The organism is Stenotrophomonas sp. NPDC077420 (assembly GCF_044543385.1).
Lineage (GTDB): Bacteria > Pseudomonadota > Gammaproteobacteria > Xanthomonadales > Xanthomonadaceae > Stenotrophomonas.
Genome location: NZ_JBITVZ010000003.1, coordinates 128,420 through 340,427 on the forward strand (window position 1 = coordinate 128,420; position 212,008 = coordinate 340,427).

The 212,008-nt window shown below is 66.3% G+C and carries 161 protein-coding genes and 2 pseudogenes; 93 read left to right on the top strand and 70 right to left on the bottom strand.

The window, feature by feature from the left end; translation table 11 throughout:
* The 14 genes and pseudogenes from ACIGII_RS04265 to ACIGII_RS04330 form a co-directional block, all read right to left on the bottom strand.
* Window positions 1-134: pseudogene (locus tag ACIGII_RS04265) on the bottom strand (flagellin); the annotation flags it as partial.
* Window positions 135-206: 72 nt separating this feature from the next.
* Window positions 207-1,373, bottom strand: a complete 1,167-nt coding sequence (locus ACIGII_RS04270) for a flagellin (protein WP_399634077.1) — start codon at window positions 1,371-1,373, stop codon at window positions 207-209.
* Between the two features lie 276 nt (window positions 1,374-1,649).
* Window positions 1,650-2,852, bottom strand: coding sequence for a flagellar hook-associated protein FlgL (flgL, locus tag ACIGII_RS04275; RefSeq protein ID WP_314106730.1), 1,203 nt, complete (start codon window positions 2,850-2,852; stop codon window positions 1,650-1,652).
* On the bottom strand, window positions 2,849-4,726 hold the full coding sequence (gene flgK, locus ACIGII_RS04280) for a flagellar hook-associated protein FlgK (protein WP_399634075.1): 1,878 nt from the start codon (window positions 4,724-4,726) through the stop codon (window positions 2,849-2,851). The genes flgL and flgK overlap by 4 nt, the downstream gene beginning before the upstream one ends.
* An 8-nt stretch (window positions 4,727-4,734) precedes the next feature.
* A complete protein-coding gene (locus tag ACIGII_RS04285) occupies window positions 4,735-5,958 on the bottom strand; it encodes a glucosaminidase domain-containing protein (protein ID WP_399634073.1) in 1,224 nt (407 codons plus the stop codon).
* A complete protein-coding gene (locus tag ACIGII_RS04290; RefSeq protein WP_399634072.1) occupies window positions 5,958-7,091 on the bottom strand; it encodes a flagellar basal body P-ring protein FlgI in 1,134 nt (377 codons plus the stop codon). The genes ACIGII_RS04285 and ACIGII_RS04290 overlap by 1 nt, the downstream gene beginning before the upstream one ends.
* Before the next feature lie 8 nt (window positions 7,092-7,099).
* Window positions 7,100-7,792, bottom strand: a complete 693-nt coding sequence (flgH, locus tag ACIGII_RS04295; RefSeq protein WP_145477710.1) for a flagellar basal body L-ring protein FlgH — start codon at window positions 7,790-7,792, stop codon at window positions 7,100-7,102.
* 23 nt (window positions 7,793-7,815) lie between these two features.
* Window positions 7,816-8,601 (bottom strand): flagellar basal-body rod protein FlgG, encoded by a 786-nt coding sequence (gene flgG, locus ACIGII_RS04300; RefSeq protein WP_068851734.1) that lies wholly within the window; start codon window positions 8,599-8,601, stop codon window positions 7,816-7,818.
* A 105-nt stretch (window positions 8,602-8,706) separates the two neighbouring features.
* Window positions 8,707-9,459: a flagellar basal body rod protein FlgF gene (locus tag ACIGII_RS04305; RefSeq protein ID WP_399634069.1), complete on the bottom strand. Its 753-nt coding sequence runs from the start codon at window positions 9,457-9,459 to the stop codon at window positions 8,707-8,709.
* 35 nt (window positions 9,460-9,494) lie between these two features.
* Complete coding sequence (gene flgE / locus ACIGII_RS04310; protein WP_399634067.1) at window positions 9,495-10,718, bottom strand: flagellar hook protein FlgE; 1,224 nt, start codon at window positions 10,716-10,718, stop codon at window positions 9,495-9,497.
* A gap of 31 nt (window positions 10,719-10,749) precedes the next feature.
* Window positions 10,750-11,430, bottom strand: a complete 681-nt coding sequence (locus tag ACIGII_RS04315) for a flagellar hook capping FlgD N-terminal domain-containing protein (RefSeq protein WP_399634066.1) — start codon at window positions 11,428-11,430, stop codon at window positions 10,750-10,752.
* 26 nt (window positions 11,431-11,456) lie between these two features.
* Entirely contained in the window at window positions 11,457-11,864 is a 408-nt protein-coding gene (gene flgC, locus ACIGII_RS04320) for a flagellar basal body rod protein FlgC (protein WP_399634064.1), read from the bottom strand.
* A gap of 3 nt (window positions 11,865-11,867) precedes the next feature.
* Entirely contained in the window at window positions 11,868-12,263 is a 396-nt protein-coding gene (gene flgB, locus ACIGII_RS04325) for a flagellar basal body rod protein FlgB (RefSeq protein ID WP_399634062.1), read from the bottom strand.
* A 247-nt stretch (window positions 12,264-12,510) separates the two neighbouring features.
* The gene (locus tag ACIGII_RS04330; RefSeq protein WP_399634251.1) at window positions 12,511-13,455 is read right to left on the bottom strand and encodes a chemotaxis protein; all 945 of its coding nucleotides are present in this window, start codon (window positions 13,453-13,455) and stop codon (window positions 12,511-12,513) included.
* Window positions 13,456-13,560: 105 nt separating this feature from the next.
* Here ACIGII_RS04330 and flgA point away from each other — a divergent pair, with 105 nt between their 5' ends.
* The 4 genes from flgA (at window position 13,561) to ACIGII_RS04350 (ending at window position 16,264) form a co-directional block, all read left to right on the top strand.
* A complete protein-coding gene (gene flgA, locus ACIGII_RS04335; protein WP_399634060.1) occupies window positions 13,561-14,223 on the top strand; it encodes a flagellar basal body P-ring formation chaperone FlgA in 663 nt (220 codons plus the stop codon).
* A gap of 82 nt (window positions 14,224-14,305) precedes the next feature.
* A complete protein-coding gene (gene flgM, locus ACIGII_RS04340) occupies window positions 14,306-14,608 on the top strand; it encodes a flagellar biosynthesis anti-sigma factor FlgM (protein ID WP_399634058.1) in 303 nt (100 codons plus the stop codon).
* Window positions 14,609-14,610: 2 nt separating this feature from the next.
* A complete protein-coding gene (locus ACIGII_RS04345) occupies window positions 14,611-14,943 on the top strand; it encodes a flagellar protein FlgN (RefSeq protein WP_399634249.1) in 333 nt (110 codons plus the stop codon).
* Window positions 14,944-15,016: 73 nt separating this feature from the next.
* Entirely contained in the window at window positions 15,017-16,264 is a 1,248-nt protein-coding gene (locus ACIGII_RS04350) for an ATP-binding protein (protein WP_399634056.1), read from the top strand.
* A 37-nt stretch (window positions 16,265-16,301) separates the two neighbouring features.
* Here the strand turns inward: ACIGII_RS04350 and ACIGII_RS04355 are convergent, their stop codons facing one another.
* Together ACIGII_RS04355 and ACIGII_RS04360 are read right to left on the bottom strand one after the other, a co-directional pair.
* Complete coding sequence (locus ACIGII_RS04355; protein ID WP_399634054.1) at window positions 16,302-18,059, bottom strand: EAL domain-containing protein; 1,758 nt, start codon at window positions 18,057-18,059, stop codon at window positions 16,302-16,304.
* A 3-nt stretch (window positions 18,060-18,062) separates the two neighbouring features.
* A complete protein-coding gene (locus ACIGII_RS04360; RefSeq protein WP_399634052.1) occupies window positions 18,063-20,165 on the bottom strand; it encodes a PAS domain S-box protein in 2,103 nt (700 codons plus the stop codon).
* A gap of 143 nt (window positions 20,166-20,308) precedes the next feature.
* On the opposite strand from ACIGII_RS04360, the gene ACIGII_RS04365 reads away from it, so the two are divergent.
* The gene (locus ACIGII_RS04365; protein ID WP_399634050.1) at window positions 20,309-23,113 is read left to right on the top strand and encodes an EAL domain-containing protein; all 2,805 of its coding nucleotides are present in this window, start codon (window positions 20,309-20,311) and stop codon (window positions 23,111-23,113) included.
* A 245-nt stretch (window positions 23,114-23,358) separates the two neighbouring features.
* Here ACIGII_RS04365 and ACIGII_RS04370 read toward each other — a convergent pair whose 3' ends face one another.
* The 6 genes from ACIGII_RS04370 to ACIGII_RS04395 form a co-directional block, all read right to left on the bottom strand.
* The gene (locus ACIGII_RS04370; RefSeq protein ID WP_399634049.1) at window positions 23,359-23,616 is read right to left on the bottom strand and encodes a hypothetical protein; all 258 of its coding nucleotides are present in this window, start codon (window positions 23,614-23,616) and stop codon (window positions 23,359-23,361) included.
* Between the two features lie 96 nt (window positions 23,617-23,712).
* Window positions 23,713-24,903: a methyl-accepting chemotaxis protein gene (locus ACIGII_RS04375; RefSeq protein WP_399634047.1), complete on the bottom strand. Its 1,191-nt coding sequence runs from the start codon at window positions 24,901-24,903 to the stop codon at window positions 23,713-23,715.
* 250 nt (window positions 24,904-25,153) lie between these two features.
* The gene (gene hflD, locus ACIGII_RS04380; RefSeq protein ID WP_399634045.1) at window positions 25,154-25,768 is read right to left on the bottom strand and encodes a high frequency lysogenization protein HflD; all 615 of its coding nucleotides are present in this window, start codon (window positions 25,766-25,768) and stop codon (window positions 25,154-25,156) included.
* A complete protein-coding gene (mnmA, locus tag ACIGII_RS04385) occupies window positions 25,765-26,904 on the bottom strand; it encodes a tRNA 2-thiouridine(34) synthase MnmA (protein WP_399634044.1) in 1,140 nt (379 codons plus the stop codon). Before mnmA ends, hflD begins: the two co-directional genes overlap by 4 nt.
* On the bottom strand, window positions 26,901-27,362 hold the full coding sequence (locus tag ACIGII_RS04390) for an NUDIX hydrolase (RefSeq protein ID WP_399634042.1): 462 nt from the start codon (window positions 27,360-27,362) through the stop codon (window positions 26,901-26,903). Before ACIGII_RS04390 ends, mnmA begins: the two co-directional genes overlap by 4 nt.
* Before the next feature lies 1 nt (window position 27,363).
* Window positions 27,364-27,828 (bottom strand): hypothetical protein, encoded by a 465-nt coding sequence (locus ACIGII_RS04395; protein WP_399634040.1) that lies wholly within the window; start codon window positions 27,826-27,828, stop codon window positions 27,364-27,366.
* A gap of 93 nt (window positions 27,829-27,921) precedes the next feature.
* Here ACIGII_RS04395 and clpS point away from each other — a divergent pair, with 93 nt between their 5' ends.
* Entirely contained in the window at window positions 27,922-28,251 is a 330-nt protein-coding gene (gene clpS / locus ACIGII_RS04400; RefSeq protein WP_068851786.1) for an ATP-dependent Clp protease adapter ClpS, read from the top strand.
* Between the two features lie 308 nt (window positions 28,252-28,559).
* The gene (clpA, locus tag ACIGII_RS04405; protein WP_399634039.1) at window positions 28,560-30,842 is read left to right on the top strand and encodes an ATP-dependent Clp protease ATP-binding subunit ClpA; all 2,283 of its coding nucleotides are present in this window, start codon (window positions 28,560-28,562) and stop codon (window positions 30,840-30,842) included.
* 93 nt (window positions 30,843-30,935) lie between these two features.
* Here clpA and ACIGII_RS04410 read toward each other — a convergent pair whose 3' ends face one another.
* The 4 genes from ACIGII_RS04410 to ACIGII_RS04425 form a co-directional block, all read right to left on the bottom strand.
* Window positions 30,936-31,307 carry a hypothetical protein gene (locus ACIGII_RS04410; protein ID WP_399634038.1) on the bottom strand — a complete coding sequence of 124 codons (372 nt, stop codon included), beginning with the start codon at window positions 31,305-31,307 and terminating at the stop codon, window positions 30,936-30,938.
* Window positions 31,308-31,526: 219 nt separating this feature from the next.
* Entirely contained in the window at window positions 31,527-31,745 is a 219-nt protein-coding gene (gene infA / locus ACIGII_RS04415; RefSeq protein WP_005409596.1) for a translation initiation factor IF-1, read from the bottom strand.
* Between the two features lie 102 nt (window positions 31,746-31,847).
* Entirely contained in the window at window positions 31,848-32,594 is a 747-nt protein-coding gene (gene aat, locus ACIGII_RS04420; protein ID WP_399634036.1) for a leucyl/phenylalanyl-tRNA--protein transferase, read from the bottom strand.
* Window positions 32,591-33,721, bottom strand: coding sequence for a GNAT family N-acetyltransferase (locus ACIGII_RS04425; RefSeq protein WP_399634034.1), 1,131 nt, complete (start codon window positions 33,719-33,721; stop codon window positions 32,591-32,593). Before ACIGII_RS04425 ends, aat begins: the two co-directional genes overlap by 4 nt.
* 192 nt (window positions 33,722-33,913) lie before the next feature.
* On the opposite strand from ACIGII_RS04425, the gene ACIGII_RS04430 reads away from it, so the two are divergent.
* Window positions 33,914-35,440, top strand: a complete 1,527-nt coding sequence (locus ACIGII_RS04430; RefSeq protein ID WP_399634032.1) for an N-acetylmuramoyl-L-alanine amidase — start codon at window positions 33,914-33,916, stop codon at window positions 35,438-35,440.
* A gap of 17 nt (window positions 35,441-35,457) precedes the next feature.
* Window positions 35,458-35,934: a hypothetical protein gene (locus ACIGII_RS04435; protein ID WP_399634030.1), complete on the top strand. Its 477-nt coding sequence runs from the start codon at window positions 35,458-35,460 to the stop codon at window positions 35,932-35,934.
* Between the two features lie 54 nt (window positions 35,935-35,988).
* Here ACIGII_RS04435 and trxB read toward each other — a convergent pair whose 3' ends face one another.
* A complete protein-coding gene (trxB, locus tag ACIGII_RS04440; RefSeq protein ID WP_399634028.1) occupies window positions 35,989-36,960 on the bottom strand; it encodes a thioredoxin-disulfide reductase in 972 nt (323 codons plus the stop codon).
* Between the two features lie 333 nt (window positions 36,961-37,293).
* On the opposite strand from trxB, the gene ACIGII_RS04445 reads away from it, so the two are divergent.
* From ACIGII_RS04445 to ACIGII_RS04470, 6 genes are all read left to right on the top strand, one after another.
* Window positions 37,294-39,657 carry a DNA translocase FtsK gene (locus ACIGII_RS04445; protein WP_399634026.1) on the top strand — a complete coding sequence of 788 codons (2,364 nt, stop codon included), beginning with the start codon at window positions 37,294-37,296 and terminating at the stop codon, window positions 39,655-39,657.
* A 39-nt stretch (window positions 39,658-39,696) separates the two neighbouring features.
* On the top strand, window positions 39,697-41,640 hold the full coding sequence (locus tag ACIGII_RS04450; protein ID WP_399634024.1) for a DUF3857 domain-containing protein: 1,944 nt from the start codon (window positions 39,697-39,699) through the stop codon (window positions 41,638-41,640).
* A 65-nt stretch (window positions 41,641-41,705) separates the two neighbouring features.
* The gene (gene lolA, locus ACIGII_RS04455) at window positions 41,706-42,344 is read left to right on the top strand and encodes an outer membrane lipoprotein chaperone LolA (RefSeq protein ID WP_399634022.1); all 639 of its coding nucleotides are present in this window, start codon (window positions 41,706-41,708) and stop codon (window positions 42,342-42,344) included.
* Between the two features lie 97 nt (window positions 42,345-42,441).
* The gene (locus ACIGII_RS04460; protein WP_399634021.1) at window positions 42,442-43,743 is read left to right on the top strand and encodes a replication-associated recombination protein A; all 1,302 of its coding nucleotides are present in this window, start codon (window positions 42,442-42,444) and stop codon (window positions 43,741-43,743) included.
* Complete coding sequence (gene crcB / locus ACIGII_RS04465) at window positions 43,743-44,147, top strand: fluoride efflux transporter CrcB (RefSeq protein ID WP_399634020.1); 405 nt, start codon at window positions 43,743-43,745, stop codon at window positions 44,145-44,147. The genes ACIGII_RS04460 and crcB overlap by 1 nt, the downstream gene beginning before the upstream one ends.
* 122 nt (window positions 44,148-44,269) lie before the next feature.
* Window positions 44,270-44,542 (top strand): hypothetical protein, encoded by a 273-nt coding sequence (locus tag ACIGII_RS04470; protein WP_399634019.1) that lies wholly within the window; start codon window positions 44,270-44,272, stop codon window positions 44,540-44,542.
* Here ACIGII_RS04470 and ACIGII_RS04475 read toward each other — a convergent pair.
* From ACIGII_RS04475 to ACIGII_RS04490, 4 genes are all read right to left on the bottom strand, one after another.
* Window positions 44,487-46,838: an ATP-binding protein gene (locus ACIGII_RS04475; protein WP_399634017.1), complete on the bottom strand. Its 2,352-nt coding sequence runs from the start codon at window positions 46,836-46,838 to the stop codon at window positions 44,487-44,489. The two genes, ACIGII_RS04470 and ACIGII_RS04475, sit on opposite strands and share 56 nt — an antisense overlap.
* Window positions 46,835-47,437 carry a response regulator gene (locus tag ACIGII_RS04480; protein ID WP_399634015.1) on the bottom strand — a complete coding sequence of 201 codons (603 nt, stop codon included), beginning with the start codon at window positions 47,435-47,437 and terminating at the stop codon, window positions 46,835-46,837. The genes ACIGII_RS04475 and ACIGII_RS04480 overlap by 4 nt, the downstream gene beginning before the upstream one ends.
* A 210-nt stretch (window positions 47,438-47,647) precedes the next feature.
* Window positions 47,648-48,541: a LysR substrate-binding domain-containing protein gene (locus ACIGII_RS04485; RefSeq protein WP_399634014.1), complete on the bottom strand. Its 894-nt coding sequence runs from the start codon at window positions 48,539-48,541 to the stop codon at window positions 47,648-47,650.
* 1 nt (window position 48,542) lies between these two features.
* Entirely contained in the window at window positions 48,543-49,523 is a 981-nt protein-coding gene (locus ACIGII_RS04490; protein ID WP_399634012.1) for a helix-turn-helix transcriptional regulator, read from the bottom strand.
* A 119-nt stretch (window positions 49,524-49,642) separates the two neighbouring features.
* Between ACIGII_RS04490 and ACIGII_RS04495 the strand changes: the two genes are divergently transcribed.
* The 13 genes from ACIGII_RS04495 (at window position 49,643) to ACIGII_RS04555 (ending at window position 63,060) form a co-directional block, all read left to right on the top strand.
* On the top strand, window positions 49,643-50,248 hold the full coding sequence (locus ACIGII_RS04495) for a glutathione S-transferase family protein (RefSeq protein ID WP_399634010.1): 606 nt from the start codon (window positions 49,643-49,645) through the stop codon (window positions 50,246-50,248).
* A gap of 113 nt (window positions 50,249-50,361) precedes the next feature.
* A complete protein-coding gene (locus tag ACIGII_RS04500; RefSeq protein WP_399634008.1) occupies window positions 50,362-51,798 on the top strand; it encodes an amidohydrolase family protein in 1,437 nt (478 codons plus the stop codon).
* A 209-nt stretch (window positions 51,799-52,007) separates the two neighbouring features.
* Window positions 52,008-52,772 (top strand): CS1 fimbrial subunit B flags: Precursor, encoded by a 765-nt coding sequence (locus ACIGII_RS04505; RefSeq protein ID WP_399634006.1) that lies wholly within the window; start codon window positions 52,008-52,010, stop codon window positions 52,770-52,772.
* Window positions 52,773-52,840: 68 nt separating this feature from the next.
* Window positions 52,841-53,341, top strand: coding sequence for a CS1 type fimbrial major subunit (locus ACIGII_RS04510; protein WP_399634004.1), 501 nt, complete (start codon window positions 52,841-52,843; stop codon window positions 53,339-53,341).
* Window positions 53,342-53,431: 90 nt separating this feature from the next.
* A complete protein-coding gene (locus ACIGII_RS04515; RefSeq protein WP_399634002.1) occupies window positions 53,432-55,951 on the top strand; it encodes a TcfC E-set like domain-containing protein in 2,520 nt (839 codons plus the stop codon).
* Window positions 55,948-57,189, top strand: a complete 1,242-nt coding sequence (locus ACIGII_RS04520) for a hypothetical protein (RefSeq protein WP_399634000.1) — start codon at window positions 55,948-55,950, stop codon at window positions 57,187-57,189. Before ACIGII_RS04515 ends, ACIGII_RS04520 begins: the two co-directional genes overlap by 4 nt.
* A 179-nt stretch (window positions 57,190-57,368) precedes the next feature.
* A complete protein-coding gene (locus ACIGII_RS04525) occupies window positions 57,369-57,521 on the top strand; it encodes a hypothetical protein (RefSeq protein WP_399633999.1) in 153 nt (50 codons plus the stop codon).
* Between the two features lie 198 nt (window positions 57,522-57,719).
* Window positions 57,720-58,661, top strand: a complete 942-nt coding sequence (locus ACIGII_RS04530) for an alpha/beta hydrolase (protein ID WP_399633997.1) — start codon at window positions 57,720-57,722, stop codon at window positions 58,659-58,661.
* Between the two features lie 116 nt (window positions 58,662-58,777).
* Entirely contained in the window at window positions 58,778-59,407 is a 630-nt protein-coding gene (locus tag ACIGII_RS04535; RefSeq protein ID WP_399633995.1) for a hypothetical protein, read from the top strand.
* Window positions 59,379-60,161, top strand: coding sequence for a YncE family protein (locus tag ACIGII_RS04540; protein ID WP_399633994.1), 783 nt, complete (start codon window positions 59,379-59,381; stop codon window positions 60,159-60,161). Before ACIGII_RS04535 ends, ACIGII_RS04540 begins: the two co-directional genes overlap by 29 nt.
* Before the next feature lie 22 nt (window positions 60,162-60,183).
* A complete protein-coding gene (locus ACIGII_RS04545; RefSeq protein WP_399633992.1) occupies window positions 60,184-61,236 on the top strand; it encodes a hemin ABC transporter substrate-binding protein in 1,053 nt (350 codons plus the stop codon).
* 22 nt (window positions 61,237-61,258) lie between these two features.
* Complete coding sequence (locus ACIGII_RS04550; RefSeq protein WP_399633990.1) at window positions 61,259-62,287, top strand: FecCD family ABC transporter permease; 1,029 nt, start codon at window positions 61,259-61,261, stop codon at window positions 62,285-62,287.
* Window positions 62,284-63,060 (top strand): heme ABC transporter ATP-binding protein, encoded by a 777-nt coding sequence (locus tag ACIGII_RS04555; protein WP_399633989.1) that lies wholly within the window; start codon window positions 62,284-62,286, stop codon window positions 63,058-63,060. The genes ACIGII_RS04550 and ACIGII_RS04555 overlap by 4 nt, the downstream gene beginning before the upstream one ends.
* 39 nt (window positions 63,061-63,099) lie before the next feature.
* Here the strand turns inward: ACIGII_RS04555 and ACIGII_RS04560 are convergent, their stop codons facing one another.
* Window positions 63,100-65,301 (bottom strand): TonB-dependent siderophore receptor, encoded by a 2,202-nt coding sequence (locus tag ACIGII_RS04560; RefSeq protein ID WP_399633987.1) that lies wholly within the window; start codon window positions 65,299-65,301, stop codon window positions 63,100-63,102.
* 503 nt (window positions 65,302-65,804) lie between these two features.
* Between ACIGII_RS04560 and fusA the strand changes: the two genes are divergently transcribed.
* The 6 genes from fusA (at window position 65,805) to ACIGII_RS04590 (ending at window position 73,167) form a co-directional block, all read left to right on the top strand.
* Complete coding sequence (gene fusA, locus ACIGII_RS04565) at window positions 65,805-67,841, top strand: elongation factor G (protein ID WP_399633985.1); 2,037 nt, start codon at window positions 65,805-65,807, stop codon at window positions 67,839-67,841.
* Between the two features lie 220 nt (window positions 67,842-68,061).
* Entirely contained in the window at window positions 68,062-68,982 is a 921-nt protein-coding gene (locus tag ACIGII_RS04570; RefSeq protein WP_399633984.1) for a M14 family metallocarboxypeptidase, read from the top strand.
* Between the two features lie 135 nt (window positions 68,983-69,117).
* Entirely contained in the window at window positions 69,118-70,119 is a 1,002-nt protein-coding gene (gene moaA / locus ACIGII_RS04575; RefSeq protein WP_399633982.1) for a GTP 3',8-cyclase MoaA, read from the top strand.
* A gap of 7 nt (window positions 70,120-70,126) precedes the next feature.
* Window positions 70,127-71,125, top strand: a complete 999-nt coding sequence (gene moaCB / locus ACIGII_RS04580; protein WP_399633980.1) for a bifunctional molybdenum cofactor biosynthesis protein MoaC/MoaB — start codon at window positions 70,127-70,129, stop codon at window positions 71,123-71,125.
* Window positions 71,122-72,378: a gephyrin-like molybdotransferase Glp gene (gene glp, locus ACIGII_RS04585; protein ID WP_399633979.1), complete on the top strand. Its 1,257-nt coding sequence runs from the start codon at window positions 71,122-71,124 to the stop codon at window positions 72,376-72,378. Before moaCB ends, glp begins: the two co-directional genes overlap by 4 nt.
* 198 nt (window positions 72,379-72,576) lie before the next feature.
* Window positions 72,577-73,167, top strand: a complete 591-nt coding sequence (locus ACIGII_RS04590; protein WP_399657424.1) for a hypothetical protein — start codon at window positions 72,577-72,579, stop codon at window positions 73,165-73,167.
* A gap of 37 nt (window positions 73,168-73,204) precedes the next feature.
* Here ACIGII_RS04590 and ACIGII_RS04595 read toward each other — a convergent pair whose 3' ends face one another.
* Window positions 73,205-74,023, bottom strand: coding sequence for a transporter (locus ACIGII_RS04595; RefSeq protein WP_399633935.1), 819 nt, complete (start codon window positions 74,021-74,023; stop codon window positions 73,205-73,207).
* Between the two features lie 87 nt (window positions 74,024-74,110).
* Window positions 74,111-75,187: a hypothetical protein gene (locus ACIGII_RS04600; RefSeq protein ID WP_399633933.1), complete on the bottom strand. Its 1,077-nt coding sequence runs from the start codon at window positions 75,185-75,187 to the stop codon at window positions 74,111-74,113.
* 202 nt (window positions 75,188-75,389) lie between these two features.
* Here ACIGII_RS04600 and ACIGII_RS04605 point away from each other — a divergent pair, with 202 nt between their 5' ends.
* A complete protein-coding gene (locus ACIGII_RS04605; protein ID WP_399633931.1) occupies window positions 75,390-76,172 on the top strand; it encodes a CHAD domain-containing protein in 783 nt (260 codons plus the stop codon).
* Between the two features lie 18 nt (window positions 76,173-76,190).
* Here ACIGII_RS04605 and ACIGII_RS04610 read toward each other — a convergent pair whose 3' ends face one another.
* A complete protein-coding gene (locus ACIGII_RS04610; protein WP_399633929.1) occupies window positions 76,191-76,574 on the bottom strand; it encodes a DUF3693 domain-containing protein in 384 nt (127 codons plus the stop codon).
* Between the two features lie 148 nt (window positions 76,575-76,722).
* Here ACIGII_RS04610 and ACIGII_RS04615 point away from each other — a divergent pair, with 148 nt between their 5' ends.
* The 10 genes from ACIGII_RS04615 (at window position 76,723) to ACIGII_RS04660 (ending at window position 82,601) form a co-directional block, all read left to right on the top strand.
* Window positions 76,723-76,878 (top strand): hypothetical protein, encoded by a 156-nt coding sequence (locus ACIGII_RS04615; RefSeq protein ID WP_399633927.1) that lies wholly within the window; start codon window positions 76,723-76,725, stop codon window positions 76,876-76,878.
* Window positions 76,871-77,032 (top strand): hypothetical protein, encoded by a 162-nt coding sequence (locus ACIGII_RS04620; protein ID WP_399633925.1) that lies wholly within the window; start codon window positions 76,871-76,873, stop codon window positions 77,030-77,032. Before ACIGII_RS04615 ends, ACIGII_RS04620 begins: the two co-directional genes overlap by 8 nt.
* Window positions 77,033-77,186: 154 nt before the next feature.
* On the top strand, window positions 77,187-78,065 hold the full coding sequence (locus tag ACIGII_RS04625) for a replication initiation protein (protein ID WP_399634247.1): 879 nt from the start codon (window positions 77,187-77,189) through the stop codon (window positions 78,063-78,065).
* Complete coding sequence (locus ACIGII_RS04630) at window positions 78,044-78,340, top strand: single-stranded DNA-binding protein (protein WP_399633923.1); 297 nt, start codon at window positions 78,044-78,046, stop codon at window positions 78,338-78,340. Before ACIGII_RS04625 ends, ACIGII_RS04630 begins: the two co-directional genes overlap by 22 nt.
* A 4-nt stretch (window positions 78,341-78,344) precedes the next feature.
* Window positions 78,345-78,548, top strand: coding sequence for a hypothetical protein (locus ACIGII_RS04635; RefSeq protein WP_399633921.1), 204 nt, complete (start codon window positions 78,345-78,347; stop codon window positions 78,546-78,548).
* 12 nt (window positions 78,549-78,560) lie between these two features.
* A complete protein-coding gene (locus tag ACIGII_RS04640) occupies window positions 78,561-78,791 on the top strand; it encodes a major capsid protein (protein ID WP_399633919.1) in 231 nt (76 codons plus the stop codon).
* Between the two features lie 159 nt (window positions 78,792-78,950).
* The gene (locus tag ACIGII_RS04645) at window positions 78,951-80,375 is read left to right on the top strand and encodes a hypothetical protein (protein WP_399633918.1); all 1,425 of its coding nucleotides are present in this window, start codon (window positions 78,951-78,953) and stop codon (window positions 80,373-80,375) included.
* Window positions 80,375-80,701 (top strand): DUF2523 family protein, encoded by a 327-nt coding sequence (locus tag ACIGII_RS04650; protein ID WP_399633916.1) that lies wholly within the window; start codon window positions 80,375-80,377, stop codon window positions 80,699-80,701. The genes ACIGII_RS04645 and ACIGII_RS04650 overlap by 1 nt, the downstream gene beginning before the upstream one ends.
* Window positions 80,701-81,909 (top strand): zonular occludens toxin domain-containing protein, encoded by a 1,209-nt coding sequence (locus tag ACIGII_RS04655; RefSeq protein ID WP_399633914.1) that lies wholly within the window; start codon window positions 80,701-80,703, stop codon window positions 81,907-81,909. The genes ACIGII_RS04650 and ACIGII_RS04655 overlap by 1 nt, the downstream gene beginning before the upstream one ends.
* Window positions 81,909-82,601: a TraX family protein gene (locus ACIGII_RS04660; protein ID WP_399633912.1), complete on the top strand. Its 693-nt coding sequence runs from the start codon at window positions 81,909-81,911 to the stop codon at window positions 82,599-82,601. Before ACIGII_RS04655 ends, ACIGII_RS04660 begins: the two co-directional genes overlap by 1 nt.
* 429 nt (window positions 82,602-83,030) lie before the next feature.
* Here ACIGII_RS04660 and ACIGII_RS04665 read toward each other — a convergent pair whose 3' ends face one another.
* Entirely contained in the window at window positions 83,031-83,411 is a 381-nt protein-coding gene (locus ACIGII_RS04665) for a DUF3653 domain-containing protein (protein ID WP_399633910.1), read from the bottom strand.
* Window positions 83,412-83,555: 144 nt separating this feature from the next.
* Here ACIGII_RS04665 and ACIGII_RS04670 point away from each other — a divergent pair, with 144 nt between their 5' ends.
* From ACIGII_RS04670 to ACIGII_RS04700, 7 genes and pseudogenes are all read left to right on the top strand, one after another.
* Window positions 83,556-84,245 carry a VC1465 family Xer recombination activation factor gene (locus ACIGII_RS04670; protein ID WP_399633908.1) on the top strand — a complete coding sequence of 230 codons (690 nt, stop codon included), beginning with the start codon at window positions 83,556-83,558 and terminating at the stop codon, window positions 84,243-84,245.
* A gap of 241 nt (window positions 84,246-84,486) precedes the next feature.
* Complete coding sequence (locus ACIGII_RS04675) at window positions 84,487-84,738, top strand: hypothetical protein (protein ID WP_399633905.1); 252 nt, start codon at window positions 84,487-84,489, stop codon at window positions 84,736-84,738.
* 240 nt (window positions 84,739-84,978) lie between these two features.
* Complete coding sequence (locus ACIGII_RS04680) at window positions 84,979-85,752, top strand: VC1465 family Xer recombination activation factor (RefSeq protein ID WP_399633906.1); 774 nt, start codon at window positions 84,979-84,981, stop codon at window positions 85,750-85,752.
* 241 nt (window positions 85,753-85,993) lie between these two features.
* Complete coding sequence (locus ACIGII_RS04685; protein ID WP_399633905.1) at window positions 85,994-86,245, top strand: hypothetical protein; 252 nt, start codon at window positions 85,994-85,996, stop codon at window positions 86,243-86,245.
* A gap of 440 nt (window positions 86,246-86,685) precedes the next feature.
* Entirely contained in the window at window positions 86,686-87,519 is an 834-nt protein-coding gene (locus ACIGII_RS04690) for a restriction endonuclease (protein WP_399633903.1), read from the top strand.
* A 70-nt stretch (window positions 87,520-87,589) separates the two neighbouring features.
* Window positions 87,590-88,438: pseudogene (locus ACIGII_RS04695) on the top strand (site-specific integrase); the annotation flags it as partial.
* Between the two features lie 99 nt (window positions 88,439-88,537).
* Window positions 88,538-90,289, top strand: coding sequence for an ATP-dependent nuclease (locus ACIGII_RS04700; protein ID WP_399633901.1), 1,752 nt, complete (start codon window positions 88,538-88,540; stop codon window positions 90,287-90,289).
* A gap of 97 nt (window positions 90,290-90,386) precedes the next feature.
* On the opposite strand, the gene ACIGII_RS04705 is transcribed toward ACIGII_RS04700, so the two are convergent.
* Both ACIGII_RS04705 and ACIGII_RS04710 read right to left on the bottom strand, forming a co-directional pair.
* Window positions 90,387-92,672, bottom strand: a complete 2,286-nt coding sequence (locus ACIGII_RS04705) for a restriction endonuclease (RefSeq protein ID WP_399633899.1) — start codon at window positions 92,670-92,672, stop codon at window positions 90,387-90,389.
* 193 nt (window positions 92,673-92,865) lie between these two features.
* On the bottom strand, window positions 92,866-93,918 hold the full coding sequence (locus ACIGII_RS04710; protein ID WP_399633897.1) for a hypothetical protein: 1,053 nt from the start codon (window positions 93,916-93,918) through the stop codon (window positions 92,866-92,868).
* A 653-nt stretch (window positions 93,919-94,571) separates the two neighbouring features.
* Here ACIGII_RS04710 and ACIGII_RS04715 point away from each other — a divergent pair.
* Entirely contained in the window at window positions 94,572-95,189 is a 618-nt protein-coding gene (locus ACIGII_RS04715) for a hypothetical protein (protein ID WP_399633895.1), read from the top strand.
* Window positions 95,190-95,373: 184 nt separating this feature from the next.
* On the opposite strand, the gene ACIGII_RS04720 is transcribed toward ACIGII_RS04715, so the two are convergent.
* The 5 genes from ACIGII_RS04720 to ACIGII_RS04740 form a co-directional block, all read right to left on the bottom strand.
* Complete coding sequence (locus ACIGII_RS04720; protein WP_399633893.1) at window positions 95,374-95,967, bottom strand: hypothetical protein; 594 nt, start codon at window positions 95,965-95,967, stop codon at window positions 95,374-95,376.
* 86 nt (window positions 95,968-96,053) lie between these two features.
* Window positions 96,054-96,809, bottom strand: coding sequence for a hypothetical protein (locus ACIGII_RS04725; protein ID WP_399633891.1), 756 nt, complete (start codon window positions 96,807-96,809; stop codon window positions 96,054-96,056).
* A 117-nt stretch (window positions 96,810-96,926) separates the two neighbouring features.
* Window positions 96,927-97,280, bottom strand: a complete 354-nt coding sequence (locus ACIGII_RS04730) for a hypothetical protein (RefSeq protein ID WP_399633890.1) — start codon at window positions 97,278-97,280, stop codon at window positions 96,927-96,929.
* Window positions 97,281-97,691 carry a hypothetical protein gene (locus ACIGII_RS04735; RefSeq protein WP_399633889.1) on the bottom strand — a complete coding sequence of 137 codons (411 nt, stop codon included), beginning with the start codon at window positions 97,689-97,691 and terminating at the stop codon, window positions 97,281-97,283.
* A gap of 119 nt (window positions 97,692-97,810) precedes the next feature.
* A complete protein-coding gene (locus tag ACIGII_RS04740) occupies window positions 97,811-98,542 on the bottom strand; it encodes an SDR family NAD(P)-dependent oxidoreductase (protein WP_399633887.1) in 732 nt (243 codons plus the stop codon).
* Window positions 98,543-98,696: 154 nt separating this feature from the next.
* Here ACIGII_RS04740 and ACIGII_RS04745 point away from each other — a divergent pair, with 154 nt between their 5' ends.
* Window positions 98,697-99,014, top strand: coding sequence for a helix-turn-helix domain-containing protein (locus ACIGII_RS04745; protein ID WP_249834295.1), 318 nt, complete (start codon window positions 98,697-98,699; stop codon window positions 99,012-99,014).
* Between the two features lie 69 nt (window positions 99,015-99,083).
* On the opposite strand, the gene ACIGII_RS04750 is transcribed toward ACIGII_RS04745, so the two are convergent.
* On the bottom strand, window positions 99,084-99,992 hold the full coding sequence (locus tag ACIGII_RS04750) for an alpha/beta fold hydrolase (protein ID WP_399633885.1): 909 nt from the start codon (window positions 99,990-99,992) through the stop codon (window positions 99,084-99,086).
* A gap of 112 nt (window positions 99,993-100,104) precedes the next feature.
* Here ACIGII_RS04750 and ACIGII_RS04755 point away from each other — a divergent pair, with 112 nt between their 5' ends.
* Window positions 100,105-100,449 (top strand): MerR family transcriptional regulator, encoded by a 345-nt coding sequence (locus ACIGII_RS04755; RefSeq protein WP_399634245.1) that lies wholly within the window; start codon window positions 100,105-100,107, stop codon window positions 100,447-100,449.
* A 243-nt stretch (window positions 100,450-100,692) separates the two neighbouring features.
* Here ACIGII_RS04755 and ACIGII_RS04760 read toward each other — a convergent pair whose 3' ends face one another.
* Complete coding sequence (locus ACIGII_RS04760; protein WP_399633883.1) at window positions 100,693-101,136, bottom strand: hypothetical protein; 444 nt, start codon at window positions 101,134-101,136, stop codon at window positions 100,693-100,695.
* Between ACIGII_RS04760 and ACIGII_RS04765 the strand changes: the two genes are divergently transcribed.
* Complete coding sequence (locus tag ACIGII_RS04765) at window positions 101,135-101,425, top strand: DUF6916 family protein (RefSeq protein WP_399633881.1); 291 nt, start codon at window positions 101,135-101,137, stop codon at window positions 101,423-101,425. The two genes, ACIGII_RS04760 and ACIGII_RS04765, sit on opposite strands and share 2 nt — an antisense overlap.
* On the opposite strand, the gene ACIGII_RS04770 is transcribed toward ACIGII_RS04765, so the two are convergent.
* From ACIGII_RS04770 to ACIGII_RS04785, 4 genes are read right to left on the bottom strand one after another with little or no spacing between them, the layout of a single operon-like run.
* Complete coding sequence (locus tag ACIGII_RS04770; protein ID WP_399633879.1) at window positions 101,418-101,945, bottom strand: GNAT family N-acetyltransferase; 528 nt, start codon at window positions 101,943-101,945, stop codon at window positions 101,418-101,420. The two genes, ACIGII_RS04765 and ACIGII_RS04770, sit on opposite strands and share 8 nt — an antisense overlap.
* Before the next feature lie 14 nt (window positions 101,946-101,959).
* The gene (locus ACIGII_RS04775) at window positions 101,960-102,499 is read right to left on the bottom strand and encodes a phage tail protein (protein ID WP_399633877.1); all 540 of its coding nucleotides are present in this window, start codon (window positions 102,497-102,499) and stop codon (window positions 101,960-101,962) included.
* A 27-nt stretch (window positions 102,500-102,526) separates the two neighbouring features.
* Window positions 102,527-103,057 (bottom strand): phage tail protein, encoded by a 531-nt coding sequence (locus ACIGII_RS04780; protein WP_399633876.1) that lies wholly within the window; start codon window positions 103,055-103,057, stop codon window positions 102,527-102,529.
* A gap of 31 nt (window positions 103,058-103,088) precedes the next feature.
* Window positions 103,089-103,625: a phage tail protein gene (locus ACIGII_RS04785; RefSeq protein ID WP_399634243.1), complete on the bottom strand. Its 537-nt coding sequence runs from the start codon at window positions 103,623-103,625 to the stop codon at window positions 103,089-103,091.
* Between the two features lie 268 nt (window positions 103,626-103,893).
* On the opposite strand from ACIGII_RS04785, the gene ACIGII_RS04790 reads away from it, so the two are divergent.
* Window positions 103,894-109,191, top strand: a complete 5,298-nt coding sequence (locus ACIGII_RS04790; protein WP_399633874.1) for a putative Ig domain-containing protein — start codon at window positions 103,894-103,896, stop codon at window positions 109,189-109,191.
* A 78-nt stretch (window positions 109,192-109,269) separates the two neighbouring features.
* Window positions 109,270-110,097 carry a restriction endonuclease gene (locus ACIGII_RS04795; RefSeq protein WP_399633873.1) on the top strand — a complete coding sequence of 276 codons (828 nt, stop codon included), beginning with the start codon at window positions 109,270-109,272 and terminating at the stop codon, window positions 110,095-110,097.
* Window positions 110,098-110,193: 96 nt separating this feature from the next.
* Here ACIGII_RS04795 and ACIGII_RS04800 read toward each other — a convergent pair whose 3' ends face one another.
* Window positions 110,194-110,514 (bottom strand): hypothetical protein, encoded by a 321-nt coding sequence (locus ACIGII_RS04800; RefSeq protein WP_399633871.1) that lies wholly within the window; start codon window positions 110,512-110,514, stop codon window positions 110,194-110,196.
* A gap of 480 nt (window positions 110,515-110,994) precedes the next feature.
* Between ACIGII_RS04800 and ACIGII_RS04805 the strand changes: the two genes are divergently transcribed.
* Window positions 110,995-111,819: a helix-turn-helix domain-containing protein gene (locus ACIGII_RS04805; RefSeq protein WP_399633870.1), complete on the top strand. Its 825-nt coding sequence runs from the start codon at window positions 110,995-110,997 to the stop codon at window positions 111,817-111,819.
* A gap of 116 nt (window positions 111,820-111,935) precedes the next feature.
* A complete protein-coding gene (locus ACIGII_RS04810) occupies window positions 111,936-112,919 on the top strand; it encodes an alpha/beta hydrolase family protein (RefSeq protein ID WP_399633868.1) in 984 nt (327 codons plus the stop codon).
* 267 nt (window positions 112,920-113,186) lie between these two features.
* Here ACIGII_RS04810 and ACIGII_RS04815 read toward each other — a convergent pair whose 3' ends face one another.
* Window positions 113,187-114,083 (bottom strand): BRCT domain-containing protein, encoded by an 897-nt coding sequence (locus ACIGII_RS04815; RefSeq protein ID WP_399633866.1) that lies wholly within the window; start codon window positions 114,081-114,083, stop codon window positions 113,187-113,189.
* A gap of 80 nt (window positions 114,084-114,163) precedes the next feature.
* Window positions 114,164-114,874: a hypothetical protein gene (locus ACIGII_RS04820; protein WP_399633864.1), complete on the bottom strand. Its 711-nt coding sequence runs from the start codon at window positions 114,872-114,874 to the stop codon at window positions 114,164-114,166.
* Between the two features lie 256 nt (window positions 114,875-115,130).
* Between ACIGII_RS04820 and ACIGII_RS04825 the strand changes: the two genes are divergently transcribed.
* Window positions 115,131-115,799, top strand: a complete 669-nt coding sequence (locus ACIGII_RS04825) for a class I SAM-dependent methyltransferase (protein ID WP_399633863.1) — start codon at window positions 115,131-115,133, stop codon at window positions 115,797-115,799.
* Window positions 115,800-116,498: 699 nt separating this feature from the next.
* Here ACIGII_RS04825 and ltaE read toward each other — a convergent pair.
* Window positions 116,499-117,527 (bottom strand): low-specificity L-threonine aldolase, encoded by a 1,029-nt coding sequence (gene ltaE, locus ACIGII_RS04830; protein WP_399633861.1) that lies wholly within the window; start codon window positions 117,525-117,527, stop codon window positions 116,499-116,501.
* 183 nt (window positions 117,528-117,710) lie between these two features.
* Here ltaE and ACIGII_RS04835 point away from each other — a divergent pair, with 183 nt between their 5' ends.
* From ACIGII_RS04835 to ACIGII_RS04875, 9 genes are all read left to right on the top strand, one after another.
* The gene (locus ACIGII_RS04835; protein ID WP_399633859.1) at window positions 117,711-118,271 is read left to right on the top strand and encodes a fasciclin domain-containing protein; all 561 of its coding nucleotides are present in this window, start codon (window positions 117,711-117,713) and stop codon (window positions 118,269-118,271) included.
* A gap of 180 nt (window positions 118,272-118,451) precedes the next feature.
* Window positions 118,452-119,123: a thermostable hemolysin gene (locus ACIGII_RS04840; RefSeq protein WP_399633858.1), complete on the top strand. Its 672-nt coding sequence runs from the start codon at window positions 118,452-118,454 to the stop codon at window positions 119,121-119,123.
* Window positions 119,120-120,616 carry an AMP-binding protein gene (locus tag ACIGII_RS04845; protein ID WP_399633856.1) on the top strand — a complete coding sequence of 499 codons (1,497 nt, stop codon included), beginning with the start codon at window positions 119,120-119,122 and terminating at the stop codon, window positions 120,614-120,616. The genes ACIGII_RS04840 and ACIGII_RS04845 overlap by 4 nt, the downstream gene beginning before the upstream one ends.
* A complete protein-coding gene (locus ACIGII_RS04850) occupies window positions 120,613-121,287 on the top strand; it encodes a TenA family transcriptional regulator (RefSeq protein WP_399633854.1) in 675 nt (224 codons plus the stop codon). The genes ACIGII_RS04845 and ACIGII_RS04850 overlap by 4 nt, the downstream gene beginning before the upstream one ends.
* Window positions 121,287-122,123 carry an SDR family oxidoreductase gene (locus ACIGII_RS04855; protein WP_399634241.1) on the top strand — a complete coding sequence of 279 codons (837 nt, stop codon included), beginning with the start codon at window positions 121,287-121,289 and terminating at the stop codon, window positions 122,121-122,123. Before ACIGII_RS04850 ends, ACIGII_RS04855 begins: the two co-directional genes overlap by 1 nt.
* A gap of 4 nt (window positions 122,124-122,127) precedes the next feature.
* Window positions 122,128-122,772, top strand: coding sequence for a hypothetical protein (locus ACIGII_RS04860; protein WP_399633853.1), 645 nt, complete (start codon window positions 122,128-122,130; stop codon window positions 122,770-122,772).
* Window positions 122,773-122,796: 24 nt separating this feature from the next.
* Complete coding sequence (locus ACIGII_RS04865; protein ID WP_399633851.1) at window positions 122,797-123,471, top strand: response regulator; 675 nt, start codon at window positions 122,797-122,799, stop codon at window positions 123,469-123,471.
* A 17-nt stretch (window positions 123,472-123,488) separates the two neighbouring features.
* Window positions 123,489-124,868: an ATP-binding protein gene (locus tag ACIGII_RS04870; protein ID WP_399634240.1), complete on the top strand. Its 1,380-nt coding sequence runs from the start codon at window positions 123,489-123,491 to the stop codon at window positions 124,866-124,868.
* Window positions 124,869-124,926: 58 nt separating this feature from the next.
* Complete coding sequence (locus ACIGII_RS04875; RefSeq protein ID WP_399633850.1) at window positions 124,927-125,619, top strand: VIT family protein; 693 nt, start codon at window positions 124,927-124,929, stop codon at window positions 125,617-125,619.
* A gap of 143 nt (window positions 125,620-125,762) precedes the next feature.
* Here ACIGII_RS04875 and ACIGII_RS04880 read toward each other — a convergent pair whose 3' ends face one another.
* Entirely contained in the window at window positions 125,763-126,773 is a 1,011-nt protein-coding gene (locus ACIGII_RS04880; protein WP_399633848.1) for a family 43 glycosylhydrolase, read from the bottom strand.
* Between the two features lie 107 nt (window positions 126,774-126,880).
* Here ACIGII_RS04880 and ACIGII_RS04885 point away from each other — a divergent pair, with 107 nt between their 5' ends.
* The 14 genes from ACIGII_RS04885 (at window position 126,881) to ACIGII_RS04950 (ending at window position 144,705) form a co-directional block, all read left to right on the top strand.
* A complete protein-coding gene (locus tag ACIGII_RS04885; protein WP_399633846.1) occupies window positions 126,881-127,810 on the top strand; it encodes a 2-dehydro-3-deoxygalactonokinase in 930 nt (309 codons plus the stop codon).
* A 94-nt stretch (window positions 127,811-127,904) separates the two neighbouring features.
* Window positions 127,905-129,050, top strand: a complete 1,146-nt coding sequence (locus tag ACIGII_RS04890) for an aldose epimerase family protein (protein WP_399633845.1) — start codon at window positions 127,905-127,907, stop codon at window positions 129,048-129,050.
* A 113-nt stretch (window positions 129,051-129,163) separates the two neighbouring features.
* Complete coding sequence (locus ACIGII_RS04895) at window positions 129,164-130,312, top strand: cellulase family glycosylhydrolase (RefSeq protein WP_399633844.1); 1,149 nt, start codon at window positions 129,164-129,166, stop codon at window positions 130,310-130,312.
* 73 nt (window positions 130,313-130,385) lie between these two features.
* Window positions 130,386-133,121, top strand: a complete 2,736-nt coding sequence (locus tag ACIGII_RS04900; RefSeq protein ID WP_399633842.1) for a TonB-dependent receptor — start codon at window positions 130,386-130,388, stop codon at window positions 133,119-133,121.
* A gap of 102 nt (window positions 133,122-133,223) precedes the next feature.
* Entirely contained in the window at window positions 133,224-133,940 is a 717-nt protein-coding gene (locus ACIGII_RS04905) for a FadR/GntR family transcriptional regulator (RefSeq protein ID WP_095364124.1), read from the top strand.
* Between the two features lie 10 nt (window positions 133,941-133,950).
* Window positions 133,951-134,586 carry a 2-dehydro-3-deoxy-6-phosphogalactonate aldolase gene (locus ACIGII_RS04910; protein WP_399633840.1) on the top strand — a complete coding sequence of 212 codons (636 nt, stop codon included), beginning with the start codon at window positions 133,951-133,953 and terminating at the stop codon, window positions 134,584-134,586.
* Entirely contained in the window at window positions 134,583-135,731 is a 1,149-nt protein-coding gene (gene dgoD / locus ACIGII_RS04915; RefSeq protein ID WP_399633839.1) for a galactonate dehydratase, read from the top strand. The genes ACIGII_RS04910 and dgoD overlap by 4 nt, the downstream gene beginning before the upstream one ends.
* 5 nt (window positions 135,732-135,736) lie before the next feature.
* Window positions 135,737-136,492: an SDR family NAD(P)-dependent oxidoreductase gene (locus ACIGII_RS04920; protein WP_399633837.1), complete on the top strand. Its 756-nt coding sequence runs from the start codon at window positions 135,737-135,739 to the stop codon at window positions 136,490-136,492.
* On the top strand, window positions 136,483-137,484 hold the full coding sequence (locus tag ACIGII_RS04925; protein ID WP_399633835.1) for an SMP-30/gluconolactonase/LRE family protein: 1,002 nt from the start codon (window positions 136,483-136,485) through the stop codon (window positions 137,482-137,484). The genes ACIGII_RS04920 and ACIGII_RS04925 overlap by 10 nt, the downstream gene beginning before the upstream one ends.
* On the top strand, window positions 137,481-139,040 hold the full coding sequence (locus ACIGII_RS04930; RefSeq protein WP_210132549.1) for a sodium/sugar symporter: 1,560 nt from the start codon (window positions 137,481-137,483) through the stop codon (window positions 139,038-139,040). Before ACIGII_RS04925 ends, ACIGII_RS04930 begins: the two co-directional genes overlap by 4 nt.
* Window positions 139,041-139,045: 5 nt before the next feature.
* Complete coding sequence (locus tag ACIGII_RS04935) at window positions 139,046-140,077, top strand: exo-alpha-sialidase (RefSeq protein WP_399633834.1); 1,032 nt, start codon at window positions 139,046-139,048, stop codon at window positions 140,075-140,077.
* 97 nt (window positions 140,078-140,174) lie between these two features.
* A complete protein-coding gene (locus ACIGII_RS04940) occupies window positions 140,175-141,476 on the top strand; it encodes a DUF2254 domain-containing protein (protein ID WP_399633833.1) in 1,302 nt (433 codons plus the stop codon).
* 105 nt (window positions 141,477-141,581) lie between these two features.
* A complete protein-coding gene (locus tag ACIGII_RS04945) occupies window positions 141,582-142,682 on the top strand; it encodes a hypothetical protein (RefSeq protein ID WP_399633831.1) in 1,101 nt (366 codons plus the stop codon).
* 46 nt (window positions 142,683-142,728) lie between these two features.
* On the top strand, window positions 142,729-144,705 hold the full coding sequence (locus tag ACIGII_RS04950) for a BCCT family transporter (protein WP_399633830.1): 1,977 nt from the start codon (window positions 142,729-142,731) through the stop codon (window positions 144,703-144,705).
* 60 nt (window positions 144,706-144,765) lie between these two features.
* Here ACIGII_RS04950 and ACIGII_RS04955 read toward each other — a convergent pair whose 3' ends face one another.
* Complete coding sequence (locus ACIGII_RS04955; RefSeq protein WP_399633829.1) at window positions 144,766-146,145, bottom strand: NAD-dependent succinate-semialdehyde dehydrogenase; 1,380 nt, start codon at window positions 146,143-146,145, stop codon at window positions 144,766-144,768.
* A 170-nt stretch (window positions 146,146-146,315) separates the two neighbouring features.
* On the opposite strand from ACIGII_RS04955, the gene ACIGII_RS04960 reads away from it, so the two are divergent.
* Together ACIGII_RS04960 and ACIGII_RS04965 are read left to right on the top strand one after the other, a co-directional pair.
* A complete protein-coding gene (locus ACIGII_RS04960) occupies window positions 146,316-155,027 on the top strand; it encodes a GH36-type glycosyl hydrolase domain-containing protein (protein WP_399633827.1) in 8,712 nt (2,903 codons plus the stop codon).
* Complete coding sequence (locus ACIGII_RS04965) at window positions 155,024-155,269, top strand: hypothetical protein (protein ID WP_399633826.1); 246 nt, start codon at window positions 155,024-155,026, stop codon at window positions 155,267-155,269. The genes ACIGII_RS04960 and ACIGII_RS04965 overlap by 4 nt, the downstream gene beginning before the upstream one ends.
* Here the strand turns inward: ACIGII_RS04965 and ACIGII_RS04970 are convergent.
* Both ACIGII_RS04970 and ACIGII_RS04975 read right to left on the bottom strand, forming a co-directional pair.
* Window positions 155,208-156,905: a SulP family inorganic anion transporter gene (locus ACIGII_RS04970; RefSeq protein WP_399633824.1), complete on the bottom strand. Its 1,698-nt coding sequence runs from the start codon at window positions 156,903-156,905 to the stop codon at window positions 155,208-155,210. The two genes, ACIGII_RS04965 and ACIGII_RS04970, sit on opposite strands and share 62 nt — an antisense overlap.
* A 4-nt stretch (window positions 156,906-156,909) precedes the next feature.
* A complete protein-coding gene (locus ACIGII_RS04975) occupies window positions 156,910-158,517 on the bottom strand; it encodes an arylsulfatase (RefSeq protein WP_399633823.1) in 1,608 nt (535 codons plus the stop codon).
* A gap of 216 nt (window positions 158,518-158,733) precedes the next feature.
* On the opposite strand from ACIGII_RS04975, the gene ACIGII_RS04980 reads away from it, so the two are divergent.
* The 5 genes from ACIGII_RS04980 to ACIGII_RS05000 are packed head-to-tail and all read left to right on the top strand — an operon-like array spanning window position 158,734 to window position 176,449.
* Complete coding sequence (locus ACIGII_RS04980; protein ID WP_399657427.1) at window positions 158,734-170,685, top strand: VCBS domain-containing protein; 11,952 nt, start codon at window positions 158,734-158,736, stop codon at window positions 170,683-170,685.
* A gap of 10 nt (window positions 170,686-170,695) precedes the next feature.
* The gene (locus ACIGII_RS04985; protein WP_399633820.1) at window positions 170,696-172,231 is read left to right on the top strand and encodes a TolC family protein; all 1,536 of its coding nucleotides are present in this window, start codon (window positions 170,696-170,698) and stop codon (window positions 172,229-172,231) included.
* Window positions 172,228-173,001, top strand: a complete 774-nt coding sequence (locus tag ACIGII_RS04990; RefSeq protein ID WP_399633818.1) for an efflux RND transporter periplasmic adaptor subunit — start codon at window positions 172,228-172,230, stop codon at window positions 172,999-173,001. The genes ACIGII_RS04985 and ACIGII_RS04990 overlap by 4 nt, the downstream gene beginning before the upstream one ends.
* Complete coding sequence (locus tag ACIGII_RS04995) at window positions 172,998-174,347, top strand: efflux RND transporter periplasmic adaptor subunit (protein WP_399633816.1); 1,350 nt, start codon at window positions 172,998-173,000, stop codon at window positions 174,345-174,347. Before ACIGII_RS04990 ends, ACIGII_RS04995 begins: the two co-directional genes overlap by 4 nt.
* Window positions 174,344-176,449, top strand: coding sequence for an HlyD family efflux transporter periplasmic adaptor subunit (locus ACIGII_RS05000; protein ID WP_399633814.1), 2,106 nt, complete (start codon window positions 174,344-174,346; stop codon window positions 176,447-176,449). Before ACIGII_RS04995 ends, ACIGII_RS05000 begins: the two co-directional genes overlap by 4 nt.
* A gap of 23 nt (window positions 176,450-176,472) precedes the next feature.
* Here ACIGII_RS05000 and ACIGII_RS05005 read toward each other — a convergent pair whose 3' ends face one another.
* Window positions 176,473-177,384, bottom strand: coding sequence for a LysR family transcriptional regulator (locus ACIGII_RS05005; protein WP_399633813.1), 912 nt, complete (start codon window positions 177,382-177,384; stop codon window positions 176,473-176,475).
* A gap of 200 nt (window positions 177,385-177,584) precedes the next feature.
* Here ACIGII_RS05005 and ACIGII_RS05010 point away from each other — a divergent pair, with 200 nt between their 5' ends.
* On the top strand, window positions 177,585-178,583 hold the full coding sequence (locus ACIGII_RS05010) for a zinc-dependent alcohol dehydrogenase family protein (RefSeq protein ID WP_399633811.1): 999 nt from the start codon (window positions 177,585-177,587) through the stop codon (window positions 178,581-178,583).
* A complete protein-coding gene (locus ACIGII_RS05015) occupies window positions 178,583-178,861 on the top strand; it encodes an antibiotic biosynthesis monooxygenase family protein (protein WP_399634238.1) in 279 nt (92 codons plus the stop codon). The genes ACIGII_RS05010 and ACIGII_RS05015 overlap by 1 nt, the downstream gene beginning before the upstream one ends.
* Window positions 178,862-179,000: 139 nt before the next feature.
* Here ACIGII_RS05015 and ACIGII_RS05020 read toward each other — a convergent pair whose 3' ends face one another.
* The 12 genes from ACIGII_RS05020 to ACIGII_RS05075 form a co-directional block, all read right to left on the bottom strand.
* A complete protein-coding gene (locus ACIGII_RS05020; protein WP_399633810.1) occupies window positions 179,001-181,910 on the bottom strand; it encodes an amino acid adenylation domain-containing protein in 2,910 nt (969 codons plus the stop codon).
* A gap of 30 nt (window positions 181,911-181,940) precedes the next feature.
* A complete protein-coding gene (locus ACIGII_RS05025) occupies window positions 181,941-182,780 on the bottom strand; it encodes an SDR family oxidoreductase (RefSeq protein WP_399633809.1) in 840 nt (279 codons plus the stop codon).
* A 30-nt stretch (window positions 182,781-182,810) separates the two neighbouring features.
* Window positions 182,811-183,506, bottom strand: coding sequence for a thioesterase II family protein (locus ACIGII_RS05030; RefSeq protein ID WP_399633807.1), 696 nt, complete (start codon window positions 183,504-183,506; stop codon window positions 182,811-182,813).
* A 46-nt stretch (window positions 183,507-183,552) separates the two neighbouring features.
* Window positions 183,553-184,860 (bottom strand): ABC transporter permease, encoded by a 1,308-nt coding sequence (locus tag ACIGII_RS05035; RefSeq protein WP_399657430.1) that lies wholly within the window; start codon window positions 184,858-184,860, stop codon window positions 183,553-183,555.
* A gap of 10 nt (window positions 184,861-184,870) precedes the next feature.
* A complete protein-coding gene (locus ACIGII_RS05040) occupies window positions 184,871-186,031 on the bottom strand; it encodes an ABC transporter permease (protein ID WP_399633804.1) in 1,161 nt (386 codons plus the stop codon).
* A gap of 9 nt (window positions 186,032-186,040) precedes the next feature.
* Window positions 186,041-186,781 (bottom strand): ABC transporter ATP-binding protein, encoded by a 741-nt coding sequence (locus tag ACIGII_RS05045; protein WP_399633802.1) that lies wholly within the window; start codon window positions 186,779-186,781, stop codon window positions 186,041-186,043.
* A gap of 70 nt (window positions 186,782-186,851) precedes the next feature.
* Window positions 186,852-187,949, bottom strand: coding sequence for an efflux RND transporter periplasmic adaptor subunit (locus ACIGII_RS05050; RefSeq protein WP_399633801.1), 1,098 nt, complete (start codon window positions 187,947-187,949; stop codon window positions 186,852-186,854).
* Between the two features lie 42 nt (window positions 187,950-187,991).
* A complete protein-coding gene (locus ACIGII_RS05055) occupies window positions 187,992-188,954 on the bottom strand; it encodes a hypothetical protein (RefSeq protein ID WP_399633799.1) in 963 nt (320 codons plus the stop codon).
* A gap of 1 nt (window position 188,955) precedes the next feature.
* The gene (locus tag ACIGII_RS05060; RefSeq protein ID WP_399633797.1) at window positions 188,956-189,282 is read right to left on the bottom strand and encodes a PadR family transcriptional regulator; all 327 of its coding nucleotides are present in this window, start codon (window positions 189,280-189,282) and stop codon (window positions 188,956-188,958) included.
* Window positions 189,283-189,386: 104 nt separating this feature from the next.
* Window positions 189,387-197,480: an amino acid adenylation domain-containing protein gene (locus tag ACIGII_RS05065; protein WP_399633796.1), complete on the bottom strand. Its 8,094-nt coding sequence runs from the start codon at window positions 197,478-197,480 to the stop codon at window positions 189,387-189,389.
* A 57-nt stretch (window positions 197,481-197,537) separates the two neighbouring features.
* Window positions 197,538-207,770, bottom strand: coding sequence for an amino acid adenylation domain-containing protein (locus tag ACIGII_RS05070; RefSeq protein ID WP_399633794.1), 10,233 nt, complete (start codon window positions 207,768-207,770; stop codon window positions 197,538-197,540).
* Window positions 207,770-212,008: condensation domain-containing protein (locus tag ACIGII_RS05075; RefSeq protein WP_399657433.1), on the bottom strand; the 4,239-nt coding region annotated here is incomplete at its 5' end. The genes ACIGII_RS05075 and ACIGII_RS05070, both read right to left, overlap by 1 nt.

Below are 212,008 nucleotides of genomic sequence, written 5' to 3' on the forward strand. Positions count from 1 at the left end.
GCGTCGTCCTTGGCGCTGTTGATGCGCGAACCCGACGACAGGCGCTGGATGGTGGTGGCCAGGGAGCTGCCGCTGGTGCTCAGGTTGCGCTGAGCATTCAACGACATCGTGTTGGTGTTGATGACTTGTGCCATTAGGAGAGGTCCTTGAGCGGATGCACGTGTATGGGTTCAGACGCTCGAGACGTGCTTCAGGAGCGGCTCATGTCAGCGCTGCAGCAGGCTGAGCACGTTCTGGGGCACCTGGTTGGCCTGGGCCAGCATGGCCGTGCCGGCCTGCTGCAGGATCTGGGTGCGGGTCAGTTCTGCGGTTTCCTTGGCAAAGTCGGTATCGCGGATGCGGCTGCGCGAGGCGGACAGGTTTTCCGAGGAGGTCTGCAGGTTGGCGACAACGGAGGTGAAGCGGTTCTGGATGGCGCCGAGGTCGGCGCGCACGCTGTTGACCGATTCCAGCGCCTTGTCGACCACTTCCAGCGCCTGCTGCGCACCAACGTAGGACGACACGTCCAGGCCCTGGACGACCTTGCCGGTGGCGGTGGCGGCCACCGCGCTGGGGGCGGCGGCGGTGGAGTTGGCCAGGCCCAGCTGGGCGGCGCCGGTGATGACCAGGTCGCGGTCGGCCTGCACCGGGGTCAGCTTCAGGCGGTGGGTGTCCGGGGTGCCGGCGGTGGTGACCACTTCGGCGTAGACACCGGTTTCGCCGATCTGGTTGTTGATCTGGGCAGCGGCGGAGGCGGCGAACTCGGTGGTGGTGGTGCCGCTGATGGTGCCGATGGTCACGCCGTTGATGGTCAAGCCGGCCAGGTCGGTGATGACGCCTACGTCGGCGGTGCTGCTGACCGGCGGCGCGAACTTGGCGTTGCCCAGCGAGCTGGCCTTGGCGTCGACCACGTTGTTGATGGCGATGGCCTGGCCGGCGTTGGCACCGACCTGGAACAGCTGGCTGGTGAAGCTGCCGTCCAGCAGCTTGGTGCCGTTGAAGTCGGACTGCTTGGCGACGCGGTCGATTTCGCTGACCAGCTGGGTCACTTCGGCCTGCAGCGCCTTGCGGTCGCTGGCCGAGTTGGTGGCGTTGGAGGCCTGCACCGCCAGTTCACGCACGCGCTGCAGGTTGTTGCCGATCTCGCTCAGCGCGCCTTCGGCGACCTGGGCCAGCGAGATGCCGTCGTTGGCATTGCGGATCGCGACGTCGGTGCCGCGGATCTGGGTGCCGAAGCGCTCGGAGATGGCCAGGCCGGCGGCGTCGTCTTTCGCGCTGTTGATGCGCAGACCGGACGACAGGCGCTGGATGGTGGTAGCGAGCGAGCTGCCGCTGGTGCTCAGGTTGCGCTGAGCGTTGAGCGACATCGTATTGGTGTTGATTACCTGTGCCATGGGTCGTCTCCCTTATTGGAATCCCGGTGCTGGAATGAAACGAAGCGCCGCCGTTTGTTTTTGTTTGGCTGTGTGCTTCGTGGTTGCCAAATGAATAACGGCGCTTTGTCAACAACCTTTAGCCGGAAATTTCATTCAGGTTTCCAGAGGCCCACGACGGCAGGTAGAGGCACGCCCTGCGTGGCTGAACAGCCATCCCCTGCCGCCAGAAACGAAAAAGGCCGCGATGCACAAGCATCGCGGCCAAGGGGGCTCTTCGAAGGGGGAAGCGCTGGCTCAGCGCAACACGTTGAACAACGACATCTGCTGCATCTGCGAGAACAACGTCTGTGCCGCCTGCAGCGCGGTACTCTCCAGCTGGTACTGGCTGATCGCATCGGCGTAGTCCAGGTCGCGCATCTGCGACAGGGTGCCCTTGAGCGTGACCGTGTTCGATTCACGCATGTCCGCCGCGTTGTCCAGCGCCTTGAGCTGGGCGCCGCCGGCCGCGCGTGAGTCGATCATCCGCTCCGACGCCCGCGCGATGTCGCGCAGGCCGCCCTGCAGCAGGTTCTGCTGCGCCGCCGACTGCGCCGGCGTGCCGGTGTCCATCTTCAGCGAGCCGATCAACCCGTCCAGGGTGCTGAAGATGTCGCGGCTGGTGGACGCGCCGACCTCGAACCGGTCCCCGGCCGCGGGCACGCCGTCGATATGCAGGCGAACGCCATTGAGCACCAGGTCGTCGCCGGCCTTCATGCTGCCGCTGGACACCACCGCGCCCCCGGCGTCCAGCACCTCGTACTGGTCCGCGGCGGTGAAGCGCACGCTGAACGCCTGCCCGTTCCAGCTGTCGCTGCCGTCGCGGGTCACGTTGGTGAGCACGCCGGTACCGGTGTTGGCGCTATGCGCGGCCCCGTCCACATGGCCATCGCCGGTGCCGATGCGCAGGAAGATCTCGCTGCCGGGCAGGGCATCCAGCACGTAGGTATCCGGGCCCACTTCGACCTGGCGCTGGTTCTGGTCGCCGTTGTAGACCACCTTTCCGTCGACCTGGCTGAACGGGGGGCTGCCGTCGGCGGTGCCGCCAAACAGATAACGCCCGGTGCCGTCGGTGCTGTTGGCCAGGGCCAGCAGGTTGCCGCGGATCGCTTCGATTTCCGTGACCATCGACTGCTTGTCCGACGCCGCCAGCGCCGGATTGTTGGCGTAGACGGTCAGTTCGGTGATGCGGCCCATCATGTCGCCGACCTGGGCCAGCGCGTTTTCCTGCAAACCGAGCCGGTTCTGCACGTTGCCGGCATTGAGTTCCATGCGTTCCAGCGCGGCAAGGGTGCGGTCCAGGCCCACGGCGGCGCCGGAGGCGACCGGGTCGTCCTTGGCGGTGACCAGGCGGCGGCCGGTGGCGATCTGCTGCTCCAGGTGGCTCATCTTGGCCTGCTTGGCCATCATCAGCGACACCGACTGCTGGAACATCATCCCGGTGGAGATGCGGTTGTTCATCGGCTCACGGCTCCGAGAATGGTCTGGAACATGTTGTCCGCGGTGGAAATCAGCTGCGACGCCGCCTGGTAGGCCTGTTGCAGGCGCAGCATGTCGGCGGCTTCCTCATCCAGGTTGACCCCGGACACCGCATCGCGGGCGGACTGGGCCTGGTCGGTGATCACCTGCTGCGCCTGCAGCGAGTAGTCGGCCGAGCGCGCGGCGGCGCCCACCTGGGTGGTCAGCCCGCCCAGCGCACCGCCCAGGGTCACCGTGCCGTCGTTGAAGGCCTTGGCCTGTTCCACCTTGGCCAGCAGCAGGGCGGTGCTGTTGTCCGAAGAACCGGCCGGGGTGGGGCCCATGGTGAAGGTGTCGCCGGCCTTGGGCGCACCGTCGAGCACGAAGCTCCAGCCGTTGGCGCTGATGGTCTGGCCTGCGGTATAGGTGAACGGACCATTTCCGTCGAGGGTGTACTCGGTGCCGCTGGTGAACACGATCGCCGATGGCGTGCGCAGCGCCGGGTTGGCCGGGTCGGTGACCTTGACCCCCGTGAGCTTGCCGGTGCCGCTGTTGGAGAGCGCCGCGTTGCCCTTTACCGGCGCGGCGGCGGCAATGCGCGAGGTATCGGCGATGGCCACCGACATCGTGCCGGCCACGCCGGCGGTGGGCTGCAGCAGCATGCGGTCGTCGGCGGCGGGGGTGCCGCTCATCACCAGCGCGACGCCATTGATGACCAGCGGGTCGGTGGCGCTGCCGGTGCCGGTCATCGGAATCGCGGCGCCGGTGTCGGCGCGGGTGGCCTGCCACTGGCTGCCGTCGAACTTCAGCACCACGTTCTGCCCGTCCAGCTTCGACAGGTCGCCGAAGCTGGCGCTCATGCGCGCGGTGCCGGTGTTGTTGGCGTTGCTGGTGACGCGCGGGCTGCCGATGTTGAAGAAGTCGCCGCCCAGGTTGCCGTACAGGTCCGCGCCCTGGCGGTGCACCTCGTTGAAGCTGCTGGCCAGGCCGATGGCGAGCTTGCCCAGTTCGGCCTGGGTGGGGGTGAGCACGGTCTCACGGAACTCGAGCAGGCCGCCGATCTGGCCGCCCAGGATCTTCGGGTCCAGGGTCAGCTTCTGGCCCTGGGTTTCCAGTGCCAGCTGGAGGCGCTCGGGCTGGTACGGGTCGGTGACGGTGGTGACCTTGCTCGCCGTGGTGCCCACCACCAGCGGCTGGCCGCCGGCGGTGTAGACGTTCATGAAGCCGCCGTCCTGGATCACCGCGGTGCCGCCGGTGTAGCCGATCAGGTTGGCGACCAGGGCGTCGCGGCGGTCGAGCAGGTCGGGCGCGGCGGTATTGGCGTTGCTGCCGATCGCGCCGTTGAGCTGGGCGATCTCCGCGGCCAGCCGGTTTACTTCGGTGGCGCCGGCGATCAGCCCGTTGTTGACCTCGCCATTGAGGGTGTCGAGCTGGCCGTTGAGCTGCTGGAAGCGGCTGGCCAGGGTCTTGCCGCCGTCGAGCATGTTCTGACGGTCGGAAGTGCCCGAGGCATTCGACGACAGGCCGCTGACGGTGTCGAAGAAATTCGACCACACCCCCGACACATTGGTGGCGGTGTCGGAGAACATCGCGTCCACCCGGTCGGCCATGCTCGAAAGCTGCTTCAACCGCGCCAGCTCGCCGCTGCTGTCCAGCAGCCGCGAGATCGCCAGCTGGTCGGCCACGCGGCGCACGTCGGTGATGCGGGTGCCGTTGCCGATATCGCCATAGCCCAGGTTCTGCGGGCTGGCGGTGGCGAAGTCCACCTTCTGCCGGCTGTAGCCGGGGGTGTTGATGTTGGCGACGTTATGGCTGGTGGTGGCCAGTGCGCGCTGGAAGGCGAGCAGGGCGCTGGTGCCGGTGGAAAGTACGGACATGGGTTACCTCAACGACGGATTGCCCCCAGCCCGGCAGGGCTGGCGGTACTGGCAAAGGTGCGGCCCAGGCGCTGGCTGGCGTCGCCCACGGCGGCGATGGCGCGCTCGATGGTCGGGCCGCCGGCGATCGCGGCGATCTTGGCCGCGTAGCCCGGGTCGGTCGCGTAACCGGCCCGCTGCAGGCCCTGGGCAAAGCCGCGCACGTCGGCGCCGGCCTGCAGCGCGTTCTGGTAGCGCGGGCTGTTCTTGAGCAGTTTCACGTAGTCGGCAAAGCTGTCGCCCACCGAACCATAGGCGCGGAAGCTGGCGGTTTCGTTGCGGCGGACCCCGTCCACGTATTCGTGGGTGCCGCTGGTGGCGCGTTCGCCGCTCCAGCCGCTGGCCTTGATCCCGAACAGGTTGTGCGAGCTGCCGCCGCCATTGCGCTGCACCAGCTTGCGGCCCCAGCCGGTTTCCAGCGCGGCCTGGGCGACCAGCGCCTTGGCGTCCACGCCGAGCTCGCGCGCGGCGTGTTGCGCGTGGCCCCAGATGCTGGCCACGAAACCTTCCGGGGTGTGCGGGCCGAGCTGTGCGGCAGCGGTGTTGCCGGCCAGGGTGTCGACCGCGCTGGGACCGGGGCTGGCCGATGCGGTGGCACCGACATCGCGCCACCGGTCGTCGGCCATCGCCCAGTTCGCGCTGGCGGCGTCGGCCGGCACGGCGCCGTACGGATCGCTGCGCCCGATCGCCTCGTGCATCTGGCTGCTTTCACGCCCGGCGATCAGGTCCAGTGCGCGTTCCATCGGCTGCAGCACGGCCGACGGCGTGCTGCCGCCGAGCTGCTGCAGCAGGTCCACTTCGCTCGGCGCGGACGGCGCCGCGCCGGCAGCGGGCAGGGCCATGGGCGCGGCGGCCGGTGCATTGAGCCGGTAGGCGCGCAGTGCCGCCGCAGGATCGAGGCGGGTGTCGGTAGGCGGGATGGCCTCGGTGCCGCCGCCGCCGAGCTGGCGCGCGATCATCGCCGACAGCCCCAGGCCGCGCCCGCGGGTCATCGCCTCGGCGATCTTCTGGTCGTACATGTCGCGGAACATGGTGTTCTCGCCGGGCAGCAGCGAATCGCCGAAGCTGGCATCGCGCATGCTCTTGACCAGCATCTGCGCGAACTGACCTTCCAGCTGGCGCGCGACCTTGTCGACCTTCGCCGGACTGTTGGCCTGGGCCGGGTTGAGTTCCAGCGACGGTTGGATGCGCATCAGATCACCTCGAGCTCGGCGCTGAGCGCGCCGGCCTGCTTGAGCGCCTCCAGGATGGCGATCAGATCGCCCGGCGCCGCGCCCACCGCGTTGACCGCATGCACGATCTCGTCGAGCGTGCTGCCGCCGTTGAACTTGAACATGCGGCTGCCGTCGTTGGTGGCGGTGATGGTGGACTGCGGCGTGGCCACGGTCTGGCCACCGGCGAAGGCATTGGGCTGGCTGACGTTGGTGTTTTCGTTGATGGTCACGGTCAGCGAGCCATGCGAGATCGCCGCGGCCCCGACCCGGACCTGCGCGCCGATCACCACGGTACCGGTGCGCGAATTGACCACCACCTTGGCCGGTGCACTGCCGGGGGTGAGTTCCAGGTTCTCGATGCGCGCCAGCAGGCCGATGCGGGCACCAGGATCGCTGGGCGACTGCACGGCGACGGTGACGCCGTCGATCGCGCGCGCCGCGCCTTCCCCGAACGCGTTGTTCAGTGCGGCCACCATGCGCGAGACGGTGGTGAAGTCGTTCTTGTGCAGGTTCAGGGTGATGTCGCCACCGGCGCTGAACACGTCGGGCAGGGCGCGCTCGACCGTGGCGCCGTTGGGAATGCGGCCCACGCTGGGCACGTTCACCGACACCCGCGACCCGTCCTTGCCCTGGGCGCCGAAGCCGCCCACCACCAGGTTGCCCTGGGCGATGGCGTAGACCTGGCCATCGGCGCCGCGCAGCGGCGCCATCAGCAGCGAACCGCCGCGCAGCGACACCGCGTTGCCGATCGACGACACGGTGATGTCGATCGGCTGGCCCGGCTTGGCGAAGGGCGGCAGCTCGGCGTGGATCGCCACGGCAGCTACATTCTTCAACTGCGGGTTGACGTTGGCCGGCACGTTCACGCCCAGCTCGCCCAGCAGGTTCTTCAGGCTCTGCACGGTAAACGGTGCCTGGCTGGTGCGGTCGCCGCTGCCATCCAGACCCACCACCAGGCCGTAGCCGACCAGCGCATTGCCGCGCACGCCGCCCACCTGGGCCAGGTCCTTGATCCGCTCAGCCGAGGCCGGCGCGATGCAGAAAAGGGAGGCAAGAACGGCGTAGAGCCACGCCGTGCGTGGCTGAACAACCAACCGAAGAAGAAATTTCATCATCAACCTCAGAACGGCACCAGCGCCGAGTTGAAGAACCGGCTCAACCAGCCCATCGCATTGGACTGGGCCACGGGACCGCGACCGCCGTAGACGATGCGCGCATCGGCCACGCGGCTGGAGGCAATGGTGTTGTCGGGATTGATATCCGCCGCGCGCACGATGCCCTGCACCTGCACCAGTTCATCGCCCTGGTTCAGGCGCAGGTTCTTGGCGCCCTGGACCACCAGGTTGCCGTTGGGCAGGCGCTGCATCACGGTGACGGTCACGCTGCCCTGCAGCCGGTTGCTCTGCGCGCTGCTGCCCTTGCCGGTGAAGTCGCGCGAACCGGCCGCGGTGGCGCTCAGGATGTCCTTGCCGCCCAGCGTCACCGGTGCGCCGAACAGGGTCGGGGTACCCAGCGCCAGGTTGGATTCCTTGTCGGTGCTGGTGTTGGCGGTGGTCTGCGCGGTGGTGCTTTCGGTCAGGGTGATGGTCAGCAGGTCGCCGACATCGCGGGCGCGCCGGTCCGAATACAGCTGCAGGCCGGGGCCGGCGGCATAGATGGCGCCGGCGGTGGCCGGGGCACTCGGGGCAACGACGGGAACCACCGGGGCCATGGCCGGGTACGGGCGGACGTCGCCGGCGATCACGCAGCCGCCCAGCAGGGCGACCACGCTGGCAGCGGAGAGCAGGCGAAGGGCAGGGGTGAGAGGCAGCATGGCGGGGTCCCGGGTCAAACCGATCAGACGTTGTTGTTGAGGTAACCGAGCATGGAGTCGGTGGTGGAAATGGCCTTGGCATTCATTTCGTAGGCGCGCTGGGTTTCGATCATCGACACCAGCTCTTCCACGACGTTGACGTTGCTGCCTTCCAGCGCGCCCTGGACCACGCTGCCGAGGCCGTTCAGGCCGGGATTGCCGTTCTGTGCCGGACCGGAGGCGGTGGTTTCCAGGAACAGGTTCTCGCCCCGGGCCTGCAGGCCGGCCGGATTGACGAAGTCGGTCAGGGTCAGCGCCCCGATTTCGACCGACGCGGCGTCATCGGCCATCTTCACGCTGATGGTGCCGTCGGTGCCGATGGTCAGCGACTGCGCGCCTTCGGGAATCTGGATGCCTGGCTGCACCGGGTAGCCGCTGTTGGTGACCAGCTCGCCCTGCTGGTTGCGCTGGAACGAGCCGTCACGGGTGTAGGCCGAGGAGCCGTCGGGCATCTGCACCTCGAAGAAACCACGGCCGTTGACCATCACGTCCAGTGCGCGGCCGGTCTGCTGCTGGCTGCCCTGCTCGAAGTTCTTCGAGGTGGCGACCACGCGCACGCCGGTACCCAGCTGCAGGCCGGTCGGCAACTGGGTCTGCGCCGACGACGAACCGCCGGGCTGGCGGACCTGCTGGTACAGCAGGTCTTCGAAGCTGGCACGGTCCTGCTTGAAGCCGGTCGTGTTGGTGTTGGCGAGGTTGTTGGACACCACCGACATGCGCGTCTGCTGCGCATCCAGTCCGGTCTTGGCGATCCACAATGCCTGGTTCATGGCGGTGTTCCTGTGTTGGTGCGGGTGGCCACCGGAAGTGGCCGTTGTCCTGGCTGATGCATGGCGCGTGCCACAACCGCGCCAGGATTACGTCGGGGGTGCCGCTCAGCTACCCAGGCGCAGCAGGGCGTTGGCGCTGCGGGCGTTGTCGTCGCCGTGCTTGATCACCTTCACCTGCATTTCGTACTGCCGCTGCAGCTGGATCATCTGCACCAGCGCGCCGGCGGCGTCGACGTTGCTGCCTTCCAGCTGGCCGCTGTCCAGCGACTTGCCCTGGGCCTGTACGAACGGCTGCTGCGGGTCGGTGTTGCGCATCAGGCCGTCCAGGCCGCGCTCCAGCCGTGCATCCTCGGCGGCAACCACGCGCAGGCGGCCGATCACCGCCATGGTCTGCGGGCCTTCGCCCTGCGGGATGATGGAGATGGTGCCGTCATTGCCGATGTCCATCGCCTGGTGCGGCGGCACCGCGATGGGCGCGCCGTTTTCATCCAGCACCGGGTGGCCACCGGCGGTCACCAGCTGGCCATTCGGGGTGATCGACAGCGCGGCGCCCCGCGTATAGGCCTCACCGCCGCCGGCCGGCGCCTGCACGGCGAGCCAGTTGCCCGCGTCCAGCGACAGGTCCAGCGCGTTGCCGGTGATCAGCTGCGCGCCCTGGCGGCGGTTGAAGCCGGCGTCCACGTGCAGGGCGTCCACGCGCGAGGCGTAACCGTTGCCCTTGATCGGGAACGCCTCGGTATTGGCCAGCGCCTCCTTGAATCCGGGGGTATCGGTGTTGGCCAGGTTGTGCGACAGCGTGCCCTGCGCCTGCAGGGAAGCGCGTGCACCGGTCATCGCGACGTAGAGGGCCTTGTCCATGGGGGTCGTCCTGCGCTGCTGCGGTCAGTGGCTCATCAACGGATGTTGATGATGGTCTGGGTGATCTGGTCCATGGTCGAGACCATCTGCGAGTTGGCCTGGAAATTGCGTTGGGCGGTGATCATGTTGACCAGCTGTTCGGTCAGGTCGACCGTGGACGCTTCCAGCGAACCGGCCTGCACCTTGCCCAGGTTGGAACTGTCCGGCGCCCCGGTGCGCGGCGTACCGGAATTGAAGGTTTCCACCCACAGGTTGTTGCCCTTGGCTTCCAGGCCCTGTGCATTGTTGAAGGTGGTCAGCGCGACCTGGCCGAGCGGCTTGTCGTCGCCGTTGCTGTAACGGGCATAGACCACGCCTTCTTCGGACACGGTGATCTCGTTGAGCTTGCCGGCCGCGTAACCGTCCTGCTGGGTGTTGCGCAGCGCGAACTTCTCGCCGTACTGGGTCGACCCGGTCACGTCCAGGGTCATCGCCAGGGTGCCGGCGCCGGTGGTCGGGGTGAACGGGTCCATCACGATCTGGCCGTTGGCCGGGTTGGTCAGCGCGCCGGCGTCGTTGAAGCTCAGCGTGGTGGGCGTGCCCACGGCCTGGCCGTCGACATAGTTGTAGACCTGCCATTCGTTGACGTTGGCGGTCTTGACGAAGTACGAGGTCTGGGTGTGGCTCACGCCCAGCGAGTCGTACACGGTGATGCCGCCGGTGGACTGGTTGTAGCTGTTGGAATCGGTCGGGTCGAAGGTGGCCAGGGTCGGCTGCTTGGCGTTGGCCGGCAGGGTGAAGGCCACGTTGACCTTGCCGGTCTGCTTGGGCGGGCTGTCGGTGGTGAGCAGCTGCAGGTCGGTGAGGCGGCCGCTGTCGAAGCTGGTGCCATCTGCATTGGGAGCGAACACCTGCAGGCGCGCGCCCTGCGGGTTGGTCACGAAACCGGCCTGGTCGGTCTGGAAGTTGCCCGCACGCGAGTACACCCGCGCACCGTTCATGTTCATGGTGAAGAAGCCCTCACCGGAAATGGCCATGTCCAGGCTGCGCCCGGTCTGCTCGTTGTTGCCCTGCGAAAACTGCTGGGCGACGTTGGTCAGGCGCACGCCCGAGCCGATCGCGTTCTTGGACAGGCCGTAGCTGGTGGCCGAGAACAGGTCCGCGAATTCCGAGCGCGATTCCTTGAAGCCGGTGGTGTTGACGTTGGCGATGTTGTTGGCGGTGACGTTCAGGTCGGCGTTGGCGGCATTGATGCCGGACAGCGAAATGTTGAAGCCCATGGGGTTCTCCTTGGATGCGTGACGAAGGGACTCAGCTGACGCGCAGCACGTAGTCGATCGGGGCCGTGCCCAGGCCCTTGAGGTTGAGGTACAGGCCGTCCGAGCCCACGGTGACGCTCTCCACCGGTGCTTCGACGTAGGTGTTGATCTTGGTCTGTGTACCGGCGGTGTCGGTGTGGGTGGCGGTGATGCTGTAGCTGCCGGCGGCCATGCGGTTGCCGTTGGCATCCTTGCCGTCCCAGTCGAAAGTCACTTCGCCGGCCTGCTTGGCTTCCACGCTGAGCTGGGTGACCTTGACGCCGTTGGCATCGGTGATGTCCACGGTGACGTAGCCGGCGCCCGGCGCGGCGACCATGCCGCTGGTGTCGCCCTCGGTTTCCAGCTGCCACTTCGCCGAGGGCACCAGCACGTCGTGGCCGACCAGCGCCGCGCCCCGCAGTACCTGGTCGCCGGCCATCGACTCCTGGAAGCCCTTGACCGTGGTATTGAGGTCGGTGATGCCCTGCACCTGCGACAGCTGCGCCATCTGCGCCACCATCTGGGTGTTGTCCATCGGCTTGAGCGGGTCCTGGTGCTGCAGCTGCTCGGTCATCAGGCGCATGAAGTCGGCCTGGTCCAGCGTGTCTTTCTTCTTGGTCGTGGTGCTGTTGGGTGCGTTCAGGCCCAAGGCGCTGTAGATGTCGGTGTTGCCGACGCCGGTGGTCGTGGTCATCGCGGGGAGTCCTGCAATAAGAAGGGTCAGCGACCCATGGTCAGGGTGGCCAGCGCCAGTTCCTTGGCGGTGGTGAGCATCTCCACGCCGGCCTGGTAATTGCGCGAGGTCGAGATCAGGTTGACCATCTGCGCAACCGGGTCGACGTCGGGCTGGTAGATGTAGCCGTCGCCGTCGGCCAGCGGGTGGCCGGGCTCGTAGCGCTTGATCGGCGCGGCGTCGCTCTGGCTGATCTCCTTGACCTGCACCGTGGTGATGTTCGGGTCGGTGCGGCTGGTGACGGCCTGGAAGATCGGCTCCAGCGGCTTGTACACGGTGTCGGCCGAGCCGGTAATCGTGTCGGCGTTGGAGAGGTTGGAGGCCAGCGTGCTCATGCGCACCGACTGCGCCTGCAGCGCGGAGCCGGCGATATCGAAAATGGGCAGGTTGCTCATGGCTTATTGCCCCGTGATCGCGGTGAGCATGGAGCGCACCTTGGATTCGACGAAGCTCAGCGAGGCGCGGTACTCCAGCGCGGCGCGGCCGTAGGCGGCGCGCTCGGCATCCGGATCGACGGTATTGCCGTCGATGCTCGGCTGCACGCCTTCCTTGGTGATCTGGAACGGGTTGAGGCCACCGCCGATGGCGTAGTGCTGCTCACTGGTGGTCTTCATCAGCCCGGTGCTGTCCAGGCCCTGGGCATTGCGCAGCGCGGCGTCGAAGTCCAGGTCCTGGGCCTTGTAGCCGGGGGTGTCGGCATTGCTCAGGTTGCTGGCGATCAGCTTCATGCGCTGCTCGCGCAACGGCATGGCCTGGGCATGGACACCCAGGTAGTCGGAAATCAGGTTGGGCATGGCGCTCTCCCACGGGTCGATGTGGGGGAGGCTGCAAGGGGCGTGCCAGAACGGGGGGCGGCTTCGGTTGGGGTACGCCCGGATGCAGGGCTGGGGCGCCATTGTGTGACAGGCGCCGGCGCCTCGGGTCGCGCTGCGCGCGATGTCCACGCAGGGCGTGGACCCCACGAATTGTTACGTGGGGACGGGGGCCGAGGTTCGTTTCATTGTGGGCCCATCGGGGTGGCGGGGGCCTGATCCGTCCGCGTTACGCCGCCTCGGCGACCCTGCGCAGGCGGTCGAGGACGAAATCGGCCAGCTCGTGGGGGGAATACTTGGCCACAAAGGCGTTGGCGCCGACCCGTTCGACCATGGCGTTGTTGAACACGCCCGACAGGGAGGTGTGCAGCAGCACGTACAGGCCCGCCAGGCCCGGGTGGCGACGGATTTCCGTCGTCAGGGTATAGCCGTCCATGGCCGGCATCTCGATGTCCGAGATCACCATGGCATAGCGTTCGGCGGGATTCTCACCGGAGGCGTGGATCTGGATCAGGTGGTCCAGCGCCTGCTTGCCGTCCGAGAGCAGGGTGGCGCCCACCCCCAGCTGGTCCAGCACGCTGCGGATCTGCTGGCGGGCCACGCGCGAGTCGTCCACCACCAGCACCTGCAGCTGCGGGGCGCCGGCGGGCAGCGACATCGACGGGTCAAGCACTGCCTCGCCACGCACCTGGGCGATGTCGGCCAGTACGCTTTCCACGTCGATCACCTGGATCAGCTCGCCCTGGAAGCGGGTGACCGCGGTCAGGTAGCTCGATTCGGCGCCCAGTTCCGGCGGCGGATGGATGTCTTCCACCGCGATATTGACGATGCGTTCAACCCCGCTCACCAGGAAGCCCTGGATCGAGCGGTTGAATTCGGTCACCACCAGGTAGCCCGGGGCTTTGTCGGCGTCCGGCTCGCGTTCGGGGTGGCCGATGGCCAGCCCCAGGTCCAGCACCGGCACCGAGCGGCCCCGCACGTCGGCCACGCCGGCGAACTGGCCGGGCAGGCCTGGTACCTGGAACAGGTCCGGGCGGCGCAGGACTTCCTGCACCTTGAACACATTCACGCCAAAAAGCTGACGTCCGCCCAGGCGGAACAACAGCAGGGCGAGCCGGTTGTGGCCCGCCAGGCGGGTGCGCTGATCGATGCGGTTGAGCAGGTCATGTGACATGGACACGGTATCGGCGCGCCTGGCCGTCCCTTGAGGGCGATCCGCAGCGCGGCAACGGCACGCCGCTTGCAGGACGCTGCGCATGTGCCTGTCCGTGGAGCCGCCATGCGTATCTATATCGCCATCCTGCTGACCGCCCTGGTCGGGCTGGCGCCGCCTCCGACCCATGCGGCCGGGGCCTGGCAGCCGGTGGAAAGCATCCGCGCTGCGGCGCTGTCCACGCTGCCGGCAGGCAGCGAAGGCGACACCACCCTGGATTCGGCGCTGCGGCTGCCGGCCTGTGGCCAGGGCCTGCGCGCCCAGCCGACCGGCACCAGTACGGTCGAGGTGAGCTGCCCGGACGCGGGGGGCTGGCGCCTGTTCGTGCCGGTCAAGGTACGGCGCAACCAGACCGTGCTGATCCTCAATCGAGGCATCGCCGCTGGAGAAACCCTGGGCGCGGCCGATATCACAACCGCGCAGCGTGACGTGGCCCGGATCGCCGGCGCGGCCCTGGCCGACCCGGCTGCGGCGGTGGGGCGGGTGGCCCGGCGCACCTTGAGTGCCGGCAGCCTGCTGTCGGCCAATGACCTGGTCGCGCAGCGTCTCATTCGCCGTGGCGACAGCGTGGCGTTGGTGTCCCGCTTTGGCGGGGTGGAAGTCCGGGTGGCCGGCAAGGCGCTGGCCGATGCCGGTGAAAATGAACGCGTGTCGGTCGAGAATCTGTCGTCACGCAAGGTGGTACAGGGTACGGTGGCGGCTTCCGGCGACGTTTTTGTGACGCGCTGACCACTCCGACCCGGAAATTTTCCTAAAGATGGCGGCCCGAGTGCCGTTATCCCTTGTGAACCGTAACTCCCAGGACTACTCCATGAGCCAGAAAATCGACGGCACCCTGCAGGCGACCGCCCATCTGCGCAGCATTGCGCCGGGAAACAAGCCCAGCGTCAGCACCGATGCCCCGACCCGGCCGGTGGAAGCCGCCGACAGCCTGCGGCTGACCGGCGAAGCGACCAGCCTGCAGGCCATGCAGCGCGAGCTGAGCGCGGCCCCGGCCATCGACGCCGGCCGTGTGCAGGCCGTGCGCGAGTCGCTGCAGAACGGCACCTACAAGATCAATCCGGACGCGATCGCCTCGCGCATGCTTGAACTGGACCAGCAGCTGCAGGGATGAAGCTGGCCATGAGCGAGCCGCTGCAGCGCCTGAGCGATGCCCTGGACGTCGAACGCCAGGCATTGGTGGAGCATGACGTGCAGTCGCTGATCCGCGCCACCAGCGCGAAGCTCGAGGCGCTTCGTGCGCTGGAGCAGGTGCTGCCGGTGGGGCAGAACCAACGACTGCAGGAACTTGCCGAGCGCAACCGCGCCAACGGTGTGCTGCTGGCGCGCCGCCGTCGTGAGGTCGACTGGGCGCTGCGCCAGCTGGGCCGCAGCGAATCGTCCGCGGCCTACGACGCCAAGGGCCAGTCCAACACGCTGCACGTCCGCCGCCCCCTCGCCGTAGCGTAGTCCCGGGCTCTGCCCGGCAATCGCAATCCGTCCAAGCCGGATATAGTGGGCACCTGTTCCAACTGCCCCCGACGTGACCGTGACCTTGTCATCTACGTTTGTCACCGCGCCGCTGCCCCCGCAGCCGGTCCTGCTGGCGCTGTTCGAGCGCATCAACGAAGGCGTGCTGCTGTTCCGTGAAGACGGATCGATAGCCGTGGCCAATGCAGCGGTGCGGGCGATGCTAGGCCAGACCGAGACCGACGCCACCGCACAAGCAGCGCCCGCGCTGGACCCGGCGCAGTGGCTGCGCCAGCTGTTGCCGCCCGATGCGCTGGAACACGCGCGCCAGCATGGCCACTGGAACGGCAGCCTGCCGGTCGGTGAGCGAATGGTGATCGTGCACCTCTACGATCAGGAAGACGCCGGTCGCCGTCATTACCTGGCGCTGTTCCGCCGCATCGAGGGCCAGGAAGACTACGAACGCGAACTGCAGCAGCGCCACGCGGAGCTGCGCCAGGCATACCTGCGCCTCAACGGTACCCAGGAGAAGCTGCTGCAGTCCGAGAAGATGGCCTCGATCGGCCAGCTGGCCGCAGGCGTGGCGCACGAGATCAACAACCCCATCGGCTACGTGCATTCGAACCTGGGCAGCCTGCAGGAGTACCTGCGCAGTCTGTTCACGGTGATCGAAGCGTACGAGCGTGCCCTGCGCGCCCCGGACCCGAAGGCGTTGATTCCGGAAATCGATGATATCCGCACGCGGTTCGACATCGATTTCATCAGCCGCGACCTGCCGCAGCTGATGGCCGAATCGCGCGAGGGCATCGAGCGGGTAACGCGCATCGTGCGCGACCTGAAGGATTTCTCCTACTCCGGCCGCGACGAGTCGTGGAAGCTGGTCGACCTGCATGCGGGGCTGGAATCGACCATCAACATCATCTGGAACGAGCTGAAGTACAAGGCCGAGCTGAAGCGCGAGTTTGGCCAGCTGCCGCTGGTGGAGTGCCTGCCTTCGGAGCTCAACCAGGTGTACATGAACCTGCTGCTCAATGCGGGCCATGCCATCGCCGAGCGCGGCACGATCACCGTGCGTACCGGCGTGGACGGCGAGAACGTGTGGGTGGAATTCGAAGACACCGGCGGCGGCATCTCGCCGGAACTGCGCCAGCGCATCTTCGACCCGTTCTTCACCACCAAGCCGGTCGGCAGCGGCACCGGCCTGGGCCTGTCGATTTCCTACAGCATCATCAACAAGCACCACGGCCGCATCGACCTGGACAGCACCCCGGGCGTAGGCTCTACGTTCCGCCTGGTCCTGCCGATCAAACAACCGCGTTGACGGAACCGGTGGCCCCGGCCGGTGGCCGGAACCCGTTTCATTCGCCTTCCGGCGCCGGTATCGCAACAGGTTGGGCGGTATTGGCGCGGCGTTGCTCTTCATGCGTGCGGAACGCCTGGTGGATGTGCTTGCGCAGTTCGTCGTCGTTCCACGGCTTGGTCAGGAAGCGGTAGATCGCGCCGCGGTTGATCGCGTCGGTCACCGTGTTGAGGTCGGTATAGCCTGAGAGGACCAGCCGGATCGTGTCCGGGTACAGCATCTTCACCCGGCCCAGGAACTCGGTGCCGCTCATGTCGCTCATGCGCTGGTCCGACAGGATCACCTGCACATCGTTGATCGCCAGCAGGTCGAACGCATCGCGCACGTTGCCCGCCGCCAGGATCCGGTAACCATCGCGGCGGAACAGGCGCACCAGCGAACGCAGCACGTTCTCCTCGTCGTCCAGCAGCAGCAGGGTCCGGTCCGGCCGCGTCTCGGCGAACGCCTCCGGGCGCAGGTAACGGCGACGCAGCGTCATCCCCGCTGCATCGGCCGACATCGGCTCGCCGAACAGATAGCCCTGGAACACATCGCAGTCGTTGCGACGCAGGAAGCCCAGCTGCGCCTGCGACTCGACCCCGTTGGCGATCACCGTCATGCCCAGCTGGTGCCCCATGGCGATGATCGCGCGTGCGATCGCCGCCTCGCGATTGCCCGCCGGCGCACTCTTGATGAAGCTGCGGTCGATCTTCAGCTTGTCCACCGGATAGCGCACCAGCGCGCTCAGGCTCGAATCGCCCGTACCGAAATTGTCCAGGCTCAGGCTGATGCCTTCATTGCGCAGGTTCACCAGCGTCTCGTGCACGAAGTTCACGTTGTTGGTCAGCGCGCTTTCGTTGATCTCCAGCGTCAGCATGTGCGCCGGTACCCCCGCGGTCTGCATCAACGCCATCACCTCGGCGAAGAAGTTCGGGCGCAGCAGCTGCAGCGTGGACACGTTCACCGCGATGGTGAAGTCATCGAAGCCCTGGTCACGCCACAGCCGCGCCTGCTTGAGCGCGCCCTCCAATACCCACGTGCCGATCTGCACGATGATCCCCAACCGCTCCGCCGTCCGCATGAAGCGTTCCGGCACCAGCATGCCCAGTGTCGGCGACTGCCAGCGCAGCAGCGCCTCCATGCCCACCACATGGCCGTCGCGCGCGCTTACCAGCGGCTGGTAGCGCAGCTTCAGTTCGCCGTTGGGGATCGCGTCCACGATCTGCCGCGCGATGATGCTCTCGCTGTGCGCGCTGGACGGCGTGTTGACCGCGTGGATGCGGACCGCATTGCCGCCTTCGCGTGCCGCCTGGTACAGCGCATCCTCGGCGTGGTCGAGCAGCCGCGAGGTTTCCGTGGCATGTTCCGGGCACAGGCTCACGCCCAGCTTGCCGGTCATGAACAGCGTGTACGGGAGCACCGACAGCGGCAGTTCCAGCTGCTGCCGGATCTCCTCGGCCAGGTCGTCGGGCAGCGGCATGTCCGCCGCGCGCGGTACCGCGATCAGGAATTCATCGCTGCCGTGCCGCCACAGCTTGCCGCGCCCGCGCAGATGGTGCTGCAGGCGCTGCGCCACCAGCACCAGGGCCTGGTCGCCGACCTCGGCGCTCATGTTTTCGTTGACCGAGGCGAAATGGTCGATGTCCACGTGCATCAGCATCAGCGGTGTCCCGCCGGAGGCCGCCTCGGCCACCATCGCCTGCAGTTCGGGGTTGCCGGCGCCCAGGCGCGGCGGCGCGTCCTCGATGCTCACCAGGGGCAGGGAAGGATTCCACATTACTCAATGTTCCACGGTATCGGGGGTGGCCGCGCTGTCGCTGCGATAGGGCAGGAACAGGTCGACCAGGGTGCCGGCGCCATGCGCCGACTCGATCTTCAGGGTGCCGCCGGCGCTCTGCGCGCGTTCGCGCATCACGATCAAGCCCAGTCCGCGCGGGCCGTCCGGGTCGAAGCCCTCGCCGTCGTCGCGGACCTGCAGGTGCAGGCCGTGGTCGTGCACATCGTGCAGCTTCAAGTGCACCTGGCTGGCGCGCGCATGCCGCAGCACGTTGGTCAGGCTTTCCTGCGCGATGCGGAAACAGGCCTGTTCGATGTCGCCCGCAGGCCGCCGCGGCAGCGCCGGGATATCGGCCACCAGCTCGATCGGCGAAGAGCGGAACAGCACCCCCGCCTGCCAGCGCAGCGCTGCTTCCAGGCCCAGCGCGTCCAGCTGTGGCGGCCGCAGCAGGGTGGAAATGTCGCGCAGCTTGCCCACCGTGGCGTCGGCCAGCTGGATGATCTGGTCCAGGTCCTCGCCGCGCCGCTGCGCGTCCGCTTCATCCTGCGCCGCGTACGCCGACAGCTTCATGGCGGTGATGGCCTGGCCGATGTCGTCGTGCAGGTCGCGCGAAATCGCCCGGCGCTCGTCCTCCTGCAGCGAGAACAGCCGTCCGGCCATCGCCTGCAGCTCGCGGTTGCTGGTTTCCAGCGCCTCGCGGATGCGTTCGGGCTCGCTCAGGTCGCGCACGATCAGCAGCTTGCAGGTGCGCCCGCCGTAGCGCACCTCGCCCATCGCCAGGCCGGCCTGGAAGCACTCACCATCCAGCCGGCGCATGCCGATCACCTCGCTGCCACTGCTGGGCAGCGGGATGGTCGCAAACAGCTGCGCGCGCACCCGCGCCAGGTCGCCCGCCACCACCAGCGCCGACAGCGGCTCGCCCAGCAGCGTGTGCTGGCCGTAGCCGAACTGCGCAACCGCGCAGGCGTTGGCATACAGCACGTGTTCGTCGGACAGGATCACCACGCCGTCGGGCAGCACCCGCACCAGCTCGCGGAACTGTTCCTCGCGCTCGCGCAGCAGGCGTCGCGACTGCTCGCGTTCGGTCACGTCCTGCAACGTGCCCAGCACCCGCGGGCGACCGGCGTCGTCGCTGCCGCTCTCGGCGCGCAGGTGCACCATCAGCGCGCGCCCGTCCATGGCCAGCAACGGCAGCAGCACGTCGATCTGCACCTGTTCGCCGCGCATGTCCTGCAGCAGCTGCTCGCTGAGCGCGGCCGTGGCCGGGTCGGCCGGCACCAGCAGCTCCTCGAAGCGGTGCCAGCGTCGCGCATCGGGCGGGCGCCGCCCGAGCAGGTGGTAGACCTGGTTGGAGTAGTGGCCCAGGCCGGTGGCCGGGTCGACTTCCCAGGCGCCGATCCGGGCCATTTCGTGCGCCTCCTCGACCCGGGCCAGGGCCTGGTCGCGACGGCGCAGGGCCTCATCTTCGCGGGTCCGGTCGATGGCGATCAGCAGCCGCGCCGGCCGGCCGGCGTAGTCCAGGTAGTTGCTGCGCATCTCGATCCGACGCGGGGTGCCGTCCTTCAGCAGCAGGTCGGCGGTGAGCACGCACAGCTGGTCCGGCTGGGCCCGGATCTGGTCGAGCTTGGCGGCCAGCGCCGCTTCGTCGCCCGGTGGCCACAGCGCGGTCATGGGAAGCGCGGTGAATTCGTCGCGGGTCCAGCCAAACAGGGTGCAGGCGGCCGGATTGACGTCCAGGATCTCCAGGGTGCCCAGGTCATAGACCAGGATCGGCCCGGGGTTGCCCTCGAACAGCTGCCGGTGGCGCTGCTCGGAATGTTCCAGCTGCACGTGGGTCTTCAGCACATGCTGGGCCAGCGGGCGCAACAGCAGATAGATCATCGCGCCGCTGAGCAGGACGAACAACGCCCCCTTGGCGGTCTGCCAGCGCGCGGCGGTGGCCAGGTCGGCGGTCAGCATCTGCACGGCGGCATCGCTGCACAGGATCCAGACCAGGGCCAGCGCCAGGTAGCCGATCACCACCCGCCAGCGGTCGCGACGCAGGGCCCGCGCGATCGGATGGTCGCGGCGGGGCAGGGTGGGCGGGCCGGGCGGAACGACAGGCATGGGGCGCGGCGGGTCCAGGTCGGAGGGGCGCTCCATAGTAGTGGCTGTGGCACCGTTGACGCACGCGGCACTCAACTATCCGCCGCATCCGCCGCTAACGGTTACGTTCCCGGCTGTCGGGTGCGTAATTGGAGTCCTACCGCGTGGACCAAGGCATCATCGCGAGTCTGCTGCAGCACCCCCTGGCGTCGGCGCTGGTCATCCTGGACCGGAGCGGGAGTCCGCTGGCCGCCAACCCGGCCGCGCGTGAGCATGGGCTGCCGGCAACCGTGGCGGCCTATGGCGAGCTGCTGGAAGACCTGCGCCTGCTGGCCGCCGATGGCGGACTGGTGCCCTGCCAGTTGCCGGGCGGCCCGCGCGGCCGCTTCGACGGCTGGATGCGCGCGGTGCACGATGCCGACGGCAACCTGCTGGCGTTCACCCTGAGCGTGCCCGAACCGGTGGCGGCCTATGCCGGCAGTCGCTGGGAGATGGCGCTGGACCATGCCGGGCACGGCCTGTGGGACTGGGACCTGCCCAGCGACGCGGTCGTCCGCTCCAGGCGCTGGGACGACGTGCCGGGCGGCGCCGAAGAACATGCCGCGGCCGACGCCGGCCGTGCCCTGCTGGCACCTGTCCACCCCGACGACCAGGCCGCCGTGCGCGCCGCCCTGGACGCGCACCTGCGCGGCGAGGGTGAGGTGTATGCCGCCCAGTACCGGGTCCGTCACCCCGATGGCGACTGGCGTTGGGTGCTGGACCGGGGCAGGGTGGTGTCCCGCACCGTGGATGGGCAGCCGCTGCGCATGGTCGGCACCCACACCGACATCCAGGCGCAGAAGCAGCTGGAAACCCTGCTGCTGGAACAGCAGGTGCACCTGCGCGAAGCGCAGCGCATTGCCAGCATGGGCAGCTGGTCGTGGGACCCGGACAGCCGCCAGTTCTGGTGGTCGCCGGAATTCCGCACCCTGCTCGGGGTCGGCAACGCCCCGCTGGGCGGGCGCCGCCAATGGCTGCGCCTGCTGGCGCCCCGTTCGCGCACGCTGCTGCGCCAGGCGTGGCGACGCATGCTGCGCGATCACAGGCCCAGCATGCTGGCCCTGGAGCTGCCGCGCGCGGCCGACGGCGTGCTGCACCTGCGCGTGTGGATGCAGCCGCTGCTGGGCCCGGACGGGCGCATCCAGCGCCTGCTGGGGCAGGTCCAGAACATCACCGAGCAACACCAGACCGACGCGTTGATCCGCTGGCGCACCGAACTGCTCAACCGGGTATCCGCGCTGGGCCGGATCGGTGGGTGCGAAATCGACGTGGCCACCCGGCACATGCAATGGACCGAGGAGTGCTACCGCATCCACGGCCTGCGCAAGGAGCCGATCACCCTGGACCAGGCGCTGGCGCTGTATACCCAGGACTCCCGCGAGGCGTTCGAGGCCGCGCTGGCCCGCATCGCCGCCGGCGGCCTGCCCGAGCAGCTGGACCTGTGCTTCTACCGCCAGTCCGGCCTTCGCATCTGGGTGCAGGTGCTGATCGAGCTGGACCACCGCGACGGCCTGCCGACCCGCTATGTGGTGCTGTTCCGTGACATCACCCGCGAGCGCGAAGCCAACGAGCGCATCGAGCTGCTGGCCCACTACGACCTGCTCACCGGCCTGCCCAACCGCATGCTGCTGCGCGAGCAGACCGCCGATGCCATCGAAGAAGCCCGCGATCGTGGCGCGGCCCTGGCGATGCTGTTCATCGACCTGGACGGCTTCAAGACCATCAACGACACCTTCGGCCACGCCACCGGCGATGCGCTGCTCAAGGCAGCGGCCTCGCGGCTGCACCAGAGCCTGCGCAATGCGGATCTGTTCGGGCGTTTCAACGGCGACGAGTTCATCGTGGTGCTGCGTGACCTGGCCGACCCGGAAGACGCGGGGCACGTGGCCCGCAAGCTGATCGCCTCACTGGCCGAGCCGCTGCAGCGCGGCGACACCACCTTGAAGGTGGGGGCCAGCGTCGGCATTGCCATGCTCGACGACGAACACGGCGATTTCGAGACACTGCTGCGCGCCGCCGACGCGGCGATGCATGCGGCCAAGGAAGCGGGCCGCAACACCTACCAGTACTACAGCCAGGACGCCCTGCTGCGCATCCAGCGCCGGCTCGAGATCGAGCACGCGCTGCTGGGGGCGATCGAGCGCGAAGAGTTCAGCCTGGCGTACCAGCCCCTGCTGCACGCCGCGCACGACCAGCCGCCCGCCATCGAGGCGCTGCTGCGCTGGCATCGCCCGGGTATCGGCTACTGCAGCCCTGCCGAATTCATTCCGATTGCCGAAAAGTGCGGTGAGATCGTCCGCATCGGCGACTGGGTGCTGGCCGAAGCCTGCCGCCAGGCCGCCGCCTGGGACCGGGCTGGGCTGGTCTTCGACCGGATCGCGGTGAACGTGTCGGCGGTGCAGCTGCGCGACCGTGGGTTTGCCGAGCGGGTGATCGAAACCTGCCACGCACACGGCTGGCCGCCGCAGCGGCTGGAGTTGGAGCTGACCGAATCGGCGCTGATCCGCGACACCGATGTCCTGCGGCACTGTTTCGATGTGCTGGAACGGCACGGCGTGCCGTTGGCGGTTGACGATTTCGGCACCGGCTTCTCCAACCTGCACTATCTAAACCGGTTCCCGGTGGGCCGACTGAAGATCGACCGCAGCTTCGTGCAGGGCATGCTGCATGACACCGGCACCGCCGAGGTGACCCAGGCGATCGTGCACCTGGGTCACGCCCTGGGCATGAAGGTCGTGGCCGAGGGCGTGGAAACCGAGCAGGAAGAAGCCATGCTGCGTCGCCAGGGCTGCGACGAGATCCAGGGCTATCTGTATTCCCGGCCGTTGACCCCGCGCGATCTGGCGCAGTGGCTGAAGAACGGCGGCGCGCAGGCGGTGCAGGTGGCCGCTGTGCCCGGCGACGCGTTGCGGATTCCGGTTGCGCCTTGACTGGGCGTGGCCGGCCAACGGCCGGCGCTACCGGTGTCCGTTTACGATCCCGATGACGTCGTGTGCGTGACCGATGACGGGCCTTTGGTTGGTTGAATGCCTTTCGGGCGGCTTCGGTACGGGTAAATGCCGGGGTGTTGGCCGCGACGCTGCGTGACCGCCTTCGGACAGCCGGGCCGCGCTGCGCCGCGGTGTCCGGCCAACGGCCGGGGCTACCCGTGGTTACGGGCCCATCGGCATCCGTATCACGCTACCCTGTCGCCGCTCAATCCCAGGTCCCATGCCAATCCGGCCAAGCCCGGTTCCAGCGGCGTGGGCGACGGTGCGGCCGCTGCCAGTGCCGCCAGTTCCTGCTGCGCCTGCTGTTCCAGAACCGCCAACAGCGCACGACCACTGCTCGGCGCCACGGGTACCGGGGCAGGGTGGACGAGGTCGGCCGCCGCGTCGGGCGACGCACCGTGACCGGCGGGAATCGACTGGTTGGATGTGGGGTTCAACAACATGCGGCGATCTTCAACAGGTGGGCCGGGTGCCACACGCACGAAAGCCCCGGACATGCCGGGGCCATCGTGGGTGCCGTCACCGGCGCGGAACAGGGATCAGAACAATTCCACCGCGCCAGCGGCCATGCTCTGCTGGCTCACCGGCTTGTGCGGCGGGCGCTCCCACTCGCTGCGCATGTCGCGCAGGCGGTTGCCGGTGCGCTGCAGGGCGGTGGCCACTTCGGCGTCGAACACGCCGCCGTTCCGGTGCAGCAGCTCCTGCAGGCCAACCGCTTCGCGGTTGATCGAGGTCAGGCGGTCCAGGTGGGTGTGCACGCCGCCCAGGGCCTGGGTGGCGATGTCCTCGAACTGCAGGGCGCGCACGGCTTCGGCCACGCTGCTGTCGATGGCCCGGCCGCACTCGGAAATCTCGCGCATGCCGTCGCCCAGCGACGCGTTGATCTGGGCCACGTTGTCCAGCATCGCCGCCGCCTCGTGGCGCGCTTCGCGGGAGCGGTCCATGTCGCGCGAGGCCATGTTGGACACGGTTTCGCGGACCTTGGCAATGGCGTCCTTCGAGCTGTGGGCCAGCTTGCGGATCTGCTCGTTGAAGGTGGTGGAGCGCTCGGACAGATTGCGCACTTCGTCGGCCACCACCGCGAAGCCGCGACCGGCCTCACCGGCACGCGCCGCTTCAATGGCCGCGTTCAGCGCCAGCAGGTTGGTCTGGTCGGCGATCGACTTGACGTCTTCCAGCAGCGAGAAGATGCCGTCCAGGTGCTGCGCCATCTGGTCGATGTGCTGCACGGTGGTGCTGCTCTGGCCGCTCACCTGTTCCAGCGCTTCCACCAGCTGTTCCATGCGGTTGCTGGCGTGCTGGGCAAAGCGGGCCACGTCGACGCCGGCGCCACCGTCTTCACCGGCGCGGTCGACGATGCGGGCCAGCGCCTGGCTCTGCTGGCGCGACTTGCGGTTCATCGCATCGAAGCTGCCACCCAGGCCGGCGACGGCCTGGCGGATCAGGTCACGGGCGCGTTCGATCTCGCCACGCGAGCCATCGATTTCGTTGCCGACGAACGTACGCAGCTCGGTCAGCAGTTGGTCCTGTTCGCGCATCAGGCGCGCATGTTCGGGCGAACGCTGGGTCTGGGCGCGGGCGGTCCACCAGGCAAAGCCCAGCCAGCTCAGTGTCATCGTGGTCAGCAGTGCCCAGGTCAGGGCGGCCGGCCACGCGAAGCCGATGGCGAAAGGAAGCAGCAGGGTCAGGACCAGGGGAGCGGCCAGACTAGTGAAAAGGCGTGAGTACATAAACGTTCTCGGGGAGGTGCACGGAGAATGTATCGGCCGTACCCCCGATTGCTTTAGGCGCGGCGCACGTTTTTGTGCGCCGGCAGGCAACGACCGCCGGTCGCAACGCCTCCGGCAGGTGACGACCGTTGGTCGTCACGCCTCCCCGGTAGGTGACGACCGTTGGTCGTCACGCCTCCCCGGTAGGTGACGACCGTTGGTCGTCACGCCTTTCCGGTAGGTGACGACCGTTGGTCGTCACGCCCCACCGTCAGCGCAGCTGACGGTCCACCGCCTCGATCATCGCCTTGCGCGACAGCAGGAAATCCCAATACTGGCCGCCGGTCTGGCGCCACAGCACCGCCGAGCGCACGGCCGCCAGCAGCAGCGCGCGGATCTCGGCGACCACCCCGGCCTGGCCCAGGTAATGCGGGTTGCCCTGCACCATCACCCGCGGCTTGAGATGGCTGATGGTGTCGGCGTACAGCCCGCCCAGGCTGCCCAGCACGTCCGGATGGGCGCTGTCGTTCAGCGCCAGCGCCTGGCGCCGGGCGCGGGCGATGCCCTCGCTGACCTGGTCCACCACCGCGTGCTCGCGCACGAAGCGACGCTCCAGCTGCAGCACGGCAAGGGCCAGCCGCGGCAGGATCTCGTCCTGGCCCTGGCTGCGGAAATAGTTATGCAGCAGGCGCAGGCCCGGCGCCACATTGGCCGCGCTGCCGTATACGGCCTGCGGGCTGTCGGCGTCGATCCGGAACACGCTGTCGATCGCGGTACGGACCACGCTGGCCTCGGAATGGCCGGTTTCGGCGATGCGGCGCACCTGCTGCAGTGCCTGGGCAATGCCGGCCAGGGCAAGGACGCGGTCGTCGATCGAAAAACTCATGCAGCAGATACCTCGAAGGGGGAAGGGGCGGTGCGCAGGCGCTGTTCCAGCGGGGCGTCGGTGGCGGCGATGACCGCGCCCCCCAAGCAGACCTCGTCGTCATACAGCACCAGGGATTGGCCGGGGGTGACGGCACGCTGCGGCCGCGCGAAGCGCACGTCCACGCTGCCGTCGTCGCGCACCCGCACCGTGCACGGTTCATCCGGCTGGCGGTAGCGGGTCTGGGCGGTGCAGTCGAATTCGCGGGCAGGCGGGGCCCCGGCGATCCAGTGCGCGGTTTCCGAGTGCAGCCGGGTCGACTGCAGCCACGGGCTTTCCCGGTCCTGGTCGACGTACAGCACGTTGCTCGCCACGTCCTTGCCCACCACGTACCACGGCGCCGCCGGGCGGCCCCGCACGCCGCCGATGTTCAGCCCTTCGCGCTGGCCCAGGGTGAAATAGAACACCCCGGTGTGCTCGGCGATCCGGTTGCCGTCCGGGTCCTGGATCTCACCGGTGCGCGCGGGCAGGTAGCGGCCCAGGAACTCGCGGAAATCGCGCTCGCCGATGAAGCAGATGCCGGTGGAATCCTTCTTGGCATGGGTCGGCAGGCGTGCATCGCGGGCGATCCGGCGCAGGTCGTTCTTCTGCAGGTCGCCGATCGGGAAGAGGGTGGCGGCCAGCTGGGCCTGGCCCAGCTGGTGCAGGAAATAGCTCTGGTCCTTGCTGCGGTCGGCACCGCGCAGCAGCGCCCAGCGCCCGCCCAGCTGCGCCACGCGGGCGTAATGGCCGGTGGCGATGCGCTCGGCACCCAGTTCACGGGCCGCGTCCAGGAAGTGCTTGAACTTCACCTCGCGGTTGCACAGCACGTCCGGGTTCGGCGTGCGGCCGGCGGCATACTCGGCCAGGAAGTGCTCGAACACGCCTTGCCAGTACTCACTGGAGAAGTCGCGGAAATGGAACGGGATGTCCAGCAGGCCACAGACGGCGACCGCGTCGCGGCGGTCGTCCTCGGCGCGGCAGTCGCCGCTGCCGTCATCGGCCCAGTTCTGCATGAACAGACCGGCGACCGGCTCACCCTGCTGGACCAGGCGCCACGCCGCGACCGACGAATCCACGCCGCCGGACACGCCGACCATGATGCGGGGAGTGCTCATGCGACCTCCTTGACCAGCGAAAGCGGGTGGCGTTGACCGGCCAGGAAATCGGCAACCACCTCCCACACCAGGGGGCTGCGCAGGCGTGAAGGCGCGGCGCGCAGCTCGGCCGGGTCCAGCCACAGCGCGCGCAGGATGCCGGTGTCCAACGGCCGGTCCGGGTCATGCGACACCGGCTCGGCCGCATAGGCGAAGCGCAGGAACGGGGTGCCGTCGGGGGCGGTCCACTGATAGGTGCCAATGAAGGCGGTCAGGCGGACCGTCCAGCCCGATTCTTCGAGGGTTTCGCGCACCGCGGCCTCGGCCAGGCTTTCACCCGGCTCCAGGTGGCCGGCCGGCTGGTTGAGTACGGCGCGGCCGTCGATGGCTTCTTCCACCAGCAACAGGCGCCCGTCCCTGACCACCACGGTGGCCACGGTCACATGGGGCGCCCAGCGCAGGTCCTGCGGTCGATCCACGTCAGTACTCGTCCGTTCCGGTCAGTTCGGCTTCCATCGCATCGGCGGTGTGCACCGCCGCCTCGATGGCGTCGCCCAGTGCCGCGGCGCTGGCGTTGGCGTCCACCTTCACCACGAACATCGCCAGGCGGTCCTGCTTGACCCAGCCGCCCAGTTTGGCGTCCTGGGCGTCTTCCAGCAGGCGGTTGGCCACCTCGGCCGGGAACGCGCTGGAGGGTGCACGGTAGCCGGGCGACCAGACTTCGCGGATCCGGTGATGGCCGTAGTCTTCCACCGCCGAGCGCACGAACACCAGCTGGGTGCGGTCGCCTTCCACGTCGAAGATCATCTTGTAGTCCCCGTCCTCATCGATCTCGTAGGGGTACTTCAGCGCATCCAGCACCGGGCCGACGGCCTTGTCGGGCGTTGCGGCCTGGGCACCCGGCACGGCGGCGGCCAGCAGCAGCGCGGTGGCGATCCTTTTCATGAAAACCCTGTGAATGTCTCGTTGCATGCGGGGATTGTGACGGGGGCGGGGAGCAACGTCCAATCCGGGCGGTCCGGCGTTTATAATGGTCCGATGCCCCGCGAGCCCTCCCAAGAACCCCACCACGACCACGGCGTAGCGCTGGAACCAGCCCGTCCGGAGGTCGCGCCGCCGCCGTTCTACCAGGTAATGCTGTTGAACGACGACTACACCCCGATGGATTTCGTGGTGACGGTGTTGCAGCACTTCTTCTCCATGGACCTTGAAAAGGCCACCCAGGTGATGCTCAACGTGCACACCCGCGGCCGTGGCGTCTGCGGTGTGTTCACCCGCGAAGTCGCCGAATCCAAGGTTGCCCAGGTCAATGAATTCTCGCGCATGAACCAGCACCCGCTGCTGTGCACGATGGAAAAGGCCGGGTAATACCCCCGTGCCGGGGTCAGCAGCACGCCGGTAGCGCCGGCCGTTGGCCGGCCCGCACATTCTGTGACCCGATGGCCGTTTCCGGCCCGGTTGCCCGTCCCTGTCAGAAACAGCGCCGGGGGCCGCCAGTGGGCAGGGCGCTTGCAAAGGGTCGATGACGTCGCCATCACGGGCAGGCAGCCAATGCTGCACGTGCCTGGGGCATGATCGCGCAAGTGATAACGCCATCTGAACGCACCGATCCGCTAGGGTGATGGAAAGTAAGCAGGTAGGCCGCATATTGTTCACAACTGCCGCCGGAGTAGAACATGTTCAGTAAAGACCTCGAACACACCATCGGTCAGTGCTACAAGCGCGCCCGTGAGGCCCGCCATGAGTTCATGACGGTGGAACACCTGCTGCTGGCACTGCTCGACAACCCGTCCGCCCAGGCCGTGCTCAAGGCCTGCGGGGCCGACGCCGACCGCCTGCGCCAGGAGCTGGAGCAGGCCATCGAGGCCTCCGTCTCGCGCCTGGCCGAAGATGACGGCCGCGACACCCAACCCACCCTGGGCTTCCAGCGCGTGCTGCAGCGGGCCGTGTACCACGTACAGTCCTCCGGCAAGAAGGAGGTCACCGGCGCCAACGTGCTGGTGGCGATCTTCGGTGAGAAGGACTCCCACGCGGTCTATTACCTCAACCAGCAGGACGTGACCCGGCTGGATATCGTCAATTACCTGTCCCATGGCATCGCCAAGCTGGGCAAGGAAGGCGAAGTGCCGCCGTCCTCCGACGCCGAAGGGCGCGCCGAGGGCGGTGAGGGTGAAGGCAAGGGCGATGCCCTGGCCGAATTCGCCAGCAACCTCAACGAGGCCGCGCGCAATGGCCGGATCGACCCGCTGGTCGGCCGCCGCGACGAGATCGAGCGCACCATCCAGGTGCTGTGCCGCCGGCGCAAGAACAACCCGCTCTACGTGGGCGAGGCCGGCGTGGGCAAGACTGCCATCGCCGAAGGCCTGGCCAAGCGCATCGTGGAAGGCTCGGTACCCGAGGTGCTGGCCGATGCGGTCATCTACTCGCTCGACCTGGGTGCGCTGGTGGCGGGCACCAAGTATCGCGGCGACTTCGAAAAGCGCCTGAAGGGCGTGCTCACCGCGCTGAAGAAGATGCCCAACGCGGTGCTGTTCATCGATGAGATCCACACCATCATCGGTGCCGGCTCGGCCTCGGGCGGCACCATGGACGCCTCCAACCTGATCAAGCCGGCCCTGGCCTCCGGCGAGCTGCGCTGCATCGGCTCGACCACCTTCCAGGAATACCGCGGCATCTTCGAGAAGGACCGGGCGCTGGCCCGTCGCTTCCAGAAGATCGACATCGTCGAGCCGACCGTGGGCGAAACCTATGAAATCCTGCAGGGCCTGAAGCCCAAGTACGAGGCGCACCACGGCGTGACCTATGCCGATGACGCGCTGCAGGCCGCCGTGGACCTGTCCGTCAAGCACATCGGCGACCGCCTGCTGCCGGACAAGGCCATCGACGTGATCGACGAAGCCGGTGCCCGCCAGCGGCTGCTGCCGGAAGGCGAGCGCAAGGAACTGATCGACATCGAGGAAATCGAAACCATCGTGGCCAAGATGGCGCGCATTCCGGCCAAGCAGGTCAGCGCCACCGACAAGGACGTGCTGCAGCACCTGGAGCGCAACCTGAAGATGGTGATCTTCGGCCAGGACCCGGCCATCGAGACCCTGTCCTCGGCGATCAAGCTGGCCCGTTCGGGCCTGGCCAACCCGGAAAAGCCGATCGGCAACTTCCTGTTCGCCGGCCCCACCGGCGTGGGCAAGACCGAGGTGACCAAGCAGCTGGCGCTGCAGCTGGGTATCGAGCTGGTGCGCTTCGACATGAGCGAGTACATGGAGCCGCATTCAATCAGCCGCCTGATCGGTGCGCCCCCGGGCTATGTCGGCTTCGACCAGGGCGGCCTGCTCACCGAAAAGATCGTCAAGACCCCGCACTGCGTGCTGCTGCTGGACGAGGTGGAAAAGGCCCACCCGGACATCTTCAACATCCTGCTGCAGGTCATGGACCGTGGCGTGCTCACCGACACCAACGGGCGCGAAGCCAACTTCAAGAACGTGGTGCTGGTGATGACCACCAACGCGGGCGCGGCGCAGGCCTCGCGCCGGTCGATCGGTTTCACCCGCCAGGACCATGCCACCGACGCGATGGAAGTCATCCGCAAGAGCTTCACGCCGGAATTCCGCAACCGCCTCGATGCGGTGGTGCAGTTCCAGCCGCTGGGCTTCGAGCACATCCTGCGCGTGGTGGACAAGTTCCTGATCGAGCTGGAAATGCTGCTGCAGGAAAAGCATGTCAGCCTGTCGGCTACCCCGACCGCGCGCGACTGGCTGGCCCGCCACGGCTTCGACCCGCTCATGGGTGCCCGCCCGATGGCGCGGGTGATCCAGGACAAGGTGAAGCGTCCGCTGGCCGACGAGTTGTTGTTCGGCAAGCTGGTGAACGGTGGCCGGGTCAGCATCGACGTGCGCGACGACGAGCTGTTCGTGGAAACCCAGGCCGAACCGGAGCGCCTGCTGCCGGCAACGGTGGAATGACCTCCGGGTCATTCCACCGGTAGGTCACGACCGTTGGTCGTGACGCTTCTGCACAAAAACGCCCCGAACGGGGCGTTTTTGTTGGGCAGACCCTCAGCGCCGGGCGCGGCTGGCGAAGGATTCGGCGCTGATCGGCTCGAGGCTGGCCACGGCGCAGCTGCCGGTATCGGTCTTGAGCTTGCTGGCGCGGGCGCCACACAGCTGGCCCTCGTTGCCGGGCGTCTCGAAGGCGAGTTTCCTGGAGAACCCTGCCTGGCTGCAGGAGCCCTGGAAATGCACGATGTAGTGGTCGCTGCCACTGCGCAGCAGCATGCTGCGATCAACGCCCTTGCGCACCAGCTGCTGGTCCGCGGACAGGGTGATGCAGTCGGAGCCGGAGCCGGCCGGTGCCGGGGCGGTCTGCGCGGAAGCCGCGCCGACAACGCTGGACACCATCAACAGGCAAAGCGGAATCAGGATCTTCATGGCGGGGGCCAAGCGGTAGCGGTCCGGAGTGGACCGGTGACCACATTGCGCGCTGCGGCGTCGCCGCGAATCTGCATCAAGGCAGGCTGACTGATGTCAGGGTGCATCCGGTCACAGTGACTCCCGACACGGTGAAATTCCCTGAACGCCGCCCACGCAAAAAGGCCAGCACAGGGCCGGCCTCGCTACGCGTCTCCCGTCAGGAAGCCGCCTGACCGCTTACTTCATGCGGTAGGTGATGCGACCCTTGGTCAGGTCGTACGGGGTCATCTCGACCTTCACGCGGTCGCCCGTCAGGATGCGGATGTAGTTCTTGCGCATGCGGCCGGAGATGTGGGCGATGATTTCATGCCCATTTTCCAGTCGAACGCGGAAAGTGGTGTTCGGCAGCGTCTCGCTGACGGTGCCTTCGAACTCGATGGAGTCGTCTTTCGACATGTAGTCCTGTGCAGTTCTATAAACGGCCGAGCTGGCCTTAAGAGCGGGCATTTTACGCGCAACTGCCCGCACATGCAAAGTTTGCGTTAACCGCCTGCCATCTCACCGCCCCGGCCCCAGCAGCGCTGCCACCGGCAGCTCCCCGCACCGTGCGGTCCACGGCCCGGGTACCTGATCCTGCCGCGCCAGCGCCCGAACGGTCTCCAGGAACCGCTCCCGCGGCCAATGCTCGGCCCCCATCCGCAACAGATGATCGTTCTCCACCTGGGCGTCGATCAGCGGCCAGCCCCAGCCCTGCAGCAGGTGCGCCAACCCGGCCAGCGCCACCTTCGAGCCCCCGGTGCTGGCGCTGAACATGCTTTCCCCGAAGAACATCCGGCCGATCGCCACGCCGTAGATGCCCCCCACCAGCCGGTCGCCGTCCAGCACCTCGACGGAATGGGCATACCCCAGCGCGTGAACCACCGTATAGGCCTCGATCATGTCGCGGGTAATCCACGTCCCGTCCTGCCCGGGGCGGGGGCTGGCGGCGCAGGCGTCGATGACCTCGCCGAACCGGGTGTCCGCGCGCAGCACCCACCTGCTGCCGCGCAGGCTGCGCCTGAAGCGGGACGACAGGTGCACCCCGTCGGTGCGGAACACCATCCGCGGGTCGGGGGACCACCACAGCAGCGGCTGCCCGTCGGAAAACCAGGGAAAGATTCCGCCCGCATACGCGTTGAGCAGGCGCACCGGGGTGAGGTCGCCGCCGAGCGCCAACAGCCCATCCGGGTCGCGCAGGGCGGTTTCGGCCGGCGGAAAGGGGGCGTCCGGCGCATCCTCCAGCCGCCACGGCAGGCGGCCGCTCATGTCTGATCCACTGCCTTGAAGGGGCTGTGCGCGGCCAGCACCTGCGCGTAGCGGTGCACCTCCTGCCGCTCCTGTTCGCACCAGCCGGCCAGCGCGCCGGCGAACTCCGGCTGGGCGATCCAGTGCCGGCTGCGCACCGGCTGCGGCAGGAAGCCGCGCGCGAGCTTGTGTTCGCCCTGTGCGCCGGGCTCGAACCGCGCCAGGCCCTCGCGGAGGCAGTACTCGATCCCCTGGTAGTAGCAGGTTTCAAAGTGCAGGCCAGGCAGGGTGGCACCGCCCCAATAGCGGCCGTACAGCGTATCGCCACCGCGCAGGCAGAGTGCGCCGGCCACCGGCTCGCCATCCAGCAGCGCCAGGAACATCACCAGGCACCGCGGCATCGTGGTGGCCAGGTGCTGCAGGAACGGCAGGGTCAGTGCCGGCGAATTGCCGTACTCGCTGAAGGTCTGCAGGTAGAACCCGTGCATGGCCTGCAGGTCGGCGGCGCTGGCCTCATCGCCATGCACGATGCGGTAGGTGACGCCGGTGCGCGCCAGCTTGGCGCGTTCCTGGCGGATGTTCTTGCGATGCTTGTGGTCCATCGCAGCGAGGAACGTGCTGAAGTCGGTCCAGTCGCCCGGATTGCGCCACTGGAACTGGATGTCCTCGCGCAGCAGCCACTCGGCGCCGAATGCATCGTCGTCATCGGGCTGGTGGAAATTGATGTGGGCCGACGACCAGCCCATGCGCCGCACCTCGCTGCGCAGGGCCTCCACCAGCGTACGGGCGGTGGCGGAGTCGCGTGCCAGCAGGCGCGGCCCGGTCACCGGCGAGTACGGCACTGCGCCCAGCCATTTCGGGAAGTAGTCCAGCCCATGGCGGGCGTAGGCATGGGCCCAGGCATGGTCGAACACGAATTCGCCGTGCGAATTGTCCTTCAGATAGCCGGGGATGGCCCCGACCAGCTGGCCGTCTTCCCACACCGTGAAATGGCGCGACCGCCAGCCCCATTCGGCACGCAGGCAGCCGTGCTCCTCCAGGCCAGACAGAAAGGCATGGCTGACGAACGGGTTGGACCCGTCATGCAATGCGTCCCAGTCGGCGGCGGGAAGGTCGGCGAGGCGATGGAGAAAGCGTGTATCGGGCATGGCCAAAGGATAGGGCACGACGATGGGAAAGGGGGGGTTTTAGGCTGCGCCGATGGAGTTGCCTGGTGCGATTGAAAAGTCAATCGGCGTGCGTCTGAAAGCGTGAGGGCGCGCGCGCATCTTTGCTGGCGGACGGCGCACATTTGCCGGGCGCCTCGGGTGGGGCGCACGTCACCATCAAGGAGGGATTCCATGATCAAAAAATGCATTTACATGAGTGCTACGCGCTGCGGTGCGCTCGTTGCCGCGGCTGCCTTGGCTGCTTCTCCTGCGCTGCTTGCCCGGGAAGCAGTCGTGCAACCCGCAAGTGAAGGCGCGCAACCAGTGCAGGCGGCGGAGCCAGTAGATCCTGAGCTGATCGCGGTTCTGCAGATGCAAGCCGGAAGGAAGGTATCGGAGTACGAACAGTCACGCGGCCGGCTGGTCTCGGTCCGCGTCAGTGTGAGCATCGACACGGACAGCGCCAGACTGACGGCGGACTTCGGCCCCGGGTTCCGACCTGGAATAGAGCAGGAATACGCCGAAGCGTTCCTGCATTCACTGGCCACCACGCTACGGTACTACGCGGGCTTGGCGGGCGTGAGAATTCACGACGTGGACTATCTGTTCGAAGGCAAGCCCTTGAAGCATTACTTTCCCGCGGACCTCACGGTTCCCGCCCTGGCGCGGGTCGATCCGGCTAATGCCACAGCACTGGTGTCCTCCAGTCATGGGCTGGTCCGGGTGTTTCCATCAGCGGACTGGGACTTTCAGCGACCGCTTGCATTCGGTGTCCGCGAAGACAACATCACGCCACCCTACGGTGACGAGCTGCAACAGCTGCTGGAGCAAAGGAGCGGATTGACCGTCACACGGGCGCGAAGCCGCCTGTTGGACCTGCACCCGGAGTCCGGCCGGCCATGGGAGCAGATGTCATCGAGGTACCATCTGAAAGCGCTGTTGCCCAACCGTGCCGATATCTGGAACTCCCTGCCTGCGGATACGGCCCGGGATCGCGAGGTGCGCGAAGACATTCGCGCAAGACCGCTGTATGCGAACGAGATCGGCGTCGGAGCGCTCATCAGCCTGCATACGAATGGGCACGATGTCGCTTCAGTTCGTGGCGTGGAGGTCTTCTATCACGGCGACAAGCCTGCCGACAGGCCGTTGGCCAACAGTGTGTTGTGCGGGATGCGCGAATTGATTCGTGCCCAACCCGGCTACGAAAATTTTCCTATCCGGGATGCGGCCAACGAGGGTCGACATGGGGAGAATCGCATCGGCAGCATGCCGTCCGTGCTGGTGGAGATTGCCTACCATTCCAATGCCGAGGACGCGGCGGCGTTGCAGGATCCGGTATTCCGCGCCGCCTCGATGAAGGGGGTTGAGAAAGGCTATCGACTCTTCCGCGAGGGAAAAGCCTGCTCACCTTTCCTCTTGAACCCGATTCCCGATATTTCACTGCCGGCCGGAACCTCGCAGGAGATTACCTTGCCTTTCGAGGGGCATCCGCAGTTCCCGGTCACCATGGAGTTCACGACCGCCAACTGCAGCAGGCCCGGCGCATGTACGCCCAGCAAGACGACCTTTGCGGATCCGGCAGTTCCAGTGACCGTGCGGATGCGTTGTGCGGGCAACCTGACCGGGGAGGCGCGCTGGAGCGTGGTACTGCGGGATGCCGACGGCGTGGCCACCGCACCCGTGGAGTTCCAGCACACCTGTTTCAAGCCTGCCGCATGACGGTGCAGGGGACGATGATGAAACGTGGACCTTTGCGGTGCCTGACCGCAGCGGGCGCGCTGCTGCTCGTCGGCCCGGCGTGGGCGACCGTCGTGCCGCCGCCGTTCGTGGACAGCGCCCGGACGGTGGATCCGGCGGTCGAACGTGCGACCACCTGGTACGTCGATGCCGAGTTGATTCTGCTATTGGAGAGGCAGGCCTCTACGGCAGTGTCTGTGTATCGGGGGGAGGAGGCATCGGCACGTGCGGTTGACGTGAGCGTCGCCGTAGACATGAGAAATCGCGCAATCACCGCCGATTTCGGGCCGGGATTCCCGGCAGGCGGGGACGTTGCAGCGAGAATGCTGCGACCCCTCGCCATCACCCTGCGGTTTCACGCTGAGCAGGCGGGTCTTCCCATCCGTGATGTGATCTTCCAGGACCAGGGCAAACCGATCAGGCGCTACGCGCCCGAAGACCTTGCTGTGGGGCCCAAGACGGAGGAGATGCCGTAGTCCATGAAAAAGGCCGGCTTGTACGGCCGGCCTTTTCGTCCTGGCTGGGTCTACTCAGCCCAGCTCGCCCTTTGCGTCCAGGTAGCGTTCGGCGTCCAGGGCCGCCATGCAGCCGAAGCCGGCCGAGGTGATGGCCTGGCGATAGTGCTGGTCGGCGACATCGCCGGCAGCGAATACGCCTTCGACCGAGGTCTGGGTGGCGTTGCCGCCCAGGCCCGAGCGGATCTCCAGGTAGCCGTTGTTCATGGTCAGCTGGCCATCGAACAGGCTGGTGTTGGGGTGGTGGCCAATGGCCACGAAGAAGCCATGGGCGTCGATGTCGCGGGTGCTGCCGTCCAGGGTGGACTTCACCCGTACGCCGGTAACGCCGGCTTCGTTGCCCAGCACTTCCTCGACCTGGTGGTGCCACACGGTTTCGATCTTGCCCGACGCCACCTTGGCAAACAGCTTGTCCTGCATGATCTTTTCCGCCTTCAGGGTGTCGCGACGGTGGACCAGGTAGACCTTGCGGGCGATGTTGGACAGGTACAGCGCTTCTTCCACGGCGGTGTTGCCGCCGCCGACCACGACCACGTCCTGGTCGCGGTAGAAGAAGCCGTCGCAGGTGGCGCAGGCGGAAACGCCGCGGCCCTTGAACGCCTCTTCGGTGGGAATGCCCAGGTACTTGGCGGTCGCGCCGGTGGCAATGATCAGGGCGTCGCAGGTGTACTCGGCGCTGTCGCCGATCAGCTTGAACGGACGCTGCTGCAGGTCGGCAGTATGGATGTGGTCGAAGATGACTTCCGTCTCGAAGCGCTCGGCGTGCGCCTGCATGCGCGCCATGAGGTCCGGGCCCATCAGGCCATGGGCGTCGCCCGGCCAGTTGTCCACCTCGGTAGTGGTCATCAGCTGGCCACCCTGCTGCAGGCCGGTGATCACCACCGGGTTCAGGTTGGCGCGTGCGGCGTAGACCGCTGCGGTCCAGCCGGCCGGGCCGGAGCCGAGGATGACCAGTTTCTGGTGGCGGGAAGGCTTGGAATTGCTCATGTAGACTCGCAAAGAGATGATGGGGCGGGGCGCTGGCGATCCATTGCTTGGCGTCCAGGACGGGTCGGCAGGCCACGACCATGGATCGTGGCGGGAACGGGAAGGCCACGACCGTGGGTCGTGGCGCGGACTATAGAGTGGCGGCAGGACGCGGCGGGTTCAAGGCGAACGGTGGAACGGCGCAACCCGGTGGGCGGGGTTCATGCCACGCGGCGGGGTTTTGACGGTCCTGGCGGCGGTGCGTGGTCACGACCCACGGTCGTGACCTACCGGGGCGCGGCTCGGTCGTTTATTATCAAGGACTAACAGTGCATTCCCAAGGTCTGGTCTAAGGTGGCGAAGCAGGTCCCGGAACGATCCAAGTCTCCCGACGGCAAAGCGGCGTCGCGCCGCGCTGCGGCTGCGGCGCCGGTCGACAATCCGCGCCGTCAACGGTTGTGGCGCGACCTCGGTCTGATCGCCATCGCGCCGGCGTTGCTGTATCTGGTCGCCAGTCTGTTCACCTATTCGGCGAGCGATCCCGGCTGGTCGCATACCGGCAGCGTAGTCGCGCCGATCCAGAACATGGGCGGGCGGGTGGGCGCCTGGATTGCCGACGTGCTGCTGCAGCTGTTCGGCTTCATGGCGTTTCTGCTGCCGGTGGTGCTGGGCGCGCTGGCCTGGTTTGCGATGTTCGGGCTCAAGCGCGAAAGCAAGGGCGACCATGACCTGGACCCGGCGCTGCGGCTGGTCGGGCTGGTGGGCTTCCTGATTGCCGGCACCGGCTTCCTGCACCTGCGCCTGTTCAATGGGGATGTCGGCCATGCCGGCGGCATCCTCGGCCGCCTGGTCGGCAATTCGCTCAGTGCCGGGTTTGGCGCGCTGGGCGCGAACCTGTTCGTGCTGGTGCTGCTGCTGGCGTCGATCACCCTGGCCACGGGCATTTCGTGGTTCGTGGTGATGGAGAAGATCGGCCGCGCGGTGCTGGCGCTGCCGCCCCTGTTCAACCAGAAGAAAGCGCAGGCCAGCGAGTGGCAGCAGACCCGGGCGATGCGCGAGGAACGCCAGGAAGTCCGCAAGGTCGACGCCGAAGTGCGTGCCAAGCGCGAGCCGGTCAAGATCGAACCGCGCCCCGAGCCGGTGCTGGAAAAGAGCGACCGGGCCAAGCGCGAAACCCAGATCCCGATGTTCCGTGGCGTCAATGGCGACGGTTCGGACCTGCCGCCGCTGGCGCTGCTGGACGACCCCAAGCCACAGCCGAAGGGCTACGACGAGACCACGCTGGAAACGCTCTCGCGGCAGATCGAGTTCAAGCTAAAGGACTTCCGTATCGACGCGCAGGTGGTCGGCGCGTACCCGGGCCCGGTGATCACCCGCTTCGAGATCGAGCCGGCGCCGGGCATCAAGGTCAGCCAGATCAGTTCGCTGGACAAGGACATCGCACGCGGCCTGTCGGTGAAGTCGGTGCGTGTGGTCGATGTAATTCCCGGCAAGTCGGTGGTGGGTCTGGAGATCCCCAACGTCACCCGTGAAATGATCTACCTGTCCGAACTGCTGCGTTCCAAGGAGTACGACAAGTCGGCCAGTCCGCTGACCCTGGCGCTGGGCAAGGATATTGCCGGCCGCCCGACCGTGGCCGACCTGGCGCGCATGCCGCACCTGCTGGTGGCCGGTACCACCGGCTCGGGCAAGTCGGTGGCGGTCAACGCCATGGTGTTGAGCCTGCTGTACAAGGCCTCGCCGAAAGACCTGCGGATGCTGATGATCGACCCCAAGATGCTCGAACTGAGCGTCTACCAGGGCATTCCCCACCTGCTGGCGCCGGTGGTCACCGACATGAAGGAAGCCGCCAACGGCCTGCGCTGGTGCGTGGCCGAAATGGAGCGGCGCTACAAGCTGATGAGCGCGGTGGGCGTGCGCAACCTGGCCGGCTTCAACAAGAAGGTCAAGGACGCCGAAGACGCCGGCCAGCCGTTGATGGATCCGCTGTTCAAGCCGAACCCCGAGCTGGGCGAGGCGCCGCGCCCCTTGGAGACGCTGCCGTTCATCGTGATCTTCATCGACGAATTCGCCGACATGATGATGATCGTCGGCAAGAAGGTCGAAGAGCTCATCGCGCGGCTGGCGCAGAAGGCACGCGCGGCCGGCATCCACCTGATCCTGGCCACCCAGCGCCCCTCGGTGGACGTGATCACCGGCTTGATCAAGGCCAACATTCCCACCCGTATCGGTTTCCAGGTCAGCTCGAAGATCGACTCCCGCACCATCCTGGACCAGTCCGGTGCGGAGACCCTGCTGGGTCATGGCGACATGCTGTACCTGCCGCCCGGAACCGCGCTGCCGGACCGCGTGCACGGCGCCTTCGTGTCCGACGAGGAAGTGCACCGCGTGGTCGAGCACCTGAAGGCCAGTGGCCCGGCCGATTACATCAGCGGCGTGCTGGACGAAGTGCAGATGATGGGCGACGGCGTGGTGGTGGGGGCGGGCGGCCTGCCCGAATCCAGCGCCGCCGCCGGCGACGAGTCCGACCCCCTGTACGACGAAGCGGTGCGGATTGTCACTGAAACCCGCCGCGCGTCGATCTCCGGCGTACAGCGTCGGCTCAAGATCGGTTACAACCGCGCTGCGCGCCTGATCGAAGCGATGGAAAACGCCGGCGTGGTCAGTCCGCCCGAACACAACGGCGACCGCAGCGTGCTTGCGCCACCCCCGCCCTGACGCCACGCCCGGCATGGCCGGGCACCCCAAGGATCGTCGATGAATCGCATGACATGGATGCTGGCGTGCGCCCTGGCCATGCTGCCCACGGCAGCCTGGTCGCAGGCCGCCGCCCCGATGCCGGCGCCGGCGGCCGCACCGGCTGCGCCGAGTGAAACGCAGGCCAGCAACAACTACAGCTTCGTCCGCTACCGCGCCGACTATGTGGTCCGCCCGGACGCCGGCAACGTGCAGACCGAGGCCTACGACATCCTGCTGAAGACCAAGGCGGCGGTTGAACAGTTCAGCCAGGTGCGGCTGAGCTACAGCGAAAAGATGGAGTCGCTGGAGGTGGTGGAGGCGTACACGCTCACCGCCGACGGCCAGCGCCGTGACGTGCCGGCCGACCGCATCTACACCCAGGAAAGCTATTCCAGTGCCGCCGCGGCCATGTATGCCGACCGCAAGGTGCGCGTGGTGGTGTTTCCCAACCTCGCGCCGGGGACACGGGTGGTCTATACCACCCGGCGCACGCAGAACACGCCGTATTTCCCCGGCTATTTCGGCATGTGGGAAACCTTCAGCGTGTTCTCCCAGTACGACGACGCCACGGTGACCCTGAGCGCGCCGGCCAGCCTGCCGCTGTACGTGCAGCAGCATGGCGTGCAGGGCAGCCAGGCGCCGACCGTTCGCGACGGCCAGGCGACCTGGACCTGGCGCTACCAGCGTACCGAGCCGATGCCGGTACAGAACTGGACCGCTGCGGCCTGGGAATTCAGCCCGTCCATCATGGCCAGCACCTATCGGGACTGGGCGCAGGTGGCGCAGGCTTACCAGCGCAAGGGCGGCGAAGCGGCGCGGGTCACCCCTGGCATCCAGGCGCTGGCCGACGCGGTGACCCGCGGCATCAGCGACCGCCGCGAACAGGCCGCCGCGCTGTACCGCTGGGTGTCGCAGAACATCCGCTACGTGGCGGTGTACCTGGGCAACGGCGGGCTGGAGCCGAATCCGGCGCAGAGCATCCTCGACAACCACTACGGCGACTGCAAGGACCATGTGGTGATCCTGGAGGCGCTGTTGGCCGCGCGTGGCATCCAGAGCACGCCAGTGCTGATCGGTGCCGGCGGCGGGCCGACCCTGCCGGCGATTCCCCTGCTGGAACGGTTCAACCATGCCATCACCTACGTGCCCGAATTCGACCTGTACCTGGATTCGACCAGCGCCTACGCGCGCTTCGGGCAGCTGCCGGAAGGCGACCTGGGCGCGCCGGTGCTGCATACCCGCCAGGCCACGCTGGCGCGCACGCCGGAGAATGATGCCGCACGCAACGGGGCCGGTTTCGAGGTGACCTTCCAGTTCGCGCCCAATGGCGACCTGCAGGGCCACACCGTGCAGCAGCCGCGCGAGGTGAGCGAGATCGGCATGCGCGGTGCGTTCGCCCGGCTCAACGCCCAGAACCGGGCGCGGGTGGAGGAGTCGATCATGGCCTCGTCCGGGTTCGACGGCAGCGGCAGCCTCAGCCTGCTCGGCGACCCGCAGGACCTGACCCGGCCGTTCAACTACCGCTACGACTTCCACGCCTCCGACTACGTGGACTTCGGCGTGGTTGGCGGGATGGTGCTGCCAGACCCTCCGGGCGGCGAGTCGTTCCGCGACATCTACACCACCACCTCGGCGCCGGACAATGCCACGCCGTTCTACTGCAACGACAGTCTGCGCGAGGAAACCTACCGGCTGCAGTTCCCGGCCGGGGTGCCGATCGTGGCCATGCCGCGCGACCTTCGCTTCCGCAACGCCGCCGGTGAGTACGACCTGCAGTGGCGGCGCGAAGGCCAGGCCGTGGTGGCGCGGCACCGCCTGCACCAGCGTGCGGTGCGCGGCGCCGAGGCCCTGTGCCAACCGGGCGACTATGCCGCGTTCCGTGAGCTGTACCAGCAGGTGCGGCGCGGCTTCCGCGGGCAGGTGGTGTACGGCGACCTGCGTACCGTGCAGGCGCGCCCCTGACCCCCCATTCAGGATGATCTCGGCACACTGCCGGGCATCCTCCATATTCTTGACTGGATACCCGCATGAACAGCACCTTCCGCCGCTCCCTTGTCGCCGCCACGCTGCTGTGCGCCAGTGTCGGCTCGGCCACGGCCTGGGCCGGCGCCCGCGACGAACTCAACCGTTTCACCAAGGACCTCAAGGGCCTGGACGGGCAGTTCACCCAGCAGGTGTTCGACAGCAAGGGCAAGGTCAAGGAATCCACCAGTGGCACGCTGGCGCTGTCGGCGCCCCGGCAGTTCCGGTGGGAATACCTCAAGCCGCACGAACAGCTGATCATCGCCGACGGCAAGAACGTGTGGGTATACGAAAAGGAACTGGAGCAGGCGACCCGGCGCGCGCAGGGCGCGGAAGAGCAGAACAGCCCGCTGACCGCGCTGATCAACCCCAAGCTGCTGGACCAGCAGTACGACGTGAGCGAGGAAGCCGCCCCGCGCGACGGGCTGCAGTGGCTGTCGCTGAGCCCCAAGCGTGAAACCGAGACCTCGTTCCAGTACGCCGCCCTGGGCTTCAATGCGCAGGGCCTGGCCCGCATGGAAGTGACCGATGCGGTGAACCAGCGCACGGTGATCACCTTCAGCGGCTGGAAGCGCAACCCGGCCTTCAAGCCGGGGACGTTCAGTTTTACCCCGCCCGAGGGCACCGACGTCATCGGGAATTGAACGTAGAGCCGGGCACTGCCCGGCATTAAAATGACCCGTGGCTAGAAACCGAACGACATCCCCAGGCCCCGATCTGCTGAGCGTGGACCGGGACAGCATGCGCCCGCTGGCCGAGCGGATGCGCCCGCAGACCCTGGATGAAATGGTGGGGCAGAAGCGCCTGCTCGCGCCGGGCAGTGCGTTGCGCCGGGCGGTCGAGTCCGGGCACGTGCATTCGATGATCCTGTGGGGGCCGCCGGGCTGCGGCAAGACCACCTTGTCGCTGCTGCTGGCGCACTACGCCGACGCCGAGTTCCGCGCGATCTCGGCGGTGCTGTCCGGGCTGCCGGAGGTGCGCGTGGTGCTGGCCGAGGCCGCACAGCGCTTCGCCGAAGGGCGGCGAACGGTGCTGTTCGTCGACGAAGTGCACCGTTTCAACAAGGCCCAGCAGGACGCCTTCCTGCCGCACATCGAGCGCGGCACCATCGTGTTCGTGGGCGCCACCACGGAAAACCCTTCGTTCGAACTGAATTCGGCACTGTTGTCGCGCTGCCGCGTGCATGTGCTGGAAGCGGTGTCGCCGGGCGACATCGTCGAAGCGCTGCAGCGGGCGCTGCACGATGCCGATCGCGGGCTGGGCAGCGAGGCCTTGCAGGTCAGCGATGAGGCCCTGCTGGAAATTGCCACTGCCGCCGACGGCGATGTGCGCCGCGGCCTGACCCTGCTGGAGATCGCCGCCGAACTGGCCGGCGGCGAAGGCGGGCGGATCAGTCCGGAGATGCTGGTGCAGGTGCTGGCCGACCGGACCCGCCGTTTCGACAAGGGCGGGGAGCAGTTCTACGACCAGATCTCGGCCCTGCACAAGTCGGTACGCAGTTCCAATCCGGACGCCGCGCTGTACTGGCTGACGCGCATGCTCGACGGCGGCTGCGATCCGTCGTACCTGGCGCGGCGACTGACCCGCATGGCGATCGAGGACATCGGCCTGGCCGATCCGCGTGCGCAGTCGATGGCGCTGGAGGCATGGGACATCTACGAGCGGCTGGGCAGTCCGGAGGGCGAGCTCGCCTTCGCGCAGCTGGTGCTGTACCTGGCCAGCACCGCCAAGTCGAATGCCGGCTATGCAGCGTTCAACCTGGCCAAGCGGGAAGTGCGGGAAACCGGCACCCAGGAGGTGCCCCTGCACCTGCGCAACGCGCCGACCAAGCTGATGAAAGAACTGGGCTACGGGCAGGCATACCAGTACGACCATGATGCCGAAGGCGGCATCGCGCTGGACCAGACCGGCTTCCCGGACGCGATGGGCGAGCGGGTGTACTACCAGCCGGTGGCGCGCGGCCTTGAAATCAAGTTGAAGGAAAAGCTGGACCGCCTGCGTGCCGAGCGTGAGCAGGCGCGGGCGCGGAAGGGGCAGGGGTGATGTTCGGCTTCGGTGCCTGGTGGCAGCAGCTGGGCTTGGTGATGCTCGGTGGCGCGCTCGGTTCCGCCCTGCGTTTCATCATCGGCAATGCAATGGGGCGCCCGTTCGGCAGCAGCTTCCCGTGGGGCACGCTGACCGCGAACCTCGTCGGCGCCTTCGCCATCGGCTATATCGCGGTGTGGTTGCAGACCCGGGGCGACGCAGCGGTGTACTGGCGGGCCTTTGCAGTGGTGGGCGTCATCGGTGGGTTGACCACGTTCTCGTCGATGATGCTGGAAGCGGTGCTGCTTGCACGCACTGCGCGCGGCTGGGAGATGCCGACCTATCTGGGCGTGAGCCTGGTGGCCGGGTTCGCGCTGGTGTGGCTGGGCGCGCGCGTAGCGGAAGCGACCGTCGCACGGTGACAGGTGCAGTCACGCAGGGCCTGGCGGAATGCCCCGCTACGGAAATCCAGCGGTAAAGCCGCTGGATTTCCGTGCCTTATCACGATATTGTTTCGCCCCGTTTGCGCCGCCCCCGCCCCGTCATGCGAGATGAAGAAGATCCCGGCACCCTGGAGCTGATGCTGCCGCGCAAGCGCGGCCGTCCACCGACGTTCGGCTACGCCATGACCGATGCGCAGCGTGCCGCGCGCTACCGTGCACGCCGCGCCGGGCAGGCAGACCACGCCGATGTACGGACCTGCAGCGACATGGTGCTGCTGGACAAGATCCGCGCGGCCATCACCGCCAGGGACGCCGAGCTTACCGGCTTCCTGGTGCACGTCCTGTGGCAGCGTTATCCGCTGCAGTTGAAGTAGACGCGCCGCGCACCAGCTCGGCCACGGCCGGGCGCAGGTAGCCCAGCAGGCGTTCGGCTTCCATCCAGCCGGTGGCGTCTTCCAGTTCCAGCTCGTGCAGGTCATCGGCAATGGCGGCAAGGGTGGCCTGGCCGAGCATGCGCAGCACGCCGGCCAGCCGATGCGCATGGTGCCGCAGGCGATTGCCTGCCTGCTGGCGGAGGGCGTCGTGCAGGCCCATCAGCTCCTCCTGCAGCGATTGCAGGAATTCGGCCCACATCCGGGCGGTGGCAAGTGCCGGCTCCGCACCGGGGTCGCAGCCGGGCTCGATGTCCGGCAGTTGCAGTGCCCGCAACAGCAGGCGGGTGTCCAGCGGTTTGCACAACACCGCGTCCATGCCGCAGGCGCGACAGCGCTCTATGTGCGCGGGCGAATCCTTGGCCGACACCGCCACCAGCACCGACGCCGGCCGCGCGTGGCGCTGCTCCAGCTGGCGCAGCTGCACTGCCAGCTCGTAGCCGCTCATATCGTCCAGGATGCAGTCGAGCAGCACGATGCCGCACGGTTCGCTGGCCTGGCTGCGCAGCGCGGTGGCGCCATCGCCGCAGCTGCTTACCGAGGCCCCGAGCGCTTCCAGCTGGCGCGCGACCACGGTGCGGTTGAGCACATGGTCTTCCACCAGCAGCAGGGTGCGCCCGGCCAGCGGCTGCCCACCCGGGCAGTCACCGCCGCCTTCAACCACCACCGGCAGCCGCACCTCGAAGCAGCTGCCCTGGCCCGGTGCGCTGTGCAGCTGCAGGGTGCCGCCCATGCCGCCCACCAGGTCCTGGCAGATCGACAGGCCCAGTCCGGCGCCCCCCATCTGACGCGAGTGCCTGTCGTGGGCCTGGGCAAACGGCTTGAACACGCGGGCATGCTGATCGGCCGGGATGCCGATGCCGGTGTCGCGCACGGCGATGTGCAGGGACATCCTGTCCTCGCTGCCGTGCAGGGCCAGCGTGACCTCGATATGACCCAGCTCGGTGAATTTCACTGCATTGCCGAGCAGGTTGCTCAGCACCTGGCGCAGTGCATCGCCGTCGACCCACACCCGGGGCAGGGGGTCGGTCTGCTGCAGCAACGCCATGGCCAGGCCCTTTTCTTCGGCGCCGGGGCGCATCACCGCGATGCAGTCGCGCGCCAGCTGGCGCACGTCGTGCCAGCGCGGCGAGGGCAGATACTCGCCGCTGGCCACGCGCGAGTAATCCAGTGCGTGGCCCAGCAGGTGGCGCAGTCCGGCACCGGCAGAGCGCGCGGCGTTGACCAGTTGCCGCTGGCCCTGGTCCAGTGCCGACTGGTGCAGCAGGTCGACCGACGTCACCAATGCCTGCGCTGCATTGCGCACTTCGTGACTCATGGTGGCGATGAAACGCGCCTGTTGCCGCTCGCTGCGGCGGGCCGACTGGCGCGCCCGGTACATCCAGGCGCCGGCGGTGAGCAGCAGCAATACGGTCAGGCCCATGGCCACCAGTTCCCAGCGGAAGTGCCGCGACATCACCTGCAGCGACGGCCCGCTGAGGTAAGTCGCCTTGGTCCAGCGCTGCATCAGCATGGCGTGTTCCTGCGGGCTGATCGATCGCATGGCCTGGTGGATCTGCTCGAGCACGTTGCGGTCGCGGTGGCGCACCACCAGGTGCAGGCTGCCGGGCAGGCTGGCGGGACCGCCGTGCAGCAGCAGGCTGTCGCCGAACTCGCGGCGCACCAGCGGGCGCATGGCCACATCCAGTTCCATGGCCACATCCACTACGCCTGCTTCCACCGCGCTGAGCGCCTCGCGCAGGCTGGGCAGGCCGACCACCTGCAGGTGCGGATGGTAGGCGGCCAGCCACTCGGCCAGGCGGCTGCCGCGCACGACGGCCACGCGGCGCAGGTGTGCGAACTCGGGTGCCTGGGCCTGGGTATGACGGCTGGCCAGCAGGGTCTGTCCGCGGTAGTAGGCCGGTGATGCGGCCAGGGACGTGCAGGGCGCGTTGTCCAGCGGGCCCAGCAGCAGCATCAGGTCCGCGCGCCCATCGCACAGTGCCTGCAGCGCGGCGGTCGTGGATTCCACCGGTTGCTCCTGGAAGCGCATGCCGGTCTGGTCCGACACCAGTTGCGCGTAGCCGCTGATGAGGTTGGCGTCGCGGGCGGCGCGGCTGTCCGCCGCCAGCAGGTGGTGTTGCGACGGGTCGGTGGCCACGCGCACGCGCCGCGGCTCGGGCTGGGCGAAGGCAACGGGCAGCAGCACGGCAGCGAGCAGGGCGGCGATGGCGGCGGCGCCGGTGCGCTCGCCTTTCACCACACCGCCAACTGATGGCGCAGGGTGAACAGATCGCGGTCGGTACGCAGGCCCAGCTTGCGGAAGGCGGCGTGCTTCTGCGTGCTGATGGTCTTGATGCTGCGGTGGCGCTGCAGGGCGATATCGGTGACCGTCATGCCGCTCAGGCACAGCTGCAGCACTTCGCGTTCGCTCTGCGACAGGCGATGTTCGGCATGCTCGTCGCGGTAGTCGAGCGGCACATGCTGGTGTCCGGCCGCGACCCGTCCCAGGGCCCGCGCCAGCTCGTCCAGGGTTTCGCCCTTGGACACCACGCCGGCGGCGCCTGCCGCCATGGTGTTGGAGATCATCACGTGGTGCACGTTCGCCGAGAACATCAGGATGCGTACCCGTGGAAAACGGCGGCGCAACATGCGCAGCAGTTCCATGCCCTGCAGCTCGCCTTCGGCCAGGGTGTAGTCGACCACCGCAACGTCGACCAGGTGATGCAGCAGGGTATTGACCAGCGCGCGCGTGGTGGCGTGGTTGCCCACGACATGGAAGCGCGGATCGTTGGAGAGATGGACATAGCTGCCGTGACGGACCACGTCGTGGTCATCCAGCAGCGCGATGTTCAGCACGGCGGGCGGCAGGGGGCCATGGACGGGGCCGGGATAGCGTCTGGACAAAGGAGGCACGCAATCATGGGATTTGCGCCATTCTTACTGCTTCGCTGCGTCTCGTAGATACTCTGATGTCAGATTAGGACTATTCCTATGCCTGGTACGAGAGCCCCGTCACTTTCCTGGCGCATCCACTGCATCATTCGGCAGGTTGCAGACAGAAATCGATCAACGGCGCTCGCGGTCGAGCAGGCGTGCAAGGTGTGACGCCAATTCCACCACCAGCGGCTCAGCCGTGTTCCGGTGCAGCAGCGCGATCTCGATGCTGTCGATCGGTGTCAGTCCCTGACGGGCAGTGAGCACGCGGTGTTCCCGGGTGACCGCGCGTGACGGCAGCAGACTGATCCCCATGCCATCGGCCACCGCGCCCTGGATACCGCCCAGGCTGGAACTGGTGAAGCCGATCCGCCAGCGCCGGCCCAGGGTTTCCACGGCCGTGATCAGTTCATCGCGGTACAGGCCGCGCGGTGGAAACGTCACCAGTGGAATTGGATCCAGTCCGATGCAGGGGCTGCGGGCACTGTCCACCCAGCGCATCGGCTCGGCCCAGCAGGCCACGGCCTGGCGGCTGTTGCGCCGTTGCTTGACCAGCACCAGGTCGAGTTCGCCGTGGTCATAGGCGTTGGCCAGGTCGCGGCTGAGCCCGCTGGTGACTTCCAGCTTCACCTGCGGGTGGCGGCGGGTGAAGCGGCCGAGCATCGCCGTGGTACGCGGGTTGACGAAGTCCTCGGGCACGCCCAGGCGCACGCTCACCGCCACCGTGGCGCCGGCCAGCGCTTCGCCCATCTGGTCGTTGAGCGCCAGCATCTGCCGCGCGATGCCCAGCAGCGAGTGGCCGGCATCGGTGGGATGGACATCGCGGTTGCCACGCACCAGCAGCGGATGGCCGGCCAGCTGTTCCAGCCGCCGAATCTTCTGGCTGATGGTGGACTGGGTGGAGTGCAGGCGGGCGGCGGCGGTGGTGAAGCTGCCGCAGTCGGCCACCATCACCATGGCGCGCAGCAGATCCAGCTCGAACAGCGTGCGATGCGGTTTGGGAAACGAGGGCGGGTGCGCACGCATGTCAATTGGCTACCGTCGCCTGTGCGCGCGCCAGGCTGCGCGCCACCCGTGCGCCGGCGTCGCGCATCATCACGTGCAGGGCGGGTGGGCCCAGTACCTCGAACTCAAGCTCCAGCGCCAGCAACCAGTACACCACCGCACCCTGCGGGTGGGCGCCACAGCGCAGCAGGCAGCGCTGCGCATCCAGCGCCTCGAGCACGCCGGCCGAGCTGGGCATGCGCTCGCGCACGGTCTCGATCGGCGCATGCAGGATCACCCGGGCTTCGTCGCCATGGGGCCCCAGGCTCAGCGACTGGCTGACAAACGCGCGCAGGTCGCCGCTGGCCGGCGAGGGCCGCGGGCGGAAATGCACACCCACCTCGGGCGTGCTGGTCATGCGGTCGATACGGAAGGTGCGCCAGTCGGTGCGCGCGGTGTCCCAGGCCACCAGGTACCAGCGGCGTTCGGCGTGCACCACGCCCTGCGGCTCCACCTGGCGGTGGCTGGGCTTGCCCTGGCGGTCGGCGTAGTCGAAGCGCAGTTGCAGCTGGTCGCGGCAGGCATTGGCCAGGGTGGCCAGCAGGCGTGCGTCGACCAGCGGCCCGCTCTGGTCGATCGGCAGGATCGCGGTGCGCAGCGCGTCCAGGCGGCGGCGCAGGCGTGCCGGCATGACCTGTTCCAGCTTGACCAGCGCGGTGATCGCGGTCTGTTCGATACCGCTGATGGTGCCGCTGACCGCCATCCGCAGGGCCAATGCCGAGGCCAGCGCTTCTTCGTCGTCAAGCAACAGGGGCGGCAATGCGCGGCCAGCGCGGAAGGCATAGCCACCGGCCACGCCACTGCTGGCCTGGATCGGGTAGCCGAGTTCGCGCAGGCGCTCGATGTCGCGGCGGAGCGTGCGCGGGTGTACACCGATGTCGGTGGCCAGGGTGTTGCCGGGCCAGTGCGGCCGGGACTGAAGCAGCGCGAGCAGGCGCAGCAGGCGGGCGGAGGTGGTGAGCATGGCGGCAGGGTCGCGCCTGTCGAGGACAGGATCTGTCCGCAATGGTGGCTAGCCTGTGGCCACGGTGCAAGGCCTTCGGCCACGCCCCTTTCCAGCCCGTCACCTACAAGGAGTACCGCATGTCCCTCGTCTTCTATTGGCACCCGATGTCCAGCGCCACCCCGATCGCCTGCGCGCTGGCGGAACTGGGGGTGGCCCATGACCGCGTCCGCGTGGACATCCGCACTGGCGAGCAGCGCACGCCGGAGTACCTGGCGATCAATCCGAACGGCAAGGTGCCGTGCCTGGTGGTGGACGGCACGCCGATCTTCGAAGGCCTGGCCATCCATCTGTGGCTGGGCGACCGCTTCGGCGTGGCGCGCGGGTTGTGGCCGGCAGCCGACACCCCCGAGCGCCTGCAGGCGCTGTCGTGGTGCGCCTGGGCGTATGTGACCTACATGGCGGTGATTGGCCGGCTGCGCGCCGCCCGCATGGACGGGCCGTTGCAGGAGGCCACGCATGCGTCCATCGCCGCCGAGGACGTGCGGCAGTTGCTGGATGTGCTGGAGGCACGGCTTGCGGCGCAGGCGTGGATGGTGGGCGAGGCCTATTCGCTGGTCGACCTGGTGGTGGCGCAGGTGGTGGGCTATGGCACCTACGTGGGCGCCGGGCTGGACCAGCACCCTGCCGTGGATGCGTGGCTGGGTCGGGTCATGGCGCGGCCGTCGATGCAGGGCGAGGTGTGAGCGGTATTCACGAATCGAATGCAGGGCATGCCTAAATTTAACTGGTGAATGGGGAGCGCCGCGCCGTAAGGTGCGGTGGTCCTTTTCGTTGTGTGTACGCCATGAACTCGAGTGTGTTGTCTGCGTTCCCGCTGCTGCTGGCGCTGGCGCCTTCCGTCCTGGCCGCCGAACAGGCGGATCTGATCATCCGTCATGCCACCGTGGTCGATGTCGAACGCGCCACCACCCATGCCGACCAGGCGGTGGTGGTGCGGGGCGAGGACATCGTGGCGGTCGGTGACGACGGCGCCATTGCCCGGGCATGGCGCGCGCCGCGCAAGGTGGACGGCAAAGGCCGCTATCTGATTCCCGGCCTGTGGGACATGCATGTTCACTTCGGCGGCGGCCCCGACCTGATCGAGGAAAACAAGGCGCTGCTGCCGTTGTACATCGCGCACGGCATCACCACCATCCGTGACTGCTCAGGCGACCTGCCCGGGCAGGTGCTGCAGTGGCGGGGCGAGATTGCCGACGGTCGGCTCGAAGGTCCGCAGCTGTTCAGTTCCGGGGCCAAGATCGAAGGCATCAATCCGGTCTGGAAGGGCACGCTGGAAGTGGGGGGCCAGGCCGACCTGGACGCTGCGCTGGCCCGGCTCAAGCGCGATCGCGTCGACTTCGTCAAGATCACCGACAGCACCCTGTCACCGGCCCTGTTCCTGGACGCGGTTCGCGGCGCGCGCGCCAACGGTCTGCGTGCGTCGGGCCATATCCCGATGGCATTGACCGTGCAGCAGGCGGTGGATGCGGGAATCAGTTCCATCGAACACCTGGACTACGCCTACAAGGCAGGGGTGAAGGACGAGGCGGCCATCGCCAGCGACTTCGCCGCCAAGCGCATCGACCGCGCCGAAGCCAACCGGCGCATGGATGCCGGCTTCGACCGCGATACCGCCATGGCCGCCTATCGCGGGTTCGCCGCCAAGGGTGTGTATGTCACGCCCACCCTCAATGGCGGGCGCATCCTCGACTTCCTGGACCAGGACGACCACGCCCACGACCCGTACCTGGCCTACATCGGCCCAAAGCTGCAGGCGACCTACCAGTGGCGGGTGGAGCGTGCGGCCAAGGCCAGCCCGTCGCAGATCGCCGAGCGCCACCAGCAGTACCACCAGGTGGCCGCCGTGCTGCCGTTGCTGCAGGAAGCAGGCGTGACCGTGATGGCCGGCACCGATGCGGGTTTCCTCAATTCCTTCAACTACCCGGGCATTGGACTGCACGACGAGCTCAGCCTGTTCGTGAAGGAAGGCCTGACCCCGGCGCAGGCGTTGTCGTCGGCCACGCGTGCCGGTCCCTCGTGGTTCGGCACGCTGGACCGCTATGGTGGCATCGCCGCCGGGAAGGCGGCGGACCTGGTGCTGCTCGATGCCAACCCGCTGCAGGACATCCAGGCCACCCGTGCGATCGATACGGTGGTGCTGCGCGGCCACGTTTATGACCGCAAGGCGCTGGACGCACTGCTGGCGACGACGCGGCAGAAGGTGGCGCAGTGGCGGCAGGACGCCGCCCACTAGGCAGCGTTGCGCATCGCGCTGGAATGCATGCGACACGCCCCGCAGCCGCGGGGCGTTTTCGTTTGCGTGTCACTGCAACAGTTCTTACCGGACGTTCAAAGTTGTTGCATGTAGGGACATGCGGCGACTGCCTATTCTGCCTGCTCGATTCGGGGTGGCCATTGCCAACCGCCTTCGCATCCGACCGGTAGATCAAAGGAGCATGCGCGATGAAGCGTCTGACGGCCGCGCTGGCGGCAGCAGTGTGTGTGGCGGTTTCGGCATCGTCCAGCCCGGTGCAGGCCGCCGCACCCAGCATCCACGTGGGTGCCATGTACGAGTACGCCGGACCGGGCGAGGGTGCGCTGCTCAAGCGGGTGCGCAACACCGGTGACGCGACGGCATTCGTGCGCGTGCAGATCAGCGAAGTGCGCTACGCCGCAGACGGCAGCCACCGGGAGGTGCCGGTGGACACGTCGATGGTGGGTGCGCAGGCCGGACTGATCGCCAGTCCGTCGCGGATGATCGTGCCGGCGCAGGGCCAGCAGGCCACCCGCCTGCTGGTGCAGGGCGACCGCAGCATCGAGCGCTATTACCGGGTGCGCTTCGTGCCGGTGCTGCCGCAGTCCGAAGACGAATTCGCGCTGACCGATGCGCAGCGCGACGACTACCGCCGGGAGCTGCAGGCGGGCGTCAATGTGCTGACCGGCTACGGCGTGTTCGTCATCGTCCATCCCGACCAGGCCCACTACGACGTGCAGACCACCACCCAGGACGACCACGTACGCCTGCGCAATGCCGGCAATACCACGGTGGTGCTGGATGACGTCCGCCAGTGCAGTGCCAGCGACAGCACCGCCGGATGCTCGCCGGCACGCCGGATCCATCTGCTGCCCGAGCGCAGCGAGCGCTTCCCGCGCGGTGCCGACCAGGTGCACCGCTTCCAGATCGTCGAGGGGGATCGCCGCAAGGACGTCCTGCTCAGCCCGCAGTAGGTTCCGCCCGGAACCGTCGTCCTGTCGCCGGACTCACGGCGGCACCTTCCCTTAGGAGTTGCATCGCAATGACATTCAAGACTTCCCTCCTGGCCGCCGCTGCCGCCCTGATCCTGACCCCGGCCGCGGCGATGGCCGCCGTCGAGCAGTTCCCGCTGCAGGTCACGGTTGAAGCCAGCGTTCCGTCGGCCACCGGGCTGCAGATCTCGCCGGTGGGCAACTGGGCCGGGCAGACCCAGAACATGCGCTGGAACATCGCCACGCAACGCCTGGACCCGATCCAGCAGCAGGTCGACATGAAGAGCGGCCTGGGGGCGATCAACGCCTACCTGACCACCGAAGCGCTGCTGACCAGTGCCGGCAATGCCATTGGCCTGACCGTGGCGGTGGCCGGCCAGGACCTGCAGGTCGGTGCCGCCAATGCCGTGGAAGTGGCCACCGCGGTCGAAGCGGCGGCCAGCAAGCGCGCGGCCGTGGCGATCACTGCCGACGCCGGCGGCGAAGACGGCTACGTGCACGGCAACTACCAGGGCAACGTTTTCATGATGTTCGAGAGCGGCACCCCGTAAGCCGGCGCTACCGCACCGGTGCAACCCCGGCAGCGTGGGCTGCCAACGGAGGGGCGCTCACGCGCCCTTCTTTGATGCTGAGGATGATCGATGTCGCCGCGCCTGCTTCCCCTCGCCATTGCCGTGATGCTCAGCTGCAGCAGCGCGGGGGTGCTGGCTGCGCCGGCGGCGCTGGACAGCCTGACGCTGCTGGACCAGGCAGGGGGCTTGCCCGATGACTTCCGTGACCACTTCTTCGACGTGCCGCTGGTAGTGCGGGTGGAACGCGATGGCCGCTTCCTGGGCGACGCCCGCGCCGTGCTCTCTCGCGACAACACCCTGTCGTTGCTGGAGTTCACCGACAGCCATGGCAGCACTGAAACCGCCGCCGAGCGCGAGCGCTGGCTACGGGTCCTGGCGGCCCCGCGACCGTTGGGCGCCTGTGTCCAGGCCTGCGCCGGGCTGGTACGCCTGCATTACAGCCTGGAGAGCTCGCTGCTGTCGATCGCCACCTCCGACGCAGCAGGGGGGCGGCCGACCGTGCGCCACCATGCACTGCCCGACGGCGGCAGCCGCGGCCTGATCCTGCGCCATCAGCTCAATGCGTATGCGGGGCAGGGCACCGACCCCACCGGTCGCTACGCCGTTGACCTGCAGGGAAGCCTGGGACACTGGACCCTGGCGGGGAGTTACCAGCTCGATCGCAGCACCGACCGGGAGGGCGAGCTGCGTCACTCGGTGCAGAGCCTGTACGCCCAGCGCGAACTGCGTGATGCGTTCCTGCGGGCAGGCTATTTCCTGCCCAGTTTCCAAGGCGTGATCCGGCAGCCGAGGGCGGCCGGCGCGGCCAACCACACCACGGTGGGCGTGATGGTCGGTTCGTCCGACAGCCTGGCCATCGACTCACGCGCGCCCAGTCTTTACCCGGTCCATGTCACCGCCAACCGCGAGGGCAGCGTGGAGGTGTTCCGGGACGGCAGCCTGATCCTGACGCAGCCGGTGCAACCGGGACTGCAGGAACTGGATACCCGGCGCCTGCCCGGGGGCATCTATGAAGTGGAACTGCGGGTCATCGAAGACGGCCGGGAAAGCGCGCGCGAAACCGCCGTCATCCATAAACCCGGCAACTGGCGCGACCCGCGGCGACGCTGGCGCTACAGCGCGTTCGCCGGCGTGCAGCAGGACCTGCTGCAGAACAGCGACGCGCCGGGCGCGGGCACCTTCGCGGCCGGTGGCATCCTCAATTACCTGGCACACCCGCGCGCGGTGGTCGGCCTGTCCGCCCAGCACCTGGATGACACCCATGCCGTGGCCGGCTCGGTGGATTGGCAGGTCCACGACCGCGCGAATGTTTACACCAACCTCTACACCGGTGGGCAGGGGCGCGGTGCCGACCTGCAGGCCCTGTGGCGGTACCACCACGGCACGGCGATCCTGGCGCACAACCGCAGCTGGCAGGAACGACAACGCCCATGGGACCGCGGGTTCCTTGCCGAAACGCGTTCCGGCTGGCTGCAGACCAGTGCGTTGAGCGTGAACCATCGCGTTGGCGACAGCAGCCACGTGGGCGGCCGCGTGTCGCACCACCGTGGCGTCAGCCGCGGGCTCGGGCTGGATCTGTCGGTGAGTCGCCGCCAGCGCCTGTTGGGCAGCGATGCGACCTGGCGCGCCTCGATCTTCGACCGCCCGGCCAACCGCAGCAGCGGCATGCGTCGCAATCGGGGCGTGGATCTCACCGTGAACATCGCGCTGGGCGCGGGCGGGCGACGCTACACCGGCAGCCTGGGCAGCCGCACCGCCACAGATGGCGGGCGCACGCTGTATGCCAGCGCCGGCCTGCAGCAGCGTTTCGATGCAGGGCCGCTGCGCAGTGTTGGCGGCCAGGCGACGGCGGACAGCGACGGCCTTGGCCTGAGCGCTACCGGCCTGTTCGAGCACCCCGCGCTTCACGGCGATGTGCACGCGCAGCGCGCTTCGCTGGGCGGGCAGCTGAGCGGTGGCGTGAACCTGGAAAGCACACTGGCCCTCGGCGCGGGCCGATGGGCCGTGGCCGGGGCAGGGCAGGCCGGCAGCATCGATACCGGCATGATCATCGACGTGCGCTCGGCGCTGCCCGATGTGGCGTTGCGCGCGCATGACAGCCGCGGCGGCTCCTACGTGCTGAAGCCGGGCCGCAACGTGCTGCCGGTCACGCCCTACCGCATCGGCGCGGTGCAGATCGACTTCGATGGCCGTGCCGCACCTGCGGCGACGATCCAGCCGGCAGTGCTGGATTACCACCTCAACAAAGGCGGGGTGGGCTACGGCGCGGTGGAGGTGCTGAGCACGTTCACCGTGATGGGGCATCTGCGCGACGCCGACGGTACGCCATTGGCGGGCGCGCATGTGATCAACCATGCCGGACGCAGCGTGGCCGAAGCCGACGGCTTCTTCGCGCTGGAAATGAGCGCGCGCGCACCGAGCATGGATGTCCGCCACCCGCGCGTGGCCGACTGCAGCTTCGTGCTGGATGGCACCACCACCCGTCCCCGCGATGGCACATGGCTGGCCGGGATCCTGACATGCCCGCCGTCTTCCCTCACCACCACGCAGCCGCCGTCGGCTGCCCCTGCTGCTGGAGCCCTGCCGTGACCCGTGACGCGCTTCCCTTCACCGCGATGCGCCGCCGCCTGGGCGGCATGGCATGCGCCCTGGCACTGGCCGCCGTTGCCGGCGACGCCTGGGCGACCGACATCTACATCACGGCGGAATTCAAACCGGACATCAACGATCCCAACAAGCGCGAATTCGTGAACACCACGCCGTGGTCGGGCGTGTGCAACAGCGTGCACCTGCAGGCGTGCATCAACAACGACTGGTGGAGCATCGATACCAAGGTGCGCGGTACCAAGCAGGGGCTACGATCCAACGATTACGGCCCCGACAGCTTCTATGTGGGCATGCCGGGGCCGCGTACCGTGACCGTCACCTCCGAGGACGGTGCGCACACCTTCGACATGCAGGTGAAGATCATTGGCGCAGCACTGCGGCTTGTCGATCAGGACGGGGATGGGCCTACCGAGCCGGCGTCGACCGGAGTGCCCAGGAACTGCAGCCGGGCATTGAGCAATACCAACGCAAACAATCGCAGTGTCATGCGCCTGATGGTGCGGCGCGATGGCGGCAATGGGACGGTGGCGTGTTCGCTGCACTGGCTGCACACGAACAACTACGCCATCACCGAGTTCGACTTCACCTACCAGCTGACCACGCCCGCACCGTTGGCCATGCGCAGTGGCCTCTACACCGGGATGACGACCTACCGGGTGGGAGGGACCGGCGACGGCGCGGACTTCGACCTGGGCAACGGCGTGACCCTGGATGACAGCCTGGTCAACGTGCACTTCCACCTGGAGGTCCAGCACGCCTTCCAGCTGGACCTTCCGCCCGGCAGCGACCGCGCGGTACTGGCGCCGAAGGGGGGCTGGACCCAATGGAGCGACCACGGCATCGTGCCGACTGCGCTGGAGCGCGAACTGCCCTTCAGCGTCAGCAGTTCGGGCCAGTTCGGGGTGTCGCTGCAGTGCCAGCATGCGGTGCCGGATGGCCGCTGCGCGATCCGCAACATCACCCGGGACGCCGTTGACGCGCCGCTGGACATCCAGCTGACGATGCCGGGCTTCCGCGACGCGCTGTCCGGCAGCGAAGCGGTGGGATTGCCGCTGACCACGACCATGGTGTCACCGGTTCTGACTGCGGACAGCTTCATCATCCGGCGGCCGTCCCAACTGCGTTTCGCGGTCCAGGGCGAGGCTGTGAGGGACATGTTGGATCACCCTGGCAGCCATTACCGGGGTGATGTCACCGTGATTTTCGATGCCGATCCATGATGCCGTTGGGTGATGCATGCGCGACAGCGGCGTGACAGCGCATGCGGCGGCGCTGAATTGTTTACCCAGATGCGTGAGGCGTCTACGCAATGAGGGTTTCGCGCACGTCTCGGTAACGCGTGCATGCCTAGGGTGGAGTCACCGGCCTCACTTCGACGTCGGACACCCGGAGACACGACATGGGCAACCAGCAGAATCCGCAGCAGGGCCAGCAGGGCCAGCAGAACCAGCAGAACCAGAAGGATCCGCAGCGCCAGGGCCAGCAGCAGCAACAGCAGCAGGACCAGAAGCGCGAGCGCAACCAGCAGGGCGGGCAGGAAGAAGAAGAATAAGCGGCTGCTGGTTCCACATCCCAACGTCCGGTCCCGGTGGCCGGACGTTTTGTTTTGGCGTTTCTTTGTTTCGGCGTTTCTTCCGAGGCAAGTGATACCTATTCGCATTTGGGGTACACTGGGGCAATCGCCTTGCCTTGAGTCGTAGCTGCCGTGTTCTTCCGCCTGATACCCGCCTGTTTTCCCTGGTTTCGCAGCATGAGCCTGCTTGCGGTACTGGGCGTGGCTGCGATCGCGCCCGCGTCGGCGCAGCAGCGCAATCCACTGCAGACGGTGGGTGAAACGGTTCTCGACCAGCCGGCGCAGAGCTATCGCTTCGAGCGGTTCGTAATCGAAGCGGGTGCGCCCGCGCGCAGGTGGCGCATCCATCTGGGCATACCCACCCGGCGCGCCGACACGCCGGCACCGGTGCTGTACATGCTGGATGGCAACGCGGCCGCCATGGTGTTCGACCAGGCGTTGCTGGCGGACCTGGCCGCGCACGCCGCGCCGGTGCTGGTCTTCATTGGTCATGACAACGACCTGCGCATCGATTCCAAGGCGCGGACGCTGGACTACACCGCCTGGGTGGACACCGCCGACGATGGTACTGGCGTAGTGAAATCCAGTGGCGGTGGCGCCGACGCGTTCCTGCAGGTCATCCAGCAGCAGGTCAAGCCCGAGGTCGCGCGACGCGCCCAGGTGGACCCGCAGCAGCAAGCGCTCTGGGGCCACTCGCTGGGGGGACTGTTCGTGCTCAGCACCTTGTACACCCAGCCAGGTGCCTTCCAGCAGTATGTAAGCGCCAGCCCCTCCCTGTGGTGGAGCCAGGGCGCGCCGCAGGGCACGCTGGAGCAGCGCTTCACCGCGCATCCTGCGCCGGCCAGGCTGTGGCTGATGCTCGGCGGCGATGAACGCAGCGGCAATCGCGGTGCCCGCGACATGACCAATCCGCGCGTGGTCGCCCATCTGCGGCGCATTGCCGGGGCGACACCCGATGCGGCACATGCACTGAGCGTGCGCCTGGCCGACGTGCCCGGGCTGCAGGTCAGTTACCGCGAATTTCCAGGCCTTGGCCACGGTCCGATGCTGCCGGCCTCGCTGAAGGCAACGCTGGCCACCCTGTATGGCGTAACCGACCGCAGCGCCACGACCAAGTGATGTTTTCCCCTTACCCAGGCAGTGCGTGGCCCCGTGCCACCGTCGCGGCAATGCGACCGGCCAAGGCAACCCTTGTGACACGCGCCGCTGGCGCGCCCCTACAGAAGGAGTCTGCCATGTCCCGAATGATGTCCCTCCCGCGCGTTGCCGCGTTGGCCCTTGCCCTGTCGCTGACCACCACGGCGGTGACCGCACAAACGGTGTTCGATGCACCGGCCAAGGGTTTCCGTGGCAAGGTCAGCGCCCGCAACGAGAACGTTGTACCGGGCAGCAGCGCCGACGTGACCGGCCGCGCCTTCGTGCCTGGCCAGCAGGTGACCCTGCTGCGCGGTGAGACCGTGCTCAACGCCACGCCGTATGTGGTCGACGCGCAGGGCAACTTCAAGGCGACCGTGCAGATTCCGGCCGACGCGGTGCCTGGCCAGCATCCGCTGGTGGTGCGCGCCAGCCAGCCGGCCGCCGCCACCGTGGTGGCGCTGCGGGTGTCGCCGACGCTGCCGCTGAGCGGGCAGCAGGCGTTCCAGCAGACCTCCGGCAAACTGGTCCAGGGCCTGTACCAGAGCGCTTACAGCGCCGCCAGCAACGCCCTGTACGTGACCTCGGCGGTGGGTCGCCCGCCGGTGACGCAATCGCAGCTGCTCAAGGTCGACCCGAAGACCTTGAAGGTACTCAAGGCCGTCACCCCCGCCAAGGTGCCCGACGCCAAGGGGGGGGAGCGTGTTCGCGGTGTACGGCGTGGGCGTTGACGATGCCAACGGCACGGTGTGGGTCAGCAACACCCGCCAGGACACCGTGGCGGTGTATCGCCAGACCGACCTGTCGCTGGTGCACCAGTTCCCGGTGGGCGCGGTGCCGCACGCCCGTGATGTGGTGGTGGATGCCGCGCGTGGCAAGGTGTTTGCGTCTGCCGCCGGCGAAGATCATCTGTCGGTGTTCGATGCGAAGACCTTCAAGCCGCTCGAGCCGATTGCCCTGGCCTCGGGCGTGGACGATGAAAAATTCGTGCCGATGAGCCTGGTGCTGGACGACGCCGGCGGCAAGCTGTTCACGGTGAGCATCGGCACGCCCGAAGCGGCGGTGATCGACGTCGCCAGCGGCAAGGTCGACAAGGTGATCGATCTGGGCAATGCGATCAGCGCGTCGGGCGTGGCCTTCGACGCCAGGCACAACCGCCTGTACGTGGCCTCGCAGGGCACCGACAACCTGCTGATCGTGGATGTGGCCAGCGGCAAGGTGCTGCACGACGTGCCGGTGGGCGCCGGCGCACTGAACGTGGCCTTCGAGCCGGTGTCCGGGCTGGCCTACGTGACCAATCGCGGCGCCGGCACGGTGACCGTTGTCGACGGCGACGGCAAGGTCGTGGGCAACCTGGATGGCGGCACCTTCCCCAACCACGTCCGCGAGGACGGCAAGGGCAATGTGTACGCGATCAACAAGTCGCGGGGCGCGGACGACCCCAAGGGCGACCGCGTTACCCGCATCCGCCCGATCCGCCGCTGACACCGACTTATTGGAGAACCGCATGTTCAAACCCGTGTCCCTTCGCCGCAGCGTGTTGATGCTGGCCATGACCACCGCACTGGCCGCCTGCGGTGGCACGCCGGCCGAGCCGGCTGCGACGGCCACGCCCGGGAGTGCAGGCGCGGCGCCCAGCGTGGCGGCGCCGGCCGCATTGCCGCAGGGCTGGATGCGCGTGGCCGGCACCGACGTGCCGTCCAGCGCCAACCTCTCGCCGGTACTGCCGGTGACGGTGGCCTCGGATGATGGGGAGCAGGTCACGGTGAAGGACACTGCGCGTATCGTGGCTGGCGGTGACGATGTCATCGCGGTCATCGAAGCGTTGGGCATGGGCAGCAGGGTGTACGCCGCGCCGTTGCGCTCGGCGACCGCCTCCGGTCGCAACGCGCCGAAACAGTTCCTGTTCAACCGCACCACCGGCGTGGAAGGCGTGCTCAGCCTGGAAGGCACGCTGTTCCTCGGCAACAGCCTGCGCCGGCACAGTGAGCTGGCCCGGAAGCTGCGTGGCGCGGGCGAAGCTGCCGTGGTCATCGATGACCTGCAGCCGGCCCCGGAGAAAGTGCGCAAGGTGGCCGCGGCGCTGGGCGTGGCCGATGCCGGCGCGGCGCTGGCCACGCAGGTGCAGGCACAGCTGGACGAAGCCGCCGCCATTGCCGCCACCATCAAGGTGCGTCCGCGGGTGATCCACCTGTCGGCCACCGGTGCCGGCGGCGCACCGACGGTCGCCGGCACCGACAGCGCGTCCGGCACGCTGATCGGGCTGGCCGGTGGCATCAACATCGGCACCGAAGCGCGGGTGGCCAACTACTCCGCGTTGAGCAACGAAGGCGTGGTGGCGGCAGCGCCGGAGGTGATCCTGGTGACCGAGAACGACCTGCAGCTGTTCGGGGGTGAAGCAGGACTGTGGAAGGCCTATCCAACGCTGAAGCAGACGCCGGCCGGTGCAGCCAACCGGGTGTGGGTGATGCCGGACGTGCAGCTGAAGGCCGCCAGCATCGGTTCGGGCAGCGGTGCGCTGGCCCTGGCGCGGGCACTGGCGGCACTGCCCTCGCCGTGAGCATCACGCAGTGACGATACGCATGACACGCCGCCGCCCCGGCCGGTGGGTACTGGCGGTGATGGCCATGGCGCTGATCGGCGCCATCCTGGGCTCGTTCGCGGTGGGGCCGTTGCGCCTGCCGCCGCTGGAGGTGCTGCAGGCAGTGGCGGTGAAGCTGGGCCTGCTGGATCCCGCGCAGGTCAGCCCGCGTGACCTGGCGGTGGTGTGGAACCTGCGCATTCCACGCGCCCTGCTGGGCGCGGTGGTAGGCGCGTCGCTGGCCATGGCCGGCGCCAGCCTGCAGGGGCTGTTCGGTAACCCATTGGCCGATCCGGGCATCGTCGGGGTCACCCAGGGCGCGGCACTCGGTGCGGTGGCGGCCATCGTGCTGGGCGCGGGCAGCGTGGGCGGGTGGACGCTGCCGCTGGCGGCCTTCGCGGGCGGCGCGGCGGCGATCAGCGTGACCTACCTGCTCGCACGTCCCGGCCGCAACTCCGGTACCGCCACGCTGCTGCTGGTGGGTATCGCGATGGCGGCGTTCTGTTCGGCCGCGATCGGGTTCCTGACCTACATCGCCAGCGAGAGCGAGCTGCAGTCTCTGGTGTTCTGGCAGATGGGGTCGCTGGCCCAGGCCGACTGGGCCGATGTGGCGGCGCTGCCGGTATTCGCACTGGGCACGTTCGCGCTGCTGCGGCTGTCGACCCCGCTGGACATGCTGGCGCTGGGCGAGCGCCAGGCGCAGCACCTGGGGCTGGACGTGAAGCGGACACGGCTGAAGTTGATCGCGTTCAGTGCGCTGCTGGTTGGCGCGGCGGTGGCGTTTGCCGGCTCGATCGGGTTCGTCGGGCTGGTGGTGCCGCACGTGGTGCGCATGCTGGTCGGGCCCGGGCATCGCTGGTTGCTGCCGGTGTCCGCGGTCACCGGGGCACTGCTGATCGTGGTGGCCGACACCGCCGCACGCACGCTGGATCCGCCGGCGGAGATTCCGCTGGGCCTGTTCTCGGCGGCGCTGGGGGCGCCGTTCTTCCTGTGGCTGGTGCTGCACCAGCGGCGGAGTGGCGGTCCATGAGCCGCGCGTTCCTGCAACTGGAGAACGTGGCGGTCCGGGTCGGTGAGCGCAGCATCCTGGAGCGCATCGACCTGGGATTCGCGCCCGGCACGCTCACCGCGCTGGTGGGCCCGAACGGCGCGGGGAAGTCCACCCTGCTCGGCGTGGCCAGCGGCGATGTCGCTGCCGACGCAGGGCAGGTGACCCTGCATGACCGACCGATCGCACACTGGAAGGCGATGGCGCTGGCACGCGAGCGGGCAGTGATGCCGCAGGACCATGCCGTGCGCTTCGCGTTCACCGTCGAGGAAGTGGTGGCAATGGGCCGGCTGCCGTACCCGGCCGATGCACTGCGCGATGCCGCGCTGGTGGAGCAGTCACTGGGCCAGGCGGAAATGCGGGCGCTGCGCCAGCGCGAAGTACAGACCTTGTCGGGGGGCGAGGCCGCGCGTGCCACCTTCGCCCGCGTGCTGACCCAGCAGACGCCACTGCTGCTGCTGGACGAGCCAACGGCCGCGCTGGATCTGCGCCACCAGGAACGCACCCTGCGCGCGGTGCGCGCCCTGGCCGATGCCGGCGCGTGCGTGATCGTGGTGGTGCACGACCTCAACCTGGCGGCCGGTCATGCCGACCGCATCGTGCTGCTGGAACAGGGCAGGGTGGCGGCCGACGGCACGCCGGACCAGGTGTTGACCCGCGCGCACATCGAGCGGGTGTACCAGCAGCCGGTGCTGGTGTTGCGGCATCCGCAGCGCGATGTGCCGCTGGTGGTGGTGGCCGACCCGCATGAATGAGACTGCCACGCATGGCGTGGCACGACCTTCCGGAGCCGGCTACCAGCCGAAGGTGGCGGTGGCCATCACCGTGCGTCCGCTGCCGTAGTAGCACGACGACACGCCGGTGCAGGTGGATACATACCGCTTGTCGGCCAGGTTGCTGGCGTTCAACGCGAGGTTGACCTCGGTGCCGCCGAAGTGTCCCAGGTCGTAGCGGATCGCCGCGTCGAACAGGGTGTAGGACGGTATGCGGTACAGGTTGGCGCTGTCGCCGTAGCTGACGCCGTTGTAGCGCGCCCCGGCGGCCAGGCTCAGCCCGCGCAGGCTGCCGGCCTGGAAGGTGTAATCAGCCCAGAACGAGGCGGTCAGGTCCGGCACCATCGCCAGGTGTTTGCCGCGGTAGGCACTGGAACGCAGCATGTCCGAGTCCATCCGCGACGCCGCGCCGATCAGGCTCAGGCCGGCGACCGGGGTGATGCGGCCCTCCAGTTCGATGCCGCGCACGCGCCCTTCATCGCCCTGGATGGAGCAGACCACCGTGCCGGTGGCGCCGCAGTTGCGGTGGCTGGCGACCGGATCGTCGACGATCATGTTTTCCTGGCGCAGGTCGTACACCGCCAGGGTAACCAGACCGTCAACCGTGGCCGGCTGGTACTTCAGGCCGGCTTCCCACTGCGAACCGGTGACTGGCTCGAAGGCGGTGCGGGTGAAGCTGTCCAGCGGGGATTTGGTAGCTGGCTGGAACGATTCCGCATAGCTGACATACGGCGTGAGGCCATTGTCGAACACGTACAGCAGGCCGCCACGGCCGGTGAACGCTTCGTTCTTGATCACGTTGTGCGGGCCGGGCTGGGACACGCCGGTGGCGATGTTGCGGGTGGCGCTGAGCGTGTCGTCCTTGGTCCAGTCGTAACGCCCGCCCAGGGTCAGGCGCCAGTTGCCGGCGGCGAGCTGGTCCTGCAGGTACACGCCGCTCTGGCGGTTGACGCCGCGGGTGGGGGTCTCGCTGGTGACGGTGGGCTGGTAGGGCAGGTACACGGGGTTGAAGATGTCGATCGGGCGCGGGTTGCTCATCGCGCTGCGTACGCCTTCCCAGTCCGCACGCTGCCAGTCCCAGCCGAGCAGCACGGTGTGGTCGACCGCGCCGGTGGCGAACCGTGCCTGCAGGCGGGTGTCGAAGGTGTCGCCATCCGAGTCGCCGGTGCCCTGCACGCCGCGCCGGTTCTGGGTGCGGCCATCGGCATTGAGCGCGCCGAAGGTGACCACGCCGCGGTACAGCGAATCCACATGGGTGCGGCGAGCGTTCTGGGTCAGGGTAAGGTGCTCGTTGAACTGGTGCTCGAACATCCAGCCGGCCGTCCACAGCGTGCGGTCGTAGGTGTTCCAGTCCGGCTGGCCGATGAAGGTGCTGTTCTTCATGTGGCCGTACGGGGTGGCGGTGAGCGTGCCGGCCATCGGCAGGAACTGGTAGGTCGAACCGCCATCGTCCTTCTGGTACATGCCCAGCAGGGTGAGGCGGGTGCGCTCGGCGATCTGCCAGGTGTAGCTGGGGGCGAGGAACCAGTGCTCTTGCGCGGTGTGCTGGATCTGGGTGTCGCCATCGCGATAGAGGCCGACCAGGCGCAGCAGGTGCGCGTCGTCAGCGCTGCCGCCGCCGACGTCGAAGGCCGCGCTGTACTGGCCGTCCGCATCCAGGCCCAGGCGCAGCAGCTGCCGTTGGTCCGGGGTGGGAGTCTTGCTGACCTGGTTGACCATGCCACCGGGAGCGAGCTGGCCATACATCACTGCGGAAGGGCCTTTGAGCACCTCGACGCGGTCCAGGTTCCAGCTGTCGAACATGCTGCGGTTCCACTGGCTGCCCTGCGGTGCGCGCATGCCATCCAGGGTCACGTTGTTGGCCCAGCTGCCGGCGTCGAAACCGCGGATGCGGAAATCATCCACGCGGTTGTCGATGCCGCTGCTTTCCAGGCTCACCCCGGCAACGTAACGCATGGCGTCGTTGAGCGACTGCACGCCACGCGCGTCCAGTTCGGCGCGTTCGATCACGGCGATGGACTGTGGCGTTTCGGCGATGGCGGTGCGGGTCTTGGTGGCGCCACTGGTGCTGTTGGTGGCGCGGTACGCGTTGACCTGCACGGCGTCCAGGGCCGTGGCAGTCTGCGCGAGAACGGCAGGCGTAAAGGCGGTCGCGGCCAGGGCGCAGGCGAGGGCAAGCAGGTTGGGGCGCAACCGGCGGAATGAAGCGGGGGAGAGAGTCATGGCGAAATCCGGAACGTGCCCGGATAGTGTAGTGATTCCGCCTAATGATGCAATTGCGACCTATTCGCATATAGAACCTCATCGGGGTGCGTTTGTTGCGCTGGTGATCGGCGTGTCGAGCGCATTGCTCCAGTGTTCCATAAGTGTGCTCAATAAAGCCTTGCGCGGGCGTTGCAGAGGTCTAGAATGCGCGGAGATCCCCGACATCCACCGCCATGACTTCGATGCCGCTCCTGACGTTCTTTACCCGCACCCGCGCTGTCGCGGGACGGGCGCGTCTGCCTCGCGGTGCATCTGGCGGCTGATCGATCCACGACCAGCGCAGCACCCCCGACAGAGCGCCCACCGGGCGCTCTTTTCGTTTCCGCTTTCCCATTCCGTTCCAGAACCGTTCGAAGGAGAACGTGCCATGCACCAGATCGCCGAGCCCCAAACCTGGCCGCACGCCGTCAGCCAACGGCGGCGTGCGGCTCCCTGACGTTGGCAGCAGCGAGACCCATTGCATGAACACCCAGACCCGTAATCTTCGGCGCAACCTCGGCATCATTGCCCACATCGACGCCGGCAAGACCACGCTCACCGAACGCCTGCTGTGGAAAACCGGCGAGATCCATCGCGTCGGCGAAGTCCACGACGGCGCGGCGACCACCGACTTCTCGGCGATCGAACGCGAGCGCGGCATCACCATCGGCGCGGCCGCCGTGCAGGCGCATTGGGCGCCGCGCGACCAGCCGACCCACCATCTGACCTTGATCGACACGCCCGGGCACATCGACTTCGCCATTGAAGTGGAGCGTTCGCTGCGCGTGCTGGACGGGGCGGTGGCGGTATTCTCGGCCGTGGACGGCGTGCAGCCGCAATCGGAAACCGTGTGGCACCAGGCGCGTCGCCATGGCGTGCCGTTGATCGCGTACGCCAACAAGATGGACCGCATCGGCGCCTCGTTCGAGCGCGTGCTGGAGCAGTTGCAGGACAAACTGCAGGCACGGCCGTGGGCGCTGGGCTGGCCGCTGGGCGCCGAAGGCGATTTCCATGGCTGGGTGGACCTGGTCGAGCGCAGCACGGTGCGCTGGGACGAGGCCGGCCAGCCGACGCGCAGTGCGTGGACCGCCGCTGAACACGATGCGTGGGAGCCGCGCCGCGCCGTACTGGTGGACGCGGTGGCCGACCACGACGAGGTGCTGGCCGACGCCTGGCTGGCCGGCGACGCGGTGGACGCGGCGACGCTGCGTGCAGCACTGCGCCGGGCCACGCTGGCCGGCGCCGGCGTGCCGGTGCTGGCAGGTGCGGCGTTCAAGAGCAAGGGCATCGAAACCCTGCTCGACGCGATCGTGGACTACCTGCCTGCGCCGGAAGACCGGCCGGCGGTGGTCGCCGCGACCGACGCGGGCGAGCTGTCCCTGCCACCGGACCCGAACGGGCCGCTGGCGGCGCTGCTGTTCAAGATCACCCACCAGCACCATGGTGCGTTGAGCTTCGTGCGGGTGTATTCGGGGTCGCTGAAGGTGGGCGATGCATTGGCCAGTTCGCAGCATGCACAGGGACGCCGGGTCAGCCGGCTGGTGCGGGTGCAGGCCGACCAGACCCATGACATCCAGCAGGCCGTCGCCGGCGACATCGTGGCGGTGCTGGGCTGGAAGGATGCGGTGAGCGGTGAAACGCTCAGCGCGCCGTCGCGCCCGCTGCGGCTGGACAGCATCCGCGCGCAGCAGGCGGTGCTGGCCTGGCGGTTGAGCGCGGAAAAATCGGCCGACCTGATCCGCATCGCGCAGGGCTTGTCCAGCCTGGCCCAGGAAGACCCGTCGTTCCGCGTCGAGACCGATGCGGAAACCGGCGAAACCCTGGTGTGGGGCATGGGTGAGCTGCACCTGGAGGTGATGGTGGAGCGGCTGCGTACCGAATGGAACGTCAACGTACGCACCGGCGCGCCGCGCGTGGCCTACCAGGAAACCCTGCGGCAGGGCGTGCGTGGGGTGGAAGGCAAGGTGGTCAAGCAGACCGGCGGCCAGGGGCAGTACGCGCGCGTGGTGCTGGATGTCAGCCCGCGCGAGGACGGCGAGGTGCAGTTCGTCGACCGCACCGTAGGTGGCGTGGTGCCGCGCGGATTCGTGGCGGCGGTGGAGAAGGGCGTGCGCAGCGCGCTGCTGGAGGGTCCGCGTGGCCATCCGGTGGTGGGTATCGAGATCGCGCTGGTCGACGGGCAGACCCATGCCAAGGATTCGTCGGACATGGCCTTCCACCGTGCCGGTGCCGAAGCGGTGAAAGCCGCCTTCGCGCAGGCGGGTACCACGCTGCTGGAGCCGGTGATGGAAGTGGCCATCCACGTACCGTCGGTCAATGTCGGCGACGTGGTTGGCGATCTCAACCGTCGCCACGGCCGCATCGCCCAGATCGAAGACCAGGGCGGTCGTGCCGAAGTGGTGGGCTATGCGCCGTTGGCGCAGCTGTCCGGCTACACCACCGCGCTGCGCTCGCTGACCCAGGGCCGCGCGTCCAGCGACATGCGCTTCACCGGCTACGAAGAGGTCACGGCGGCGTAGAAAGCGCAGCCGGCAGGAATGGGAACGGGGCCGACAGTGTCGGCCCCCTCGACACGCATGGCGTGTCCCTACGCATGCAGCCCACCCCCAACGTTCGACCCCAAACCCGAGCGACCAAGGATCGTAGTGACACGCCATGCGTGTCAAAGCCATGCCCCTGCGCACGTAGCCCCTGCGCACGCCTCTACAATACCGACCAACCGATTCCCCAGAGCGCCCCATGACCACCCCCCATTTCTACCCCATCGGCACCCCCGGACACCCGTGGGGCGACGCCGAACGCGTCGCATGGCGCGCGCGCCAGCGCGTGCAGCGCAGCTACGCCGATGACGTCGTCACCGCGCTGCACGCACTGCCTGAAGCATTCACCATCGAACACTATGGCCAGCTCCAGGCCGGCAGCGACGCCTACCCGCTGCTGCTCGCCATGACCCGCGACTGGAACCCGGCGCTGCCCACCGCACTGGTCACCGGCGGCGTGCACGGCTACGAGACCAGCGGCGTGCACGGCGCCCTGCAGTTCCTGCGCGACCACGCCAGCGACTACGCCGGCCGCATCAACCTGATCGTGGCGCCCTGCGTGTGCCCGTGGGGTTACGAGCGCATCCAGCGCTGGAACCATGATGCGCTCGACCCCAACCGCAGCTTCCGTGACGGCGGCCAGATCACCGAGTCGTCCGCGCTGATGCGCTGGATCGCAGCGCGCAACGACACCCTGCTGGTGCATCTGGACCTGCACGAAACCACCGACAGCGACGCCCATGAATTCGATCCGGCCCTGGCCGCGCGCGACGGCAAGGCCTGGGTGCCGGACACCATTCCGGATGGCTTCTACGTGATCGGCAACAGCGAGAACCCGGAACCGGCCTTCCAGCGGGCGCTGATCGCGGCGGTGGCGCCGATCACCCACATCGCCCCGGCCGACGCCCAGGGCAACCTGGTCGGACTGCCGTTGCAGTCTCCGGGCGTGGTCTGGGGCGAGTCGCGCTCGATCGGCGCCTGCGCCGGTTTCACCGACGCGCGCTTTGCCACCACCACCGAAGTGTACCCGGACAGCCCGCGCACCACGCCCGCGCAGTGCAATGCAGCGCAGGTGGCGGCGGTGCGCGCGGGGCTGGATTTTGCATTGTCGTCACCGTAGACCGGCTAGTTTCACGGTCTACAGCTGACGGCGCGCGCGCGTTGCCCTTGGTTGACGCGCGTGCACACCGGCGTAGTCCGGCAGCACGGGTTTCCACACTGCCGGCGGCCGTTGCTGCCGGTTCCAGGGAGCACCATGACGGCTGCCGTATCGACCGGTCCCTTGCTTGCCGACGGCTTCGGTCGCCGCTTCCCCTATCTGCGCCTGTCGCTGACCGAAGCGTGCAACTTGTCCTGCAGCTACTGCCTGCCCGACGGCTACCATGCCGACGGGCGTCCGCGTTTCCTGGAAGTGGATGAAATCGGCCGGCTGGTCCGGGCCTTCGCCACGCTGGGCATGCACAAGATCCGCCTGACCGGCGGTGAACCCAGCCTGCGCCGGGACCTGGACGCGATCATCGCGCGCGTCGCCGGCACACCCGGCATCCGCAAGGTGGCGATCACCACCAATGGCACGTTGCTGCCGCGGCGCCTGCCCGGCTGGCACCGTGCCGGCCTGACCGCGCTCAACGTCAGCATGGACAGCCTGCGCCGCGACCGCTTCCACGCCATCACCGGGCATGACCGCCTGCCGGAGATCCTGGAAGGGTTGGACCTGGCCCAGTCGATGGGCTTGGCCTCGGTGAAGCTCAACGCGGTGCTGCTGCGCGGGCTCAACGACGACGAACTGCCGGCATGGATGGAGTTCCTGCGCGAGCGACCGCTGAGCGTGCGCTTCATCGAACTGATGCGTACCGGCGACAACGCCGACTATTTCCAGCGCCACCACGTCAGTGCCGGCACGGTGGTGGAGCAGCTGCTCGCCGCCGGCTGGCGACTGCGCCCGCGCGCCGCCGATGCCGGCCCCGCGCGGGAGTACACCCACCCCGCGCATCGCGGCAGCATCGGCGTGATTGCGCCGTATTCGCAGGATTTCTGCCAAGGCTGCAACCGCCTGCGGGTGACCGCGCGCGGCGACCTGCGGCTGTGCCTGTTCGGCGAGTTCGGGGTGCCGCTTCGGCCGTTGCTGCAGCATGACGATGACCGCGACGCGCTTCTGGCCCGCATCACCACCCAGCTGGGCCTGAAGGCCGCGGGTCATGGCCTGCACCAGGGCCGCACCGGGCTGACCCCGAACCTGGCCTCGATTGGAGGATGAGCTACAGATGAGTGGTGACCTGTCCGTGGCCTTCCACATGGCCGACGTGCGCGACAAGCGCGTGACCCGCCGCCGCGCGGTGGCAGTGGGCGAACTGCTGGCCGGGCCGGTGGCCTACCCGCTGATCGTCGCGCGCCGCCTGCCCAAGGGCGATGCACTGGTGATGGCCGAAGTGGCCGGGCTGCAGGGGGCGAAGATGGCCTCGATGCTGATGCCGCTGTGCCACCCGCTGCCGCTGGAACTGGTCCGCGTGCACTGCGCGCCGGTACCGGAACGGCAGGCGATCCGGGTCTGGTGCGAATGCGCCAGCGAGGCGCGTACCGGCGTGGAGATGGAAGCGCTCGCCGGCGTCAACGCGGCGTTGCTGACCCTGTACGACCTGAGCAAGCCGGTCGAGCCGGCGCTGGAGATCAGCGCGGTGCGCCTGCTGTTCAAGGAAGGCGGCAAGCGTGGCGTGTGGATCCATCCGGCAGGCATGGACGCGGCCGAGCGCGAACGCTACCAGCCGCGCGCGCCACGCCAGCTGCAGGGCGCCGCCTGCGCGGTGATCACCCTCAGCGACCGCGCCAGCGACGGCGCTTACCAGGACCTGTCTGGTCCGCGCCTGGTCGAGGGCCTGCAGGCCCTGGGCGGCAGCGTGACCGCGGCCGAGGTGCTGCCCGATGGCGTACAACCGCTGGCGGGCCGGCTGCAGGCACTGGAAGCGGCCGGCGTACGGCTGTGCCTGTGCACCGGCGGGACCGGGCTGGGACCGCGTGACCTGACCCCCGAAGCGCTGCTGGCGGTGAAAGGGCGTCGCGTGGACGGTCTGGCGCAGATGGTGCGCAGCCTGAGCGCGCAGCACACCCCGCTGGCCTGGCTGAGCCGCGCCGACGTGGTGCAGTTGGGGAACATGCTGGTGTTCGCGCTGCCCGGCAGTCCGCGCGCCGCCAGCCAGTGCCTGGACATCCTGGCGCCGGTGCTGGGCCATGCGCTGCAGATGATCGATGGCGGTGACCACCGATGATGCCCTACGCCGACGCGCTGCAGCGGATGCTGGCCTGTGCCCATGTGCTGCCGGCGGAGACCGTTGCATTGCAGGACGCCGACGGACGGGTGCTGGCGCACGACGTGTACAGTCCGCAGTGCCTGCCGCCGTTCGACAATTCAGCGATGGACGGTTTCGCGCTGCGCTGCGATGGCGTGACGATGGAGGCCGGCACCGAACTGGACGTGCAGGGCTGGCAGGCCGCGGGCGACGACGCCAGCGTGGGCGGGCAGGGCGCGTGGGAAATCATGACCGGTGCACGCATGCCCGATGGGCTGGACAGCGTGATTCCGGTGGAACAGGTGCGTGTGCTGTCGGCTGCGTCGGGACGCCCGCAGCGCATCGCGCTGCTGCAGGCGGTAACGCCCGGCCAGTTCGTGCGGCTGCGCGGGCAGGACGTCGGCCGCGGTGAAACCGTGCTGGTGGCGGGCAGCAGCCTGTCCCTGAACGCCTGCACGCTGCTGCATGCCACCGGCGTGGGCCAGGTCGCGGTGCGCGCGCAGCCGCGCGTGGCGGTGATCTCCACCGGCCGCGAGCTGGTGACCGACGCCGGGCAGGCGCTGGGCGCTGGGCAGATCCGCGACAGCAACCGGCCGTATCTGGTCGGCCGTCTGCAGGCGGCCGGGGCCCGCGTGGTCCGGCAGGGCGTGGTTGGCGACGACCCGGCCGCATTCGATGTCGCGGTGCAGGCGGCGCTGGACGCGGGTGCGCAGCTGGTGCTGAGCACCGGCGCGGTGTCGCAGGGCCGGTACGATTTCATCCCCGATGCGCTGCGCGCGCGCGGGGCCACCATTCACGTGCACAAGGTGGCGATCCGTCCGGGCAAGCCGCTGTTGTTCGCGCAGCTGCCCGACGGCGTGCTGTATTTCGGCTTGCCCGGCAACCCGGTGTCGGCCGCAGTGGGCGAGCGCTTTTTCGTGGAACCGGTGCTGCGCCGCCTGCTCGGCATGGCCGCCGAAGCCACGCTGCAGCTGCCGTTGCGCGCCGATGTGCGCAAGCCGCCCGGGATGCGTTTCCACGCGCGCGCGCAGGTCGAACTGGGCGCGGACGGACAGCTGTCGGCGCGGGTACTGGCCGGGCAGGAATCGTTCCGGCTGATGTCGATGGTGCAGGCCAATGCCTGGGTGGTGCTGGACGGCGAAGATGACATGGCACGGGCGGGTACGCCGGTGCAGGTACAGGGCTGGGGGCACCGCGATCCGGTGCGCCTGGCTGCAATGGAGGTGACATGACGACGATCGAGCTGCAGCTGTTTGGCGCGTTCTCCGACCTGGTGCCCGAGCGGGTACTGCAGGTCGAGGTGGAAGGCGATTCGGTCGCGGACCTGCGCCGGGCCCTGCAGGCCCAGCTGGCAGCACGCTGGCCCACGCCAGAACGCGCGCGCCAACGTTGCCCTGGCCACCGGCGACCTGGGCCAGGCCGCCGACGCCATGGATGCGTTGGCCCGCAGTGCTGCGGAAGACCCGGCGGTGGCACGCCTGCGCATGGCCCTGGCGCTGGCCCGCGGCGATCTGCGTGGGGCAGGGAAGTGGGTGCGGGATGCCGCCCCGATGGCGGAACGACGCGACGGCGCGCTTGCCACCACCGCCGTGCAGGCGGCGGCAAACCAGGCCGATGCCGTTCACTGGCTGCGGCCTGACAAGGCCACCGCGCACAAGGCAGCACCCGACCCGGCCGATGCCTTCGCCCGCGCCGTCGTGCAGCATCGGTTTGGCGATCCCACGACGGCATTGGCGGACGCACAGGCGGCGCTGGCCGTGGCCAATCGTGACGGCAGCCCGGATGATCGTGTACGCGCGAACCTGCTGCGTGCCCGCATCCTGATGGAGGCCCGCCAGTTCGAACAGGCCACGGCGGTGCTGGGCGAACTGGATGCCTACACCGCAACCGACTACCGCGTGGCCTGGATGGCGGCCGCGTTGTATGGCAAACGCGGTGACGCTGGCCCGGCACGGCAGGCCCGGCAACAGGCCAGCGCACTGGCCGGGGAGCGCTCACTGGACGTGCCGCCGCTGCTCTAGCGCCGCCAGCACGCCTGCGCACGGCGGGGCAGGGGCGTCATTCCGGGAAGAGCAGGGTAATGGTGCAGCGCACGCCCCAGTCCGGCCCGCCGCGTGGCGTATCCAGATAGGCACGTATCCCGCCCTGGTAGCTGAGCATCTGCGAACCCAGCTTGGACACTTTGCTGTAGAAGAGATTGAGCGGCACCGTCCACTCTTTCGCTTCCCAGTCGTAGGTCGATTCCAGGTTGGCGCCCACCGTGCGCCCCTGTCCGATGCCGCGCGCCATGAACGGTTGGATGAAGGTGGAACTGATGTCCACCCTGCGCCTGCCACCGCCGACGTCGACGATATGGTTGACCAGCGCGCCGTAACTCCACGCGCCGTACTGCTTGAGCAGCACGAACGTGGGGCCCATGCCCCAGGTATCCGCACCCAGGTCATCGGTGCCGGTCGGCAACAACAGTGCAGGGCCAACACCCCAGACCAATCCGCCTTCGGTGGGCTTCTTCGGGGAAAAGAAGAAGCTCTGGGTGATATCGCCGATGCCGGCCTGGTCGGTGCCGGGGATGATGTCCTTCTGGTAGGTCACCGGCAGGATGGTGCGCGAAATGACGTTCCAGTGTTCGGATATGGAGAACGGTGCCACCGGCTGGATGTTCAACTGGTGGCGATGGCCGTCCTCGCCCCAGGTCTGGTCGTAGTTGTACTGGAAGGGCACGCTGATGAGCGCTGCCACCGGGTTGGAGAGCTGCTTGGCCAGCGCGTCGGCGTCCTGCTGTTGTGCGGCGGCGCTTGCCGGCAGCGCGCAGGCCGCCACCACCAGCAGCAGTGCCATGCCGTGGGAATAGCCGGGATGCATGCGCGGTCCGGTCATGGGCGTTGCTCCTGGTAGTTGGGTGTACAGCCGACTCAAAGTATCGGGAGGCAGGAACGCCCTGTCTTGCGTACTTTTACCTAGCAGTCAGTTGGTGCCGATGGTCAGCACTGGCGCCGGCGCCGATGTGCCGGTTTCGGCCAGGGAGAAGAACACCATCATGAATGCGAAGGCGCGCTTCGAATCCATGTCGGTGTCGTCTACCCAGTACCACGTACTGCGGTAGCGGACGGCCGCATACGCATCTGCGGGCGCCGTGCTGCCGCTGTGGATGGTGGCCAGCCGCCGGCGCGAATCGTTCGTTCCGGACGGGTAGCCGCCAAACGCGCGACCCTGCGCGATATGCTCGGCGGGTACCTCCACGCAGTTGGAGAAGTCCAGCAGGATTTCCAGCATCGACCGGGTGAGCAGGGCGATCTCGGCGTCATTGCGCGCGGTGGCACCGTAGACCAGGTTGAACTCGGGCGACTTGCGAATGCCAAGCAGCTCGCGCACGCGCGCCACCTCCTGCTCAAGCCGCGGCTCGGCCTGGCCGCGGAAAAAGAGCAGGGTGGCATCGCCATTCTCACGGCGCTCGATGCGCATGCCCAGCCCTTCGGCGCGCTGTATCTGACGCAGCCGATCGGTGAGCTCGGTGAAGCCAGCATCGGCGTCACGCGTGTTCACGCCAGTGGCGCGATTGTAATGGCCGTTGATGGCACGCGTGGTGGCGCCCAGGATGAAATCGGCCGGATAGCCGGCCTGGATCATCTGGAACACCGACGCGGGGGCGATGGGGCGCAGCAGGCTCTGCGCGAACTTGTCGCCCGTGAGCGGCGCGTACGAGATGGTAGGCCGCGTGGTGAAACGGCCGTAGGCGCCCAGCGTGGGTGTACCACTGTCGCCGGGCGGAAAGGTCACCGCGCCATCGACCTGGCCTTCGGCGGCATACGAGGCCACGATGGACGACACATCCAGAAAGACCGGCGCATCGGCATAGCGCAGGCGCACGATATTCAGCAGGGTCTGCTCCTTCCATGACTCGCCGATGGCATAGGAATAGCCTTGACGATCGCGTGGGATGCTCTGTGGACCCAGCGTGCTGCAACCTGCAGCCAGCAGCAGGACGGCCAAGGGCACGTGCAGCGGGACGCTGCGGAAAACGGCGTGGCGATGTGCTTGCATCGGTGCATTGGCGGTGGCGGAACTGCACTCAGTTCAGCACGCAGGTCGCTCGCCGACCTCTGTATTGTTACTGACCACGGACCAGTACTTGTGCGTGGCCCCTCCGCTTATCGTGACGCGTCACGCCAGAGGGCATACCAGTGGTTACACTCCGGGCATCGTTCCTGCCACAGGCCGCTCCATGTCAGCACACGCACCCGGGATGGCTGCCAAAGCGCTTCTGCTGAAAGACGCGCGGGCAATTCTGAACGCGCTGCCGGCCCCGACCGATCAGAACGAGGCGATCCACGTGGCACGCAAGGCCATTCGACGAATGCGGGCCTTGATGGCGCTGCTGGCCGATGAGGACTTGGACCTGGAACCTGACGACCGTGCGTTGCGTCGACTGGGCAAGGGCCTGTCGGACATGCGGGACGCGCATGTGGTGGTGGAGACAGCCACGCGGCTGCGGGCGTCGCGTCCGGAACTGGCCTGGGAGCCGGTGATCACGGCGCTGGAGTATCGACGTAGGCGAATTCTGCAGCGTTCGCTGGCCGTAGACCCTGGATTTCTTCGCAGGCGGCGAGTCATTGAACGGCTGGTTGAACGCCTGGAGCCTCAACCGTGGCACTCGCTGCGGCGACGCTCGATCCGGACCGCATTGCAGGTTGGCGAACGTCGAGTCAGAAAGGCTGCCAACCGGGCTGCAGCTGGCGACGACCCCGAAGCCACGCACCGCTGGCGTCGACGGGTGCGACGGCTGCGGATGCAGCTGGATGCCGCACAGCAGCTTGGGGCGCTCAAGGGAGATGCCGAGGTGCAAAGTGCTGCTTCCCGGAAAGGCAAGCAGCTGCACAGGATCAGTGACAGATTGGGATGGAACCAGGATGTGAGGTTGCTTCGGAACCTGGTTCGGCAGATGCCGACCAGTAAGGGGAAGGCTGGGGTGATGGGGTTGATCACGCGGGAACTGGACGCCGCCGGGGTCGAGGGCCATGTCGGGTGACCTTGGCTAGATTGCGTTTTACATAATATACAGAATATGCGCAGTCGTGACGCGCAAAGCATTGATTTCACTGGCTTTTGCGTTCGCGACGCCCGGGAAGCTGACGCACACCAGCGCGACCACCGCAGCGACCGCGCTCAACCTGTCCAGCATTGATTTCCACATGGCGCGCTCGACCGGGGACTGAGCCCGTTCGGCATGAATTCGTGCCGCCCAGGTCGGCCCATCCAGCTTTGCCATCGTGCAAAGCTGCGCAATTCGCTCATCCGGCACCGGGTAGAGCTCCTTTCGCCACGCGCTTACTACTGCGCGGGTGATCCCCAGTTTTTGACTCAAAACGTTGTCGGACGGGATGTTTGCTGCATTCCGCACAGCGTCGAGCAGTTCGTTGGTGGCGGTCACGTCTTAGTACCCCTTGACAGTGGTGTCTCAGCGGAACTATACATGCGCCCGTGTCTTAGCAGCGCTAGACACACCCGCCAGCAGCTCCCCTAGACCGCTGGCGGGTCTTCTAGGGGCTAGGGGCAAGGGGTAGGGCATGGAAGGTCTGATGTTCACCGTAGCCGCCGTAGCAGCGGCCTGCGTGCTGATCGGTCTGGCTCGACTCGGGGCGTGGGTACTGGACCGCCGCGAGGAAGACAAAACCCGTGTGATTCGTGACGCCGCATTCGCTGCCCGGGCAGCTGCGGAGGTTCGCCGTGACTGAGTTCATCAGCGGTGTCATTGATTTTCTGAAAACACCTCCTGAGACCCCGCTGGATTTGTTCCTTGCTGTGGTTATTTGGGTTGGCGTTGGGGTCTACGGATACCTGATCTTCGCGTGGGTGGTCTGGTTGTTCGTGGGGCGTCGCCGTGACTGACCAGCTCTGCTCCTTCTGTGGCGAATCCACTGTCTACCTGTTCCCCGGTCGGCTGTGCGTTGCTTGTACGAGCAAGAACGCTCGCATCCGCCTGGACGCGGTGCCTCCGCCGCCACGCCCCGAGCTGGTCGCGTTCGACGCATCAGTCGGTCAGATGCAGGCCGCTGCACGCCGTACCGAAATGGCCTCTGAAAGCGTCTCGCGCCACAAGCGCGCCTCTGGCGCCTCCCTGTCGGAATACATGAAAGCAGCGCCGCTCGCGCTGACCGCTGAGGGCCAGCGCGAAGCGCTGGCCCTTGGGCTTGTCCATTACAAAACAAGTGACACCGCGTCGAAGACCGGTCGTCTCTCCATCGAAATTGATCCGCTTTTACAGCGGGCGCAGCGGATGCGGAAGTCCGTCATTACGAGTGCACGCCTTCATGATCAAGAAGCGAAGAAAGGATCGCGCCGTGGCGCGTGGTACATGGTCACGCTCACCTACCGAGACGGAAGCCGTAGCGGCCCTCGTGACGTTAGCGAGCTACTTAAGCGCATGCGCGGCCACTTCAATCGAACTGTCGCTCGGCTCAGACGGCTCGCGGGTCAGGTGTTCCGTTACCTCTGGGTTGGGGAGCTCACCCAACGCGGATGGCCCCACTACCATCTCCTAGTTTGGGTTCCGCAGGGCATGTGGTTCGGTCGGGTCGATACGCGTGGCTGGTGGCCGCACGGCTCGAGCAAGTTCGAATTGGCGCGCAACGCCGTTGGATACATGGCCAAGTACGCCTCCAAGTTCACCAACATCACCGCTGGTGAATTTCCCAAGGGTTTCCGCACGCATGGCGTCGGTGGCCTCAATGAAGAATCCCGCCGCGAACTGCGGTGGTGGAAGTCGCCCATCTCGGCACGTGATGCGCTCGGCGTTGATGCCGACATCCGTAAGTGCCAGGGCGGGTATTTCGACAAGCTCACCGGGGAGTTCTGGCCGTCCCCATGGCGAGTGACCTTTGCATTCGGCCGGACTATCGCTTGGAAGGTAATCCCACTATGAAAGTTCAGATCCTCGCCGAAACATTCACCACGCGCAGCTTCCCCGCACGCGACGGCAAAGCCGCCGTCAACTTCCGCGAGCAGAAGGCCGCCGTCATCCGCGAAAACGACTTCCCGCTGCCGTTCACCATCGGTCTGGACGACGACCAGCAGCCCTACAAGGTCGGCACCTACGAACTGTGCCCGACGTCGTTGCAGAACAACAAATTCGGCGGCCTTGAGTTCGGTCGTCGCGTTCGCCTGCTGACGCCTTCTCCGGCGCCGGGCCGGGCGTAAAACCATGGCCGTGCTGATCCCCGCGTGCCTTGAATCGAACCTGGACACGGCCACGGGGACCTGCACGGCCGTGATGTGGATTCCTCAACCGGGCTTGTTGCCGGACCTGCCCATTGAGGATGCGCAGTTGATAGGGGCAAAGATCGCGCTCCTGTGGGCTGTGGCGTACACGTTCCGGCTCATTCGCAAGAAAATCCAACAGTCCTAGGAGGACATAGCAATGCAGAAGTTCATGAAGGCCCTCAAGGGCAAGACCGCCGCCGTCGCCACCGTTTCCGCCGCTGCCCTGGCATCGGCCCCGGCGTTCGCAGCGGGCGGTGGTGGCGTGGACGTGGGCGACGTCGTATCGGCAATCGTCGCGGCTGCTGGCCCCATCGCGCAGATTGGCACGGCTGTGCTGGGCGTGCTGGTGGGCATCAAGGTCTACAAGTGGGTGCGTCGCGCCATGTAACGGCCACCGGGGGGCAGGGCCGACTCCCTCCCCCCGGTCTTTTCTGTAGTACCTGGACACTGTGGGGCGTGCGATGGAAGGGTGGATCTGGCTTGGGGCGTGGTGCGTTGCCTGCGCGATCATCTTTGTGGAATTCGACTAATGCGGCGGCTGGCGTGGTTGAGCATCCTGCTCCCCCTGTTGCTCGCGTTTGCCGGGATCGGCGTCCCGGAAACTGCCAGAGCGGCTGACTGTCCCAATGGCCTTGCGTGCGATCAGGGCAAGGCGTTCAGCATGTGCAAGGCAGCAATTGCTCGCACTATTCAAGAATTCAAGCAAGCTAACCCCAACGTGCAACCAAAGGTCCAGCAGGATTGCGTGAGCTTTGGAAGCCCGCGTTATGACTGCGCGGTTCAAGAGGCCAGCAACGGCGGGGCAGTCCGCTGTAGGAACGCGGACGGTAGCAATAGCAGCGGCTTTCACTACGGCGATACGTGTGAGAAGCGACCCGATTGGAACGGGCCGTATCCATTTCTGACAGGCGGAAAGCCGACAAATGGTTCGGTCACGTGTAATGGCGGTTGCCAACAGGCGTGGTACTCGACAGGCGACGGGTACTTCAACGGCAAATACACGTCGGTCCCTGGCACCTGCAACGACTACGACGAGCAGCAGTGCAAGGCGAAATTCGGGTATTCGTGGAACTCGGCTCTTTCAGCGTGCGAGCCAGACGAAGGTAAGTGCCCGAATGGTCAAGCTCAGAACTCACTTGGCCAATGCGCGCCCGAGCCGTGTCCAGCAGGAAAGGTTCTGCAGGCTGATGGCAGCTGCAAGAATGAGGCAAATGAATGTCCAGCAGGTCAAATCAAGTCGCCTGATGGAAATTGCTTGCCCGGCGAGGGCCAGTGCGCTGCGGGTGAAGTGCGTGGTAAGGACGGGACTTGCAAGAAGGATGCGGACGGCGACGGTGAGCCGGACGCGGGCGAGGAAGGCGAGGGCCCTAACGGTGAAACCGCTGATGATTTCTCTGGCGGCGATAGCTGCAATGAACCTCCCTCGTGCAGCGGCTCCCCCATCATGTGCGGACAGGCGAGGATCCAGTGGCGGATCGATTGCAATACTCGGAAAAACCGGAACATCGCTGGTGGCATGTGCACTCAGCCGCCCGTCTGCACGGGCGAGAAGTGTGACGCTCTGGAATACAGCGGGCTTTTGATGCAGTGGCGCACCGCATGCGCTGTGGAGAAGCTTGCTTCGTCCACTGGCACCGGTACTGGCAGCAACCCGGATCTTGTGGCCATCCGAAACGCACTTACGGGTAATGCCGGAACTCCCGATCTTGGTGATGCAGGGGACCCCGCTGGTGCGTTCAGTGATGAATCCGGATATGGCAATGGCGGTTACCCCGGTGAGTTTGATCCGGATACAGCTGGCTTCGGCTACAGCCGCACATGCCCGACGATCCCAGCCCTTTCCTTTATGGGGCAGACCATCAATGTCGATACCAGCGCGTTCTGTAACTGGATGATACTTGGCGGCCAGTTTGTCCTGATCATCGCGTCGTTGTTGTCGCTTCGGATCATCAGTAGTGGGGGTACGCAGTAATGCCGCAACTTATCGGACTTTTGCTTACGGGGCTTGGCTGGCTGTTTCGGTCGCGCATTGGTCTTTTCGTGATGACTGCGCTTGCATGGCTTGGCATCAACTTCGGCACCATCAAGATGGTCATAGAGCCTGCTATTGACCTTCTGCGGCAGCATGCACAGGGCCTTGGCGGTGGTGGCGAAATGGGCGCGGCGGCCATGGCCTGGGCAGGCGTTCTGCAGTTCGACCGTGGGTTGACAATGATCATCTCGGCCATCGCGGCCAAGCACGCGATCATGCAAGGCCGGCTGTTCCTGTTCAAGCGCGGTTTCGGAGCGAAGCCCTAATGCCTATTGAGCTATATACCGGTCAGCCGGGTAACGGAAAGACGGCGCTCATGATGGAGCGTTTGGTCGAAGAGGCCAAGAAGGGTGATCGCCCGATTTTTGCCTGCGGAATCGACGGCCTGCAGGACGGCCTCGCCACCCTGCTCGATGACCCGCGGCGCTGGAACGAGAAGGACGGGGCAGGGGAGTACATTGTTCCCAATGGCGCAATGATCTTCGTTGACGAAGCATGGAAGTGGTTCGGGCATTTGCACGATGCAACGCGTCAGCAGACCCCAAAGCATGTTCTTGATCTTGCAGAACATCGGCACCGTGGCCTTGACTTCGTGTGGACCACGCAACAGCCGAACCAGCTTTACCCGTTCGTTCGCGGGCTGATCGGCACGCACTCTCACGTGGTGCGCAGGTTTGGCACCAAGATGATCGACGTGTTCCGCTGGGGCGAACTGAACGAGGAAATCAAGTCCTCTGCGAAACGCGATCTTGCCCAGCGGAACACACGACTGCTGCCGTCACAGATATTCGGCCAATACAAGTCCGCCGAGGTGCATACGATCAAGCCACGCATTCCATGGAAGGTGATGGCACTTCCGGTTATTGCGGTTGCTGTCGTCGTCCTTGCCTACCTTGCTTATCAAAGTCTCAAGCCTTCGTCGGTGGCCGCAGCAGCAACCGGAAAGGGGACGCAATCGGCGTCAGCCGATGCGGCCCCTACGTCGTCAGGCGGGTCCACTGCCAAGCCGCACGAACTCCGGTGGAAATCAGCCTCGGAATACGCCAAGGACCACTTGCCCCGGATCGCCACCATGCCCTGGACTGCACCTGTGTTCGATGAGCGGAGTGCTACGGCTGATCCTTTGCTGATCTGCATGTCGTCGATGGATGGCCTTGACGGTGACGGGAAAAGACAGTCGGGTAGCTGCACGTGCCTCACCGAACAGGGCACGGCTTACGACATCAGCCAGCCTGAGTGCCGCACGCTTGCCCGGTATGGTCCGGTGTACAACCCTTACCGGGAGCGCCGCCAGAACCGCTCGGAGACTGAGCCACAGCAGGCCCATCAAGCACAGCAGGTTGCCGGGCAGGGCGGTTCACCGACGCTGGAAGGCAGCGTCATCAACAGGCAGATTCGTGCGCTCGGGTCTTTCCCGGAGTCGGAACCCTATAAGACATCGACCAAGGCCGCCGACACCACGAGGGAAATGTGATGACCAGCGGTTCGCGTGAGGCTCTCAAGTGGCTCGCCGTGGTGCTGATGACTGGCGACCATGTGGCAAAGGTGTTTTTCGGCGGATACGTCCCGGTTGTCAGCGAGCTGGGTCGGATCGCATTCCCGATTTTTGCGCTAGTCATGGCCTATAACCTCGCGCAGCCAAGTGCTGATGTGGGCAAGTCGGTTCGTCGGCTTCTCGTGTGGGGCGTCGTTGCTCAGCCGTTTCATGCGCTCGCATTCGGGTACTGGCTCCCGCTGAACGTACTGCTTGCGTTCGCACTCGCTGCATTTGCTGTGTGGTGCATCCTGTCACGCCGCTGGGTCGCGTTGCTGCTGGCGGTCGTCCCGGCGCCACTGCTGGTTGACTATCAGTGGGCCGGGATAGTGTTCGTCCTTGGGGCATGGCACTGGTTCCGGTCGCGTCGGGATGAACTGCCTCAGGCTGGTGCCAGCATCAACGGCCTGTATTTTGAGACGCTGGCGGACTGGCGAGATTTCCCCTTCGTGATGGTGCTGCCGTGGTGCATGCTCTGCGCGTACAACGGCAACGGGTGGGCGTTTCTGGCGCTGCCGTTGTTCCTGCTCGCGGACCTGTCTTGGAAGGTGTCTCGCACGCGCTGGGCGTTCTACGGGTACTACGTGGGCCACCTAGCGCTACTGGCCACATTCGTCAGCATTGGCGGTTAGGAACGTTCTCCCACCCGCCTGGAATCCCGCGGAAGAGGGTGCCTCCAATGCACCTCATCTCGGCAGACTTCACGCCCTGTTCGGCAGCGCGTGCCCTCTTTGCTTCCATTGCGGCGGCTGCTCTCCGCAGACGCATTTCTGCAAGATAGGCGTCGCGCGCGGCTCTTGGATCCACTGTTCGCGGCGGTTCTTTTGCTGTCTGGAATCGCTCGGCCCAAGCCGCGTTGGTGCGGATGAGCATGTGGACCCCGCCTGCCATCACTCCCAGCAGCACGATTCCTATCACGAGCAGCCACGGGAACTCCCAGCGGCTGTTGCGAATGGCGGGTAGGTACTCCGGTCGCTCTCGTTCCATGAAGCCCCCTAGGCTGCGTCCTGCGCGCATTCTAGCCGGGGGTGTAGGGGCGCGCAGCCCCTACGGTCAACGCCTTACCCGCGCAAGGATGGCATCTGCCCACGTTCCGCCTGGACTGCCGGCGTGGGCGCGGCGCCGGGGCCGGGATCTGCCACCGCAGACCGCTTCTCGTAGGTCCTGCGCACGTAGTCCTTCAGATTGACCACGGCCGCTCTACGTCCAGCTGGGAATCGCCCCTGTGAGACGCCACTGCCACAAGGCTTTCCGTGGCGGTCCTTGGGAAGATAGCTGCGGCGTGTGTCATCCATCATTTCTCGCCATTCCTGTGCGATCGCTGCCGTCAGCGACAGCCAAGCCAGATCCTCTGGCAGCAGTTCGCGGCCCTCGGGCGTGACCAGCCGGCCACCTTTGAACGAAAAACCGGCCCAAGGGCCGGTTAGAGTGCGATCACGCATGGGCGAGGTTCCGTCTCGTTGGCTGAGACGGGAGCAGAGGCAACATCCGTGCCAGCCGCCGCCTTGCTGCGCTGAACATAATATACATTATGCGAAATCAAGGATGCCTCCGCTAAGGCCCGGAACCGGCAACTTCTTCTTCGCTTGGACCGTGCCAGGCGCTTCCGTCAGGACCGCTCTCAGCTACGGTTGACGCACCGGTCCTGCTCCAAGCTTCTGCAGGTCAGCGTGCGCACGATCCAGAACTGGGAGGCTGGTCGTACTCGCATCCCGCACGCTTCGTTCAAGCTGCTTCGGATGCTTTCCAGCGGTCGCTATCTGGGTGACCAGGCGTGGTCCAACTTCCACGTTTGTGGCGCTGTTCTGCACACTCCTGAGGGCCACACGTTCCCTGCGGCGGACCTTGCATGGTGGTCCCTAGCGATCAGGCAAGCCGAAGCCTTCCGCTCGATCATGCGAGAGCAGCGCAGTGAGAAGCCCGGCACGGCCTCAGAGGGCTCCGATGTCGGCCGTCAGGCCGGCATGGAGCCCGGGGCGCTTGCAGGGGTTGCAACGTCGCTCCTGACGCAGGTAGGATCGGCAGCATCTAGCCTCCCCGGCCGCACGGCCAGCAGCGAGGCTCCTCAGACCCCTGGCAGATGCAACGCAACGCAGGTCGGAGCTGAGGGCACCGGAAAGGACACAAAAGAGCGGCAAGCCGCTGCCGGTGTGGGTCCAGCTAAGGACGTCCGACCCCCCTTGTCACGAGGGGGTCGGGGGAGCCATAGCTTGACCCACAAGTCACGCCCGAAATCAGCTATCACCCGCCCCGCTTCGTCTGGGGGTGCGGCATGACCCTCGTACGCCATCGCACCCTCAACCTAGGCCGCCAAAGCCGCTGGTTGCAGCATCGCAGCCGTCAACGCATGACCACCGAGCCATGCCGGCACTGTGATCGCGATCCCCTTCTTGGCGACTACATCTGGCGGCAGGTGGGCGTAGGCCACTACTGCGAGGCCTGTGCCGTTGATCAGCTTGGTGTGTCACCTCGGCTCGCGGACCATGCGCCCGTCAATGTGATCGATGGAGGTGACCTGTGATCCATCACCAGGGCAACCCCGAGAAGCGCGCGAACATCTATCGCACCCTGCTGGAGTCCTACTACCGCATGCTCGATGCGGTGGACGCAGACCGCTCCGAGCGGCAGGGTTCTGTGACGCTCTCCGAACGCATTGCTATGGCTGGCGTTCGGCAAGACATCTGCAAGTCCATCGCTCATGCACAGACGCAGCTCAAGAAGCTAGCTCGCCTCGGCGGGCACGGCCATGTCATCGAGCGTCAGCAATGAGGCGGCGTGCCGAGCCCGGGCGACACGCTTGCACACTTGGGACCGGGGTGCAGGGGTGGAACCCCTGCGCATACGGGGCATGGATGCCCCGCTCTGCCGTCACGGTTTGGACCCGTCCTCGGACCCCCTCAGCGGCTTACATAACTCTCGATGCCGACCTTCTTCTTGCTCAAGTAAATGGAAGAACTTGCCGGTTGAGTAACTTCGCGATAATAATCAGCAGACCCAAGGGATTAACCCATGTCGATTAAGTCGGCCCAATATACATTATGCGAAATCAAGGATGCCTCCGCTAAGGCCCGGAACCGGCAACTTCTTCTTCGCTTGGACCGTGCCAGGCGCTTCCGTCAGGACCGCTCTCAGCTACGGTTGACGCACCGGTCCTGCTCCAAGCTTCTGCAGGTCAGCGTGCGCACGATCCAGAACTGGGAGGCTGGTCGTACTCGCATCCCGCACGCTTCGTTCAAGCTGCTTCGGATGCTTTCCAGCGGTCGCTATCTGGGTGACCAGGCGTGGTCCAACTTCCACGTTTGTGGCGCTGTTCTGCACACTCCTGAGGGCCACACGTTCCCTGCGGCGGACCTTGCATGGTGGTCCCTAGCGATCAGGCAAGCCGAAGCCTTCCGCTCGATCATGCGAGAGCAGCGCAGTGAGAAGCCCGGCACGGCCTCAGAGGGCTCCGATGTCGGCCGTCAGGCCGGCATGGAGCCCGGGGCGCTTGCAGGGGTTGCAACGTCGCTCCTGACGCAGGTAGGATCGGCAGCATCTAGCCTCCCCGGCCGCACGGCCAGCAGCGAGGCTCCTCAGACCCCTGGCAGATGCAACGCAACGCAGGTCGGAGCTGAGGGCACCGGAAAGGACACAAAAGAGCGGCAAGCCGCTGCCGGTGTGGGTCCAGCTAAGGACGTCCGACCCCCCTTGTCACGAGGGGGTCGGGGGAGCCATAGCTTGACCCACAAGTCACGCCCGAAATCAGCTATCACCCGCCCCGCTTCGTCTGGGGGTGCGGCATGACCCTCGTACGCCATCGCACCCTCAACCTAGGCCGCCAAAGCCGCTGGTTGCAGCATCGCAGCCGTCAACGCATGACCACCGAGCCATGCCGGCACTGTGATCGCGATCCCCTTCTTGGCGACTACATCTGGCGGCAGGTGGGCGTAGGCCACTACTGCGAGGCCTGTGCCGTTGATCAGCTTGGTGTGTCACCTCGGCTCGCGGACCATGCGCCCGTCAATGTGATCGATGGAGGTGACCTGTGATCCATCACCAGGGCAACCCCGAGAAGCGCGCGAACATCTATCGCACCCTGCTGGAGTCCTACTACCGCATGCTCGATGCGGTGGACGCAGACCGCTCCGAGCGGCAGGGTTCTGTGACGCTCTCCGAACGCATTGCTATGGCTGGCGTTCGGCAAGACATCTGCAAGTCCATCGCTCATGCACAGACGCAGCTCAAGAAGCTAGCTCGCCTCGGCGGGCACGGCCATGTCATCGAGCGTCAGCAATGAGGCGGCGTGCCGAGCCCGGGCGACACGCTTGCACACTTGGGACCGGGGTGCAGGGGTGGAACCCCTGCGCATACGGGGCATGGATGCCCCGCTCTGCCGTCACGGTTTGGACCCGTCCTCGGACCCCCTCAGCGGCTTACATAACTCTCGATGCCGACCTTCTTCTTGCTCAAGTAAATGGAAGAACTTGCCGGTTGAGTAACTTCGCGATAATAATCAGCAGACCCAAGGGATTAACCCATGTCGATTAAGTCGGCCCAATATACATTATGCGAAATGCAATGTTAGGCGAATCGCGCTGGGCGAGCCGCTTTGCCGTCACCCTCCAAGGCTTCTTCGCCCCGAATTCGTGCCACAACACTTGCATTCATGTCTAATGGCGCCTTCAGGCAATTGACCCGCTGTTTGCGCTTGTTTTTTGAAGGAAGTCAGGCAATTACATGGGACGTAAAAGAGCTTCAAGCGGAATGGATGCCCTGGTCGGAGTGCCATGGCCCATTGGCGTCCTGGTTGGCATCCTTCTCTTCAGTGGCGTTCGCTACGCCATCCCTTGGTGGTTCTCGCGGCAGGACGGCGGGCTGGCTCACGGCCTCGCCAGCAGCTTCTGGCAGGCGCTGTCGCCCTTGGCGTGGTTGCTGCTGGCGATGTGCTGGTTGGCCGCCCTCCTATCTTTTCTTGGCGCCCGCCGTCGCCGAATCCTCCTGGATACGTGTACCACGCTGGAGAGCTTGGCTGCTCCCGGTTGGCGCCAGTTCGAGCAGCTGGTGGGTGAGGCATTCCGGCGTCAAGGGTACGTTGTAGAGGAAACGGGCTTGGGCGGCGCAGATGGGGGAATCGACCTTGTGCTCTGCAAGGGTAGCCAGCGCGTCTTGGTCCAGTGCAAGCAATGGAGGCGTCGGCAGGTAGGTGTGAGTGTTGTACGGGAAATGGCGGGGCTTCTAGCCCACCACCGTGCGGATGGGGTCAAAATCGTCTGCGTGGGCACATTCACACCTGACGCGGAGGCATTTGCGCGAGGCAAGGCCATCGAGCTGATTGACGGCGTGACACTGCTGGAAATGATTCATGCAGCCAAGGAAGTGCAAAGGTCCGCGCAAGCACCCTCCTCCCCAGTTGAACCTATTCTTCCCAAGCAGCAGCTAATACCTGGGTCGATCAAGGCATGCCCCAGATGTGGCAGCATGCTAGTACAGCGAAAAAACCGCAGAACTGGAGAGCACTTTATGGGGTGCAGTCGGTTCCCGCGCTGCAGGGGTAGCGCAGATCAGCCCTAGCGGGATTTTCTCATTTGGCAATGATCCTGATTTTCGCTACACGCCTTCCCTGGGTGAGCGTCACTGGTGAGTCGACCATGTCCAGCGACGCTCGCGCGATGGTGAGCTGGTGTGGGAGCTGCCGCCGGCCGTCGTCCGGGCCCTGGTGACCGCTGGCCTGAAGGCTAAGCTCGGCCCTTGGACCTTGGCCACCGTGCGCCATCGCGTTGCCGTGCTGTCCACTGCGCACCGGCTCAAGCAAGTCGCTAATCCCTGCGAGCAGCCGGCGATCCGTACCGTGCTCAGCCGCGCGGCGCGGGCTGCAGTCAAGCGCGGCGAACGCCCGCGCAAGAGAACGGCGATCACGTTGATTGAACTGGAAGCCCTGCTGGCCACCTGCGACGACAGCCTAGAAGGTATAAGGGATCGTGCCCTACTCTGCTTCGGGTTTGCCAGCGGTGGGCGCCGGCGCAGTGAGATCGCCGCCGCCGACCTGCGCGACCTGCGCCGCATCGGTGAGGCGGGCTACATCTACCGCCTGGAGCACAGCAAGACCCAGCAGGCCGGCGTGACCGGGAGCTCGACCCCGGACAAGCCGGTGCTTGATCGAGCCGCCGTCGCCCTGCAGGATTGGCTAGAGGCGTCCGGGGTCACCGAGGGGGCGATTTTCCTGAGGCTATGGAAACAGCGCGTCGGCCCTGCCCTGTCCTCCGCCGCGGTCGGTGAAATCTTGCAGCGGCGGGCGCGATTGGCCGAACTGGAGGGAGATTTTGGCGGGCACAGCCTGCGCTCGGGGTTCGTGACCGAAGCCAGTCGGCAGGGCGTGGCGCTGCCGGCGATCATCCAACTGACCGAGCATCGGTCGGTGTCGAGCGTCGTGGGGTACTTTCAGGCCGGCGAAGCCTCAGCTAACCCCGCTGCCCGCTTGCTCGAAGACTGAGTCTTAGACAGCCTGTCGCGAACTTGCAAATCCGTGGGCTGCCATGCTTCCATTATTACTCAAGCAGATTTCCGTCCAATAGAGTTCAGGGAAAGAACTATGAAGCTCCGCCGGCTACGCATTCACAACTTCCGCTCAATCGCCTACGCGGACATCGAAGTCCACGATTACACCATGATCGTGGGCGCGAACAATGCAGGTAAGAGCAACATCGTTGCTGCCCTGCGGGCTTTTTACGAGGACATTAAGCATTCAAATGATGACCTCCCGAAGATGCCCGGTGCTAAGGTTGATGAGTCCTGGGTAGAGCTTTCATTCCACCTGACAGAAGCGGAGTGGGATGGGCTGGCGGACAAGTATAAGCAAGGTGCCGAGGGCCGCGACCTTACCGTTCGCCGCTATTTTAAGTCCACGGACAAGGAGCGCTTCAAGGTCAGCCAGAGCAACATTTACGCTATTGTCAAAGGTGAGCCGGAGAAAGACCTATTTTATGGGGCCAAGAATGTTGGAACCGCGAAGGTCGGGAGCATCATTTACATTCCGGCGCTGACCACTGCTGCCGAGCAGATGAAGACCAGCGGTCCGTCGCCACTACGTGACATGCTCAACCTAATGCTGAAGCGGGTGATCGCACAAAGCCAAGCCTTCAAGGAGATGGAGAGCGCATTCTCGAAATTGAATGATGAGGCGCGTGGTGAGGAAGGGTTCTTGTCGCGGATTTCAGGGCCCATCAACCAATCCATCGAGCAGTGGGGTATTCGCTTTGACATGGGTGTCAACCCGGTTGCACCGGAGGACATCACGAAAAACCTGATTCGTCATGGCTTCGTGGACGCGATGCTCGGCGAAACGTTGTTTGCGCTTGACCGCTATGGCCACGGGTTTCAGCGGTCGTTCCTATATGAACTTATCAAGCTGGCGCCCAGCTTCACTGATGTTAAAGTGGCTGGAAAGAAAGAGTTTGACCCGGATTTCACGCTTATCTTGTTCGAAGAGCCAGAAGCGTTTCTGCATCCAGCCCAGCAGGAAAACATGGCTTACCACCTTCGCAGGCTGGGGAGCGGAGACGCCCAGCAGGTAATTGTGACCAGCCATTCGACAGTCTTCGTTGGGAAGGTCGCTGACGATCTATGTCAGATTGTTCGAGTTCGTCGCAATAACGGGACCAGTGGCATCGGGCAGGTCAAGAAGGCAGACCTCAGTGGTGTACTTGGGCAAGGGTATGAATTCAAGACATGGCTGGAGGCGTACGTCAACGATCCGGCTGTGCCTGGCAACGCTAAAGGGAGCGCTCGAAAGCTTTTGCAAGGAGCAACCGAGGACGCAGCCATTGCCGAGCAGGAGGAGCGGTTTCGCTATCAGCTCTGGCTAGATTCCGACCGTGCGTCGATGTTCTTCGCCGACCGAGTACTTCTTGTGGAGGGCGCAACCGAAAAGGCCCTATTTGCATGGCTGCTTGCACGCGATTGGCATGATCTCTGCCGGCATCGCGTGGCGATCGTCGATGCAATGGGCAAGTATAACCTGCACCGCTACATTGCCCTTCTTGAAGGGTTCGGCATTCCTTATGGTCTGATGCTTGATGACGACCAAGACAAAGACCACCACAAGGTGGTGAATGAAATGCTGAAAAACAAGCTGAGTGAGAACCGGCTCGCCGCCGCGTGTTTCATCAATGAGTGTATGGAGAAGTTTCTAGGCTTGAACCTGCCCGTCCGGGACGATCAGAAGCCGCTCCACACGTTGAAATCGATTGAGGCGGGCGTCATTGATCAAGGCCGGATCGACGAACTTCGAAAGCTGTTTGTTAAATGTCTGGCACTCGAAGGAAATGAGGATGCTGCCGCATGAGCGCTACTAACTCCGCCCCCTGTGCATCCCCTGCCGCCGGCTCTGGCAACCAATGAGCTGACCTGAATCCTAAGCATGTCGGCTACAAAACTGCCAACTAGTTCTCCGACGCTTCCTGGACAGCGTCGATATCGTCGAAGATGCCCCGCACTTGATTTGCTTCCGGGTGTGACTTGAGCTTGCCAAGCTTCCGCGGCGCCGGCGAAGCGGGATTGTTGCCATCCTCATTGATCCAATTGGTGGCCTGCCTCGACTCGGACTCGATGATGGCGAGTGCAGCAGAGTCGTGCTGATAGCAGCGCCGCAAGTTTTCCAGTGAGGCCAGGAACGACCACATATGGTCTTCCCGAGACCGATCCGAGTCCCAGTCGCTTTGATAGTCGATCCGCACGCTGTGCAATTTCGGAAGCAGTTGCGCCTGCACCTGAGCCACCAATGAGGCATGTTCGGAGTCCGTGAAGACCTCGCGAATCGTGGCGTTATCCAGCGCGTCGGTGTCTCGCCCGTCGATCGCATATTGGCTGACGGTACGGACAAACTCCAGCCTATTAGCTTCCGGTAGTATCCCAAGAGCTTGCAGACGTGCCGCCAAACGCACCTCTGGTACGACGCTGAGCACCAGTCCCGGGCTGGAGACGGAGGCGAGAAGCTTGGGGTGCTTGTCCAAGTAAGCTGTGAGGAACTCTTTCGAGCAGCGATTGGACAAGAATCCCAGACGCTTTCGTCGCGCATCGAACCGCGACAGCCATGAATCCTTGTGCACTTTGCTTTCCCCGATCTGATCTAGTTTGCTCAGCATGACCGGAAACAGCGCGATGGGAACTACGACGGCCTTCTCGATACCAACATCGCCGCAGCTAACTTGCTCAAGCAGTCGCGCCGGGTCGCTGCCCTGTAGGTAGATGCCTAGCAAGTCCGGACTTTGCACTAGGTGAGCAGCGTAAGCATCGCCAATGGTCGGGTGTTTGAAGCGCCACAGGGCCTCCCCGCTGGCACTGGTACGAACCACCAAGCTGCCCGCGAGTGTCTCCAGGCCACTGATGCAGCCGCCCAGATCGCTGCCCAGGCGTTGCAGTGCGTCGACCTCTGCGGGCTCCAGCTCGATCGGGCTCGTCAGCCGGTCGTTTCTCATGTAAATGAGCGCGAGCGCGGCCTTGCTATTGGCATCCAATGCTTGCAGCACCTCGTGCAGCAGTTGCTCACGCTTTTCCACGAACTGACCAAGGTAGTACGAGTCGATAAAAAGACCCTTAGTGAACAACGGATCGGCCAAGCGCCGTGCCATTTCTGGAATGAAACGCGGGTGATCAGACACGGTTTCGAGAAAGGGCTTGATATTGGTGAGGAAGCTTCTCGGCTGTTTGCCGAGCTTTAGGTGGTTGTAAAGGATCTGCCGCCGCTCATGCCCGGTGAGCTCGTGAACATCGATGACCACCTGACTCTCCTTGAAAAGAGGAAAGGCACTCTCCTTCAGGTCTCGACGCGCTCGATTGTAGATATAGTCACGCGAAGTCATCACTATTTTGGCGCCCCTGCGCAGCATGGGCTTGAGCTGCGGCAGGACGCGGTTCCAGCCATGCACGAGGAATTCTTCGTACTGGGTCACGCCAAACGCATCGTCCAACCAGAAGAACTGGGACGGCTCGTCTGGGTTCCAACGTTTAGCAACTTCGGCCGGCTCATCCAACTTCAACAGTGAAGCATTCCACTGATCCAGGGCCGCCATTGCCAGCATAGAGGCGATCGTTGTCTTTCCTGCAGCAGGTTCGCCAACCAGTAGCACGAAACTGTGCCGGTCAAGAGCATCGACAGACCGCTGATAGGCCTCCGTCACCACGACCTTGGCCAGGTCTTCGCGCATCGATTCGATAATGGCGCGTGCCTGAGCATACGCGCGCTCGTCGAGGATCTGACTCAAGTCACCCAGGCCGTACACGCGCGGCACCAACATGCGAAGACGCTTGTTCTCTTGGATCTGTTGCGTGAGCCACGTCGCCCCATACACGACCACTTGCTTGACACCGGCAGCCAGAAAGAGCGCCTCGATCTCTTCCACGCGCGCCCCCGTGACGCCGGCATTCGTCAGTAAAACATAGCAGTCGCATCGACCTGCATTGACGAGGCGTTTGGCCTTTTCCACCTCATCGGTCAAATCGGCTAGTTGCAGCACGTAAGCAGGGCGGCTGGTGTGCTTGCACTGGATCACGAAACGCCCGGCGAGGTTCTCATTAACGGACGGCTTCCAAGTTCCAGAAAATGCTCCGTCGCGCCCGCCATCGTTTCCATCGAGAAACGACTCGACAGTCTGCCCCATAACCTCGCGCAGGATCGTCAGACAAAGATTTTGAAAGCTGTGCCAGCCAAGAGTGTGTAGTTCGTACATGGACCGAATTCTACTACGGGTCAAATGGTGCGCAGTGGAGTACGGTCGGAAGCTGCCCTTCCCTACTCCCGATAACTCGTCTATTCCCCTGCCATGGCAGCTTCTATTGTCAGGCAGTAGTAGGCGTTAGTCATAACCCCCGCCAAGCGGTGCAGCGCCGTAGAACTTTGGCGGGTAGGACTAGGCGCACGCCTTAGCGAGAGAGTGTCATGAATACCTTGTCCGCACACTGAAAAAGATAGTCAGTGGGGTCAGAGCCACTGTCTTTCATATGAAGCATGCTGCACAAATCATCGTCGTTCAGGACGATGATTAGTTTCCCATGCTCGCGCACCGCTCCGCGAGCCATCTTGTCAGCAGATGGCGAAGCCCCACTCCTGCTGAACACGAAGGCGCATTTTCGCAGAGCGTGGCCCAGCAGATATTTTTCAGTGGTTAAAATTTGCCCTTGGCCTATCTTGTAACAGTAGTTCTTAAACTCAAACACTACGTATCGACTTTGAACTTCATTGATGATGAAGGCCCAGAAGTCCGTCTGGGGAGTGGCCCGCGCTATTAGGTCGTACCTGGAAAGACCATCATCGGTAATCTTCTGGCGAGATTTCTCAAGAAAGTGCTCACCGAAAAGGTAGTCGACCACCCTTTCAGAAAGGTCTTCGAACTTGCGCCAGGTCTTCGTTCCACATGCGAGCGCGTGAAGTTCCTGGCATAGGTCGTAGCCTTCCGTCGAAGGGGGGCGAACGTTGTCTATTGAAGGCTGCGCCTGTCGCGAAGGTGAGGTGCTGCCATCACGAGTAGATGTCTGCAGGAGGGTCGCTCCTACATCGCGCCCTTCGTCGGCAGGAAGGCCCTCCCCTGACTCGTCTTCTAGAAGTGGAGCCAGCTTTTTGGCAAGCTCCTCGAATCTGCTCGCACTTATTAGAAGGTCAATCCTATCAAAAACTGTCAGCCCAAATTCCTGCTCTATAAGCAGTCGCTGCTGACCTGTAAGATTGCAAGAAACCACGAGAATTGGGTGAAGGTCACGGCTAGTCGCGATGGCGGTTACGGCTGCTGCCGCGCGCTTGATCAAGCCAAGCTGTGGTCGTGCCGTCCGGTAGTACTTGATCTCGACGGCATAACGACGGGCGGCGGTGAAATCCCATCCTTTGTCGCCTTCAACTTCTACGGGTAGCATCCCCATTAACTCAAAGAGCTCAACCACGATCGATTCGAACTTTTGATGAAGCGCAATCGGATCTCTCACAAGAAGTATCTCCCTATAGCCAAACCTCAGAATGGCCAAATCCCAGAGCCGGTCAAACAGCCTGTGCACAGCATGGCGTAAGAGGGCTCCTCCCTGGTGCGGCTCGATATTGCGGTACCTAATACTAACAAACAATCGTGTGATTTGTTCTTGCTCGATCAACGCGCGCCGAGGTTGTCGTCCGGGCCCGGGCGAAAGGCTTCTTTCCTACCCTAGATAAATCTCCTTAATCCTAATGTTGTGTTGCCGCTCGCATGCCCGGCCCGTTGGGCCAAGATACGCTTTCGGGCGGAAACGGACACTGAATTCGCTGCACTCGGACTATTAATTCGTAATTGAATGCAGCAGAGCTCAAGAACCTTGGGGGCACGGGATGAAATCAGTTCGTCCGGCTGTGGTTAGCCGCCCCTGGGGCCATATGATGGCACTTGTTCGGGCCATGACAGCTCAGGATGGCAGTGCGGAAACACTCGCGGCAGCGCAGTACAATTCGAAATAGCTCTCTACCGCTTGGGCCTTGACTCCGGCGTTCAGGAAGCTGGCGGGCGTTCTGCAGATGCATCGAGGTTGTCTACGACTTCCTTGCACGCCACACACCCTCGCTGCTTGCGATTCGTCATCCCGTCTACTTCTTCCCAGGAACTCTTCGACCCATGCGCCAAGGCCCCTTCTCTCGCCCGACCGTCGTTGCTGCGACGGAACTGCTCGAACAGCACACACAGGCGCGGTTCAATCAAATGGTTGTACGCCTTGCGCTCGAGGACGAGGTTTCACAGGACACGACGGTCAGCGTGGGGAAGAAGATCGCGGTGCTGAGCAGAGTAGTGGTGGCGCGAGCTGAGCAGGTGCTGCAGACCGTCGACGGGCCCGTGACGTTGGCGGAGGCGCTTGTGCGTGAGGCGGCGCAACTAGCGAAACCGGTCTCGACAGACGCGCTTCATACGGACTTCATGCGCGGACTCGCGCGGGACGGCTTCGTGCTTGTGCCAGCCGCGAGTAGCGCCCAGCGTGCGTCGCTCCGAGCCGCGCTTCCTGGCGAGATCCAACTACCTGCCACGGATGACGAAGTGCACCACTTGCTGAAGCAGTTTGGCTTCGCCACGCCCCTCGGCCACCTCGACCAGGCAATCGATGCCCACACTCGGGGCGACTGGGCCGCGTGCAACGGACAGCTGCGCGCCTTCATGGAGGGGTTTTTCGACGACATTTCCAGACATATCGATTCACCACAGGCCGCGCGGCTACCCGGAATCGGCAACCCTCTGAGCTAGCTCGTTCTCCTTTAATTGATTTGCCCTACAAACTGCGGCGCAAATAAGCAATGCAGCGAGCACGCACAGCCTCGCACTCAGAGTAGAGAACATAAATTAGAAATCCCTTTGATTTGCACCGAGGCCCGTTAGTGCACCGGCGACGCCACTACCAACGCGGTGGTCGAACTCTCGAGATGTTGCACTAGCAGCTGGTCTTCCAGGACATCGAGATCGACTTGTACTGGTCGGAACTCGTGCGCCAAAGCATTTCCTTGTACTGCTCCCGTACCAGGCCCGATTCGCCTGTCGGCCGAATGTGGGTCAGCAGATTCGCGCGCATGCCAACCAAAGCCGGCTGCAGGGGCACGACACGCCACGCTTCCCCTCCGACCGAGATGTACTGCACGTATGGCGAGACCGGGCGGCCCATGTCGTACCAGGTGCTGCACCACATGTAAGTGGCTACGACCGACCACGTCGATGAGGCCGGGTCGTAATCCATGACGACCGGGATCAGGAACGATCGCCACACAGGGGGCTTGGCAGCGCCATCCACCTGCGCGATCCGCAGTGTGGTCTCCTTTGGTTTCCAGCCGGTCGCACGCATCGCGATATCCCGCGTGATGGTGCCCTTCGCAGTGCGCTTCACCACGATCAGCCGGCCGTCGGACAGCCGCACTTCCTCTTTCCACGACTCACTCATGCGGCTGCAGCCGCCCATCGTCAGCAGTAGCGTGCACAGCAGGATCAGGCGCAAAGTGTGGACCAAGGCGGTGGTCGCCCATGCAATCTTCATGCTGAAGCCTCCTTACATCGTCAGAGATCCGTCATCTGGCCATTGCGGGCCGCAGGAATCACGGTCAGGACTTGGGGTTGCTCGACCTAGAACTCCGCTTCCTTGCTGGCAGCAGGCTGCAGCACTTGCCGCCCCACATCATTGCCGATGCTGAGGAACCCGATTCCACCGGACAACCCTTGTGCTCTCATAGGCTGCGATTGCACGACCGAAGAATAATCCGCAAAGAAATCAGGCTTGCGCCATTGGGCGGAAATCGATTCGCGGCTGCCGCCCAGATCGTTGTTCCAGGTCACCGCTTTTTCGGCACTGGGCGAGCCGAACTTGCGCTTGAGCAGCTCCATCACGCGCGGCTGCGCCTCGAACCCGGTGGTGTTGAAGCGAAGGGCGATCACACGCCCGTTGCGCAGTAGAACCAGGCCGCCCGCACCTTCCAGAGAAAAAGCGTCATCCGCGCCCGCGCCGATCGCCATGCCGATGGGCGCAACCCACGCCGGGAACTCATCCGTGGCGAAGACCAGGTAACCGTACTCTCCTGCCGCGAACTCCGTATTGCCCACAGCCATGTTTGTCGTGCCGGGCGCGACGCACAACCCTGTTGCCGGTGGGGTGGCCTTCGGCGCTTCCGGCGGCGGGGTCATCAGCTTGTTGAACGCCCTCGCCCCCATCCCTTTGTTGCTTCTGGGGGCAGCTGGAGCAGGCACGGATATCTGGCAAAGGGGCAGCGCCAATGGTGCCCCTAATTTGATTCCGAAAATGTCAGGTTCCGCCGCAGAGACCGGGACGGTAGACGCCATGGACAGTAGAACGACAAGCGAACTGGCTGCTGCAGTGAAACGCATAGGGCAAATCCATCCTGGATCATGGTTGAGGGGGAGTATATCCCCTATGGGAGGCCTGATCCTGGCGACAAGCTCGGGATGGCCTCACCCCCAAGCTTCGAAGGGGAGAGCCCGGCTCTACGTTGCGGCGGGTGGCATCGCGCGCAGGATCGCCTCGACCCGGCGGTCCAACGCTTCGCGTTCGGCATCGGATCCCAACCGTCTACGTGTGGCCTGCTCGAAAGTGTCCTCATAACACCAGCCCTGCAGCAGACACAGCCTGCTGGTAGGCGGGCTCTCTGGTCCGCATTCAAGGCCCATCCGGCATGCCGCGACCTGCCAGGCGCGCCCGGCGAGCTCGCCGTCGGCCAAAGCCGTGTAAAGCTCGGCGAATTGCATGCCGAGGAACTCACCCATGGCATCACCCAAGGCGAACATCGCCGCAGGATCGTTGGACGCCAGCACCTCTTCCAGCAGGGCAGCCGTTTGCACCTAACTCAGTGGTGGCTGTGGATTGAAGACGGTCTCCGTGACCCGTGCAGGCAAGTCGCCACCTTGTGCCGCCTGCGCATACAGTAGGCGCATGTCTTCCCATTCGATCGGTGCCCCGTCCTCCACGGCGGCGCACTCCTGCAGAGCGTGCTGCAGCAGGTAGCCCAACACGGTCGCCTTTTCTTCGGTCTCCGCGCTCCGGATGATGCGCTGGATCCGCTCCTTGTACTGTTCGACGTTTGGATAGATGTACATGCACTTGTCGTAGGCCTGTGCCAGCAGACGCTGAGAGGCTGGGTCACCAGCGTCAGCGCGCTGCTTCAGGGCCAGGAACCAGGCGCGCTGGGGGCTGGCCTTGGTGAAGTCAGGCCTTTGCTCGTCCGTCGTTCGTCCCTCATCTTGGCGTTTCACACGGGACGCCATTACGGCAGCCGGGGCGTCGCTGCCGGCGCCCCGCTTGTTGCCCTCTCACCCGGCCGGCCCCCAGGCTCAATGCCCAGCCCGAGTATCCACAGCTAACCGCTTGGTTCCTACACTTGGCCCATGCCTCCATCCACGCACAACTCCACGCCCGTTATGAAGCTCGACTCGTCGCTGAGAAGGAACAACGTCGCAGAGGCGACTTCGGCGGGCTTGGCCATTCGACCGAGAAGAATCGGGGCGACGATTGATCTACGCATCTCATCAGGGACTCGCTCCATCATCTCCGTATCTGTAGGCCCTGGGGCCACCACGTTGATGCGGATGCCGCGGGGGGCCAGTTCTGCCGCCCATGTGCGTGCATACGAGCGAAGGGCAGCCTTCGTTGCGGCATAGGTTCCGTAGTTTGCGATGCCGAGTGAGCTTGCTACCGACCCCATCAGCACCACGGCTGCACCTTCTTGAAGCAAGTCAAGGGCCTTCTGAAGGCCAAAGATCTGGGCGCGCACGTTCACCGAGAAGTGTCGATCAAAGTGTTCTTCGGTCACTTCGGCAAGTGATGCCGGCTCACTCAGGCCTGCATTCAGTACGAGGGCGTCGAGACGAGTGAACTGGCTGCCAACCTCTTTCATTACCCGATCAATGTCGTCACGGACGCTTGCATCGGCGACGATGCCACGGCCACCTGGACCTATCGCTGCGACGCCCTCCTCCACCTGTTTGCGGTCACGCCCGGTGATGAACACCGTTGCGCCTTCCGCAGCGATCCGAGCAGCCACGGCCAAGCCAATGCCCCTTGCACCGCCAACGACCAGGGCAACTTTTCCTTCCATCTTCTTCATTCGTGAGCACCTGTAAAAACCAAGAGTGCTGCTAAGATATACGCTGGATATCAAGTATCAAGAACGCACCATGACTAGCCTAGATATACCCGGTGATACCTGTTCGGCGGAGAGCTCTGCGAAAGTACTCTCTGACATGGCGCAGGTTCGACCGATGCTTGAGAAGATCGCGGACAAATGGACGATCATGATTCTTACCGTGATCTGCCCAAAACCGTCCCGCTTCAACGAGATCAAGCGCCGATTGGACGGAATCACGCACAAGTCTCTCGCAGACGCGCTTAAGCGCCTGGAGCGACATGGTCTGGTAACGCGGACCGTACTGCCGACCGCACCAATTGGCGTCGAGTATGCGATCACCCCTCTTGGTCACTCCCTGAAGCAGCCCTTTGAAGCGCTGTGTAGCTGGGCCTTGAAGAACGGCGGTGAGCTTGAAGCCGCGTGCACACGATACGACCAAGGCAAGCATTGAACCTGCGTAAGCCTGCGGCTCCCATTGGCGTGTTGGGCCTGGACGCATTCGGGTCGGTAGCAACCTCGCTTAGTGCCCGCTCGCTGCATCAACGAATGCAGAGAGATCTCGGTTGAAGCGTGTGGGCTCTTCGAAGAAGGGCGAATGGCCTGACCTTGCATACAGTTCAACTGTGGTCCTGGAATAAAGTTCCTTCGCCCGCGCTGCGGAGGCGCTTGGCTGAACAAGCGCATCCTGCTCACCGTAGATGAGAAGTAGCGGCTTATGCATAGAACCAAGTCCTTTGGCAGCATCGATCGACATGCCGTGGACGGCGCTCTGCATCTCGCTTGATGCCATGGCCGCAGCGGCGATCGTGCGCTGGAACGTTGCGTCGTCAGGCGCCGTGCTGAAACACAGCGCGACGAATTCCTTCTCGCCTTCAAGATGCAGTCGCAGGTCCGATGACGCCATGCCGCTGTAAACGGTGGGTTGAGCGACGAGTTGTTCCGGCTTGAGTTCGATGACCCCGCCTACATACACCGCGCCCGCAATCTGTCCGTCCCCAAACGCAGCCAGATAGTTGGTGATGACAGCAGCCCCGAGGGACCACCCTACCAGCACAGGCTCGCGTGCTCCGGAGTCCCTGATTACGGCCGCGAGGTCATCCGCCCAGCGACGGCCCTCGCGGTAAGCGTCCAGCTCCACTGGCTTGTCGGACAGGCCGTGTCCGCGCATATCAAAGGTGATCAACCGGTAGCGCTGCAACTCAGGGCTTTTAACCTGTCTGTCCCAACTGAGGTGACTACCCAGCAACCCGTGCACAAAGATGATCGGCTGCCCCTGAGGATTCCCCGCCTCTTGAACAGCGATTTTGACTCCGTCCGGTGACTCAACTGTGTAAGCCCGGTTTGTGCCGTGCGCAAGCAGTGGTGCCAGCAACAGAGCGATGTAATAGAGCCAGGTGTATCGAATGGATGAGCCTGGGGAAGAGACCATGGATGACGAACCTCATTGAGCGGAACTCAGAGGCTAAACGCTGACACTAGTGTTAGAGTCAAGTAGACGCTTCAAGGATTTCGCGATGTCCAAGCAACCCAGCAATGACCTGATGAAGATTGGTGAGCTAGCCGAGGCTAGCGGTGTCAGCGTGCGTTCGATCCGACACTACGATCAGCATGGGATGTTGGCATCTTCCCGATCAGGAAATGGCTACCGCGCGTTTCAACCGGTGTCGGTCAACCAGGTGAAGCAAATACAGCGCCTTATTGCAGCAGGCTTCAGTTTGGAGGAGATACGTAGTTTCCCGGAATGCATGCTGTTGATCGAAGGTGCCTTGGCGTGCCCAGATACCAGCGAGATTCAGCGCAAGAGGTTGGCAATTCTAGACAAGCAGATCGAAATGCTAAACAAGCAGAGGTCTCGCTTGCGTGCCATGCTTGTAGCTTCTACGTAAGAGTCTGCGATGTCCGTCCAGGACGCCGCCGTTACAAGTCTGTTCCACGCCAGATACGCCCGCCCTTGCTGATTGACGGCCCTCCACTGCCCACTCTCTAAGGACATGGATCACACGAGGCGGCACAGGGCATCCCAGCGTTTGGGCGATATGCCGTGCAGCATGGCGGTAAGTTCACCCACGTGGACGCTACCACCGGGCCGCTCGATCTCTCCAGATGTTGCACTAGCAGTTGATTTTCCACTACGTTGAGATCCACTTGTACGCCACGGAGCCCCGGCGCCATACCATTTCCTTGTCCGCTTCCCGGAGCAGGCGCGGTTCCCCTGTCGGTCCGGATGAGATGAATCCGTAGCCGTACCAGTCCATCTGCTGCTTGATCGCCTCGCTCAACATGGGCAATGGAATCAGCTTGCCGGCCTTAAGCGCCTCAAACAAACGCACTTCATCGTCGGCCGTGGTGACCCCGCCGCCAGCAGGCGTCCCACGCCATGGCAGCTGATCGGAGCTCGGCGTGAGCTTGCCGTCGGTCTGCCGGGTGTAGCCGCGGGAATACTGGTCGAGAAGCCTTGCGATATCAACCTGGATACATAAGCATCTGGCACAGGGCATCTTGCGGAAGCAACCCATTGCGGCGACGATACCCGCAGCCGCCTTTCTGCGGCCTGCCCGACGGGGGACGGACATGGAACTGTTGACGCTGGAACACTTTGCCGGGTGCGTGAATGAGACATTCGCTGCCGAGTACGATGGCATGGCAATGGAATTCGTGCTGGTAGAGGCCCGTCCCCTGCCCGCCTCCCATCCGGGCGCGGCGCGTGCACCATTCTCGCTGCTGTTCCGCAATACCGCACCGATTGTATTCCCGCAGAAGATCTACCCCCTGCGCCACGGTCGCGTGGGTGAAGTCGGCATCTTCCTGGTCCCCATCGCGCAGGAGCGCGCCGGTTTCCTCTACCAGGCCGTCTTCAACTAGGCTGCCAGCGCAGCGGCAGGTAAACCCCATCTTCCGAGGCGCCGGCTGCTACGAAGCCCAGCCGCGCATACAGGCGTTGCGCTCCGATGTTGTGCACCATCACATGCAGCGCGAGCCCGCGTCCGCGTGCGGCCGATGACTGCTGCTGGCGCTCGATCAGCGCGGCACCGATGCCCTGCCCCCGCCACGCTGGGAACAGGCTGATGTCGACCAGGCGGTCGTCCGCGCCGGTCTCATCCAGGTAAACGCGTCCCACCGCCTCGCCGTCAAACTCGACGGCCAGGTAATGCGCGCTGGGATAATGAGCCAGGTAGTGCTGGTGCTGCGCGATGAACTGCTGCGCGAGAAACTGCTGTTTGGCATCGGCGGGCCATGGCACCGCCTGCAGTTCCTGCTCACGCGTGCTGGCGTACAGCGCCGGCAACCACGCCAGGTCGTGGTCACCCAGCGGACGACAGCGCCAGCGCAAGTCCGACGTGGCCGCCAGCGCGGTCGAGCGCGCCGGCGGAAACGATGCCAAGGGCGGCAAGCCCATCACGGGAAGACGGGATAGTCGCCGGTCAGTGCGATGCAGAAGTTTACCGCCAGGTAGGGCTGCTGGTTGGCATGGGGCTGGGCAGCGCCTGATGTGGGCTTGAGCATGGTCGGCGACATCGGCGTGGTCGGCGGGCTGGTACTGAAGGGCTTCACCGCATTGGACCCCGGCTGCGAGAGACCGCCACCTGCCACCGGTGCGCTGCTGCGCTTGGCAGGGTCACTCTGCTGGAAGGCGGTGAGCACGTGTTGATGCGAAGGCATCTGCTGTTCGGTCAGGGTCACCGCGGTGACCCCGAAGGTATCGCCGGCCCTGCGCGGGGTCAGGCCCGGCCCGGTGCCTTGGGCACAGGCCGCACGCGTCACCAGGTTGGGAAGCTGGAACGTGCTGCTCCCATTGCCGCCGTAAGTGATGCCCAGCAACGAGTACAGCACACTGTTCTGTGTCACGGGCAGCGTGGCGCCATTGCAGAACGCCCAGCCGTAGGGGTTGTAATCGAAGCCGAACATCTGGATCTCACCGACAAAGGGTGTGGTCATGGTCGTCTCTCTGTGCGGGGGCGTGGGTCAGGACTGCGTAGGAAAGATGCCGGCGGACGCAATGCAGTACTGCACGGTCAGCGTGGGCATGCAGTTTTCATGCGGCTGGTTGCCGCCGGCGTTCGACACGGCAGTGGGTTCCATCTGCACGGCGGTCGCGTTAGCCACGTCGCTGACGTAGAAGGTTTCACCGCTCACTACGCCCGGCAGTGCCGTTGCACCGGGGGTGTCCAGGGAGGCGGCGACGCTGCTGGCGACCAGCCCGTGCGTGTGGCTGGGCATCTGCGGGAGGGTCAGCGTGACCGTCTCGCTGCCGCTGCGCTGGCCAAGCGGGCGCAACGTCAGACCGGGGCCCTGGCCCTGGTGTAGGGGGACGGCGCCGCGCAGGTCCGGAATGCCGAAGGTGGTCACCCCGTCGCCGCCGTAAGTGGTGCCCAGCAGGGTGTACAGGACATCGTTTTCGGCAATGGAAAGAAGCGAACCGTCGCAGGCAAACCATCCCGTGGGCACCCGCGCAAACCCGAACATGCGAATTTCGCCGACGTAGGGAACACTCATGTGGTTGTACTCCTTGTGTGGGGCCGGGGGCTCAGCTGCGGGAGGGGTAGATGCCGCTGAGGGCAACGCAGAAGTTCAGCGCGGTGTACGGCTGCATGTTTGGATGCGGCGAATTGGCGCCTGCGGGAGCCACCGAAGTCGGTGCCTGCATAACTTCCGCACCGCCCTGCGCTGCATAGAACTTCACCCCGCCATTGGTCCCGGCAAAGGTGCGGCTGCTCGGATTGCGATTGTCGCCGGAGGTGGCCACGCCGCTGACCTGGTGGCCATGCGGCGGCAGCTGATTGCTCAGCAGCGTCACCGTTTCGGTACCGGCACTCTGCCCCGGCTGCACCGGCGGTGGCTGCCAATTCGGGTCTGCGGACGGCCCGGAGCCAACCGGGGTGCGACCGCGCAGATCCGGCAGTGCGAAGTTCTGGCTGCCATTACCGCCATAACGGGTGCCGAGCAACGAGAAAAGCGCCTGGTTCTGCTGGATCGGCAGGATCTGCCCATTGCATTGCGCCCAATACCTGGGCGCGAAATTGAAACCGGTCATCATGATCTGACCGACGAAAAATTCGCTCATCTGATCCCCCTTGGATGCTGAGCGGCGGCGCCGGAGTGACGCGCACTTACTCTGAACGCCATTCAGGCTGTTCACAACCCCCATCGGGCGGGCACTTCCTTCGGTCCCTCAACTCTGTTCCAATTGCGCACAGGGGGGAGGCGTGGATGCCTGCCGCTGGCAACGTCAAGGAACGACGGGAGCGAAACGCTCGCGGGGCAGCCAGCAAAGGACGCGCACCTCGATGTTGTTCTGCATCCAGGTGAAATCTTTCCAAGGGGGAAAGGTCATGGCGTACCTTAATGACCGCGCGCGCTTCGCGCGTTTGTTCGCAGTCTCGGTGTTTCTATTCTTCGCCGCACTGTGCTGGCCCGGCGCCGCGCGGGCGGCGCACACCTCGCCGGTGTGCGCGGAAAAGTTCGCCACCGTGGCCAATGGCGGCACCGTCACGATAGAGGTCACCGACTGCGCCCAGGGAGCGGGAAACTTCGGCTACGGCCAGGTCGATGGCCCTGCGTTTCCCCAGAACGGCACGGCGAACCTTCGCGTCGACGGCAGCCGCTGGTTCGTCGACTACGGCCATGACGGCAGCAACACCACCTCCGACGCCTTCGAGTTTACCGACGGCGAAGCGCAAGGTAATGGCGGCGCAGTGCGGGTCAACATCACCGTCACCCCTGCCAATTCCGCCATCGTGGTCGCGCCGGCTACGCTTCCCACGCTGCGCGCCGGTACGGCGTTCACGCAGACCCTGAGCGCCAGCGGCGGCACGGATCCCTACACCTACAGCCTTGTGGGCGGCACCCTGCCCCTCGGCGTCTCGCTTGCCGGCGACACCCTCAGCGGCACGCCCACGCAGCGCGGCGCGTATTCCTTCAGCGTGCGCGCCACCGATGGCACGTCTGCAACGGTCGACAAGAGCTACAGCGGCACGGTACAGAATCCCAGCATTACCCTGGTGCCGGCCTCGGCCACCGCGATCCAGGGCGTGCCCTTCAACCAGGCGCTTTCTGCTACGGGCGGCGTTGCACCGCTTACCTACCAGCTGGAAACGGGCGCCCTGCCGACCGGCCTGGTGCTGGCCGGCAACGGGGTGATCAGTGGCAACGCGTCCTCGGCCCCGGGCAACTACCCGGTCACCATCCGCGTTACCGACAGCAGCACCGGTCCGGGTACGTATTTCGAGGTCGAGAATTTCACCCTCACTGTCAGTCCTCCGCCCAGCGTGTCCATTGCGGTGGCGCCGGCCAGCGTCTCTGAAGATGGCGGGACGAATCTGGTCTACACGGTAACCCGCAGCCTGAATCTTTCTTCGGCCACCGTGGTCAACCTCACCACCAGTGGCACGGCGGACAGCGCCACCGATTACACCGGTGCGGTCGCAGCGGTGACCATTCCCGCCGGTGCGACCACCGTCACCGTGGTCATCAAACCCACTGCAGACAACGTGGTTGAGGCGAACGAAACCGTCATCCTCACGGTGGCCGGCGGCAGCGGCTACACCGTGGGCGCGCCCGCCAGCGCCACCGGCACGATCCTCAATGACGACGTGCCTGCGGCGTCCATTTCGGTAGCGCCTGCCACGGTGAACGAGGACAGCGGCACCCCGCTGGTCTATACCGTCACGCTGGATCAGCCTGCATTGACGCCGCTCTCGATCAGTTTCGGTCTGTCAGGCACCGCCACCCCGGGAACCGACTATGCGGCGCCAACTGCGCCGCTGACGATCGCCGCCGGCGCCACCACCGGCACCATCACCATCACGCCTGTGGCGGACGCCACCCCTGAAACCAATGAAACGGTCCAGCTCACCCTGAGCGCCGGTTCCGGCTACACCCTCGCCGCGCCGACCTCGGCGACGGGTACGATCATCGATGACGACGCACCCGCGCTGTTCATCAACGACGTCAGCGTCAACGAGGGCAACAGCGGCACCACCGCCATGACCTTCACGGTTTCGCTCAGCGGGCCGGCAGGCCCGGGTGGAGTCGCGTTCGACATTGCCACCGCCGATGGCACCGCCACCGCCGGCAGTGACTACACTGCCGCCTCGCTGAGTGGGCAGGTCATTCCGGCAGGCAGCAGCAGCGCCACCTTCACTGTGCTGGTGCTCGGCGATACGTTGAACGAGCCCAATGAAACCTTCTTCGTCAACGTGAGCAACGTCAGCGGTGCCACCGTCTCCGACGGCCAGGCGCTGGGCACCATTGTCAATGACGATGCCGTGCCGACGCTTTCGATCAACGATATCTCCTTGACCGAGGGCAATTCCGGTACCTCGTCCGCCACGCTCACGGTGGTGCTGTCCGCGGCCAGCGGCCAAGCAGTCACCGTCAATTACGCGACTTCGGACACCACCGCGGTTTCGCCCACGGATTATGTGAGCAGCAGCGGTACCCTGTCGTTCGCGCCGGGCGTCCTCTCCCGCGACATCGTGGTCCAGGTCAACGGAGACACCACCCCGGAACCGAACGAGACCTTCGCCGTCACCTTGTCCGGTGCCAGCAATGCCATCATCGGCAAGGCCTCCGGCACGGTCACCATCGTCAACGATGACCAGCCGGTGACCGTAGCACCCGCGACGCTGCCGTCCCCTGTCGTCGGTGTGGCATACAACCAGGCCATCACCGCCACGGGGGGCAGTGGCAGCTACACCTTTGCAGTGACAGCCGGTGCGCTGCCGCCTGGCCTTCTTCTGAGTGCGACGGGCGCGCTGATCGGCACGCCCACGGCCGGCGGCTCGTACGCTTTCACCATCACCGCCACCGATACCAGTGCCGCCCCTGGCCCGTACACGGGCAGCCAGGCCTACACGATGACGTTGGGGGCGCCTGTCCTCCAGCTGCCGGGCGGACCGCTGCCGGATGCAACGCGATCGGAGGCGTATACCGCCACGATCGACCCGGCCAGTGGCGGTACCGCGCCGTATACCTATGCGGTCACCGCCGGTGCCCTGCCCCAGGGATTGGGCATGAACGGTGCCGGCGCCATCACCGGCACCCCGGCCGCGTTGGGAACGTTCACCTTCACTGTCACGGCCACCGACAGCTCGGGCGGTTCCGGCCCCTACAGCGTCAGCTCGTCCCGTTCGATCACCGTGGCCGACAGCCTGCCGGTGGCGGGCAATGTCAGCGCCACGTTCGGTTACGGGGCGCCCGCTGCTCCGGTAACGCTTGCGCTGTCCGGCGGCGCCGCCACCTCCGTCGAGGTGGGTAGCGCGCCGTCGCACGGCACCGCAACGGTGACCGGGGCGACGACGATCAGCTATCAGCCGACCGCTGGCTTTGCAGGCAGCGACAGCTTCACCTACATCGCCCGAAACGGCAGCGGCGCCTCCGCACCGGCGACGGTCAGCATCACCGTGGGCATGCCCAGCATCACCGTAAGCACTGCGGGCACGCTCTCGGCGGTAGCGGGATCGACCTACAGCCAGACCTTCAGCTGGGCCGGTGGCACGGCCCCGTATACCGGCTACCAGGTGACCCACCTGCCCGCCGGCGTTGCCATCGTCAGCAGCACGGCAGACAGTGTCACCATCAGCGGTTCGCCGACCCAGGCCGGCAGCTTCATGCTGGAGGTGACGGCCACCGACAGCAGCACCGGCGCCGGGCCGTTTACCAGCGGCCAGACGTTCACCCTCGCCGTGGCCAGCCCCACGCTTGTGGTAACCCCGCCGACCCTCTCACCCGCCATTGCGGGCACGGCCTACCAGCAGGTGGTCACCACCGCCGGCGGCGTAGCGCCGTACAGCTACGCGTTGAGCGGTGCACTGCCCAGCGGCGTGGTCTTCGATGGCGGCACCGGCGTGCTGTCCGGCACGCCGACCCAGGCCGGCAGCTTTGCGCTGACGATCACCGCCAACGACAGTACCGGTGGCACCGCGGGCAGCGTGGTGCAGAACTACACGCTGGAGGTCGCACGCCCGGCCCTGAGCCTGACCCCGGTTGCCGGTGCCTTGCCCGCTACCACGGCAGGCAGCGCGTACCAAGTGGACTTCAGCGCTGGAAACGGCGTGGCGCCGTACACCTTTGCCAGCAGCGTTGGCAGCCTGCCTGCGGGCCTGGTACTGGATGCGGCGAGCGGCCGGCTGGCGGGCACGCCGACCGCGGCCGGCACCTACAGCTTCAGCGTCACGGCTACGGACAGCACCACCGGCACCGCGGGCACCCTCACCCAGGCCTACACGCTGACCGTGGCCGCACCGGTGCTCACGCTTACGCCGGAAACGCTGCCGGCTGGCCTGTTCGCCAATGGCTACCAGCAGCAGCTGTCCACCACGGGTGGCACCGCACCGTACCGTTATGCTGTCACGGGCGGCGCGCTGCCGGGCGGTCTGTCGCTGGCCAGTTCCGGTGCGCTTACGGGCACCCCGACCGCTTCCGGTGGGTTTGCCTTCACCATCACCTCCACGGATGCACTGGGCTTTACTGGCACGCGGGATTACACGTTGCAGGTCACCCAGCGTCCTGATCCGACCCGTGACCCGGAAGTGCGTGGACTGCTGTCGGCCCAGGCCGATACCGCGCGCCGGTTTGCCACCTCGCAGATCGAGAACATCCAGCAACGCATGCAGCGCCTGCACGGGGCCGGCGGCAACAACGGCTTCAGCAACAACGTGAGCCTGGGCTACGGCGCGCAGCGGTGCGAGCCGGCGGTGGGCACCCTGCCCGGCGCCGGGTGCGATGCACAGCGGCGCCAGCCGTTCGACCGCGAGCCCGGCCTGGATGCGCCGGCCACCACTGCAAACGAGTCCCAGGCCCCGCTGGGGCTGTGGGTGGGCGGCAGCGTGCGTAGCGGACGCAGCAATGGGCGTGGCAGCGCGGGCGGTGACTTCAACACGGACGGCGTGACGCTTGGCAGCGACATGCAGGTCGGGCGCGACCTCGCATTGGGCGTGGCATTGGGCTACGGCCGCGACCGCACCGACGTGGGCGAGAACGGCAGCCGCAGCGATGGCCAGGCCTACACGTTGGCGCTGTATGCCAGCTACACCCCCGGTGAGCATCTGTTCGTGGATGCCTTGGTGGGCCACCAGCTGCTGGACTACGACCTGCGGCGCTATGTCACCAGCGACGGCAGTTTCGTGCATGCCCTGCGCGACGGTAGCCAGTGGTTCGGTTCGCTGTCGCTGGGTGCCGACGTGGTGCGCGGCAACTGGATGCTGACACCGTACGCACGGCTGGATGCATCGCAGGGAACCCTGGACCCGTATGCGGAAAGCGGAAGCGAGCTCTTCGCACTGCGCTACGGTGACCAGGATGTGGATACCAGCACCGGCAACGCCGGGTTCCGCATGGAATTCCGTAACACGGCGGTGTGGGGTGCGTGGACGCCGCAGCTGCGGGTGGAGTACCAGCACGACTTCAAGGGCAGCGGCGTGGCCACCATGCAGTACGCCGATCTGGTGGGCGTGCCGTTCTACCGCACCTCGCTGGACGGCTTCGACCGCAGCCGCTGGATGTTCGGCGCCGGTTTGATGTTCGACTTCCGACGCAACTGGGGCCTGCGGGTTGACTACCGTGGTCTGGTAGGCAGCGGCGAGGACCGCGACCACGGCGTGCAGATCAGCCTGGACAAGCAGTTGTAACGGGGCTGTTGGTGGCGCCGGGGTCCGCCCGGCGCCTGCCCCCCGTTATTTCCTTCCGCTTTATCTCGACGCTTTTCCATGGGACGTAGAAAGAGCACGAATGGATTCGACACCCTGACCCGTATGCCGTGGCCGATCGGCATTGCGGCCGGGGCAGTGGGTTTCTTCACCATCCGCTTCGCCATTCCGTGGTGGTTCGCCCGACAGGACAGCGGGCTGGCGAATGGCATGGCAAGCAATTTCTGGCAGGTCCTTGACCCGATCGCCTGGATGCTCCTTGCAGCATGTTGGTTGGCTGCCCTGCTCTCCTTCTTGGGGGCCCGCCGGCGTCGCCAGTTGATTGATACCCGCACCACATTGGAAAGCCTGGCAGCGCCTGGCTGGCGGCAGTTCGAGCAGTTGGTGGGCGAAGCCTTCCGGCGTCAGGGTTACTGGGTCGAGGAAAGCGGATTTGGCGGGCCCGACGGCGGGGTCGACCTGATCCTGCGCAAGCAGAATCGCTGCGTACTCGTCCAATGCAAGCAGTGGCGGCGCAGACAGGTAGGTGTAAGCATCGTCCGCGAGATGGCCGGACTGCTTGCCCACCACCAAGCCGATGCGGTGAAGATTGTCTGCGTCGGCACGTTCACGCCCGATGCCGAAGCGTTCGCTCGCGGGAAGCCCATTGAGCTGATCGGCGGAGAACAACTTCTGCAGATGATTCAGCACTCAAGGGACCCCAGCAAGGCGCCATTGAAAAGCGCTGAGCGAAGGGAGCCTGCGCTTGCCCCAATCGCGGATGCTCCCATGGAAGCCCGCAGCTGTCCCCGCTGCGGGAGCCCCGCAGTCAAGCGAACCAATCGGAATACTGGCGCGCACATCTTTGGTTGCAGCCAGTTTCCCCGCTGCAGGGGCGTAGCGGTTTGACGTGTAAAAGATGACGCCTTTGACCGTTCATACCATCCCATGACCGTATAGAAGCACCCCGGGGCGACGATGCCGCCGCCCCGCTGATCGCGTCACTTAGCTGATAGGCGCCAGCTTCCAACTGCCGCCGGTCTTCTCAAACCGGACCATCGCTTTGGACAGGGCTTCCGGTGATGGGTCTTTCGCCATGACAAAAAGCTCGCGTCCGATACCAAGGTACATCCGGGTTCCGGGTTCGATACCCAGTCCACGCATCCACAGCCCCCGCGCCTTCAGACACGGAATGGTTGGGCAGCCGGGATAGGTTTCGAGTCCGTCGTGATGAAGCGCATTGATCATTACGCTCTTCGGCGCGCGCCAGAAACCCCTGAGAAGGGCGCGTTGCTCGGGGGTCAAATTCGTCCAGTCGTCGTGCATGATGGTTCTCCTCTGTGTTCTCCCTCGCCGGGATGGCGAGGGAGTCGGGAGGTTCAGAACCGTGAAGTGAGGCAAAACGGTGCGACGTATTTCCGCGAGGGTGTTGTATTTCGTCACCCACCCGACACAAGTCTTGAAACATGCCAACCTCACTTCGGGTTCTGACACCCAAGGCAGACCATGCGACAGACGCGAGAGTAGTGGAACTCGTCCTGGCCCAGCGCATGTTCACCGCGTCAATGGGAACGCGACCGGGCATATGGCGAGCAAATGATTCTGTGACAATCCGAGTGCTGGCGCGCATTTGCAGCGGCACTGCATCGCACTTCCAGTGCCCTCTCTCGGTTGAAAGAAGTTTGCTTAACGACCCGCACCACTGTCGCTCCCAACCCAGACCGCGCACCCACAGCAAGATCCCGCAAACGCCCTCCCCCGCCCTGCGCTACGCTGCCACCCAGTCACTGGCACGGAGCAGGCGTCATGGGAGCGGCACGCAAGGCCTTGTGGTACATCGAGAGCCACTTTGCCGAGAACCCGTCGCTGGCCCAGATCGCCGAGGCGGTTGAGCTCTCGCCGTTCCACCTCTCACGCCTGTTCCAGGTCAGTACCGGCACCTCGATGGCGCGCTACCTTCGTGCGCGTCGCCTGACCGAGGCTGCACGCACCCTGGCGGCGGGCGGCGTGCCCATTCTGGAAGTCGCCCTGGCGGCCGGCTATGCCTCGCATGCGGCCTTCACTCATGCCTTTACGGAGCAGTTCAAGCAGGCACCGGAGCAGGTGCGCCGGGAAGGTCTGCAGGGACTGGCGCTGGTAGAGGCCATCAAGCTCGACGCCCCACCCCTGCCCTGCGAGGTGGAGCCGGAACGCCGGCGGCTGGGCCCGCTGCGCGTGGCCGGCATCCGCGCCCGTCATACCGCAGCCACCGTCGCATCCATTCCCTCGCAATGGCAGCAGCTGGCGCTGACCCGGGAACTGGGCAAGGACATCGCCTTCGGGGTCTGTTGCAACCGCGATGGCGAGGGTGCCTTCGACTACATTGCCGGCATGGAGATCGGTGCGAGCGCCGCCGTGCCGTCGGCCTGGCATGCCGTTTCCATCCCGGCCGGGGACTATCTGGTGGCGTGGCATGCGGGCCACATCTCTACGATCCGCTCCACCTGGTTCTGGCTGTTGAACGACCACCTGCCCCGCTCCGGCCTGGCCTTGGCAGACGCACCTGATTTCGAACGCTATGACGCCCGCTTCGACGACCGCACCGGACACGGTGGCGTTGAGATCTGGCTGCCGCTGTCCAACCCGAGTTGACCCAAGGAGAGTCTTCCGTGCGAGTACTGCCATACGCCTTCGTCCTGTTGTCTTGTCTGTTCGCGCCAGTGGCATGGTCGGCTCAGCCCTCCCCTGCTGTTGGGGAAACCCATGGCGTGGCGCACACGGCCAGTGCAGCGGTGCGCGATGCCGGGCACAGCGACCGCGTGCGCTATACGGTGTGGTACCCGGCCCAGCCAGGTGCGAAGGAGCAGCCACTCACGATTGGGCCGCCGGGCGCGCCGCTCTTCGAGGAGGGAGCTTCTGCCGTGGATGCCCCGGCTGCGCCGGGCCGCTGGCCACTGCTGCTGGTGTCGCATGGCAATGGCGGCAGTGCCCGCATGATGGGCTGGTTCGGTACTGCCCTGGCGCGCGCGGGGTATGTGGTGGTGGCGGTGGACCATCCCGGCAACAACGGCGTGGACCCGATGACGGACGCGGGCAGCATTCTGATGTGGAACCGGGCCGACGACCTCGCCGCCGCGCTGGCTGCGGTACAGGCCGATCCCGTGCTGTCTCCGCATGTAAATGCAGAGCGGTTGGGGCTGGTGGGGTATTCGGCTGGGGGGTTCACGGCGCTGGTGGCTGCCGGTGCGCGTCCAGACATGGGCAGGTTGGTCGCCTTCTGCAAGGCGTCGCCGAAGGATGGGGTCTGCGTGCCGCAAGCCGAGAATCCGGAAATGACCTTTGAGCGGCGGATGGCGGCGGTCGGTACGCCGGAGCTGGCGCCGTGGGTCGCCAAATCAGCGCAGGATGGCCGCATTCCCTACGTTCGCGCGGTATTCCTGATGGCGCCGGCGATTGTCCAGGCGTTCGAGCCGGGTGAGCTGGGGCGGTTGGAGATGCCGGTGTCGGTGGTTGTAGGTGAGGCCGATGCGATTGCCTTGCCCGACACCAACAGCGAGGTCATTGCGGAAGCGAATGGGAAGGTGCGCCTGCAGGCGTTGCCTTCGGTGGGCCACTACGACTTCCTCGCGGAGTGCACGGCGCTGGGCCGTGAGCGGGCGGGCAAGCTGTGCGAGGTGGGCGCGGACAAGGGCTCTACGCATCAGGCCGCTATCCGGCAGGCCAAGGAGCTGTTCGATTCCGCGCTTCGGTAGTCGCAGAAATGCCAAGGCACCGTTACGTGACACCTCCCGGTTGAGCTCGGGCTTCGTTTGGGGTCATGCGTTAGCGGGTGTTGATGGGTTCCGGGCGGTCGTCTGGCGACCGACCCTACCGGTCCATTGCATGAGACGGTGAGATTTCTGTCCGCCGTGACTCGCAGTCATCATCGACTGCGGGTTCCGGTGCCGGGCAGCAGGCTGCAGGCGCACTCGTTCCTCACGCGCGGGCCCCATCGCCTCGCCAGTAGTAGATAGTGGGCGTCAGCTGCCTTTGTCTGCCAGTGCATCGTGGAAGTCGAGCTCGTGGACGATTACAACCCGTGTGCCGGCCTTGCGCAGCTCTATGGCCTTCTCCACCTTGCGTCCGTAGCAGGCAAATGCCCAGCAAGGATTGCCTTCCGCGCCAATCACCAAGTAATGGACCTTCTTCGACGGCGACGAGTGCGCAGAACCCCCCAGCTCCTGGACGAGGCGTTCAAACTCGGCTCGGGTGAAGCGTGACGACGCGCCTGTAAAGCAGAACCCCTTATCCAAAAAGCTGATTTCGGGGTCGACTGCGCATAGGCCAACGACCACTTGTCCGTGGAGTACCGGCGCACGGTTGATTGTGCGGTCGTCGAGAAATGCAGTGAACTCCGCGAAGAAATCGTGGAGCATCGCTTGCTCCTTTTCATCAATCTGCTTGTCGGCCAGTACGCCGGTGATGAGACTGCCGACCTCGTCGAACGGCCAGCAAGTCTTGAGGTGTTCGTGGTCGGCCATCCAATCTGAAAGAGCCCGCAGCTCATCCACGGAGATATGCGTGTCGGCAACAATGCCGCCCATGATGGCGTGCAATCGCTGCAGGTCAGCAGTCACGGAGTCGTAGTACTCCGTCGAGCGAAGGCGCTCACAAAGCCAGAGTATGTCGGCGTGTTCCTCCTCGGTGAGAATGCCATCGGCTACGGCGGCAGTGACAACCGGTACGAGCTCGTTGAACGGGTGCTGGTCGCGCACCTCATCATGTTCGGCCAGCCATAGGTTGAGGTAGTCGAGCTCGAGGTTGTTGATGTGGCCGTCGATCGCAATTCCTTCGACGATGCCAATCAGCGCGTTGATGGCTTTGTCCAGTCGAGCTTTCGAGGTGAACTTGAAATAGTCGCGAGGATTCGGTTGCATTGCTTGAGCTCTCTGTTCTTCGCCGTCTCACGGCGTGTCTGGTCGGGCTGCAGGGCCAAGTTACACCAGCCCTGAGCCGCTTAAGGAGTATCTCGGGTCGCTGCCGAGGGCGCGCGCCTTAACTCCAAGCTCTTGAGGTCACTCGCTTGTAGAAGCAGTGTCGCTTTTCGCGCCTTATCCCAAAACACATAGGTGTCGCCCAAGCGGCCAATCAAGTTCAGCCCAGTCAGGCTCCTGGAATCGATTGCGACGTTCGCGACACGCTTTTCCTCACCTTGCGTGATCTTCTTCGCCCGCTCAGCGCCAAGCCAATTTGATGCTATGGAGACATACACAAGCATGACTACCGCGTAAGTCAGCCAAGGCGCCTTCTTGATGGCAGCGGGAACCGTCGGGGCGATTGAGACTGCCGCAAGGCAGACAACTGTCAGCAGAGCGCCTATCAGTACTACCCACGCGTTTGCCCACCATATGATGGCTCCCAGTCCGAGAAACAGGGCTATTGGCGCAAGGAAGCCAAGCACTCTGCGCTCTGGGCTGATACTGGTAAGCTTTTCCCCGAGCCAATCGCCCAACAAAATGGCCACAAACATCAGGCCGAGTGCCAATCCGATGCCCGCCAGGCCGGCCAGCGCAATCTCGCTCACGGCGACATATTGAAATGGGTCTAGACCAAAATGGCCCCAATAGGCTTTTAGATAGAGGGCGCCTTGGATCAGCCCGAACGTTACCAGCGCGGATCCCCCGCCGGCTACATCTGCTATCGACAGTTCCTTCGTCGTATGTTCCATAGACTGCTTCCTCTTCCTGAGGTTTGAATATAGCTAGGGGGGGATGGTTCAGCCAAGCACCGGCATGGAAGTTGGGGTGATGCTACTGCGCAGGTCTCGTTCTGGATCATGCGTTACCGGCTGTTGGTGGTGTCAGGGCGGTCGTCTGGCGACCGACCCTACCACTTTCGCTGATCGTTCCTGGCCCCGCATTGGACGGCTGTGATATGTAACAATCACAGTTACATATAACGGGACCCGCTCGGGCTGAGTATCCATGTCGACGTTCAAAGCCCCCTCCGCAGTCAGCAGTTATCAGCAGACAGCCCAGGCCAAGGTGCCTGGCATGGCGGCCCTCCACCGCATGACCCACATCCTGCTGGCGGAATCCGTTCCGCCCACGGGCGAGGTGCTGGTGCTGGGTGCCGGCGGCGGGTTGGAGCTCGATGCCTTGGCCAAGGCGCAGCCAGGCTGGCGGTTTGTTGGCGTAGACCCCTCACGTCCGATGCTCGAGCTTGCACGGGAGACCCTGGGTGCGAACGCCTCGCGCGCATTGCTGTTGGAGGGCCTCATCGAGGATGCGCCGATGCGGGAGTTCGACGGCGCCGCTTGCCTCCTGACCCTTCACTTCCTTGACCCTGATACGCGGCTGCAGACCCTGCGTGGGTTGTTCCAGCGCCTTCGGCCTGGCGGTGTGCTCGTGATAGCCCACCACAGCTATGCGCCTGAAGCCCGCATGCGCTGGTTGCGTCGCTCAGCCGCGTTCGCGTCGATAGACGGTGTTCTGGACGAGCGCGACGAAGCGTCGGTTGCGGTCATGGCGGACAAGCTCCCGGCGATCTCCGAAGGGGATGAGGTTGCGCTGCTGGAAGCAGCCGGTTTCATTGAGGTGGAGCTGTTCTACGCTGCGCTCAGCTTCCGGGGTTGGGTGGCGCGTCGGCCGTAGTAGCCACCCAAGGCACGCTGGCCATAGCCTCGGCGTTGTTTGGCGGCTTCCAGCCGATCATAGTCGGATGCGATCACGAGTACTCGACGGCACCAGCACTTCACACTATCACTTCAGTACCGTCCAGAGAGCACGAGCCGGCGGCAATCGTAACTCTGCCTCCCGATTGCATTTCGATGTCAACAGAGAGCGTCTTCCCCTCATTCTTCCATGTAACTTCGTTAATCGAACTACTTACACCCCAAGGCTCACTCCGATCGACCAAAACGTCGGTCACTCTTTCAAAAACAAGGCGACGCTCTGTCGAAGTCTCATCCAACGCACTTATCTGGACGGATGCACTCGCCCAGTCCACTCGAATACCCATCAATGTCCAATCATGCATTCTCCACCTCACTGCGTTGGTGCTCTACAACACACATGAAGACATCGAGACGTTAACCCCGGCGTCGAACAAGGTGCACAAGCTGCTGTGGTTGATCGGCGCCATTGCGCGACTGTGCCTCGCGTGACCTCGGGTACGATCTGAGTCGATAGCGGACGTTAGCATCCGATCAAGCGTATTGGTGGAAGTTCGTGAGCTTCTTTTTACGTCTTCGTTTCCAGGTCATGCGTTACCGGGTGTTGCAGGTTTCACGGCAGTCGTCTTGCGACCGACCCTACCGGGTCCGTGCCAGTCCGTACCTGTGAGCCGCTGGATCACCCAGCTACCACGCTCCGGATCACTGACGCGGTTCTATCAATGGCTTCGCGATCGATCTGCCAATGGGTCACCAGACGCATCTTGCCGCCGTACGCACCGTTGGCTCGTATGTCTGCCGCTTCAAAGGCCTGCATCAGTCGAGGCACGTCTACTCCATCGGGTAGCGCGAACCACACCATGTTGATGTGGACGTCTTCCATATCAACCTCGATGCCCGGCACTTCGGCCAACTGCTGCGCCAGGTACGTTGCATTGTCATGATCTACATCCAGCCGCTGCGTCATTTCAGTGAGCGCAAGAATGCCCGGGGCTGCGATGACCCCCGCTTGCCGCCACCCTCCTCCCAGCAGCTTGCGGTTGTAACGGGCGCGCTTGATGAAGGCCGCCGGCCCCGCGAGGATCGAACCGACGGGGGCGGCCAGGCCCTTGGAGAGGCAGCACATCACCGTGTCCACATGCTGGGTGATGGCTTTAACGTCGCACCCCAGGTAAGTGGCGGCATTGAACACGCGTGCACCGTCCAGGTGGATGGGAACGCCGTGCTTCCGGGCGATGGCGGAAGTGGCTTCCATCGTGGCCAGCGGGATCACGCGGCCGTTGCCGTGCGCGTTCTCCAGGCAGATCAGCCCGGTGCGAGGAATGTGGATGTCCTCCCCCACCCGGATACGTGACGCGATCTCGCTGGGCTCCAGCAATCCCTGCCTGCTGGCAATCGTGCGTAGCTGCACGCCACTGATCACCGCCGCGGCGCCGTTTTCGTGCCAGACCAGGTGCGAGTCATCGCCGGCGATCACTTCATCGCCGCGACGGCAATGGGTGAATACGGCCAGCTGGTTGCCGAACACCCCCGTTGGCACGAACAGCGCGTCTTCCTTGCCCAACATGTCGGCAGCGAGGCGCTCGAGCTGGATGACGGTCGGGTCGTCCTGATAGACGTCATCCCCTACTTCGGCGGTGGCCATGGCCTGGCGCATGGCGGGGGTGGGTTGGGTGACGGTGTCGCTGCGCAGGTCAATCCACGGCATTCCGGAACTCGCTGAAGTGGAGGCTTGCGCCCATTCTAGAACGTTGTGAAAGCGCCGTGAGTGTCTGGCTGAACGTGTTTGCTTTCGAGGCGTTCTGCAAAGGCCAGGGACTGCATCCGAACGCCGTCACGCTGCGTAGGTATAGAGGCACAACGTTGTGCGCCAAGTTCAGAGGACCTACCCATGTACAACTCCATTCGGCGTCTCGCTATCGCTTCGTGCATCGCAGCAGTTTTCGCAACCGCCAGCGTATCGGCTGCTAACAACCCGATGGTGGGTGGCGCGGCCATGTACCCCACCAAGACGATTGTCGAAAATGCGTCGGCTGCAAAGAATCTCTCCACGCTGGTTGCGGCCGTCAAGGCGGCTGGGCTGGTCGATACCTTGTCCGGGACGGGGCCGTTCACCGTCTTCGCGCCGACCAACGACGCGTTCGCGAAGCTGCCGAAAGGCACGGTTGATACGCTGCTGAAGCCGGAAAACAAGGCAAAGTTGACCCAGATCCTGACGTATCACGTGGTTCCCGGCACCCACACCGCGGCGCAGCTCACGGCAGCGGCCAAGAAAGGCGGTGAATCCAGCATGCTGACTACCGTTGAAGGCGAGAAGCTTACGGTCAAGCTCTCCGAGGGCAAGGTGTGGGTCGTGGATGCCAAGGGCGGCAAGTCAGCTGTGACTACCGCTGATGTCGGACAGTCCAACGGTGTGGTGCACGTGATCGATGGCGTGTTGATGCCCAAATAAGCGTGGGCGGGTGTTGCCGGCCGTCGAGTTGACGGCCGGCTCCGCCAGAGCGAGCAGGCCCAAGATCCAGGAACGGGCCACGCGTCGTTTCACGACCTCAACGAAAGCATTCCAAAACGCTAATGACTGCTTAACTACCGCCTAATTCAGCCTTAATCCGGGCCGGCCAGCATGCTCGCCATGTCCTGGATCCCCACCTCCCTCGCTGCCACGCTCCCCTCGATCCTGCCGCAATCACAGGTGGTGGGCCCTCACGATCCAGGCCGCAGCGCGGTGGAGCAGTTCATTGCCCACGTGTATCGCGAACGCTACGGTGCCACGCTTCAAGCGTTCCTGCCCCATCTGCTTGCGTTCCGGGATGAACAGGGGCGGCTGGTGGCGGCCGTGGGAATGCGTGTGGGCAGCGAGGGGCCGCTGTTTGTCGAGCAGTATCTCGATGAGCCGGTGCAGGCACTGCTGTACCACCGGGAAATCGCCAACGTGGGCCGTGACCGCATTGCTGAGATCGGCAACTTTGCCGCCACCGCCCCCGGCGTCGCACGCGAACTGATCGTCCGTTTGACCGGGATGCTGCATGCCGCACGCGTGCGCTGGGTGCTGTTCGCGGCCACCCAGCAACTGCGGAACACCCTCGACCGACTGCAGCTGGTGACGGTGGAACTTGGCGAAGCAAGCCCAGAGCGACTCACCGGCGATGCATCCCACTGGGGCAGCTACTACCAGGCTCGGCCGAAGGTGGTCTGCGGGAACGTCGCCGCCGGTCGTGCGTTCCTGCATCAAGCACGAAAACACGATGCGCGCGCCAAGACGGATCCTGATCCGTCTCTGCAAGCCATGGCGGGGGCGCAATGAGCGCGCTGACCTCTCCCCTGATCGCCGGTCTCGGCGGGCGCAAGGCACGCGTGCTCACTTCCAGCGCGGAAATTGCCGATGAGCAGATCCGGCAGCGCGCACTGCGATTGGCTGGTCGGCTGGAGCTGCAGGGCATCGATCGCGTCGCAAGCCAGTTGGACAACGGTATCCACTGGCTGGTGTTGGATCTTGCCCTGCACGAGCTCGGCGGCGTGCATGTGCCGTTGCCCACATTCTTCTCTCCCGAGCAGATCGCTCATGCCTTGGAGTCCAGCGGTGCCCAATGCGTTGTCACCGCCGGCGGTGCGCCTGCGCCACCAGGCAGCACGGGCGCACTGGGGACCTTGGATGGCGGGATGCTCGTCCAGTGGCGGACCGATCCGGCGACGTCGGTCGACCTCCCCGCTGGCACCGCTTGCGTGACCTACACCTCCGGCACGACCGGCCGCCCCAAGGGCGTGTGCCTGTCGGCCGACACGCTGCTTACGGTTGCCAGTTCACTGGTGCAAGGGTCGTCGGCGATTGCGCCGCGCCGCCACCTCTGCCTGATGCCTCTCTCCACCCTCCTGGAGAACGTTGCCGGGCTGTATGCAACGCTGCTCTCGGACGCGCAGATCGCGCTCCCGTCGCTGGCGGAAATCGGGTACACCGGCGCCACGGGCCTGGACATACCGACGCTGCTGCGGTGCCTGCACCGGTATCAGCCTGAGAGCGTCATCCTCGTGCCTCAACTGCTGCTGGCGGTGGTGATGGCCGCGGAAAACGGTGCGCCCCTTCCCGCCTCACTTCGCTATATCGCCGTCGGGGGTGGGCGTGTGGGGCCCGGGCTGCTGGCGCGGGCGCGGGCGCTGGGTCTGCCAGTGTTTGAAGGCTACGGGCTCACCGAATGTGCGTCGGTTGTGTGCCTCAATCAACCTGGCGCGAGCCGGGACGGGAGCGTCGGCAAGGCGCTTCCGCATGCCCGCGTCGCTATTGTCGACGGTGAAATCCAGGTCGAGGGTGCACGAGCACTGGGCTACCTCGGCGCGGAGCCGCTCCCCGAGGGCCCCATCCGTACAGGTGATCTGGGCCACGTGGACGCTGACGGATTCGTGCATGTCACGGGCCGCCGAAAGAACGTCTTCATCACCGCGTTTGGCCGGAATGTCTCACCCGAATGGGTGGAGAGCGAGCTGCTCTCCCATCCGGACCTGGCCCAGGCGGTGGTATGGGGCGAGGCACAGGCCGACAACGTCGCCGTGCTCGTTCCGCGTCGCGCCGACCTGGACGATGCCGCCCTCGCCCGCGCCGTAGCCGAGGTCAACGCCGGCCTGCCCGACTACGCACGCGTCTCGCGGATCGTGCGCTCACCAGCGCCATTCTCCGCAAGTGGAGGGCTGCTCTCCGCCAATGGCCGCCCCCGCCGCGACGCCATCCTGTCCCATTTCCAGGCCGAGGTCGATGCGAGCTATCGCCGCCCCGCCTCCGTTCCTTCCACGGGAGTATCCACATGAGTTTCCATTCCGAACTGCTCGCCCAGACCCAGCAGGAGCGAGCCACCCTGATCGCCGTGCCGATCATCCAGTCCGCGCTGGGGGGGCAGATCGCCCTCGAAGACTACGTCGCGTTTCTCGGGCAGGCCTACCACCATGTCAGGCACACCGTCCCGCTGTTGATGGCCTGCGGGGCGCGCCTGCCGGCCCGACTTGAATGGCTGCGCACCGCCATCGGCGAGTATATCGAGGAAGAAATGGGCCACCAGGAGTGGGTGCTGGACGACCTGGCTGCCTGCGGTGCCGACCGCGCCGAAGCCGCCGCCAGCCTCCCCTCCCTGGCCACCGAGCTGATGGTGAGCTACGCCTACGACACCATCCACCGCGGCAACCCGGTCGGCTTCTTTGGCATGGTGCTGGTACTGGAGGGAACCAGCGTGGCGCTGGCAACCCGTGCGGCAAACACGATCCAGACCTCGCTCGACCTGCCGAGAAACGCCTTCGGCTACCTTCTGTCTCACGGGGACCTGGACATCGAGCATGTCGGGTTCTTTGAGGGGCTGATGGACCGCCTGGACGACCCGGCGGATCAGCAGGCCGTCATCCATGCCGCGCGGCGCTTCTACGTTCTGTACGGGGACATCTTCCGCACGCTTCGCCAGGACGGCGTGCGCTGGGCGGAGGCGGCGTGATGAATCTCGCCGGCAGGACCGTCATCGTCACCGGCGCGAGTGGCGGCATCGGCGTGGCGCTGTGCCACGCGTTGGTCCAGGCGGGTGCCTCGATCATGGCCGTCGGGCGCAACCGCAGCCGGCTTACCACACTCGCCGCCGGGGTACCGGCCGGGCGCGTGCACACCGTGGTTGCCGACCTGTCCACGTCACTGGGCCGCTCGCATCTGATCGCTGCGATCCGACAGGCAAACATGTCCCCCTCGGTGCTGGTGCTGGGCCACGCCCAGAGCGCTTTCGGTCTGTTTGAAGACCAGCACCCCGATGCGCTGGAAAACCTGCTTCAGACCAACCTGGTCGGCTCGGCGCTGCTGATCCACGCCCTGTTGCCGATCTTGCGCCGCCACGAACAGGCCAGCGTTGTTGCCATCGGCTCCACCTTCGGCAGCATCGGCTTCGCCGGCTTCGCCACCTACAGCGCCAGCAAGTTCGGCCTGCGGGGGCTCATGGAAGCGCTGGCCCGGGAACACGACGGCACCGGCCTGAGCTTCCAGTATCTCTCTCCGCGCGCCACGCGAACCGCGTTCAATACGCCTGCCGTCGATGCGCTCAATGCCGAGCTCAAGGTCGGCAGCGATGCGCCGGAGGCCGTGGCCGCTGCGCTTGTCCACGCCATCGTCCAACGCGATCGGCGCCGCCAGCTCGGCTGGCCGGAAAAGCTGTTCGCGCGCATCAACGGCATGTTCCCCGCGCTGGTCGACCGCAGCCTGCGTGCCCAGCTTCCCATCATCAGGCGCCACGCCTCCCAAGTGCAGCCCATCCACGAGGACTCCTCCCATGAAGCAACGTCACGGTAAAACCATGTTCATCCTGCTCATCAGCGCGTTGGTCATGTTGGTCGGCATTGCGTGTGCTGCCGAGCCAGGCACGCCCATGACGGTGGTCCAGCTGCGCGACCGCTGGGCCCAGATCAACTACCAGACCAGCAAGCCGCAGCGCCAGACCGCATTCGAGGCGTTGGCCAGCCAGGCAGCGAAGACGCGGCAGACCCAGCCGCGCGATGCCGGCGCATTGATCTGGGAGGGCATCGTCCTTTCCAGCCTCGCTGGCGAGAAAGGTGGCATGGGGGCGCTCAGTCTGGTGAAACAGGCACGTGCGGACTTCGAGGCCGCCCTGAAAATAGATCCCCACGCACTTCAGGGGGCGGCCTACACCAGCCTGGGTGCCCTCTACTACCAGGTGCCGGGGTGGCCGTTGGGATTCGGCAATGACGACACCGCCGCGGCCATGCTGAAGAAAGGCCTGGCCGTGGACCCGAACGGGATCGATGCCAACTACTTCTACGGCGACTTCCTGCGCGACCAGAAGAACTGGCAGGGCGCCCAGGCAGCGTTCGAGAAGGCGATCGCTGCACGTGCCCGCCCCGGCCGGGAAGTCGCCGATGCCGGCCGTCGGGCCGAAGCGACCGCCAAACTCAAAGAAGTCCAGGGCCACCTTGCCAAGTGAACCCGGGACAACGAGACTGACTGCATGCGCATCCTGCTCGCCGAAGACGATGCATCACTGGGGGAAGGCATCCGGACCGCCCTGCGCCGAGCGGCTTACGCTGTGGACTGGGTGCAGGACGGTGCCTCAGCGCTGACGGCCATCGGTGACGGCGACATCGACCTGGTCGTGCTGGACCTGGGCCTGCCACGGATGGACGGGATCGACGTCATTCGCAAGGTGCGCGCAGCGGGCGGGTACGTCCCCATCCTGGTCCTCAGCGCCCGCGAGCGGGCGTCTGACCGCACGCTTGGGCTGGACGTGGGTGCCGACGACTATCTGGGCAAGCCGTTCGACACGCCCGAGCTGCTTGCGCGCGTCCGCGCCCTGCTCCGCCGGAGCGTGGGGCGTGCAACACCGACACTGGACGTCGGCGCATTAAGCCTGGACCCGGCCCGGCTGACCGCCAGCTGGAAAGGGCATACGCTGGACCTCACCCGCAGGGAGTTCGCCCTGCTGAGACTGCTCATGGAACAACAAGGCAGGCCGCTTGGGCGCGAGACCATCCAGCAGCACCTGTATGGTTGGGATGAGGACGTGGCCAGCAATGCAGTAGATGTGCATGTCCACCAACTGCGCAGGAAGCTGGATCCAGGCATTATCCGCACGGTGCGGGGGATCGGCTATGCCCTGGGCGACCCCTCGGATGCAACTGCATGACGTCCATCCGTCGCCGCCTGCTGGTGGTGTTGCTGGGGGTGCTCTCGCTGCTCATGCTGCTGGCGGCCGGCCTGAGCTATCGGGCCGGGCTGCAGGAGGCCGGGGAGATGTTCGACGCCCGGCTGGTGCAGTCCTCACGGGTGCTGTTGAGCCTGGTGGACGAGCCGCTCAGCGATCTGAGCGCGTTTCCCGGCGACCCGATCGTTCTGCACGGTTGGCACGGTCGCGCCGAGGGCGTGGGCGAGGCATTGGCCTTCAAGGACGGACATGCCTACGAGAACAAGCTGGCGTTTCAGATATGGGCGCCTGACGGTCGCCTGCTCCTCCGGTCAGACAGCGCGCCCACTGCGCCAATGGCAAGCCTGTCGCCAGGCTATGCGGATGTCGACATAGAAGGAGCGCAGTGGCGAACCTTTACGCTGCGCTCGCCAAAGGGCCGGTGGTTCCAGTCCGCCGAGCGCTCGGACATCCGCCAGGAACTGGCCGAGGACATCGCCATCGGCACGCTGCTGCCACTGTTGTTTGCGCTTCCGGTGATGGCCTTGGTCATCTGGCTGACGGTCGCCTGGGCGACGCGCTCGTTGCGGAAAGTCTCAACGGACATCGGTGAGCGTGACCCCGACCGAATGACGCCCTTGGATGACGCCAAGCTTCCGGAAGAGGTCCACGGCCTGGTCCGGGCGGTAAACGAGCTGCTGCAGCGACTCGATCTCGCCTTGGCGCGCGAGCGCCGCTTCATCGCAGATGCAGCCCACGAGCTGCGCACGCCGATCAGCGCAGTAAAAGTTCATGCAGACAACGCCAGGCTCGCCACGCTTGATGAAGAGCGCCAGGAGTCCCAGCGGCTGCTTGCGCGAGGAGTGGAACGGGTTGAACGCCTGGTATCACAGCTGCTGTCGCTGAGCCGAACCGAGCGCGGCATCGGAAAGGATGCGCTTCGCAAGCTGAGCCTGGACGCGCTTGTGAACAACGAGGTTGAAGAGCTCAGGCCCTTGGCAGCGTCTAAATTTCAGGTCGTGAACCTGGTTCTCGACAGAGCGGACGTCTACGGCGACGAATTCTCGCTGGGGCTGCTGGTTCGCAACCTCGTGGAGAATGCCATCCGGTATACCCCCCAGCGCGGGGTCGTGGTGGTGTCTACCGGGCAGACGGGCGAGCACTGCTTTCTTACCGTGGAGGACTCGGGTCCGGGCATTCCCAGGGATCTGCACGGCCGCGTGTTCGACCGATTCTACCGGGTGATCGGAAGTGGCGCGGAGGGCAGCGGATTAGGCCTGTCCATCGTCCAGGAGACAGTGGAAGCACACGACGGAACGATCACGCTTGGCACTTCGCAATGCCTTGGCGGCCTGAAGGTGACGGTTGAACTGCCTTCCCGGGTGCAGCTGCCAAGGTAGCAGGCATCTTCATCGCGAGCGATTCAACCTCCCGCCACCCCTGAACGGATACGTGACGATGCACAGAGAACTTCACCGAAGCCAGCGCGGCGGATGGCTGCGCGCCGGCGTTCTGGGAGCGAATGACGGGCTTCTTTCGACCAGCAGCCTGATCGTCGCGATGGTCGGGGCCGGGGCGGCAACGCACACCGTTCTCATCACTGGACTGTCGGGACTCCTTGCCGGCGCGCTTTCAATGGCTGCTGGCGAATATGTCTCCGTCAGCTCGCAGGCAGACGCGGAGACTGCAGATACCGAGAAAGAGCGTGGCGAGCTGACCAACCAGCCCGATGCAGAGTTGCTTGAACTGACCACCATCTACGAAAAGCGGGGGCTCAGCCCCCAATTGGCCGCACAGGTGGCGCGCGAGCTCACTGCACATGATCCCCTGTCCGCCCACCTGCGGGATGAGCTTGGGATACATGAGCTCACCAAGGCCCGGCCTCTGCAAGCCGCTGCCGCCTCTGCGGCTTCATTCGTGCTCGGAGCGCTCCCACCCGTTCTTTTGATCGCACTCCTGAACGACAGCGGTTTGGCTGCTGCGGTTGTGATCATGACACTGCTCATCTTGGGCATCTTGGGCGCACTTGCAGCAAAGCTTGGCGGAGCATCACAGCTGCGCGGGACCGTACGCATGATGATCTGGGGCGCCATTGCAATGGGAAGCACGTATGCGATTGGCCTGTGGTTCGAATCGCTGGCCGCAGGCTGATTGATGCGCCTGGTCGCCTCCGTCACATCAGAACTCCTTCTCCGGGTGATGTGCATGCCGCGAGCGCGTCCGCAGCTCAGATGGTTGCGGAAAACTCGCTGTTCAAGTGTGTGATCGCCGTTGTGGGCGGTTGCATTGCAACGCTACCGTGCCACTCCCGCCGCCCGTCCCAGCGGCGGGTCCAGCACCGGCCTGCCCGCCTTGTCCCAGCGCACGGGCTGCACCCGCGGCGAGCGTTTCGCGGTGCAGCCCATGTCGGGGCCCGGGTTGGCGTGGTAGATGATCCACGGTGTGCCATCGGCCATGTGGAAGAAGCCGTTGTGGCCGGGGGCGTATACATTGCCTGCCGGGTTCTTGACCAGGATGGGTTGCTTGGCTTTTGACCAGGCGTTGGCATCCAGCGGGTTGGCGCCTGCCGGGGCACGCAGCAGGCCAATGGCGTAACCGTCTGACCAGCAGGGGCTGCCGGAGTACGTCAGGAACAGGTCGCCTTTAGGGCCCTGCAGGAATTCCGGGCCTTCCAGGATCTGGCGGCCGCCCTGCCGCTCCCAGGCCTGGTCGGGGCGCGCGATGATCATTTCGTTGCCGACCAGTGTCCAGGGGTTGGACATTTCCACGATGGCCAGCACGCTGTCCGGGCCGACATACGGCGAGTACACGAAATAGCGCTTGCCCTCGCTGGTAAAGGTCGTGCCATCGATGCCGGGGTGCGCGGTGGCCAGTCGTCCACGGTCGTGCCATGTGCCCTGGGTGGGATCGGCGCTGCTGTTTTCCAGCACGAACACGCCGCGATGTGCGTCCTCCTGCCCTTCGGCGGCGTCGCTGGCCGCAGCGGTGTAGTAGATGTACCACTTGCCGTCGATGCGATGCAGTTCCGGGGCCCAGATCGATCTGGCATTCGGCCCCGTTGCCGGCGGATGCCACACGGTGACTTCCTTTGCCTCGGCCAGTTTCGACAGATCGCTGGTGGCGCGGATCGCGAGGCGATCGCCGTGCGTGCCCATGTAGTAGAACACCTGCCCTTCCTTGGTGATCCAGGGATCGGGGCCGGAGTCCAGCAGCGGATTGTCGTGGGCCGGATCAAGCGCGGACGCGCCTGCCGATGCCTGCAGGAGCGCCGCCACCACCAGCGCACGCAGTGTGCCGTTCACCATGTTCCCCTCCCGTGGAATGCCGCGCTGGCGGGCTTGCCAGTGTCGCGCAACCAAAACATATAATCGGACAATAGGCAACCGCCACCTCTTCCGCCCAAGGAACCGCCATGCACCCGCACGACACCGACAGCATCATTGGCATCAACTGGGGCAGTTCGAATCTGCGCGCGTACCTGATCGGCACGGATGGGCGGATGCTCGATTCGCACGAAGCGCCTGCGGGCGTGGCGACGCTGCAGCGCGAGGGCATGGTGGCGGCGGCAAACGAGATCCGGGCGCGCTGGCCCGAAGCTGGCCATGGGTACGCGGCCGGCATGATCGGTTCCAACGTGGGGTGGGTGGATGCCGGCTATGTGGACTGCCCTGCAGGCGCGGAAATGGTGGCGCAGCATCTGGTGCCCACGCGCATTGGCGAGCTTGCGCTGCACATCGTGCCGGGCATGGCCTGCGTGCGCGCGGTCGACGGCGCGCCGGACGTGATGCGTGGCGAGGAAACGGAACTGCTGGGCCTGCTGGCGGCCGGAAACGTGGACCCCGATGCCATCGTCGCCCTGCCCGGCACCCACACCAAATGGATCCAGCTGCGCCAGGGACGCGTTGAAAGTTTCATGACCTCCATGTCGGGCGAACTGTTCGACCGCCTGGCCAGCGGCGGCCTGCTCGCTTCGGTGCTGGAGGGGCCGGGCGAGCCGGGCCCTGCGTTCGCCGAGGGGGTGCGTACCGCAGCGGAGGGAACGCTTGGGCTGGGGGCCCTGCTGTTCGGCGTACGTGCACGCATGATCCGTGGCGCACTGCGCCGCGACCAGACCAGTTCCTACCTGCGCGGCCTGCTCGCGGGTGCCGAGATTGCCGATGCCGTGGCGCTGTTCCCCGCGCTGGGGGACGCGTCGGTGCCCCTGGTGGGCTCCGGTCCGGTCACCCGCCTCTACCAGGCTGCGCTGGCCGAGCGGGGCTTCGATGCACACACGGTGGCGTCTGCAGACGCGGTAATTCAAGGCTTTTCCGCCATCCACGCCATCGCCGGTCCGTCGCGCTGAGCCCCTCTCCCAACGGGCTTGCTGCGTCGCAACGTGCCTATTGTCTGATTATATGTTTTTGTACGCTCCACGACATCGAGAGGGGTCTTGAGCAATGCGTGCTGGCAAGGGGAAGACGGCGGGATTGATCGGCGCGTTGGCGCTGTCCGTGGTGGGGGCCGCAGGCGCCCAGGAGCGCACCGTGGTGGGCAGGACCGCCGACGGCACGCAGGTGGAATCGATCCTGCTGCGCGACGGCAGCGGCATGCAGGCGCGGGTGCTGACACTCGGCGCCGCACTGCACTCGCTGGAAGTGCCCGACCGCGACGGCACGTTCGCCGATGTGCTGCTGGGCGACAAGGACCTGCAGGCCACGCTGGACAAGCCGCAGTACTTCGGCACCATCGTGGGGCGCTTCGCCAACCGTATCGCCAAGGGCCGCTTCACGCTGGACGGCAAGACCTACCAGGTGCCGGTCAACAACGGCGCCAACAGCCTGCACGGTGGCACCCGCGGCTTCGACAAGGTGGTCTGGAAAATCGTGGAAGCCACCGCCGACCACGCCACGCTGCAACACGTGAGCCCCGATGGCGACATGGGGTTCCCGGGCACGCTGACCGTGACCGCCACCTATGCGCTGAAGGGCAATGGCCGGCTGGAGATCGACTACCGCGCCACCACCGACGCCCCGACCATCGTCAACTTGAGCAACCACGCGTACTGGAACCTGTCCGGTGAAGGCTCCGGTTCGGCGATGGAGCATGAGCTGACCATTCCGGCCAGCGCGTATACGCCGGTGGACGCGACCCTGATTCCCACCGGTGTACTGCAGCCGGTGGAAGGCACGGTGTTCGATTTCCGCAAGGCCAAGCCGATCGGCCGCGACCTGCGCCGTGGCGATGAACCGCAGCTGCTGCACGGCCAGGGCTACGACCACAACTGGGTGATCAGCAAGGCGCCGGTGCGCGAGCTGCGCGAAGTGGCAAGCGTGCACGACCCGCGCTCGGGCCGGGTGATGACCCTGCTGTCCACCCAGCCGGGCCTGCAGTTCTATTCGGGCAACTTCCTGGACGGCAGCACGGTGGGCAAGAGTGGCCGCGTGTACCGCCAGGGCGATGCCATCGCGCTCGAGCCGCAGCTGTTCCCGGACACGCCCAACCAGCCGGCCTTCGGCTCGGCGCGGCTGGCTCCGGGTGAGACCTACTTGAACCGGATCGTCTACGACTTCTCCACGGACCGCGGCGCCCCACCCCGCCGCTGATCCCGCGCCACGCGCACCTGCCGGTCACCGCACCGGCACCGCTACCACCACGTACCGCCCGCCTCCCGGTTCACGCCAGGACGGGCAGCTCATGACTGAAGGAGTTGCATCCCATGCGAAAGTGGCTTTCCCCCTTGCTGGCGACCCTGCTCGCCGTGGCGCCGATGGCGCATGCCAATGATGCTGCGCGCTGGACGCCGGCCCAGGCCGATGCCTGGTATGCGAAGCAGCAGTGGCTGGTGGGCGCGAACTACACCACCTCCAACGCGATCAACCAGCTGGAGATGTTCCAGGCCGAGACCTTCGACCCGGAAGCGATCGACCGCGAGCTGCGCTGGGCGCACGAACAGTTCGGCATGAACACCATGCGCGTGTACCTGCACGACCTGCTGTGGCAGCAGGACCCGCAGGGCTTCCTGAAGCGCGTGGACACGTTCCTGAGCATTGCGGAAAAGAACGGCATCCGCCCGATGCTGGTGCTGTTCGACAGCTGCTGGGACCCGGATCCGACGCTGGGCCCGCAGCACCGCCCCATTCCGGGCGTGCACAACTCCGGCTGGGTGCAGAGCCCGAGCCGCCACATGCTGGTGGACCCGGCCAACGACAATCACTTCCGTGACTACGTGGAAGGCGTGGTGGGCGCATTCGCCAACGACAAGCGCGTGCTGGCCTGGGACCTGTGGAACGAGCCGGACAACCCCGGCGGCGGCAACTACATGGACAAGCAGCTGAAGGGCGAGCAGGAACGCATCGCCGAACTGTTGCCGCAGATCTTCGATTGGGCGCGCGCGAAGAAGCCGATCCAGCCGCTCACCAGCGGTGTGTGGATCGGCGACGACTGGTCGCCCGGCGCGGCCTCGCTCACCGCGATCCAGCGCACCCAGCTGGAGCGCTCGGACGTGATCACCTTCCACAACTACGAGCAGCCCGAAGCGTTCGTTTCGCGGGTGGCACAGCTGAAGAAGTATGGCCGCCCGCTGATCTGCACCGAGTGGCTGGCGCGCGGCGCAGGCTCCAACGTGGACACCATCCTGCCCATCGCCCGCCGCGAGAACATCGGCATGATCAACTGGGGCTTCGTTGACGGTGCCATCCAGACCCGCTTCCCGTGGGACAGCTGGCAGCGCCCCTACACGATGGAGCCGCCGACCGTGTGGTTCCACGACCTGGTCAAGGCCGATGGCACCCCGTACCGGCCGCGCGAGGCCGAGCTGTTCCGCCGCCTTGCCAAAACCCCGCGCACCGCTGTTCCCGCGTTCTGACACCCATCCGCCCGCCATCGCCTGATGGCGGGCCACCTACCGCGCTCGCTTTCCGGAATCCGGAGATACCGCCATGAACCGTCGTTCTTCCCGCACCCTGCTTTCCCTGGCCATCCTGTCCGCCCTTACCCTGCCCGCCCTGGCGCAGGCGCAGGATGCCGGTGCGGCCACCCCCGACCCGGCGGCGCAACCGACCGCCGTCGATCTCGATACGGTCACCGTGACCGCCCTGCGCCAGAGCCTGCAGACCGCGCAGACGATCAAGCAGGAAGCGGCGATGGTGGTGGATTCGGTGGTGGCCGAAGACATCGGCAAGCTGCCCGACAACAGCGTGGCCGATGCGCTGCAGCGCGTGACCGGTGTGCAGATCGCCCAAGGCAACCAGGGTGAAACCACCGGCGTGGTGATCCGCGGCCTGCCGAACGTGATCAGCACGCTCAACGGCCGCGAGATCTTCAGCAGCTCCGGCCGCGGCTATGCCTTCCAGAACCTGCCGGCCACCGCGATCAAGAGCCTGAACGTATACAAGAGCAGCGAGGCCAGCCTGCCGCTGGGCGGCATCGCCGGCCTGGTGGACATCCAGCTGCGCCGCCCGCTGGACTTCGACGGCGCCGAGATCGCCGGCACCGTGACCGGCACGCACAGCAAGTACACCGGCGATATCGACCCCAACGCCAGCCTGCTGTTGAGCAACCGCTGGGATACCGATGCCGGTGAAATCGGTGCGATGGTCAACTTTGGCTACATCGGCAAGCGCTACGCCTACGACGCGGTGTGGGGCGATTTCCCGAAGGTGCTCGAGAACCCGGACGGCACGCCCATGCGCACCGACGACGGCAACCTGATCGCCGCGCCGAATGGCTGGGGCACCAACTACAACCACGGCGACCGCAAGCGCAGTTCGTTCAACTATGCGCTGCAGTGGAAGCCGACCGAGAACACCGAGGTCTATGTCGAAGGGCTGTACGACTACGTGCGCGACGACTACGACCAGGCCTTCCTCTTCAGCTTCCCGGTCGGGGTGGTCCCGCCCACGGGGCTGCAGGTGGGCAAAAACTGCTACGCCAACCAGCTGGAGGGCCCGCTGGCGGGGCAGACCATCTGCGATGCCACCAGCGGCTCCTGGACCGGCGACACCTATGCCGCCAGCAGCACCCAGGCGCACAAGCAGCGCGGCCAGGACATCCAGAACGCGCTGGGCTTCAAGTGGAACGGCGACCAGCTGCACCTCTCCACCGAGGTGACCCGCACCTCCGGCTACTATCGGGATGAGAACTTCATCATCGATACCTTCATGAACGGGCCGATCACCACCGTGTGGGATGGCACGGCGGGCAAGCACCAGAACTGGTACCTGGCTGGGAACCCGGCCATGGATCCGTCGCGCTTCTATCTCAATGGCCTGTTCCAGACCTGGGGCGAATCGCGCGGTGAAGAAAACAGCTGGCGCGGCGATGGCAAGTTCGATTTCCTCGACGGCCCCATCGCCTTCCTGCAGTTCGGGCTGCGCTACGCCGACCGAACCGCCAGCGCCAAGGGCAGCGTGGAAATCAGCACCCCGCCGCCGGGCGGCGCGGGCACCGGCAACATCACCGCCAACCCCAACCCGGACAACCAGGTGGTGGGGCTGTTCCCGGCCAGCAGCTTCTTCTGCAGCAAGCGCGGCAATTCGGCGCTCAGCCAGTCCTTCCTGACCCCGTGCTACGACTACCTGATCGGCAACGCCGACGCGCTGCGCAACTTCTACGGCCTGCCCGACGGGCTGGCGGCGGAAAACCCCGGCCGGTTCTTCGACATCGAAGAACGCAAGTCGGCCGGCTACCTGCAGGCCAAGTACGATTTCGATGTGTTCGGCCTGCGTGTGGACGGCCTGGTGGGCGTGCGTGCGGAGAAGATCAAGCGTGAGCTCAATGCCTTCTCCTTCGATGCCAGCACCGGGGTGTACAGCGCCATCACCCGCAACACGCAGGACACCAACACCCTGCCCAATGCGAGCACGAACCTGCACTTCAACGACGAGTGGCAGCTGCGCCTGCTGGCCGCCAAGACGTTGAGCTACCCGGACTTCGGCGCATTGAACCCGTCGATCTCGCTCAACCCTGGCACGGTGAATCGTGCCGGCGTGGCCAGCAGCGGCAACCCGGACCTGAGCCCGATCGAGTCGACCAACTACGACCTGTCGCTGGAGTGGTACTTCTCCCCGGTGGGCTACGCCAGCGCCGGGGTGTTCTACCGCGATATCGACGGCTACATCCAGAACTACATCACCAACGTGGTGATCGCCGGCGAAGACTACGAGCTGTCCTCGCCGCAGAGCGCCGGCAGAGGCCACCTGCAGGGCGTGGAGCTGGCCTACCAGCAGACCTTCGACTTCCTGCCCGGTGCGTGGGGCGGCCTGGGCGCGCAGTTGAACTACACCTACATCGACGGCGACACGAAATCGCCGGAGTTCATCGGCGGCCCGGTCATTTCCCGCCCGCTGCAGAACGTGTCGAAGAACAACTACAACGCCGTGCTGTTCTACGAGAACTTCGGCCTGTCCGCGCGCCTGGCCTATGGCTACCGCAGCCGCTACATCGACTTCTTCACCCAGCCCACCGTGGCCGGTACCGAAGACCAGGTGGAGCCGGCCAGCTCGCTGGACTTCTCGATCAGCTATGACGTGACCCCGCGTGCCACCGTGGTGTTCTCGGCCACCAACCTGCTGGGCAACAACCTGCACCAGTTCTGGGGCAGCGGCGATACCCGCCCGCGCGACATCCGCTACCAGGACAAGACCGTGGGCATGGGCTTCCGGTTCAAGCTCTGATGATGACCTCCCCCATGTCGATGCACGTCCCCTTTATGCCATTCTTTTGTCGGATAATAGGAGTGGCCGCAGTCTGCGGAGCACCAAGCCAAAGGGGCGCCTGTGAAACGGATCGAGGTACGCAACCTCCACGACCAAGTCACCCAGGAGATCGGCCAGCGCATCATCAGCGGCACGATCAAGCCGGGCGAGTACCTGCCCAAGGAAGAGCTGTTGGCGCAGACATTGTCGGTAAGCCGCTCGGCGCTTCGCGAGGGGCTGAAGGTGCTCGGCTCCAAGGGGCTGATCGAAACCAAACAGAAAACCGGGTCGCGGGTGCGCGAACCGCGGTTCTGGAAGCAGCTGGACAGCGACATCCTGGCCTGGCGCTGCGCGTTGATGCCCACCCAGGACTTCGTGGACAAGCTGGTGGAAATGCGCGAAGTGATCGAACCTGCGGCGGCCGCCTCGGCCGCGCAGCGGCGTTCGCCCGCGCAGCTGGCGAAGATCAAGGCTGCCTACCAGGCCATGGCCGACGCGACCGACCAGGACGCGTGGGCCAAGGCGGATCTGAGCTTCCACGAAAGTGTGCTGGAAGCCACCAACAACGAGCTGCTGGGCTCGCTGTTCTCGGTGATCGACGCCGCGCTGGGCACGTTCTTCCTGCTCTCGGCACAGACCGCCAAGGACTTCAAGTATTCGCTCCCGCGCCACTTCGACGTGTACGACGCGATCCGGCTGAAGCAGCCGGACGCGGCGCGCGCGGCCATGCTGGACATGATTGCCGATTCCCGGGCCAACCTGAAGGGAATCCGCACCCCACGCAAACCCCCTCGCTGAAGGATTTCGCATGAGCACCGCCTGGATGCAACCCCTCCCCTTGGTTGCGATCCTGCGCGGGCTCACCCCGCAGGAGGCTCCCGCCATCGGTGCCGCACTGGCCGATGCCGGATTCCATATCCTGGAAGTACCGCTGAACTCGCCACAGCCGCTGGAGAGCATCGCGCTGCTGGCCAGGCAACTCGGCGACCGCTGCCTGATCGGCGCGGGCACCGTGCTCACCACCGCCCAGGTGGATGAGGTAGCCAATGCCGGCGGCCGCATCATCGTGATGCCGCACGCGGATGTGGAGGTCATCGCCGCCGCGCACGCCAAGGGCCTGCGCTGCACGCCCGGCGTGGCCACGCCCACCGAGGCATTCGCCGCGCTGCGCGCCGGTGCCGATGCACTGAAGCTGTTCCCCGCCGAGCAGCTGCCGCCCCCGGTTCTGAAAGCCTGGTCCAGCGTGCTGCCAGCCGGCACCGCGCTGCTGCCCGTGGGCGGCATCACCCCCGAACGCATGGCGGCCTACCGCAGCGCGGGCGCGGCCGGGTTCGGCATCGGCTCGGCGCTCTATGCACCCAAGACCCCACCAGCAGAAGTGGCGCGCCGCGCGCGCGCGTTCATCGACGCCTGGAACAGCACCAACACGGACCCCCACGCATGAAGATCACTGCCATCACCACCTACCTGGTGCCCCCGCGCTGGCTGTTTGTCCGCATGGAGACCGACGCCGGCATCGTCGGCTGGGGCGAGCCCATCGTGGAGGGTCGCGCGCATACCGTGGCCGCTGCGGTGGAAGAGCTTTCCGATTACCTGATCGGCAAGGATCCCCGGCATATCGAAGACCACTGGAACGTGCTCTATCGCGGCGGTTTCTACCGGGGCGGCCCGATCCTGATGAGCGCGCTGGCCGGCATCGACCAGGCGCTGTGGGACATCCACGGCAAGGCGCTGGGCGTGCCGGTGCACGCGCTGCTGGGCGGCCCGGTGCGCGACCGTATCCGCGTGTACTCGTGGATCGGCGGTGACCGCCCGGCCGATACCGCACGTGCGGCCAGCGAAGCAGTGGCCCGCGGGTTTACGGCGGTGAAGATGAATGGCACCGAAGAAATGCAGATCGTGGACACCCACGACAAGGTCACGCGGGTGCTGGAGAACGTGCAGGCCGTGCGCGACGCGGTGGGCCCCGACATCGGCCTGGCCGTGGACTTCCACGGCCGCGTGCACAAGCCGATGGCCAAGGTGTTGATGCGTGAATTGGCCCCGTTCGGGTTGATGTTCATTGAAGAACCGGTGTTGTCCGAACACCTTGAAGCGATTCCGGAACTGGCGGCCCTCTCCCCCGCCCCGATCGCCCTGGGTGAGCGCCTGTATTCCCGGTTCGATTTCAAGCGGGTCCTGCAGACAGGCGGTGTGGACATCCTGCAGCCCGATCCTTCGCACTCCGGTGGCATCACCGAAACCCGCAAGATCGCGGCCATGGCCGAGGCCTACGACGTGGCCATCGCCCTGCACTGCCCGCTGGGCCCGATTGCCCTGGCCGCCAACCTGCAGCTGGATGCGGTCTGCTACAACGCGTTCATCCAGGAACAGAGCCTGGGCATCCACTACAACGCCAGCAACGACCTGCTGGATTACCTGGTGGACCGTTCGCCGTTCGATTACAAGGAAGGTTTCGTCAGGATTCCGGATGGCCCCGGGCTGGGCATCGAGATCAACCAGGCCTACGTGGACGAACGCGCCGCCGAAGGCCACCGCTGGCGCAACCCCATCTGGCGCCATGCCGATGGCAGCGTGGCCGAGTGGTGATGCCGATGACCCGTTACCCCAGTCTGGACGGTCGCGCGGTGCTGATCACCGGTGGCGCTACCGGTATCGGTGCCGCCTTCGTTGAACACTTCGCCCGGCAAGGTGCAAAGGTGGTGTTCCTGGACATCGACGACAAGGGTGCGCAGGCATTGCTGGACAGCCTGCACGACGTTGAACCGTTGCCGCGCTATCTGCGCTGCGACATCACCGACATCGCCGCCTTCCAGGCGACCATCGTTGAAGCACGTGAGCTGGTCGGACCGTTCTCGGTGCTGGTCAACAACGCGGCCAACGATGCGCGCCATGCCTTGGCCGATACCGGCGTGGCGGATTTCGAGCGCAGCGTGGCGGTGAACCTTCGCCACCAGTACTTCGCGATCCAGGCCGTGGCGCCGGACATGCGCGCGTTGGGCGGCGGTTCGATCATCTGCCTGGGCTCCACCGGCTGGATGATCAAGAACAGCGGCTACCCGTTGTATGCCATGGCCAAATCCGCGGTCCACGGGCTGGTCAACGGGCTGGCCCGCGAACTGGGCCATGACCGGATCCGCATCAATGCACTGGTGCCCGGCTGGGTGATCACCGAGAAGCAGCAGCGGCTGTGGCTGGATGCCGAGGGCGAGGCGCAGCTGCGGCGGTCGCAATGCCTGCCGGGCTATCTGCGTGCGGACGACCTGGCCCGCGCGGCGCTGTTCCTTGCCGCCGATGACAGCCGCATGTGCACCGGCCAGGACTTCATCGTGGACGGGGGATGGGTGTGACCGGCCCGGTGCGCGTGGCGGTGCCGGCGGGCAACACACTGGGCGAAGGCGTGCTGTGGTGCGACCGCGAGCAGGTGGTGTACTGGACCGACATCCAGCAGTCGCAGCTGTGGCGCTATCGCCCGCAGGATGGGGCGATTGCGCGCTGGCCGATGCCGGAGCGGCTGGCCGCGATGGCGCTGTGCGAGGCCGATGGCTGGCTGTTGTTGGCGCTGGCTTCCCGGCTGGCGTTCTTCCATCCCGAGCGCAACGAATTCCGCGACCTCGCAGACACGGTAGCGTCGGCCGTTGGCCGGCGCTCAGAGTCTCCGGCACCCCGTGGAGCCGGCCAACGGCCGGCGCTACCGGAATTGCGAGCAAACGATGGCGCATGCGACCGTCAAGGGCGATTTGTATTTGGCCTGCTTCATGAACCTGCTGAAGGCCCGAAGCAGGCAGTAGCGCCCTTCCTGCGCCTCAACGCAGACCTGACGCTGGAGATTCTGCCGCTACCCACCGTCGCCATTTCCAACAGCATCGCCTTCAGCCCATCTGGCGACACGATGTACTTCTGTGACTCGCTGCAGAAGCAGATCCTGCGCTGCGATTACGGCGACACCCTCGGGCCGGCCCACTCGTTCGTGGACCTGCAGGCCGAATCCGGCGAGCCCGACGGCAGCGCGGTCGACGCGGACGGCGGTCTCTGGAATGCCCGCTGGGGCGATGCCCGGGTGGTGCGTTACCTGCCGGACGGCACCGAGGACCGCGCCATTGCCACGCCGGTCAGCCAGCCCACCCGCCCTGCCTTCGGCGGCCCTGCCCTCCGCACGCTGTTCATCACCAGCGCGCATGACGGCATGGATGCCGCGGCCCGTGCACAGGACCCGCTTGCAGGCCACCTGCTTTCCCTCGATGACGCCGGGTTCGCCGGCCTACCCGAAGCCCGGTTCGCCGGCGACCCCAACAGCTTGCCGCCCCGCGCACCGCGTGGGACTTCCGCGGAGATTCCATGAGCCTTTCCACCCTTGATATCAGCATCGTGCTGGCCTACCTGGCGGGCATCTTCATCCTTGCGCAGTGGGTGTCGCGCGAGAAAGCCGGCCAGCAGAAATCGGCGCAGGATTACTTCCTGGCCAGCCGCAGCCTGCCCTGGTGGGCCATCGGCGCCTCGCTGATTGCGGCCAACATTTCGGCCGAACAGATCATCGGCATGTCCGGCTCGGGTTACGCCATCGGCCTGGCCATCGCGTCGTATGAGTGGATGGCGGCGATCACGCTGCTGATCGTGGGCAAGTGGTTCCTGCCCATCTTCCTGCGCAACGGCATCACCACCATGCCGCAGTTCCTGCAGGAGCGGTATGGCAACCGGATCCGCACGGTCATGGCCGTGTTCTGGCTGGGCCTGTACGTGTTCGTCAACCTCACCTCGATCCTGTGGCTGGGTTCGATCGCCATTGCCGGCGTGGCCGGGCTGAACCAGGATGTGGCGCTGGTGCTGCTGGGCGCATTCGCGCTGGCCTACCAGCTGTACGGCGGCCTGAAGGCGGTGGCGCTGACCGATATCGTGCAGGTATGCCTGCTGGTGCTGGGTGGCCTGCTGGTCACGGTGATCACCCTGAGCAGAATCGGCGACGGCAGCGTCAGCGATGGCTTCATGCAGCTCTGGCAGCAGCATCCGGAGCGGTTCGAGATGATCCTCAGCAAGGACAACCCGTTCTACAAGGACCTGCCAGGCCTGTCGGTGCTGCTGGGCGGCATGTGGATTGCCAACCTCAGCTACTGGGGCTTCAACCAGTACATCATCCAGCGGGCGCTGGCCGCAAAGAACCTGCGCGAGGCGCAGAAGGGCGTGGTGTTTGCCGCGTTCCTGAAGCTGCTGATCCCGGCCATCGTGGTGCTGCCCGGCATTGCCGCGGTGATGCTGGCCCCGGGCCTGGAGCGGCCGGACGCGGCCTACCCGACCATGCTGGCGCTGCTGCCCAGCGGCATCCTGGGGCTGGTGTTCGCGGCGCTGGTGGCGGCGATCGTGGCGTCGCTGGCCTCGAAGATCAATTCGGTGGCGACCATCTTCACCCTGGACTTCTACGCCAAGCGTGCGCCCGATGCATCGCAGGCCCGGCTGGTGCGCGTGGGCCGGATCGCGGCGTCGGTGGCCATCATCGTGGCGGTGCTGACCGCCCGCCCGCTGCTGGGTGGGTTCGACCAGGGCTTCCAGTACATCCAGGAGTTCACCGGCTTCTTCACTCCGGGCATCGTGGTGATCTTCCTTCTCGGCCTGTTCTGGAAGCGCTCCAATGAAGCCGGTGCACTGGCCGCCGCGGTGGGCTCGTTCGTGCTCTCGCTGGCGTTCAAGCTGCTGTGGCCGTCGTTGCCGTTCATGGACCGGATGGGCGTGGTGTTCCTGGCGACGCTGGCGCTGGCCGTGGGCATCTCGCTGGCCACCCGCGCCACCGGCGACCGTGACCGCATCCGTACCGATGATGTGGTGTACGCCACCGCGCCGTCGTTCAATGCGGCTTCGCTGGCCGTGCTGGCGATCCTGGTCGCCCTGTACGCAACCTACTGGTGATGACCATGCAGCCCACCCTTTCCCTTCGCGCGGCCGCGCTGGCGCTGCTGTTCGCCGCTGCGGCTCCCGCCATGGCCACCGACGTCACCTGGACGGGCACCGCCACCGTGGATGCGGCCAAGGCCGGCTGGGGCCGTCTGGCACGCCTGCCAGACGGCCGCTGGCTGGCGGTGACCACGCGCTATCCCGGCGGCGACACCACCACGTTGCAGTTGTCGGTGAGCAGCGACAACGCCCGGACCTGGACGCCGCTGTCGCGCGTGGCAGAGCCCAAGCGCAAACTCGACAACGGCGAGCTGTTCGTCCTGCCCGATGGTCGCGTGCTGCTGGCGATGCGGTCGCTGATCGATGGGGTGTCCTACCGGCTGAACGTGTATGCCAGTGATGACCAGGGCGCGCACTGGCGCTTCCTCAGCACCATCACGCGTAACGAAACGCCGGCCGGGCGCAAGGACCGCGGCGTATGGGAGCCGGTGTTCACGCGTCTGGATGATGGCACGTTGTCGGTGGTGTACGCCGATGAAACCCGGGCCGATGAGACCCCTTCCTTCAACCAGGTGGTATCGCAGCAATTGTCCAGCGACGGAGGCCGGACCTGGAGCCCGGCAGTAACGATCGCCAGCCAACCCGGCGGGGGAACGCTGCGCCCGGGCATGCCGGTGATGGCGCGTCGCCCGGATGGCGGCTTCCTGATGGTGCTGGAAACCTGCGGCGACGATCCGCAGTGTCCTGTCTCCTACAAGACCTCGCCGGATGGCCGCACCTGGCCCGTGGGACTTGGGACGCCGATGGCGGACCAGCGCTGCGGTCCCCACGTGATGACCACCACCGGCGGCACGATGTTCGTGACCTCCTGCTTCAACCAGGTCAGCGCGAGCGAGGACGGTGGAACCACGTGGACGACGGTCACACCGCCTGCATGGCCGCTCGGCTTCCGCCACTCCTGGCCGGCCGTCGTGGAGATCGGGCCGCACGAGATCGGCGTGATCAATGTAGTCGACGGAAGCGTGCGGATCCGCTTTGGTACATACCGGTAACGTGGATTGATCGGACGTCATCGGCGGGGTGCCTTTTGACGCGGACGCGTCGGACCGGCTGCAATACTGCCGGCACCGACATGCGAGCACCCGTACGATGATGACGAAGTGGCGGCTGACCCTGTTCAGGATCAGCAGGAAAATGTGGTTCCGCTCCACCCTGTACGGGGTGCTGGGTGTCGCCACAGCGCTGGCCGGTGCCGCCGCCCGGTTCGTACTGCCAGCCGGGCTTGCCACCCAGATCGGCGCCGACTCGGTCGGCAACATCCTCGGCATCCTGGCGGCGTCGATGCTGACCGTGACGACCTTTGCGCTGTCCACCATGGTGGCCGCCTACGGCTCGGCGGCGACCAACGCCACGCCGCGTGCGTCGCGGCTGCTGATCGAGGATACGCGTGCCCAGGGCACGCTTGCCACCTTCATCGGCGCGTTCCTGTTCTCCATCGTCGGGCTTATCGCGCTCAGCACGGGGATCTATGGCGACAGCGGACGACTGGTCCTGTTTGGCGCGACCATTGCGGTCATCATCGTCATCACGGTGACGCTGCTGCGCGCCATCGAACAGTTCTCGCGCTTCGGACGGCTCGGCGAAACCGTCGATCTGGTTGAGAAAGCCACCTTGAAGTCGATGCAGCAGCGGGCCGACGCGCCGTCGCTCGGGGCGGTGCCCTACCGGGGCATGCCACCCGCCAACACGGTCGATGTGGTCGCTGAGGAGGTGGGCTACGTCGAGCACATTGACGTGCAGCGGCTGGATGCCATCGCGGAGGAACACCAGCTGATCGTCTATGTCACCTGTCAGCCAGGCACCTTTGCCACGCCCAATCGCGCGCTCCTGCGGGTCGTGGGCACGCTCAGCGATGATCAGAGAGAGCAGATGCTGGCCGCGCTCACCATTGGCAGCGCCCGCAGGATCGAAAACGACCCGCGTTATGGCCTGGTCGTCCTTGCCGAGATCGGGGCAAGGGCGATGTCCCCGGCGATCAACGATCCGGGGACCTGCATCACCGTCATCGGCACCTGTGTCCGCCTGCTGCTGCGATGGGACGCGCTCGACTGCAACGACGACCCTGGGAAGGAGGCGCAGTATCGGCATGTGCGTGTTGCCCGGCTGCAGGTGGAGGATCTGTTCGAGGATGTATTCGCGCCGCTGTCCACGCACGCCGCCGCGTCGCTGGAAGTGAACATCCGACTGCAGAAGGCCCTGGCGGCCCTGTGCGCCGGCTGCTCCCCCGCTACGCGTGACGCCGCGTTGCGGCATGCGGCGGTGTCGCTGGAACGCGCCGAGCAGGCACTCGACTTCCCACGCGATCGCGAAAAACTGCGGGAAATCGCTGCCGCGGAGCACCGCACTGCCCAGCACTTGGCTGCACGCCACGCCGCGGACTTTCCGCAGTAAACCGTAGTGCTTCACGTCGTGGACCGCGCTGGGCTTGGGTGACTGGCGCCAACGCGGTAGAATGGAACGCTTTCGTTCGCAGAATGGAGGCCACGAGACACTATCGTGAAGCTCTTTCCCCTTGTTTTCCTGTGTGCTGCGGCAACCGCCACACAGACGCTCCACGCCCAGGATGCACCTGCCACACAGGCAGATCCCTACATCGACATCGGTGGCGCGGTCCGGTTCAATTACGGCTGGCTTGACTACGGCCCCACCAGCCGCCTGCAGCTTGAACTCCTGCGCGCAGACGTGAAGGCAGGCGCAGGACCGCTGTTCTTTTCCGCGCAGTACCGGTGGTACGACGGCTTCGATGCCGTGCACCATGCCTACGTTGGCTGGAACGTCAACCAGGACGCCCAGCTCAAGGCCGGCATCCAGCAGGTTCCCTTCGGTCTGCTTCCCACCGTGTCGCAGAGTTTCTGGTTCGGCTCGGGTTATTACCTCGGCATCGAAGACGATTACGATCCCGGCGTCACCTACCATCACCAGCGTGGCAACCACGCCTGGACCCTCGGCTGGTTCTCCGGCGATGAATACGGAAGCGGCGCCCGCTACGACCGCTACTCGTTCGATGTGGCCCAGACCGCCGCACTTCCCTACCGGGAGCGCGAGCGCGTGCATCTGCGATACGAGCATGCAGGTTCGCTGGGTGACGGCGAGCTGCTGCTTGGGGTTTCTGCGTTCAGCGGCCAGGTGCAGGACACCACCACCCGGCGCCACCATGGTCACCAGGGCGCGGCCGTGCATGCGCAATGGAAGCGGGAGGGCTGGACCACCCAGCTGCAATGGGCCCGTTACCGTTACGACGTGCCTGGCGACCGGATTGCGATGTCCGCGTTCATGGCCCCCTTCGAGATTGCAGCCGAAGCCGACGTCCCCAGCCTCAACGTGGCGTATTCCTTCGGTGCCCGTCGTTGGCTCGATGACATCACCTGCTACAACAACCTCAGCATGACCCGCCCGCTGGGGCGCGGTCCGGGCGTGCGGGATTCCTGGCAGAACGTGACCGGGTGCAGCCTGCAGAAGGGCATCATGTTGACCTACGTCGACTGGATTGCCGGCAGGAACATGTGGTTTGCCGGCGGGGACGGCATCGGCATCGACGAAGGCGGACCCTCGCGCTGGCACAGCCGGCTGAACCTCAACATCGGCTTCTACTTCTAAGCGCGCCGCGCATTTCCGCGCCGCCGTTCACTCACTGGAGGACCTCATGCAGAGCCCGGCTCCGCCTTCCACTCCTGTTCGCCAGCGCATTCTGCCGCAGGTGTTCATTCCCACCGCCGCCATCGTGCTGCTGCTCCTGGCGCTGTCCATCTTCGTGCCCGAACAGGCCACCACCTGGTTCACTGCGGCCAAGCGCTGGACCGCCAACGACGCAGGCTGGTTCACCATTCTCTCTGTCGCCGGCTTCCTGGTCTTTGTCGCAGGCGTTGCCATCAGTGGCTACGGGCGGATCAAGCTCGGACCGGACCACAGCCGCCCCGATTACAGCTATGCGTCCTGGTTTGCCATGCTGTTTGCTGCCGGCATGGGCATCGGGCTGATGTTCTTCGGCGTTGCCGAGCCGATCATGCATTACGCAACCCCGCCAACCGGCGCGCCCGAGTCGGCCGAAGCGGCCCGGCAGGCCATGCGCATCACGTTCTTCCACTGGGGCGTGCACGCCTGGGCCATCTACGCCGTCGTTGCACTTGCCCTGGCCTACTTCGCGTATCGCCACAACCTGCCGCTGCGGGTCCGCTCGGCACTCTACCCGCTCATTGGCGAGCGCATCCATGGACCGATCGGGCACGCAGTCGATACCTTCGCCGCGCTGGGCACCATCTTCGGCCTCGCCACCTCGCTGGGCCTGGGGGTGATGCAGATCAATTCCGGACTCCATTACCTGTTCGGGCTGGAAATCAGCACGCTGGTGCAGGTGTCACTGATCGGCATCATCATCCTGGTGGCCACCGGCTCGGTGGTCGCCGGGCTCGACAGCGGCGTGCGCCGGCTGTCGGAGATCAACATGATCCTGGCGGTGGCTTTACTGGCCTTCGTGCTGGTCTGCGGCCCCACGGTGCACCTGATGCAGGCGTTCGTGCAGAACACCGGCATGTACGCCTCCCAGCTGTTTTCGATGACCTTCAACCTGTATGCCTATGAACCCAGTGGCTGGCTCGGCGGCTGGACGTTGTTCTACTGGGGCTGGTGGATCGCGTGGTCGCCGTTTGTCGGCATGTTCATCGCCCGCATTTCGCGGGGCCGTACGGTGCGCGAGTTCGTGGTCGGCGTACTGCTGGTGCCGCTGGGCTTCACCTTCCTCTGGATGACCCTCTACGGCAACTCCGCGTTGTTCATGGTCCGGGCCGAAGGCGTCCACCAGCTGGTCAAGGCCGTTTCGGACGACAGTTCCATGGCGCTGTTCGAGTTCCTGCGCCACCTGCCGCTGACCATGGTCACCTCGTCGCTTGCGGTCGTGCTGGTGGCGCTGTTCTTCGTGACGTCGGCGGACTCCGGCGCCCTGGTGATCGACATGCTGACGTCCAAGGGCGAGGAGGAATCTCCGCTCTGGCAGCGGATCTTCTGGGCATTGCTGGTGGGCGGGATCGCGGTTGCGCTGCTGATGGCCGGTGGCCTGGAGTCCCTGCAGGCGGCGACCATCGCCAGCGCCCTGCCGTTTACCGTGGTGATGATCCTGATGTGCTGGGGCTTGCTGAAGGCCATGCGCCTGGACGCCACCAAGCGCTCGATCTCGCGCGATGCGCGCCTGCTTCCGGGTACCAGCGACGACTGGCGTGCCAGGCTCAAGCTGCTTGCACACAATCCGGTCAAGATCGAGGTGCTCGGCTTCATCCGCGACCACGTGCTGCCGGCGCTGGAGGAGGTTGCCGTTGAGCTTCGCAAGCAGGAGCTGCCGGTCGAGGTCATGCAGGGCGACGACGGCAGGGCGTGGCTTCGCGTGGGCCACGGGGACGAAATGGACTTCTTCTATTCGGTGCGGCCACAGCCTTATGCACCGCCCACCTTCGCACTGCAGGACCCGCGTCGCCCGGTCAGTGAGGGCACCCGCCATTACCGCGCCGAGGTCTATCTGCGGGAGGGCGGGCAGGACTACGACGTGATGGGCTGGCCCAACGTGCAGCTGATCCACGATGTGCTGGACCAGTACGAACGGCACCGCCAGTTCCTGGATCACGTCCGCTGAGTTGAAACCCCGGCCAACCTGCTACGGTTGGCCGGGAGTCGGGGGTCCCTGTCGCCGCGCTTACGCGGGGATCTTGATCGACTTCACGTTCACGAACTCCTTCAACCCTTCCGGGCCATGCTCGCGGCCGTAGCCGGAGGCCTTCACCCCGCCGAACGGCAGCGACGGTGAGGCAACATCGAAGGTGTTGATGAACACCATCCCGGTATCGAAATACTTCGTGGCCAGCTCACGGGCACGCTTCACGTCGCGACTGAAGATGCCGCCGCCCAGGCCGTAGCGGCTGTCGTTGGCAATACGCATGGCATCCTCATCATCCTTTGCGCGGATGATGGCGGCCGCCGGGCCGAACAGCTCGTCGTCGTACGCCACCTGGCCCGGCGCCACGTCGGCCAGCACGGTGGCCGGATAGAACCAGCCGGTACGCTCCGGCACGTTGCCGCCCACCAGCAGCCGGGCGCCCTGCGCGACGCTCCTGGTGACCTGTTCGTGCAGCTTGTCGCGCTGGGCCTCGGAGACCAATGGTCCCAGCTGGGTGTCCGACGCGTTCGGATCGCCCATCCGGATCGCCTCGAACTTGCTGGCGTAGGCTGCTACGAAGGCGTCGTAGTTCTTCAGCGTCACGATAAAGCGTTTGGCATTGACGCAGGTCTGCCCGTTGTTGAACAGGCGGCCCTTGACGCAGGTCTCCACCGCAAGGTCGAGGTCGGCATCGTCCAGCACCAGGTAAGCGTCGTTGGAGCCCAGCTCCAGCACCGTCTTCTTGAGCGCTGCGCCGGCCTTCGCAGCCACGGTGCGACCGGCCGCCTCGCTGCCGGTCAGCGTGACCGCCCGGACCAGGTCGTTTTCCACGATGGCGTTGGACTGGTCATGGGTGATCAACAGGACGCCGAACAAACCCTTGGGCAGGCCGGCACTTTCGTAGATGTCACGAAGCAGCAGACCGCTGCCGGTGCAGCTCTCCGCATGCTTGAGCAGCACGCCGTTGCCAGCCATCAGGCTGGCGATGGAGTAGCGGATGGCCTGGTAGGCCGGGAAGTTCCAGGGCTGGATGCCGTACACCACGCCGATCGGCGAATGGGTGACGATGCCGGTTGCGCCCTCAACATCGCGCTCCTCGTCGGCCAATGCGGCAGGCCCTTGCTTGGCGGTGTAGTCACAGATGGCGGCGCACAGCTCCACTTCGGTGCGGCTGTCTTCAATGAGCTTGCCGACCTCGCGGGTCATCAGCTGGGCAAATTCTTCCTTGCGCTCGCGCAATGCCTTGGCGATGTCGCCAACGACTTTCGCGCGCTCGTCCAGGGAACGCAGGCGCCATGCCAGGAAGGCCTCATGGCTGGCGGCGACGACGGCGGCGGCTTCGTCGTCTGACATGTACGCATAGGTGGCGATCACCTCTTCGGTCAGTGGGTTGATGGTAGTGAGCTGCTTGCTGGACATTGAAAACCTTCGTTTCGTGGGGAAACACGCGAATGAAGGAGCTTCGCCCCCAGCCGGTTCCCACATGGTGAAGTCCGGTACCGCGCCGGTTGACCCGGCCTTCACAGAACCCACTGCCCCCCAAATGCAACGATGCCGGAGGCGACCCTGCCCTTCCCCCCCGGTACCTTATGCCCCACCTTCGTCGTCTCTTTGGCCGCTGGTTGCGTCTACGTCGTCTCGTGCGTTGGCGTTGGCGCGAACGCCAGGCATCGCCTCCGGCGGTCGAGGCCACGGAAGGGCCACTGCGTGCCGCGCTGTACAGCGTTGAGCAGATGGAGGTGTATGGCAGGGCGTTGGCGCGGCAGCACCGCGTGCGGATGCGGCCCAGCCCGGAGCGCCTGCTCGAACGCCTGCAGGCCAACGAACGGGTGTTGGAGGACGCCAATACCCTGCTCAGCAGCGTGGTGCGCGAACAGCGCCCGGTGACGCCGGCCGGCGAATGGCTGCTGGACAACTACTACCTCATCGAAGAACAGATCCAGACCGCGCGACGCCACCTGCCACGCGGCTACAGCCGCCAGCTGCCGTCGCTGGCGTCGGGCCCCTCGGCCGGGCTGCCGCGCGTGTATGAGCTGTCCATGCAGGCGATCGCGCACGGCGATGGCCGTATCGACGGCGATACGCTGGGCCGGTTCATCGCCGCGTACCAGTCGCTGGCGCCGTTGAGCCTGGGCGAATTGTGGGCGGTTCCGATCATGCTGCGCCTGGCCCTGCTGGAGAATCTGCGGCGCATGGCCGCACGGGTCATGCGCGATGGAACCGACCGTCGCCTGGCCTCGGAGTGGGCGGAGCAGCTCAATCGTGCGGCGTCGGACACGCCGACCGATGTGGTCCTGGTGGTGGCCGACATGGCGCGCTCCGAGCCGCCCCTGACCGGCGCGTTCATTGCCGAGCTGACCCGCTCGCTGCAGGGGCGCGGCGGTGCATGGGCAATGCCCGTGGCCTGGCTGGAGCAGTGGGCCGCGGCGGCCGGGCAGCGGATCGAAGACCTGGTTGCCGCCGAGGGGCAGCAGCAGGCGGCCGATCAGGTATCCATCAGCAACAGCATCGGCAGCCTGCGTTTCCTGTCCACCATGGACTGGCGCACCTTTGTCGAAGACATGAGCGTGGTCGAGCAGCGCCTGCGCGAAGACCCGCTGGCCGTCTATGCGCAGATGGATTTCGGCACCCGTGACGCCTACCGGCATGTGGTGGAGAAAATCGCGCGCGGCAGCCGCATCGCCGAGGAGCGGGTGGCCACCATCGCGCTGGAGCTGGCGCGTGCTGCCCTCCCCGCCGACGGTCCGCGCGCACATGTAGGCTACTGGCTGGTCGGCGAAGGCCTGCACGCCACCGTGGAGGCGGTGGCCGACGCAGCGCCACGCCACCGCAGGGCGACGCGCCTGGCGCATCGCGTGCCGTTGCCGCTGTACCTGCTGCCGATCACCGTGCTGGCGGCACTGGCCACCGCCGGCCTGCTGGCCACCGGCACCGGCGCGGTGCCGGTCTGGCTGGCCGCGCTGCTGGCACTGCTGGTGTTTAGTGAGCTGGGCATCGTGCTGGTGAACTGGACGGCGACGATCCTGGTCGCGCCGCGCCCCTTGCCCAAACTCGATTTCAGCGAAGGCATTCCCCCCGCCTGCGCTACGGTGGTGGCGGTGCCGTCGATGCTGTCCAGCACCGACGGCATCGACGTTCTGGTCGAAGCGCTTGAGGTCCGTTTCCTGGCCAACCGCGACCCGCAGCTGCGCTTCGTGCTGCTGACCGACTTCCTGGACGCGGCCGACGCGCAGGCGCCGAATGACGACGCCCTGCTCGCGCACGCGGTGCAGCAGATCGAAGGCCTGAACCAGCGCTACGCGTCCGGGCACGGCGATCGCTTCTACCTGCTGCACCGGCCCCGCCAGTGGAATCCCGGCGAAGGGGTCTGGATGGGCCATGAGCGCAAGCGCGGCAAGCTGGCAGCGCTCAATGCCCTGCTCCGGCATGGTGATGCCGCCGCGTTCATGCGGGTTGTCGGCGATGCGGCGACGCTGGTCGGCGTCCGCTTCGTCATCACCTTGGATTCGGACACGCAGTTGCCACGGGACGCAGCCCGTGCGTTCGTGGCGACGCTGGCCCACCCGCTCAACCGCCCGCGCTTCGATCCTGCGCTGCAACGCGTGGTGGAGGGCTACGGCATCCTGCAGCCCAGCGTGGGCACCAGCCTGGGCCGGCGCCGTACCTCGCGGTTTGCACGCATGTTCGGCAGCGAGCCCGGCATCGACCCGTACACGCGGATGGTGTCGGACGTCTACCAGGACCTGTTCGACGAAGGCTCGTTCGTGGGCAAGGGCATCTATGACGTGGAGGCCTTCGAGCATGCCCTGGAAGGTCGCCTGCCCGAAAACCGCATCCTCAGCCACGACCTGCTGGAAGGCTGCTATGCGCGCGCCGGGCTGGTCAGCGACGTGCGCCTGTATGAAGACTATCCCGAGCGCTACGTCGCCGACGCCAAGCGCCGTGCGCGCTGGATCCGCGGCGACTGGCAGCTGTTGCCGTGGTTGCTGCCGTGGACGCCGCGCGCGGGGTCGGGGTGGGAGCGCAACCGGCTCAGCCTGTTGTCCCGCGGCAAGTTGCTGGACAACCTGCGCCGCAGCCTGGTGCCGGTGGCCGCGCTTGCCTTGCTGGCAGCGGGCTGGCTGTGGGCCGACACGCCGGTGGCCTGGACCGGCTGGGTGCTGGCGCTGTGGTTCGCGCCGCCGTTGATCGGCATGCTGCGCGACGCACTGAGCGTTCCGGACGACACGCCGCTGGAAGCGCACTACATCAAGGTGGGGCGCGGAACGCTGCAGTCGTTGCTGCGCGCCGCCACGCAGATCGCCTGCCTGCCCTATGAAGCGCTGCTGGCCGCGGGCGCGGTGCTGCGCACGCTCTGGCGCATGGCCGTCACCCGCCGCCACCTGCTGCAATGGAATCCCTCCAGTGAAGTGGAGCGCCGCCTCGGGGGTGATCGCGGCGCGGAGTGGCGGGTCATGGCGCCGGGGTCGCTGCTGGCGCTTGCGCTGGTGGCCGTGGTGGCCAGCCTGCGTCCGCAGGCGCTGCCCATCGCCCTGCCCTTCCTGCTGGCGTGGACCTTCGCGCCCGCCTTGATGGCGTGGCTGGGCCGGCCGCCGGCCGCGATCGTGGCCGAACTGTCGGACACGCAGCGGGCGTTCCTGGGCCGGTTGGCGCGGCGCACCTGGTCGTTCTTCCAGGCCTGGGTGCGCGAACAGGATCATTGGCTGCCACCGGACAACATCCAGGAGCATCCGGCCCTGGTGGTGGCACGGCGCACCTCGCCGACCAACATCGGCCTGTCCCTGTTGGCCAACCTGTCGGCATGGGACTTCGGCTATCTCCAGCAGGGCGCGGTGGCCGAACGCACCGCGCTGGCGTTCGGCACGCTGGACCAGCTGCCACGCCATCGCGGCCACTTCCTGAACTGGTACGACACCGAAACCCTCGCGCCGCTGCCGCCGCGCTACGTCTCCACGGTGGACAGCGGCAACCTCGCCGGCCATCTGCTGACGTTGCGCCAGGGCCTGCTGGCGCTGGTGGATGCGCCGGTGCTGTCGCCGCACACCTTCGATGGCCTGGCCGATACCCTGGGCGTGGTGGAGGAGGAACGTCAACGGCTCCAAGCCGCCGACACCCAGCTCGCCGAGGCGCTCAACCAGCTCCGCCAGCAGCTGGCCTCGACACGGGAAGACCTTCCCGTCGGAATCGCGCCGACGCTTGTGCGGCTGCAGGAACTGGCCGGACGGGCCGACGCCCTGCTGGCGCAATGGCCGGCGCCGGCGTCGCCTGGGGAAGGCGAGCTGCACTGGCCGGCCCTGTTCGCCGCCGAATGCCAGGCCGCCACGGCCGCACTCGACGCGATTCCGGCCGAGGCCCGCGCCGATGCGAATGCGCCGATACCCAGCCTGCGCCAGCTGGCCGCCCTGCCCGGTCCTGCCGGCGACGAGGCACGCGCACGCATCGAGCAGCTGCAGGCGCTGGCGCACCGTGCCGGGCAGTTCTCGGTGATGGAGTACGGGTTCCTGTTCTACCGCTCGCGCAACCTGCTCTCGATCGGCTACAACGTGGACGACCACCGCCTGGACAACAGCTTCTACGACCTGCTGGCGTCCGAAGCGCGGCTGTGCGCGTTCGTGGCCATCGCCCAGGGCGAGCTGGCGCAGGAGAGCTGGTTCGCGCTGGGCCGGCTGCTCACCGAGGTCAACGGCACGCCGACGCTGCTGTCGTGGAGTGGCTCGATGTTCGAGTACCTCATGCCGCAGCTGGTGATGCCCAGCTTCCCCGACACCCTGCTCGACCAGACCGCGCGACATGCGGTGGAAGCGCAGATCGTGTACGGCCGCACCCTGAACCTGCCATGGGGGGTGTCCGAGTCCGGTTACAACGCCGTCGATGCACGCCTGAATTACCAGTACCGCGCGTTTGGCGTGCCGGGACTGGGGTTGAAGCGCGGCCTGGGCCAGGATCGGGTCATCGCGCCCTACGCCAGCATGATGGCGCTGATGGTGGCCCCGGAAGCGGCCTGCCAGAACCTGCAGGCGCTGGAAGCCCTGGGGTTCGCGGGGCGTTTTGGCATGTACGAGGCGATCGACTACACCCCGGCGCGGGTGCCGCCGGGCCAGGATCACGTGCTGTTGCGATCGTTCATGGCCCACCACCAGGGCATGGGACTGCTGTCGCTGGATTACCTGTTGCGCGACCAGCCGATGCAGCGCCGCTTCGTGGCCGATGTCGAATTCCAGGCCACCTTGTTGCTGCTGCAGGAGCGCATTCCGCGCATCGGTGTATTCCACCCGCATGAGGTGGAAGCGCTGGGCGAGCACGCCGCCATGGGCCAGGATGAAACGGCGCTACGCGTGCTGCGCAAGCCGGGGGGTCCGCGCCCGGAAGTGCAGCTGCTGTCCAATGGCCGCTACCACGGGATGCTGACCCATGCCGGCGGCGGCTACAGCCGCCACGGCGACCTGTCGCTCACGCGCTGGCGCGAGGACGGCACCACGGATGCGTGGGGCACCTTCTGCTACCTGCGCGACGTGGACAGCGGCGAGTTCTGGTCGGCCGCGTACCAGCCGACCTGCGTGGCGACGGACAGCTACGAGGCGATCTTCTCCGACGCCAAGGCCGAATTCCGCAGCGCGCACCTGGGCTGCGAGAGCCACCTGCAGGTGGCCATTTCGGCCGAGGACGACATCGAACTGCGGCGCCTGCGCCTGACCAATCGCAGCCGTCGCCCGCGTACCATGGAGATCACCACCTACGCCGAAGTGGTGCTGGCACCGGCCGCTGCCGACGACGCGCATCCGGCCTTCAGCAACCTGTTCGTGCAGAGCGAGATCCTGGCCGCCAAGCAGGCCGTGCTGTGCACGCGGCGGCCGCGTTCGCACGACGAAGTGCCGCCGTGGATGTTCCACCTGGTCGCCGTACATGACGCCGACGTGGCGGCGATTTCCTATGAAACCGACCGCGCGCGCTTCCTCGGCCGGGGCAATACGCCGCGGACGCCGCAGGCGTTGACCGCAGACAGCGCGCTTTCCGGCACGGCCGGCTCGGTGCTCGACCCGATCGTGGCGATCCGGGTGCGGGTGGTGCTGGAGCCGGAGCAGACCGTGCAGCTGGACATGGTCTATGGCATCGGCGCCGACCGTGCCGGCTGCGAGGTCCTGCTGGACAAGTATCGTGACCGCCGCCTGGCCGACCGCGTGTTCGACCTGGCCTGGACGCACAGCCAGGTGGTGCGCCGGCAGATCAATGCGACCCAGGCCGAGGCACAGCTGTACGAGCGCCTGGCCAGCCACGTGCTGTATGCCAACCCGCTGCTGCGCGCCAGCGCCGGGGTGCTCCAGCAGAACCAGCGCGGGCAGTCCGGGCTGTGGGGCCACGCGATCTCCGGCGACCTGCCGATCGTGCTGCTCAAGGTCACCGATGCGGAGAACGTGGAACTGGTCCGGCAGCTGGTGCAGGCCCACGCCTACTGGCGCCAGAAGGGACTCCACACCGATCTGGTGATCTGGAACGACAGCAAGGCCGGCTACCGGCAGGAACTGCAGGACCAGATCCTGGGCATGGTTGCGGCCAGTTCGGAAACCGGCCTGCTCGACCGCCCCGGCGGCATCTTCGTGCGGCCGGTGCAGAACATGACCCACGAAGACCGCATCCTGCTGCAGGCGGTGGCACGGGCGGTGATCAGCGACGAAGACGGCACGCTGGTGGCGCAGGTGGGGCGCCAGACGCCTCCCGCGCGCCGGGTGCCGGCGCTGGTGCCGCGTGCGGTGCAGGCGGAACTGGCGCTGTCGCTGGAGGAGAGCGCCGGCGTGCCTGTCCTCGCCGACCCGGGGCCCGAACCCGGGCTGCCGCCCGGCCCCGCGCACGACGAGGACGTGGACGACCCGTGGCCGTTCCTGCCGTATCGCGGTGCCGGCCAGTTCGACAACGGCACCGGCAGCTTCAGCGAGGACGGCCGCGAATACGTGGTGGTGCTGCGCGAAGGTGCCCCGACGCCGGCGCCGTGGGCGAATGTGATCGCCAATGCCCGCTTGGGCACGGTGCTCAGCGAGAGTGCGCCGGGCTACACCTGGTTCGAAAACGCACACGAGTTCCGGCTGACGCCCTGGCTCAACGACCCGGTGTCCGACACCGGTGGCGAGGCGTTCTACGTGCGTGACGAAGACACCGGTCGGGTGTGGTCGCCGATGCCACTGCCGCGCCGCGGCACCGGCGCGTACCGCACGCGCCACGGCTTCGGCTACACGGTGTACGAGCACATCGAGGACGGCATCGTCAGCGAGCTGTGGGTCTTCGTGGACGTCAATGCGCCGCTGAAGTATTCGGTCCTGCGCCTGCACAACCTGTCGGGCAGGCCCCGCCGGCTGTCGGCCATTGGCTACGTGGAGTGGGTGATGGGCGACCTGCGCCCGAAATCGCGCATGCACGTGGTCACCGAGCGCGACCCGCAGACCGGCGCGCTGCTGGCACGCAACACCTACAACACCGATTTCGGTGGCCGCATGGCCTTCTTCGACACCGATGCCGAAGGCTGTGGCTGGACCTGCGACCGCCTGGAGTTCCTCGGGCGCAATGGCGGCCTGCATGCGCCGGCGGCCCTGCGCCGCGAGCGCCTGGGCGGTCGCGCGGGCGCCGGGCTGGATCCCTGCGCCGCCCTGCAGGTGCCGCTGGAGCTGGCGCCGGGGGAGCGCAGTGAAACCACGTTCCGGCTGGGCGCGGGCCGCGACCGCGAGGAAACGTTGACGTTGGCACGGGGACGCCAGGGCGCGCACGAGGCCAACGATGCGCTGGACGCGGTGCGGATCTACTGGCGCCATGTGCTGGCCAGCGTGCAGGTGCGTACGCCGGACCCGGCGCTGGATGCCCTCGCCAACGGCTGGCTGGTCTACCAGACCCTGGGCAGCCGCTACCTGGCGCGCAGTGGCTATTACCAGTCCGGCGGCGCGTTCGGCTTCCGCGACCAGTTGCAGGACGTGCTGGCGCTGGTGCACGCACGGCCGGACCTGGCCCGCGAACACCTGCTGTTGTGCGCGGCGCATCAGTTCGCCGAAGGCGACGTGATGCACTGGTGGCACCCCCCGCAGGGCCGCGGCGTGCGGACCCGCTGCTCGGACGACTATCTCTGGCTGCCCCAGGGCGCGTGCCGCTACCTGGAAGTGACCGGCGACGCCAGCGTGCTGGACGAAGTGGTCGGCTTCATCGAGGGACGCGCGGTCACGCCGGAAGAGGAAGGGTATTACGACATGCCCACCCCCTCTGCCCTGCGCGGCACGCTGTATGCCCACTGTGTGCTTGCGCTTGAGCGTGGCTGCCAGTTGCTGGGCGAACGCGGGCTGCCGTTGATGGGCAGCGGCGACTGGAACGACGGCATGAACCGCGTCGGCGACCAGCAGCGCGGTGAAAGCGTGTGGCTCGGCTTCTTCCTGCACGACACGCTGCGCCGCTTCATCGTGCTGGCCAATGCGCGTGGCGATGAACACCGCGCGCACTGGTGCCAGGAGCAGGCCGACCGCCTGCGCCACAACCTGGAGCTGCATGCCTGGGATGGGGCGTGGTATCGCCGCGCCTGGTTCGACAACGGCACGCCGCTGGGCTCGACCGAAAGCGAGGAATGCCGCATCGATTCGATTTCGCAGAGCTGGTCGGTGCTGTCCGGCGTTGCCGCGCCCGAGCGCGCCGGACAGGCGCTGGATTCGCTGTACACCCACCTGGTGCGCAAGGACGCCAAGCTGATCCAGCTGCTCGATCCGCCCTTCGACAAGACCACCGAAGATCCGGGCTACATTCGTGGCTACGTGCCGGGCGTGCGCGAAAACGGCGGGCAGTACACCCACGCAGCCGTGTGGGCCGCGATGGCATTCGCCCACCAGGGCGACGCGGAACGCGCCTGGGAACTGGCCGCGATGATCAATCCGCTCAACCACGCGCTGGACCCGGAGGCGGTGCAGACCTACCGCGTGGAACCCTATGTGCTGGCCGCCGATGTGTATGCGGTATCCCCGCACGTGGGCCGCGGCGGTTGGACCTGGTATACCGGGTCGGCCGGTTGGATGTACCGGCTGCTGGTCGAATCCCTGCTGGGTATCCGCCGCCAGGGCGATCAGCTGTCGCTTGCACCGTGCCTGCCGGATGACTGGCCGTCGTTCGAGCTGAGTTATCGCTTCGGTCGCAGCCGCTACGACTTCGTGGTGACACGACATGCGCGGGATCAGCCGACGCTGCATGTGGATGGCGTACTGCAACCGGGGCTCAGCGTGGCACTCCGCGACGACGGCCACCACTACCAGGTGGCACTGGACCTGGAGGCGCCGCCCGGGTGAGCGTGCGCCCCGACATCCAGGACCGGTTGGACGCGCTGGACGCCATGATGGCGCACTGGCTGGCGCATGTGCGCCATCCAGCGCAGTTCTGGCCGCAGTTCGAGCGCCTGGCTGCGGAGATCCTGGATCAGTGTTCGCCGACCGAGCGGGAACAGGCGCACGCGTCTATCGAGGACATGCTCAAAGGACATGCCGTGGCGCTTCCGCCGTGGCATCCGGGTCCGCCCCCCGATGGTCGATGACCCAGCGTTCGGCCAGGTCAAGCGCCGCCTGGGTCGAGGCGCCGATGACAGGGTCCGCGCCCAGGAAGGCCACGTGGGTGGACCGCGTCAGCTTGCCTGAGCGCCGGAGCTGCGCGGCCAGCCGCTCACCCACGCCACTCAGGTACAGCGCACCCGCGTTCGCGGCCAGCCGCTGGGCATAATCATCCAGGATCTTGATCAGGGTCGCGTCGGCTGCGCTGTGCCCGCGCAGGCGCAGCACCACGGCGGCGGCGGAGGCGCCGGCGGGATCGGGCAGCGCCTCCTGCAGGGTGCGTGCGCCGGCGAAGAACAGGCTGCCCCACGCGTCCAGCACCACCACCTGATGGCTGGCCAGCTGTCGGGGCGCCGGGTGTTCTTCCACCTGTCCGTCAGGGCGCCGCACCAGCATCCTGACCGACACATCGGTGGCCGCGGACAGGATGAAGGAAACCAGGGTGACCGCCACGCCCATGCCTACCGCGGCGGGGATGGACAGGAACAGGCACGCCGCGAACGTCACGCAGATGGCGATGCGGGCGCTGCCGCCCACCCGCCAGATCGAAAGCGCCTCGCGCCAGTTGATCGCACCGATGCCGGCGCCGATCATCAATGCGGCCAGGCTGCTGGTGGGCGCGAAACCGACGATGCCGGGCGCCAGGAACAGGAAGGCCAGCAGCCAGAGGCCGGCGCTGATGCCCGCCCACCGGCTGGCCGCACCCAGGCTGACATTTAATGCCGTCTGCCCGACCGAGCCACCCACCGCGATCCCCGACAGCAGCCCGCTCGCCCCGTTCGCGATGCCCTGGGCGACCATGTCGCGGGACACATTGGACGGCCCTTCCTGCGCCGCCGCCAGGCTCTGGCTGACCCCCGCCGCCTGTATCGCCACGACGGCGGCGATGGCGAAGGCCGATCCGACCAGCTCGAATCCCAGGTACTCGAACGTCAATCCACGCGGGAGCGGAAATCCCTGCGGGATGGGGCTCTGCTGGCCAACGGTGGACACGTCGTGCCAGCCCAGTGCCAGCGCCGCCAGCGTGGGGAGTACCAGCGCCAGGATGGGTGACCACAGGCTGAGCCGGGTGGGTTTGAGCAGCAGCAGGAGCGCCAGCGCGGAAAGGCCGACGGCGGCGGTATGTGGCGCGATCCATGCGGCGCCGGTGTTGGCCGGCTGTGCGGTGTAGCCCACCAGCGCGGGCAGCTGGGACAGCACCAGGGTTACGGCAACGCCGAGCAGGAACCCGGTCATCACCGCATGCGAGACAAAGCGCACCAGGCGCCCGGCCTTCAGCACGCCGAACAGCACGAGAAACGCGCCGGTCATCACGACCAGCAGCATCAGCGCACCGGGTCGGTCCGGCGGCGGGTAGTTCGACAGCGCTTCTGCCGCCGTGACGGCCGAGGCACTGGTAGTGGCAACGACCATGCGCTGGCTGCTGCTCAGCGCCCCGCCGACCACCGGACCGATGGCATTGGCGTACAGGCCCGACACCGGATTGACCCCGACCAGGGCGGCGGTGGCCAGTCCGTCGGGCAGCGCAACGACCGCGTCCACGAGGCCGGCGAGGAGATCGCGGCCCCGGGAACGCGGGCGTCCGGTGCGGCCGGGCGTGCCTGCGCCCGGCCGCTCCTCCACGGGCTCAGTTGCCGGCGGCAGTGGGGTTCTCCATCTTCTCCTGCGCCTTTTCCAGCGCCTTCTTCAGGCTCAGGGTGTCGGCGCCCTGCGAGGGCGGGAACTCCATCAGCGACTTCAGGTGCGCGGCGATGATCGGACCGCCGGCGGCCGGCGCCCACATCTTCGCAGCGAAGAACTTGCGGCCGATGTAGCCCCATTCGTGCGACTGCGGATCCATCTTCTCCATCGGGTCCATGCGCAGGTTGAACACATAGGGGACCGAGGGGTAATACTTCTCGTCCCACCAGCTGCCTTCGCGTTTCACCCCGATGTGCATCTTCCAGTTCCTGACCCGCACCGCCATCAGATCGGTCTCGTCGTAGTAGAAGATCTCCTTGCGGGCGGAGGTCTTGGACTCGCCGGTCCAGTGGTCGAGGTTGTTGTAGCCATCCAGGTGGACCTTGTACCTGGTTCCATTGAGGCTGTGTCCCTTGAGCAGGTTTTCCTTCAGATCGGGAAGCCCGGCCGCGGCGGCGAGTGTCGCGTACACATCCTCGTGGTTCTGGATTTCGTTGGACACACTGCCTGCAGGAATGCGCGCCGGCCACTTCACCAGGTGCGGAACGCGCACGCCGCCCTCCCAGGTGGTGCCCTTTTCGCCGCGGAACGGCGCGTAGCCGCCGTCGGGCCACAGCATCATCTCGTTGCCGTTGTCGGTGCTGTAGATGACGATGGTATTGTCTTCGATGCCCAGTTCGCGCAGCTTGTCGAGCAGCTGGCCGACCTGCTCGTCGTGCTCGAGCATCTTGGCACGCACCACGTCTTCCTCGGCCCGGCCCTCATCGACGGCCTTCTGGATCCAATTTTTTGGCGAGTGCGAATGAATGTGGATGGCGGTGGTGTTGAACCAGCAGAAGAACGGCTTGTCGCCCTTCCCCACTCGATCCAGCCAATCCAGGGTCTTGTCGACCACTTCGGCATCGAAGGTTTCCATCCGCTTGCGGGTCAGCGGGCCGGTGTCTTCGATCTTCTGCTTGCCGACACGGCCGAATTTGTCATCGGTGGTGGCGTCGTCCTTGTCCGACGCCCACGCATGCAGGACGCCGCGCGGACCATACGTCTTCCTGTATTCCGGATTCTTCTGGCCCGGGTAGTCCAGCTCTTCCGGTTCTTCTTCCGCGTTGAGGTGGTAAAGGTTGCCGAACCATTCGTCGAAACCGTGCACGGTCGGCAGGAATTCGTTGCGGTCGCCGAGATGGTTCTTGCCGAACTGTGCGGTGGCATAGCCCACCGACTTCAGCACCTCCGCCAGGGTCGGGTCGCTGGCCTGGATGCCGCGGGTGGAGCCGGGAATGCCGATGGTGGTCATGCCGGTACGGATCGGCATCTGGCCCATGATGAAAGCGGCGCGGCCGGCAGTGCAGCTGGGCTGGCCGTAGTGGTCGGTGAACAGCATGCCGTCGTACGCGATGCTGTCGATGTTCGGCGTGTGCCCCATCAAACCGTGGGTGTACGCACCCACATTCCACATGCCGATATCGTCGCCCCAGATCACCAGGATATTGGGTCGTTCACCTGCGTTTCCGCCTGCGTCTTTGCCCTTGGCCGACGCGGTCTTGGTTGCCTTGGTCACTGCACTTCTCCGGTTGCCCGTGAGGGGGAGCGCTGAGTGTCCGGCATTGGCGGGCCCGCTACCTCAGTAGTTGTACGCACCCGGTACAAGTACTTTCCGCGCGACCGCACGCCGCTGCGAATCTGCCCGATCGCCCGGAAGCAGTAGTTTTACCGATGCGTTTGGACACGTGCGCAGGTGTGATGTCTCCACTGTTCATGCAATACGGGAGACCCCATGGCTGGCGCGAACACGGCGAGCGCATTGCTCCCACGCACGCATGCGATGGCGCTGGAACCCCGGCTGATGTTCGATGGCGCGGCGGCGGCCTCAACCGACCCGCACCACCCCGCCGCCGACGCACCGCACCGGGAAGCCACCCAGGCCACCCGCGCCGAGGCGGTCATGCGCGCGGCCGCTGAATCCGCTGCGACAGCCCCTGCCCCGGCGTCCGCCCCGCCCCGCGATCTGCTGGTGATCGACAGCCGCCTGGCCGGGGCCGAGCTGCTGGCCGCCAACGCCAACCCCGGTGTGCAGGTGCTGATGATCCGTCCCGGTGAGGACGGCCTGCAGGCCATCACCCAGGCCCTGCAGCACGCCGGTGGCGTGGACAGCATCCAGATCCTCACCCACGGTGCGCCGGGCAGCTTCCAGCTGGGCAGCCGCACGGTCAGCGCGGACGATGCGTCGGTAGCCGCCAGCGTGGGGCAGTGGAAAGGCGCGCTGAGCGCCGATGCCGACATCCTGCTCTACGGCTGCCGGATCGGCGAAGGCGTCGAGGGCCAACGGCTGGTGCAGAACCTGGCCGCCTGGACCGATGCGGACGTGGCGGCGTCCGATGATGATACCGGGGCTGCCGCCGCCGGCGGCGACTGGGTGCTGGAAACCCGGGCGGGCAGCATCGAGCACGGCCTGGCCCTCGATGCCGGCATCCTGGCCGGCTACAGTGCCCTGCTTGCCGATGCGACGCCTACGGTGCAGCTGGGCGGTGGTGGCGATGTGCTGATCGGCGACACGTTCACGTTCACCGCCACGTTCACCAATCCCTCCAGCCAGGAGGGCTACGCGCCGTACATCGACCTGTTCATGCCGGCCACGGGCAAGGACGGGGACGATGGCGCCAGTTTCGTGTCGGCCACGTATCTGGGCCAGGCCGTCACCTCGTTCGTGCTGACCTTCGATGCCGCGGGCACTGCCGTGCACCCGCTGCAGCGCGATACCAACGGCCAGCCGGTCACGATCAACGCCGCGGCGTTCGGCCTGCGCGCTGGCGACCAGCTGGTGGTGCTGGAGCTGCCGTATGCATCGGTAGGCGCGGACCAACCGGCGATCGCGCTGCAGATCACCGCGCGCATGAGCAACCTGGCCGACACGGCCGCCAGCAACGGTTCGCCCGACCTCGGCATCGTGGCGCGCGGGGGTTTCCAGTACGGCAATGACTCGCTCAACAATCCACTGGCCGACCCCACCCTGGTGCAGGCCGGCACCAGCGCGATCCAGGTACATCCCACCGTGATCACGCTGAGCCAGAGTGTGAATGCGCCCGAAGGCAAGACCGCGACCGGCGAGAACTACAGCCGCCAGCTCACCGTCACCGCCACGCCGGCACCGGGCCAGACGCTTACCGGCGTCGTGCTGGAACAGGACCTGCCAGCGGACATCAAGGTCACCGCGATCACGCCGCCGGCGGGCGGTGAAGTCACCGGACTGGTTCTGGCCGATGGCAGGGTGGTGACCGGCGCGTCCGAGATCCGCATCCTGCTCGCCGCCGGCGCCTACGTGGCCCACTACACCGTGGAAGTGCCCACCCTCGCCGGCCCGGCCAGCGTGGTGGTGGAGTTCCATGTGCCGCAGCCGGACGCCACGGGCGCGCCGATCCTCGACCCCAACAGCGGTGCACCGGTGCAGATCGATATCGCCGCGCCCACCGCCGGTGCCGAGTGGGTGCCGCTGGATCCGCGCGATGCCGGCCCGGCCGGGGCGATCGACCTGACCGGCACCGGCCAGCCGGTCAGCTTCCTGGCCGAATCGATCGCCCTGTACAAGCAGGCGCAGTACAGCTCGGACGTCGGATTTCCCGGCCCGACCCCGGGCGATGCCTTCACCTACACCCTGACGCTCAACCTGTCGGACTACTACCTGTTCGGCATCAGCCAGCTGGGCCAGGGCAACTTCGTCATCTACGACGCGGTGGGCGACGGTCAGGCCCTGGTCGGCAGCCCGACCATGCGGGTGTCGCTGAACGGGGTGGACTACACCATCGCACTGGTGACGCTGACCACCAACAACCCCGACGGCTCCACCTCGGTGGTGTTCGACGTCGGCCTGTCGCTGCGCAACCTGTTCGGCAATCCCGGGCAGCTGGCCGGCGACATCGCCGACGACGGGGTGCTGCAGGGCGCCACGGTGGTGCTGATCAGCTACACCACCATCATCGCCCAGGCCTACACCACGCCTTACCCGCAAAGCGAAATCAACGAGGGCGATCCGGTTGGCAACGACGCCAGCGTGGAAGCCAGTGTGCTGGCCGACCGCATCAATACCACCGGTTTCGTGGTCACCGACGGCGACAGCATCACCGGCACGGTGCCGGTCAGCCGGGTGGACATGGCGGTGATCGGGGTCAATGGCGGCGCGGTGCCGCCCAACGGCGAGCTGCGCCCGGGCGACACGGTCACCTTCCGGTTGGGCTACGACCTGGTCACCGGCGACTACGAGAACATGGTGCTGACCGGCTACCTGCCACTGCCCCTGTTCAACGTGTCCGGCATCGCCTGGACCCAGGGTGGTGCCAGCGGCCAATGGGACTTCGGTGGCGGCAACACCAATACCGACCCCAGCGTGACCGTGCGCAGCGGGCCGGGCAATGCGGTGATCTTCGATTTCGGCAACTGGCAGGTGAACCAGACCGCAGGGGGCAGCCGCATCGAGGTGGTGTTCACGCTGACGGTGGGCGATCAGCCGTTCGCCGACCTGCGCCAGCTGACCATCCTGGGAACCAGCGACCAGACCACCACCATCGACCAGACCCACCTGCAGTCGGCGGCCGCGGCCACCATCCAGTCCATCGCAGAGCCGTCGCTGCTGATGTACCACGGCGTGGTGTCCAGCACCCATGGGACCGTCACCGGCACGCTGGGCAGCTGGAATGCGCCCGGCACCGGCGGTGCACCGTTCAGTGGCAGCCTCACCGACGCGCTGGCGGTGAACGGCAACATCAGCGGCATCGACGGCGGCGACCGCCTGCGCCTGGCCACCGCGCTGGAAAACCTGGGCGGTGGCAGCGCGTATGACGTGACCACCGACATCGCGCTGCCGGCCGGCGTGCAGTTCGTCGGCGGCAGCCTCGCCAGCGCCAACCTGCTGGTCTACCGCGGTGATGGCACGCAGCTGATCCAGGGCGTGGATTTCACCGTCGTAGGCAACCGCATCGAGTTCATCGACAGCACCGCCAGCGGCGCGCTGATGGCCGGGCGCGCGGGCTCGGCGAACGACCTGAGCGGCGCGAACGTGGTGGTCATCACCTACGAGGTGACCGTGGTGGACGCCATTGCCGCGTCGGCCACGATGCAGAGCGCGGCCACGCTTACCCGCTACGCCAGCGTGGAAGGCGGCAGCAACTTCACCCAGGGCGACACCGAACGTGCCCTGCAGCAGGTGGCGGCGCCTGCGGTGAGCGTGGTGTACGCCGGCGGTTCGCTGGACAACGGCGATTCCACCGCCGCCCATACCCAGGGCAATGCACTGGCCATCGGCGAAGGCATGCTCTACGACATCGTGGTCACCCTGCCCGAGGGCAGCACGCAGCTGCTGCGCATCCAGGACCTGGTGCCGGATGGCCTGCGCCTGGACCTGTCGTTCGGCGGCGGCACCGGCTATGAGCTGATCACCCTGGTCGGTGGCAGCGGGGCATTGTCGGCCGATTTCAACGGGACCGTGCTGATCGCCTCGGTGGCCGGCGTGGGCGGCATTGTCGGCCAGAACGGCGTGGACGGGCAGATGGTGTTCAGCCGTGCCGATGCGGGCGCCGACAACGTGGTGGGCAACAACAGTTTCGTGATCCGGGTGCGGCTGGTGGCCGACAACAACAGCGGCAACCAGGACGGCCGCACCCTGGCCAATTCGGCGCAGCTGACCTACAGCGATCCCGACGGCGACACGCCGAACGGTGCGGTGGCGCTGGAGCGCACGGTGAACCGCACGGGCGGTACGCCCAGCGTGGTGATCCGTGAACCGACCCTGGTGATCACCCAGGTCACCGATGCGCTGCCGCCGCTCGGCGTGGATGAAGCGGTACCGGTGACCTTCCAGATCACCCTGCGCAATACCGGCAGCAGCAGCGATTACAACGCATTCGACATCCGCTTCGTCGACCAGCTGCCGTCCCAGATGGACGGCTACACGCTGCTGGGGGTGACGTTCACCGGCGGCGCCAGCGCCAGCAGCGCGACGCCGTTCATCATCGAGAACGGCGTGCTGCGCGTGGCCGACGGGGTCAAGATCGACGTACCCGCCGGCGCCAGCATCGTCATCCGGGTCAACGGCACGGTCAATGACACCGCCGCCGGGCTGCCGAACTTCCCCAACACCGCGGTCGTGAGCTGGACCAGTCTCGACGGCACCAATGCCGGCGAGCGCACCGGGGTGGATGGCCTGCTCGACAGCGGCGTGCTCAACGATTACAGCGCGGCCAGCACGCTCTACGTGCCGGTGCTGCGCGGTGTCTACGTGTCCCGCGTGGGCGGCCTGCCCGACACTGCCCCGGCCAACCCGACCAACGACGACACCGAAAGCGTGGCCATTGGCGAGGTGGTGCGTTACCGCGCGGTGGGCGCGTTCGCGCAGGGCGTGACCGGCGAGTTCGAGCTGCGCGTCACCCTGCCCAACGGGCTGGGCTTCATCAACGATGGCACCGTGCGGATCGGGCTGATCTCCGACGGCGGCCTCACCAGCAGCCTCAACCTCGTCACCGGCGGCGCGCTGTACATCAGTGGCGATGAGAACAGCGACCAGGCGCAACCGCTGGCGGTGGACCTGTCCGGCGCGCCGCTCACCGGCGTGTTCGACCTGCAGCACCTGCAGGTCCTCACCGATGCCAACGGCAACACGGTCCTGGTGTTCCGCCTGGGTACCATCACCAACAACGACGCGGACGCGGACTTCGAACTGTACGCGGTGGAGTTCAGTGCGCGCGTGCTCAACCAGGCCTCCAATACGGCCAGTACGCGGCTGGGGGTCAGTGCCGACGAATATTCCACCGGTACCTATCTCACCAGCAGCCAGACCGTCTACGAGCAGATCGTCGAACCCGCCTTCAGCACGCTCGACAAGCGCGTCTATGACTTCAATCCGGTCTACAGCGCGACCACCGGTCGTGCCTCGGTGGATATCGGCTTCCTGCAGAGCGGCGGGCAGCCGGCGTTCAACGTGGTGCTCACCGACGCCTTCCCCGGTGGCAGCGCCTACACCTTCACCACCCTGACCATCGGCGGGACGACTTACACCGCCGGCAACCTGCCGCCCGGGGTCAGCGTGGACACCAGCAACGGTATCCGCGTGCAGTTCGACCAGCTCGATCCCGGCGTGCGCGTGTCGGTGCGCTACGACGTGACCGTGCCGAACCAGGCCGCCATCGCCAACAGCAACGCCACCCTGACCTGGACCAGCCTGCCGGACGACTTCACCGGCTGGGGTGGGTCCAGCGTGGGCGCGGCCGGGACCTCCAGCGGCGAGCGCACCGGCACGGGCGGTTCGCCGAACGTGTACATCCTGCAGGAAGGCGCCGGGCTGGGCGTGATCAGCGGGACGCTGTGGGACGACACCCTGTCGGCCACCGCCAGCCCCACCCCGGACGGGACCGGATTGGCCGGGCAGACCGTCACCCTGACCTGGGCCGGGCTGGACAACGACCTGGCCACCACCGCCGACAACCGCATCTTCACCGTGGTCACCGATGCCAACGGCCAGTACCGGTTCGGCACCCTGCCCTCCGGCGTGTTCCGTATCGATGCGCCCGCGGGCCCGCTCACCTACCCGCAGCCGCTGGGCGAACTGCGCATCCGCATCGACAGCGACGGTGGCGTGCTGGGACCGGTCGGGATCAGCCTGGGCGAAGGCAGCACCGGCCAGGCCAACGCCGGCTACGTACACCAGAACGTGGCACCCATCAATCAGGTCCCGGGCACCCAGGCCGGGCTCGAAGACGTGCCGCTGGCGATCGGCGGCATCGCGGTAAGCGACATCGACGCCGGTACGCGCGCGCTGGACGTGTTGCTGACCGTCAGCCACGGCACCCTGTCGCTGAGCGGCACGCCGGCCAATGTCACGGTGACCGGCAGCGGCACCGGCAGCCTGCGCCTGAGCGGCAGCATCGCCGACCTCAACGCGGCGCTGGCGCTGCTGCAGTACCTGGGCAACCAGGATTACAACGGCGCCGACACGCTCACCGTGACCACCAGCGACCAGGGCAATTTCGGCGACGCCGACGGCAACGGCACGCCGGGCCAGCCCAGCGATGCGCTCACGGCCATCGACACGGTGGCCATCGTGCTTGATCCGGTCAACGACGCGCCGATCGGGGTGGACGACGTGGCCATCGCGGTGGAGGCCGGCGGCGACAACAACAACCAGCCTGGCACCAACCCGGCCGGTGACATGCTGGCCAATGACATCGACGTGGACATTGCCACCAACGGCGACATTCTCACCGTTACCCAGCTGCGTGCGCTGGACAGCGGCACTGTCGCCACGCCGCTGCCGCAGAACCAGCGCACCGCGCTGGTGGGGCGCTACGGCACCTTGTACTTCCATGCCGACGGTGCCTTCGAATACATTCTCGACAACCGCAATCCCGACGTGGAAGCGCTGCGCCTGAACACCCAGCAGCTGTTCGACACGTTCACCTACGATGCGGTGGACACCGGTGGCGCGGCCACCTCGGCGATCCTGTCGATCGTGATCCATGGCGCCAACGACGCGCCGGTGGGCGTCAACGATCGCGGCGATGCCATCGAGCGCGGCGGCGTCGCCAATGCCAGCGGCGGTGCGGACGCCACCGGCGACGTGCTCGCCAACGACACCGACGTGGATGCGGTGGCCAACGGCGAAACCCGCCGCGTGGGCTATGCCCGGCCCGGGGTGGAGACGGCCAGCGGCGCGTTCCAGACCGTGCCCGCAGGCACCACGTCCAGCAACGGCACGGTGATCATCGGCCTGTACGGCACGCTGACGCTCGGGGCCGACGGCAGCTACCGGTATGTGGTGGACGACAGCAACATCACGGTACAGGCATTGATGGCCGGCGATGAACTGATCGATTCGTTCACCTATGGCGTCGGCGATGCCGCCGGCCTGTTCGATCTTGCCCGCCTGGACATCCATGTTGCCGGCGCCAACGACAACCCGGTGGCCAGCGACGACGTGGCCGACGCCCAGGCCGGCTCGACCGACGACGACACCCTGGAAAGCAATCCCAGTGGCAACCTGATCGTGGATATCAGCCGTCCCGGCGATCCGCTCGACGACGGCCACGATTACGACGTGGACCGCGCCGACCAGCCCAACACCGTGCTGCGGGTCACCGGGGCCGCTGCGGGCGCCGACCAGACCGGTGCGCTCGGCGCGCTCGACACCACGCTCGTGGGCCTGTACGGCACCTTGCTGGTGCGCGCCGACGGCAGCTATCTGTACAACGTGGACAGCAGCAATGCGGCAGTGGTGGCATTGTCCGCCGGACAGACCCTGGCCGATGTGTTCACCTACGAGATCGTCGACAGCACCGGGCTGACCGCGCGTGCGAACCTGACGGTGACCGTGTACGGCGCTGAAGATCCGCCGGTGGCACAGAACGTCGTCGATGTCGCGCGGGAGGCCGGCGGCGCAGGCAACGCCACGCCCGGCGAGAATCCCACCGGCGATGCGCTGCGCAACAGCTTCGACCCGGACGGCGACCCGATCGAGGTGGTCGAGATCCGCACCGGCGCCGATACCGCCGGGGGCACGGTGGGCGCGATCGGCGTGCGGCTTCGCGGTGAGTACGGCTGGCTGACCCTGCAGGCCAATGGCGACTACCTGTACGAAGTGGACAATGACGACGCGCGGGTGGAAGCCCTGCGCACGCCGGCGCAGAACCTGCAGGACGTGTTCACCTTCACCCTCGGCGACGGCACCAGCCGCTTCGACTCGGCGCAGATCCGGATCATCATCCTCGGCCAGAACGACGACCCCGTCGCCGTGGCCGATGTCGCCGATGCCGTGGAAGCCGGTGGTGTCGCCAATGCAACCGCCGGCCTGGACCCGGCCGGCAATGTGCTGGACAACGACACCGACGTGGACGCCAACGACCTGCACCTGGTCGACACCGTCACCAACAGCAGCGGCGTCGGCGGCACCGTGGGCACGCCGCTGCAGGGCCTGTACGGCAGCCTGCTGCTGGGCGCCGACGGCCAGTACGTGTACCGGGTGGACAACAGCCTGGCAGCCGTGCAGGCGCTGCGCACCTATGCCGATACCCTGACCGAGGTTTACACCTACGAGGTCACCGACCGCACCGGCGGTCGCTCCACCGCCACCCTCACCATCACCCTCCACGGTCAGAATGACGCCCCGGTACTGGTCGCCGACAGTGCCGATGCGCTCGAGGCCGGCGGCGTGGCCAATGGCACGCCCGGTGTGGACCCGGGCGGTAACGTGCTGGGCAACGATGCCGACGTGGATGCCGGCGACAGCCTGGTCGTGCGCAGCTACCAGTTCGGCGCCAGCACCGCGCTCAGCGGACAGGCCCTGGCCGGCCGCTACGGGAGCCTGACCCTCAACGCCGATGGCAGCTACAGCTACGTGGTCGACAACGCCAACGCGGCGGTGCAGGCGTTGCGCACCAGCGCCGACGCGCTGATGGAGGTGTTCACCTACCTCGCCGCGGATCTCACCGGGGCGACCCAGGCCACCACGCTCACCATCACCGTGCGCGGCGCCAATGATGCCCCGGTGGCGACCAACGACATCGACGTGGCCGTCGAGAAAGGGGGGGTGGGCAACGCCGACCCGGGCGTGTCGGCCAGCGGCAACCTGCTGGGCAACGACCGCGACGTGGATGCCAACGACAGCCTGGCGGTGGCGGGTATCCGTACCGGCAGCGAAGCCGCCGGCGGCGCGCTGACCGCGGTGGCCGGTGCGACCGTGGTGCGCGGCACCTACGGCGACCTCACCCTGAATCCGGACGGCAGCTACCGGTACGTCCTGCGCGATGATGATGCGAACGTGCAGGCCCTGCTGCCGGGCGAGATCGTCACCGACATCTTCACCTACCAGGCCCGCGACGCGGCCGGGGCGGTGGACCTGGCCCAGCTCTCCATCCTGGTGGTCGGCGCCGACGATGTCCCGGTGGCCGGCAACCGCATCGAAGTCGCCGTCGAAGCCGGTGGCGTGGCCAACGCGGTCCCCGGCCTGGACCCCAGCGGGACGCTGCTGGACAACGTGGCCGACGTCGATGACGGCGTGGCGGCGCTGCAGTTCACCGCGGTCAGCAACGGCATCGCCGACGGCACCATCGGCCAACGCCTGCAGGGTCAATACGGCGAGCTGCTGCTCAACGCCGATGGCACGTTCCAGTATTTCGTCGACAACGACAACCCGGCGGTGCAGGCCCTGCGCGGCAGCGGCGACCGCCTGTTCGACGGCTTCACGTACACCGTGACCGACCCGCACGGGGCCAGCGCATCGGCGGTGCTGCTGATCACCCTGCACGGCCAGAACGACACCCCGGTCGCCCGCGACGACATCGCCGACGCCTTCGAGGCCGGGGGCGACGACAACCGCACGCCCGGTGTGAATCCCACCGGCAACGTGCTGCTCAACGACAGCGATGTGGACGGCGCAGGCTACGGCGAAACCGCACGGGTGGTGGCGGTGCGTACCGGCGCCGAGGCCGGCAGCGGCAGCGCCGGCGCGCTCGGCGTGGAACTGCGTGGGCGCTACGGCTGGCTCACCCTCGACGCCGACGGCAGCGCCCGCTACCGCCTGGACAACGCGATGGCCGAGGTCCAGGCGCTGCGGGGTCCCGGCGACACGCTGGAGGACGTGTTCACCTACACCCTCTCCGATACCGATGGTGCCACTGACCAGGCCAGCATCACCGTGGTCATCCATGGCGCCAACGATGCGCCGGTCGCGCGCGACGATGCCGCCCAGGCGGTGGAGGCCGGCGGCGTTGGCAACACCACGCCCGGGGTCGACCCGACCGGCAACGTGCTCGACAACGATACCGACGTGGACGGCCCGGCCTATGGCGAGCAGTTGCACGTGGTGTCCTACCGCAGCGGCGCGACCGTCAGCCTGGCCGGCAATGTGCTGGCCGGCCGCTACGGCCAGCTGGTGATCAATGCCGACGGCAGCTTCCGCTACGAGGTGGACAACCGCAATCCGCTGGTGGAAGCCCTGCGTGGGGCCGGCGACCAGCTCAGCGAACAGTTCGTCTACCAGATCCGCGATAGCGCCGGGGTGCTGCGCTCGGCCACGCTGGTGGTGACGGTGGTGGGCCAGAACGATGCGCCGGTGGCCGTGGACGACGCGCTGGACGCAGTCGAGGCTGGCGGCGACGGCAACCAGCTGCCGGGGGTGGACCCCTCCGGCAACGTGTTCGCCAACGATATCGAGGTGGACGGCAGCGCCTATGGCGAAACCGCCACGGTCACCGCGATCCGTACGGGTGCCGAAGCCGAAACCGGTACCGCGGGCACGGTCGGCAGCGAGCTGCGCGGCCGCTACGGCTGGCTGACCATCGACGCAGCCGGCAATGCACACTATCGCCTGGACAATGCCATGGCCGACGTGCAGGCGCTGCGCGCGGGCGGCGACACCCTTACCGACGTGTTCACCTATACCCACGCCGACCGCGATGGCGCCGTGGACCTGGCCACGATCACCGTGCTGATCCATGGCAGCAACGACGCACCGGTCGCAGTGGACGACACCGCCGTGGCGGTGGAAGCCGGTGGCGTGGCCAACACCACGCCCGGGCTGGATCCCACCGGCAACGTGCTGGACAACGACAGCGATGTCGACGGCAGCGGCTACGGCGAGGCGCTGCAGGTGGTGTCCTACCAGGGCGCGGGCGGCAGCGTTGGCGCCGGTGCCCTGCTGGCCGGGCAATACGGGCAGCTGCTGATCAACGCCGACGGCAGCTACCGCTACGTGGTCGACAACGGCAATCCGGTCGTCGAAGCGCTGCGCGTGCGGGGCGATCAGCTCAGCGAGCGCTTTACCTACCAGGTGCGGGACGCCAGCGGCGCAGTGCGCAGTGCGACCCTCACCGTGACCGTGCAGGGCGCCAACGACAACCCGGTGGCCCGCGACGACAGCGGCGTGGCCAGCGACCAGACGCCGGCGCCACAGGTCACGGGCAACGTACTGCCCAACGACGGCGACATCGATGCCGGCGACGCCCGCAGCGTGGTCGCCGTGCGCCCGGGGCCGCTTGCCGCCGGCGGCAGCGACAGCGCCGCCGGCGATCGCGTGGCGGGCCGCTACGGCTGGCTGGTCCTGCTGCCCGACGGCAGCTATCGCTACGACATCGACCTGCAGAATCCGGAGGTGCTGGCCGCCGCCGGTTTCGGGCCGATCCTCCGCGATGTGTTCACCTACACCATCGCCGACCGGGAAGGCGCTACCGCGCAGGCGCAGCTGACCCTCACCCTGGAGATCGGCGCCCCCTACATTCCGGTCGGCGGCAACCCGCAGTACTTCGAACGTTACGACGAGGCACAGCACAGCGCGGCCCGCCTGCCCGACGTGCAACCGGCGGTGTTTGTCGGCCCCACCGTGGAGCGGCTCGCCACCGAGCGCGCAGTGGCGTCGTCCGGTTTCGGCCCTGCGCCGCTCGGCAACCGCTACCGCACCGTGACCAGCATCGGTGCTGGACTCGGCGAGGTCAGCGGTCAGTTCGTTGCACGGGCGGTGGCCCAGAGCCGGGATGCCAGTGCGCTGGAGCTGGCCCGCTTCGAACAGCGTCCGCAGCGTGTCGATCTCAGCGCCGACGGCCTGCTGCCTGCCCCGGGCCTGGAGGCGACCACGCCGGCCGGGCTGCTGCGCGGCCAGTTCGCCGAACCGCGCCCGACCCCCACCCGCTCCGCGGAAGGCTTCTCGCGCCAGCTGCGCCAGGCCGCCGACGCACAGCGCCTTCCCGTGAATTGACGAGTTGCTTATGACCAGCCGCCGCTTCGCGATCCGTCCCCACGCCGTGCTCTGGTCCTGCGCGGCTACCTTGTTGCTGGGCGCCTGCTCCACGCAGAAGGCACGGCCCTACACCGAGGACCAGCTGCGCGAGCGCGTGGTGCAGGACCAGCAGCGCATGTACGCCGACCAGGAACCGGTCACCGCGCCGATCACCTTTTACGACGCCGCGGCGCGGGCGCTCAAGTACAACCTGGATTATCGGCTGAAGCTCATGGAAAGCGCGCTGGCCGCCGACCTGCGCGATGTCTCCAGTCACGAAATGCTGCCGCGGCTGGTGGCGTCGGCCGGCATCGTCGGCCGCAACAACGATTCCGGTGGCACCTCGATCGGTATCGAGGACCGGCAGCAGAGCCTGCGCCCGTCCACCTCCGAGGAACGCTACCGCGACCTCAACAGCCTGGGGCTGAGCTGGAGCCTGCTCGATTTCGGCGTGGCCTACTACCGCAACCAGCAGAAAGTGGACCAGGTGATGATGGCCGAAGAGCGTCGCCGCAAGGTGGCGCAGAACGTGCTGCAGGATGTGCGCAATGCCTATTGGCGCGCGCTTGCGGCACAGCGGCTGATGCCCGAGGTGGACGGCCTGCTCGCCCGCACCAACCGGGCACTGGAGTCGGCGCGCCAGGCCGAACGCGATGGGGTGGCCGGACGCCAGGAAATCCTGGCCTACCAGCGCGCCCTGATCGATTCGGTGTACATGCTCACCGTGCGCCGCCAGGACCTGGAATTCGCCCAGGCCGAGCTGGCGGCGTTGATGTCGCTGCCACCGCGTTCGCGGATGCAGCTGGCCGACCTGCCCGAGCCGGCCCTGCCGGCCGAGGTGGCCGCCGTCGACCGGCTGGAGCAGATCGCGCTGCACCAGCGCCCGGAGATCATGGAAGAGTGGTACCGCAAGCGGGTCGACATGAACCACCTCCGCATCGCCAAGAGCCAGTTGTGGCCGAACATCAGCGTCAGTGCGGGCTACCAGTACGATTCGAACACGTACCTGTACAACAATCACTGGAGCGACACCGGCCTGCAGGTGTCGATCAACCTGCTGCGGCTGCTGCAGCTGCCGGCACTGAACCGGGCGCAGGAATCACAATCGGCCGCGGACGATTACCGCCGCATCGCGCTGTCGATGGCGGTGCTGACCCAGGTGCGGGTGGGGGTGCTGCGCTACGACCTGGCCCGGCAGGAGGTGCGCTTCGCCGACGAGAGCCTGCGCGTGGACAAGAGCCTGCTCGACTACGCCACTGCTGCACGCGGCACCGCGCTTGGCTCGGAACTGGAAGTGATCCGCGCCGAGAGCCGCTACCTGCTGTCGCGCTACCAGCGCGAAGCGGCCTATTCCAGTGCGCAGGCGGCCTGGGGCCGCCTGTACAACTCGGTGGGCCTGGACGTGTATCCGGCGCAGCTGCAGTCGCACGACGTCAAGACCCTGGCCGCGGAGATCGAACGCACGATGCGCAGCAACGAAACCGCCGGGCTGGCCCCGGCCGACATCACCGGCGGCCTGGAATGAAGCCGTCGATATCGCTCCCCTGCCTGCTGTGCGCGCTGCTGATCGCACCGCTGGCGACCGCCCAGGCGCCCGCGCCCGTGCGCAAGCCGCAGAGTGCCTACAGCGACCCCAATGCCATCCGCGTATTGCTCAGCGCGGAAAATGAAACCACGTTGTCGGTGAAGACCAATGGCACGCTGGGCGCGCTCAAGGCACGGCTGGGGCAGAAGGTCGCCAAGGGCGACACGCTGGTGGCGCTGGACTGCAGCGAAGCCACTGCCCGTGCCCAGGTAGCCGAGGCCGAACTGGCCATGGCGCGGCAGAACCTGGCGGCCAAGCAGAGCATGCGCAAGCTGGACGCGGTGGGCGACATTGAAGTGGCCAGCGCCCGCACCGAAGTGCAGAAGGCCACGGGCGCGCGCACCCTGGCCAACACCCAGTCCGGCTATTGCCGGGTGCGGGCACCGTTCGCCGGGCGCGTGGCCAAGGTATACGTGCGTCCCTACCAGACCGTGGCTGCCGGCACCCCGGTGTTCGACCTGGTCGGCGACGGACCCCTGCGGCTGCGCTTGAACGCGCCGTCCAGCCAGATGCGTACCCTGAAGGACGGCATGCCGTTCCAGCTGCAGGTGCTGGAAACCGGCAAGACCTACCCGGCCAAGGTGACCGCGGTGAATGCACGGGTGGATGCGGTCGCCCAGACGGTCGAACTGGAAGGGCGCGTCGATGGCGAGTTCCCGGAGCTGATCGCCGGCATGAGCGGGATCGCGCGATTCGGCAGCGCCAGGTGAACGCGCCGGCATCCGCCCTCACTGCGGTGCCGTGGCTGCTGGCGCTGTCGGCGATGCGCGACCGCGCCCTGGCGGCGGACAGCATCAACGCGCTGGCGTTCTCCATCGCCAACGACCCGCATCCCCTGCTGCGCTACTACCAGGCGCTGGTGTTCGCCGCGCCCGGGGTGCGGCCCAGGCTGCTGGCGGTGTCGGGCCTGGCGATGCCGGAGGAAGCCTCTCCGTACCTGGTCTGGCTGGAGGGCGCCTCGCGCTGGTTGCAGGGGGTGATGGACACACCGGAACCGCGCCTGCTCGAACGCGGCGCGCTGCCGGTACCGGACGACCTGCAGGAAGGCTGGAGCGAATGGTGGCCCGATGCGGTGTGGTGCGTGCCGCTGCACGGGCGCGAGGGGCAACGTCTCGGGTTGGCCGTGTTCCTGTTCGAGCAGCCGCCCGAAACCGCACTGTTGGCCCAGCTGCAACCGGTGGTGCAGACCTGGGCGTACTGCTGGCAGGCACTGGCGCCGCCGCCGCGCCGCCGCCGCTGGCTACCCTCGCGGCGCCAGCGCTGGATCGCAGGCGCTGCCGTTGTCGCGGTGATGCTGTTGCCGGTGCGGCAGACCGCCCTGGCCCCTGCCGAGATCGTCTCGCGCAATGGCCAGGTGGTGAGTGCACCGTTGGATGGGGTGATCGCCGAACTGCAGGTGCGCCCGAACCAGCGGGTGCGCCGCGATCAGCCGCTGTTGCGACTGGACGAAACCACCCTGCGCAACCGCGCCGAAGTGCTGCGCCAGCAGGTAGCGGTAGCCGATGCCGAGCTGATGGCCGCCAGCCAGAGCGCATTCGACAACCCGCAGAGCCGCTCCGAGCTGCTGCTGCTCACGGGCCGCTCCCAGCAGCAACGCGCCGAGCTGGCGGCAGTGGAGGCGCAGCTGCAGCGCACCGAAGTGCGTGCGCCGCGCGACGGGGTGGCGGTGTTCGCCGACCCGAACGAATGGATCGGGCGACCGGTCAATACCGGCGAGCGCATCCTGCTGCTGGCCGACCCGCAGCGCCCGGCGATGCAGATCGAGCTGCCGGCGGCGGACGCCATCGCCCTTGAAACCGGGGCGAAGGTCACCCTGTACCTGTCCGCCTATCCGCTGCGGCCGCTGCACGGGCGGGTGCTGGAAACCAGTTACCAGGCCCGACCCAGCGACGACAACGTGGTCTCGTACCGGCTCATCGCCAGCATCGACGATGCGCCGGTGAAGGCGCGGCTTGGGCTGCACGGCACCGCCAAGATCTACGGCGACCGCGTGCTGCTGGGCTACTACCTGCTGCGCCGGCCGATCGCCGCGTTCCGTGGCTGGAGCGGCCTGTGAGCGATGCTATCGCCCCGGCCGACCTGCCGCTGCCAGCCCTGCGGGAAGACCTGCGCCTGCAGCGCCTGCCGTCCGACCGCGCCGGTGAACCGGTGTGGATGATCCATGACACCGTGGTCAACCGCTTCTTCCGGATCGGCTGGCTGGAATTCGAGATCCTCAGCCGCTGGGGCGGTACCGCGCGCGACATCGCCACCCGGCTCGCCGCGCACACCGCGCTGCGTCCCAGCGCCGAGCAGGTGCTGGCCTTCGTGCGCTTCCTGGAGCAGAACCAGCTGGTACGGTTGTCGATCCAGGCGCTGGACACGCTGCGCCAGCAGGGCGAGTCCCGGCGCCGGCTGGACGCACGCTGGCTGCTGCACCACTACCTGTTCTTCCGCATCCCGCTGACCCATCCGCAGCGCTGGCTGCGGACCGCCGCCACCCATCTGGACTGGCTGTTCACGCGCTGGACCGTGGGGGTCATCCTTGCCCTGAGCGCGTTGGGCCTGGTGCTGGTGGGGCAACGCTGGGACGAGTTCTCTGCGGCGGTAAAGGACTCCTTTTCCGCGGAAGGTCTGGTCAGCTTCGCCCTGGCACTGGCCTTCGCCAAACTGCTGCACGAACTGGGCCATGCGCTGGTCGCCACGCGACTGGGGTTGCGCGTGGCGCACATGGGCATCGCCTTCGTGGTGATGTGGCCGATGTTGTACACCGACACCGGCGAAGCCTGGCGGCTGCCGCACGCACGCCAGCGCCTGGCCGTGGCCAGCGCCGGCATCCTGGCCGAACTGGCCCTGGCGGGCATCGCCACGCTGGGCTGGGCATTGGCCGAACCGGGGCCGGTGCGCGACGCGCTGCTGTACCTGGCCACCACCGGCTGGGTGTTGACCCTGGCGCTCAATGCCAGCCCGTTCACCCGCTTCGACGGCTATTTCATCCTGTCCGACCTGCTGGATTTCCCCAACCTGCACGAGCGCTCGTTCGCGCTGGCACGCACCTGGATGCGCCGCCACCTGCTCGGCCTGCCCGAGCCGTGGCCGGAACCCCTGCCCCAGCGGCGGCGGCGTGCGCTGGTAGCGTTCGCGTTCGCTACCTGGCTGTACCGGCTGGTGCTGTTCTTCGGCATCGCGCTGGCGGTGTACCACTTCTTCTTCAAGGCGTTGGGCATCGCCCTGTTCGTGGTGGAGATCGGCTGGTTCATCGTGACCCCGGTGCTGCGCGAGCTGCGCTACTGGTGGCAGCACCGGGCGCAGGTGCCACGGCGCTGGCGGCGGTGGCACCTGCTGGCGGCCGGCGGCCTGGCGCTCCTGCTGCTGGTGCCATGGCGCACCCAGGTGCAGGGCTACGGCATGGCGCGCGCCACCGAGCAGCTGCGGGTGTTCGCGCCCTTCGCCGCCCGCGTACAGCACCTGCATCCGCCGGGACGGGTGGACAAAGGCGCGGTGCTGGCCGAACTCGACCAACCCGACATCGCCGCGCGCCTGGGCGGTACCGAAGCCAGCCTGCAGGCGTTGGAGGGCCAACTGTCGGCGCTGATGGCCGACCCCTCCGGCCTGCAGCAGCAGGCGGCAATGCGCCAGCGCACCGCCGTGCAGCAGGGCGAAGCCAGCGCGGCCCAGGCCGAAAGCGCCCGGCTGCGGTTGGTGGCGCCGTTTGCCGGCATCTGGAGCGATGTCGACCCGTATCGCGGCAAGGGCCAGTGGGTGGGCAACCGCGAGATGCTCGGCATGCTGCACAACCCGACGCGCTGGCGCCTCGATGCCTATGTCAAGCAGGACGATGTCACCCGCATCCGGGTCGGCGACGCCGCCTACTTCCTCACCCCCGGCAGCGCCGGCCGCGTGGCCGGCACGGTCAGCGCGATCTCAGGCACGCGCGCCCGGCAGCTGGACTGGCCGGCGTTGTCCGATCGCTTTGGCGGCGCCATTCCCACCCTCGCCCGCGACGACGCGCTGGTGCCGCGGCTGCCGGTCTTCCATGTGGTGATAGAACTGGAAGGACCGCCGCCGCCCGGGGTGGAGACCTCGGGCAAGGTGCACATCCGCGGTGCGCGCCGGAGCCTGCTGGGTACGGCGGTGCGCTGGATGGCGGCGGTACTGATGCGCGAAAGCGGGTTCTGAAGCGTGCCGGCAGCGGCGCTGGATCAGACTCCCGGCAGATCCCTGTCCCAGTAAGGCGCCTCCCCGATCCGTTGCACCAGCCAATCCAGGAAAGCCCGCACTTTCGGCGCCAGTTCGCGGGCGCTCGGATATACCGCCCACAGTGCCTGCGTGGAGGTCAGCGGGTGGTCGGCAAGCACCGGCACCAGCGCGCCGCTGCGCAGTTCATCCGCTGCACACCAGGTGGCCATCAATGCAATGCCCAGGCCGGCGCATGCGGCGTCACGCACCGCGCCGCCGTCGTTGATCCGCACTGCGGCGGCAACGCGCTTGCTGACGCTGGCGCCGTCCGGCGTGGTGAATGTCCAAAGATCCAGCGTGCCGACCACCAGGCAGGCGTGCTGGTCCAACGCATCCGGCGTCGCGGGAGAGCCGTGCCGCGCAAGGTAGTCGGGAGAAGCCACCAGCACGCGCCGGTCGGGCGCGATCCGTCGGGCCACGAAGGAGGAATCGGCAAGCTCGGTGTAGCGCACCGCGACATCGAACCCGCCTTCGACCAGATCGACCAGGCTGTCGGAGATGCGCAGGTCCGGGCGCACGCCCGGGTAACGCGCCATGAAATCGGGCAGCCCGGGCACGATGTGCATGCGCGCGAACGACGCCGGTGCCGCGATCCGCAGCACCCCGCTCGGCGCGGCCTGCTCACGGTGCAGCGATGCCCTGGCCGCGGCCGCCGCGTCACGCACGTGCTCGGCGTGCGGCAGCAGCGCCAGACCGTCTTCGGTCAACGTCGCCTGCCGCGTCGTGCGGTGCACCAGGCGTGCGCCCAGACTCCTCTCGAATGCGGCCAGCCGCGCACTCGCCGCAGCGGGAGACAACGCCAGGTCGCGTGCGGCCGCGCTGATGCTGCCCAGCCGGGCGATCCGCACAAACAGGTTCAGGTCGTTGAAATCCATTGCGACGTTCGGCCAGATGAACAGTATCAGGCAGCCATGATCCCGCAACGGCGCGCCCGCGTCACCGCCGACGGTGACGCCATCTTCAATCCATGCTTGAAACAGATTCAGCGTAGCGGCGGCTACCGGGTGCGCAGGCGCAACGCCAGCATATGCCCAGCCGACGCAGCCCGCGTCGATCGCCTGAAGGAAGACTGCTGATGAATGGAACAATGAACGCCGTGGTACTGACCCGCTTTGGCGGTTACGACGCCTTCGAAATGCGGCGCGTGGCCGTGCCGCCGGTCGGCGCCCGCCAGGTGCGGGTGCGCGTGCATGCCACCGCCCTCAACCCGCTTGATTACCAGATCCGCCGCGGCGACTATGCCGCGCATGTACCCTTGCCCGCGGTCATCGGCCACGACATTTCCGGCGTCATCGAGGAGTTGGGATCGGAAGTCACCGGGTTCGAGGTGGGCGACGAGGTCTACTACACGCCGCGCATCTTCGGGGCCATGGGCTCGTATGCCGAACAGCACGTGGCTGATGTCGAGCTGATCGGCCGCAAGCCCCGCAACCTGAGCCACCTGGAGGCGGCCAGCCTGACCCTGGCCGGAGGCACGGTCTGGGAGGCCTTCGTGACCCGTGCCCAGCTGGGGATCGGCGAAAGCATCCTCATCCATGGCGGCGCTGGCGGTGTTGGCACGCTGGCCATCCAGGTCGCCAAGGCCACGGGGGCGCGGGTGATCACCACGGCACGCAACGACGACGCGGCGTTCCTGCGCTCGCTCGGCGCCGACGAAGTGATCGACTACACCACTACCGACTACGTGGACGCCGTGGTGGCGCTCACCGACGGCAGCGGCGTCGATGTGGTCTTCGATACCGTCGGCGGTGACACGCTGACCCGCAGCCCGCGGGTACTCGCCGATTTCGGGCGTGTGGTCAGCCTGGTCGACATCTCCACCCCGCAGAACCTGGTGGACGCCTGGGGAAAGAACGCGGCCTACCATTTCGTGTTCACCCGGCAGAACCGCGGCAAGCTCGATGCGCTCACGAGATTGGTGGAGCGCGGGTTGGTCAAGCCGGTCATCGGTGCCGTGCTTCCGCTGGCCCGGATGGGCGAGGCGCATGCGCTCCTGGAGGGCGGCAGCGCACGAGGGCTGCGTGGGAAGGTGGTGATCGACGTCGTGGGTCAGACCGTGTCGGTGCCCGCGTGATGGTGACCGAACTGGCGTTCCTGGCCATCACGCCCTCTTCCAATGCAGCGTTCGAGCAGGCCTTCGCAGGCGCTGCCGGCCTGCTCGATGCTGCGCCCGGTCACTTCGGGCATCGGCTGCTGCGATCGCTGCACCCCGAAGACGCGTATCTGCTGGAGGTCCAGTGGCGTGACCTGGATGCGCATGTCGGGGTATTCGAGCGCAGTGCGGACCACGAGCAGTTCATGGCAGCACTGCAGCCGTTCCTGGTGGGAGAGCCCTTCGTTCTGCATGTCTAGCAGAACGGGAAGATGGTCATCGATGTGCCGGGTCAGTCCAGGAACGTTTCGCGCCGGCCGCGTGGGAAGGACCGCCGCCGCCCGGGTGGAGACCTCGGGCAAGGTGCAGATCCGCGGTGCGCGCCGGAGCCCGCTGAGCTCACTCCATACCCAGCGCTGCGGCCAGCTTTCGAACGGTCTGGTGCGTATACAGCTCCGCCAGCGGTAACGGCGGAAGCCCCTGCTTGCGCATCGCCGAGGCGATACGGATGCCGATCAGGGAGTTGCCGCCAAGGTCGAAGAAGTTGTCGTCGATATCAATCTGTCTGCCCATGACGTCCTGCCAGATGTCCAGCATGCGACTGCCCCCCCAGGTATCAGGTTGGGCACCCGGGTCAGCAGGCGCAGTCCGCTGCGGAACGCTGGCCTGCAGGGTCCGGAGCTGTTCCGTATCCAACTTGCCATTGACGGTCATGGGCATGCGTTCGATCTTCACGATTGCAGCAGGCATCATGTGAGCGGGTAGCAGATGCGCGGCGCGATCACGAAGCCCTGCAATGTCCGCGTCATCGATTACCACATACGCATCGATCCGCGCCGTAGCGGCGTCGCGTGGATCCGGCTGATTGAGCAGGACCGCTGCGGCCTTTACGCCGGGATACTCGAGCATCACGCGGCGAATCTCGTCAAGCTCGATCCGGAAACCGCGCACTTTCACTTGGCTGTCCAAGCGGCCAAGGTGTTCAAGCGAGCCATCCGCGCCCAGGCGACCGCAGTCGCCACTGCGGTACATGACGCCCCCTGTGTAGGGGTCGGGCAGGAAACGGCTTGCGGTGAGGTCGGGGCGATTGTGGTAGCACGACGCAACCCCGACGCCGCCGACGTGGATCTCACCGACGCTACCCGGTGGCAGTAGTTGTTGACGGCCGTTCATGACATACAGATGCCAGCCCGGAAGTGCGCGACCGACCGAACGGGAGCCCCGCAGCGCATCGCCGCGCTTGACGTCATGCCAGGTGACGTGGACCGTGGTTTCGGTAATCCCGAACATGTTGACCAGGCGGCACTGCGCAGGGGGATGGCGATCAAACCATGGCAGCAGAAGCTGCATGTCCAGCGCTTCTCCACCGAAAATGACCAGGCGCAGTGAATTGGCAATGCGGTCGCGCTGATCGGCGTCGATGAGCTGATAGAAGGCTGACGGTGTCTGGTTCAGAACGGTCACGCCATGCTGGTTGATCAGCCCTATGAACTGCACAGGGTCGCGGGAAACGCCGTGCGGCACGATGACAAGATGCGCGCCGGTGAGCAGGCAGCCCCATATCTCCCAGACCGAGAAGTCGAAGGCGCTGGAATGGAACAGTGTCCAGGTGTCCGATGGCACAAGCGCGAATTCCTGCTGCGTTGCCCGTAACAGGTCCAGTACATTGCAGTGCGGCACCACCACGCCTTTCGGTCGGCCGGTCGATCCGGAGGTGTAGATGATGTATGCGGCCTGGCTGTCGGGCCAATGCACGCCTGCAGACGCGTTTGCCGACGCTGCGCTGCTCCCCGTCAGTGCCGTGATATCGACGGTCGGTACGTCGAAGTCGACGTGCGCGCCAGCAAGCGTTATGACCAGCGTCAGCGAGGCGTCCTGGGCGGTGTACCGCAAGCGTTCGGCGGGATAATCGGGATCCATGGGAACGTAGGTGGCCCCGCAGCGCAGGACGGCGAGCATGGCCACTACAACGTCCAGGGATCGGGGAAGACAAAGCCCGACGAAACTGCCCGCGACCACGCCACGTGCAGTCAGGTGTGCCGCCAGGTGCCGGGACTGCGCATCCACTTCGGCATACGTCAGGGAGCGCGCGCCCTCGGTCAGCGCGGTTGCATCCGGACGCTGCATTACCTGCTCTGCGAATACCTCTTCGATGCGCCGGGGCACGGCGGACGGCGGGCGTCCACCGTGGCCCAGGGCGGCTATCCGCCGCAGGTCCGCATCCGCCAGCAGTTGCACTGCATCCACGTCCTGGTCGGCAGCGCCGATCTGAAGCGCGACATGCCGCACGCAGCGCAGCAGCCAGTCCACCGTGCTGGCACTGTAGCGGCTTCCGTCGTAACGGCAGACCAGGCCCGGCTGGGTTGGATCGGCCAGGTAGAGAGTCAGCGGGAACACCGGCGCATGGCCACTTACATAATCGCAGCGCACGGCGCCCGGACACGGAGATGGTGCCGGCGCCGCGAACAAAATGCCAATGGCGACTTCCACAGGCGTTTGCGAGCGTGCGCTCAGCGCTGTCAGCAATGCATCGGTGATCCACGGCGCGTGCGCCAGCCGCCCCTGCAGTACCTGAACCACGCCGTGCGTGCCCTTTTCCGGGGGCATTGCCAGATCGACCAGCTGGTAGCATTCCGGCTGCAGAGGCGCCACCGCATCGTTCCCGACGCTCGGCGCTGCCCGCGCAACCGCCACTGCAGGCGCAGTTGCCCCGTGGCACCGCTGCAGAACCAACGCCAGGGCGGCCAGCCACTGTTCCGGTGTCAGTTCCGCGTCCACTGCCACCTCGAGGCAACGCACCTCCGGGATGACGGCGCTGTCGGGCAGCGCGGGTAACGCCGACAGCTGCGCGCGCATCAAAAGGTCCAGCTGAGCTGCTTCAGGACTGGCCCCGCGATCCGCTCCACGGGTGGCTGGCGCGCAGCCCTGCCCGAGCAACGACAGCGCTACCCGCTGCAATGCCTGCTGGTCCAGCCGGGTACGGTCCGCTACCACCACCAGGTCGCGCTCACCATCATCGAAATGCAGCAGCGTTGCCCGTAGTTCCTGCCCTGGGCCGCCGGCCAGCGGTCGGGAGCATTCACGTGTGCGACGCTCCCGCGCCTGGTCACTGTCCGCAGCCCATTGGACCCGTTCGACGACAAGGGCAGCATGGCCACTCTCATGTTCCCCATGCTGCGCATTGAGACGGAGCTCGATATCGTGCAGCGCCGCCTGCGTGGACAGACGGATTACTACGGCGTGCGTGCGCGAAGCAGGACCTGCGTGGCCCAGTCGGGCGAAGGGGGAAACAGGGCGCGGGTCTTTCATGTACGTATCCATGTAAGGGCGTGAACAGGATCAGCGGATCGAGAATCCACCGTCTACGATGACACTGCTTCCAGTGACCCGGACAGACTCGTCGGAAGCCAGCCAGACAGCGGCCCATGCGACATCCTCGGGTTCAACCAGGGCGTTCATCGGTTGCGCCTGGACGAACACCGCCTCATGCTCCGCAATGGGCACGTCGAGCGAGCGGGCAATTTCGGACAGCATCCTGCCCTCCACGCGCGGTGCATCGTGTACGGAGCCGGGACAGATGGCGTTGACGCGCACCTTGTAGGGGGCGTAATCGAGCGCGACAGCCTTGGTCAAACCGATGATGCCGTGCTTGGCGGCCACATAGCCGGCGAAGTTCCGGTAGCCCACGCAGCCCGCGGTCGAGGCGATGTTGATGATGCTGCCGGTACGTCGCTCCACCATCAGCGGGCCCACCGCCTGAATCAGGCGCCAGGCGCCATTGAGATCGACATCGATCATCAACGTCCACTCGTCCTCGGTGATCTCGTGGGCGATCTTGCCCGAGGGGGCGGCAATTCCGGCGTTGTTGACCAGGATATCAATGCAGCCGAAGCGTCGGGTCGCCTGACCAATGGCGTTGTCGATCTGCGCCCGATCGCGCACGTCCACACTCGCCGAGAGGACGGAAACATTGGCCTCTCTGCACAGCTCGGCGGTATGGTCGAGCTGGCTCTGTGTACCCAGGGGGTACGGCACGCCTGGAACATCCGCAGCTACGTCCAGCAGGACCAGGTCCGCGCCTTGTGCAGCGAAGTGCTGCGCCATGGCGCGCCCCAGGCCACGTGCGGCCCCGGTTATTGCCGCCACCTTCCCTCGAAGTCTCTGTTCATTGCTGCCCATTCGTTACCTCCCTGCAACGTGGTGTATCGATCAGAGCAGCTGGCGTTCAATCAGTGCAAGGAGTTCGCCGGGGCGCTCGGTCAGGTACATGTGGCCGCCGGGCAGCGTGGCCGCCTGTGAGCGCGAGCGCGTTGCCCTGCTCCAGCCCGCTACTTGACTGTCACTGATCAGGCTGTCGGCGTCGCCTCGCACCATCACGATAGGGACATCCAGCGGTTCCTCGCTGCGTGGCTGGTAGTCCTCGTGCATCTGCACGTCGGCGCGAAGCATCGGCAACAGCAGCTCGGCCATCATCGGGTCGGTCAGGGCCGGATGGGAATAGCCAGCGAACTCCGCTACCCGGGTAAGGAAGTCGCCATCGTCAAGGCCGGTGGCGCGTTCCCTGCGCGACGACCAGGGATCGGGCGAGCCGCTGACTACCAGACCGGAGACGCGCAGCCCGGGCTGTGCGGCAAGAGCGTGGGCAAACTCATAGGCGAGCACGGCACCCAGGCTGTGGCCGAACACAATGATGTCCTGCTCGGGGTCCAGCAGCGGGGCAACCTCGGGCACCAGTCCGGCCACGGCCTGGTGTACATCGGTGTAACACGCCTCGGTAAAGCGCTTTTCCCTTCCGGGCAACTGCACGGGCAGAACGTCGAGACGCTGGGACAACGGCTTCCAGTCGGCGAAGACCGAAGCACCTGCACCTGCAAATGGAAGACAGAGCAACTGATGGCTGTGCATGTGGGTTTACCCTTCAATTCGATGGAAAGTGGGGCCGGGTAACGGCTCAGTCCTCGCGAAGCGCGGCGACCAGCGGCATGGTGGCAGCACGGGCGGCGGGGAACAGGCCGCCAATGAAGCCGATCGCCAACGCCCACCTCAGGCCGGACAGCATCAAGTCCGGGGTCACCTTGAACTGGAATGCCAGCTCGCTGAATCCGCTGAGCGTGGATATGGTCTTGCCGTTGAATATCAGCCAGGCCAGCCCTGCCCCGATTGCCCCCCCGATCAGCGCGAGCCACATCGCTTCCAGCATCACCGATATGACAACCGATCCTGCCTGGAAGCCAATGGCACGCAATGTTCCGATCTCGCGTGCGCGCTGCTCGACGGCGGCGAACATGCAGTTCAGTGCGCCGAACAGCGCTCCGATACCCATGATGGTACCGACCACAAGGCCGATCATCTTGGTGAGCTGGAACAGGCTGTTGGACTGCCGGGCAAAGAACTCGCGGGTGGTTACCGCGTCCACCGTCACGCGCGGATCGTTGGCCAAGGCATCCTGCAGCATCTTCAGCGCCTGCGGACCGTCCAACTTGACCTGCACGGACGAGACGCTGCTGCCGCGCCGGTATATGGCGGCGACCGCCTGACGGTCGCCCCAGAGCTCGGAGTCGTAGGCGTCGCCCGACTCGAAAGCACCGACGACGGTCCACAGGTTCGTGCCCAGCCGTACCTGCTGGCCCGGCTCCAGGCCGGCGAACCGTGCACGAGCACTTCGCCCAACCACCAGCTCGTACAGACCCGGGGTGAACGTGCGTCCTTCGACGATTTTCATTCTTGGTCGCATCTGCCAGGCATCGGGATCGACGCCCCGCAGCGCGAGGTTGGTGAGCTCTCCTTCACCTTTCGAGTGCGCGGTTACCGGCACGGTCAGTTCGGCCGACACCAGCGCATCGCCCTTGGCGTCGCGGGCGACTCCCGGCATGTGCGAGATGATGTCCACGTCACTGCGCACCAGCACCGATGAGGTTTCGGCAAGGGCGCCGCTTCGGGTCACGATGGCGGTTTCATCGCTGCCGCTGCCCTGCAGCGTAGCGCGGAAGCCTTCGCCCATGGCCAGCAGTGCAATGAACACGCCTACCACGCCCGCCATGCCGAGGATGATGACCGAGGACGTGCCCAGCCGGTCACGCAGTGTACTCAGGCCGACCAGGGTGACCGACGCGACGGTCCTGCCGCTGGCGGTCAACGCCATCCATGCGGCGAAACAGACGATCACTGCGGCAATCACGGCCAACGGCAGCATGGTGAGCGCATACACGCCCGCCGCAGCGACCAGAAACAGAAGCACGTTGATGATGATGATTTTCATTGTGCAGTCCTCAGCGCCGTGCCAGCGCATCGATGATGTTCAGGCGCATGGCGCGCAGGCCAGGCAGCAAGCCCACGAGCAGACCGATGAGCAGCATCAACGGCAACGCGTTCATCCATGCCTGGGCGCCCACGCCTTCCGGGCTCATCAGCCCGCGACTGGCGGCGGCCATGCGCGGCGCGATGAGTGTCACCAGGGTCATGCCCAGGCTTCCGCCGATCAGCAGCAGCAGTACCGATTCGCCGAGCACCATCCCCAGCAGCTTTGCATTGGTGAAGCCCAGCGTCTTCATCACTGCCAGCTCCGACGTGCGCTGACGGATGGCCTGCATCATGGCATTCCCGGTAAGCAGTACCAAGGTAAAGAAGACCGCGCCCATGATCGAGGTGACGATCAATCCGATGTTGATCATCTTCTTGACGAATGCGGCTTGGAATGCCTGTTCTGTCTGGGTCTTGGTTTCGTGGTCCGAGTTGGCGGTCATGTCATCAATGGCTCGCGCGACGGCATCTGCGCGCGTCGGGTCTGCGACCCTTACCGCATACCAGTGTGCGGTATCCGGCCCGATTGCATTCATTTCGTCGAAGTATTCCCAATGGAACAGGAACATGTTGTTGAGCGAATCCTGCCCCGGGTTCCTGGAGTGATGGATGCCGGAAATGACGAACGGCCAGGCGCGTTCGCCGGAGCGAGGGGCAAACAACGTGGACTGCATCGGAATACGATCGCCGATCTTCCAGCCGTGCTCGCGAGCAAGGTCGACTCCGACGATCGCACCGATGCGGGTCTTCTCGAAATCGGCACGCTGCTCGGGTGCGAGTACGATTTCGGGATAGACATCGAGGTATTCCGGGCTCACGGCGACGGTAACGACCTGGTTTCTGGGGTCCTGGTAGACGCCGCCGAACCAGTTGGCGGCAGCCACATCGCGGACACCCGGAAGGGAGGCGATGCGCTGTTTGAGTGTGATGGGCAATGGATGCTGCATGGACATCGCCGAGGTGGTGATCAGCCGCCCCGCCCCGTCGGCGTTGTCACCCGTGGAGAACGCCACCCGCACCGTATCGAGCAGACCAAACAGCAGGAAGGCGGCAGCAATCGAAACGATGGTGAAGATGGTTCTCACCTTGCGCCGGAACAGTGACGTCCAGATCAGGTCCAGATAGGTCATGGCGCCCCCTCAAGCCAATGCCGCGTCAGCGATGCGCTGCGGCTCCGGTGCGCCGCCGTACTCCGGCGCGTCGACCGCGAGTGCACCCTTGTCCAGGTGCAACGTTCGCGAGGCATACTCTGCGGCGCGCGGGTCGTGGGTGACCATGATGATGGTCTTGCCATGATCGCGATTGAGCTGGCGCAGCAGCCCAAGCACATCCTCGGCGGACTGACGGTCGAGATCGCCCGTGGGTTCGTCGCAGATGAGAATATCCGGGTCGGACACGATCGCACGTGCGATGGCCACACGCTGCTGTTGGCCTCCGGAAAGCTCGGTGGGCTTATGCGAGGCGCGGTCGGCCAGCCCCACCACCTGCAGCGCCACCGCTGCGTTCTTACGCTGCTGGGCGCGAGGCAATCGAGTCAACATCAACGGCAACTCGACATTGCGCTGTGCCGACAACATCGGCATCAGGTTGTAGAACTGGAACACGAAGCCTACATGAGCCGCGCGCCACCGCGAGAGCTGGCTGGCGCTGAGTGAGTCAATGGCAACGCCATCCACCAGCAGGCTGCCCGATGTCGGGCTGTCCAATCCGCCGATCATATTCAGCAGTGTGGTCTTGCCCGAGCCGGAGGGGCCCATCAGGGCGAGGAACTCGCCGCGATCAATGCTCAGGTCGATGCCCGCAAGCACCTGCACTTTCTGCTTCCCACGTGTATAGGCTTTGGAGATTCCCTGCAACTGCACGAGCGGTTGTGTTGTCATCTGAGCACGTCCTTCTGTGATGATGCGAGCGGGATCCGCAGCCCGCCACTGCTGGAATGACTCGGCGGTGTCAGTCCCATCCTGCGGCTGAAACAGATCGGGCTTTGTCGATTGCTGCGGCGGGAGCTGCCTGGTCGGCCTGGGGCCGGCTCTTGAACGACACCCGGGCACCCATGTCCGGCACAATGCGCGGATCCTTCAATGCAAAGCCCACGCGCACGCGCACGGTGGCCTTGCCGCGGTCCGCGGTGGGTACGATGGCCACCACATGGGCTGGAATGCGCCAGTCTGGATAGGCATCGAGCACAACCTCTGCCGGCATGTCGGGAGCAACAAGACCGATGTAGGCTTCGTTGACATCCACGTCTACTTCCAGGGACTCCATGTCGACGATGGTGCAGATGCCACTGCGGGTAAAACCCCCGTTGGATTGTGGTGAGACGATCTCTCCTGCCTGGGCAGCCTTGTGGATCACAACACCCCCAAACGGCGCCTTGATTTCGGTGTGTCCGATGGCAACATCGGCAGATTGCAGGTCGGCGCGTGCCGATTCCGCACGTCGCTCGGCGGCGCGCAGTCGTGCCTGCGCCGTGACCAGCTCTGTCTGGGCCTGTTCGGCCATTTCGCGCGAGACCAACTGGCTCTCAAGCAGTTCCGCCTGGCGGGCCGCCTTCCTGCTTCCCTGTTCCACTTCCGCACGGACCTGCTCTGCTTCCGCGCTCGCCGCCAGGGCGGACGCCTCGGCAGCTCTCAGTGACGCGGAATGCCCCTTGCTGTCGAGCAGCGCGATGGTCTGCCCGCGTTCAACCCGATCCCCCTCCTCCACCAGCACGTCGATGAGCATGCCGGTGATCTGCGCTGACACGGTGGCTTCGCGCCGCGCCGCCACGTAGCCTGTCGCCTGCAGAAGCACGTCGCCCGATGCCCTGGTGGCCGCAATGGGCTGGACCTCCCGCGTCGGCTGGGACGTTCGTGGACCAGGCTGCGGCTCCGCATGGGCAGTGGTTTCACCTTTCAGGTGGAACGCAATCACCCCACCCGCGAGCACAACCGCACCGACACCGGCGACGCGAAGCCAATGGGTGGAGGTCCTGACGCCATGAACAGGGGCAGCCCCCGCTGGATTTCGTTCAAAACGTAGCTGCGCGATCAGATCCGACTTATCCATGAAATCCTTCTCATATGATTGCGGTAACGCTGGAGTGGCGACTCAGGGCGCCTTTGGTTCGGGTTGTACCAACCACATCAGGTGACGGACGCCGGCATGCATGCTCACGGTGGCGACCACGGTCAGGAAGATCCGCAGGCCGACAACGATGGCGTCCACATCCACCGGCACGCTATCAGTGAACAGCTGGGTTGTGAACGCCTCGCCGCGCCCGGCGATCCAGAACAGCACGCTTCCCAAGGCAATGCGGGTAACTGCCGACAAGCATAGCGTCAGCCGATCCCAGTACCCGCGGGCGACCGCCCAGACGGTGAGTACGATGATGCCGCTGGTCAGCGCGGTCACCAGCCAGGGAAAGACCTGTCTGAAATCTGGCGCCAACTCGACCATCACCGGCACCGGCGCGCCAATCAATCTGCCCTGCAGAAACGCGCCGTGGATCACAAACTTGACGACCAGTACCAGCGCACCGATATGCACCAGCGCGGAAAAGGTTCGCGGCGCCTGCCAGCGTTGCACATCGAGCGCGCCCGGCAGGCTCAACGGATTCCACCGTTGCAGGAACTGGGTGCGCGCCATCCAGGCGTCCATCAGATAAAAGGCGATGGTCACCCATGCGAACACGTTCAGCGCCGGCAGATAATACCGGTGGACCAGCCGCGCCAGGTCGCGTGCCTGCACGACGCCATCGCCCACCACGTAGTCGGCCAATACGCCAATGGCAGCAATGACCAAACCGACCTTGAGAACCCGAAGGTAAATGGGGAACAATTGCGCACCGACCAACCCGCGGTCGCCCCGGTAGGCGCTGGCGACCAACAGCGGATGCCCGCGCCGTTTGATCAGTTCGGCAACCTCGTTCTGGTCCAGCGGTCGCCCGGTTGCTTCCTCCAGCGCGTCGATCGAGTCCACCAGAGTGGAATGCAGTTCATCGCCCACGTCTTCGCGCATGCGCAGCGGAAGATGGCGCTTTACCGCCGCCACGTAGTTGTCCAGCAACCCCATCTCAGGCCCCCTTCAACGCGTTTACGGCCGCGGCCAGTTGATCCCACTCGCCCTTCATGACTTCTAGCACGTTCTTTCCTTCCATTGAAAGTCGGTAGTACCTGCGACGACGACCGTCCGCATCACGCCAATCGCTGTCGAGCAACCCCTGCTCCTCGATGCGACGCAACAGCGGGTAAAGCGTGCCTTCTTCGATATCGATCCCGGTCTCTGCCAGTTCCCTTCGCAGACCATAGGCATAGCGCTCCTCGCGCAGGGCCAGCAGCACGCTCAACACCAGCACCCCCCGACGCAGCTCCAGCACCAGCTTTTCCTTGCGCTCGGTCACTGAATCGGTCATCCGCATCCCCGCGGTGTTGGAGATATGCCACCCTCATATCGCAGCCTGCATACTGTGTATAGCACAGTATGTCGGTTCGTCAACGCTTTTCGTCATGACGTGCGCTCGGCGATCAGAACATAGGCAGGCGCCGCTGGATCGAATGCGTTGCCGCCGAGATCCATGACCCGGACCCGGACAAACCCGACCCGTCGGAACAGCTCGAAGGCTTCGCGTGCGTCGTAAGCCTGCAGCGCCACCAGTTCGCGGTTTGACTCCACCTCGCCGGCCAGGGTCATGCGCAGGCGACGCAACTGCCGGTGTTCGTTCGACACACGCTCGCTGAATACGGCAACGCTGCCCTGAACGGCCTCGGCAGGCGCTACGCGGATCCCCGCCTGCACGCCGGCACTGAGCGCGTCCGCGTTGATCAGGTCGCACACCAGCATGCCCCCCGGACGCAGCACGTTCAGCACTTGGAACAGCGCCGCCTCGAGCGCTGCGGGGGTCAGGTATGCCATTCCCTGCCCCAGCGCGGTCACCATATCGGCCGCGATCACCGGAGGTGGTCCGGGGCTGTCTTCTCCGATGGAAGCGTCCAGCAGATTCCAACGCACGCAATCTGCGCTGGCGGGCAATATCCCGTTTGCGCCGGCCCCCTCGCCGCTTCCAATATCAATCACGCACACTGCCTCCTGCCGTTGCAGTTGCGCGGCGAGCCATGTGGCCATTCCATCGCGCTGGCGGTAGCGTCGGAAGCCGCGGTCGCGCGCAGCATGCGCGCGTATTGCCGACACCGTGGCCTGTACGGGACCGTTCAGGCCACCTTCCACCACGCACTGCAGGGCGCGTGCGGACGGCGCATCACGTAGACCCAGCACGGTCGCAGCCGCAAGCTGGGCGGCGAAAGGAGCCTTCAACATCGACTGGTGATCGCCCTGCACCAGATACAGAGGCAGCGCCTCCGTATGCAGCGCCTGCCAGCGGGTGTGCGCCCAACTACTGCCTTCATGCAATGACCCCAGCGGAGCGATGTACACGACCGGGCCGTCGTAGCCACCGTCCGGCAGATAGGCGTAGGCAGCCTGCAGGTGCGCCAGGTACACCCCGACAATGCGCAGGGTCACCGTCAGTTCGGCGTCGCCGACGTCGGCGGGCTCGCGATGCAGGCGCTGGAGCAATTGGCGCACGCGCTGTCGTGGTGGGAGTGCGCGCAGCGCGTTGGGATCTGTCGTCAACGGTATCGGCGACAAGGCCTGGGCGTAGGCCAGCAGCGCATCCACGTCGTCAGGCGGCGTGCCTGCGGCCGTGCCGATGGGAGGCGGCGCATCCAGAAGGAGCACGTGAGGCCGGGCGCCGCCGCGTGCGGCGATGCGCCGGGCGATCTCAAAGGCCACCATGCCCCCCAGCGAATGCCCGACCAAAGCCACGCAGGCACCTCCCGCATGCGCGTCCATCGCCTGCAGGTAGTCGGTGGCCATGTCCTGCACGCAATTGGCGGCTGCCTGGTCATCGTCCATGCCGCGCGGTTGCAGGCCATACAGCGCGTGGGGGGTTGACAGGCCGCTGGCGAATTCGCCGAAGCCAGACGTACGTCCACCGGCACCCGGGATGCAGTAGATTGACCCTGCGCCTGCCGCGCCCTTTTTCAGCTCTACCAGCGGTGAGTGCTGCGGGTTCGACTGCGCAGTCAATGCAGCGGCCAATCCGGCCACGGTAGGGGTTTCAAAAACCTGTCGGATGGACAGCTCCCAGCCATGCCGGCTGCCCAGCTGGGACATCATGCGGATCGCGAGCAGCGAGTGACCGCCCAGTTCAAAGAAACTGTCATGCCGCCCTACGCCGCTGACCCGCAGCATTTCGCTCCAGAGCTGCGCCACGGCGTGCTCTGTGCTTCCCTGCGGGGCTTCGAAACGTTCCCGCGCAAAACTCTCGTCGGCCACTGGTGGCAACGCCCTGCGGTCGATCTTGCCGTTGGGCATGGTCGGCCAGGCGGGCACGTGCAGCATCGCGGCAGGCACCATGTGCGACGGGAGAGCTTGCTGCAGCGCCGCACGTACGTCGCTGACCGCCGCCGTTCCGGTGTAGTAACCCACCAGCCGCAGCGCGCCGTCGGCGGCCGGCTGTGCGACCACCAGCGCTTCCTGCACGCCGACCAGTTCGGCGATGCGTGTTTCGACCTCGGCCGGTTCGATCCGGAACCCGCGGATCTTCACCTGGAAATCGTTGCGCCCAAGGTACTCCAGCGTGCCGTCGGCATTCCAGCGGACCAGGTCGCCCGTGGCATACAGTCGTCCCCCTGCCTGGAATGGATCGGGGAGGAAGCGCGCTGCGGTCTGGTCGGGCCGGTCCTGATAGCCGCGCGCGACCTGGCAACCGCCGATGTACAGTTCACCCACCGCCCCGGCCGGTACCAACTGCTGCCGGGCGTCCATAACATACAGGCGGGTGTTAGCGATCGGGCGTCCCAGCACTCGGCTGCTGCCACTGGCGGCGCTCATAACGTGGGCCGTCACGCTTACCGTGGCCTCGGTAGGCCCGTAGGTATTGAGCAGCACCGGCCGGTGCCCATCGCCCCCGAACCAGGCACGCAGCGCCGCTTCACTGATGGCCTCTCCGCCGATGACCACGCTGCGGACGCAGGCGGGTACGGGTATGCCTTCCAACGCAATCTGGCTGAAGAACTGCGCGGGCAGGTCAACGATGTTGATCTGCTCGTCCGCGCAGCGGGACCAGAACACGTTCGCCCCTGCCAACCACGCATCGTCACGCAGCACCAGCGTCGCGCCGTGCGCAAGGGTTGCAAAGATTTCCTCCACGGCGGTATCAAACGACAGCGCAGCGAATTGCAGTACACGATCTGTTGCTGCCAGTTCTACATAGTCTGCGAAGGCGGTGATCTGGTTGACCACACCCGCGTGCTCCACCATCACACCCTTGGGCTGGCCGGTCGAGCCAGAGGTGTGGATCACATAGGCCAGGTCGTTGGGCATCAGCCCAATGCGCGATGGGTCGATGTCGAGCGCACTGCAGGCATGCCACGCATCCGCATGCAGGTCGACCAGAGCCGGAAGCGGCCCAGCCGCATCCAGCCACGGCGGGCGTTCGGTCGCCACCAGCAGCGCCTTGGGCTCGCTGCTCCGCAGCATCTGGGCCAGGCGCTCGGGAGGATAGGACGGGTCCAGTGGCACATACGCGGCGCCTGCCTTCAGGACGGCCAACACGGCCAACACAAAGTCGGGCCCGCGCTCCAGGCTCACTGCAACCCGGTGGCCGACGCCGACGCCAAGCCCACGAAGGTGGTGCGCCAGGCGGTTGGCCTGCGCATTGAGCTCTCCATATCGGACTGTCCCCGTCGCATGGCGCAGCGCGGTGGCATCGGGGCGTCGTGCCGCCTGCACCTCGAACAACGCATGCACAAAGCGGCTGGAGGACCCCGCGGCCGCCACTGGATTCATTCCAGCAATGAGTGCGTGGCGATCTGCCAGGGACAGCACCTGCAGTGCGGACACCGGTTGCTGCGTTGCGGACGCGAGCGCGTCCACCAGCGCATGCAGGGCCGTGTGCAGGCAGGTGACCATGGTGCGCGGGTCGATCCCGGAAACGCACTCCACGGATATGCTGAAGCCCTGCCCAAGGTCGTCGACAGACACCGTCACCGGATAGTTGGTGCGACCTTCGCCGGCAAGCATGCGCATACCGGGCCAGCCCTCCCCGGCGCTGCCTGCAGCGAGCGGACGCGTGTGCCGGTAATTGAGCAGGGTGGTGAACAGGGGCAGCGGCAGCTGCACCCCGCTGCATCGCTGTACCAGGCTGAGTGCGGCCTGTTCGTGCGCAAGCAACTCGCTCAGCCGCTGATGGGTTGCCTGCACAGTGTCGGCGGCGCTGCCTGCATCGAGTGGGATGCGGATGGGCAAGGTGTTGATGAAAATGCCCACGACCTGTTCTACATCCTCGGCCGCCTGTTGCCGCCCGGACAGGACTGTGCCGAACACTACGTCCTGCGTATTGCTGCAGGCTGACAGCACGCGTGCCCAGGCCACGTGGAACAGCGCGGCCGGGGTGACCCCGTGCTGTCTTGCGCTGTCGCGCAGGCGCGTGCACAGCGTGGGATCGAGCGGCAGCCCTGCGTCGGTTACTTCGCTACCGCTGCGCTGCACGTCGATCACACCGAAGGGCGCGGTAGGCGCGGTGATGTCGCCGAGCTCACGCCGGAAGTACGCCTCGTGCACCTCATCGGGAACCGCCAGGAGCTGGGCGATGAAGTTGCGGTAGGGCACCGGCGCCGGAAGCAGATCGCCCTTGTCCTCCAGCAGGAGCCGGATCTCGCGCAGCAGCAGTTGCAGCGACTGGTTGTCATCGATGATGTGGTGCTTGAGCAGCGCCAGCATCCATTCGCCAGACGCCGTGTCGCGCGCTACGTGCGCGGCCAGCAGCGGTGCCCGCTGCAGGTCCATGCGCAGCCGTCGTGGATCGGTCCGCTCCAGAAGCTGCGGCAGCGCGGGCGCGTCCTGCCGGAGCTCGAGCTCGTGGATCGGCAGGCGAACGCGGCGATGCACCACCTGTACCGGCCTGTCCAGGCGCTGCCAGTGCACGGCCGTGCGCAGGATGTCGTGACGATCGATGACGCGCTGCAGCGCCTGCAGGAAGCGGTCGAGGCGATCGCGACTGTCGAAGGTCGCGACCATGCGGATCAGGTAGGCGTCGCCCTCGGTATCGAGCAGGTGATGGAAAAGGATGCCCGCCTGCAGGGCCGCCAGGGGATAGATGTCCTGGATGTTGGCCTGCCCGCCCGCCACGCGGGCGATGATGCTGTCGATCCCGGCCTGGTCCAGATCCACCAGCGTCAGATGTTCGGGCCGCAGCGGCGTGCCATCGTCGGGTATCAGATTCGGGGCGATGGCGATGGGTACGGGCGCGGTACCCAGCTCGACCAGTTTCGCCGCCAGCGCACTGAGCACCGGTGCCAGGAACACCGTACGCACATCGACGCGGAAACCGTGCCGGTGCAGCCGTTCGACGAGGCTGACGATCATCAGCGAGTGACCGCCCAAGGCGAAGAAATGGTCGTGCCGCCCCACCTGCTCCAGGCCCAGCAGGTCCTGCCAGATCGTGGCGATGACCTGCTCCACTACCCCCTCCGGTGCCTGATACGCCTGGGTGGCCACCGCTGTGTGGTCCGGAGCCGGCAGTGCCTGCCGGTCCAGCTTGCCATTGGCGGTGAGCGGCAGCGCGGCCAGCCGGACAAACGCGCTGGGCAGCATGTATTCCGGCAGGTCCTGTTGCAGCTGCAGCCGCAGCGCGGCAGCGTCCGGCACCTGCTCCGGCGTTGCGACCAGATACGCCACCAGCCGCTTGTCGCCTGGGTTGTCTTCGCGTGCGATCACCACCGCCTCGCGCACGCCCGCGCAGGCGGCCAGCCGCGCCTCGATTTCGCCCAGTTCGATGCGGAACCCACGGATCTTCACCTGGAAGTCGTTGCGCCCCAGGTACTCCAGGCTGCCGTCGGGCAGCCAGCGGCCCAGATCGCCGGTGCGATACAGGCGGGCGCCGGCGTGGAACGGGTCCTGCAAAAACCGCGCCGCGGTCAGCTCCGGACGATGGAGATAGCCGCGAACCACCCCCGCTCCGCCCACGTACAGCTCACCGGTCACCCCGATCGGGGACGGCTCGCCAGCCGTATCCAGGACGTAAAGCTGCAGGTCGGCAATGGCCTGCCCGATCGGGCTGCCGCGCGGGGCGCGCACGTCCGATTCGGTGATACGCCGGTAGGTGGCATGCACGGTGATCTCGGTGATGCCGTACATGTTGACCAGCCGGGTGCGCTCGCCGTCATTGCGCTCGAACCACGGCACCAGCATCGGCAGCTCCAGCGCTTCGCCGCCGAACACCACCACCCGCAGGTGGTGCGCGTCGCTGCGCTGCTGCTGGGCTGCGATCAACCCCCGGAACGCACTGGGGGTCTGGTTGAGCACCGTGACCTGTTCGCGTACCAGCAGGTCGTAGAACTCCAGCGGCATGCGCGTGCACAGCGCCGGCACTACCACCAGCCGCCCGCCATGCAGCAGCGCGCCCCAGATTTCCCAGACCGAGAAATCGAAGGCGAAGGAGTGGAACAGCGTCCATACGTCCCGTTCGTCGAAACCGAACTGCGCCTGGGTGGCGGTGAACAGGCGGCTGACATGGCCGTGTTCGACCATCACGCCCTTGGGCTGGCCAGTGGAGCCGGAGGTGTAGATCACATACGCCAGGTGCTGCGTACCCAACCCGGGCACGACGGGGTTGCCGGTCTCCTCCCCTGCCCGCGCGTGGCTCGACGCATCCAGCAACAGCACCGGGCGTTGCAGGTCCCTCAGCAGCGGCAGCGACGCCTGCAGGGCGGCCTGGGTCAGTACCGCCATCGGCGCGCTGTCCTGCAGCATGTAGGCCAAACGCTCTTCGGGATAGACCGGGTCCAGCGGAACATAGCCGGCACCGGCCTTGAGGATCGCCAGCACGCCAACCAGCATGTCCAGCCCACGCTCCACGCAGATCGCGACCCGGTCATCCGGCCCCACGCCCAGCGCGATCAGGCGATGGGCCAGCGCGTTCGCACGCGCGTTGAGCGCACCGTAACTCAGCTGCTGGTCTTCGAAGGAAACGGCGATGGCGTGAGGCCTCTGCGCTGCCTGTGCCTCGAAACCGGCGTGCACCAGGTCCACCGGCAGTGCAGAGGCAACCGGCGCGCTGAAGCCCAGTACCCGTTTGCGGGCCAAAGGCGACAGCAACGGCACACGGCTGACACGTTGGGTGTCATCGGCGACCATTCCGGCCACCAGCATCTCCCAGCCATCAAGCATGCGTTCAATGGTCGGACGGTCGAACAGATCGGTCGCATAGACGAGACTGGCTACCAGCGAGTCGGGGCTTTCAGAAAGGGACAGGGCCAGATCGAACTTGGCGGCCGGCGTTCCGGTCTCCACGTTCGACAGGGCCAATCCCGGCAACCGCATCGGGCCGCCGCCCGGCGTGTTGTTCATTGACAGCATGACCTGGAACACGGGGCTGTGGGCAAGGCTGCGTTCGGGCTGCAGGACCTCCACCACCTGTTCGAACGGCAGGTCCTGATGTGCGTAAGCAGCCAGTGTGGTGGCCTTGACCCGCGCCAGCAGCGTGGCCACGTCCGGGTCGTCTTCCATCCGGACGCGCAATGCCAGGGTGTTCACGAAAAACCCCACCAGCGGCTCCACTTCCGTGCGCTGACGGTTGGCGACCGGACTGCCCACCACCAGGTCTTTCTGGCCGCTGAGGCGTGACAGCACTGCCGCCCAGGTCGCCAATGCGGTCATGAACAACGTGGTTCCATGCCGCGATGACAACGCACGTATGCCCTCCACCAGGGGCAGCGCCAACCGACGTTCGACAACATCGCCTGTATAGCGCTGTACCGCCGGGCGCGGGCGGTCGGTGGGCATGTCCAGCAACGTGGGTGCCCCGGACAGAGTGTGCCGCCAGTAGTCCAGCTGGGCTTGGCGCACTTCTCCCTGCAGCCACTGGCGTTGCCATGCAGCGTAATCCGGATACTGGATGGTCAATGCGGGCAACGGGTCCGGCTGGCCCTGTGCGAACGCAGCGTACAGTGCGGCGAACTCCTTCACCATCACTCCGATCGACCAGCCGTCCGAGACGATGTGGTGCTGGGTCACCATCAGGACGTGCTCGTCTTCCGCCAGCCGCAGCAGCCGTCCGCGGATGAGCGGCCCGGTGGACAGATCGAAGCGGTCGCCCGCTTCGCTGGCGCTGCGTTCCGCCACCACCAACGCCTGTTGGGCCGCGTCCAGGGCGGACAGATCTTCTTCGCGCATGGCCACTTCGGTACCGACCGGGGCGATGACCTGCCGCGGGGTTCCTGCCACGCTGACAAAGCGGGTGCGAAGGCTCTCATGCCGATCCACCACGCGATTCAAGGTCGCCTGCAGAGCGGCCCTGTCCAGCTGGCCACTGAGGCGTAGCGCCAAGGGCATGTGATAGGCCGAACCTGCGGTGGGATCGAGCTGGTCCAGGAACCACAGCCGCTGCTGCGCCCACGACAGCGGCAGCGGTTGGCTACGGTCGGCTGGCTGGATGCTGGACGCCGTCGCGACCTGGCGGGTCAACCTGCTGCGCGCCAGCATCAGAAGGCGTTCCCGCTCGGCGTTGGAGAGATGGTTCAGCGCGACAGTGTGCATGGAGTGCGTTTCTCTCGATCCGTTCGATGTGCAGTGCAACGACTTTCCACAGCGGATCTACTCCGCGATGGGCGTTTCCATACTCTCCAACAGGGCCAGCAGTTCGTTGGCGTCGAACTGGCCCAACTGGCGTTCGAGCAGTATCTCGGCAAGTGCCGACAGCTGCGGCGCCATGAACAGGTCGCGCACCTCCACCTCGACCTGCAGGCGTTCCTTCAAGCGGATCACCGCACGGGCGGCGACCAGGGAATGGCCGCCCAAGGCGAAGAAGTTGTCGTAGCGGCCAACCCGCTCCACACCCAGGAGGGTCTGCCAGACCTCGGCCACGGTGCGTTCCACCTCCGTTTCCGGCGGCAGGTAGGCCACCGTCGCGGCGGCGAGCGCGGGCACCGGTAGTGCGCGGTGGTCCACCTTGCCGTTGGGGGTCAAGGGCAATGCCGGCAGCACCACGAACGCCGCTGGCACCATGTACGCGGGCAGTTCGCGCAGCAATTGCTCGCGCAGCGTGGACATCGCGGGTGTGGCGTCGGACGCGGCTACGATATAGGCCACCAGCGCATTGCCACCGGCCGGGTCCTCGCGCATCGCGACGACCGCCTGTCCGACACCCGGTCGTGCCGCCAGACGGGCCGCGATCTCTTCCGTGTTGATCCTGAAACCGCGGTTCCTTGCCAGGCTGTCCTCGCGCCCAACGAACTCAAGCTGCCCATCCGGGTTCCAGCGGGCGCGGTCGCCGGTGCGGTGCAGGCGTGCGCCTGGGTCCCGCGCGAACGGGTCCGGCACGAAACGTTCGGCGGTCAGGCCGGGCTGGCCCGGATAACCAATGGCCACTCCGTCGCCACCCACGTACAGGTCCCCTTCCACGCCCACCGGCAACAGGTTCATGTCGGCGTCCAGCACATGGGCAGTGGAATTGGCGATCGGCGTGCCGATGATGCAGCGGTGCAACGGTTCCGGATCCCCGACATCGAAGACCGTACTGAGGGTCGTGTTTTCGGTCAGTCCATAGCCATTAAGCAGACGCTGCGGCCCGCCGTGCGCGTGCACCCGCCGCAACGCTTCAGTGCTGACCACGTCTCCACTCACCAGTACGTCGCGTACGCCGCCTAGGGCGTCTGGTTGCAGATGCGCCAGTTGGCTGAACTGCGCCGAACCAAGGAACACGGCGGAGGGGCGGATATCGCGAAGTGCGACACCCAGTCGTTCCGGATGCAGCACCGCGTCACGCGGAACATGCACCAGGCGGCCGCCGTTGAGCAGTGCGCCCCACACCTCGAAGGTGGACGCGTCGAACGCCGGATTGGAAAGCTGCGGGATGACGTCCGTGGGACCCAGGGTAAGGTAATCGGTGTCCACCACCAGTCGGACGACGCTGCGGTGGTCAACCTCCACCGCCTTCGGGCGACCGGTGGAGGCGGACGTGTACATCAGGCAGGCCGGCAGCAGCGCGGTATCGATGGGCCACCCCTCGCTGACGGAGCGCACAGCGAGGGTCGACGCCGCGCCGTCCCGGCGCACCCGCTGGTACGGGATTGGAACGGTCCAAGGCAGTGCGTCGCTGTCGGTGACGACCAGGGCCGGCCGTGTCTCGCCGATGATCTGGTCCAGAACCATCGACGGCTGCCGATGGTCCAGCGGCACATACGCCGCCCCGGTTTTGAGGATGGCCAGCATGCCCGCGGCGAGCTCGGGTGCTGCGCTCATGCAGAGGCCCACGCGGCTGCCCACCCCCACTCCCGCTTCGCGCAGCGCACGCGCCAGCGCGTCGGACCAGGCATCCAGCGTGGCATAGCTGATGAGGAGTTCGTCGTGCTGGACGGCAATCGCCTCCGGCGCCCGCTCGACCTGGTCGGCGAACCGCTCGTGTATGCCCCGCGCTGACCCCGGACCGGGACGCCAACGCGTGCCCTGTGCCAGCAGCCACGCCCGGTCGGTTTCATCCACCATCGGCAGCCTGCACAGTGGTGTGTCCGGCGCAAGCAGCAGCGAACCAAGCAGCATCTGGTACTGCCCGACCATGCGCACGGCGCTGCGGTGATCGAACAGCGCCCGGTCATAGACCAGCTCGCCTGCCAGCCCGCCATCATCGTTGGGCTGAAGGCTCAGGCTGACATCGAACTTGGCCTGGGCCTGGCCGGACAGGCTGTCCAAGGGTTCCAGCTGCATGCCCGGCCAGGACGGCAACGCACCGGTGGCATTGTTGAGGCTGAAGCTGGCCTGGAACAGGGGCGTGTAGCCAAGGTTGCGTTCGGGATTGATGCGGTCCACCAGGTATTCGAACGGCAGGTCCTGGTGTTCGTAGGCCCCCAGCGTACGCTGACGGACCTGGGCCAGGTGGGTGTCGAAGCCCGCGGCCAGATCCAGCTTGCCACGGATCACCAGCGTGTTGACGAAGAAGCCGATCAAGCCTTCCAGTTCGGCATGGGTGCGGTGCGCGGTGGGCGTACCGACGGCCAGGTCGCGCTGCCCGCTCAGACGTGCCAGCAATACCTGGAAGGTCGCCAGCAGGCCCATGAACAGCGTCGCTCCGTGACGCTGCGCCAGCGCACCCATTGCAGCAACCTGGGCGGCGGGCAACGCAAAACGCACCGAGCCGCCACCATAGCGCTTGTGCAGCGGCCGCGGCCGGTCGGTCGGCAGCTCCAGCAACGGCGGCAGCCCGGCGAGCTGCTCCTCCCACCAGCTGGCCTGTGACTCCAGCACGTCGCCACGCAACCAGCCGCGTTGCCACTTCGCGAAGTCGGGGTACTGCACCGGCAGCGCGGCCAGCGTCGGCGCGTCGGCGTCGTCCACGAACGCGGCGTACAGCGCACCGAATTCGCGCATCAGCACCCCCATCGACCAGCCGTCGGACACAATGTGGTGCAGGCAAAGCAGCAGCACATGGTGCTGAGGTCCTTCGCGCACCACGCAGGCACGCATCAGCGGGGCGCGCTGCAGATCGAACGGGGCCTGTGCGTTGGCCTGCATCAGCGCCTGCGTCCGCACCCGCCGCTGCGCATCCGGCAGCGCCGAAAGGTCCAGCACCGGAACCTGCAACTCCACGTCGGCCACCACCTGCAGCGGGCCGTCGGCGGTTTCGATGAACTGCGTGCGCAACGCCTCGTGCCGACGCACGACCGCGCGCAGGCTGTGCAGCATGGCCTGCAGCGACAACGGTCCCTGCAGCCGCAGGCCCAACGGCATGTTGTAGGCCGCGCTGGGACCCTCCAGCTGCCACAGGAACCACAGGCGCTGCTGCGCATGTGAGAGCGGTACCGGCAATGCAAGGGTGTCGCGTCGGCGCAGGGGCGGCGCGACCTCACTGCCACCCGGCATGCAGCACCTGGCCAGCGCGTGGACGGTGGGCGTTTCGAACACCTGCCGGATGGGTATCTGCCAGCCGTGCTGGTTGCGCAACTGCGCGATCATGCGCGTCACCAGCAATGAGTTGCCGCCCAGCGCGAAGAACGTATCGTGACGACCTACCTGCTCCAGCCCCAGCAGGTCCCGCCAGATCGTGGCAATGGCCTGCTCCACGTCTCCTTCCGGCGTTGCTCCGGGCTGCAGGGCCTGCATGCCTTCGCACCGGACGGCGATCGCGCTGGACACAGGTGTATCGACGCGCCGCTGCCGGACGCTCAGGGACGCTCCCAAGGGTGCGTCTGGCGCGGCCAGGAGTGCGTCGAGCAGCATCCGGTACTGCTCGGCCATGCGTACCGCAGTGCCGTGCTCGAACAGCGACTGGTCGTAGACCAGCTCCGCGGTCAGGCCGGCTTCAGTGTCGGGTTGCAGGCTCAGACTGAGGTCAAACTTGGCCTGGGCCTGGCCGGCCAGGCTGCCCAGCGGTGCCAGCTGCATGCCCGGCCAGGTCGGCAGCGCGCCGGTGGCGTTGTTGAGGCTGAAACTGGCCTGGAACAGCGGCGTGTGGGCCAGGTTCCGCTCGGGATTGAGGCGATCCACCACGTGCTCGAACGGCAGGTCCTGATGCTCATAGGCGCCCAGCGTGCGTCGGCGTACCTGCGCCAGATGGGTGTCGAAGCCACGGGCCAGATCCAGTTCCCCGCGTATCACCAGCGTGTTGACGAAGAAGCCGATCATTCCTTCCAGCTCCGCGTGGGTACGATGCGCGGTGGGTATGCCGACCGCCAGGTCGGTCTGCCCGCTCAAGTGCGCCAATTGCACCTGGAAGGTGGCCAGCAATGCCATGAACAGGGTAGCCCCGTGGCGTTGCGCGAACGCGTCCATCGCGGCGACCTGCGCGGCCGGCAAGCTGAACCGTACCGAGCCCCCCACGTAACGCTTATGCGCAGGTCGCGGCCGGTCGGTCGGCAGTTCCAGCAGCGCGGGCAGCCCGGCCAGCTGGTCCATCCAGTAACTGGCCTGCGACTCGAGCACCTCGCCACGTAGCCAGCCGTGCTGCCACTGGGCGAAATCGGGGTACTGTACCTGCAGCTCGGGCAGCGCTGGCGCCGACGTCCCGTCAACGAACGCAGCATACAATGCGCCGAACTCGCGCATCAGCACGCCCATTGACCAGCCGTCGGACACGATGTGGTGCAGGCACAACAGCAGCACGTGCTGCTGCGGACCTTCGCGCACTACGCAGGCTCGCATCAACGGTGCCTGCTCCAGATCGAACGGGGCCTGCGCATGTGCCTGCACCAGCGCCTGCAGGTGCGCTTGCCGCTGCAGCCCCGGCAATGCCGAAAGGTCCAGCAGCGGCACCTGCAACTGTACGTCGGCCACCACCTGCAGTGGACCGTCGGCGGTTTCGATGAACTGCGTGCGAAGCGCCTCGTGCCTGCGCACGATCATGCGCAGGCTGTGAACCACGGCCGCCACCGACAGCGCTCCCTGCAGTCGCAAGCCGGTTGGCATGTTATAGGCCGCACCAGGACCTTCCAGCTGCCACAGGAACCACAACCGCTGTTGCGCATGCGAGAGCGGTGCCGGCGAATCCGTGGCGTCCCGGCGCCGCAACGGCGGCACTGCCGGCACCGCGCCCGGCACGCAGTATCGGGCGAGCGCGACCAGGCTGGGGGTTTCGAACACCTGCCGAATCGGGATCTGCCAGCCATGCTGGTTGCGCAACCGCGCGATCATGCGGGTCACCAGCAGCGAGTTGCCGCCCAAGGCAAAAAAACTGTCGTCCCGTCCAACCCGCTCGCGCTCAAGCAGGTCCTGCCACACCGCGGCGATGGCCTGCTCCACGTCGCCTTCCGGGCAACGCGGGGGCTGCAGAATATCGGGCCCCGGCAGCGGAAGGGCCTCCAGCGCAATCGATCCATCCGCCGCCAGGGGCATGCTGTCCAGCACCATGATGGCCGCCGGCATCTCCGAGGGCGACATCAATCCGCCCAGATGCGTACGCAGACGGGCGACGAAGCGTGCCGCCTTTTCCGCACTCAATGACAGTGCCGAACCGAGCGTGACGTACGCGACGCGCACGCTGCGCCCCGGTACCTGCGAGCGCTCGACCAGGGTCACTGCGCCGATGCCGGGGAAGGCCTGTATGGACGCTTCGAGATCCGGCACGACCGGTGGATCGGCGCGGACCGCGTTCTCCTGGCGTGGGGCGTCGATCCTGCAGGCCAGGCTTCCGATCGGTGCCTGCGGCATCTGCAGTACCGACTGCAACAGCGCGGAATAAGCATCGGCCCAGCGCTGCACGGTGGCAGCCTCGAACAAGGCTTCGTCGTAGGTCCAGGTGGCCGCCAGCGCGCCGTCCTCTTCCGGCTGCAGGCTCAGGCTCAGGTCGAACTTGGCCTGAGCCTGCCCTGCCAGGCTGTCCAGCGGCTCCAGCTGCATGCCGGGCCAGGCCGGCAGGGTACCGGTGGCGTTGTTGAGACTGAAGCTGACCTGGAACAATGGCGTGTAGCCCAGATTGCGTTCGGGATTGATTCGGTCCACCAGGTATTCGAACGGCAGGTCCTGATGTTCGTACGCTCCCAGCGTGCGCTGACGGACCTGGGCGAGGTGGGTGTCGAAGCCCGACGCCAGATCGAGCTCGCCACGGATCACCAGCGTGTTGACGAAGAAGCCGATCAGCCCTTCCAGTTCGGCATGGGTGCGCTGTGCAGTCGGCGTACCCACGGCCAGGTCGGTCTGCCCGCTCAGGCGTGCCAGCAGCACCTGGAAGATAGCCAGAAGTCCCATGAACAACGTTGCGCCATGGCGCTGGGCCAGAACGTCCATGGCGGCGACCTGCGCGGCGGGCAGTATGAATCGCACGGCGCCGCCTGCGTAACGTTTATGCGCCGGTCGCGGTCGGTCGGTGGGCAGTCGTAATAGTGCGGGCAATCCCGCCAGCTGTTCCACCCAGTAGCTGGCCTGCGCGTCCAGCATCTCGCCCTGCAGCCAGTTGCGCTGCCATTGCGCGAAATCGGGGTACTGCACCGGCAGCTCGGCCAGTGCTGCTGCGCCGGATTCGCTTACGAACGCGGCATACAACGCGCCGAACTCGCGCATCAGCACGCCCATTGACCAGCCGTCGGACACGATGTGGTGCAGGCACAGCAGCAGCACGTGGCACTGGCTGTCCTCGCGGACCACGCAGGCGCGCATCAGTGGCGCCCGTTCCAGGTCGAAGGGGGTCTGCGCGTTGGCCTGTACCAGCGCCTGCATGCGTGCCTGGCGTTCTCCCTCCGAGAGTGCGGAAAGATCCAGCAGCGGCACCTGCAGCTGGACGTCGGCCACCACCTGCACCGGTCCATCGACGGTCTCGATGAACTGCGTGCGCAGCGCTTCGTGACGGCTCACGATCGTACGCAGGCTGTGCACCACGGCCGGCACCGACAGCGCCCCCTGCAGCCGCAGGCCAATCGGCATGTTATAGGCGGCGCCGGGACCTTCCAGCTGCCATAGGAACCACAAGCGTTGCTGCGCATGCGAAAGCGGTACCGGCGACCCCGCGGCTTCCCGCCGTCGCAGCGGGGGCGCACCCTGCGCCGAGCCGGTGACGCAGCATCGGGCCAGTGCAACCACCGTAGGTGTTTCAAATACCTGTCGGATGGGAATCTGCCAGCCGTGCTGGTTGCGCAACTGCGCGATCATGCGCGTCACCAGCAGCGAATTGCCACCCAGCGCGAAGAACGTATCGTGCCGCCCGACCTGCTCCAGGCCCAGCAGGTCCTGCCAGATCGTGGCGATGGCCTGTTCCACCTCGCCCTCCGGGACGCCATAGGCCCCTGCGGCCACCGCTGTGTGGTCCGGAGCCGGCAGTGCCTGCCGGTCCAGCTTGCCATTGGCGGTGAGCGGCAGCGCGGCCAGCCGGACAAACGCGCTGGGCAGCATGTATTCCGGCAGGTCCTGTTGCAGCTGCAGCCGCAGCGCGGCAGCGTCCGGCACCTGCTCCGGCGTTGCGACCAGATACGCCACCAGCCGCTTGTCGCCTGGGTTGTCTTCGCGTGCGATCACCACCGCCTCGCGCACGCCCGCGCAGGCGGCCAGCCGCGCCTCGATTTCGCCCAGTTCGATGCGGAACCCACGGATCTTCACCTGGAAGTCGTTGCGCCCCAGGTACTCCAGGCTGCCGTCGGGCAGCCAGCGGCCCAGATCGCCGGTGCGATACAGGCGGGCGCCGGCGTGGAACGGGTCCTGCAAAAACCGCGCCGCGGTCAGCTCCGGACGATGGAGATAGCCGCGAACCACCCCCGCTCCGCCCACGTACAGCTCACCGGTCACCCCGATCGGGGACGGCTCGCCAGCCGTATCCAGGACGTAAAGCTGCAGGTCGGCAATGGCCTGCCCGATCGGGCTGCCGCGCGGGGCGCGCACGTCCGATTCGGTGATACGCCGGTAGGTGGCATGCACGGTGATCTCGGTGATGCCGTACATGTTGACCAGCCGGGTGCGCTCGCCGTCATTGCGCTCGAACCACGGCACCAGCATCGGCAGCTCCAGCGCTTCGCCGCCGAACACCACCACCCGCAGGTGGTGCGCGTCGCTGCGCTGCTGCTGGGCTGCGATCAACCCCCGGAACGCACTGGGGGTCTGGTTGAGCACCGTGACCTGTTCGCGTACCAGCAGGTCGTAGAACTCCAGCGGCATGCGCGTGCACAGCGCCGGCACTACCACCAGCCGCCCGCCATGCAGCAGCGCGCCCCAGATTTCCCAGACCGAGAAATCGAAGGCGAAGGAGTGGAACAGCGTCCATACGTCCCGTTCGTCGAAACCGAACTGCGCCTGGGTGGCGGTGAACAGGCGGCTGACATGGCCGTGTTCGACCATCACGCCCTTGGGCTGGCCAGTGGAGCCGGAGGTGTAGATCACATACGCCAGGTGCTGCGTACCCAACCCGGGCACGACGGGGTTGCCGGTCTCCTCCCCTGCCCGCGCGTGGCTCGACGCATCCAGCAACAGCACCGGGCGTTGCAGGTCCCTCAGCAGCGGCAGCGACGCCTGCAGGGCGGCCTGGGTCAGTACCGCCATCGGCGCGCTGTCCTGCAGCATGTAGGCCAAACGCTCTTCGGGATAGACCGGGTCCAGCGGAACATAGCCGGCACCGGCCTTGAGGATCGCCAGCACGCCAACCAGCATGTCCAGCCCACGCTCCACGCAGATCGCGACCCGGTCATCCGGCCCCACGCCCAGCGCGATCAGGCGATGGGCCAGCGCGTTCGCACGCGCGTTGAGCGCACCGTAACTCAGCTGCTGGTCTTCGAAGGAAACGGCGATGGCGTGAGGCCTCTGCGCTGCCTGTGCCTCGAAACCGGCGTGCACCAGGTCCACCGGCAGCGCAGAGGCAACCGGCGCGCTGAAGCCCAGCAGCTGCTGGCGCTGCGCAGCACTCATCCAGGCCAGCGCCCCCACCGGGGCCTGCGGCGTGTGCAGCACTGACTGCAGCAGCGTGGCATAGGCATCTGCCCACCGCTGCACGGTACTGGCCTCGAACAGGGCCTCGTCGTAGGTCCAGGTCGCCGCCAGGCCGCCTTCACCATCCGGTTGCAGGCCCAGGCTGAGATCGAACTTGGCATGGGCCTGATCCGCCAGGCTATCCAGTGGCTCCAGATGCATGCCCGGCCAGGCCGGCAGCGTTCCGGTGGCGTTGTTGAGGCTGAAGCTTGCCTGGAACAGAGGGGTGTAGCCGAGATTGCGTTCGGGATTGATGCGGTCCACCAGGTGCTCGAACGGCAGATCCTGATGCTCGTAGGCCCCCAATGTGCGCTGGCGGACCTGGGCAAGGTGGGTGTCGAATCCTGCCGCCAGATCCAGCTCGCCACGGATCACCAGGGTGTTGGCGAAGAAGCCGATCAGCCCTTCCAGGTCAGGATGGGTACGGTGCGCGGTGGGCGTGCCGACGGCGAGATCGGTCTGCCCGCTCAGCCGCGACAGCAATATCTGGAAGGTGGCCAAAAGGCCCATGAACAGCGTGGCGCCGTGGCGCTGAGCCAACGTGTCCATCGCTGCCACCAGCGTCGTCGGCAGTGCACACCGTACGACGCCACCGCGATACCCCTTGTGCGGTGGCCGCGGTCGGTCGGTCGGCAGCTCCAGCAGCGTGGGCAGCCCCGTCAGCTGTTCCACCCAGTAGCTGGTCTGCGATTCCAGCACCTCACCCTGCAACCAGCTGCGCTGCCACTGTGCGAAGTCGGGATACTGCACCGGCAGCGCGGCCAGCGGCGGCGCGTTGGCGTCGTCCACGAACGCACCGTACAACGCACCGAATTCGCGCATCAGCACCCCCATCGACCAGCCGTCCGATACGATGTGGTGCAGGCAAAGCAGCAGCACATGGTGGTGTGGACCTTCGCGCACCACACAGGCGCGCATCAGCGGCGCCTGCTGCAGATCGAACGGGGTCTGCGCGTTGTCCTTCACCAGCGCCCGCAGCTGCGCCTGGCGCTGTTCATGCGGCAGCCCCGAGAGGTCCAGCACCGGCACCTGCAGCTCCACGTCGGCCACCACCTGCAGCGGGCCGTCGGCAGTCTCGATGAACTGGGTGCGCAGTGCCTCGTGTCGGCGCACGACCGCGCGAAGACTGCGCAGCACCGATGGCACCGACAGAGCGCCCTGCAGCCGCAAGCTCATCGGCATGTTGTAGGCAGCGCCAGGACCTTCCAGCCGCCACAGGAACCATAGCCGCTGCTGGGCATGCGAGAGCGGCAGCAGCGCATCCTCATCGCGCCTGCACAATGCCGGACGAGGGGGGGCCAGGCAGTCCAGCAGCGCCTGCTTGTGTTCCGTCAGCCGCGCCTGCAATCCGGGGGTCATTACCCCACTGGCTGCCTGGAAACGAAGGCGACCGCGGTCTGCCCACAACCGAACCCCCAGCTGTCGCGCTTCGGCAAGCAGCAGCAATGCATCCATCATAGTTCACCCTCCTCAAGGACGACGCCGGGCGCAACCGGGGAATCGAGCAGCGGATGCTGGATTTCGACCAGCAAGCGCACGGTATCGGCCAATGCACGCAACGTCGGCGCGTTGAAGAACGACGCCAGCGGCAGTTGTATGCCGAACTGCCGCTGGCAGAAGCCCGCCAGCCGGATTGCCGACAGCGAATGCCCGCCCAGCGCGAAGAAATCATCGAGTCGCCCTACTTGGGGCACTGAAAGCAGCTCTTTCCAGCACGCTGCCAGCGCCTGCTCGATGTCGCCTTCCGGTTGCAGGTACGCGGGTGGTGCGAAGGCATTGTCCGCGGGCGGCAGCAACCGCTCGCGCGCGATCGAGCCATCCGCGGCCTGCGGCAGGCTGTCCAGCACCACGAACGCACCCGGAACCTGCGCAGCGGGCAGCGCAGCGGCCAGCTGCGCACGCAGGCGTGCAATGAACCGCGAGGTCCGGTCCGCATCAAGTGCCAGTGCCCGCCCCAGCACGATGTACGCGACCGCTCCCTCGCGCCCGGGCACCGGTGGGTGTTCCATGACGACCGCTGCGCTTACCCCCTCGCACCGCAACAGGCACGCCTCGACATGCTCATGCCGGGGGCCGTGCTGGAACGACGCCACTGCGCCCTGCACCGGTGCTGCGGCAGGCGGCAGATCGCCTCGCGACAGGTGGTCAAGCACCTCCACGAACCCCTCCGAGAGCGCTGCGATCGCCTGTGGCTTGAACCGATGCGCATCGAAGGTGAAATCGGCGCAGACGCCCCCTCCCTCGTCCTCGGCGATCGTCACCAGCAGCGGGCTGCTGAGCATTGGGGAGGCCGGTACATGGGTCACCTCGATGTCCAGCCGCCGCCGCGCCCCGATCAGTTCCCCGCGCTGGGTCGAGGTCACGTAGTTCTGCACCACCAGGATGGAGGTCAACATCGGCTGCCTGGGCGGCAAGCCGGTGAACGCCTGGATGGCAGGCAGCGAGAGGTGCCCGTGTACGTCGTGTTCGAGCAGGTCGCGCTGCACCGCGCGCAGCAGCGTGCCGGCTGTCGCGTCTGCTGGGGCCGATACCCGGATCGGCAACGTACGAATCATCGGGCCGACCATGCCGTCGACCCCCTCCAGCTCCGCCGGCCGGCCCGACATCACCGCCCCGAACAGCGAGCCCGCTTGACCATCCCGTGCCGCCAGCAGCAGTCCCCACGCAGCATGATAAACGCTGCCCAGCGTGACCTGTTCGCGCTGCGCGATGCCACGCAGTGATGCCAGCAGCGCCGGCGCCAGCTCCACCGGGTGGCGGCGCACCAGGGCATCATCCGTGGAGCGGTGCCAATCAGATGGCAGGCCGATCAGGGTGGGCCGGGTTACGTCCGCCAGATACGAGCGCCAGTACGCTTCGGCCATGGCCAGCGGACGCGCGTTGCTCAAGGCGACGTAGTCGGAGAACGGTCGCACAGGGGGGTTCTGCGGCGTCAGCCCGGCGCGCTGCATTGCATAGCACTCCAGGACTTCGCGCAGGACGATCGCACTCGACCAGCCATCGGTCAGGGCATGATGCCGCGTCCAGATCAGGCGATGCAGGTGCTCACCCAGGCGGATCAGGCGCACGCACATCGCCGGCGTGCCCGCCAGATCGAGGGTGGCTACGCGGTCTTTGGCCAACTGATCATGCAGCAGGTCGTCGGGGACATCGATCCCGGACCAGTCGTTACTGCGCCAATCGATCTCCGCCGACGACAGCACGACCTGCAACGGGTGCTGCGCATCCAGGCCGTGAAACACGGTCCGCAGCACCGGATGACGCATGACCACATGCGCCCATGCGTCACGCAGCAGCACCGCGTCCAGCTCGCCCTCCAGCACCAGCTCCATCTGCATCATGTTGATGCCCGCGCCCGGCCGCAGCAGCGTTTCGAAAAGCAGCGCATGCTGCACCGCCGACACCGGGTGAATGGCCTGGATGCGGTCGCGACCGCCATGCCGCGCTAGCACCGCCCGTAGCGTGTCAACGTCCAGGCCACAGCCGGGGAAATCCGACGGAGTGCAGCGCGGCGCATTCTGCGCATGCGAAACTTCCGCCAGCTCTGTAAGGGCACTCAGCAGGTGGTCAGCCAGGACGCCCACCGAATCGAGCGAATGGGTCGCGTTGCAGAAGGTCAGGTGCAGATCCAGTACCCCGTCGTTGACCGCGGCGCCAATGGCGAGCGGCTGCGCCCGCACCACGCCCGCACCGTGCAGCCCACCCGCAGTGGTCGGTTCGAAGTCGAAGGCCGACATTGCACCCGGTGCCGCGCGTGCTACCTGTCCCATATAGTTGAAACTGACCTGCGGCTGGGCAAGCGCCGCCATGCGCCCGCGGACGGCGCTGTCGGAACTGCAGTAGCGCAGCGCCGCATAGCTGATGCCAGGGCCCGGCACGGAACGCAGTGCATCTTTCACAGTTGCCAACAGCGCGCCCGGAGGTTGCCCGGAGGCATCTGGCAGGCGCACGGGATGACGGGACGTCAGCCAGCCCACGGTGGCACTGATATCCAAGGCTTCGGCCAGATCGTCGCGGCCATGGCCTTCCAGCTCGACCAGCAGCCGCGGGATGCCATTCCATCGCACGAATGCCATCGCAAGCGCGGTCAGCAGTGCATCATTGATGCCGGTGTTGTATGCGGCCGGCAGTCGCCGCAACAGCAGATCGGTGCTGGTCGCATCCAGGTGCACCGTGATGGTGGTGACGCCGGCGTCAGGCGGCGCGGCACCGACCACGTCTTCGCTTCTCACCCCAAGCGCGGCTTCCCACCAGGATACATCGGGCACCCTGTCTGTCGCGTGGCGTGCCAGTGCGGCAGCCCAGGCGCGTAGCGGCGCGCCCTTGGCCGGCAACACCACCGGCTGGCCGCTGGCTGCCTGCGCGTAGGCCACCGTGATGTCTTCCAGCAGGATCCGCCACGACACCCCATCCACCACCAGGTGATGGAACAGCCACAACAGCCGTGCCGGGCCGTCCGGACCCTGATCGCAGAAGGCCAGCAACCGGCTGAGCGTGCCCTGCTCGATCTGCAGGGAGGCCTGGGCCTGGGCCGCGAGCTCCTGTTTTACTGCGTCGCGACACCCCGCGGGCAGACCGGACAGGTCTACCACGCACACCACCGGCGGATGCGGCTGCGCGCGGATATGCTGGGTCCAGCCCTGCACGCTGTCGCGGGCGAACGTTGCATTGAGCGCGTCGTGGCGTGCGTGCACGGCGTGCAGCGCGGCCTTCAGGCACGACCAGTTCACGCGTTGCCGACTGTCCAGGTACATCGCCTGGTTGTACTGGTGCAGCCCCTCGGGATGCATCGTGAAGAAGCGTGCCTGGCTGGGCAGCAGGGGCATTGGCCCCGCAGCGTCGCAGTGCGCGGCCGGCGCGACACGCGCAGCGAGATCGGCCGCGACTACTGCGATGCTGCGGGCTTCGAACAACCGCTTGGGCTGCAGGGCATAGCCGAGCCGATGGACCCGCGCGGCCAATTGAATCGCCATGATCGAGTCGCCGCCCAAAGCGAAGAAGTCATCGTCAACGCCGACCTGCGGCACGCCCAGCACCTGCTGCCAGACCTCCACCAGCTGCGTTTCCAGCACGTTCGATGGAGCCCGGTAGGCAAGGCCAGGTGCGACCTGCGTGGCGATGGCCGGCAAAGCGCTGCGGTCGACCTTGCCGTTGCGGTTCAGCGGCAGCGCCTTCAGTATCTGCCAGGCGCTGGGCAGCATGTAGTCGGGCAGCTTCGTCGACAGCCAGCTGCGCAGCGCCTCCGTCTCCACCGCGGCACCGGGGCGGGCCACGACATGCGCGCACAGCCGATCAGCGTCCAGGACGACGACCGCATCAGCCACCGCAGGATGCGTGCACAGCACGGTTTCCACTTCGCCCAGTTCGACCCGGTAACCGCGGATCTTGACCTGATGGTCCAGCCGGCCCTGGTACACCACCTCGCCATCGGCGCGCTGCACGCAGCGGTCGCCGCTGCGGTACAGCCGGCTGCCCGGCGCACCGAACGGATCGGGCAGGAAACTCGCGGCGGTCAGCGCCGGCTGCCGCCAGTAACCACGGGCCAGGCTCGCCCCGCCCAGGTGCAGCTCGCCCGGCATCGCCACCCCGGACAGCCCTCCCTGCGCGTCCAGCACATAGATCTGGCTGTTCACCAGCGGCTGCCCGATCGGCAGCACACCCGGTGCTTCCTGCGGCAGCACGGCATGGGTGCA

What these genes read in the sequence shown, in the direction of transcription:
- ACIGII_RS04690 (WP_399633903.1), top strand. Translation starts at nt 86,686, where the DNA reads ATGGGACGTAAAAGAGCTTCAAGCGGAATGGATGCCCTGGTCGGAGTG.
- ACIGII_RS04935 (WP_399633834.1), top strand. Translation starts at nt 139,046, where the DNA reads ATGCAGCCCACCCTTTCCCTTCGCGCGGCCGCGCTGGCGCTGCTGTTC.
- ACIGII_RS04360 (WP_399634052.1), bottom strand. Translation starts at nt 20,165, where the DNA reads ATGCCTGTCGTTCCGCCCGGCCCGCCCACCCTGCCCCGCCGCGACCAT.
- ACIGII_RS04775 (WP_399633877.1), bottom strand. Translation starts at nt 102,499, where the DNA reads ATGACCACACCCTTTGTCGGTGAGATCCAGATGTTCGGCTTCGATTAC.
- ACIGII_RS04745 (WP_249834295.1), top strand. Translation starts at nt 98,697, where the DNA reads ATGCTTGAGAAGATCGCGGACAAATGGACGATCATGATTCTTACCGTG.
- ACIGII_RS04845 (WP_399633856.1), top strand. Translation starts at nt 119,120, where the DNA reads ATGAGCGCGCTGACCTCTCCCCTGATCGCCGGTCTCGGCGGGCGCAAG.
- ACIGII_RS04635 (WP_399633921.1), top strand. Translation starts at nt 78,345, where the DNA reads ATGGCCGTGCTGATCCCCGCGTGCCTTGAATCGAACCTGGACACGGCC.
- ACIGII_RS04270 (WP_399634077.1), bottom strand. Translation starts at nt 1,373, where the DNA reads ATGGCACAGGTAATCAACACCAATACGATGTCGCTCAACGCTCAGCGC.
- ACIGII_RS05045 (WP_399633802.1), bottom strand. Translation starts at nt 186,781, where the DNA reads ATGACAACACAACCGCTCGTGCAGTTGCAGGGAATCTCCAAAGCCTAT.
- flgC (WP_399634064.1), bottom strand. Translation starts at nt 11,864, where the DNA reads ATGAGCAACCTGCCCATTTTCGATATCGCCGGCTCCGCGCTGCAGGCG.
- flgG (WP_068851734.1), bottom strand. Translation starts at nt 8,601, where the DNA reads ATGAACCAGGCATTGTGGATCGCCAAGACCGGACTGGATGCGCAGCAG.
- ACIGII_RS05065 (WP_399633796.1), bottom strand. Translation starts at nt 197,480, where the DNA reads ATGCACACTGTCGCGCTGAACCATCTCTCCAACGCCGAGCGGGAACGC.
- ACIGII_RS04990 (WP_399633818.1), top strand. Translation starts at nt 172,228, where the DNA reads ATGAAGCCGTCGATATCGCTCCCCTGCCTGCTGTGCGCGCTGCTGATC.
- ACIGII_RS04705 (WP_399633899.1), bottom strand. Translation starts at nt 92,672, where the DNA reads ATGTACGAACTACACACTCTTGGCTGGCACAGCTTTCAAAATCTTTGT.
- ACIGII_RS04820 (WP_399633864.1), bottom strand. Translation starts at nt 114,874, where the DNA reads ATGGAACATACGACGAAGGAACTGTCGATAGCAGATGTAGCCGGCGGG.
- ACIGII_RS05010 (WP_399633811.1), top strand. Translation starts at nt 177,585, where the DNA reads ATGAATGGAACAATGAACGCCGTGGTACTGACCCGCTTTGGCGGTTAC.
- ACIGII_RS04835 (WP_399633859.1), top strand. Translation starts at nt 117,711, where the DNA reads ATGTACAACTCCATTCGGCGTCTCGCTATCGCTTCGTGCATCGCAGCA.
- ACIGII_RS04760 (WP_399633883.1), bottom strand. Translation starts at nt 101,136, where the DNA reads ATGTCCGTCCCCCGTCGGGCAGGCCGCAGAAAGGCGGCTGCGGGTATC.
- ACIGII_RS04750 (WP_399633885.1), bottom strand. Translation starts at nt 99,992, where the DNA reads ATGGTCTCTTCCCCAGGCTCATCCATTCGATACACCTGGCTCTATTAC.
- crcB (WP_399634020.1), top strand. Translation starts at nt 43,743, where the DNA reads ATGTTCGGCTTCGGTGCCTGGTGGCAGCAGCTGGGCTTGGTGATGCTC.
- ACIGII_RS04805 (WP_399633870.1), top strand. Translation starts at nt 110,995, where the DNA reads ATGGGAGCGGCACGCAAGGCCTTGTGGTACATCGAGAGCCACTTTGCC.
- ACIGII_RS05005 (WP_399633813.1), bottom strand. Translation starts at nt 177,384, where the DNA reads ATGGATTTCAACGACCTGAACCTGTTTGTGCGGATCGCCCGGCTGGGC.
- ACIGII_RS05015 (WP_399634238.1), top strand. Translation starts at nt 178,583, where the DNA reads ATGGTGACCGAACTGGCGTTCCTGGCCATCACGCCCTCTTCCAATGCA.
- ACIGII_RS04910 (WP_399633840.1), top strand. Translation starts at nt 133,951, where the DNA reads ATGAGCACCGCCTGGATGCAACCCCTCCCCTTGGTTGCGATCCTGCGC.
- ACIGII_RS04790 (WP_399633874.1), top strand. Translation starts at nt 103,894, where the DNA reads ATGGCGTACCTTAATGACCGCGCGCGCTTCGCGCGTTTGTTCGCAGTC.
- ACIGII_RS05070 (WP_399633794.1), bottom strand. Translation starts at nt 207,770, where the DNA reads ATGGATGCATTGCTGCTGCTTGCCGAAGCGCGACAGCTGGGGGTTCGG.
- ACIGII_RS04435 (WP_399634030.1), top strand. Translation starts at nt 35,458, where the DNA reads ATGAAACGTGGACCTTTGCGGTGCCTGACCGCAGCGGGCGCGCTGCTG.
- ACIGII_RS04985 (WP_399633820.1), top strand. Translation starts at nt 170,696, where the DNA reads ATGACCAGCCGCCGCTTCGCGATCCGTCCCCACGCCGTGCTCTGGTCC.
- ACIGII_RS04860 (WP_399633853.1), top strand. Translation starts at nt 122,128, where the DNA reads ATGTTCATCCTGCTCATCAGCGCGTTGGTCATGTTGGTCGGCATTGCG.
- ACIGII_RS04355 (WP_399634054.1), bottom strand. Translation starts at nt 18,059, where the DNA reads ATGTGGAATCCTTCCCTGCCCCTGGTGAGCATCGAGGACGCGCCGCCG.
- ACIGII_RS04715 (WP_399633895.1), top strand. Translation starts at nt 94,572, where the DNA reads ATGCGCCAAGGCCCCTTCTCTCGCCCGACCGTCGTTGCTGCGACGGAA.
- moaA (WP_399633982.1), top strand. Translation starts at nt 69,118, where the DNA reads ATGACGGCTGCCGTATCGACCGGTCCCTTGCTTGCCGACGGCTTCGGT.
- hflD (WP_399634045.1), bottom strand. Translation starts at nt 25,768, where the DNA reads ATGAGTTTTTCGATCGACGACCGCGTCCTTGCCCTGGCCGGCATTGCC.
- ACIGII_RS04720 (WP_399633893.1), bottom strand. Translation starts at nt 95,967, where the DNA reads ATGAAGATTGCATGGGCGACCACCGCCTTGGTCCACACTTTGCGCCTG.
- trxB (WP_399634028.1), bottom strand. Translation starts at nt 36,960, where the DNA reads ATGAGCAATTCCAAGCCTTCCCGCCACCAGAAACTGGTCATCCTCGGC.
- ACIGII_RS04890 (WP_399633845.1), top strand. Translation starts at nt 127,905, where the DNA reads ATGCGTGCTGGCAAGGGGAAGACGGCGGGATTGATCGGCGCGTTGGCG.
- ACIGII_RS04425 (WP_399634034.1), bottom strand. Translation starts at nt 33,721, where the DNA reads ATGCCCGATACACGCTTTCTCCATCGCCTCGCCGACCTTCCCGCCGCC.
- ACIGII_RS04725 (WP_399633891.1), bottom strand. Translation starts at nt 96,809, where the DNA reads ATGCGTTTCACTGCAGCAGCCAGTTCGCTTGTCGTTCTACTGTCCATG.
- ACIGII_RS04885 (WP_399633846.1), top strand. Translation starts at nt 126,881, where the DNA reads ATGCACCCGCACGACACCGACAGCATCATTGGCATCAACTGGGGCAGT.
- ACIGII_RS04370 (WP_399634049.1), bottom strand. Translation starts at nt 23,616, where the DNA reads ATGTTGTTGAACCCCACATCCAACCAGTCGATTCCCGCCGGTCACGGT.
- ACIGII_RS04450 (WP_399634024.1), top strand. Translation starts at nt 39,697, where the DNA reads ATGAATCGCATGACATGGATGCTGGCGTGCGCCCTGGCCATGCTGCCC.
- ACIGII_RS04315 (WP_399634066.1), bottom strand. Translation starts at nt 11,430, where the DNA reads ATGACCACGACCACCGGCGTCGGCAACACCGACATCTACAGCGCCTTG.
- clpA (WP_399634039.1), top strand. Translation starts at nt 28,560, where the DNA reads ATGTTCAGTAAAGACCTCGAACACACCATCGGTCAGTGCTACAAGCGC.
- ACIGII_RS04875 (WP_399633850.1), top strand. Translation starts at nt 124,927, where the DNA reads ATGCACAGAGAACTTCACCGAAGCCAGCGCGGCGGATGGCTGCGCGCC.
- moaCB (WP_399633980.1), top strand. Translation starts at nt 70,127, where the DNA reads ATGAGTGGTGACCTGTCCGTGGCCTTCCACATGGCCGACGTGCGCGAC.
- ACIGII_RS04375 (WP_399634047.1), bottom strand. Translation starts at nt 24,903, where the DNA reads ATGTACTCACGCCTTTTCACTAGTCTGGCCGCTCCCCTGGTCCTGACC.
- glp (WP_399633979.1), top strand. Translation starts at nt 71,122, where the DNA reads ATGATGCCCTACGCCGACGCGCTGCAGCGGATGCTGGCCTGTGCCCAT.
- ACIGII_RS05020 (WP_399633810.1), bottom strand. Translation starts at nt 181,910, where the DNA reads ATGAAAGACCCGCGCCCTGTTTCCCCCTTCGCCCGACTGGGCCACGCA.
- ACIGII_RS04795 (WP_399633873.1), top strand. Translation starts at nt 109,270, where the DNA reads ATGGGACGTAGAAAGAGCACGAATGGATTCGACACCCTGACCCGTATG.
- flgE (WP_399634067.1), bottom strand. Translation starts at nt 10,718, where the DNA reads ATGGGCTTCAACATTTCGCTGTCCGGCATCAATGCCGCCAACGCCGAC.
- flgA (WP_399634060.1), top strand. Translation starts at nt 13,561, where the DNA reads ATGCGTATCTATATCGCCATCCTGCTGACCGCCCTGGTCGGGCTGGCG.
- ACIGII_RS04625 (WP_399634247.1), top strand. Translation starts at nt 77,187, where the DNA reads ATGCAGGCCGCTGCACGCCGTACCGAAATGGCCTCTGAAAGCGTCTCG.
- ACIGII_RS05030 (WP_399633807.1), bottom strand. Translation starts at nt 183,506, where the DNA reads ATGCACAGCCATCAGTTGCTCTGTCTTCCATTTGCAGGTGCAGGTGCT.
- mnmA (WP_399634044.1), bottom strand. Translation starts at nt 26,904, where the DNA reads ATGAGCACTCCCCGCATCATGGTCGGCGTGTCCGGCGGCGTGGATTCG.
- ACIGII_RS04780 (WP_399633876.1), bottom strand. Translation starts at nt 103,057, where the DNA reads ATGAGTGTTCCCTACGTCGGCGAAATTCGCATGTTCGGGTTTGCGCGG.
- ACIGII_RS04285 (WP_399634073.1), bottom strand. Translation starts at nt 5,958, where the DNA reads ATGCGCATCCAACCGTCGCTGGAACTCAACCCGGCCCAGGCCAACAGT.
- ACIGII_RS04785 (WP_399634243.1), bottom strand. Translation starts at nt 103,625, where the DNA reads ATGAGCGAATTTTTCGTCGGTCAGATCATGATGACCGGTTTCAATTTC.
- ACIGII_RS04815 (WP_399633866.1), bottom strand. Translation starts at nt 114,083, where the DNA reads ATGCAACCGAATCCTCGCGACTATTTCAAGTTCACCTCGAAAGCTCGA.
- ACIGII_RS04940 (WP_399633833.1), top strand. Translation starts at nt 140,175, where the DNA reads ATGATGACGAAGTGGCGGCTGACCCTGTTCAGGATCAGCAGGAAAATG.
- ACIGII_RS04765 (WP_399633881.1), top strand. Translation starts at nt 101,135, where the DNA reads ATGGAACTGTTGACGCTGGAACACTTTGCCGGGTGCGTGAATGAGACA.
- ACIGII_RS04570 (WP_399633984.1), top strand. Translation starts at nt 68,062, where the DNA reads ATGACCACCCCCCATTTCTACCCCATCGGCACCCCCGGACACCCGTGG.
- ACIGII_RS04410 (WP_399634038.1), bottom strand. Translation starts at nt 31,307, where the DNA reads ATGAAGATCCTGATTCCGCTTTGCCTGTTGATGGTGTCCAGCGTTGTC.
- ACIGII_RS04800 (WP_399633871.1), bottom strand. Translation starts at nt 110,514, where the DNA reads ATGCACGACGACTGGACGAATTTGACCCCCGAGCAACGCGCCCTTCTC.
- ACIGII_RS04895 (WP_399633844.1), top strand. Translation starts at nt 129,164, where the DNA reads ATGCGAAAGTGGCTTTCCCCCTTGCTGGCGACCCTGCTCGCCGTGGCG.
- ACIGII_RS04825 (WP_399633863.1), top strand. Translation starts at nt 115,131, where the DNA reads ATGTCGACGTTCAAAGCCCCCTCCGCAGTCAGCAGTTATCAGCAGACA.
- flgK (WP_399634075.1), bottom strand. Translation starts at nt 4,726, where the DNA reads ATGTCCGTACTTTCCACCGGCACCAGCGCCCTGCTCGCCTTCCAGCGC.
- ACIGII_RS04980 (WP_399657427.1), top strand. Translation starts at nt 158,734, where the DNA reads ATGGCTGGCGCGAACACGGCGAGCGCATTGCTCCCACGCACGCATGCG.
- fusA (WP_399633985.1), top strand. Translation starts at nt 65,805, where the DNA reads ATGAACACCCAGACCCGTAATCTTCGGCGCAACCTCGGCATCATTGCC.
- ACIGII_RS04840 (WP_399633858.1), top strand. Translation starts at nt 118,452, where the DNA reads ATGTCCTGGATCCCCACCTCCCTCGCTGCCACGCTCCCCTCGATCCTG.
- ACIGII_RS04955 (WP_399633829.1), bottom strand. Translation starts at nt 146,145, where the DNA reads ATGTCCAGCAAGCAGCTCACTACCATCAACCCACTGACCGAAGAGGTG.
- flgB (WP_399634062.1), bottom strand. Translation starts at nt 12,263, where the DNA reads ATGCCCAACCTGATTTCCGACTACCTGGGTGTCCATGCCCAGGCCATG.
- ACIGII_RS04660 (WP_399633912.1), top strand. Translation starts at nt 81,909, where the DNA reads ATGACCAGCGGTTCGCGTGAGGCTCTCAAGTGGCTCGCCGTGGTGCTG.
- ACIGII_RS04560 (WP_399633987.1), bottom strand. Translation starts at nt 65,301, where the DNA reads ATGACTCTCTCCCCCGCTTCATTCCGCCGGTTGCGCCCCAACCTGCTT.
- ACIGII_RS05035 (WP_399657430.1), bottom strand. Translation starts at nt 184,860, where the DNA reads ATGAAAATCATCATCATCAACGTGCTTCTGTTTCTGGTCGCTGCGGCG.
- ACIGII_RS04290 (WP_399634072.1), bottom strand. Translation starts at nt 7,091, where the DNA reads ATGAAATTTCTTCTTCGGTTGGTTGTTCAGCCACGCACGGCGTGGCTC.
- ACIGII_RS04525 (WP_399633999.1), top strand. Translation starts at nt 57,369, where the DNA reads ATGGGCAACCAGCAGAATCCGCAGCAGGGCCAGCAGGGCCAGCAGAAC.
- ACIGII_RS04755 (WP_399634245.1), top strand. Translation starts at nt 100,105, where the DNA reads ATGAAGATTGGTGAGCTAGCCGAGGCTAGCGGTGTCAGCGTGCGTTCG.
- ACIGII_RS04550 (WP_399633990.1), top strand. Translation starts at nt 61,259, where the DNA reads ATGACACGCCGCCGCCCCGGCCGGTGGGTACTGGCGGTGATGGCCATG.
- ACIGII_RS04485 (WP_399634014.1), bottom strand. Translation starts at nt 48,541, where the DNA reads ATGCGTGCGCACCCGCCCTCGTTTCCCAAACCGCATCGCACGCTGTTC.
- ACIGII_RS04595 (WP_399633935.1), bottom strand. Translation starts at nt 74,023, where the DNA reads ATGACCGGACCGCGCATGCATCCCGGCTATTCCCACGGCATGGCACTG.
- ACIGII_RS04535 (WP_399633995.1), top strand. Translation starts at nt 58,778, where the DNA reads ATGTCCCGAATGATGTCCCTCCCGCGCGTTGCCGCGTTGGCCCTTGCC.
- infA (WP_005409596.1), bottom strand. Translation starts at nt 31,745, where the DNA reads ATGTCGAAAGACGACTCCATCGAGTTCGAAGGCACCGTCAGCGAGACG.
- ACIGII_RS04855 (WP_399634241.1), top strand. Translation starts at nt 121,287, where the DNA reads ATGAATCTCGCCGGCAGGACCGTCATCGTCACCGGCGCGAGTGGCGGC.
- ACIGII_RS04530 (WP_399633997.1), top strand. Translation starts at nt 57,720, where the DNA reads ATGAGCCTGCTTGCGGTACTGGGCGTGGCTGCGATCGCGCCCGCGTCG.
- ACIGII_RS04920 (WP_399633837.1), top strand. Translation starts at nt 135,737, where the DNA reads ATGACCCGTTACCCCAGTCTGGACGGTCGCGCGGTGCTGATCACCGGT.
- flgM (WP_399634058.1), top strand. Translation starts at nt 14,306, where the DNA reads ATGAGCCAGAAAATCGACGGCACCCTGCAGGCGACCGCCCATCTGCGC.
- ACIGII_RS04700 (WP_399633901.1), top strand. Translation starts at nt 88,538, where the DNA reads ATGAAGCTCCGCCGGCTACGCATTCACAACTTCCGCTCAATCGCCTAC.
- ACIGII_RS04960 (WP_399633827.1), top strand. Translation starts at nt 146,316, where the DNA reads ATGCCCCACCTTCGTCGTCTCTTTGGCCGCTGGTTGCGTCTACGTCGT.
- ACIGII_RS04665 (WP_399633910.1), bottom strand. Translation starts at nt 83,411, where the DNA reads ATGCGTGATCGCACTCTAACCGGCCCTTGGGCCGGTTTTTCGTTCAAA.
- ACIGII_RS04555 (WP_399633989.1), top strand. Translation starts at nt 62,284, where the DNA reads ATGAGCCGCGCGTTCCTGCAACTGGAGAACGTGGCGGTCCGGGTCGGT.
- flgL (WP_314106730.1), bottom strand. Translation starts at nt 2,852, where the DNA reads ATGAACAACCGCATCTCCACCGGGATGATGTTCCAGCAGTCGGTGTCG.
- ACIGII_RS04930 (WP_210132549.1), top strand. Translation starts at nt 137,481, where the DNA reads ATGAGCCTTTCCACCCTTGATATCAGCATCGTGCTGGCCTACCTGGCG.
- clpS (WP_068851786.1), top strand. Translation starts at nt 27,922, where the DNA reads ATGCCCCGCGAGCCCTCCCAAGAACCCCACCACGACCACGGCGTAGCG.
- ACIGII_RS04515 (WP_399634002.1), top strand. Translation starts at nt 53,432, where the DNA reads ATGTCGCCGCGCCTGCTTCCCCTCGCCATTGCCGTGATGCTCAGCTGC.
- ACIGII_RS04650 (WP_399633916.1), top strand. Translation starts at nt 80,375, where the DNA reads ATGCCGCAACTTATCGGACTTTTGCTTACGGGGCTTGGCTGGCTGTTT.
- ACIGII_RS04655 (WP_399633914.1), top strand. Translation starts at nt 80,701, where the DNA reads ATGCCTATTGAGCTATATACCGGTCAGCCGGGTAACGGAAAGACGGCG.
- ACIGII_RS05050 (WP_399633801.1), bottom strand. Translation starts at nt 187,949, where the DNA reads ATGGATAAGTCGGATCTGATCGCGCAGCTACGTTTTGAACGAAATCCA.
- ACIGII_RS04510 (WP_399634004.1), top strand. Translation starts at nt 52,841, where the DNA reads ATGACATTCAAGACTTCCCTCCTGGCCGCCGCTGCCGCCCTGATCCTG.
- ACIGII_RS05025 (WP_399633809.1), bottom strand. Translation starts at nt 182,780, where the DNA reads ATGGGCAGCAATGAACAGAGACTTCGAGGGAAGGTGGCGGCAATAACC.
- ACIGII_RS04305 (WP_399634069.1), bottom strand. Translation starts at nt 9,459, where the DNA reads ATGGACAAGGCCCTCTACGTCGCGATGACCGGTGCACGCGCTTCCCTG.
- ACIGII_RS04880 (WP_399633848.1), bottom strand. Translation starts at nt 126,773, where the DNA reads ATGGTGAACGGCACACTGCGTGCGCTGGTGGTGGCGGCGCTCCTGCAG.
- ACIGII_RS04495 (WP_399634010.1), top strand. Translation starts at nt 49,643, where the DNA reads ATGTCCCTCGTCTTCTATTGGCACCCGATGTCCAGCGCCACCCCGATC.
- ACIGII_RS04925 (WP_399633835.1), top strand. Translation starts at nt 136,483, where the DNA reads ATGGGTGTGACCGGCCCGGTGCGCGTGGCGGTGCCGGCGGGCAACACA.
- ACIGII_RS04850 (WP_399633854.1), top strand. Translation starts at nt 120,613, where the DNA reads ATGAGTTTCCATTCCGAACTGCTCGCCCAGACCCAGCAGGAGCGAGCC.
- flgH (WP_145477710.1), bottom strand. Translation starts at nt 7,792, where the DNA reads ATGCTGCCTCTCACCCCTGCCCTTCGCCTGCTCTCCGCTGCCAGCGTG.
- dgoD (WP_399633839.1), top strand. Translation starts at nt 134,583, where the DNA reads ATGAAGATCACTGCCATCACCACCTACCTGGTGCCCCCGCGCTGGCTG.
- ACIGII_RS04470 (WP_399634019.1), top strand. Translation starts at nt 44,270, where the DNA reads ATGCGAGATGAAGAAGATCCCGGCACCCTGGAGCTGATGCTGCCGCGC.
- ACIGII_RS04680 (WP_399633906.1), top strand. Translation starts at nt 84,979, where the DNA reads ATGTCGATTAAGTCGGCCCAATATACATTATGCGAAATCAAGGATGCC.
- ACIGII_RS04740 (WP_399633887.1), bottom strand. Translation starts at nt 98,542, where the DNA reads ATGAAGAAGATGGAAGGAAAAGTTGCCCTGGTCGTTGGCGGTGCAAGG.
- ACIGII_RS04395 (WP_399634040.1), bottom strand. Translation starts at nt 27,828, where the DNA reads ATGAAAAGGATCGCCACCGCGCTGCTGCTGGCCGCCGCCGTGCCGGGT.
- ACIGII_RS04490 (WP_399634012.1), bottom strand. Translation starts at nt 49,523, where the DNA reads ATGCTCACCACCTCCGCCCGCCTGCTGCGCCTGCTCGCGCTGCTTCAG.
- ACIGII_RS05040 (WP_399633804.1), bottom strand. Translation starts at nt 186,031, where the DNA reads ATGACCTATCTGGACCTGATCTGGACGTCACTGTTCCGGCGCAAGGTG.
- ACIGII_RS05055 (WP_399633799.1), bottom strand. Translation starts at nt 188,954, where the DNA reads ATGGGGTTGCTGGACAACTACGTGGCGGCGGTAAAGCGCCATCTTCCG.
- ACIGII_RS04640 (WP_399633919.1), top strand. Translation starts at nt 78,561, where the DNA reads ATGCAGAAGTTCATGAAGGCCCTCAAGGGCAAGACCGCCGCCGTCGCC.
- ACIGII_RS04900 (WP_399633842.1), top strand. Translation starts at nt 130,386, where the DNA reads ATGAACCGTCGTTCTTCCCGCACCCTGCTTTCCCTGGCCATCCTGTCC.
- ACIGII_RS04505 (WP_399634006.1), top strand. Translation starts at nt 52,008, where the DNA reads ATGAAGCGTCTGACGGCCGCGCTGGCGGCAGCAGTGTGTGTGGCGGTT.
- ACIGII_RS04545 (WP_399633992.1), top strand. Translation starts at nt 60,184, where the DNA reads ATGTTCAAACCCGTGTCCCTTCGCCGCAGCGTGTTGATGCTGGCCATG.
- aat (WP_399634036.1), bottom strand. Translation starts at nt 32,594, where the DNA reads ATGAGCGGCCGCCTGCCGTGGCGGCTGGAGGATGCGCCGGACGCCCCC.
- ACIGII_RS04615 (WP_399633927.1), top strand. Translation starts at nt 76,723, where the DNA reads ATGTTCACCGTAGCCGCCGTAGCAGCGGCCTGCGTGCTGATCGGTCTG.
- ACIGII_RS04590 (WP_399657424.1), top strand. Translation starts at nt 72,577, where the DNA reads ATGGATGCGTTGGCCCGCAGTGCTGCGGAAGACCCGGCGGTGGCACGC.
- ltaE (WP_399633861.1), bottom strand. Translation starts at nt 117,527, where the DNA reads ATGCCGTGGATTGACCTGCGCAGCGACACCGTCACCCAACCCACCCCC.
- ACIGII_RS04430 (WP_399634032.1), top strand. Translation starts at nt 33,914, where the DNA reads ATGATCAAAAAATGCATTTACATGAGTGCTACGCGCTGCGGTGCGCTC.
- ACIGII_RS04600 (WP_399633933.1), bottom strand. Translation starts at nt 75,187, where the DNA reads ATGCAAGCACATCGCCACGCCGTTTTCCGCAGCGTCCCGCTGCACGTG.
- ACIGII_RS04950 (WP_399633830.1), top strand. Translation starts at nt 142,729, where the DNA reads ATGCAGAGCCCGGCTCCGCCTTCCACTCCTGTTCGCCAGCGCATTCTG.
- ACIGII_RS04605 (WP_399633931.1), top strand. Translation starts at nt 75,390, where the DNA reads ATGGCTGCCAAAGCGCTTCTGCTGAAAGACGCGCGGGCAATTCTGAAC.
- ACIGII_RS04330 (WP_399634251.1), bottom strand. Translation starts at nt 13,455, where the DNA reads ATGTCACATGACCTGCTCAACCGCATCGATCAGCGCACCCGCCTGGCG.
- lolA (WP_399634022.1), top strand. Translation starts at nt 41,706, where the DNA reads ATGAACAGCACCTTCCGCCGCTCCCTTGTCGCCGCCACGCTGCTGTGC.
- ACIGII_RS04865 (WP_399633851.1), top strand. Translation starts at nt 122,797, where the DNA reads ATGCGCATCCTGCTCGCCGAAGACGATGCATCACTGGGGGAAGGCATC.
- ACIGII_RS04460 (WP_399634021.1), top strand. Translation starts at nt 42,442, where the DNA reads ATGCGCCCGCTGGCCGAGCGGATGCGCCCGCAGACCCTGGATGAAATG.